Genomic DNA, 230,686 nt, shown 5'->3' on the forward strand with positions numbered 1-230,686 from the left:
GATACCGAGAGTAAGACGGTTGCTGGTTTTCTAGAAGTGCGCTTAGCGGGGGACTGGAAAACCTATTGGAGAAGCCCTGGTGAAGGCGGGATCGCGCCAAGTATGACTTGGGATGGATCTAAAAACCTTAGTGACATTGTATGGCATTGGCCTCATCCAAAGAGATTTGAGCTTTTAGGTATTGAGACACTGGGCTATAAAGGCAACGTTATCTTTCCTATGACCCTACATGTAGATGATTTAGATTCCCCGGTGGTATTAGATGCAAATCTGACACTATCATCATGCACGACAGTCTGTGTTTTGACCGACTACCCTTTTGAAATATCATTTATTCCCTCAGAGCTGAAGCTTTCTGAATCTGCTATGCATATTTACGCTCAAGGGATGAGCTTAGTGCCTAAACCATCCCCTCTTATTAAAAATGTGAACGCTATCTGGGATGAACAAAATAGTAAGTTACAAGTCACTGTCGAGAATAGCATGGGTTGGACGGAGCCCGACATGTTAATAGATGGTACCACAGAAGAAGTCCGAGACTCGGCATTCACACAACCCGTTTTCGAGGTTGAAGGGAACAAACTGGTTGCGACATTTGACGTCACCAACTGGATGGGGACACCTCAGCTTGATGAGCAAACGATAACCGTCACTTTAGATGACAATAGCTTCATTGCTGAGCACGCCACTACAGTCAAATCTCAAATGATTATTGAAGATCGGGGCAATTTTAATATCGCTCAGATGATTCTATTCGCTTTGTTTGGTGGTTTCATTCTTAATATCATGCCGTGTGTCCTACCCGTTTTAGGAATGAAATTGAGTAGTATTGTCTTGACTCAAGGTTTAGAGAAAAGACAGATACGCTTTCAGTTTTTGTCTTCTTCCTTAGGTATCCTAGTTTCATTTTGGTTGATTGCACTATTTCTAACCGTCCTAAAGCTATCAGGTGGCGCTATTGGATGGGGGATCCAATTCCAGAACGCTTGGTTTATTGGATTAATGGTATCCATCACAGGCGTGTTTGGGGCAAATATGCTGGGGTTATTTGAAATACGCTTGTCCTCTAACGCAAACACGTGGCTAGCAACAAAAGGGGATAACTCATATAAAGGACACTTTACTCAAGGTATGTTTGCGACTTTGCTTGCCACGCCGTGTTCCGCTCCGTTTTTAGGCACAGCTGTGGCGTTTGCTCTCGCGACAAGTATTCCGGTTATGTTTTTGATATTCACGGCATTGGCTTTGGGTATGGCATCACCATGGATAGTTGTGGCTCTATTCCCATCGGTTGCACTAAGACTGCCAAAGCCGGGCCAATGGATGAATAAAATCAAGTTGTTATTTGGCTTTATGATGCTGATAACCAGTGTTTGGTTGTTAAGTCTGTTATCTAACCACGTGCCAATGTTATGGGTATATGTAATTTCAATAGTAGCTTTGGCTCTATTAGTCATGCGTACATTGCGTGTGTATGGAAAAAAGGTTGCCACATGGACAGGAGGTGCTCTGATTATATTAGTTTCAGCAAGTCTGGTTGTAGGCAGCATAACTTCTAATAAATCGGCCACATTACTCCCTCCTGAGCCAAACTGGGAGCCACTTTCAACAACAGCAATTGAAAATCATATTGCTGACGGAAAAGTTGTTTTTGTCAATGTTACTGCCGATTGGTGTATTACTTGTAAAGCGAATAAGATTGGTGTGTTACTACAAGACCCAGTCTATGGAGTGCTGCATCATTCAGAGGTTGTTGCAATGGAGGGCGACTGGACAGTACCTAGCCAAAGTGTAACGAGCTACCTGCAAGAAAATGGACGATTTGGTGTCCCATTCAATATCGTTTATGGTCCTAAAGCCCCTAATGGAATACCTCTTCCCATTATTCTTACAGATGAATCTGTGATAAGTGCGATTGAGACAGCGAACGGAAATAATAAAGAGTGAAATATAAAAAATTAAGGCGTTGGCTTAAAGAGATTGGTCTTTTCGTTTTTATTGCTGTTATCTTTTCGACCGGGTTGGATTTGTGGAGGCAACAGAGTATTTCTGTTGCTAATGCTCCCAACATTGTTGGCCAGTCGATTGATGGTAAAAGTGTCGATATATTTGAAATGAGTAAAGAAAAGCCTGTTATCGTTTACTTTTGGGCGACTTGGTGTCCAGTCTGTAAGTTTGTCAGCCCGACCATCAACTTGATAGATAAAATTGATTCTTATGAAGTTATTGGTGTGTCAATTAGTTCTGGACCTGATGACCGAATAGCGAAGTTTTTAGAAGCTCACCATTATGACTTTTCGAATTTGAATGATTCACGAGGATTGAATGCGAGAGCTTGGGGGATTTTAGTTACTCCGACGATCGCAGTTGTTAAAGGTGGTCAAATTCAATTCGTTACCACTGGTTTCACGACTCCTATTGGTCTCTTGGCTAGGATTTGGTTTGTATAATAATTGAGAAAATGAGATGAAGATTGTTTATAAAATATTGATTGCAAGTGTATTCGTTTCACCGCTTGCGTTAGCAACGACACATGATGATAAAATTAAAGACATTACTAAGATACTTCAAGAAAACCCTTTGATTATAGATAATCTCCATGAAAGCTTACACTTGTATGTGAATCAACAAAAAGCTTTCGAGGCTACAATCGCTGAAAATTACGACTATATGTACAATAACTCTAATCACACAAGCTTTGGTTCTAGTAATGCGAAAACTACGATCATTAATTTTACAGATTACAGTTGTCCTTGGTGCAAGAAATTAGATAGTGTGTTAGATCAACTTGTAGATAAATATCCCAATGATATTAAAGTTGTGAATATTTACGTGCCTATTAAAGAGATGTCAAGCCATTCCAACTCAGCGAGTTTTGCCTTAAATGTGTGGGAGAACCATCCAGAAAAGTTTGCTGAAACTCATGCGTTGCTTATTAAAAAACCAGGAATACATGATCATCGTTCTATTGAACGAATTGCTAAAAGACTAGGTCTTGAGAACCATATCAAATCAGATGCTTTGACCGATGAGATGCTTGCAAAAAACTACCAGATATTTAACCAGTTAGGTATGCGAGGAACGCCCGGAATGTTGTTAAATGGTCAAATAATTCCCGGATATATACCACTTGATAAGCTGGAAGCATTGGTGAAAGACTCCGCTGAGTAATTCGGATAGAAAGCTAAACCACCTCAAATTGAGTTATGCTTAAAACTGGCGTAGATAAGGGGTGGTAGCTGACTATGTATGAGGTAGATGTATGGTTGTAAACTAGAAGTTACTCCAAACATCAGAATGCGCCATCAAAGACCTTAATTTACAATTTTCTAAAGCTTTCTCAGCGGTAATCATCGCTAGCAAAGTTCTAGCCCAACATAAATTAGATTAAACATTCCTCGTCCATTGTTCTTAAGGTTTGTCCATACAAAAACTCATACTAACTGCCTTATCGAAATCCAGTTAATCGTATTAGTGCTTGAGTGCGCATAAATTTATGTTTACGACAGTTGCGTGGAACATCGTCAATGTTCGTATCCAGCTTATATGCTGTTTTTTAAAAGCTTTAAACTTTAAAACATAGTAAAAAGCGGCCACTTAATGAATGGAAGGAAACAAGCTATGAATGAGCATATTCAACGAGCTATCGAGTTAAGGGATAACGGTGATTTTGAAGGAAGCCGATAATTATTGGCCAATCTTCTTAGCAACGAAGATATCGTACCTCCATATGCATGGTCTTATGATAATCAAGGGCTTGAGTCAGAAGCAGTTCAGCATTATAACGCCGCACTAACTGGTGACCTCGTTGAGAAAGAGCATTTTGAGGCTCTATTTGGCCTGGCTAGCACGCAGAGAAGCCTCGGGAAATATCATGAAGCAGCCGTTCGGTTTGAAAAAGCATGCACTCATTTCCCCAATGCAAAGGAGGCGATGCCATTTTATGCAATGTGTTATATAACCTTGGAGAGCATAAAAACGCGGTTGAGATGTTGTTAAGCCTTTTGATTGACACTACAAGCTCAGAGACATTTTAACGTACAAACGAGCTATCAAGCTTTACGCGCAAGACTTAGATCGAACTTAGTAATTTTAAGGAATTGAAGCTGTGACCATTGATACGACACTCGCCATTGAACATGACATAAACGTCTATCTTGTTAATTCATTTACCAAAGGCGGATTAGGCGGAAATCCTGCTGGAGTTGTTTTAGGCCCACCTTCCCTTAGTACAGAACAAAAAACATACATCGCGCGACAGGTTGGCTTCTCTGAAACGGCCTTTGTGTACACCAATAAAGAAACAGATTTCAAGGTGGAATTTTTTACTGCTGAAGGGGAAGTGGACTTTTGTGGTCATGCCACTTTGGCTGCATTTTTCGTATTGGCTTCGCAGGGGTTCATTGAGCAAGGTTGTTACACACAACAAACAAAAGCAGGTATTCTCCATGTAGCCATCGATGATAGCTCTATTGTAATGGATCAAACCAAACCTCTGTTTCGTCGCGCTCCTCACGTTAAAGACATCGCTTATGCTATTGGCATATCTAGTGACGTGATTACGAGTACGGGATTGCCTATTGAAATCATCTCGACAGGTTTACCCGATATCATTGTCCCTGTGCAGACTGGACATTTAGATATCCTAAAGCCTAACTTTGCTGCGATATCGAAGCTAAGCCAAGAGTTCAATACTATCGGTTTCCACGTATTTGAACTTAGCAACGATAAGGCAACGATTGCCTATTGCCGAAATTTCGCACCTTTATATGGTATCAATGAAGAATCAGCGACAGGTAGTGCGAGTGGGGCTTTAGGTTGTTATCTTATTAAGCATGGCATCACTGATAGCTTAACGTTCGCTTTAGAGCAAGGACGCTCAATGGGGGCCTTATCTTTGATTCAAGTTACCATTGATTCTAAACAAGATATCATTCGCCGGGTTAGAGTCGGAGGTCAAGCGTCCTTGGAAGGAATGAAGGAAGTGCCGATAAGTTTATCTCACATTGAAGACCTACGACTTTGCAAGGTTTGGAATCGTTATTTTTCGGTATGTCCTATGCCATCAAAAGCGTAAGAGTTACGTCACTCTTAATGGTTTTTGATGGCGCAGTTCATTCCCTAAATCAGGACGGTGAACATCCTTGATATGAGGATTCATTAGTTTAAGTATCAAATTTTAATCTGAAACTGACAAGTTAGAGTGGAGGCTCTAACTCGGAAATGTCCAAAACTTTGTTAAACGTATGCTCATTGACACGATTATCTACGGGCATTGGCTATGATGTAGTAACTTTACAACGTAGGATTTAGATACCTACTCAAATATGCAGATTTTTGATGCAATTTTATGCGAACTTATTCTGCAAATATCTTTGTAACTATTTGAAAGCTCGTTCTGGCTATGCAGACTTATGCTGCAAGCATCACTTTTTGTCGCTGACAAACTTTATCCGTACACTCCCGATTTCTTCGTTTCAAAAGCTAATGCAATGATGTTTTATCATATTGCAATCTGAAACATACATTTTGTCCAAAGACATGCTGATTCATTTATAATCAATTATTATTGAAAGTTGATTTATTAATAACTATTGGTTTATGACTATGCTCAATCCTATTTGGTTAAACACTTTTAAAACATTAGTCGATATTGGGCACTTTACTAAAACGGCTGAGTTACTCCATATGACGCAACCTGGGGTAAGCCAGCACATAAATAAACTAGAAGCTGCTTGCGGTTATCCTTTGATAAAGAGATTTAACAAGAAATTTGAGTTAACAATCTATGGGCGGAAAGTTTACGATTATGCTGTCAAACACTTTGAAGAAGAGTTTGAGTTATTACAGAATTTGGCACACGACGAACCTTTCCGTGGTCGCTGTACTATAGGCTGTTCGGGGACTTTCGCGTGGCTGATTTATTCACAATTACTTTCTTTGCAAGTGAGTTATCCAGGCTTATCCATTGAGTTAGAAGCAACGCCAAACCATCGTATATTTGAGCAGATATTGCAGGGGAAACTGGATATAGGTCTAGTGACAAAAGAACCTAACCCTAAATATTTCGCGAGCCGTATTGTTGGTGCGGAGTGTCTTGCGCTTGTATTGCCACTGTCCGCAGACGAAAGCTTGCCTATAAATGACTTGTTAATAGAATTGGGAGTCGTTCGTCATCCAGATTTCGCTCACTACTTCCAAACATATGTCAATCAAGCGAATAATGATTTGCTTCGTCTAGTCGATTTGGATGATGTTTCGACGCAAAGCTATATTAACCAAGTGCACCAAATATTAGTTCCTATAGCTAAAGGGATTGGTTTTACAGTGGTTCCTCGATGGTGCGTTAACTTGTTCGCGGATAAAGAGCAGTTAAAAATATTCAACATTACTGCAGATATACAAGAACCTGTTTACTTGGTTAGCAAACTTAATTCACCTCTTGCTAGGCGTTATGAGCAAGTCATTGATGTTATTGATCACTCTTTTAAGGTTGTTTGACTTGATTGAACCTCACATAAGCAGATGATATTGGCATTAAAGCTTCATAGCTGACCTTTCAATAGAAACCAAAAAGGGCTGGTTGTGCTACCTGCCCTTGAAATTTTATTAATGCATCACAGATCGACTATTCGTAATCAGAGGCATAAGTTTCTTCGTATGAGTGCGAGTAAAGCTCAAATAGGTTACCAAATGGGTCTTCTAGATAAACCATTTTAGCGAGCTTGTTATCATCTTTTGGGTGGTAACGCATGATATCCATACGCGCTTTACCGCCATATTGTTCAATGCGCTTAATCGCGCCTTCAAAGTCGTCGGTTTGTAGACAGAAGTGGAAGATACCAAGGCGAGAGAAGTCTACTTCGTGACGCTCTTCGCGCTCTTTCATTTCAAACAATTCAACACCAATACCATCAGTTGTTACTAGATGTGCAATATTGAAACCTTTGAAACCCTCACCAAAAACAGCAATACACATGCGGCCAATCGCTGACTCTCGCTCTTCAATAACTTGTGTATTATTCATAACGATTTTTAAACCTAAAGCCTGAGTGTAGAACTCAACAGCTTTATCCATATCGCCAACCATAATACCGACGTGATTCATTTTCATAATTCGCTCCTAATACCTTTGATTTTTTGGCTTCGTTTCGATAGATGGGAGTATATGGAGATTGATGGATTAAATAAAATTATCAGTAATTATAAAAATGATAAATTTTAATTATAAGCGAAACGCAAGATGTCACCGTGTTAGAACCAATACAAATGGCGATAGTAGAAAATGATAATTTTCCGTATCTAAGCTAATCCGTGACAGGCTCATTTAGAAAAATCGTTCAGTTCAGATTTGGCCACACATTTGTTAGTGAGCTAAGTGGTATCGGATATTCAACGGCTCCTCATTCATTGAGTTGAAGAAAAAATCTCTTATTAAGGGATTCTTAAGTTACGTCCGTTATTTTTGTTTACAGAGTAAGCAAAAAGGAAATGCCGATGAAAACTATACGCTCAGCATCTGATCTGCAATTGGCCGTAATTGATCCTTCTCATCCTCGCTGGTTGGAAGCCATACACCTTGTGCGCGAGCGTTATCAGCAAGCGTTTGATGCACGCCTTATTACTTTTATGCCTGCTTATTTAGCTTTGCTTGATCATGACGAAATGAAATCCGTATGTGGTTTTCGCGTAGCGCAGCAAGAGCCTCTATTTCTCGAACAATACCTTGACCAACCTGCCGATGAAATTTTATCGCAGCGTTTTGATTGCCGAGTATCCCGAAGTGCTTTGATTGAATTTGGCCAACTGGCCTCTTTCGGTCGTGGTTTATCGGCACTGCACTTTACTTTGATCGCTCAACAGCTGGTTGATTTAGGGTATGAATGGTGCGTTTTTACAGCAACGGATCCACTGCATGCTTTGATGCGTCGATTTGGTTTACAACCGACATTGATCGCGAAAGCGTCAGCATCTTGCATTCCTAACGCCAACCAAATTTGGGGCAGTTATTACCAACACAGCCCTCGAATTTTAGCGGGAAATTTGGCGCAGGGGCTGGCGTTGCTCAACCGATTTCATTTAAACCAGAAACAAGCGTGAGGCCTTTGCTATGAACCGAATTTTATCGGCGCTTCATCAACATGCGCAGCAAAAGCCAGATAGCATTGCCTTCATTGGGCACAATGCCAAACAAGAAAAGATAGCGCTGAGCTATCAACAGCTCTTAGAAAAGGTGGAAGCCACAGCACGCACATTACGCCAGTGGCAGGTTCAGCGTATTGCATTAAAAGCTGGAAATAGTTTGGATTGGGTGATCATCGATCTTGCGGCCATGCACGCAAAAATAGTGCTCGTTCCTGTACCTACTTTCTTTAGCAAGGCACAGGTTGAACACTTACTGTATGAATCAGGGGTTGATGTTTGCTTAGGTGATTGGCCAACGCTAGGTGAACCTTTCTCAACGCTCAGCCATCTACCTGCTTTTGTCTATTTGGCGAATCCATCAGCACAGGTGTTGCCTTTGACGCAAAAAATCACCTTTACGTCTGGGTCCACCGGAACGCCGAAAGGGGTGTGTTTGAGTGACGAAAACATGCAAGCGGTCACGCTGGCGATCGCAGAGAAAATGTCCGCGCAAGTTGAGCGTCACCTCGTGATGCTGCCTCTCTCAACCTTGTTAGAAAACATCACGGGTGTGTATGTTCCTTTGGTTCTGGGTGTGACATCAACAGTTGTCTGTGGCAGCGAAGTGGGTTTGACCGGTTCTAGCCAGTTCTGTGGCGCAACGTTCGCACTCGCACTGCAACAGTTTCAGCCGTCAAGCTTGGTGTTAACGCCAGCGTTATTGTTGGCATTAATTGAAGTCGTCAAGCAGAGCCCAGCTCTTGCGCAGCCTTTACGCTGGGTTGCCGTGGGCGGGGCGCGAGTGGCTCCCCAATTAATTGACGCAGCTCGCCAGCTCGGCATTCCCGCTTTTGAAGGGTATGGTTTGTCTGAAAGTGCTTCGGTCGTGAGTATGAATACACCCCAACAAAATAAGCCGGGGTCGTGCGGACAGGTGCTGTCTCATCTTCAGGTTTCGCTGGCACAAGATGGCGAATTGTTAGTTAAAGGCAACACGGCTTTGGGGTATTTAGGTGAGCCGTTTAGCCACGAGTGGTTGTCAACTGGCGATATGGCCACAATCGATGATGAGGTTTTTTTAACCATCATCGGGCGTAAAAAGAACCTCATCATCACCAGTTTTGGGCGTAACGTGGCCCCTGAATGGATTGAATCTCAAGCATTGGCTTTGATTGCACACCATCGATTTGTGGTGGTGGGCGACGGGCAGGCAGGCCTCACGGCCGTCAGTGACAGTCCTTTACCTGATCTCGTTACGCGCGTGCAACAGCTCAATAGCGTGTTGCCCGATTACGCACACATCACGCAGCTTTGGTTGGTGAGCGATACTCATTGCTGGCAAAAGTGGCTGACCGCTAATGGTCGCCCAAAACGCTTAGCTATTGAAAACGCACTGCAAGAGGCTCGCTTGGCGCGCCACACCACTAATCCACAGACGGTTTTTATCTCTATTCCTTCCTTCTATTCAATGGCTGAGGAGCTTTAAAATGAGCAAATTTTTCCATATTTTAAAAACACAAACTGAGCCAGCACAGCAGCAGATGTTGCAAGCTCCGGTATTTGATGCCTGCGCAAGAGGTGAGATCAGCCTAGAGATGTATATTCGTTTTCTCACTCAAGCTTATCACCATGTTAAACATACGGTGCCACTGCTGATGGCATGTGGCAGCCGCTTAGGCGATGAATATGAGTGGGTACGAACGGCGATTGCCGAGTACATCGATGAAGAAAAAGGCCACCAAGAGTGGATCTTGAACGATATTAAAGCGTGCGGTGGTGATGTGGACGCAGTGCGTCATAATGAGGGTGCAGGGCGCGTCAGCGCTTCCATCGAACTCATGGTGGCGTATCTCTATCACCAGATTGATCGCGCTAACCCGTTGAGCTTATTTGGCATGGTGTGGGTACTTGAAGGAACCAGTGTGGGTGTCGGTGGGAATATCGCACGGTTAGTCAAACAGCGTTTGGAGCTTCCTGATGCGGCGATGACCTATCTCACTTCGCACAGTGAACTTGACCAAGGGCACATCCGCTTTTTTGAATCGTTAATGAACAACATTCAGTGTGTATCCGATCAAGCGGCCATCATCCGCTCTGCAAACATGGTGTTTGATCTGTATGGGCAGATGCTGCGAGAACTACCGCTTCCTTGCGAGTCAATGGTGCATGCAGGTTCGCAAGATTTAGCTTCGCAAGGTGTAAGGTCGCAATATGGATCTTAATCATCAACATGTTTTACTCACCGGCGCTTCCGGTGGTATCGGGCAACGCATCGCATTGCTGCTTGCTAAGCAAGGAGCCAGTCTAGTTCTGGTGGCTCGTGATGGTCAAAAACTCGAGCAACTTCGGCAAACGCTACCCATGCCTGAGAAGCATCTGATTTTGAGTGCAGATTTAAGCACAGAGTCAGGAATAGAGCAGATCAACACCTTCATTCAGCGCTTTTTTATGGGCCAGAAACGAATCAGTGTGGTGATCAATAATGCGGGCATTAACCAGTTTCGCTTATTAGCTAGACGAACCGCAGTTTCAGTACAACAGGAGCTGCATTTGAATTTACTTACTCCGATGCAACTGACTCAATCGGCGATACATTGGTTGAATAAACCGGGGATTATTTTAAATATTGGCTCAAGTTTAGGGGCTATTGGTTACCCGGGTTATGCCACGTACTGCGCTACCAAAGCAGGGTTGCACCGTTTTAGTGAAGCGATGCAGCGTGAGCTTGAGGGGACGGGTATCAAAGTACTTTACCTAGCGCCGCGAGCGACCAATACCGAGCTGAATAATGACACGGTGAACCAGTTTAACCAAGCCGTAGGCAATCACTGTGATGAGCCAGAGGTTGTTGCCCAACATGTGCTTAGTATGCTCGAAAGCGAATCAACAACTCGCTGGATTGGCTGGCCTGAAAAAGTGTTGGTACGATTAAATCAACTATGGCCAGCAGTGATTTCGTCGGCAATTAAAAAGCAGCAAGCGACCATTCTTGCCTTTTTGAACCGTTAAAGCGTGATAACTCAAGGAGAACAACATATGAAAACTGTGTTTAAATGGGCCAGTGCATTGGTCATCTTTGCGGTAAGCACGACACCCGCTTTTGCGATCACCCCTTTAGCTCAGGTTCAATCTGATTGGGCCAAATGCCAATACAAAATGAAGTCGAGCGATGATCAAGAACGTTGTTTTGAACGTGTCATTATGCGTAACACCTTAGAGATGCAATCAAGCAACAGCCCAGAACTCAAAGTGTGGCTTGCCATCAATAAATCCTCATTAGCGGGCGTAAAAGGTGGGTTGGGTGCGCTATCTTTAGTGAAAGAGGCGAAATTATTGTACGAAGAGGTTATCGATCAAGCGCCTAATACTTTAGATGGCTCGGCTTTTACAAGTTTAGGCACCTTATATTACAAAGTGCCCGGCTGGCCAGTGGCTTTTGGCGACGACGTTAAAGCGGAAGAGTTGCTGCAAAGAGCGCTGCTGATTAACCCGACAGGAATTGATGCCAACTATTTTTACGGTGATTTTCTTGCCGAGCAGGGCAGAACCGATGAAGCAAGAAAGTACCTGTTGCAAGCACAACAAGCACCAGCAAGGCCACAAAGAGCGATTGCCGATGCTGGGCGTCAGCAAGAAATTGCTCTTTTGTTGGAGAATTTAAAATAACGTATGCGTTTATTATTAGTCGAAGATGACAAACAACTGGGCGAGTCAATGCAGGTGGCGTTGACTCGCCAAGGTTATACGGTGGATTGGCTAGAAAAAGGTGGCGGCGTGGCGTGTGCGCTCAAAACTGAACAGTTTTCGGCGGTGATCTTGGATTTAACCTTACCGGATATGGATGGTCTTGAGGTGTTGCGTGGCATTAGAAACGCTGGTTATTCGCTGCCTGTGATGATCCTAACGGCGCGTGATGATATTAGCGATCGCGTCAAAGGGTTAGATGGTGGAGCCGATGAATACATTGGCAAACCCTTTGCGCTAGAAGAGCTATTGGCACGTTTACGGCTTATCATTCGTCGCAGCTCGGGCAGCGCCGAGGCTCTGATTTCGATTGGTGATCTGAGCCTCTCTCTTTCCAAGCAGGAGATTGAATATCGTCAGCAACCCCTCAAACTGACGCGTAATGAATATAAAATTCTCGCCAGTTTGATCACTCAAGCAGGGCGAGTGATGAGCAAAGAGCTATTGCAACAAGCGCTTCATGGTTGGGACGAAGGCAGCAGTGACAACGCTATCGAAGTTCACATTCATAACTTGCGTAAAAAAATGCCAGAAAATGTCATCAAAAATATCCGTGGTGTGGGGTATATGATTGAAAAATAAAAAAATATTTTCGATTAAACGTCGTTTAACACAGTCGGCTGTATGGTTAAGCGGTGGCTTACTGCTCATTTCTCTTTATTTCAGTTTTTCTACTGCTCAACATGAAGTTGAGGAGGTCTACGATGCGCGCTTAGGTCAATCGGCAAAATTACTGTTGATGGCGACTTCTGTCTCTATAAAAGAAGGAGACAATGCCGATCTTCATCAACAGTTTGATCAGTGGATGCAAAGCATTGAACGTCTTTCGCAAGCCAACAAGGAGATGGCAACGCAGTATGGTCACCCTTATGAGCGGTACATTCTGTTTCAGTTTTATCGAGATGGTCAGTTGATGTATAGCTCTGATAGTCAGCAACCCGCTTTTAGCAGCAATGCCAGCAATAATGGATTTGGCAACGTCACCATTGATGGCCAAACATGGCGTTATTTTCAATTGGCGCAACCTCATTCTGATCACGGTTCGGAATACATTCTGGTTGCGGAAAAACAGAGTATTCGTGATGAAATGGTCAATGAAATTGCACTGTCGACCGCGTTGCCGCAATTGATCTTGATCCCATGCGTTATCTTGGTGCTGGTGATGCTTATTGGACGAAGTTTCAAACCACTGCAAGAACTAAAATCAGCAATCGCCATTCGCAGTGTCCATAAGTTGGATCGCATTTACGTTACAGAACAAACCACCGAACTCTCACCATTAGTAGAGACACTCAACCAACTGTTGGCTCAATTAGAATTGGCTTGGCAGCGAGAAAAACGCTTCACGCGCATGGCTGCTCATGAACTTAAAACACCACTAACGGTATTGAGATTAAATGCCGAAAACGCCATGCTCAGCCAGAATGAGCAGCAACTGAAATATGATCTGGACATGATTCTTAAGGGTATTGAGCGTACTGACCGCCTTATTCATCAGTTGTTGATGTTAGCCAAAGTCGAAAGCACTATGGAATTGTCATCACAAACGGTCGATCTCTCAGTCTCTATTAAGCAAGTTATCGCAGACCTTGCGCCGTTAGCGTTAAAGCACGACCAACAATTGAGCTTTGAAGGGCAGAGTTTGTCGGTTCAAGGCGACGAGCTATTACTCGGCGTGTTGTTTAAAAACTTAATCGATAATGCGATGCGCTATTCTGGCGTACACAGCCACATTGATATTACGTTGCATGGCGATGATCAGTTTATTCAAGTGAATGTGACTGATAGCGGCCCCAACATCACGAACGAAGCCCGAGAAAAAATATTTGATAACTTTTATCGAGCTAACAGTGAAAAAGGCGATGGGGCGGGGCTTGGAATGTCGATTTGCCGTGATATCGCCGCGCTGCATAATGCCACCGTCGAGTTGCTGCCGAGACACAACGACAGCAACATCTTCAGGGTTTGTTTTCATCTAAGTTAACGGGTCTCTTCTGTTTTTATCCATACTCTTTAGCGGCATGGCGCAAAAATATCTTGCGCTTTCTCGTATGCATTGGTTGATACATCCATAATGCCAAGTAAAGAGTGAAAGAGATTACTTTGAGCATAGGGCTGAGTGGCTGTTTGACGTAAACAGGTTTGATTCACGCCTTTCGTTCGGGCAAATTCGTCAGATAACCAGACTAAAAGCGGTACTTGAGTTTGATAATCGGGTGCTAGGCTGTACGGCATACCATGTAAGAACAGTCCATTTTCTCCCAGTGATTCTCCATGGTCGGAGACATAAATCAATGCGGTGTTGTATTGCGCTTGCAGTGACTTTAGCTTTTCAATCAGCTGCGCCAAAACAAAATCTGTGTAACGAATAGTGTTGTCGTAAGTATTCACTATCTGCTCAACGCTGCAATTTTCAATATCCGCTCTTGGGCAATCAGGTTGATATTTCGCCATGTCTTTAGGATAGCGCTTAAAGTAGGTTGGCCCGTGACTTCCAATAATGTGCATGAAAATCATTCGGTTACCAGTTTGGTTGGCAATTTCTTCATCTAAGTTGTCTAGCATTGTGACGTCATAACAAGTGCTGCCGTCACATCGGCCTTCTCGCGCAGTTTTATCCAGCTCTTTCTGCGGAATATTTTTCGCGACGCCTTTATCGCCTCCATCATTCTCTTTCCATAAGAGGTCGACGCCTGCGCGCTGCAAGATATCGAGGACGTTGTCTTGGTTATCCGCTTTGGTACGATCAAAATTATGACGATCCATATTGGAAAATAAACAAGGTACAGAGACCGCTGTCGCAGTACCACAAGAGGCGACATCACTGAAAAATATAGGCTGATAAGGCGCGGTATAAGCATTGGTATCACGTGTGTAGCCGTAGTATTGGTAATTTTGTGCGCGAGCCGTTTCTCCTAGCACAAATAAGACTAAGGTTGGTTTTTCTGCATCACGGCTATGGGTAGTTTTCGGTTGCTGCTGCGCATCAGCGCCGATAATTTGATACACCACGGGCTCGGTAAAATAACGATCTTTCACAAGACCGTAAGCGCTATAGACAAAGTGAGTGGGTATGATCATTTTCTTGAGGTAACTATTGTTGCGCCCAACCGACGAATAGTTCTGATAATACAGCGCCGCAATAATGATGATGCCGAGTAAAGAGAGCAATATTGATAGCGCTTTATAGCCTAAAAAGCGGGAAATGGATTTTTCTACTTTAAGTGGCGAAAGCAGTAATAGAGCGGCAGGGAGGATGCCCAACGCTGAGATCCAGACAATGGAATAGAGACTGACATAAGAGCCTGCCTCACTGCTATTGGTTTCAACGACATTGATCAACATGTCTCGGTCGACAATCGTGCCGTAATTGTAACTCGCATAACTCACCACAGCAGAAAGGATGAGTAAGACCGCAAAAAAAGGTTTTAGAAAATAAGGCCACGCAAACAGTTGGAAAATAACGTTCAGCGCCAAAAAGAAAAAAATCGGTATTGAGAAGGCAAACCCCCAATTGAACTGCTCAGCAGCCGAAAAAATCTGTGCCAACTTGGCATAAATAGGAATGTTGAGTACCAAGCTGAAATAGAGAGCAAGCAACAAGGTAATACTTGCGTATGAGAAGCGAGGATTTTTCATTGTGGGTTCCATAACATACCGTGTGATGAGAAGACGTTATGGAACTTATAAAGATCTTTTCTTAATAAAGGCTTAAGAAATTCAATCGTTAGAATGAGATGAGTTTTTGGTAGTTACTTATCTTAGTACCTTGCGCACCTTGTCGAATGCTAAAAGTGATGGCGTAAATACTATTGCCGTTCGTCTTTAGGAGAGTCCATGACCACCATGGTGGTGATCGATTTCACCGTTAAGCACTCACCAAGCACATCGGCGTGAAAACGTTTATAGGCGCTGAGATCTTTGCTTTCGACACGCAGCAAATATTCGTTCATCCCGGTAATGTTGTGGCATTCGACCACCTCCTTGGCGTAGCGCACATGTTCTTCGAAACTAAGCTGCGCTTTTTTCGTGTGGCTGTTTAAGCCAATTGCCACATAAGCGACAAACCCGACATCAAGTTGGGTTTTATTTAAGACCGCTCGATAGCCTTTAATGATCTGCTTACGCTCGAGATCCTGCACGCGGCGCAACGTGGCGGAGGGCGATAAGCCGATGCGTTCGGCTAGCTCGACATTCGAGACTCGGCCATCAAGTTGTAGCTCTTGCAATATTCTCTCGTCAAATCTGTCCATGGCTTATTTTTATTGCTCAATATTGGTGGTATTGACCAATATAAGCACAATGTTGCCAGCCGATACCATTATTATTTGTTCATCATTATTAAATAGAGAAAGAAGATGGATTACACACAATGGTGGCCACTGGTGGCTTTTGCTTTTGTTTCGACCTTTTCACCGGGTCCAAACAACATCATGCTGATGACATCCGGTGCGAATGTGGGCTTTATGCGCACTATTCCGCACATGCTTGGTGTAACGTTTGGTTTTAGCATTATGGTGCTATTGGTTGGCGTTGGGTTAACGGGTTTATTCCATCGTTATCCTATGTTGCAACAAGGTTTGCAAATTGCCTGCACCATTTATTTGGTCTATTTGGCGATAAAAATTGCGCTGAGTAACCCTTCGCAGGGAGAGAAGCAGTATCAACCGATGTCATTTGTTTCGGCTGTACTGTTTCAATGGGTCAATCCCAAAGGTTGGTCGATGGCGCTGACTGCGGTGAGTGTATTTAACCAAAGTGCGAGCTGGGCGCAGTTAATGCTGATTTCATTGGTGTTTGCTTTGGTGAACATTCCGTCGGTCAGTGTTTGGACTGCGGCGGGTAAACAGTTGAGCCACTGGATGAATCACCCAAGTTATGTCCGCTGGTTTAACGGCGCGATGGGTGCGTTGCTGTTACTGTCCGTTGTTCCTATGTTGTAGAGATTCGGTGAGACGTTGCTGTGTGGGAGCATTATCAACGCAGCAAAATAAAGTGGGTACTGAGCGACCCACTTTGTTTCTCTAGTTGCTTGGCGTTAACCGTTCGCTATATTGCCCATAAAATTAACGCCAATATTTGCGGTGAGAGTATGCGCAGGCACATCACTAACGGATAGACAGTGGCGTATGCCAACGCAGAGGCGCCACTGCTTTCGTGCAGCGCATTCGCAAAAGCAAGAGCGGGTGGATCGGTCATCGAACCTGCTAGCATGCCACAGATGGTGAGATAGTTAATATGGCCTAAAACACGAGCCAGTATTCCGACGGTGATCAATGGAATACCCGTGATCAACATGCCGTAGCCCATCCAACTGACGCCATCGCCTTGCACTAATGTTTCAACAAAATTGCCCCCAGATTTTAACCCAACAACCGCTAAAAACAGCACAATACCAATTTCTCGCAGAGCAAGGTTCGCGCTGGGCGGCATAAACCAATACATTTTGCCAATGCTGCCGATACGCGCCAAAACCAGTGCGACAATCAGCGGTCCTCCAGCTAAGCCTAGCTTAATGGCGGCGGGGAATCCCGGTAGATAAAACGGAATAGATCCGAGTAATACCCCAAGTCCAATCCCAACGAAGACTGGTAGCATCTGTACATGCTGTAATTTTTGGTGCGCGTTGCCGACCATGCCACTGACCGCTTCAATCGCTTCTTGACGCCCGACTAAATTGAGAATGTCGCCAAACTGCAAGGTAGATTGGCTGGTTGGGATAAGCTCAACCCCGGCACGGTTTAAACGCGAAACGACGACGTCGTATTTCTCTTTTAAATCCAGATCGCGCAGCTTTTTACCAAGCACAATCTCGTTGGTGACGACTAAGCGCTGTACTCGCAGCTCAGTGCCGCGTGTCGAAAGTGATGCATCGACCTCTTCGCCAATCACCAAGCGTGCTTTTTCTAACGCTTTTTTATCGCCGACCAGATGAAGTAAATCATTCACTTCAACTCGTGAATCGGGTTTGGGTACGGAAAGGTGTTCACCACGTTTGAGGCGCGAGCACACAATATCGCCATCACTGAGCGCGGGAATGTCTTTTAAGAGCAGGCCATTTAAGTTGGGGTTTTTAATCGCAACGTTAATGGTGTGCAAGCTCTCTTTTTTGTGGCCGTTGTGGATCTCAAAGTCTTCGGCTTCGGCGTCAACCCTGACACGAAAGGCAATTCTGAGCAGCCACATGGTAAGCAAAATACCGCATATGCCAAAGGGGTAAGCAATCGCATAACCCATACCCGTCAGGTCAAGCATGTTCTCTTGGCCACCTAACTCAGTCAGGATTTGTTGCCCTGCGCCTAATGATGGCGTATTGGTGACTGCACCGGAGAATACACCAAGAATAACGGGTAAAGGCACATCAAACAGATAGTAAAGCGCGACCGTCACCACACAGCCTAGCAACACAATCAGTGCGGCAAAGGCATTGAGTTTTAGTCCTGAGCTTCGAAGTGAAGAGAAAAAACCGGGTCCGACTTGTATACCAATGGTGTACACAAATAGGATAAGGCCGAACTCTTGAATAAAATGCAACGTATTGTAGTCAAGAACCACCCCCCACATGCCTGTAAAGTGACCGACGAGAATGCCGCCAAACAGCACCCCGCCGATCCCTAAACCAACACCGTAGACGCGCCAATTCCCTATCCACAAACCCAGCACAGCTACCAGCGAGAGAATGCTGATAGAAAGTGCAATGTCACTCATGATGAGTCTCCTGAACAATTTAAAAACGGCTGGTGGGCAAGCTTAATGAACGGCAGGGGTAGGCGTAAGAACTCGGTTAGTGGTTATGTCTACAGCTGGAGGGTTCAAATACGGCATTGAGAAGTCACCTAGTGAAATGAACTCTCGATGTCGTTTTGTGGTTGCCCTGAACTTATGACCAGTAATACTGCAACGAGCTATAAATGTTAACTATAGGTATGCAAATTTGTGCACCGGAACGAATATTAAATTTCTCAGATAAGTAATTGTTAGATAAGAGTTAAATTTATCCATTTCCTGTGCGTTGCTCACCACTATTTTTATCGAGAAAATAGCCCATACCGCGTTTAGTTTTAATCAGTGCTGATGAGAAAGGGTCATCAATTTTTTTGCGTAGACGACGCATATACACATCGACTATGTTGGTTAGGGGATCTTGATGGAGGCCCCAAACATTAGCAAGAATCCGTTCTCGGCTAAAAATATGACCAGGTTTATGCATCAATAGCTCTAATATGGAGAGTTCTTTGGCGGTTAACTCAATGGCTTGCCCTGCCCGTGTTACGGTCATGGTTGATAAGCAGAGCGTTAAGTCTGCAATGTGTAGAGTGGGCATTGGCGCAGAGTCAGAATGTCGACGTTGCAGCGCATCTAGGCGAGCCAGTAACTCTTCAAAATGAAAAGGTTTTGCCAGATAATCATCCGCACCAATGCGTAGGCCCCGAACCCGTTCTTCAACTTCGCCCAGTGCAGAAAGCATCAAAATGCGCACATCAATACCGGCTTCACGTATTTGCTGACAAAGAGTTAATCCATCGGTGTGCGGAAGCATTCGATCTAAAATTAAAATATCGGGCTCGCCGCTTATGAGTGTTTCAAGTGCGTATTGCCCATCATTCAGTCGCTGAATGTGGTGACCTTCTGCTTTGAGCCCTCGTTCAATAAAGTTGGCAATTCTGGCATCATCTTCAATTAAAAGAATTCTCATGATTCTTCCTCTTCCAGTTCAAAGGTCAGTGTAACGGTTGTGCCTTGAGCCAATTGGCTTTGGAATGCGATGGTTCCGCGTTGCTGTTGCACAATGTTATAAGCCAGTGTTAAACCAATCCCCAAACCATCAGGGCGATAGCGTTTGCCGTTTTCGGACCGAAAATAGCGTTGGAAAATCTGTGCGAGGTCCTCTTGGTCAATACCAATACCGTGATCTTGCAATTGAAGATGAAATTGCTGGGGCTCAACTAGCAGAGTGAGCGTAATAGGCTGGTGATGTGGATCATAGCGCAATGCATTATCGACGATAATTCGCACGGTCATCAGTAGCTTATCTAAATCAGTATGAAAGATCCGCTCTTGCCAGTTTGCCTGTTGTGGGTGAAGACATTCAAGTTGCACTTGATGCGCGTGAGTTAAAAGGGTGGCTTGTCTCGTCACCGACTGCCATAGACTCTCTAAGGTGATAGGGCTAAGAGTCGGTTGGAACAGCTTTTCATCTTGACGGATAAGCAGCAATAAATCGTCGATCCGGTAGGAAAGGTGGGTTGCCGATTCATTGATACGCTGTAGCGTTTGTCGATACTCTTCATCACTATTTTGACGACTGCGAAGGGTAATTTGCGCTTCTCCTAAAATGGCCGTTGCGGGAGTACGCAATTCATGGCTGACGTTCGCAAAAAACTCTTTCTGCTGGCGTTTAGCCTGCTCCAATGTTTCGAGTGCATTGGCGAGTTCTTGGGTGCGTGCGGTGACTTCTCGCTCAATGAGTTGACGCGAAGCGATCTCTTTTTGCTGCGCATTTTCAAGGCTTTGTGCCATGTGATTAAAATGCTGCGCTAGGGTTCTGAGCTCACTTGGCCCGCTGACCGATACTCGATGGTTAAGATGGCCTTGTTCTAAAGCTGAAGTGCTTTTTAGCAGTTCCGCTAACGGTTTGGATAAGGTGCGCAGTAACCAGCCTCCGAGTAGCAAGCCAAAGACTACCCCTAGTAATGATAAGGTTACAATGACATTTTCTACATCAGATAATGATTTCATCGCTGCCGCTTCATAGCGTGCAGTACGTTGTTTCTGTAGAGAAATAGCTTGATTCAGCAGCTGGCGTAGGTCGGTGTTATCCACCTTATCAAAGGTGTCACTGAGTAAAAGCCAGCGATCATTATTGTCTGTGATTTTTGCTATTTCCCAGGAGCGAAGCGCTGTTTTTAATCGTCCAAAGTTAGTTTCAAAGAGAGAAATGACTTTGATTTGCTGAGTGATCTCGGCAAAGTCTTGGTTGGTGATACCGTGTTGTTGTGCTTGCTCGGTTAGCAAATAGAGCTCGCTGAGCAAATCTTCAATCTTTGAAAAGCGCATGTCTCGTTTGAGCGTGCTGCCATCTTTGGTCAATAAGTATTCGGCAAGCCAAATTTTTAACTGTTGTTTTTCCGTGCTCAACTGCATAAAGCTTTGCAAGATTTGATTGGAGATCTGTCCGCGCTGAATGTGCTCATTAGCGACGTTATTTGACCATAAAGCGGTGCCAGCTTGGGCTAAGATTAGGGTGAGTAACAGAGCCAGTACGAGAGATAATTGATAACGAAACATAATGATCGCCGCATAAATTCAATAGGTGAGCAGAGTAAGCGATCCGTTGGTATTGGGTAAAGAATATTCATCTGAAGTTAATCTAAGCGCATGGTTTAGGTTCATCGAGAGGCCGTAAATTACTCCCATCAACCACATTACTCCCATCAACTAGATAATTAGATAAGGCCTTCATTATGCAACGTACATATAAAAGAATTTCTATTTCAGCATTATTACTTTGCGGGTTGTTACCGCTATCCGCTCAAGCTTCTAACGTATTAGTTAATAACAACATTAACCACCAAGAGGTGCTTGATGCCCAGCAAGCTTGGGGAGAAGCGTTAATCAAGATTAGCCAGACTTATGAACAAAAAGGTCATGCTGAAGCGAAGAAATTGGCACAGCAAGTGTTGGACCAAGCGTATGGCTATCAACAAGGTGCGGTGCTTTTCAAACCTACGCTTGCCAGTGGGGAGCAAACCTTTCGCACAGAAGTAGACGGAGCGCTATCTTATTTTGTCGGCAGTGATAAGCAATACCCACAAGATTCTGGCTTTGCACTAAAAGGTTGGAAGGAGTACAGCTTTGATAATGCAGCAGTCTATATCAACGGCGATGTAGCCCTAACCATGGGGCATGTTAAGCTCATCGACAATAAAGGAAAGCAAACCGTGGTGGATAAAAGCTGGGCATTTAAGAAAGATGAACAGGGCCAACTGCGAATTGTTCTGCACCATTCATCACTGCCATTTCAGCCTTAACTGAGGGGAAAACTTTTAGATGTGGGTGATGGTAATACACCCACATCGCAGGTTTTGCAGTAGTGCCAGTTAAACGCCAGCACGCTTGAGCAGGCCAGCCATCAGTGGCGAGCTTGAACGAACCTGTTTTGATTTGTTCTGTAATGTTTTAGCCAACGTCGGGTTATTGATGTTTTTGGCAATGTAGGCCATTGAATGATAGAAATCTCCTGCAGATTTCATTTTATTGGCGTCATTTAATGGCGCTAACAGTTGCACCATGGTTGTGCCACTCATTGCTTGTTGGGTGGCGTACTCTTGTACTGCATCGAGTAGAAGATCGAGATCGACCATCGCTTCGGCACTTTCCACACCATGTTTTTTCATCTCTTTGCGGTTACGTTTACGCATTTGCTTAATGACAAAGGCCGGTTTGTTGAGCTTTTTAAAAGCAAAGTAACCAAGAACGACTGCAAGCACGACACCGCCCGCCACATAACCCCAAATAGAACCGGAAGATTCAACAACAGGCTTTAGGGTTTCAACGGTATATTCAACGGTAGTGGGTGTATCAGACATTATTATTTCCTTAGAATGCAGCTTCAAAATCAGAAGCTATTAATTAATCTGGCAGGGGGAAAAGCGCCTTGCGATGAATCAAAGATCCATGAAAAGGACAGCTTCTGCCTCACATTACTCTCTTTTTGGGGTGAGGAGGCAAGAAAGCAAGTCCATTTTAGGGATTATTAATGAGTTTGTTGATAATTGTGCGAGTTGGTCACACAAATTACGCCATTGCCTCTGTGTGTATGAGCTTAGCGAGGTGATATAAAGATTGAAATGCACAGTCGTCATGAGGTTTAATGTTACGGTAACATTCAGTTGGAAAACAGAATAAAAATGAGCAGTATGCAACGTAAAACTAGGCCTACCCTGCAAGATATCGCAGACCGCGTGGGGGTGACGAAAATGACCGTTTCCCGTTTTCTACGCGACCCCAATTCGGTCGCATTGGCAACCCAAGAAAAAATTGCCGCAGTGATTGAAGAATTAGGTTATATACAAAATCGCGCCCCGGCGATGTTGTCGAAATCGTCAAGTAAGGCGATTGGTATTCTTCTGCCTTCGTTGTCAAATCAAGTGTTTGCCAATTTAGTTCAAGGGATTGAGTCGGTAACCAAAGCAAGAGGTTACGATACACTTATTGCCCACTTTGGTTATAACGTGCAAGAAGAGGAGGAGAAAATTGCCTCGTTGCTGTCGTATCAAGTCGATGGTCTTATTTTGACCGAAACGCACCACTCCGAACGTACCATTCAAATGCTAAAAGCGGCGGGTGTGCCAGTGGTTGAAACGATGGAGCTGCCAGACAAGCCGATCAATATGGCGGTGGGGTTGGATCACGAGCAGGCCTCGTATCATGTGGTGACGCAGATGATTGATAGTGGCAAACAGCATATTGCCTATCTCGGTGCGCGTCTTGATACTCGAACGCAGTTGCGGATGAATGGCTATGATCGTGCAATGCAAGATGCAGGCTTAACCGCAGTTCATATCCTAACTCAAGAGCATTCAAGTTTTACTCTCGGCGGTGATTTACTCGAACAAGCCCTAGAAGAGAGGCCAGAGATCAACGGCATCTTCTGCACTAATGATGACATTGCAATTGGTGCCATGATGAAGTGTGCACATCGAGGGCTGAAGATTCCTCAAGATATTGCAATCGTGGGGTATAACGCGCTCGATATAGGTCAAGCGATTTCGCCAAAGCTAACCAGTGTAGAAACGCCTCGGTTTGAGATTGGCAAGAAAAGTGCTGAGCTATTATTGTCCGCACTGGCTGGTGAAGTGATTGAGCAGAAAGTGTTCGACTTAGGCTTTAGTGTCACCGATGGCGAGAGCCTGTAGTCAGCTTGTTATTCAGCCATTGAAGTGGTTGGGTTTGTCACTTCAATGGCTACATCAAGCTCATGTTGTATCAATTAGGGTAGAGGAACGAAGCCCCTTGATTGGCGGCAGAGACATTATCTCGGCACACTTTAAACAGATCGCGCCCCCAAGTTTGCTGTGTGAGCTCAGTATCACAGGTGGCGATATCGCGGCCTTCGGTTGGCGTTAAGTTCTCTAATCGGCCTGTCACCGCATCGACGCGGATCCTATCTCCCTCTTCAATAAGCGCAATTGCGCCGCCTCTTAATGCTTCCGGTGAGACGTGAATAGCCGCAGGAATTTTACCAGAAGCGCCGGACAAACGACCATCGGTCACTAACGCAACCTGATAGCCCGCTTTTTGTAAGTTGCCCAAAATCGGCATCAACTTATGCAGCTCAGGCATGCCATTGGCTGCTGGCCCATTGAAGCGGACTACAACTACGCAATCTTGATTGAGCTCGCCGCGTTGATACGCCTGCTCAACCTGATGCTGGCAAGCAAACACTTTGGCGGGCGCTTCAACAATGCGATGTTGCTCAGCCACGGCAGAGACTTTGATCACCGCTTGCCCAAGGTTACCCGATAACACTTTAATGCCACCAGAGCGCTGAAATACCTTATCAGGCAGGGCGATTACCGAGGGGTTTTTAGTTTGAGTACACGCTTGCCACTCTAACGTATGGCCCACTAATTGCGGTGATTTTAGCTGATCTGCAAATTCACCAAACACGGGTTTTACGTCGCTGTGAAGTAACTGCGCTTGATTCAGACGCGTCATCAACATGGGCACGCCGCCTGCGAGCTCAAATTCATTGATATCAGCCGAACCATTGGGGTAAACATTCACCACAAGAGGAACGACGTCAGACAGATCACTGATATCTTGCCAAGTCAGCACAATACCCGCCGCGCGAGCAACAGCCAGTAAATGAATGGTATGGTTTGAACTGCCACCAGAGGCGAGCAAAGCCACTAGGCCATTGACTACGCTTTTTTCGGTCACCACCTCATAAAGTGGACGGAAATGCGCCGTACCATCGCTCATGGCGGCAAGGCGGATTGCGGCATGTTGCGTCAATGCAAGGCGCAATGGGGAAAAGGGAGCGACAAACGCTGACCCTGCCAGCATTAAACCCATCGCCTCAAACACTAATTGGTTGGTATTGGCAGTGCCGTAGAAAGTGCAAGTGCCTGGGGAGTGGTATGAAGCGCACTCCATATTCAGCAGCGCGCTATCATCAACCAAACCCGCTGCGTGTTTTTGGCGAACATCGACTTTCTCATCATTAGTAATGCCAGTGGACATTGGCCCTGCGGGAATAAAAGCCGTTGGTAGGTGCGCAAACGCCAGCGCGCCCATCAGTTGCCCGGGCGCAATTTTATCGCAAATACCGAGCAGTAATGTGCCATCAAACATATTGTGGCTGAGTGAAAATGCCGTGGCTTGTGCAATCAAATCGCGTGAGAACAACGACATATCCATGCCCGCTTGGCCTTGCGTTACGCCATCACACATCGCCGGAACGCCGCCAGCAACTTGAGCCGTGTGGCCAAATGGGGCGAGCACTTTTTTGATCTGCTCAGGGTAATCTTTATACACTTGGTGCGCGCTAAGCATGTCGTTGTATGCTGTGATAATGGCTAAGTTAGAACGCGTTAAATCGAGAATGTGCGCTTTTTCTTGAGAGCAAGAGGCGGCGACGGCGTGAGCCAAATTACCACAAGAGAGTGATGCTTTACCCTTGCCACTGTGCTGCTGTGCCTTGGCGCGGTTGAGAAACTCATCACGCAAAGTACGGCTACGCTGAATAATTCGTTCGGTGACGGCTGTGATGGTTGGGTTTAAGGCTGTACTCATGCTGACACCTTTTGACCATCTAAAGTGAGCTCGCGCAATGCCACTAGGGCGCGCTCTACAACCTCATCAATATCCGTATCGATATCAACGATAGCGACTTTCACTTCGTTGTCGGGGCGCTCTAACGTATTGAACTGGCTTTCCACCATGTTCGCTTTCATAAAGTGGCCTTTACGCGCTTGCATGCGCTTCATGATTAAATCAAAACTGCCATCGAGAAAGAGAAAGGTCACATTTTGGTTACCGTCACGGATTTGATCGCGGTAGGTTTTTTTCAACGCAGAGCAAACAATCACGCCGTGCTCATTTTTACTCTCTAGGCTAAAAGCCGCGTCACGGATGCGCTCTAACCAAGGTTTGCGATCGTCATCATTTAGCGGCTCTCCGCCTGCCATTTTGAGAATATTGGCTTTTGGATGAAGGTCGTCACCGTCGATGAATTTCGCCCCTAATTTCTGGGCCAATTTCGCGCCTACAGTGCTTTTTCCGCAGGCGCATACGCCCATTACAATAATGCTACTACCAGTCATACGGACTCCTTGAGTGGTATTCTGAGCTGGATCTCATTTTTTAAATTCACTTGGAAATATGACTTTATCTTATCCATGTTATCGGTAACATGTTACCCGTAACTTAGAGATTTGTGAACTGAAACACAAACAAAACAATACGTGATATAAGGTGAAGAACATGGAATTGATGACTCAAAGCAGTAACCCTGCTTACCTATTAGCAATCGCGGGATGTGCGATTGCAGCACTACTGATTTTAATCATGAAGTTGAAGATACACGCCTTCGCTTCATTAACCTTAGTCAGCCTTGGCACTGCAATTGCCACCGGCGTTGCGGCGGAAAAAGTGGTCCCAACCATGATGTCTGGTTTTGGTGGAACCCTAGCCTCCGTTGCTTTGCTGGTCGGCTTAGGTGCGATGATCGGCAAAATTTTAGAAGTGACGGGCGGTGCTAAAGTGCTGGCCGATACCTTGATAGGCCGCTTTGGTGAAGAAAAAGCGCCGTTTGCACTGGGTATTGCTTCATTATTGTTTGGTTTTCCCATCTTCTTTGATGCGGGATTGATCGTGATGATGCCGATCATCTTTAGCGTAGCGAAGCGCTTTGGTGGTTCGCCACTGAAATACGCACTACCTTCAGCTGGTGCTTTTGCCGTGATGCATGCCTTTGTGCCGCCTCATCCTGGGCCAGTTGCGGCTTCAGATCTTTTAGGCGCGGATCTTGGTTTGTTGCTGATTGTTGGTATCTTGGTCGCGATTCCTACTTGGTATTTTGGCGCTTACCTCTTTGGCCTGTATGCGGGTAAGAAATTTGATATTCCACTCTCTAAAGCGTTTTTTAATACCGAGCAAATTATTGATGAAAATAAATTGCCAAAATTTGCCACGGTGTTAGCGATTTTAGTGATGCCTGTGCTGCTCATTTTTATGGATACAGGTCTTAATACCCTTGCGGTAGCAGGCGTGATTGACGGCAAAGCGCCATTGGTTGAATTCTTACGCATGTTGGGTAAAACCCCGGTGGCACTGTTGTTGACTCTGCTAACTTGTTTACTGGTGTTTGCCAAAGATTTTGGAATGAACAAGCTGGAAAAACTGTGCAGTGACTCGTTAGCGCCTATATGTGCGGTAATTCTTGTGACAGGTGCGGGCGGCATGTTTGGTGGTGTGTTGCGCGCCAGTGGCATTGGCCAAGCATTGGCCGACGTGTTATCCGATACAGGCATGCCTATCATAGTCGCGGCGTTTGTTATCGCAACTTGCTTACGTGTAGCGCAAGGCTCTGCCACCGTTGCATTAACCACCACCGCCGCTTTGATTGCGCCAATTGTGGCACAAACCACGGGTTTGAGTGAGTTGGATTTATGTTTTATCGTGATTGCGATTGCTGGTGGTGCAACGGTACTATCTCACTTTAATGACTCAGGCTTCTGGCTGGTTTCTCGCTTGATGGAAATGGATGAGAAAACCACACTCAAAACTTGGACTGTGATGGAAACACTGCTTGGTAGCATCGCGTTTGTGATTGTCGCTGTCCTAAGCTTCTTATTATAAAAAGCGTTTTACTATAAGGTTATGAAATGAAAACTCTTGAACAACGATTGAAAGAAATCAAAATCGTCCCTGTGATTGCGATTAATGATGCTAGCCAAGCGGTCCCTTTGGCCAAAGTATTGGTTGAAAATGGGTTGCCATGCGCGGAAGTGACCTTTAGAACAGAAGCGGCTGCAGAATCGATTCGTTTGATGCGTGCCGCCTACCCAGAGATGCTGATTGGCGCAGGGACAGTACTGACCACGGCGCAAGTAGATCAAGCCATTGAGGCGGGCGTGGATTTTGTAGTCAGCCCCGGTTTTAACCCAACCACGGTGAGATATTGCCAACAGCGTCATGTGACAATTGTTCCGGGCGTCAACAACCCAAGTTTGGTTGAGCAAGCGATGGAAATGGGTTTGCGCACATTGAAATTCTTCCCAGCAGAGCCTTCAGGTGGCGTGGCAATGCTCAAAGCATTGACGGCGGTTTATCCGGTCAATTTCATGCCAACAGGTGGCGTTAGCCCAAGTAACGTTCAAGATTATTTGTCGATTAAATCCGTAGTGGCGTGTGGCGGTACATGGATGGTACCGACAGATCTGATGGATAAAGGTGATTGGCAGGGCATTGCTGAATTGGTGAAAGCGCTATAACCCTTTCTATTTTCTTTAAGAACAACGGCTTGCTTCGGTAGGCCGTCTTTTTATTTCGTGCGCACCTCCGACCATTAACGATAAAAGTAATCGAGAGTAACGCGCGATCAAAAATCTCGTTACAATCGTTCTCCTACTCATTTCACGATAAGCTAAGCTATGTACGCAAACCGACGCGCAGAATTAATTTTAGTTATCACGACCTTATTGGCTGCTGCGGGCTGGGTGTTTTCCAAACAAGCTATTCAAGGCCTACCGCCTTTTGGCTTTATTGGTGTGCGCTTTCTTTTAGCGTCGCTGTGCCTACTGCCATTTTGTCTTAAAGCGCTGCGCCAAGCTTCACTGCACGATTGTTTAAAATCGATGAGTGTGGGCGTGTTGCTAGGTGGCTCGATTTTTTGCTGGATCCACGCGATTTCCATTAGCGATACGCTAGGCGAGGGCGCATTCATCATGAGCCTCTCTATGCTGTTTGTTCCGTTATTAGCATGGCCGCTGTTTGGCGCTAAACCGGCGCGCGCATTTTGGTTGTCGCTACCCATTGCACTGATTGGGCTTTTTTTACTGTCGTGGAACGGGGAGTGGGTCGTCGCGACTAGCCAGCTGTGGTTTATGGCTGCGGCCTTTAGCCTGGCATTGCATTTTAACTTTAACAGTCGTTTTTCGGCTAATCTGCCGCCGATGTTGCTCACTACATTACAACTGTTTGTTGGCGGCTGCCTTGGGGTATTACTCTCTTTACTGTTTGAGTCATGGCCAGATCAAATAAGTTTGATGACATGGAAGTGGCTTGCTCTGAGCGTGTTACTCGCCACCAGTTTGCGGTATTTGATGCAAACCATAGGTCAAAAGCACGCCAACCCCACTAATGCGGCGATATTAATGCTACTTGAGCCAATCTGGACACTGGTTCTGAGCGTGCTGATTTATGATGAATCGATGCCAGCGAATAAGATTTTCGGCTGCGGCTTGCTGCTCTGTTCGCTTCTTTTCTATCGAATGGGCCATTTTCGTCATCGCTGAAATCATCGCAAATCTTTCAAAACGGTTTTGCTGCATAGTTTCTAGAGCTAAGGTGGGTTGGGCTGTAGTCATTGAATGCCTCTTTATCACAATGTGGTGCTATTGTGCATCGTCTAAAGGTTGACAAATATGCTTTTTGGCAGCTTATCAGCAGGGTTGTTGATAAAGGTTTGCGCTTTGTTTTCAATGAAGTGAACGTATTTTAGATTATCGCTTAAAGCAGATGAGTATTTTTGCTTTATCTACAGAGAAAGAGAAAATCTTTTATGACGTAAAAAAGCCCGATAAGAAGCAGTGTACTTATCGGGCTGAGGTACCAATTAGTGTACCGAAGAGGTGTCAACCGCGTATTTGGGTTTGGGAGCCAGCCAAATAAAGCAAGCCGCGAGTATAAAAATGGTCGCAATCGTCATAAAGAGCTGGTTAGTTGCCACCATTACACTTTGCTTTTGTACGATCCAATCAATCGCATTACGCACTTGATCTAAGCTCATTCCACTAGATTGCATGGTTTGGGTCGCCACACCATGTTGGTCGGTGAGCCCTGACAATTCAGAGTGAACATAGCGGGTATCTCGCTCCCACGCGGTATTGATCATCGAAGTGGCAAATGCACCGGACAATGTCCGAATGAAGTTCATTAAGCCTGCCGCCGATTCCATCTCACTCTCTTTGACACTCCCTAAGGCAATGGCCGTGAGCGGTACAAAGAACAACGGCATACCAATCCCTTGGAAGAAAATGGGCCAACTGACTTGGCTAAACGTCATATCTAAGTTGGCGTAACTTCGGATGAAAGTCCATAAACCCAACCACAACACACCACAAAAGACAAACGGACGAGGATCATATTTGCTCGATAAGTTGGCGATCAATGGCGCAAGAAAGACCGCTAATATCCCCATCACGGCTGTTGCGTAGCCCGATATTGTGGCTGTGTAACCCATATAAATTTGTAACCACAAAGGCGTGATAACAGAGATGGAAAAGAACGCGCCAAAGGCTAATGAAAGTGTGACCATACTGGTGCTGTAGCCTCGATGGCGGAACACCTTCAGCGCGACAATTGGGTTACGTTCGGTCAACTCCCAAATGAGGAAAGAGACGAAGCCAATTGCGGCCACAACCGCTAAAGCCGCGATGCGTGTTGATTCAAACCAATCATGGTCCTTACCTTCATCGAGCATAATTTGCAGCGCACCGACCCAAATAACCAAGAGGATTATGCCAATAACATCAACGGGTGTTTTACTGGTTTTAGTTTCAAATTTACGCAAAATGCGCCAGCAAACGATCCCAGCAATAATGGCAAATGGCACTTTGCAAAAAAAGATGTAAGGCCAACTAAGTTGGTCACACAACACTCCTCCCAATATTGGGCCCATGATCGGAGCCACTAAGGTTGTCATACTCCAAATACCAATGGCAACATGACCTTTGTTTTTCGGGAAGATACGCATCATCAGTGTTTGCGACAGAGGCATCAATGGCCCGCCAGCTAAACCGAGAAAGACCCGAAACATCACTAAGGTCGACATGTTGGTGGCAAATCCGCACAGCAGTGAAAAAATGCCAAACAAGATAAAGCAGGTAACAAACACTCTGATTGCGCCAAAACGAGAGGCTAACCAACCCGTTAAAGGCACTGAAATCGCTTCTGCTACCGCATAAGAGGTAATGACATACGTTCCTTGGCTGGTGGAAGTGCCAAGGCTACCCGCAATACTTGAAACCGAAACGTTCGCAATAGTGGTGTCTAAGATGGCTAAAAAATTAGCCATCGCAAGGCACAAGGTTCCAAAAAAGAGGGCACTACCAGTCAGTGGCTTGATGCCTTCGGATGCTTGAGTCATCTTGACACCTTAACCTTGATCGCCGCGAATATCGTAGCGAGCACGAGTGAGGTAACTCACGTCTTCTTGTGACAAAGTATCGATAGTCACTGTCATTGAGAGGCCAACTTGCAGTGGGTGGTCATGCAGATCGCGAGGATCTAACTCGATACGAACGGGGAGGCGTTGCACGACTTTTATCCAGTTGCCAGTGGCATTTTGAGCTGGAATCATCGAAAACGCAGAACCCGTACCGCCAGAAATACCCGTCACTAAGCCATGATAGCGCACAGCATCACCATGCAGATCTGATGTTACAGTGACGGTTTGGCCAATCTGCAAATCACGCAGCTCACCTTCTTTGAAATTGGCATCAATATGGATCTGGTCGATAGGAACAATGGTGAGCAGTGGAGCGCCTACGGGCACTTTTCTACCCACTTGTACTTGACGCTTTGCCACAACACCAGCAATGGGGGCATAGATGACGGTACGGGCTAAATCGACTTGTGCTTGCTGATAACGCGCGTTAGCGAGTAGAACTTCGGGGTTGGTTTCCACTGATGTGCCTTGGATCAACGCCGCGTTGGCTTTTTGGTTACCAATGGTCGAAAGTCGAGTCGCTACCGATTGATTCGCCGCGGCCTTCGCTGCATTTAAATTGGCTTGGGCTTGAGTAAAAGACGTTTGGGCGTTCGAGAGTTCTTCACCAGACACTGAGCCTGATTTTACTAAGTCTTGACGGCGAGATAAGTCCAATTTAGCACGTTCAAAATTAGCTTGTGCTACGGCTAATTGGGCTTTAGTCCGGTTTTCATCGGCCATGCGCGCTCGCACTAGGGCATTCAAACCTTCATCGTTGGCAATGTAACTTTCGACTCGGCGTTTTGCCAAAGCCAGATCTGCCTCTGCTTGTATCAGTGCTAAACGTGCGTCGGTGTCGTCAAGCGTTACTAGCACATCCCCTGCATTTACCCATTGGGTGTCCACTACGTCAACTCGGGTCACAATGCCACTGACGGCTGGTGTCACTTCTGCAATTTCTACTGAGGCATAAGCATTGTCGGTAGTGACATAGCGTGAGGCAATGAAATACCAATAAGCAGTGCAACCAAGGGCTGCGATAAGGATAACAATGGCTAAGGCGGCAAAACCTGTAATTCGATTACGGCGCGCTTGATGCGAGTTATCAGATGGTGCGTGTGTCGTGTTCATGAATAGGCCTATGGAAATTAAAGTAGGGTAGAGTGATAACCGCCACCCAGAGCGTGGATAAGTGCGACATCTAGACTAAAAGAGCGTGATTCCAAATTTACTAATGCTTGTTGGCTGTTGATCAATGCATTTTCAGCTGTCAGGACATCAAGATAAGTCGATAAACCCCCGCTGTAGCGATGGCGAGAGGTTTGGTAAGCCACACTGGCTGCGTCAACTGCTTCTTGCATTTTAGCGATACGTGCACTGAGTTTTTGGTTGCTGGTGATGGCGTTAGCGACTTCTTGCAATGCTTGAATCAGTGTGGCGTTGTACAAAGCGACGGCTTCTTCATAGTGTGATTCTGCAACGGTCAATTGGCCTTCAAGGCGCCCTCCCGAAAACAGAGGAAGATAAATCGCGGCACCAACATTTCCAGCATCATTGCCACTGTTGAATAAGCTGTTTAACCCAAATGATTGGTAGCCGATAAACGCGGACAATTTGATATCGGGATAAAACTGCGCTTTGGCATAGTAGATGCGATTCGCCGCCGCCTGAGCATGCCAGCGTGCGATAGAAATATCGGCGCGGTGGCCAAGTAACCCTAGCGCTAAATCATCGGGAATGCCGACTGCGGTTGAGAACACCAAAGTCGGTCTTGATAGCGAAAGCCCACGGTCTGGTCCGCTACCAAGTAACGCCGCAAGCGCATTTTTTTGTAGCGCAATTGCTTCTTGAATACTCAGTAGATCGGCTTCGACTAAAGCGGCGGTTGAACGTGCTTGGCTGACGGCCACTTGTGTTTCAAGACCATTGTCATAACGTTTTGTCAGTAGATCTAACGTGTGATGTTTGATGTCTAGTGCTGCAGCTGCGGTGTCTTGATTGGCGTATAAACGCGCAAGCTCAATGTAGTGATTAACCACGGAAGTGGAGAGAATCAGCGCTGCGGCTCTTTGCTGTGCTTGAGCGGCCGCATAATCGAACTGAGCGGATTCAATGAGCGCCTTATTTTTGCCCCAAAAATCAAAATCGTAAGAAAAATCTAAGCCGACAGAACCATAATCATTCCAATTTTCGGGGGGCATATACGCTTGGTAGGCGTAGCTGACTTTGCTTTCAGACGCAGAAGCGGCCATACCCACATTGGGTTTATTCAACGCGCCCGCTTGCTGCGCCATACCTTGCGCATATTTCAAGCGTGCTTGCGCTACTTGCATATCAGGTGAACTGCGCAAGGCTTCATTTACTAATGCATTGAGTTGTGCGTCGTCATAGCGTTGCCACCAGTGATCGTTTGGCCAATCAATCGCCTTTAGCTCATTTAGCGCCTGTGCATATTGAAAGTGTGTTGCTAAATCTTGAGAAGGATCAGCAAGATAAGAGGGAGCAGAACAGGCTGAGAGTAAAACGATATTAAGTATCGAGAACACTCGCAGATGAATAGGCCGCCCTCCGATGGTTAAGTGGGCACGGCGATGAGTTTTCAATGTATTTTCCTTATAACTGAACTGTACGGTACAGTTATATACTTGACAAGGTTTCGCTGTCAAGGGAAAATCAAAAGCTACAAATTAGAAAGTAGTGGTAGTTATGCGAGTTAAAAGTGAAGAACGTCGACAGGCTATTATCGATGTGGCAAGAGAAGAATTTATAAAGCAAGGATTTACCCGAACCTCTATGTCTGGTATAGCGAAGACCGTCGGTGGTTCAAAAGCGACGCTGTATAACTATTTCAGCTCTAAAGAGGAAATTTTCCTTGCCGTGATGGAATCCACCGCTGCCGAGCTGCGAGCGACCGCGTTCCAAACCCTATCGACAAATAAACCACTCAAAGAGACATTAACCACATTTGGTTACCACTATCTCAAGTCAATTTTGTCAGCTGATCTCACCGCAATTCGCAAAATGGCCCTTTCAGAAGCAGAACATTCGGATGTTGGTCGTTATTTTTATCACAATGGCCCACGCAAAGGGTGGTTAGAAGTGAGCCACTTTCTGCGCTCTTACATTGAACAAGGGAAATTGCGTGAATGTGATGAGTGGATAGCGGCAAGACAGCTGAAAGTGTTGCTTGAAGCTGAGTTGTTAGAGCCGTATGAACTTGGCGTTATTGCAGCACCAAGCAAAAATGAAATTGAAGCGGTTGTTACACGGGCGGTTGACACTTTCGCGCTTATTTACGCTAATTGCTGATTAAGATCATCGAGTTCATCTAGCTTTTCGGGAGAGGTTAGGAGCAGGGGTTGCCGTGTCCATAAAACTCATTGAAGTTATTGAAAAAAACTAACCCTCCCCCTTGAAGGAGAGGGAGCTGGCATTGTGCGCATTGATAGCGTGGAGAATATGATTATTGGGGCTGATAAATTATTTTGGGGAATTTTTGATTCAGACAAAATCAAGAAAATCGTTTTCTAAACTCTCGCGGCGTTAATCCCACAATATTAATGAAGGCCTTTCGACACGCGCTGATATCCTCGTAACCAACCTGATTTCCTATCCACTCAAATGAATGTTGTGTGCTTTCCAAGTAGTCACACGCACTCTGTATTCTAAGACGCTGCAAATACTGATTAGGGTTATGACCTGTAGCCTTTAAAAATCTTCGTTGCATCGTACGTTCGGTAAGGTTTGCTTTCTTTGCTAACTGCTTTATAGACAACGATTCAGCATAACTCTGATGCATTATTTGTTGGACCGAAACAATCGCCATATCACCATGATAGAACGAAGGATTGAATTGTTGGTAGTAACTCTGTTCTCTCTGTGCAGTGTCGATAACCAGCGTTTTACCAAGTTGACGCACAACTCTTGGAGATGCATATTTGGCGATCAACTCAAACCCTAGATCTAGCCACGACATCATCCCGCCAGCCGTTACTATATCACCTTGATTAATCAATATCTTATTGCTATTAAGCGTAATACTAGGAAACATTTTGGCAAATGTTTCTGCTAACGCCCAATGGGTAGTTACCTCTCTTGTATCAATTAAATCTGTTGCAGCGAGAATGAATACTCCTGCACAAGCAGATGATAGAACAGCACCTTTTGAATAATGCTCTTTAAGCCAATTGGCAAATGCCCCCTCAGGGGCTAAGTAGTAATCACCTCTTGAAGCTGGCGGCAACACAATAACATTTAAGCTCTCTGTTATCAGATCAGTATGCGGAATCAATACTGGTTCAAATAAAACCTCAATGTCTTGTTGATTGCAAATTTTGTTTGCAAGCAAAAACATCTCTTCAAGACCGTAAACAGCTGACTTCAATACTGAAGGATACTCGCAAATTCCAATGGTTATTTTTATCATGCCTATCTCTGAGTTTGTCGTTTTTAACCTCTTTTATGTCATTTTAACCTCTAAAAATAATGCAGCAAGTTACTCATAATTTTTCTGAGCCAAAACTTAAAAAACAGGATTTGAAAATGGGTAAAAAAGCATTGCTTGTAATTGATATACAAAACGACTATTTCCCTGACGGAAAATTTCCTTTGTGGAATACAGATAAGACCCTGAGCAACATTAAACAGCTCATTGCTAAAGCCAACGCACAGCATGTTCCTGTATTCCTTATTCAACATATATCTTCTGCACCTCAAGGAATGGCACCTTTCTTTGAAGAAGGAAGTGACGGTATGAGAATTCACTCTGAAATAATGTCAATATGCCCTGATGCTGAAATTATCTATAAACAGCACGCTGATGGTTTTCATCAAACTAATCTAGAAAAATCACTAGAAAAGCTCGATGTTGATGAGTTGCTGATCTGTGGAATGATGACTCAGAATTGCGTTACGCATACGGCAATATCAAAGAAAGCGGAAAAATATAAAGTCTCCATTATTGGAGATTGTTGTACGGCTACAGATAGAATGATTCATAACATAGCGTTAAATGCGGTATCAATTCGAGTACCTTTATTGGCTTTTTCTGAAGTGTTATAGAAATAGTCATAAGAAAATGTATCGAGAATTCACTGGTATAATCTACCCGTAAGCTTCCTCCCTAAAAACTTTGAAACACAAGCCAATTCAGTCAACGGTTATCTTGGCTGCATTAGCCATATATGTATGGGTAAGCGGCACGGATAAAGAATATTGACGAAGGGAAACGTTGAGCGCAGACTCCGCTCGTTTGTGAGTCCAGTTCGTGTTTGATTATTTTGGAGTTTGTCTTAATGTTCACCCTTCCTCCCGTCGTGATGACTATTGGGCTTTTGTTGATCAGCAACGTATTTATGACCTTTGCTTGGTACGCTCACTTAAAAGATCTCAGCCACAAACCGTGGATTATTGCAGCGTTGGTCAGTTGGGGAATTGCCCTGTTTGAATATCTCTTCCAAGTACCCGCTAACCGGATTGGCTATACGGTATTAAACCTTGGCCAATTGAAAATATTGCAAGAAGTGATCACCTTATCGGTATTTGTGCCTTTTGCATTGATCTACATGAAAGAGCCTTTCAGGCTTGATTTTGTGTGGGCAGGGCTCTGTTTGCTTGGCGCGGTGTTTTTTATTTTCAGACCGCAAATCCTCGAAGTACTTGCGAAAAGTATTGGCTGATTGCTGGTGAGTATTTAGCAGGCGACCAATACTTAAGAGGCAAATGCCGGATAAATAAACTCGTAAAAAAAGCCGTTGTGTGGGCAACGGCTTTTTATGGGATTATTCGCTGAATTTCTTAAAAATAATCGAGGTGTTGATGCCACCAAAAGCAAAGTTATTGCTCATTAGATATTGCACATCCAGCTCACGTCCTGTGCCTGTAATGTAATCAAGATCGCCACATTGCGGGTCGATGTTATCTAGGTTAAGGGTTGGATTAAACCAACCGCTGCGCATCATTTCTAAACCTAACCAAGCTTCAACCGCGCCACATGCGCCCAATGTGTGACCAAAATAACTTTTCAACGAGCTGATCGGCACTTTACCCAACGCGTTTGCGGTGGCGTGACTTTCGGCTATATCACCCCGGTCGGTCGCCGTGCCGTGAGCCGAAACATAGTCAATTTTATCTGCACTTAAATTGGCATCACGCAGCGCCATCTCCATACAGATTTGCATGGTGTCCATTTGTGGTTGAGTGACATGGGCTGCATCGCAGTTGCTGGCAAAACCGATGATTTCTGCGTGAATGACGGCACCGCGTGCGATGGCGTGTTCATACTCTTCAAGCACTAAAGTTCCTGCACCTTCACCAATCACTAAACCATCACGCTGAGTATCATACGGGCGGGGGGTGGTTTTTGGCTGGTCGTTTTTGAGGCTAGTGGCAAATAAGGTATCAAATACGGCCGATTCGGTAGGGCAGAGCTCTTCACCACCGCCCGCCACCATTACGGTTTGGTAGCCGTGTTTGATCGCTTCGTACGCGTAACCGATGGCTTGACTACCAGACGTGCAGGCGCTACTGGTTGGAATGACGCGGCCTTTGAGCCCGAAAAATAGACCTACGTTCACCGCGGCAGTGTGAGGCATCATTTGCACATAAGTGGTGGCGGTAATGGCTCGAGTGGTTTTTTCGTTGAGCATGACACCAAACGCACCGATGGCATCGGTACTGCCTGTTGATGAACCATAAGCGATGCCGGTTTGGCCGTTCGTCAGCACTTCATGACCAATTAAGCCCGCCTGTAGCAGCGCATTTTCGGTGGCAACGGTCGCCAGTTGTGACACACGGCCCATACCTCGGACTTGCTTACGTTTGTAGTGGCTAGGCAGTGTAAAGCCCATTATTGGCGCGGCGAGTTTAGTGTTTAAACCCTCATACTGCTCATAGGAGGGCATATATTGAGTGGCATTTTCACAAGCTCTGAGTTTTGGCTCAATACTGGACCAGTCATTACCAAAAGCAGTCACGCCGGACATGCCTGTAACGACAACGCGGCGGGTCATACTAAGCCTCCATTAACCGAGATAACTTGGCGAGTGACATAAGCAGCAATATCAGACATTAAATAGCTCACAAGGCCTGCAACTTCTTCAGGTTCACCCATGCGGCGTAAAGGAACTTGTGGCAGTGCGTGCTCTTTGACGTGCTCATCCACCATGCCTGTATCGATTAAACCTGGAGCAACACAGTTGACGGTGATTTTGCGCTTAGCCAGTTCAAGCGCGAGCGATTTGGTCGCGCCAATCACGCCAGCTTTAGCGGCGCTGTAATTGGTTTGGCCCCGGTTGCCTGTGATGCCCGACACCGATGCTAAAGTCACAATGCGCCCACCTTGGCGTTTTTGCACCATTGGCATCACACAAGGGTGGAGGACGTTATAAAAGCTGTCTAAATTGGTGTGAATTACACCATCCCATTCTTGTTCTGTCATGGCAGGAAACGCTGTGTCACGAGTAATGCCCGCGTTATTGACCACGCCGTAATAAGCGCCATGTAGAGCAATATCGGCTTCTAATACTTCGCGACACTGAGCTCGGTTGCTGATGTCAAATTGAATCAGTCGGCCTGAACCACCGTTTTGCTCGATGGTCGCTAGTGTTTGCAGGGCACCTTGCTGGTCGCCCATATAATGGACGGCAATGGCAAAACCATCTTTGGCGAGCGCAATCGCAATCGCTTTGCCTATGCCTTTACTCGCACCAGTCACTAATACGTGTCGGGTCATGCTTGACTCCTCATTTTCATTTCTTCTAATTTTTGTTCTGATGGCACATACACATTTAATTGGCATTCGGCCAAAAGCTGGTGTTGGTGCTCGATTCTTGTCTTAAACACAGCCATGCCATTGTCTTGCATTAGCTGTTCAGCGTAGATATCGAGCGTTTGCCCTTTCAGGAATGCATCGCACAGCGCTCGATAACGGCGACTGCCGAGCAGAAAGCCAATCGGCGGTTGAATGCCTTGGACAAGTGAGTGATACCCAGACCACGCGGCAATGGCTTGTGCCATAAACTCGATACCGACATAGGCCGGTATGCTTTGTGTCGCCGGGTCAAAAAACAGGTGGTGCGATTCAATATCCACTTGGCAGTGGATAGATTCGCTCTGTACCTCAAGCGCGCGGTCAATCAAAATCATCGGCGCTTGATGAGGCAGCAGTTGATCAATTGCAGGAAGCTTTGTCATTAACGTAACCAAAAATGAGGCTAATATTGTTGCCACCAAAAGCAAAGGAGTTGCTTAAAATGGCCTTGTTTTCTAAATATTGAGTGGTTTCCACTAGCGTAATATCGATGTCTGGCGCTTTGTTAGCACAGCGCTGAATGGGCAAAGGCAATTGGTATTGCAGTATGTGCCAAGCAATGGCGGCTTCGGTTGCACTGGCCGCGCCGAGCGTGTGTCCAGTGAGTGGTTTGGTTGAACTCACCGCAACGTGCTGGCCAAAAACGCGGAAAATCGCTTTACTTTCCATGCTGTCATTGAGCGGTGTTGCGGTGCCGTGAGCGTTGATATAGCCGATATCATTGGCGGTTAATTTGGCATCTTGCAGCGCGTTACGCATCGCCTGTTCTGCACCGTTTCCATCTGGGTGGGGCGCAGAAATATGGTGTGCATCGGAACTGTCGCCTGCGCCCAATAGCGCAATGGCGTGAGCGTGTTGCTGAGACGGCGTTTTACCCAGCAGCATAAAAGCGGCAGATTCACCAATGTTGATGCCATCTCGCTGTGCATCAAACGGTTTACACAAACGTTGAGACAATGCCTCTAAACCGTTAAAACCATTGAGTGTTAAGCGGCACAAAGTGTCGGCACCACCGACAATCACCGCATCAACCAACCCAGCATTAAGCATTCTTTTGGCGGTGATAAAGACGCGGCCACTGGACGAACAGGCGGTCGAAATGGCGTAGCAGGGGCCGCTTATTGCAAAATAGCGAGCGATAAAATCACTGCAATTGCCTAATTCCTGTTTGTAGTAGTGGTAGTCGCTTGGGAATTCGCCCTGCTCTAACTTGTGGGCGAGTGCGATTTCGCCATCAGCAATGCCGGACGTGCTCGTGCCAACCACCACTGCAATGCGATCTGCGCCATAAGTGGCAATCGCGTGGCGGACGCTCGGTTCGATTTGTTTCAGTGCCGATAAAGCCAGTTGGTTGTTACGCGTATTGAACGCACTTAAATGCGCTGGGATTTCTGGTAGTGGCTCACTCACTCGGCCTACAATGGTTGCGGTGCCACTATTGAGCGACGTGTTGTCAGCCACCATGTTGTCACAATAGCCCTGCGCTAAACTTTGGTGAATGTGCGACGAGTCACTCCCCATCGCGCAGTGAAAACCGCAATCTTGGACATAAATAGGTGAGCGAGAATCAATAGGAGAAGTCGTGGATGAGTTCATGATAGCTATCTACGGTTGTGTGGGCGGCAAAGGGTGCTGGGCACTGAGTGTTTTAATCGTAATGGTGTAATTCAATAATTGATTGTGGAAGCGAATATCGCCCTTCATCGCGAAGGGATGTTGATAATCAATAACAATCACTGTTTCACCCAGTTCATTGATGAGTGTTCGTCTATTCTCATCATCAATGATTTGCCACTTTACCTTATTTAACGAGGCTTCCCAAGCATTTCGCGGCCAGAGCGTGATCATCAGGTTAAAGAGTATCTGTTCGGGCTTCGGCAAGGTGTTTTCCAAGCCATTGAGTACACTGGTCTCAATAGTATCTTGCTGATAATTGAGCGATAAAATCCTCGTTCCCCAAGATGAAAACCCTGCCAGCACAATCTTGTCATCGGTCACCTGCAACTGGACCGGAAGCTGTTGGTTATGCTGGCCGTTATCATCTTGCCAATGGGCGCTGATCAACTGACTTGCCGTGACTTGGTACCCAAGTTGCGCAGGTTTGGGCAGAGTAACGAATGTGTTGGGGCTAATTTCTACCTGCGTGGAGGCTTGGTTTGGCACTAAAGAGCAGCCAGACAACATCAGTAACAGCAAGGGCAGCGCACGGCGTATTCTCATCATCATAGTTTTTCCTCATGCGCTTTCATGGCGGCAGGTTGTGATTTGATCGCCATTGGTGAAAGCAACCAAGCCACGAAAATGCCGCTCAGTACCGTCAAACCAAAACTGTGGATGGCGTGAGTTTGGCTAAGAGCAAGCAGACCAAACGAGAGCAAAGTCGTTAGTGCCGAAAGGGTTATGGCAAGCAAGGTGCTGTGACTGCGGGCTTGTTCGGCAAAAAAGAGCGTGTAATCAATACCGATACCTATCACTAATACCAGCGCTAATAGATTGAATAAATTGAGCGTAGAGCCTGTTGCGACGGTGACGGCTAACCCAGCGATGCAAGCAATAAGCGAAGGTAACATAATGCGAATGCTGTGCTTCACGCCGTAGCGCCAAATAGTGAGAGCGCTGATCAAGGTCAGAGCCAGCGCAATTAACTCCATCACTTTAAGGCGATACTGCCCAAACAGGGTTGAGATCTCTTCGGTTTTATTCAAATAGGCGTAGTCGCTATTTTGCGCCGCAAACTGCTTAATTACTGCTGCTTGGTGAACCTCTTTCAACAGCACTACCGCCGCCACTTTTTGCTCAACTTCACCTAAATAAAGAAAGCGCAGCGGCTGGGAAACATCATGGGCTAAATAATGCGCCAGTGTCATGGGCAAAAATGACGCTTCCAGTTTAGGAGTCGAAGATAGTTTCAGCGTGTGAGCCAGTACTGCGCCTTGGTTTGCGTACAGTGCTTCAACCAGTGCGTAGTTTTCTTGCTGACGCTTAAGCGAGCTGATGTTTTGACTTAAACTTTGGTAGCCAGAAAGTACGCCTTGTTGTTGCCATTGTGAAAATTGCGTATCTAATTTTTCTAACTGCTGCATTAATGCTTCATTATCGTTGGCACTGACGACCAACATTTGCTGTGATGATTGAATACCAGTCAAGGTGCTGATTTGCAGCTCTTGCTGTTTCAAGTCGCTAGGCATGGCTTGTAATTGTCGAATGTCGTCGTTGTAGTGCACTTGCGTCAGGGCAAGACTGCTGATGAACAATAACGCCGTGGGTAGGCCCCATTTAACCCATGGCTTTTGCCAAAGCGCAAACCATAAGGACCAATAAGTGAGGCCGGGAAGCGTTCTCGATGAACTTGGTTTTTTGGCCAAAATCGGATACCAAGCCACGACCGTCGCGTAAGCGGCAACGAGCCCCAAGGCGGAAAATAGCGCTAACTGTTGTAAGCCGGGGAAAGGGGCGACCAGTAGACCGAGATAGCCAATTAAACTGGTGATTAACCCTAAGGTAATGGCCGTCAGAATATGCTTTAGTCCTTGCACGCTATCCCAGTGTTCATTTGCGGCAAGGCGATCGGTCAGGTAGTGAAAGGCGTAGTCGATTGAAACGCCAATCAGGCTGGCCCCAAACACTAAGCTAAACAGATGGATCTGACCAAAAAACGCGGTGGTGATCACCATGGCAACCACTAACCCAACGGATACCGAGAGCAGTGCCAACAGTAAAGGCATGGCACTGCGAAAAACCAGCATCACCAACAGCACAATTCCGAGTAATGAGAAAAGGCCAATAGTGCTGATTTCTGACTTGGCACTTTGAGTACCAAAATCGGCGTAAAATAAAACACCAGTGTGATAAATGTCCGCACCGAATTGTTGCTTGATGCGTTGTTGCCATTGAGCAATATCGGGCACCACTTGTTGCGCTTTGAAACTGTATGGTGAGTCGTTGAGCTGCGCGGTGATCAACACGTATTTTTGGCCTTGATACTCGCGGGTTAAGTATCCATCTTGCAAACGAAAATGAGACGATAGCTGGCTAAGTTGTGCTAAGTAGTCGCGAAATAGCAGAAAAGGGTCGTGACTGAGCTCTTGCCCTGTTACCCCAGAAAAAGGGTTATATAGGGCTTGCACCACCGCTTGCACTTGTTGTTCGGGATGTTGACTGAGCTGATTGCGTTGCTCGCTGGTGAGCAGTTGTGCTCGATGTTGAAAGTAGTAACTGGCCCAAGCGCTCTGTTGAGTGGCATCGATTTTCCCAACCACATCCTTGAAATAGCCACTCTGCTTGAGCTCGCTTTCTAGCGCTGTAACGGATTTGAGTCGGTCAGTCTCATTGGGCGCAGTGACAATAAAGACCACCTTATCGCTCATACTGGCAGTGACTTTTTCAAACGCTTGCTCGGCGAGCACACTTTGCTGGTTGACCGGCAGTAGCTTAAGGATATCCGTCTCGATCGGTGAGGCTGCTGAAAAGAACCACTGCTTGAGTAGTAAGCCAAGACAAAGGGTCACAAAAGCCAACCAGAACAATGCCAGCCGGTTCGATTTAGAAGTTAAACTGTGCTTGCTCAGCATGGGTTAAACGCTCTGGCTGGTGGTTTTGGTTAGTAAACTGAATCTCGGTCTTGTCGCCTCGCACTTCTTGCAGGATCAAACCATCAATGTCATCTCGCCCCGTTAATGTTATCGAGGTAAACACCGAGCTCAGTGGCGCATTTCTCGGCGTTAAATTTAACTGCCACTGACCATCTTCGCTGTGCAGCGTCATCGTAAATTGTTCATTCAATTGCTGTGTGTCACCATGAAATACCGACAAAAAGAGATGGCTGAAATAAAACGCCATTGGGTTCTCTTTTTCGGTAATCACCTGCGGTGGTTGGTTAGCAAAAGTTTGGCGAAGCTTGTCTTGAGTTAGCACCAAATTAACTGGAAATGGTGAGTTTTGTTGCCAAAGTAAGCCATTTTGTTTATCAAGCAAGAATTTCCCGGCTGACGACAGTGGCTGTTCGAACATCTCAATATGGCGGAGTTGAGTAAACTCTCCGCGTACGATCTGGTGTTTCGCCAACTGCGCTTGCAGTGAAGCAAGGTCGGTCACCTGTGCCCAGAGTAGGGGCGAGAATAGAGCTAAAGTTAGCCAGAGAAAACGGCGCATCATAATTCCCCGTAGGTATGCCAGTGCTGCACTTTGTCGGTAAATAGCGTTGGGGAAGCGAAACACATCTCTTGGGTGTCGATGCGAACCGCTACTTGAGTGGTGTGCGCTTTACACATTCGTTGCCCGGTCTGGCTATCAAAAATCATGTAGTCAACACGCAAGCGATTTTCCCATTCTGTCAAGGTCGCTTTGACTCGAATCGTATGGTTGAACGGGATCGCTTTCACGTACTTCACGTGGGTATCAATCACCGGCCATAGGTAGCCCGACTGAGTCATCGCGTGATAGCTGTAATCAATTTTTTCCATCAGCACGCGGCGTGCTTCTTCAAAAAAACGAAAATAATTGCCGTGGTAGATAACGCCCATTGGGTCGGCATCTTGAAACGAGGTGACTAAAGTCACCTCACTTTCCAATGGATGAAGTACATCGCTCATCGCGCTTCCTAGTAAAGTGTCCAGTGGCGTTGTTGAATGCGGCTAATAAAGTGGCGCAAATCATGTTCTAGCGGACGATCTTCCACCACAAAATCAAAATCTTGTAACACGGCTAAGCGCATCTGCTTGATATTGTGACTCATGTGTTGCTCATCCAGCTCATGATGACGTTTGCGCAATTCTATTGCTTGGGTCGCTGCTAGCAGCGAGGCGGCCGCCACTTGTTCTGTCAGTTCAAGCACACGTAGACAATCACGCGCGGCGATGGTTCCCATGCTGACTTTGTCTTGATTGTGACACTCAGTCGAACGTGAAAAAACGCTGGCAGGCATGGTATGTTTCAAGGCTTCGGCCGTCCACGCTGAAATGCCAATCTGCACGGCTTTAAAGCCGTGGTTGATCGGCTTTCTTTCGCCTTCTGCGCCAGTTAAGTTAAACGGTAAACCGTTGTTGAATTTGTAATCCATCAATTGCGCCATTTGGCGATCGAGCAAATCGGCTAGGTTAGCAACCTGTGTTTTTAAGGTATCCATTGCCATGGCAATGTGGCCGCCGTAAAAATGGCCGCCGTGCAGTACGCGTTCATTATCGCCATCGATGATGGGGTTGTCGTTGGCACTGTTGAGCTCATTTTCAATCAGTTGACGTAGCCACGGCAGTGCATCTTGTACGGTGCCAATCACATGGGGTGCGCAGCGCAATGAATAGCGATCTTGCAGGCGATCACTGTTGCGAGGTGGGCGCTCTGCTTGTAAGTCATCGCGTAGCCATGCTGCGATTTGTTGCTGACCAGGATGCGGCTTGACGGCAAATAGTGCGGCATCAAAATGGAAGTCGTTACCCTGAATACCGACAGACACCATGGCGGTAATTTTGGTGCAGAGTTGAGTTAAATACTCGGCGCGTTTATAGGCTAAACAGGCCAAAGCAGTCATGACTGATGTGCCGTTCATCAGCGCTAATCCCTCTTTTGGTTTTAGCTTGATCGGGCGAATACCCAGTTCGTTAAACACATCTTGAGTTGGGCGCATCTCACCTTTATAAAGCACGTCGCGCTCACCAATCAGTGTGGCCGCGAGGTAGGAGAGTGGCGTTAAATCGCCGCTTGCCCCGACCGAACCTTCTTGTGGAATACGAGGGGCGATATCGTAGTTGATCAAGGTGACTATTTGGTTAAGCAGTTCATGGCTCACACCAGAGACACCTTGCGCTAGTGAACACAAGCGTGTTGCTAATACTGCGCGAGATTGCTGATGGCTTAATACCTCGCCTAAGCCACAGCCGTGAAAGCGAGTCAAATGCAGTGGTAATTGGTCTACTAGATTCGGTGGAATGGCAACGGTGCATGAATCACCATAGCCGGTGGTTACACCGTAAATCACGCCTTCTTCTTTTAAAAGTCGTTCTAGAAAAGCGACGCCGCGATCAATTTTAGAGGTGAATTCCGCTGAAGAATTGAGGTTGGCCTGCGCGCCTTGCGAAATCGCGACAACATCTTCAATGGTGAGGCGATCGACGCCAAAAGTTATGCGGTTATCTGTCTGAATCATCATGCTGCTGTTTACTTAGAGTCCAAAAGTTGAAAAAGTTATACCACTGCAGTGGAGCTTGCAGTGTGTAATGTTCCAGCCGATCAGCGTAGCGTTGTACTACCTGCGCTAGCGCCGCTTGTCGCTCTTTTCTCGGTAAATCTATGTTGTCGCTAAAGTGCTCGAAATAGACGTTAAAATGTGGAGTTTTAGAACGTTCATCTCTTAAGCCAAACAAAAGGTAGACGGGAGCTTTCAACACCGAGGCCAACATAAAAGGGCCTTGTGGAAACGGTGCGGGTTGGCCTAAAAAATCGGCCCATACGGCTCGGGTCTCTTTGCTGGTGGACGTTCTATCTCCGACGATCACCACCCATTCTCCTTGCTCTATTTTCTGTTGAAGCAAAATAGCGGTATCGGGGCCCAAACGGCTCACTTGAATGAGGTTCAGTTCTGAGTTGGGATTGATCGCTTTCATTACCGCATTGAAGCGTTCGGCGTGCTCGGTGAAGACTAACGCATTGATCTTAATATGAGAATGCCGACGTCCCAGAGCGCGGCACAGTTCAATATTTCCAAGATGAGATCCTAAAAGAAGCACACCTTGTTTTCGTTCTGCTAAAGTTTGGAACGATTCTTGACCATGGATGGTCAAATTTTTTACCGAAAAATCGCCTTTCCATGCCGCCAATTTATCCAGCATAGTGTGGCCAAAAGAGAGCAGATGGTTATAGCTAGAGAGATGATTTGGCAGCGTGATTTGGCGACGGTTTGCGTAGCTTTGTAAGTGCTGTAAATACTGTTCAGAGGCTTGGCGAGCTTGTTTTCCGGTAAGGTAGTAATAGCTCATTACAAGTTTCAGCATCAGGTTAAAAATCGGTCGCCCGAGTAGGCTATATACCGCCAGTAACGCTTTAATACCCAGAACCGTTCCTCGTTCTTGACGCTTTGACCAGTGCTGGTTTGGCTCTGCGCCACTTTTGTTGTGCCTGCTTTGGTTGCGTTTCAGCAGTTGAGGAATACGCGGTAACATGCCAAAAAATAATTTGCTGTGCATCCAACTGATTTTGACGTTATCCCATAGTGCATCGAAATGAGAGACGCCTCCTTCAGGATAAATGACGCGAGTTTCCACAAAATCGATATCGACCCCGTGCCAATACATGCGAACTAAGATTTCGATGTCGAAATCCATGCGCGTGCCGATCTTATGGTTATTGAGCACCTCAACGGTGAGGTCTACAGGATACGCGCGAAAACCACACATACTGTCTTTGATCGTAAAGGATAGCGTTTCAATCCAAACCCAAATATGCGTTGCGTAACGGCCATATAAACGCGCTTTGGGTACGCTGTCATCGTAAATCGGCTGACCAGAAATTAGGTGGTTTGGATGTTGCTTTGACGCGGCCAGTAATTTAGGCAGCGCTTGTAAATCATGTTGGCCATCGGCATCAATTTGGATGACGTGGCTAAACCCCAACTGCTGCGCTTGGCGAATGCCAGCCATTACCGCGCCACCTTTTCCTTGGTTTTGTTCTAGGGTAATTAGGTGAACATGTGTTTGCTGGGCGACGTTGCTCAACGCCTGTTTTGTTTGCTGATTGCTGCCATCATCAACCAGTAAAATGGGAAGTTCAAATGCGCTGAGTGATGAGACAACTTCTGCTACTGTGCTGCCGTGGTTGTAGCACGGAATTAAAAAACAAGCTTGATAATCAGCCACAGATTTCACCCAACTTCATTTTTCCTGATGAGTGAATGATGTTTAAACCCTCGCGCTGTGAACTATAACTAAACGCGAGTTTCTGTTTTTCCTCATCCCAACTTAATGCCAGTTGAACGGTCATGTCTGGCAAGATAGGTTCTTGGAATTTGATCACTTCCATACCTTGAAAGCTTGTGGGTACAGATAAGTATTCTCGTGCATAGCGCAGTGCCCAATCGATTTGGGTAACGCCTGGCAGCAATGGAAAATGTGCAAAGTGTCCTGAAAAATCAATAATGTCGGCGTCAACGCGCAGCGTCAAATTCACCGTGTGAGGCTGAGTTTCAGCACATAATAATGTGGGTGTTCTTTTGGCCATAATCTATTGGGCTTCGTTATTTTTATGGTTGGAATAGTGTTTCTAGTTCAGCAACAAGGCGCTTACCTTGGCTGTTGAGAGGGATCTCTTTTACCACTCTAAAGCGTCGAGGTACAGCAATAGGTTCTAACCATTGGCGCAGTTCAGAACGCAGCAACAGCCAGAACTTCCCCTTTCCAAGTTGAGCTAATTTTTCAGTGCCGCAGGCTGACAGTACAATCGCTGAGATTAAGATCAAACGTTCACCGTCTTGTTGTGGTAACACGGCTGTTTCACTGATCCACGGCAGTTGTTCAATACGCTGTTCCACTTCAACCAGTGAGATCCGTTTTTCTTCGATTTTGATGATGCGATCGGTGCGACCTTTCAAGGTAAAGTGCTGTTGGTCGGAAAACTCACATTCATCGGCTGTTTGATACCAATGATTCGGATCAATGTGTGCAGAGCGCAAGGCTAAGCAGTTCTCGCTGTTAAGTCTTGCTTCAACGGAGGGGAAAAGCTGCCATTGCTGCGTTGCACTGTGCTGTTGCCGAAAAGCGATGCCGCCAGTTTCCGTACTGCCATACACTTCGATAGGTCGTTGCCCAAACAGGGTTTTTGCGTGACAAGAAGCAGAGTAGGGAAGCGGGCCACCGGAAGAAAATAGTGTGCGCAGTGGGCTTGGCTGATGCTCTTGTGATAAGCGTTTCAATAGCGCAGGGCTACTGATCAGCACAGTGTCCGGATGCGCATGTGCGGTCACTTGTTCTGGAAATTCCAAGTTATGGCGGGCAAATGCTCGCCCTGCACACAGTGGCCATAACACACGAAATAGCAGCCCATAAATATGTTGATGAGAAACCGTACTTTCCACTTTTGCACCAATGAGCTGTTCGCCCCAAAGCTGCTCTAAAATGGCGATTTCAGCTTCAAGCTGCCGCAGTGTTTTGATGATAGCCTTAGGCTGACCGCTGGAGCCTGACGTAAACAGCGTCACGGTTTGTGTCTCTAATGAAAGTGGTGCAAAACAAACGGCTTCATCGCGCATGTCGTTGGGTAGCGCTAAATAGTTAAGAGAGAGAGTTGGCGTAGAATTGGGTATTGTTATTGCCTCATCACACAGCAACAACTCAAAGTGTTGGCTCAGTTCTGCCAGTGCCGCAGGTTGATAATTACCGGGCAGAATTAATGATTTTTGCGTGTAACAGACGGCGAAAAAACCGACTGAGAACCGATAGCTATCGCCAGCACACAGTGCAATATGATGTTCATTTCGCGACGCTAATTGCCGGCTTAGTTGGTTGACATCGGCGACAAAGTTTGCCCAGTTAATGGTGTTATTGAGGTCAAAAGCAACACAATGCGAATCGTTTCTTGGTGAGGAGAGTAACGTTGCAAGCGAGCAAAAATCGGGGTTGCCGAAAGTCATAGCGTACCTAGCCTTTGCGAATCCTTTGTCTTACTAGCCATTCCGTTACAAAGAGGCTGCCAGCAAGGAGATAACTGATCAATCCGTTATACAACGTCCAGATCTCGATAGATTGGAAGCAGGTATAAAGTGCGATGGCTCCATTCATGATGAAGTAGAGGCACCACACTTTAGTGACCGTGCGTGTGTACTCAATGCCACTTTGAGGAAGTTCAGGCTCTTGCAGCCTCGCCAGCCGTTCAATCACTGTTTGCGGTTGCGTTAGGCTCAAGGCAAAAAGAGCCAAAAGACATACATTAACCACAACAGGGTAAAACAGTAGCCAACCATGCTGCTGAAAGAGCATCCCCAAAGTCACCAAAGTGATACCAACGAACCCACTAATCCAAGCCAGTTGCTTCAGTTCTTGAAGTTTGGCTTGCCAACCAGAAAGAATTCTTAAAGCAAAAATAGCGGCTAAGAAACTCCCTATAGCTTGCAAACCAAACTGATTAATCCCGAAGTAGACCGCGAGTGGGTAGGTAAGCAGGACGATTGCAGACAAAATCGTCAGCAATCGCCGCATTAGCTTTCCTTAACAAGTTCAATAACCGATTCCACCACATCATTGACGGTGCGAACGGTTTTAAACTCTTCAGGCTTGATTTTTTTGCCAGTCACTTTTTGTAAGTGAACGACAAGATCTACAGCATCAATACTGTCGAGATCGAGATCTTGATAAAGGTGAGCGTCTGGTTGAATATCGGCTTCATCAATTTCAAATAGTTCAACGAGAGCTTCTTTAACTTGATCAAATACTTGTTGTTGGTTTACTTCTGTCATAACGCTATCTATTTATTAGTGGCTAGTTTGAGATGAAATATAATTTGCTAAGTTTGCCACTGATGCAAAGTGTTGGCGAGTATTGGAGTCATCAGCGTCAATGACGATATTATACTTCTTTTTAATGGCCAAACCGAGCTCTAAAGCATCGATAGAATCTAAACCTAACCCATCACCAAAAAGTGGTGCGTCAGTTTCGATATCGTTAACTGAGATATCTTCAAGATTTAGTGCGTCGATAATGAGCTGTTTTATTTCTGTGTGTAGTAATTCCACTTCAACCTACTTATATAATGTTCTAGCCGTTTTGAACAAAACCTTGATATACACTTCCCCACTTAAAGTTGCAGCGGTGTTGGCTACGTTCGCTCACCCCAATCATATCGTTATCTATACGGATGGGGACTTACTCACTTTCCGCTTCGCTGCAACTTGACGTTATGGGTCGATAACTTCAATAGTTTTGTCATTTCTGGTTATTGTTTTGGGGGAAAATCACCTCTGCAAGGTGGCGATTTAAACGTCGTGCTGCAGTGGTGGGGTTATCAGCACCTTCAATAAAAGGTGTGACGGCAACTTTACCCTTTATCTCCACATGGAAAAAGGGTTTGGTTTTAGGAACTTGGTACCACTTTTGCTCTTTTGTGAGAAAACTCGGAGAAACGGTAATATGTACGATGCGTAAGTCTCTTTGAGTTCGGATTGCGATTTGCGCCGCACCGCGCTGCAATTTGGGTTTAACGCCGGGTGTGGTTCGCGTGCCTTCAGGGAAAATCAATAATACGTTTCCGCGACTCATGCGTTCCTCGCACACATTTAACAAATCATCAGGTGTTTCATTTGGGATATAACCTGCGGCTTGAACAATCCGTTTCATAAAAGGATTGGCCCAGATAGCTGATTTAACCAAGCAATCGCACTGATGAAGTTGTGATGCAATGAGAACATAATCAATTAAGCTTGGATGATTGGCGATAATAAGGCAGCTTTTATCCTGTTTTAATAGTTCTGCGTTGGTTATTTTATAGTCGATGGCACCTGTTAATTTCATCAACTTACAAAATATATTGAATGAGTTTTGGATTGATTTTTGAACTTTATATTCTCGACGATCTGTTTGCGATGAAAATAATGCAATCAGTGGGATAATAATAAAACTCAGCGTTAATCCGCCTAAACCAAATATAAAAAAACAAAAACCTGTAGCAGCAATACGCCAGTAGCGGTTGAACTCTAACATTTTCGTTGCCATTTCCAAGCGCTTTGCGAGCCCTCAATGATCCATTCAGATTTTTCTGACAAATAGTGGTGAAGAAACGACAATGCTTGCGGCTGTTGTGGCTTGGTATCAGACATCTGCATAGAGAGCGTAAAATCTGAACCGTGAGACAGGGTTAACCCTAAGGCATAGCCTTGAAATTGCCACTCTTCGTATTGTTGGTAGTCGCTAGGTAATGGCTCATCAAAATCAACCAACAGCACTTTGTGACTAGGGTGCCCATTTAAATAGAGCCAAGCTTCTAATATGGCACTTTGAAATGTGTTTTGTGCTGCTGCAATCGAGGTTAACGGGATCGGTTGTTTTGAAGCGATGGTTGCTAGGCCTGCCGCTGTATTATGAACAGATTGTGAAAATGCCATTGGTGAGGCTTCTTCGCCAGTTAATATTGACTTCACGATTTCAACGCTACGATGAAGTTCGCCATGACGACATGAAAATACCATGTAATCAATATGTTGTGATTCTATGGCAGTCAGTGCAGTCTGCACGGCTAATTTGCTCAAACGACTCATTCTGCGGCGCATCATTGGAGGAATATGGTCTGTGTTGAGCGTATTATCGTCAGGCCATATCTCTTCTCTCGCCCAATTTTGCCAATCAGAAGGGTGAGATAAGCCTGCAGAATTTGCAACCCAAGTATCAATATTTAACGTGATTATTTGCTGTTGATTTGACATAAGATATTGCATTGTTTTTGATAGGGTTAAATACTATGGCACAAGATTATTCTTCGCAACTATAAACGTTTGTATCCTTGACTTAAATATTGATTTTTAAGAATTGAGTCGAACTTAGATTAAGTGTTTGGATATTGTTCACAAATTAAAGTTAGGTTTTAATGTGTTAAATCAAAAAATAGATCCTTATAACGCTTTAGAGGCAAAAACCGAAGCTCAAAAATTATCTTTTGCCCCCATCGTTTTTCATACGGCGCGTACATTACGTGACTTAGGCATATTGGCTGCATTAGATAATGCTGGCGAAAAAGGTTTAAATGCGGAACAAATTGCTCAAGAAACGAGCGTGTCAGAGTATGGCGTTAAAGTATTGCTCGATATGGCCATCAGTGCCCATATTGTTTTATGGGATAAACCGAATTATTCATTGGCTAATCTAGGCATTTTTTTGCTGCATGATGGGATGACGCAAGCCAATATGGATTTCACGGCAGACGTTTGTTATGCCGCCATGATGCACTTAACCGAATCGATCACCGAAGGCAAGCCTGCTGGTCTGAAAGAACTCGGCGATTGGGATACCATCTACCAAGGTTTATCGCGTTTGCCCCAGCAAGCTAAAGACAGTTGGTTCAAATTCGATCACTTCTATTCCGATCGTTCTTTTCCTATTTTGCTGAAAGAAGTGTTTCGTAAAAAACCGAAACATTTGGTCGATATTGGTGGCAATACGGGTAAATGGGCACTGCAATGTTGTCACTATGATTCAGACGTTGAAGTGACGATTGTGGATCTGCCACAACAGTTGGAAATGGCGATGGCTAACGCGCAGCAACAAGGTTTTACGCAGCGTATTCATCCTTTTCCAGCCAACATGCTCGATAAAGAACAACCGTTACCAAAAAATGCGGACGTGTGGTGGATGAGCCAGTTTTTAGACTGTTTTTCGCCAATGGAAATTTTGAGTATTTTAAAACGCGTTCGCGCCAATCTTTCTGCATATTCGACGGTTTATATTTTGGAACTGTTCTGGGATTCACAGAAGTACGATGCGGCTTCTTATAGCCTCAATGCCACCTCTTTGTATTTTACCTGCCTTGCAAATGGTAATAGTCGCTTCTATCGCAGCGAAGATTTCTTAGAAATCGTTCAAGCAGCAGGATTACAGGTGATCAAACGGACCGACAATATTGGCCTTGGCCACACCTTGTTAGAGCTAAAAGCCCAAGCTTAATTAAAATCGATGCGAGTCAATTCATGAATAAAGAGATAACTCAAGTTGTTATCATTGGTGCGGGCCCTTCGGGTTCGACTGCCGCGGCATTACTCCATGCGCAAAACATACGTGTGTTGGTTATCGAAAAAGCACTTTTCCCACGCTTTTCTATTGGCGAAAGCTTATTACCTGCTTGTATGGAAGTGATAGAAGCGGCGGGAATGTTGCCTGATGTTATGCGTGCGGGTTTTCAATATAAAAATGGTGCAGCCTTTCGAAAAAATGGTGTATACGCTCAGTTTGATTTTACCGACAAATATTCGAATGGGCCGGGAACCACTTTTCAGGTACAGCGTAGTCAATTTGATAAAGTATTAGCGGATTCTGCTGTTAAGCAAGGGGTTGAAATTCGTTATCAACATCAACTGACGAATATCGAATTTGAAGAGAATAAATCACAATTATTGGTGACGGATCAACACGGTATAACGTATCAAATTGAAGCCGACTTCGTGCTGGATGCCAGTGGCTTTGGCCGAGTATTGCCTAAGTTACTCGATTTGGAAGAGCCATCGTGTTTACCTCCGAGAAAAGCCATCTTTACCCATATCATTGATCATATCTCCCCTGAACAACCAGACTACGACCGAAACAAGATACTGATCTCCGTCCATCCGCGTAATCCTGACGTATGGTACTGGCTCATTCCTTTTTCTAACGGCACATGTTCATTAGGTGTTGTCGGTGAACCGTCGTTTTTTGACGGCTATCCAAGTGATAAAATTGCGGCGATCCAGCAATTGGTGAATGAAATGCCTGAGCTGGCAGAACTGCTTTCGAAGTCCGAATATCCTAATCCTGCTGGTGAGCTAGGCGGCTATTCTGCAAATGTTAAGCACTTGGCCACGGTAAATTATGCGTTATTAGGCAATGCTGGTGAATTTTTAGACCCGGTGTTTTCATCAGGTGTAACGATAGCCATGAAATCGGCTCAGTTAGCAGTGTCTTGCGTTGTACGCCAACTAAAAAACGAAAGTGTAGATTGGCAGCAAGAGTATTCTCAGCCATTAATGGTCGGAGTGGATACGTTCCGCACTTATGTGGAAGGTTGGTACAACGGCATGTTACAAGAGGTGATTTTTTACCAAACGCCCAATCCAAGAATAAAGCAGATGATTTGCTCTATTCTTGCAGGATATGCTTGGGATCGTAGTAATCCTTATGTCGCTGAGCATCAACGACGCTTATCAAGTTTAGCTGAAATTATTCGTACTTCATCTCATTAATAATATCCGCACCGAAATTATGTTTTGGTGCGGATATGCATCTCACATTCTAATTTTATGGGTTTATTCTCTTGTAAGATTATTCCTACACCGCATTAACGTGTTGATAAATATGTATTTTAATCAATTTTGTTCTGATGCCCTATTCTTGGCAATGACGAGCAGGATCGTTAAACTAGTTGGATATTGGAATCAATATCACGAGAATGAATTTGTTACGTATCTACTTGCTGTTAATTTTAGCAATTAACTTACTTTTTAATACTGTTTATGCCGCCGATTATTTATCAGATTCGGAACGTACCTATTTAAAAACAAAAAAAGTCATTGTAATGGGTGTATTGTCTGAACCTTGGCTACCTTATTGGGGCGGCATTGAGAATACAATCGGTATTCAACATGATTATGCGGTAGGAATAGGAAAAGAGCTTGATGTAAAAATTGAATATCGTAGCTATCAATCGATAACTGATCTTGTTGCTGCTGTGCATGGTGGTGATGTGGATTTTGCTATTGGTTTTAGCAAAACAAAAGAGAGAGAAGAAAACATTTTATTCAGTTTGCCACTCTATAATAACCTACGAGTGATTTGGCTAAGGGACAAAAAATTAAATCAGCAAGATATGAGTCATTTGAAATGGGTTTGCGTACAAGGTTCATCTTATTGTGAAACATTAGAGCAGAGCCATTACCCACACATATTACTAGCACAAAGTTTCTTTGAATCAGCAGAAATGATGAAGCAAGGTTTAGCCGATGCAACGATAACCAACTATATATCACTCAATCATTATATCAGTCCTAATTCTGGATATGACGGTGAGATTATTGCAGATGGCCGATTAGGTGTCGAAATAAATAGAATTATTTTGCCGATAAAACATAATGAATTAAAAAACATTTTCGATAAACTCATTCTTGCTGAAGCAACAGGAAATACAGCTAATAAGATAGACTCGACTAATATTTATTTTTTGAATAATAAAGACAGCCTAAAATTATTAAGTCAAGAAAATAGCAATCAAATTGTCAGATACACCATAGAAGAAGATATATATCCACTCTCTTATTGTGATGAGGGTGATAATCAGGTGAAGGGATATGTCCATGATTTACTCAAGCTCATTGAGTCAAAAAGCTTTCTTAAATTTCAGTATGTGCCGGCCAATGGTAGAGATATTAGACAAATGCTTATCGATAATGAAGTCGATTTATTGCCTTCATTAAATGTCGATGACATCGATAATCGTGATTTTATAGCGACCCCACCTTACACTAATTTGCAATTTGGTTATGTGGTCACTAAAAAGCCTTTTCAACAGAAAAAATTAGCGATATTAGATCGTACTGGTTACTTATATAGCCACTTAAAAATCTATGAAGATAATAAAAAAGTTAAAGTTTATAGAGATCTTAAAAAGGTTATTCTAGATTTAAAATCAGGTAAGATAACTCATGCCTTAATGAATCAAGATATTATAAATCAGCAAATGGCATACCTTGGTGATAAGTTTTTGATACTTCCAGCAATAGATAATGAAGGTTACTCTATTAATATCGGTATGGTCTTTCGAAAGGATGAGTCGATATTGTTTGAAATGCTCAGCCGATCTTTAACTATGGTAACTGAGTCTGAGATTAATGCACTAAAATCACTCCATAAGAAAGTGAATGTGAATTATGGTTATGATAAGCAGCAAGTTATAATCTATTCTTTGATTGCAATGTGTATTTTTCTGTTTTTATTATTATTTGGAATAATTATATTTTATAAGTTAAAAAGTTCCTTAAAATACAGTCAAATCAGTTCAAAACTTTCAGAAGTTCAAGTGCAATGGCTGACAGATTTGCTCGATAAAATACCCAGCATGATCTTCATTTCAGATGTGAATGGGAAAGTAGTGTTATCTAACCGTTCATATAAGCAATGTAGCAAGGCTTCTCTAATTAGTGATGATGTGAATTGCCTCATATGTACTGGCATCGGATCTGTCGATCTGTCGAATAAACACTATCAGCTTGATGAGAAATATTATGTCATTAATCATGAATCGATTGCGCATCCCAAGAGTGGGGATACTCATTACTTGACCGTTTGCAGTGATATCACAGAACTCAAGCTCTCAGAATTGGCATTACGTGATTCTAATAATAAGGCACTAGAAGCTGTAGATGCGAGGAATCATTTTTTAGCTGTAATGAGTCATGAGCTTAGAACGCCAATTGCGGCCATGCTAGGGTTGATGGAGATTTTATCAACTCGAATTAAAAACGATGAGAGCCGTTTGTTATTGACGAATGCAATTCGTTCTGCCGAGAGAATTAAGCACCATGTCCATGAGATTTTAGATTTTTCAAAAATGGAAGCTCAGCAATTACAATTAGATATACGCCAGCATAATATTTTAGAAGAGTTATGTCCCACTATTAGAAGCTTTGAAGCGAGTGCTAAGTTGAAAGGCGTTGAGTTCGTTGTTGATTGGGTGCCGACAGCTATTATTTACGCAAAGTTTGATGCATTACGCTTAAATCAGGTTCTTACCAATGTATTAGCCAATGCTGTTAAATTCACTACGGCAGGTACGGTTTCCATCCACGTTGAATTGACGGAAGAACAGATAGTCTTTGCCGTAAAAGATACGGGGTGCGGAATGAATGAAGCGCACTTGGATTCGTTATTTAAGCCATTTATGCAAGCGGATAAAACCATTACTCGCCAATATGGCGGTACTGGGCTTGGTATGTCAATAGTATCGAATTTAGTCAATCTAATGGATGGTCATATTACAGTTTCCAGTACGCTGAATGAGGGGACTCAAGTAACAATAGTGCTTCCCATTTGTGGTGAGCCGCTATCTGAACCGTTGAGTCAACGTAACTACCGTTGCACTAACGAACGCATTATCGAGTGGTTGAAGTGTTGGCAAGTTTCGGTGAGTCAAGGTGGTGTATCCTTGGTCGATTTTGACGCGATAATGACCAAAAAACATCTCTATCCTGACCTGCTTATTGATAAGATAAAAGATAGTGAACAAGTGCTGGTTCAACCGAAAAAAATGAAACTTTGTGGGCATGTTTTGGTGGTTGATGATGACGCTATTAACCGTTTGTTATTAAAAAAACAGCTGCATGAACTTGGTGTGCAAGCAACCATTGTTGGTGATGGAGAAGAGGCATGCCACCTTTTACAAAGCGAAGACAGCCAGTTCGATTTACTACTAACGGACTGCCATATGCCTAAAATGGATGGTTTCGCTTTAGCAAGATTTGTTAAAAATCATATTCCGCAAGAGAGATATAAGGTGATTATCGGTTGTACGGCAGAAGACTCACGGTTGATCGCAGAGAAGGCTTACCAGTCTGGTATGGAACACGTGTTGTATAAACCCTATTCGTTGGCGTCGCTGTATACTATGTTGAGTGGTTATCTTTCTATGTATCCTTTAGTAAATGCTGACTCAAAAAGCTGGCTTGAGAGCTTTTTACCGGGTGAAAAAAGTGAAATTGCTTCTGTTGTGGCAGAATCTTTAGCGGCCGAGGTCGATAGACTCGAAAAGCATGATTCTGATTACAAAATGATAGCCCATCGTGTTAAAGGCTCTGCCGGAGCGCTTCAACTGGATTATCTCGCGAGTCTTGCGGTTAGCTTGGAGCGCGAATTAGAACCACAAGCTGTTGTATCTGCAAAACAACGACTGATAATGGAAATGAAAATCGTGATTACACAAGCACAAGAATGGTTAGATAAACAGCAACGAGTAGATGACGAATGAACATTTTGATTGTCGAAGATGATCGAATTCAAGCCACGAGTTTGAAACTGAAACTCAGACAACTTGGATTGAATAATGTCGATATTGCAGCAAATGGACACCAAGCGTTGGCTTTATGCTTGCGCAAAGAGATATCGCTGGTTTTTTGTGATATTCATATGCCGGAAATGGACGGAGTTACGCTTTTGTCGATGCTTGGGGATAAACATCCTTCACTCGGAATTATTATATTGAGTGCTGTTGACGATGCCGTGTTAGACCTTACTTATAACATGTGCTGTTTAGCGAGCTTTAATTTTGTCGATGTTTTGCGAAAACCCTATTCTATTGAGCAACTTGAAACCGTGATTCATGCGTTTCATGTGAAGTGTGAACAACAGGCCGCAAGCATTACGCCTATCTCATTAGGGTACAAAGAGATAGAAACAGCATTCAGTGAAGATTGGTTATTCAATTACTATCAACCTCAGTTTGATTTTAAAACGGGTGCCATGGTTGGAGTCGAGGCACTTGTCCGACTAGATCACCCAGTTCATGGTGTATTAAGCCCTGCGCATTTTCTGCCTCTTATTGAAGAGCTGAATTTGATGGATAAGCTGTTTTTAATTGTTTTGGATAAAGCATTATCGGCTTTAGGCAGTTTGTCAGCCGATCTCCAGTTATCAATCAATATCTCCCAGAGTAATTTACAACAGCTGATCTGTGACCCTATTCTTACTCTCTGTCACAAATACGCGTTTCCCACTGATAAACTTACGCTCGAGCTGACGGAAGATCATGTCTATAACGGTACGACAGCATCACTGGCTAATCTTGCGCGTTTAAGAATGCATGGTGTTGGTTTATCCATTGATGATTTTGGCACAGGCTACGCCTCTCTAAGTCAGCTTTCGAAATTACCCTTTACAGAACTTAAAGTAGATCAAAGCTTTGTCCGTGATCTCTCCACCAATTATAAAAACCAGCAACTCACCAACATGTGCTTATTGCTAGCGCAATCCTTAGGCTTGCATTGTGTTGTCGAAGGTGTGGAGGACGAAGATACTTGGCAATATTTACGTCATTTAGGCGTGGATACTTGCCAAGGTTATTATTCGGCGATGCCGATGCCGATTGGCGATCTCGCTGAACTGTATAGCAAAAATATCAGCAAGCAGTTAAGCCATCAAAGTATTGAAGATGGTGTGTATTGCTTATTAGTTGGAGAAAATTCGACTAGCGCTAATGCCCTAAGAAAAATGTTGATGAGAGAAAAACGCGTTACGCAGGTGGTCGTTGCCAGTGATCTCGCTTGCGCTGTAAAGAGATTGCGTGATTTACCTTTTAATTTAGTGGTTGTGGATAGCTACTGCAGTAAAGACGCTAGTTTGCAGTTGCATCAGCATATTGAATCGATGAATTTTAAGGGAAGACTTATTTTTCTCAATGAATATCATGAAGCAATATCTGCAGAACTTGCACATGCGCGCCACATTGTGAAATCAGCTGCATTGACTGACACCATTCAGAGCATAATGGGGGAGGTTGGGCGAACAGTTAATTTTCAACCTAGTTTTCGACTCAATGAAAGACTATCCAGCAGAGAGTTGAGTGTGGCAAATTTGTTGATTCAAGGTTTGACCAATAAGCAGATAGCTAATCAACTGGATATTAATCAGAAAACAGTCAGTACTTACAAAGCGAGAATTCAAAGTAAATTGGGCATTCGTTCGGCCATGGAGCTGATTCGTTACATTGAGCTCGATCATCTTAGTGCCAGTTTGAGCATCGCTTAAACTGAATGTCGATTTGCGTAAGCATTAGATTACACTTTTCGGTGAAAGTGTTTATTTATTATTACCAATCAACACGTTGTTAATTTATTGTTAATCGATTTTAGTGACACTCTTCACGGATTTTATTTTCAGATGGCAGGATTATCCCTTTAAGTTAGATCTAACGTAACTAAGATGTTAAAAAAAGGCTGATTTTCCAGTGAAATGTGCTGAAAATGTACTCAACACTAGATGATTTAGCACTATGGTCTGACCAGATGGCGCTTGGTAACTTTAATTCACTGAGTTTGAGTTAATTGTTGGGCTATTTATCTATTCCATTAGGTAAACCATGGAATTATGCATTTTTTTGCTACGATTTTATGGCAAATTACTTCAATGGTTGCTAATGTGTGCCGCTATCCTTAGGAGTTTTTAGATTTTTCTGCTTAGTTTTTGCGCTAAATAAATCTAAAGTTCTAGCGATGCTAGAGAGCTCTCAAGGAAGTCATGGATGCAAAAATAAAAACTTGGAGTTTATGCATGTATAAAAATAAAATCACCCAAGCCCTTCTTCTAGGGGCGGGTATGGCAGTGGCTGCCACTTCTACTTTTTCTCTCGCGGCTGATGTTCCAGCCGGAACCAAATTGGCCAAAGTTCAGGAAATCGTTCGCGGTAACGGTACTGAAGTCGCCACACTCGATCCTCACAAATCCCAAGGTGTTCCTGAGTCGCACGTAATTCGTGACTTATTGGAAGGGCTTGTAAACCAAGACGCGGATGGTAAAACCATTCCTGGTGTCGCAGAAAGTTGGGAAACCGCAGACAACAAAACCTTTATTTTCCATTTGCGCAAAAATGCAAAATGGTCAAATGGTGATCCTGTCACGGCTGGTGATTTTGTTTTCAGCTTCCAGCGCGCTGTCGACCCTGTAACGGCTTCTCCTTACTCTTGGTATATGGAATATACCAAGATGAAAAATGCAAAAGAGATTATTGCAGGAACGAAAGACAAAAGTGAACTTGGCGTTAAAGCTAAAGATGACCATACACTCGTTGTTGAACTTGAAGATGCTGTGCCTTATTTCGTCATGATGATGGGCCACACAACCGTGAAACCAGTCCATAAAGCGACGGTTGAAAAGTTTGGTGACCAATGGACCAAGCCTGAGCATTTTGTGGGTAACGGTGCCTATGTTGTTGACCAATGGGTTGTCAATGAGCGTTTAGTATTAAAACGTAACGAGCAATATTGGGACAATGACAAAACAGTCATTAACAAAGTCACTTTCTTGCCCATAGAAAACCAAGTATCAGAAATGAACCGTTTCCTAGCAGGCGAAATCGATATCTCTTATGAATTACCCACCGAGCACTTCAAGCGTCTGAAGAAAGAACACCCGGAATCAGTATCGATTCAGGGTAACTTGTGTACTTATTACTATCTGTTCAATACCAAAAAGGCACCCTTTGACGACGTTCGCGTGCGTAAAGCGATTTCTTACGCTATCGACCGTAACATTGTGAGTGATGCGATTTTGGGGCAAGGCCAAAAACCAGCTTATTTCTTAACACCTGAAATTACTGCAGGCTTTAATCCTCAAATGCCAGCATATGGCAAGATGACGCAAAAAGAGCGCGATGCAGAAGCGGCAAAATTGTTGGCTGAAGCGGGCTTTAATAAAGACAACCCTCTGAAATTCAGCCTCCTCTACAATACATCGGAAAACCACAAGAAAATCGCTGTAGCACTGGGTTCTATGTGGAAAAAAACGCTCGGTATTAATGTCGTATTAGAGAACCAAGAGTGGAAAACCTATCTAGATTCTAAAGATCAAGGTAACTTTGAAGTGGCACGTGCTGGTTGGTGTGGTGACTATAATGAAGCGTCTTCATTCTTGACCTTGATGGTGAGCAATAACACCACGGGTGGTTTGCACTACCAAAGCGCTGAATACGATGCAATTATTGATAAAGCGCTAAAATCAACCTCTGAAGAGGAGCGCACTAAGCTATATCTGGATGCTGAAAAACTATTAACCAAAGATATGCCGATTGCCCCTATCTATCAGTATGTTAAATCTCGTTTATTATCTCCTAATGTAGGCGGCTTCCCGATGAATAACGCGGAAGAGAAGATCTACTCAAAAGATCTTTATATCACAGCAAAGTAAGTCCACTTACGCTGATAAAAATATAACGACTTAGACACTGCATGTAGCTATCTTCAGATAGTAATTTATATGCAGCGTCTTTCTAATTTTCATTGTCACAGACTGAAAGAGTGAGTTTATGCTTAAATTCATCGCAAAAAGGATATTGGAAGCGATACCAACCATGTTGGTGTTGATCACAGTATCTTTCTTTCTCATGCGTTTCGCTCCGGGTAACCCATTCTCAAGCGAGCGTCCTTTACCACCGGAAGTGATGGCCAACATTGAGGCTAAATATGGCTTAGACAAACCCGTCTCTGAGCAATACTTCACCTACTTGACCAATATTTTGCAAGGTGATTTTGGCCCATCATTCAAATACCAAGATTATACGGTGAATGAATTGATCGCCGTTGCTTTGCCTGTCTCGGCAAAAGTCGGCTTTATCGCGTTTATTTTTACTGTTATCGCGGGTGTTTCCATCGGTACGATTGCCGCACTAAAACACAACACTTGGATTGACTACACCATCATGTCGACGGCAATGATTGGCGTGGTGATGCCGTCGTTTGTTCTCGCCCCAGCTTTAATTTATCTCTTCTCCTTGCATTGGAAAATATTCCCGGCTGGTGGTTGGTTAGATGGAAGTTTCCAATATTTAGTACTGCCAGTGCTGGGTATGTCGATGCTCTATATTGCCACCTTTGCCCGCATCACCCGTGGCTCAATGATAGAAACACTCAACAGTAACTTTATTCGCACGGCACGCGCGAAAGGATTGAGTTATCCCTATATCGTTGTTAACCATGCGTTGAAGCCAGCTTTACTGCCTGTTGTGTCGTACATGGGGCCTGCGTTTGTCGGTATTATTACGGGGTCTGTGGTGATTGAAACGATTTTCGGTCTACCGGGTATCGGTAAGCTGTTTGTTAACGCTGCATTTAACCGCGATTACTCATTGGTGATGGGTGTAACCATTTTAATTGGTTTCCTATTTATTCTTTTCAACGCCATTGTTGATATTTTGCTTGCGGTCATTGACCCGAAAATTCGCTACTAACAGGGACGTATGGTTATGTTAACGAAAAGAGAAAACCTAGCCGCGGTTGAGAAGTTTTCTGAAAACTTAGAAATAGCTGGCCGCAGCTTATGGCAAGATGCGCGAATTCGCTTTATGCGTAACAGAGCGGCAATGGTCAGTTTGTGTATTTTGACGATGATGACCCTTGCGGTGATCGTACTACCGATGATGGCCCCGTATACCTATGACAATACGGACTGGTATTCAATGCACGTTGGGCCCAATGCGGATCATTGGTTCGGCACCGATAGCCTTGGGCGTGATTTGTATGTGCGTACCTTAGTTGGTGGGCGAATTTCGCTGATGGTTGGCGTAATGGGCGCGTTGGTTGCTGTTCTGATCGGCACACTTTATGGTGCGGCGTCGGGCTTCATTGGCGGTAAAGTAGACCGCATTATGATGCGTATTTTGGAGATTCTATACGCTGTTCCTTTCATGTTCCTTGTTATTGTGTTGGTCACGTTTTTTGGCCGCAATATCGTACTTATCTTCGTCGCTATCGGTGCAATTGCATGGCTTGATATGGCGCGAATTGTGCGTGGCCAAACCTTGAGCCTACGCAGCAAAGAGTTTATTGAAGCGGCGCATGTGTGTGGCGTCAGCAACTGGAAAATTATTACACGTCATATTGTGCCAAACGTGTTGGGTATTGTAGCGGTCTATTCGACGCTGTTGATCCCAAGTATGATTTTGACAGAGTCATTTTTATCTTTCCTTGGTCTTGGTGTTCAAGAGCCGATGACAAGCTGGGGAGCACTTCTACAAGAAGGTTCACAAACAATGGAAGTCGCTATTTGGCAACTTGCTTTCCCAGCCGCGTTCATGGTGGTCACCCTGTTTTGCTTTAACTATGTCGGTGATGGTCTGCGCGATGCGCTTGATCCTAAAGACCGATAATTAAAAGATTAAGGAAGCAATAATGAGCTTATTAGATGTCAAAGATCTGCGGGTCGAATTTACCACTCAAGATGGTATTGTTACCGCTGTCAACGATTTAACTTTTTCACTGGAGCAAGGCGAAACCCTCGGTATCGTAGGGGAGTCTGGCTCTGGTAAATCGCAAACCGTGTTCGCTATTATGGGCCTACTTGCCAAAAATGGTATTATCACGGGTAGCGCAAAATTTGAAGGGAAAGAGATCCTCAATTTGCCAGAAAAAGCCTTGAACAAAGTGCGCGCTGAACAAATTGCGATGATCTTCCAAGATCCAATGACGTCACTGAATCCTTATATGAAGGTCAGCGAGCAGTTGATGGAAGTGCTGATGCTGCACAAAGGAATGAGCAAGTCGGCTGCGTTTGAAGAGTCGGTACGTATGCTAGAGGCGGTTAAAATCCCCGAAGCGCGTAAGCGAATTACCATGTATCCGCATGAGTTTTCTGGCGGTATGCGTCAACGCGTTATGATTGCAATGGCGTTGTTATGTCGGCCTAAGTTACTGATTGCCGATGAACCCACCACCGCATTGGACGTAACGGTGCAAGCCCAAATTATGGATTTGTTGAATGAACTCAAAAGCGAATTCAATACCGCTATTATCATGATCACCCATGATCTGGGTGTGGTTGCGGGTTCATGTGACAAAGTATTGGTAATGTATGCAGGGCGTACGATGGAATATGGCTCTGTGGATGAGATTTTCTACAACCCGAGTCACCCTTACGCTGAAGGTTTATTAAAAGCCATTCCTCGTTTGGATACGGAAGGTGAAATATTACCAACAATCCCTGGAAACCCACCTAACTTGCTACGATTGCCACCGGGTTGCCCTTATCAAGAGCGCTGCCACCGAGTGACAGAACGCTGTAAACGTGAAGCACCTATTTTATTGCCATTTGCCGATGGTCGCCAACGTGCCTGTTTTTCTGATTGGGAGGCTTGGGTTAAATGAGCGAACAAAAACCATTATTACTGGATGTAAAGAACCTCAAAGTTCACTTCAATATTGCCTCTAAATCCGCGTGGCCGTGGTCTAAACCATCCAACCTAAAAGCCGTAGATGGCGTTAATGTGCGCCTATATGAGGGTGAAACTCTCGGCGTAGTAGGCGAATCAGGTTGCGGAAAGTCTACTTTTGCGCGAGCGATCATTGGTTTAGTCGAAGCCACCGAGGGTGAAGTGGTGTGGCTAGGAAATGATTTGACGAAAATGCATGAGGTTGAGCGTCGCAAAACCCGTAAGCAAATTCAGATGATTTTCCAAGACCCACTGGCGTCATTGAACCCAAGAATGTCGGTTGGCGATATTATTGCAGAGCCACTTCAAACCTTTTATCCAGAACTTTCGAAGCAAGAAGTAAAGGATCGTGTAAAAGAGATGATGACAAAAGTCGGTTTATTGCCGAACGTCATTAACCGCTATCCCCATGAATTCTCTGGTGGTCAGTGTCAACGTATTGGTATTGCCCGTGCGCTCATTTTAAAACCGAAAATGATCATCTGTGATGAGCCAGTTTCTGCTTTGGATGTTTCAATCCAAGCGCAAGTGGTTAACCTGCTCAAAGAGCTGCAAAATGAGCTTGGTTTAAGTTTGGTTTTTATTGCCCATGATTTATCGGTAGTGAAACACATCTCTGATCGTGTACTCGTGATGTATTTAGGCAATGCGGTCGAGCTTGGCACCTCGGAGGCGTTGTTTGCGAATCCATCACACCCTTACACCAAAGCTTTGATGTCGGCTGTGCCAATTCCAGATCCAAAACTGGAGCGTGCTAAGAAAATTCAGATGCTAGAAGGGGATTTACCCTCGCCAATCAACCCGCCTTCTGGATGTGTTTTCCGTACCCGCTGTCCTCAAGCGACGGAAATTTGCGCACAGCAAAAACCGCAGATTAAAGGTAGTGATGAACATGCTGTGTCTTGTTTGCATGTCGAGCTCTAAATTTAGCCTGTGACAGGCTTAAGCGCGACGCATTTCTGGGTCGCGCTTTTTTTATCTGTGCACTTAGCGGGGTAAATAGCACTGTTCAAAATTTCTGAATAACAAGGACAACTTCCTCCGGTTTTACCATTTTCTATCCTACTTATAATAAAAAAGTCATCGGAATGAGGAGTGGAGATCATGGGAAAATTAGTTGAAGGCGTCTGGCACGATGTTTGGTATGACACCAAAAGCAGCGCTGGGCATTTTGTACGCGAAGACGCAGGATTCAGACACTGGGTCGACAGCCAGCCAGACGCACGATTTCAACCAGAATCGGGCCGTTATCATTTGTATGTCTCTTTGGCATGCCCTTGGGCTCACCGTACATTGATTTTTCGCCAACTCAAATCACTCACCGAACACATTGATGTTACGGTCGTTTGTCCTGACATGCTAAGTGAAGGCTGGTCTTTTGGCATTCCTGAACCTCTGTTCGGCTATACCAAGCTCCATCAAATCTACACCAAAGCAAAGGTAGATTATTCAGGGCGAGTAACTGTACCTGTGCTGTGGGATAAGAAGACCAATACCATTGTTAGCAATGAATCTTCTGAGATTATTCGCATGTTTAACAGTGCTTTTAATGAGTTAACGGGTAACCAGCACGACTACTATCCGCAAGTACTCAGCAAAGCTATCGATGAATGGAATGCGTATATCTACCCCAATATTAATAATGGCGTCTATCGATGTGGGTTTGCGACCACGCAAGAGGCTTATGACGATGCTTATGATGCACTTTTCACTGCGTTAGATAAGGTCAACAACCATCTAGCAACGCATCGTTACTTGATCGGTAACCAGATCACCGAGGCGGATTGGCGTTTATTCACTACACTTATCCGTTTTGACGCTGTTTACGTCGGGCATTTTAAATGCAATAAACAGCGGATCGCCGATTATGAGAACTTAAGCGGTTACTTAAAAGAGCTGTACCAAATTGACGGAATCAAAGAAACGACCGATTTTTACCACATCAAACGCCACTATTATTTCAGCCATATCGGCATTAACCCAACGCAAGTGGTACCTAAGGGGCCGGATCTTGATCTTGATACGCCCCATGAGCGCGGCTTTATTGGGTTATAACGAGGGTGGAAGTGTGCTATAAAAAAGGCTCTTATGTGATACATAAGAGCCTTTTAATCAGCAAGTTAAGCTAAGAATTTTATTTTGTTTCTTGGCTTGCTTGAATCGCCGTCAACGCGATTGTGTAAACAATATCGTCAACCAACGCACCGCGAGACAAATCGTTTACTGGTTTACGCATGCCTTGCAGCATTGGACCGATAGAAACAAGGTCTGCTGAGCGTTGTACCGCTTTGTAAGTTGTATTACCTGTGTTTAGGTCAGGGAAGACAAATACCGTTGCTTTACCAGCGACTGGAGAGTTTGGTGCTTTAGAAGCCGCCACGTTTTCCATAATTGCAGCATCGTATTGCAGAGGACCGTCGATAATAAGATCTGGACGTTTCTCTTGAGCAATGCGCGTCGCTTCACGCACTTTATCTACATCAGCACCTTTACCTGATTCACCCGTCGAGTAGGAAATCATCGCCACGCGCGGGTCAATGCCGAATGCTGCCGCAGAATCGGCCGATTGAATCGCAATTTCAGCAAGCTGTTCAGCATTTGGATCTGGGTTGATGGCGCAGTCGCCGTATACCAACACTTGATCAGGCAATAGCATGAAGAAGATAGAGGATACAATCGAGGCATTTGGCGCGGTCTTAATGATTTGGAATGGAGGAACAATGGTGTTGGCTGTGGTATGAACCGCACCAGAAACCAAACCGTCAACTTCATCCGCTTCAAGCATCATTGTGCCAAGGAATACTGAATCTTGCAGTTTTTCACGAGCCACAACTTCCGTCATGCCTTTTGAACCACGCAGCTCAACCAAGCGAGCAACGTAGTTTTCGCGCACTGAGTCAGCATCGATAATTTCAACGCCAGCACCTAACTCAACACCTTGCTGCGCAGCAACACGGCGGATTTCATCAGGGTTACCAAGTAGAACACAAGTCGCAATACCGCGCTCAGCACAAATAGATGCCGCTTTTACCGTGCGTGGTTCATCCCCTTCAGGAAGCACAATACGTTTACCTGCACGACGAGCATACTCAGTTAACTGGTAACGGAATGCTGGCGGGCTAAGGCGACGAATACCTTGCGTGCCCTCAGTGAGCGAATTAATCCAAGGGCCATCGATGTGGCTAGCAACATGATCGCTGATGAACTCGATACGTTCTTTATCGTCAGCTGGAACTTCTAGGCTAAAGCTTTGTAGGTTGAGTGACGTTTGCCAAGTGTTACCTTGCGCTTTAAAAATAGGCAAGCCGCTTTCAAAGGCTGGTTTACATAGGTTCACAATCTCTTGTGGCATGTCGTAACCGCCAGTCAGCAGCACCGCACCAATTTCAACGCCATTCATTGCGGCCAGAGAGGCGGCAACAATCACATCAGGACGATCGGCCGATGTCACTAAGAGTGACCCTGGCTTAAAGTGCTCAATCATGTGTGGCAAAGAACGCGCACAGAAAGTGATGCTCTTAATACGACGAGACTTAATTTCACCTTCATTAATGATTTCAGCTTTCAGGTGTTTGGCCATATCAATAGCACGAGTCGCGATAAGATCGATACTCCAAGGCACGCAACCTAACACACGAATTGGGCTAGTGTTGAAGATCTGCATCACTTCTAAATTGGCTTGTTTCGCGCTATCTGCATCATCAAAAATTTCTGATAAGTCAGGGCGAGTACGGCCTGCTTCATCAACAGGGGCATTAAGCTTGTTGATAATAACACCTGAAATGTTTTTATTTTTTGTTCCACCAAAGTTTGAGCACGCAACTTCAATACGCTCTTTCAACTGAGTTGGGTTGTCCGTTCCCGGAGTCGCGACAAACACAATTTCTGCGCCCAGTGTTTTGGCAATTTCTGCGTTCACTTGGTTCGCGAATGGGTGTTTGCGTGTTGGCACAAGGCCTTCAATCAGCGTTACTTCAGAATCTTTATTGATGTGGTTGTAACGCTCAACGACGGTTTCAAGCAACACATCCATCTTTTCGCTACCGATCAACGTTTCTGCCGCTGACATCATCATCGGTTCTGCAATGCTGATGTCGCTGTTGCGACCGATAATCGTTGAAGTGAGATCAGGTTGATCGCCACCCGAGCGAGGTTGTGCAATAGGCTTATAAAAAGAAACGCTAACACCTTTACGCTCCATGGCGCGAAGGACACCCATGCTCACGCTGGTAAGACCAACACCAGCGCTGATAGGGATAAGCATAATAGTACGGGACATGAGTAGAGTACCTCAAACTATTGAAATCAATCTAACCGAAACTAGATTGAAAAAGGAACAAAGCCCAACATGACCTTCTTCGGAAATAAGCCTGATGACCTAAATCGCTAGAAACTAAGGGTTGAGCCCCGGTAAAAAACTGGCTAACTCAGAGAGTTAGCCAGAAAGTCAATTAAAGACCTGCCAGACGAGCAGTATCTTCAGCAATCACTAGCTCTTCATTGGTCGAGATAACCATAGCTGGAATACGGCTGTTTGCCGTTGTGATCACACCTTCGCCGCCAAAACGTGCTTTTAGGTTTGCTGCGCTGTCGACTTCGATACCGAAGATAGCCAAACGGTTTAGTACCATTTCACGGATAGGGCCTGAGTTCTCACCGATACCACCAGTGAAGACGATAGCGTCTAGGCGACCGTCAAGGCTTGCTGTGTAGCCAGCCACGTATTTTGCTAGGCGGTGGCAGAACACGTCCATTGCACGAGTCGCTTCTTCTTTCTCACCGTAGTTATCTTCAACAAAACGGCAATCCGAAGTCACTTGAGTTAAGCCTTGTAGGCCAGACTCTTTGGTTAGCATAGTGTTGATTTGATCAACAGAGTAACCCAGTGCATCGTGCAGGTGGAAAATGATTGCAGGGTCGATGTCACCACAACGTGTGCCCATCACCAAACCTTCAAGCGGCGTTAGACCCATTGAAGTATCAACTGATTGACCGTTTTTGATCGCACAAACAGAAGCACCATTGCCTAGGTGACAGTTGATGATGTTAACTTCTTCAACTGGCTTGTTGAGTAGGCCTGCAACTTCACGAGTGATGAATAAGTGTGAAGTACCATGCATGCCATAACGACGGATACCATGCTCTTTGTATAGATTGTACGGAAGAGCATATAGGAAAGACTCTTCAGGCATAGTTTGATGGAACGCAGTATCAAACACAGCTACGTTTTGAAGCTCAGGGAAGTTTTTCTTAGCGGCTTCGATACCGATGATGTGTGCTGGGTTATGAAGCGGTGCAAAGGTTGCAGCGTCTTGGATACCTTTCAGTACATCATCAGAGATAAGTGCAGATTGAGTGAACTGCTCACCACCGTGTACGATACGGTGACCGATAGCGCCAAGGTTAGCTTTAAGCTCTGGCTTAGAAGCAAGAATAGTTTCAACCATAAACGCGAGTGCTTCTTCGTGCGCTGCACCTTCGCCTAGTTGCGCTTCGTGTTTACCGTCAAGTTTCCACTTGATACGTGCTTCAGGAAGGTGAAGACATTCAGCAAGACCTGATAGGTGCTCAGCACCTGTTTCTGCATCGACAACAGCAAATTTAAGAGAAGAACTACCGCAGTTTAAAACTAAAACTAGCTTAGACATGTGTGACTACCTGTAATAATCGGTTAGGATAAAAATCATTCACAAGAATAGTAGAACCGTTGTGGAGCGCTACTAATCTTGGTCAATAAAACTTGAATTTCCGTATAATGAGACGGGGCTTTTAACGTAAAGTCGTCGATGCATTCCTTGCAGATTTCATCTCGGAGTTGCCTAAATTGTAAATAACGGCAACAATGAGATTGAGGGCTCGCAAAGAATAGCGATAATGGGCCAATATAACAAAAAAAAATTGAAATAATATTAACTTCTATCAATTTTTTACTAGATTAGTTGAATCATTAAACTATTTTTTAGTTGAATGGGCAGCATCGAGAGTGAGGGCGCGCTATGAATAACAAAGTTGGAATCGTTCACAGCCTGAAAGATGGTCAGAAATATATGGATGTTTGGCCTGTGCGCAAAGAGCTAGGCCTCATTTTTCCTGAGCAACGGATCATTAAAGCCACGCGTTTTGGCGTTAAGGCTATGCCAGCTATCGCCGCAATCAGTGTACTGACACAGATGGTTTTTGAAAATACACAGGCGATGCCCCAAGCAGTGGTAGTGGCACTTTTTGCCATAAGCTTACCGCTACAAGGTATGTGGTGGCTGGGAAACCGCGCCAATACCCAGCTTCCACCTTCGCTTGCTGGGTGGTACCGAGAGCTGTACCAGAAGATTGTCGATACTGGTTTTGCTTTAGAGCCAATCAAAGCGAAGCCGAGATACAAAGAGCTGGCTGCTATCCTCAACCGAGCATTCCGTCAGTTAGATGACGCCGCGTTAGAACGCTGGTTCTAGCCACCCAGGTAGCATGTGAATAAAAGGCAAAGAGGACTTCCGCAGTGAACTCCTCTTTGTTATTCAACTTTCGCCTTATTCTTATCTCTCTTTTTGTTACTTTACTGTTAAACCTCACTTCCCTTTAGCCTGAGTTACTGGTAATAATGTTGTCAGCGACGCTCAGTGCGCGTACATAAAAATATTAAAAACACAACATCCAACATGTATACCCAAACAATATGAAGTTGTAAGCAATCTGCAATGGGATGAATCCTAATGTGGCACAGGTTAACTGTGTTTAACGGGATGAGCGCATTTGCTAGCACTGCTACCGCTTTAAGTAGGAAGGGTATAATGCTTAAATCAAGGAGTTAAGATGAAAGCAGGCAAAGCCATTGTTACCGCCGTTTTTGCAGGAGCAGTATTACTCTCTTCCACAAGCATCATGGCCAAAACAGCGAAAGTCGCCGTATCGCAAATTGTTGAGCACCCAGCTTTAGACGCAACCAGACAAGGTTTACTTGATGGTTTAAAAGCAAAAGGTTATGAACAAGGCAAAAATCTAGATTTTGATTTTAAAACCGCGCAAGGCAACCCAGCTATTGCTGTTCAAATTGCGCGCCAATTTGTCGGGGAAAATCCTGATGTGTTAGTCGGCATCGCAACCCCCACGGCGCAAGCGCTCGTCTCTGCAACCAAAACTATTCCTGTCGTGTTCACGGCGGTGACCGATCCTGTCGGTGCTAAATTGGTGAAAAAACTTGAGCAACCGGGTAAAAACGTGACCGGGCTTTCTGATCTATCGCCAGTTGAACAGCACGTTGAGCTGATCAAAGAGATCATGCCAAACGTGAAATCTATCGGTGTAGTGTATAACCCCGGAGAGGCCAATGCAGTGAGCTTGATGGAACTGCTTAAATCGAGCACTCAAAAACATGGCATTAAACTTATTGAAGCGACAGCCTTAAAAAGCGCAGACGTACAAACTGCGACACAGGCGATTGCCTCAAAATCAGACATTATCTATGCCTTGATTGATAATACCGTCGCCAGTGCGATTGAAGGGATGATTGTTTCGGCAAACCAAGCTAAGACCCCAGTATTTGGCGCAGCAACCTCTTATGTTGAACGCGGAGCGATTGCTAGCCTTGGCTTTGATTATTACCAAATTGGCGTACAAACCGCGGACTATGTTGTCGCTATCTTGGAAGGACAAGCACCGGGTAAACTGGATGTTAAAGTGGCCAAAGGGTCTGATTTAATGATCAACAAAACCGCAGCGGAAAAACTGGGCATAACTATTCCTCAGTTAGTACTTGATCGTGCTACGAGCGTAAAATAAAGACCATTCAGAGCTAGAGCGAAGGCTTTAGCTCTGTTTAAGCAGAGAAAGGAGTTGTTATGTCTGCTTTTGCTTTTTTTGGCGCTCTAGAGATAGGGCTGCTGTACGGATTAGTGGCATTGGGTGTTTACCTCACTTTCCGTGTCCTTGATTTCCCCGATTTAAGCGTTGACGGCAGCTTCCCGATGGGCGCTGCGGTGGCCGCAACGGCGATTGTGGCAGGTATTAACCCTTGGGTCGCTACAGGAATGGCAATACTTGCGGGTGCCTTTACCGGTTGGGTGACTGCATTTCTTGCGGTTCGCTGCGGTATTTTGCATCTATTGGCGTCGATTCTCACCATGATTGCCGCCTTCTCCATCAATATTCGTATTATGGGACGCCCCAATATTGCTCTGCTTGGGGAGGAGACCATTCTTACGCCCTTTGAAGCCATGGGTGACTCGGTTTACATTCGCCCGCTGGTCGTGGGTGTATTGGTCTTGATTTCGGCCTGGTTTGTGGTGCGATTATTAAACAGTGACTTTGGACTTGGACTGCGTGCTACGGGCGTTAATGCCCGCATGGTGAGAGCACAAGGCGGAAGCACCTCGTTTTATACCTATTTTGCTCTTGCGTTATCGAATGGTTTTGTCGGTTTTGCTGGGGCACTGTTTGCGCAAACCAACAGTTTTGCTGATGTAACTTCGGGCGTAGGGACGATTGTCGTTGGCCTTGCTGCTGTGATCTTGGGGCAGACGTTGATCCCTGGGCGCCGGATCTGGGTTGCAGTGCTGGCGGTCATCGTCGGTTCAGTGCTGTACCGTTTAGCGGTCGCCTTTGCTTTGAGCTCGGGCATGTTCGGTTTGCAGGCGTCTGATCTCAACTTAGTTACTGCTGTGCTGGTGGCCATTGCACTGATTGCGCCAAAAATGAAAAGGAACTTCAAAGTAAAAAAGGGTAATTCTCCTGCTCAGAAGTCGGTTGTTGCTAAGCAGGATAAAGCGTCAGGAGAAACATTATGATTCGTTTAGAAGATATTCAAGTCACGTTTAACCCTGGCACAATTTTAGAAAATAGAGCGTTAAGAGGTGTTCACCTCGAAGTACCTGAACATCAATTTTTAACTGTGATTGGCTCAAATGGTGCAGGGAAATCGACCTTATTAGGCGCTGTAACGGGCGAAACGCCCATGATGGCAGGCAAAGTACTCATCGATGAAGTCGATGTCACGCGCCAGAGCGTGGATCAGCGTGCACGTTTATGCGCTCGCGTGTTCCAAGACCCACTTGCCGGTACATGTGGCGATTTAACCATTGAAGAGAATATGGCTTTAGCCTACATGCGCGGCAAGCGCCGAGGGTGGGGGCTGTCACTTTCTTCATCACGTCGCAAGTTGTTTCAAGAGCGAATCGCTATCCTTGGTTTGGGATTAGAAGATCGTTTAGGCGATAACATCGGCCTACTGTCTGGTGGGCAGCGTCAAGCGGTTAGCTTAGTGATGGCAACTTTATCTGACAGTAAATTGTTACTGCTTGATGAGCACACTGCGGCTCTGGATCCTAGAATGGCGGCCTTTATCATTGATTTGACCAAAACAATCGTCAAAGAATTTAACTTGACGGTGATGATGGTAACGCACTCGATGAAAGATGCCTTAGCGTGTGGTGATCGCACTGTAATGCTTCACCAAGGTGAAATTGTTCTTGATGTGTCTGGTGAGCAGCGTGCCAATATGAAAGTGCCTGATCTACTGGAAATGTTTTCGAAAGTTCGAGGCGAAGAGCTGGCAGATGATAGCCTTCTACTCAGTTAATGGTTTTACTTCGTTATCACAGAGGGTTAGTTAACACAGTGGTTGGCTAAGCAGCAACAGGCTTTCTCGGCGTGAGGTTGAGAAAGCCTGAAGAAAACGCATCACAACGTGTTTTGTAACCGATCACGGTAACGCTGAATGTGCTCCACGATAGGTTCCGATTTGGTGAAGGTCCTGATTTCGCGAAATAGCTCGTTAGCTTGAGGATATTCTTGACGCAAGTAGGTAAACCATTGCTTGACTCGGTTGGGATAGTAAAAGCCTTTATCGCCTCTAATTTCAAATTGCGAATAGCGCAGGAGCAGATCAACCACTTCATGCCAAGGCATCACTTTATGGTTATGTTTGACCACATTGCCTAAATTGGGAACGTTGAATGCGCCTCGACAAACCATCAATGACTCTACGCCCGTTGCTTTAATACAGGCTTGACCATCGTCATAGTTCCAAATTTCGCCATTAGCGATCAGAGGCAGAGACGTCTTCTGGCGTATCTGATTAATGTAATCCCACTTAATTTCACTGGCGCGATAACCGCCCGCTTTTGTTCGGGCATGAACTGTGAGCTCGTTTGCTCCAGCTTGTTCAATCGCATCGACAATTTCAAAGCAGTCGTTAGGGTCTTCCCAACCTAAGCGGATTTTAGCCGAAACAGGGATCGCTTTCGGTACCGCATCTCGGCATGATTTCACCACTTGATAAATCAATTCCGGATGTTGTAACAGCGCCGCACCGCCTTTGTGTTTGTTGACCGTTTTCGCTGGGCAACCAAAATTCAAGTCAATGCCGTGCGCGCCTAATTCAGCAACTCGTGCGGCATTTTCTGCCATCCAATGTGGCTCTTGGCCGAGCAGTTGAACGTGCACGGGAACACCTGCTTGTGTTTTTGAGCCTGTTTTCAGTTCAGGACAAAGGCGATAAAAAACGTGGTCAGGCAATAATTGGTCAACGACACGCACAAATTCAGTCACACACAGATCGTAATCATTCATCTGGGTGAGCAGTTCACGCATCAAGTGGTCTAGCACACCCTCCATTGGGCCCAAAATTACACGCATCATCATTTCGCCTTAAAAATTCGAGGCGAGATTGTAGTGGTTACCGAATCAAAAGTCACTAAATGCAAGAGTTGGTATATAATCCTTGGTCAACCATTTTAACTGTACAGATTTTCATGACCTACTCATTGCTCTCTCTTCCTCAATCAGCTCCTCAATCCGCTCATTTTTTTGAAGGGGCTATTTTGGCATCCAATTTCGCCACTAAGCCGTTAGAACCCACAACTTGGTTAGAACCTTTAGTGGGGGAGCAAGTCAAAGCACTTGAACCAGCGGTGATGGCGCAAATTAATCTGCAATATAACTTGCTCAAACGTAGCGAATATTCGGCGTTAGCCTTGCTAGATAATGCGACTCAGTGGGCTGATTTTGCTGAAGGGTTTATGAGCGTCTGGCCAGTCGTTGAACCGCAATGGTTAGAGACTCAAATTGGTGATGGCAGCCTGCGCATGCTGCAAGCTTTGTTGACCACCTTCATGTTAGCCATCGATGAAACACAAACACAGCAGCAGATGAGCGAAGCGGGTTTTGCAACACCACCCAGTTTGAGTGATTTTGCTGAGCAGTTGGATGTCATGATCACTGAAGTGGCGTTAATGGCTGATGAATTAATGCTCGGCATGAAAACGCAGCGGGTTAACCCATTTAAAGGGATTGGACGCAATGATCCTTGTCCGTGCGCCAGTGGCAAAAAATTCAAACAGTGCTGTGGCCAGTAAAGTACGCCGCCTGAGGTTTAATCTCAACAAAACGCTGACAAACCCAAGCAAATAAGCCCTTATAAACGAGTTATTCTGATAAATAAGTTGTTCTGATAAGCGAACTCTTCTTAAGAGAAGAGGGCCTTATCAATAAACGTTATAGAAAACGTTATAGACAAAAAATTGTTATCCATGGAGTGTGGTAATCATGAAAAGAGTGTTAGCCCTGTTGCTGTGTAGTTTTTCTGTCGCTGTTTTGGCTGCGCCAAAAGAGGAGTTGAGCCAACGCCTCGCGCTGAACGCTGGTTTTAGCGCTACCTTTGCCCAGCAAGTGATCAGCCCTGAAGGTGATATTGTAATGGAAGGTCAGGGGAAAGTTGATATTGTTCGGCCAAGCCTTTTCCGTTGGCAAACGACCGCTCCTGATGAAAACTTACTGGTGTCTGATGGTAAAACCTTGTGGTATTACAGCCCATTTATCGAACAAGTGAGTATTTATAATCAAGAACAAGCGACGGAACAAACTCCTTTTGTGTTGCTGACTCGTAATCGCGCCAGTGATTGGGATCACTACAAGGTTGCACAAAACGGTGATGATTTCACCCTAACGCCAACCGCGGTAGATTCAAACCAAGGGCAGTTTCAGATAGCGATTGATGAGAAAGGGATCGTGAAAGGTTTTAACGTGATTGAACAAGATGGACAGAAGAGTCTGTTTACGTTTAGCGATGTACAACTAACACCGGCCGCTAAAGCGCGTTTCACGTTCCAGATCCCGCAAGGTGTCGAGGTTGATGATCAACGTAATTGAGATAGGGACTAAGGCGTGAGCAATTATAGTGTGGGTAACTACAGCTTAGATTTTTCGGGTGATGAAGATTTCCGTCCGTTGGCCGCTAGAATGCGCCCTCAGACGGTTGAGCAGTATATTGGCCAGCAGCACATTTTAGGCGTGGGTAAACCCTTGCGGCGTGCATTAGAGGCTGGTCATATTCATTCGATGATCTTGTGGGGGCCGCCCGGTACGGGCAAAACGACCTTGGCTGAAGTGGCGGCGAATTACGCCAATGCAGAGGTTGAACGTGTTTCTGCGGTGACTTCTGGCGTTAAAGAGATCCGTGCTGCCATTGAAAAAGCACGCGAAAATAAAATGGCGGGTCGACGTACTATTTTGTTTGTAGACGAAGTGCATCGTTTTAATAAATCTCAACAAGATGCCTTTTTGCCACACATTGAAGATGGCACTGTGACTTTCATTGGTGCCACGACAGAGAATCCCTCTTTTGAACTCAACAACGCTTTGCTATCTCGTGCTCGGGTGTACAAATTAACCTCGCTGGCTAGCGATGAAATTTTGCTGGCGCTCAATCAAGCAATCAACGATGCCGATCGCGGTTTAGGTAAAGTCGCAGCGCAGTTTATGGATAACGTGCTCGAACGTTTGGCTGAATTGGTCAATGGTGATGCGCGCATGTCACTCAATTATCTTGAGCTGCTGTACGACATGGCCGAAGAGAATGCGCAAGGTGAAAAACTCATTACGCTCAAACTGTTGGCCGAAGTGGCAGGCGAAAAAGTGTCGCGCTTTGATAATAAAGGCGATATTTGGTACGACCTTATCTCTGCGGTGCATAAATCGATTCGAGGTTCCAACCCCGATGCGGCGCTGTATTGGTCGGCCAGAATGATCGCAGCAGGCTGCGATCCACTTTATATCGCTCGCCGTTTATTGGCGATAGCTTCGGAAGATGTCGGCAACGCCGACCCAAGAGGCATGCAGGTGGCGCTCGCTGCTTGGGACTGTTTTACCCGCGTTGGTCCTGCGGAAGGTGAGCGTGCTATTGCACAAGCGATTGTCTATTTAGCGTGCGCGCCCAAAAGTAATGCCGTGTATAGCGCGTGGAAGCAAGCCTTAGCTGATGCGCATAATTTGCCAGAGTATGAGGTGCCGCCTCATTTGCGTAATGCACCAACCAGTTTGATGAAAGATCTTGGTTATGGAGCACAATATCGCTATGCCCACGATGAACCGGGAGCTTACGCGGCTGGCGAAAGTTATTTGCCGCCTGAAATGAGCGATACACGCTACTACCAGCCAACAAATCGAGGGTTAGAAACCAAAATTGGTGAAAAGTTAGATTACTTGGCTAGTTTAGATGCAAAAAGCCCACAAAAGCGCTATGAAAAATAGTCTCTTTTCGTTATCTTTGTCGGGTTCAATTTTCTCTACGCGTCGCTCTTATTAGAAAGGGATGCAGGCGCGTTTTTCATAACTAAAAGCATAGGATTAGCAATGCTGGATTCTAAATTACTTCGCACTGAGCTGGATGAAACAGCTGCAAAATTAGCGCGTCGCGGTTTCAAACTCGACGTTGAGACAATTCGTCAACTTGAAGAACAACGTAAGTCCATTCAAGTAGAAGTTGAAAATTTACAATCCTCGCGCAACTCCATCTCCAAAGAAATTGGCCAAAAAATGGCCGCCGGCGACAAAGCGGGTGCAGAAGCAGTCAAGCTACAAATCGGCTCTCTAGGCAGTGACTTAGACGCGAAAAAAGCGCAGTTGAATGACATCCAAGCACAATTGGATGCGATCACTATGTCTGTACCCAACGTACCAGATGAATCGGTTCCTGACGGTAAAGATGAAAATGACAACGTAGAAGTTTCTCGTTGGGGCGAACCCAAAACTTACGATTTTGAGCTCAGAGATCACGTTGATCTTGGCGAAATGGCCGGTGGTTTGGATTTTGCTAGTGCGACTAAAATTACTGGCGCTCGCTTTATCGTGATGAAAGGCCAATTTGCTCGCCTACACCGCGCCATTGCACAATTTATGTTGGACTTGCACACACAAGAACATGGTTATACAGAAATGTATGTCCCTTATCTTGTCAACGCTGACAGCCTGTTTGGTACTGGTCAGCTACCTAAATTTGGTCAAGACCTATTCCATACTGAGCCACTAACTGAAAAAGTGAATGATGAAGAGCCACGTAAACTGTCTCTTATCCCAACGGCTGAAGTACCGGTAACGAACTTGGTGCGTGACACCATTTCTGACGAAGCCGATCTGCCACTCAAAATGACGGCTCATACACCTTGTTTCCGTTCTGAGGCGGGATCGTATGGTCGCGATACACGTGGTCTTATCCGTATGCACCAATTTGATAAAGTCGAATTGGTTCAGATTACGCGCCCAGAAGATTCAATGGCGGCGCTGGAAGAGTTAACCGGTCATGCGGAAAAAGTGCTGAAATTGCTTGAATTGCCGTACCGTAAAGTCGTGTTGTGTGCAGGTGATATGGGCTTTGGCTCTCGCAAAACTTACGATCTAGAAGTGTGGGTTCCTGCGCAAGGCACATACCGTGAGATCTCCTCTTGCTCAAACATGTGGGATTTCCAAGCGCGTCGTATGCAAGCCCGTTTCCGTCGCAAAGGCGGTAATAAACCTGAGCTTGTGCATACGCTGAACGGTTCAGGCCTTGCTGTGGGCCGTACTATGGTAGCCATTTTGGAAAACAACCAACAAGCTGATGGCCGTATTGCCGTTCCTAGCGTACTGCAACCATACATGGGTGGCGCAACGCACATCGGTTAATCATGATGCGTTAAACACAGTAAAAAAACCGACTTGCGAGTCGGTTTTTTTATGCATCAATATTCTATGTCGGTTCTATTTAAGCCCCATCGATTTGAAAGCATTGCGAATTTTGCAATGCCACCGCTACAGCGTTGATCAGTTTTTCAATGTCATCTATTTGGCTAATAAACGGTGGCATCACATAGATTAAACAGCCAAAAGGACGGATCCAGACCCCTTGTTCAACAAATAGCGCTTGAATGATTTCCATATTGGCAGGGCGATGCGTTTCAATCACGCCGATAGCGCCCAGCCAGCGCGTCTCTTTTACCATCTCAAAACGGTTAAGCATGGGCAGTAAATGAGCAAATTGTGCTTCAATACGCTGGGTTTGCTGTTGCCAATCGCCCTGTTCGATGAGCTCTAAGCTAGCGCAGGCGACGGCGCACGCCAATGGGTTAGCCATAAAGGTTGGCCCATGCATAAAGCAGCCCGCTTCGCCAGAACAAACCGTATCGGCGACTTGCTTGGTCGCCAGTGTGGCCGAAAGCGTCATATAGCCACCCGTTAAGGCCTTGCCGACACATAAAATATCAGGCGCGATATTAGCGTGCTCACAGGCGAAGAGCTTTCCAGTACGGCCAAATCCAGTTGCAATCTCATCGGCAATCAGTAGCAAACCATATTGATCGCAAAGTGCGCGCACGCCTTTTAAAAACTGAGGATGATAGATACGCATACCGCCAGCACCTTGCACAATTGGTTCTAAAATCACCGCCGCAAGCTCTTGATGAGCGTGCATTATTTTCTCTCGAAAATCATCGAGATCGCGTTCATCCCACTCATCCCAAAAACCGCAAGTTGGCGAATCGGCAAAAATATGCTGCGGCAAAAAACCTTTGTAGAGCGAATGCATCGAGTTATCTGGGTCAGTGACTGACATTGCGGCAAACGTATCGCCGTGATAGCCATGACGTAAGGTGAGAAATTTCGCTCGTGGTTGACCTTTTGCATGCCAGTATTGCAGCGCCATTTTTAAACTGACCTCCACGGCGACGGAGCCAGAATCGGCTAAAAATACGTGCTCAAGATTGCTTGGCGCTAATACCAGTAATTTTTTACAAAGCGTAATGGCGGGTTGATGTGTGATACCGCCAAACATCACGTGTGACATTTTATCAATTTGCTGATGCGCAGCGTAATTAAGGTGTGGATGGTTATAACCATGAATAGTTGCCCACCAAGAGGACATTCCATCAATCAAGCGTCGCCCATCTTCCAAATAAATATGGACACCTTGAGCGTGAGTGACGGGATAGCAAGTCAATGGCGTCAGCGTTGAAGTGTAGGGATGCCAGATATGTTGGCGGTCGAAGAGTAAATCCATGATCAGTCCATATTGCTAGGTTTGTTTGAAAATTAACCATTAGTAAACTTGTGTTTTCTTTGGTTGTTGACAGTTTATCGCTTGTCAGTAGACTAGCCAAGCAACAAAATAATAAAACTGAATAAGGAAGAGATGTGGAAGTTCGTCATAACTGGACCGTTGCTGAGGTGAGCGCACTGGTCGAAAAGCCGTTTATGGATCTACTGTTTGAAGCGCAGCAAGTACATCGTCAATACCATCCCAAAAATTATGTTCAGGTCAGCACGTTACTTTCTATTAAGACGGGGGCGTGTCCTGAAGATTGTAAATATTGCCCGCAGAGTGCGCATTACCGGACTGATGTTGATAAAGAACGGTTGATGGAAGTCGAGCGGGTGTTAGACGCGGCGCAAAAAGCGAAGCGCTCTGGCTCGACCCGCTTTTGTATGGGAGCGGCGTGGAAAAACCCGAAAGCGCGTGATATGCCTCTCTTGAAAGAGATGATCAGTGGCGTGAAAGAGATGGGCTTGGAAACGTGTATGACGTTGGGCATGCTAACGCCTGATCAAGCAAGTGAGTTGGCCAGTGCAGGGCTTGATTATTACAACCACAACCTAGATACCTCACCTGAATACTATGGCAACATTATCACCACCCGAACCTATCAAGATCGCCTTGATACCTTATCGCACGTGCGCGATGCAGGAATGAAGATCTGCTCTGGGGGAATTATCGGTATGGGAGAGAGCGCTAATGACCGCGCTGGCCTGTTGGTGGAATTAGCGAACTTACCAACCCATCCTGAAAGTGTACCGATTAATATGCTGGTCAAAGTGAAAGGCACACCGTTAGAGCAAGCCGAAGATGTCGAAGCGTTTGATTTTATTCGTCTGATTGCCGTTGCTCGGATCATGATGCCACAATCGGCGGTGCGTTTATCGGCTGGACGTGAAAATATGAATGAGCAGATGCAAGCGCTGTGCTTTATGGCAGGTGCAAACTCCATTTTCTACGGTTGCAAGTTGCTAACGACTCCTAATCCTGATGAAGATAGCGATATGCAGTTATTTAAAAAACTGGGTATCAATAGCCAACAAGTGAGCCAAAAACCGGATGAAGTTGCAGAAAGTGAGCTGCTTGAACGTGTCGTAAAACGGGTGGCAGCTCGTCCTACTAAAGATGATCTTTTCTACGATGCCAGCGTTTAATTCACGTATTTCAGCGGCGCTCAGTGCTCGTCACGATCTTGGGCTTTCTCGTTCTCTTATCGAGCTTGAGGGAGGCAACCAGGTTCGATTGTGCAAAGATGGCCGCCAGTATCTTAACTTTTCCAGTAACGATTACCTTGGCCTTGCACATGACTCAGAATTGATTGCCGCTTGGCAGCAAGGGCTGAGTATGTATGGTTGCGGTAGTGGCGCATCTCCTTTGGTCACAGGCTTTAGCTCAGCCCATCGCAACCTTGAATCTAACTTGTGTGAGTGGCTAGGTTATGAGCGAGCCATTTTGTTTGGCTCGGGTTTTAGTGCTAATCAGGCACTGCTGTTTAGCCTGCTCAATAAAGACGATTTGCTACTGCAAGATAAACTTAACCACGCCTCTTTGATGGAAGCAGGAATGCTTTGCGCAGCCAGTATGAAGCGTTTTCGGCACAACGATGTCACTCATCTTAAGCAACAGTTTAACCGCGATAGTCATACGTTAGTGGTGACTGAAGGGGTCTTTAGCATGGATGGTGATTGTGCACCGCTGTGCGAAATCACGGATGCACTGCAAGGTGAAGCGTGGTTGGCAGTCGATGATGCACACGGCATCGGTGTGTTGGGCGAGGGTGGGGCAGGCAGTTGCAGCGCGGCAGGAATAAAACCACAGCTCTTAGTGGTGACCTTTGGCAAAGCCTTGGGGTTATCGGGTGCAGCTATCTTATGCAATCAAGAGGTGGGTGACTTTCTTACGCAGTTTGCTCGTCACCACGTCTATTCTACAGCCATGCCGCCAGCGCAAGCTTATGCAGTAACTCATGCTATTTCAATGGTCACTCAGCAGCCGTGGCGCAGAGAAAAACTGACTGAGCTGCAAGCTTATTACGCTGAATCCATGCAAGGTTTCGATGGCTATGTTGAAACGCTAACGCCAATCAAACCCTACCTTGTTGGTGAGGCGCAAACAGCATTGAATATCGCCGAACAATTGCGACATCACGGGTGTTGGTTGACCGCGATTCGCCCACCAACGGTGGCTCAAGGCCGTGCTCGATTGCGTATCACTCTAACCGCCAACCACACTATTGCTGACATAGAGCAACTAACCACACAACTGCAACGTGCGCTAGAGGAGAGCTGAATATGTCACAAACTCATGCCATAGAGATAAATACGCTGCATGACAAAGCCGCCATTGCCCACTCTTTTAGCCGCGCGGCAAAGCATTATGATGTACATGCCGCTTTTCAACGTGGCGTAGGACACCGTTTATTGGACAAAATGCCGCGCAATCTAGTAGGGAAAAGAGTGCTCGATCTTGGTTGTGGTACGGGCTATTTTTCAGAGCAACTGCGGCGTAGAGGGGCGTATGTGGTATGTGTTGACCTCTCAAGTGAGATGCTAGTACAAGCTAAAATACGTTGTGGTGATGTTGGCGTCACCTATTATCAAGCCGATGCTGAGGTGCTTCCTTTCGCCAACGCCTCTTTTGATTACGTTTTTTCTAGCTTAGCGCTGCAGTGGTGTGATGACCTTGTTCTACCACTGCGACAAATTCACCGCGTATTGAAACCACAAGGGACGGCTTATTTTTCGACATTATTGGACGGTTCGCTGTTTGAACTGAAACAAGCGTGGACAAAAATTGATACACATCAACACGTCAATGATTTCATCACACTCAATCAGGTAAAAATTGCGTTAGCGCAATCTCACGGTTACCACCATCAACTAGACTTGCCTTCGATCACAGTTTGGTATGACAAAGCTTTTTCCTTGATGAGAGATCTTAAAGGAATTGGTGCAAATCACGTAAGTGGACGCTCACAAGGGTTAACAAGCCGCAAGGCTCTACTGCAAATTGAGCAGGCATACCAAGCATTTCAAAACCATCAAGGTCTTCTACCTGCAACTTATCAGGTTTGTTTAGGGGTTATACATCGATGATTGATGCATTTTTTATTGCGGGTACGGACACCGACGTTGGAAAAACGGTCGCTTCAAAAGCGATTCTACAAGCATTAGCCGCCAAGGATTTGGTGACTATTGGCTACAAACCCGTTGCCGCTGGTAGCGAAAAAACGGAATTTGGCTTACGCAACTCAGATGCATTACATCTGATGAAAGCGGCAACCAAAGAGATGCCCTATGGTGATGTGAATCCATATTCTTTAGCGCTCCCTACATCACCACATATCGCCGCAAAACATGAACACGTCGAGATTGATTATGGCGTACTCAGTAGCAAATTAGCTAAGCATAAAGCGAATGCTGACATTGTGTTGATCGAAGGTGCTGGTGGTTGGCGCGTTCCGATCTCTGATACTGACTGCTTGTCTACTTGGGTTAAACAAGAACAACTACCAGTGGTATTAGTGGTAGGAATTAAACTAGGCTGCTTAAGCCATGCAATTTTAACAGCGGAAAGTATTATTGCCGACGGGTTGAAGATTGTTGGCTGGGTAGCCAACCGAGTGAACCCAGGAACTGAGCATTACGCTGAAATTATTGCAATGTTGGAATCGCGCATTCCAGCGCCTAAGCTTGGTGAAATACCCTATGTGCCAACGGTAAAACGGCAACAAATTGGTAAGTATATTAATGTTGCTCCGCTGCTTGCGTCAGAGTAAGTGATGTGAATCAGCCAAAAGGCATCTCTTAGCGAGATGCCTTTTTTGATCAAGCAGGTTATTACCGCAGCTTATTGACGGGGGTTTTCGCGAACTGAGCTAAAACAACAAAAGCGAGCACCAGCAAGTTAGCAGCATAGATGACCACTAGCCACTGTGGCATGGAAAGCGTTAAAAATTGCCATACCACTTTCGAACAGTCACCGTAAGCTTCGAACATCCAAGGTGCCCATTGATTGAGTGGTGCCCAGCTTGGGAAAGTGACAAATAAATCACAAGTGGCAAAAGGAGAAGGGTTGAATTGGTAATCTACGTGTTGCATAGATAAGGTCAAACCTTTATAAGCACTGGCTCCCCAAGTAACGAGTCCAATCCAACGAACAATCGGATTATTGGGTGCGATTAAGCCAAGCAGAGCTGCTCCGCCAATTCCTAGCATCGCCACACGTTCATAAATGCACATCACACACGGTGCGAGCATCATGATGTGCTGAAAAAAAAGCGCACAAGCCTCAAAAAAAACCACAAAAAGAAGTAATAAAAACCAAGATTTTCTCGATTGAGAGAACAGTTTCAGAGTAGAAAAAAAAGTCACATTCAATACCTGTAAAGAATAAAAAGCCCTGATAGTTCAGAGCTTTTTAACTTAGATAAGTTTCATTATCAACCGAATATTTTAATGCCCGACAGAGATGGCTTGAACTGCTTTGGCTGAATGGTGCGTAATCCACCCTAAGTCATAAAAATGCGCAGTCATGGGTTCAACTAAGAAGACAATGCCAAACAGGCCAACTAATGCCAATACAATCGTGTAAGGCAGAGCCATGATGACCATTTTGCCATAAGAAAGGCGGATCAATGGTGCAAGTGCTGATGTTAATAAGAATAAGAAAGCGGCTTGACCGTTTGGTGTTGCTACTGACGGTAAGTTCGTACCTGTGTTAATCGCGACAGCCAATAAATCGAATTGGTCACGCGTGATAACACCTTCTAGTAGCGCTGTTTTGACTTCATTAATATAGACAGTGCCAACGAAAACGTTATCCGAAACCATCGACAAAAGCCCGTTAGCCACATAGAAGAGAGCAAGCTGAGCCCCTTTATCTTCAACATTCAACACAGCATCGATAACTGGCTTAAAGAGTTGTTGATCGATAATTACGGCTACGATGGAGAAGAATACCGCCAGCAGCGCCGTAAAGGGTAGGGCTTCTTCAAATGCTTTGCCTAGCGAATGTTCTTCTATCACACCAGTAAATGCTGTCGCCAAAATAATAACTGAAAGACCAATCAATCCCACTGCCGCTAAGTGCAGTGCCAATCCAACAATCAGCCAGACAGCAATAGCGCCTTGGATCCAAAGTTTTGCGACGTCTTGATTGGTTCGATTTTTGCGCTCAGCCGTGTCAAAATCGACCAGAATTTGACGAACGTTAGCGGGTAATTCTGCGCCGTAACCAAATAGCTTCAGCTTTTCAACCAATACACAGGTCAAAATACCACAGAGAAAAACAGGTACGGTTACCGGAGACATACGGATGATAAACTCGCCAAAAAACCAACCTGCTTGATCGGCGATGATCAAGTTTTGTGGTTCACCAACCATGGTCATCACCCCGCCTAAAGCGGTACCTACGCCAGCATGCATCAGTAGTGAGCGCAAAAACGCACGATAGTTTTCTAGGTCATCACGTGTTAGTTCTGAGATATGCTCATCTTGAGTATGGTCATGAGCGGAGCTTGTCCCTTGTCCCGATGCCACTTTGTGATAAATCGAGTAAAACCCAACGGCGACACTGATGACCACTGCAATAACTGTTAAAGCATCCAAAAATGCAGACAGGAAAGCAGCTGTAATGCAAAAGGCGACCGAAAGCATCGCTTTTGAACGAATACCAAGTAGTATTTTGGTGAAGATGAACAGCAATAGCTGTTTCATGAAATAGATACCAGCCACCATAAACACCAGTAGCAGCAGAACTTCGATGTTATTCACAAGTTCATGTTTTACTTGCTCTGCACTGGTCATCCCAATGGCGATAGCTTCGATAGCCAGTAAGCCACCAGGTTGCAGGGGATAGCATTTAAGCGCCATCGCTAGGGTGAAAATGAATTCAACCACAAGTAGCCAACCAGCAATAAATGGGTCGACCAAAAAGAAAACAATCGGGTTGATAATGAGAAAAGCAATAATGGCAACTTTGTACCAGTCAGGGGCTTTACCAAGAAAGTTCTTGAGAAAAGCGCTTCCGAGGGACATCGGCATGGGTAGTTCTCTTACTGTTGAGATGATAGACGCTGTCAGCTTATCTTTAATTCATTATGTGAAGTGGCCAAATAGAACGTGTTAAACACGAAAACAGTATCTATCGGCAATGTTCTAGCGAAACAACAAACCGTTTAGGGATTATGGTTTTACCAAGACACTCCTTGAGTGAGACAAGCAATCCTTACTTCGACCGTCACTCTACTCCGCAAGCTTTTTTAGTCAATAATAATCAGGTTATTGATAAAACACTTACCGATATTTTGGTCAAAAACGCGATCAAAGTTGGGTAAGCATAGCATAAGAGTTGTGAAAAATTCACGCCGAGCCGTATTTTGAAGTGGAGTTAAGGTAATAGGCATCTAAATGACTAAAAAGAGCGAATTTTGCAAGCTTAAATTGATTATTTTAAGTTTATTAATGTGAGTTATATCTCTTTATTTTTTCTACTCTTATGTGTTCTTCCTTTTGAAGAACTGCTAAAAATTACCATTTCATTGACTCGGTATTGTTCATAAACAAGATGATTGAATTAGAGTTTAAGCTCTATTTTGTTTGTGATAACTTCGCGGATGGTTTGTTTCCGATAACGTTCAACTAGTGGTATGATGAGTCCCATTCGACCCAAATAAATAGAAAACTGGATAAGTACTTAATGGTCATTAAGGCAAAAAGCCCAGCAGGTTTTGCTGAAAAATACATAATTGAGAGCATTTGGAATGGTCGCTTTGCACCGGGTTCTATCTTACCTGCAGAGCGCGAACTTTCAGAATTAATTGGTGTAACACGTACAACGCTTCGAGAAGTATTACAACGCTTAGCCCGTGATGGTTGGTTGACTATACAGCATGGTAAGCCAACGAAAGTAAACCAATTTATGGAAACTTCCGGTTTACACATATTAGATACATTAATGACGCTCGATGCTGAAAATGCCACCAGTATTGTGGAAGATTTACTTGCGGCTCGGACAAATATTAGCCCCATATTTATGCGTTATGCATTTAAAGTGAACAAAGACCCTGCCGAGCGCACTATTACTAATGTTATCGAAAGCTGTGAAGCACTATTAAGTGCCAAATCTTGGGATTCTTTTATGGAGTTATCTCCTTATGCACAGAAAATCCAACAGCATATTAAAGATGATGGTGAAAAAGACGAATATAAACGTCAGCAAATATTGATTGCGAAAACCTTTAACTTTTACGATTACATGTTATTTCAGCGTTTAGCGTTTCACTCAGGAAATCAAATTTATGGTTTGATTTTTAATGGGCTAAAGAAATTATATGACCGAGTTGGCAGCTATTATTTCTCTAATCCAGAAGCACGCGAGTTAGCCTTGCAGTTTTACCGTGAATTATTAGCAGTATGTGAAAGTGGCAATCGTGAGCAGTTGCCGATTGTGATCCGTCATTACGGTATTGACAGCGCTCACATATGGAATCAAATGAAAACAACGTTACCGACAAATTTTACAGAAGATGATCATTAGAAAATTCGTTTTACTGTAAAAAAAGCCCGTATGAAACGGGCTTTTTTGTAGGTTAGATATCTTCGTTACCACCTGCTTCTTTAAACCAAGCGGCTAAATGTAATTTTAAATCTTTCAGTTCATCTGGGCCGATTAAGGCCAACCCTAAATCTTCTGCACGAGTAATGTCATTATGGCGGAGTGGGCGAAAGCTCACGAGCATAGCGCGAGCTTGTAGGCCACCAAGCAAATCACGTAATGATTCTAGCTTATAAAGCGTATCATCGCCGTCATCACGCATACCTTTCGTTTTACATTCAATAATATGCAGTTTGTTATTCACCACTGTAGCGACATCGAGTTCATTTCTGACTTCTCGCTCACCTAATTGACGGTAGACTTGAACATTCAAAGAGCGATCTTGAATGGTAGGCATATCATCTTGGATCTGCCTTATTGTACTGTGCACTAATGTTTCTAACCATTCTCCATTGGAAAATCGGCGCGCATCTTCGTTGGCGAAGGTTAAAATGCCATTTTGATAGGTGGCGATTTGTGCTTCGACAAGATCGGTCAACAGAATATGAAGTTCACGATACCCTTGTTGTTTTTCTGAAAGTGCAACATCTAGCCGCTGCTCTTTGCGGCACGTCGTCGCTAAATAGTTTAATGTGGCTAAACCAGGACCAAGTTCTAATGCATTACTTGCCCAGCGCTCGCCGAGTTCGTAAAGTTTTTGGTCAAGTTGTGGCGGAATATGATGCTCACTAAATTCACCCCGTGCACCAAAAATGGTTAAGTAGTCTGAAATGGTAATGTGGTCTTGCACTTGGGTATTATTTTGACCATCGGGATAAAGCCAACACAGCTGATCACTGTTCGGTTCGACGACAAAAATAGGCCATTGATAGCTACGGAACACCTCATAAACGGATAATAAACGATGTCTCAAACCACAACTTGCGTTCAGCTTGACTTCGTCGTATCTGGTTTTCAAATCTTCCGCTAAAAACTGGATAGCTTGTTTGATTGCTGAGGTATTGGAACCCGATGGGATTTCAAAAAACTCAGAAGTGATATCGCGCTGACTCAATACCGAGTGTAAACGTAAATACATTGATTTTTGGTCTTGATCACCGATGAAGACAATGTGCGAACTTACCGTTCGATTATCAAGCAGGGGAGTAACCAAGCGAATAGGGTCTTGGTCGATAATGCCAACATGAACAGCCATAGATCATCCTCATGTTTGGCTTGCAAAGAGTAGGAGGTAGATAATAATGCGCAAGCCGATAGTTATCATATAACGATGTGGCATCAAAAAAACAAGGGCGACTTTAGATTAAAAGCCGCCCTTGAGACATAATTTACATGTAACTTACAAATGGGGTTGAGTTTGTTAACGGTCACTCATAATGTAAAACGATGGACTAATTCATTCTGCTGATTAGCAAGCTGAGTTAGGTTGGCGCTTGCCTGTGCAATTTGAGACATGGCTTGATAGCTACCATCTGCGATTAAATTAATATCCTCGATACTGCGTGCAATGTCACCAGTTGTTTCACTTTGCTCGGCGGCCGCCTGTGTAATATGAGTACTCATCTGACTGATTTCTAGAATTAACGCTTGGATCTCTTCCATTGCGCTATTCGCCGTTGATGCTTGCTCGACAGAAAGTTCCATATCAGTCATGCAGCTTTCAATAACAGTACTGGCAGAAGATGAGCTGGATTGCAAGTTGCTGATCATACTTTCAATTTCAGACGTCGAATCCGTTGTGCGTTTTGCCAAAACACGAACTTCGTCAGCTACGACTGCAAACCCGCGCCCTTGCTCTCCAGCACGAGCAGCTTCAATCGCGGCATTGAGCGCCAATAAGTTGGTTTGTTCTGCAATGTTACGAATCACATCCAAGATAGAACCAATTTGGCTGCTCATTTTTTGCAGTTCACCGACAGCATCAACCGATTGATTTAAGCGAGTCTCCAATTGATTAATAGTAGTGATATTGTCACTCATAATTTTACGGCCCGATTCAGAAGCCGATTCAACTTTCTGCACCATCTCTAGCGAACTTTGAGCACTTTGCGCTACTTCTTGTACTGAATGAGCCATTTCTGTCATTGCGGTTGCCACGCTCGCGGTTTGCTCACGTTGGGTGCTGAGTTGTGACTGTGCTTTTGAAGAGGTGGTTTGGTTATGGTTAGCTGTGTTGGTTAAATTTTCAGAAGCATCATTCAACTGCACCAAAATATGGTGCAAATTATCTGCTAGCGAATTGATGTGGCCACTTAAGCGACTAAACTCGTTGTTGTAACGAATTTCAATGCGTTGTGTCATATCTCCTTTTGTCAGCCCTTCTAGCGTTTTGAGTATACGATTTAACGGCTCACGAACACTTTGCGCAATGTGGTAACCAATACCCGTAGCCACTAGCACAACCGCAATACCAATCACGATCGCTTTAATAACTCCTTGCTTATAGACTTCCCCGGCTTCTCGCAGAGAGGCATTTAAACCGTCGGTCGCAGTATCGTTAAAAGAGTCTAAAATCGTCATTGCTTTATCGACCTCGATAGCCAAATTCGCAATGTTTTCATAAAGGGCTGTTTTCGCTAGTAAGTAACTATTGTGTTGATCAAGCACACCACCCTTTTGTCCAATATCTTGAGAGAACTTTTGGACGAGATCGTCAAATGTTTTTTTCAGTTCAGGTAATTGGGTCGATAAGCCTCGGTAAGCGTAGTTGAGGTGCGTGACCGCTTTTTTATTCATGGTGACGGCCTTGTCAACAAAGGCGACATCCGAACTGGCCAAAGCGTCTGAAGTGATTAATTCCGCATCTTTCAATTTAATGAAATAACTTTTCGCCATGACTTTAACTGAAATACTATTTTGCCCATCGACAAAATCTTTCATTCCGGTGCTTAAATCGGCATGAAGTCTTTGAAATTCACGAGTTGATTTTTGCACTTGAGCTTGCGCCTCAAACATCGCCTGATAATTATTCATGGCTTGTTCTGCTTCTGAAAAGTAGCGGAGTTCCATCTGTTTAAGTTGGCTTATCCGCTCTTCAAGAGAGGGGTTCATTGCACTTGCTTGTTGGAGCTGGTTTAGCACGTCAGCAAAATCTTGTTTTGCTTTAGCAAATTCTGAACGCATCACATTCATGCGATCTTGGTTTTGTGTCGTCAAAAAGTCCTTAAAAGATTTATCGGCAGAAAGCAGTTGAACACTTGTTTTGTTTGACAAAGAAACGAGCGGTAAGGCGGTGGTTGATACACTTTCGAAATTAGAATGAATTTGATTCATTCCTCCCATCATAATGGCGGTCGTTACTGCAAACATGATGATGATCAGTGTGAAACCAGCGTACATTCGCCTAATCACTGAACCCTTCATAATCCTCTCCCTAGAAAAATAGTGTTTTGTTTTAAAAAATAACAAAATAATGAGTATTGTATTGAATGTGAGACGTACATTTTATGACGGGCCTGGCAAAACGCATTTTTTATATTAGTGTTCTGTCATTTATGCTACGCGTACGGTGTTTTTTATTGAGCTTTTGACAGGGTTCACGCATACTCAAATCCAACTACACACCTATTATATTCAGTAGCATTAAGGTCAAATTAGTGTCGGTTCTATCGGTTGTCGATATGTTGTCGTGGGCCACTTAGGTATTAGCCTTGAACCACTTATCTCGATCTAATGTACTTTGATGTGACTGCGTAGGCCTATTTACTAGTGGAGTATTTCATGGCTGAAGAAACCATTTTTAGCAAAATTATCCGTAAAGAAATTCCTGCAGATATCCTCTATCAAGATGATTTAGTTACCGCCTTTCGGGACATTAACCCTAGAGCGCCTAGCCATATTCTTATCATTCCCAATGCGTTTATTCCGACGACCAACGATGTTGAACCTGAGCATGAAGCGGCTATGGGACGTATGTTTACAGTGGCAAAAAAAATCGCTCAACAAGAAGGTATTGCACAAGATGGCTATCGCTTGATAGTGAATTGTAACGCTCATGGTGGCCAAGAGGTTTACCACATTCATATGCACTTGGTTGGTGGTCGCCCGTTGGGTCCGCTTTTGATGAGCTAATGCATGGGTCGCCCAGTCACTATTGGGCGCTCGATTGATACGGTTAGAGTTAAATATGGAGTATTGAGTGAAGCGTTACGTGCGACATATTACGGTTTTTTTATCGCCTTTTTTTCTCAATGCCTGTGCTAATTTTTCTGCGGGGAACTTGTTTAGTCATTACAGTGCTCAAAATGGCGCTGTCTATCAGTCAGTTAAATCTGGGCAGTATCAAGATGCGGAGAATGAACTTGCGGAATTTGTCGCGGGTGACATTCTGGACAATCTGGAAAAAGGGCGAGTCCATTTTCTTAACCAGAATTATGTAGACAGTAAGCGTAGTTTCGAATTGAGTGATTCTGCGGTTAAAATTCAACAAGATAAGGCATTGATTTCACTAAGTGATACGGCGACAAGTGTCGGTGCGTTGGCTGTGAATGATAACTTGATGGAATACGTTCCTGCGGATTATGAACTCGGTTTTTTACATCTTTATCTCGGTTTGAATTATTTACAACAGAATGATTTGGATGGAGCTCTGGTTGAAGTTCGGCGAGCGAATCAGGTACAAGAGCAAGCAAGGCAGGCTAGAGAAGCGGAACTTGAAAAGGCGCAAAAAGAGCTAAAATCACAAGGTGTGACACCAAACTTAGGCAGCGTACTAGCAAACTACCCTGATGCAGGAAAAGCTTTGCAGGCGGTGCAGAATGGTTACCTTTTTTACCTTTCTGCTTTGCTTTATGAAGCCTCTGGTGATGTTAACAGTGCCTATGTCGACTATCGACGCGCTTTGGCAGTCACTCCCGATAATATTGAGGTTATAGAGGGTACATTACGCGTTGCGAAACGATTAGGGATGAGAGAAGACCTAATCCAATTAGAGAAACGCTACGGGAAATCTCATTCACTGACTGCTTCTCAAGGTCGTGTGCTTATAATAGAAGAGCAGAGTGTGGTGAAAGCCTTAGATAGCTGGCGTCAATCTTTACCCTTGTATGACAGCAGAGGAAATGGCGCATTGTATTCTCTCGCCTTACCTTATTATCCGAATACACCCGTTGAATCATTTTCATCACTGACGATGAATGACAAAGTACTGACTTCTCATTTTCTGACGGATGTGAATTTAATGGCAAGTCGAAACTTGTCTGAGAAAATGCCCTCTATAGTAATAAGGCAAGTGTTGAGAGTGCTGGCGAAAGATCAATTGCGCAAAGAAGCGGCCAAAGATGACAATGTTGGTAATTTAGTCTTCAACGTTTGGAATCTGCTGACAGAGCAGCCCGATACGCGCAGTTGGCTAACGCTGCCAGGGTTGGTGCAAACGGCCAGTCTGCAAGTCAATGCAGGCGAGCAACGAATAAAGGTGGGAGAGCAAGAATATCAGTTTTCTGTACCGGAAAAAGGCACCACTTTGGTGTGGGTTTCTCGTCAGGGACGTCATTCAACCATCTGGCATAAACAACTAGGAAGATTGTAATGAAAAAGTGGATATTGGGACTGTTAGTCACATTCTCATTGATTGGATGTGCTGAAAATATCGCAGGATTAAGAGTTGATGGCGCTTCGCAAAAAGTGCTATTTGGCGACAATGTATTAGGTAATCGCTTGGTTGTTGAAGACATTGCAACTAACCAAGTGGATGGTCATACGAGGGGACTTGTGCGTTTAGTGAGTCATTACCAAGGTGACCAAATTATCGAGTACCGTTTTTCTTGGTATGACGATGATGGGCTTGAAGTCAATAACAGACAAAGTCCTTGGAAACAAAAGATCATCAGTGGGATGGAGACGGTGTCATTGTCGGAGATTTCTGTCAATCCAAATGGAAAACAGTTTCGCGTACAGATCCGTGGGTCAAATAATTAAATTGGGAAAGTAAGGAACCAATATGAACAAAAGTATTATCGCATTGCTAGGACTCGCTGTCATTTTGGGCGGCTGTTCAAATAAAGTCAGCTACGGAGATGCACAATCCGTTGAAACGACGACAGTTGATTTTGGTTCAACAGATTTACAAAAAATCGCGGGGGAAATGGTTGATAGCATGATGATGTCAGGTTCGGTAGCAGCGATTACCCGTGATTCTCGTCCTATCGTGTTTGTTGAGCGAATCAAAAATAAAACCAGTGAGCACATTGATACTGAATCTATCACTGACACCATCAGTACTAAGATGTTGAATTCAGGTAAGTTCCGCTTCGTCGACATGGATCGTGTTGAAGCCGTGCGCGAACAGCTCAATTTCCAAAATAATGATGAGTTGGTCAATCAAAGTACCGCCATTCAGTTTGGCAAAATGGTTGGCGCACAATATATGCTGTATGGCAACTTGTCGAGTATTGTGAAAAACGCAAGCAGTGATAAAGATGTATATTACAAAATGACGATGCGTTTAATGGATCTTCAAAGCGGCCTTATTGAATGGGCAGATGAAACCGAAATTCGTAAACAGCAGTCAAAAAGTTTACTCGGTTTTTAATCACAAAATTGAGTAATTGAGAGAAGAGGTCCTTATGGCGAGAATGTCTTGGCGTGAAGCTTGTCAGCTTGATCGTACCTTAACGTCGCTAGAAGAATTCTTCTCTACTCCCCCTGACTACGCACAAACGCTGACAGGGGGGTTAACAAACCGATGTTGGAAAATTGTCACGGAGGAACGCAGCTTTGTTTGGCGGCCTAATACGCAGATCACTCAAGCCTTTTCCATTTCGCGTTTTCAAGAATATCAAATTCTCTCTGCTATCGAATCTTCTCACTTAGGCCCCAAGCCACTTTCCATTAATGATCAAGGATTATTAGTTGAATGGATTGATGGCCAATCCCTTACTGGTGGTTTACCTTTCGATTCTCTATTAAAAACACAGATAAAGATCCATAACCTCAGTACAGCACGCATCCCAGTTGCCCCTTTCAGTTTTATCGCTCGGGTTGATCATTATTGGCTACAGCTCAAAGCTGAGTATAAAAGTGAGGACTTGTCGGCTTTATATCAACGTTGGCGCACCGCACCTAACCTTGCTGATGTTGGTCAGACTTTGTGCCACTTTGATTTAGCTGGCTACAATATGGTTAAAACCGATGAAGGTAACCGCGTGATTGATTGGGAATACGCCTCAATTGCCGACCCCCGACTCGACCTGGCTTTAAGCATTGATGTTGCAGAAGAAAAACCATTAGAGGCGGTCTACCGTTATTGTCAATTGCGTGAGATTGTGGGGGTCGATGATTGGGTCGAAGGAGTGGTGGCTTGGCATCCAAGAGCAACAATGATGGCCATGTTATGGTATTTGTTAGCACATCAATTATGGGGTGATGACTATTATCGCCAACAAGCCGAACATCTAAAACGCACATTATGTAGCTAGGATCACTGTTTCGTCGTTTTGTTGCAGTAAATTAAGGTTAAAGTCTTTGAAACCACAATCTTCGTGGTAGATTAAAAACCTCAAGGAGTGGGGAGTTATTATGATTATTTATCTGCACGGTTTTGATTCAACAAGCCCAGGAAACCATGAAAAAGTACTGCAATTGCAATTTATTGACAGCGATGTCCGTTTTATTAACTACAGTACACAGCATCCCAAACACGATATGCAGCATCTTCTAAAAGAAGTGCATAAAGTGATTGAGTTGTCTGATGACCCACATCCGATTATTTGTGGCGTAGGCCTCGGCGGCTTCTGGTCTGAGCGGATTGGATTCTTATGCGGAATTAAGCAAGTGGTGTTTAATCCTAACTTGCATCCGGAAACAAACATGACTGGACGCATCGATCGCCCTGAAGAGTATGAAGATATTGCGACTAAGTGTGTTGAGCAATACAGGGTAAAAAATAAAGGACGCTGTTTAGTGATTTTATCTAAAGAAGATGAGATTCATGACAACAGCAAAACAGCAGCAGAGCTCGAAAACTACTACGATATCATTTGGGATGAAACCCAGAACCATAAGTTCAAGAAAATCTCACAGCATTTGCAAGCGATGAAGGCATTTAAAGAATCAAATTAAGCATCCGTGCATCATAGTTTCGACTGAACGACTCACAATTGTGAGTCGTTTTTTTATGGCCCAACCCCCCTATGTCTCGTAGTGAAATAGAGGAATTCTTTGGTTGCACCATGAGTTTTGCTCTATATAATGATTAAATTATAAATATTTTGATAAATATCAAAAAAAATTGAGAGCAAGTCTTAAATTTGCCTAATTTGTGTGTAGTTACATGCACTTATCCTAATGAAACGTGCTGCGAAGATAGCTTCATTTGCTGAACAAGATTTATCTGAAGCAAGCGCATTACTGAGAATTCCTTCAGTGTGAGATTTCACGCTGAATCATGTTTATTTCTTTTTGAGGATTATTGTTGTGACACGAATTATCGTAGTCGGTGGTGGCGCGGGTGGTTTAGAGCTCGCGACTAAACTTGGTCGCACTCTTGGCCGTAAAAATCGCGCAGAAATCACATTAGTAGATCGTAAAGCAAGCCACTTATGGAAACCGTTATTGCATGAAGTGGCAACGGGTTCATTAGATGAAGGAGTGGATGCGCTAAGCTATCGCGCTCACGCAAAAAATCATCGTTTTGATTTCCAAATGGGTAGTCTTGCTGATATCGATCGTGAACGCAAAGTGATTGTTCTTAGTGAATTGCAAGATGAGCATGGTGAATTGTTAATGCCAAGTCGTGAGCTTGAATATGACATTTTGGTGCTGGCAATCGGTTCAACGTCTAACGACTTCAATACTCCAGGAGTTCGTGAGCATTGTATCTTCCTTGATAGCCCTGAACAGGCAAATCGTTTTCGTACTGAAATGAACAATGAGTTTCTAAAACTTCATGCGAAAAATGGTAACGGTACAGTTGATATTGCGATTGTTGGCGCAGGTGCAACGGGTGTTGAATTATCTGCAGAGCTACATAATGCAGTAAAAGAGCTGCGGACTTATGGTTTTGGCGATCTTGATTCAAGCAAACTGAATGTCAACCTTGTGGAAGCGGGTGAGCGTATTCTACCCGCTCTTCCACCTCGCATTTCTAGTGCTGCGCACAGCGAATTAACGAAATTAGGTGTCAACGTTCGTACTGCGACTATGGTCACGCGAGCAGATAAGGATGGCCTAACAACTAAAGATGGCGAAAAGATTCCCGCTCAGATCATGGTGTGGGCTGCTGGTATCAAAGCACCGGACTTTATGAAAGAGATTTCCGGTTTGGAAACAAACCGCATTAATCAGTTAGTGGTAAAAAACACCTTACAAACCACAAGAGATGACGATATTTTTGTGATCGGTGATTTAGCACAATGTACACAAGCCGATGGTTCATTTGTGCCACCTCGTGCACAAGCAGCGCACCAAATGGCAAGCCAAGCGTTCAAGAATATTGTTGCTAAGCTTAACGGGCGTGAGCTCAAACCGTATGTTTATAAAGATCACGGTTCGTTGGTTTCATTAAGTCGTTTTTCTACCGTTGGTAGCTTAATGGGTAATTTAACCAAAGGCTCGATGATGGTTGAAGGTCGTATTGCGCGAGTAGTGTACATTTCTTTGTATCGCATGCACCAAATGGCGCTACACGGTATGTTCAAAACAGGGTTGATGATGTTAGTTGGCCGTATTAATCGTGTGTTGCGTCCAAACTTAAAGCTTCACTAATATTCCCAGCGTACTAGCCATAAAAAACCTCGCCTTTGTTAAAAGGCGAGGTTTTTTGTTGTCACCCACCACCACCGCCTTGGGCGATAGTGGTGGTTATATCAAATTCAAGTTATTTAATGGTACTTGAGCGATAAGTGTTATGTGTTAGCCAACTAGGCTGAGCATTGGTTGGTACTGAGCCATCTTGGTTAATGTTTGAGAAATGGAATGAATGTTGGTTCCAAATTCTCGTTGCATTTTTCCATGGTTTATCAGCATCGGCTGATTCATAAACATAGACGCCGTGGTTGATTGCGCTTTCTTTTGCATAATCATTTGCGACCACAATAAGCGATGCATTGTTGTTGCCTTCGAGATCCGCCACAACAGGATATTCCCACAAGGTGTTCGACGAGTTAGCAATCGTTGCTAATACTGCTCCCGTGCGCCCATCAAGAATACGGACTCTCAGAAGATCTTGTACGATAACTTCATCAATGCCATCACCAGTGAAATCGTAAGCCGAGACACCAATTTTACCGCTGTTATAGTCATCATTTGCTACAGACCAAACTTTGCTACCTTGTGCATTATACATATCAACAGCATGATAACCCGCATAGACAATACCAGTGTTCAGGTAACTATCATTAATGCTTTCCCCAACAACAAACTGAACTGCATTAACGTGTTTTTTGAAGGTAAAGATAGGTTTTGGTTTGCTCCAAACATTTAAGCCTACCAATTGGGTATTGCTTGGGACTGTGTATCGTTCAGTGGTTGCTTTGCTCTTCATGACGGGAACAGCATAAGGAATCGTTTTAGTTTTCCAAACAGGAGCTAGGTAAGAAACTGTTTTGGTATGCCAGCCAAAGAACCAGTAAGAAACTTGTTTTGTTCTCCACTCCAATCCAAGATATGGAACTTCTTTGGTTCGCCACTCTAATGCTGGGTATTTAAAGGCTGAGTCTTTTGAACCTAACGTTATTTTCGAACCATCATTGAGAGTGAATTCCATCTCGAGTACGCCATATGTCCACCACGTTTTATATTTGCCGTAGGTTACATCGATAGAGCGGACTTTGCTTGCATCAATAGTATGCAGTGAACCGCCTTGACCACCCACCATATTACTTGCTGTTGATCCAATAGCGTCAATCAGATCTCCTGAGCGGATTTTAAGTTGGTTGTCATCTGCTATTTTAACTGGATGGCTGTGATGTAAATGGGTATATCCATAAACAGGGGACTTAGCTATTTCATTGGTAGAGCTTGTTGCTGTATTACCAAGGAAGTTAGAGATAGCTTGTACACCACCACCTGGGTTTTCAAGGTTATTAACCTCCCACTTTACTGAGCCGTCATGCTCTAAAACTGCAAATACACTGTTTTGTGCTGTTGCTTTAGTGGCTGGTACTGATACAACAATTTCTGGTTTATTGTCGCTATCTAGGTTGGCAACGGAAGAAAACCAAACCGTATCATTCGCTTGATATTGCCAAGTAAATGAGCCGTCACTTTTGTAAAGAGCGCCGTTTGAAAATATTTCTTGAACACCATCGCCATCCGCATCAAAGCTGATCGATGATGGAGCCCACTCCAAACTAAATAGCAAACCAGTATCGTAGTTATAAACACCATCGGCAGAGATGATCTCAATTGACCCATCATTGTTTAAATCAGAGATCGAGATTGTACCGACTGACCGTCCACCTGTGACATGCTTTAAAATTTGCTTTTTAATATTCCCTTCATTATCTAGGATAGTAATGTAAGGGCTTGATGCACTGGTAATAACAATATCAACAACACCATTACCATCAAGGTCTGCAACAGCAGGAGAGTAGCGAGCATCGGCTATGATGCCACCGTTATCGTATGACCAAAGCTCAGAACCATCAATACCACTTAATGCCCTAACTAGTCCACCTTGTGTATATTTGTTATTTTCAAACGTCACAACAATGATATCAGCAATATCATTCTCGTCGATTTTGCCATCGCCATTATCATCATTTAGCTGGGCAATAACAGGAGCCGCCATGACTTGATTTGATTCTGGTTTAAACGAGCTACTTTCCCAAGACCACTTTAATTGGGTGTTTATCTCACTAGGGTTTGATGCGGTTGCAATAGTGCTGACTGCAATACTGCTTATTGACAGTAGCCCGACCGCACATAACGAAAATTTAGAAGTCATTAGGTAACATCTCTCTCAGTATGTTTGTGTAAATTCCGATTTAAATTGATGTTGTTAACCTGTGCTGCACTTTAACGATAGGTCTTACGGTAAATAAGTTGAACATGGCACAACACGAGATGGAGGGATTATCAAGACTTAATAAGAGAGATTCAATCTAACATGGCTCTCATAAATGAGAGGTCTTAAAAATGAAACACTCACTAATAAAATACATTGCCAGTTTAACTTTTAGAAGATCACGTACCCAAACCATTGGAGCGGCCTGTAGGTGGGTTGTGTTATTGGTTTTGATAAGAATAGTTAACAACAGAATAGCTCTAACCGGTAAGGATATGAAATCAGTGAGCTAAACTGTATGAGAGATGAATAAAAGAAAAAACGCCCAGACAGGGCGCTTTGTTAGGCTTTATTCTGCAACGCGGCGAACTTGAATGATCATTCCCATTAATGGATGGTCTAGATAGTGGGTTTCGTTGCTGCGCATACGGCGTTTTTGGTCCATCCGATAGCTCTTTAAAAACTCTTCCTTTTCCACTGTTGGGGAGATAGCTTCTAGGTTCCCCAGTTGAACCTCGGCATTTTGCTCTTCAGGTGTAATGTCTAACTCCAATGGTTTACTTTGGAGCATGATTTCTCGCACACTCGGGGCTTTAAGGTCGAGCGTGGTTTCAGCATAAAGATAGTGCTGCACATAGATTTGTAATTTACCGTCGAGTTCGTAAAGGGGACTCGCGATGCTTTGTTCTAGCACACCGTTTACTGGCGATTCTTCTAGTACGGCCACTTTTTCACTGCCGTCAGTATTGAATTTAGCGGAGTAATCTTTACCCGCTTGAATATGGAAAATCGGTGCGGAAGCTCTGCCTTGATCGCCTTGACGCCAAGCCGTATGCAATAGCACTTCAAAGCCGGCGTGGTTTTTCAGTTTTTGTGCTTGGTCGTTAAGTTGGTAGTCGGAAAAAGGCAGCATTTTCACGCCTTTTTCTTGGCGATAGTTTAAGTCACTAAAACTGCCCGCGCGTTGAATATTGATTTCAGGCAATGAGTTAGGCCACGACTCACTGACCTTCTCTGCATCAATTGCACGCTTAAAAATGATCACTTCTATGTCAAATTGCCGTTGTGCCAGACTTGGCATCGAAATAAGCAAAAGTAGGAGTGGGATCAGTTTTTTCATTATGGCTCCATCATTTTTTGTGCGTAATTTATGCTCTAGGCATCAGGTTTTGTTGGAATTCGCTGAGCATACTCGACACAAATTGAATTCGTTCACGTCTATCAGCTAATGGTACAGCAAACTTAAACTTAGTTGGCCCTTCCATTGCAAATTTTTTCGGTTGTGATTGCAGAAGTCTAACCAAAAAGACGGGATTAATGTCAGCATCTGGATAGAACTCAATGTAGCCGCCTTTTTCATGCGCTTCGATTTTCTTCACTTTTATACGTGCAGCATCAATTTTGACTTCAGCAACGCCGAGTAAGTTATTTGCAGCATCAGGTAACTTACCAAAGCGATCAATCAACTCGACTTTGAGCTCGGCGAGCTCATCTCGGCTAGCGACACTCGCTATCTGTTTATACATGGAGAGGCGAGTATTTACATCAGGAATGTAATCATCGGGTAATAGCGCTGGCAAACGCATTTCCACTTCGGTTTGTTCACGAAGCAAATCGTCAAGAGAAGGTTCTCTGCCATTTTTTAATGCTTCAACCGCTTGCTCTAGCATCTCCATATAGAGAGTAAAACCAATTGATTGGATCTGACCGCTCTGTTCATCGCCCAATAATTCACCCGCTCCACGGATTTCTAAATCGTGCGTTGCTAGAGTAAAACCGGCTCCAAGATCTTCAAGAGATGCAATCGCTTCTAAACGTTTCACGGCATCTTTAGTGATGGCTTTAGGATGTGGAGTGAGTAAGTAAGCATAAGCTTGATGGTGAGAACGTCCTACTCGGCCACGAAGTTGGTGTAGCTGTGCTAGGCCAAGGTTGTCTGCGCGGTCCATAATGATGGTGTTCGCCGTCGGGACATCAATCCCTGTCTCGATGATGGTTGTGCAGACCAATACGTTGAAGCGTTGGTGATAAAAGTCGTTCATCACTTTTTCCAGCTCACGTTCACGCATTTGTCCATGGGCGACGGTAATTCGAGCTTCAGGGACCAGCTTTTCTAAATCGGCGGCCACTTTGTCTATAGTTTCTACTTGGTTATGTAGAAAATAAACCTGTCCACCGCGCATGATTTCACGTAATACGGCCTCTCGAATCGTATTGTCATCATGTTGGCGTACAAAGGTTTTGATGGCTAATCGTCGTGCGGGTGGTGTGGCGATAATCGATAGATCGCGCATTCCGCTCATCGCCATGTTTAACGTGCGCGGAATCGGCGTTGCCGTTAGCGTGAGAATATCCACATCAGCACGCATCGCTTTTACTTTTTCTTTTTGGCGTACGCCAAAACGGTGTTCTTCATCAACGATCAAAAGACCAAGATCGCTAAATTTTAGCTCGCTGGAAAGCAGTTTATGCGTGCCAACCAAAATGTCGACTTTGCCGTCGGCGACATCTTGTAGTATCTGCTTTTGCTCTTTCGCTGATTTGAAGCGTGATAAAACTTCGACACGGATCGGCAGGTTAGCAAATCGGTCTCGAAAGTTTTCAAAATGCTGCTGCGCGAGTAAGGTTGTCGGCACTAATACGGCCACTTGTTTATTGTTGTCGGTGCAAACAAAGGCGGCGCGCATGGCGACTTCTGTTTTGCCAAATCCAACGTCACCACACACTAATCGGTCCATCGCTTTTTTCTGACACATGTCCGATAGCACGGCGTTGATAGCTGTATTTTGATCATCGGTTTCTTCAAATGGGAAACCTGCTTTAAAAGTCGCATATTGGCCACGATCCAGAGCGAACTTATAGCCTGGTTTGAGCTCTCGTTTGGCGTAGACATCCAGCAGTTCCGCAGCAACATCACGGACTTTTTCGGCCGCTTTTCGTCGTGCCTTGGTCCATGCTTCACCCCCGAGTTTATGCAATGGTGCGCTTTCTTCTGCGCCGCCAGAGTAACGACTAATGAGATTCAATGAAGCGACAGGGACATAAAGTTTGGCTTCGTTTTGATACTCAAGGGTGACGTATTCGGTCATCATGCCACCCGCTTCAAGCGTCTGTAACCCGAGATAACGGCCGATACCATGATCAATATGAACAACGGGTTGCCCTGGTTTGAGTTCGGCTAAATTACGAATGACAGCGTCACTATTGGTGACTTTACGATCTTTCTTACGGCGAAGAATGACACGGTCACCGAGTAAATCACTTTCGCAGATGAACGCTAAGTTAGCATTGTTATCGATAAAGCCGTGCTCAGATGCCCCTAATACGAGACATTGTTTTTCTTTTGCTTGGCACGCTTGCTGGAAGGTTTCTTTTTCGATAGGGCGCAGTTTTACGCGTTGCAATAGCTCTAGTAATGCTTCGCGACGGCCTTCTGATTCGACGGAAAAAATGATTTTCCCAGTGAAACTTTCACTAAATTGCCGAATGGCGACTAAAGGCTCTTTATTTTGATGCATGACCGCCAAGTCGGGTAATGCACTGACCGCTAAATTGATTCGTCCTTGCTTTTCGGTAATCGGCTCGATGCTGAGTTGTATTTGAGCCACGTTTTTGAAAAGACTAAAAAGCTCATCTTTTTTAAGCCACAATTCGTGAGGTGGCAGTAATGGGCGAAGAGGGTCAACTTTACGCTGCTGGTAACGATATTCGACGTCGGTTAAAAACTGGTCAATCGCTGTTTCGATGTTTCCTACGACAATCAGTTGGCTTTCTGGCGCGATATAATCGAACAAGGTTTCGGTGTGTTCAAAAAATAGCGGTTGCCAGTATTCAATACCTGCGGGCCAAATCCCCTTTGAGACTTGCATATAGACTGATTCTGGTTCGCGACGCGCTTCAAATCGTTGACGCCAGCGGGTGCGAAAATCTTCAATGGCACTTTCTGTGGTGGGAAATTCATGAGCAGGCAGTAAGCGTATCTCGCTGATCTCTTCAATTGAGCGTTGATTCTCAGGATCGAAGGTGCGTATGGTGTCGATTTCATCATCAAAAAAATCAATGCGATAAGGATCGCTGCTGCCCATTGGAAATAAATCAAGAATCGAACCTCGGCTGGCATATTCGCCTGGGCCAAACACTTGATCAACATGACGATAGCCCGATTTTTCCAGTTGAAGACGTAATTTATCTAAGGAAAATTGATCACCGATTTTGACCATTAAAGTATGCTGTAGCAGAAATTCTCGCGGCGTTTGACGCTGTAATATGGTGCTCACAGGCACAATGGTAATGCCTGTTTTCAAGCTCGGTAATTGATACAGGCGTGCGATGCGATCAGAAATGATCTCTTGATGAGGCGAAAAATTATCATAAGGCAAAGTTTCCCAATCAGGGAACAGCGCTACTTCGGTGCCACTAAACTGCTCAATTTCGTGCTGCAGCTTTAAGGCGGTTTGAGGATCAGGTACAGCCAGTAAAGTGTGGCTATTATGCTGGTTGGCCAGCTCTGCAATTGCCAACGCAAGGCTTGCACCACGTAGGTTACCAATGTGTTTTTTGTCGCCCGCGCCAGCAGGTTTAATCAGAGTCAGTAAAGAGTGTGTAGTCATGAGAACGCTTATGGTTTATTTCGGTCTAAAGAGCGTTGACGCAGCAATTTTTGCTGCTGGTACAGTGCGGCTTTAATCAAGAGATCTTGGTCAGTATCTCGCAGTAAATCGTATTTCATCGTGATGAGATAGTGTTGCTCGTCCGCTTGGCAATCAATCACCGAACTATAGCAATAAATAGCGGCTGCAGGGTGGTCCAAAAACAGTTTACAGCGGGCTTGGGTACCAATCTCTAGTGCGTTTGGATAACGAAGAGAGAAGCGACTGGCACCAAATGTGCTGGTGATGAAGCGTGAATGTGGCTCATCTTGCTGTGATAACATAAAGGTCAGCAACAAATTCAGTTTCGAATTTTGAGTATCAAGTAACTGAACGACGTGCTTGAAATCACTATTTTTCAGTTCTAGTCGTGCACTTTCGGTGAGTGCATCCAACTGGCTAAACTCACTGGCCACAATAAATGGGGCAGGAATCTCCGCTTCAAATATTGATTGGGAAGGTAGCATAAATGTGCTGTCTAAAAGTTCAATATTGGTTGTCAGTCCATAGTGAACCGTAAAAAATTCTTGCTCGGTCATAAAGGCATCCTTCTCATCGCTTTGTTGATTATCGTCATACCGGCGAACTAATCAAGGTATGTCCTTGTTATCGATTCTATTTAACCGATTTTTGGCAAATTAAAGCTACAACCTTCCACCGTTTCTCGTTACAGTACTGAGCATCACTTTTAGGCGGTTTTTCTTATGTTTCATCCTATTTCGGCGTTCATTGGCTTGCGTTATTTACGTGGGCGATCCGGTGATAGATTCAGTCGATTTGTCTCTTATATGTCTACGGCGGGGATAACCATTGGCGTGATGTCACTGGTGACGGTGCTTTCGGTCATGAATGGTTTTGAATCCCAGCTCAAAAATAGAATTTTAGGTGTGTTGCCTCAGGCTGTAGTTTCGCAAAATGGCGATCGCACTTTGCTCACGCAAGATGTGCCTCAATTCATTAGCCAGCTCTCTAGCGCCAGAGCGGCTGAACCGATTGTGCGCAGTGAAGCGGTTGTTCAAAGCTCATCGCAACTGGCCGCAGGCTTGTTGGTGGGAATTGAACCTAATCAAAATGATCCGATTGCGGCGCACTTGATTGCAGGTCAAGTGAGTGCGCTCAAGCCGGGCGAATATCAACTCTTCCTTGGCCATTCACTGGCGCGTGCGCTCAACGTGACAATTGGCGATAAAGTGCGTTTGATGGTCACTTCAGCTAGCCAATTTACCCCCTTAGGTCGTATTCCTGCGCAGCGTAATTTTACAGTCGCAGGCATCTTCAATACGGGGTCTGATGTGGATGGACAGCTGATGCTGACGCACATCAAAGATGCAGCGCGATTGCTCCGTTTACCATCAAATACTGTGTCGGGATGGCGGCTCTTTTTTGATGATCCTTTTGTGGTCGCAGACCTAGCTAGCGCACCTTTGCCTAAGGGATGGCAATGGAGTGACTGGCGAGATCAGCGTGGCGAGTTGTTCCAAGCCGTTCGCATGGAAAAAAATATGATGGGTTTGATGCTTGGGTTGATTGTTGGCGTGGCGGCTTTCAATATCATTTCCGCGTTAATCATGGTGGTGATGGAAAAACAAGCTGAGGTCGCGATTTTGAAAACGCAAGGCATGACAGATCAACAAGTACTGGCCATTTTTATGGTTCAAGGCGCGAGTAGTGGAGTGATTGGTTCGCTTGTCGGTGGTGTGTTAGGCGTATTGCTGGCGGATAACCTCAATGGATTATTAGAAAGCATGGGTGTAGCGCTGTTCTCTGTGGGGGGAACGCTGCCTGTAGTGATTAACCCCATGCAAATTATGTTGGTGGTGATAGCAGCCATCACGCTCAGCTTATTCGCGACACTGTTTCCTTCCTACCGCGCGTCATCCGTAAAACCTGCCGAGGCTTTAAGATATGAATAACCTTTTACAATGCCATAACGTATGCAAAACCTACCAAGAAGGGGAGCTACGGACTCAAGTGCTAAAAGGCGTCAGTTTTGGCATTCAAGCGGGGGAGTTAGTCTCAATTATTGGGACTTCTGGATCTGGGAAAAGTACGTTATTACACATTCTGGGTGCACTAGATGAGGCAACCGAAGGTTCAGTGTCGTTTTTAGGTCAGGATTTATCGAGCTTAAGCTCCAATAAACAAGCGAACATTCGCAATCAACATTTGGGTTTTGTGTACCAGTTCCACCATTTATTAGCCGATTTCACCGCTCTTGAGAATGTGGCCATGCCGTTGCTTATTGGTGGCCAAAAAGTATCGCGTGCTAAACAGGCCGCGCAAGCATTGTTAGAAAAAGTGGGGTTGGGACATCGTTTATCTCATCGACCCTCTGAGCTCTCTGGTGGAGAGCGGCAGCGGGTAGCGATTGCGCGAGCGCTTGTCAATCAACCCGATTTGGTGTTAGCCGATGAGCCTACGGGCAACCTTGATCACAAAACGGCGCTGGCGATTTATGATTTGATGCGTCAAATGAATCAAGAGTTTGGCACGGCATTTTTAGTGGTAACGCATGATAGCGAACTTGCTGCAAAAATGGACAGACAGATGCACATGCAAGATGGTTTGCTGACTAATGTGGAGGCACCGTAGATGTTCACCTCGCTCTCTTTAGTGATTGGTCGGCGTTTTAGCCTGGCAAAGCAGCGTAATAAAATGGTGTCGTTTATCTCGCTCTCTTCCATTATCGGTATCGCCGTGGGCGTTGCGGTGATCATCGTGGGCCTGTCGGCGATGAATGGTTTTGAGAGAGAGCTGCAGAATCGCGTGTTATCTGTCATTGCACACGGAGAGTTTGAAGGGGTTCAACAACCCATCGCAAACTGGTCGTCATTAGTCAAGCAAGCCGTGCAGCATCCAAAAGTGGAAGCGGCCGCTCCTTATGTAAAATTGACGGCATTAGCGGAGAAAGGCGCGCAACTGAAAGCGATTGAGGTGCGTGGAATTGATCCGCAAATGGAGCGCGCCGTGTCGCGTTTATCTCAATTTGTCTCTTCCGATGCATGGCAAGGTTTTGTCGCAGGTCAGCAACAGGTCATTTTAGGCAAAGGAGTGGCGGATAAATTGGGCGCGGCAGTCGGTGACTATGTCACTTTGATGATCCCCTCTGCGAATGAGAGCGCTAAAGTTCAAGCGCCAAAGCGCGTGCGCGTCAAGGTCTCAGGGCTTTTGGAACTCAATGGCCAAATTGACCACAGCCTTGCATTAGTGCCATTGGCAGATGCACAAGCTTACGCCAAATTAGGAGAGCGAGTGACGGGCGTTGCTATCAAGGTCTCAGAGGTATTAAATGCAACTCAAATTGTAAGAGAGGTCGGCAATACGCTTGATCAATACGTCTATCTACGCAGTTGGCAGCAAAAATTTGGCTTTTTGTACCGTGATATTCAACTGGTCAGAACCATTATGTATTTGGTGATGGTGCTGGTGATTGGTGTGGCGAGCTTCAACATCGTTTCAACACTTATGATGGCGGTAAAAGATCGTGCGTCTGAAATCGCCATTTTGCGCACTATGGGCGCGACCGATGGATTAGTGAAACGAATTTTTGTCTGGCAGGGTGTTTTCTCTGGTGTATTAGGCAGTGTGATAGGTGGCGTGTTAGGTGTGTTGATTGCGTGGAATTTAACAGCGTTAATCAAAGGATTAGAACGATTAGTCGGCCATCAGTTTTTGTCTGGTGATATCTATTTTGTCGACTTTTTGCCATCACAAGTGAACCTATCGGATGTGGTGCTTGTCTCTTCGACGGCGATTGTGTTGAGCTTATTAGCTACTTGGTATCCGGCCTCTAGGGCCAGTCAACTGAATCCGGCGTCTGTGCTTAGCGCTAAATAATCTCAACTCGGATTCTTTTCGTTCATCAGCATTGAGCTATTTTTAGCAAACAAAAAGGACCATTTGGTCCTTTTTCAACATCATGCGACATCGTTTTACATGCTCAGTTGTATAGCCAGTCTCAATCTCTTGAAGCTTTTATCTCGCTTGGCGCTTTTGCCAGCTTCTTACGACAGAATAGCGCCATAAACCGTGAATGCCGAAGTAGCCGATTATGGCGGAGATCACTCCGCACATCATGCAACCCAAAAGGAATGGCGGACCAATGGTACTCATTTGTTGCATGATAAAATGCCAAGAGAGTTCAAAGTGAAATGGTTGTGGTGGTGTTTGCATTACCCATGCGCCAAGCTTGTAGGCGAAGTAGAACAGCACTGGCATGGTGATGGGGTTGCTAATCCAGACCAAGGCTACAGAAAGCGGTAAATTGACGCCGCACATAATGGCAAGGCCAGCGGACATGATCATTTGACTCGGAAGTGGAACAAAAGCCATGAACAAACCTACGGCGAAGGCGCCCGCTGCTGAGCGGCGGTTCAAACACCATAAATTGGGGTTGTACAGCACATTGCCAAAAATTTTTAATGCCTTCTGACGCTTAATCACTTCATGGTTAGGCATAAAACGTTTGATGAACTTTCTTGGCATCGTGACATGACTCTCTTATCTAATTACTGGACCCTAGCTTCGTTTTCGCTAACCGCCATTTCTGCTTCTTATTGGCCTTGGATGCCAGATTGGAAATGGAGTATGCCTCTATTCGCCATTCTTATACTCTCTGTCGGTTATAGAAAACTGCGCTTTCTCTCAGGAGTAACAATGGCTTTAATGGTCATTGTGATCAGCGGGAACTTATTACGTGAGCAGTCCAACACTATTTTTCAGACAGGTTCGGATATTACCATAAACGGGCAGGTTAACAGCTTTTTTAGACAAATTACTCATGGTTATGAAGGAACAATTTCGATTCGATCAATCAATGGTCAAACCTTAGGCATTTTTTTGCGGCCCAAGGTGCGATTAATTGCTCCTTTACCGTTGAAGTATGGTGACGTGGCTGAATTCTCCATCACAGTAAAACCTATCTTTGGTCGGTTAAATGAGACCGGGTTTGATGCAGAGGCGTACTCTTTGAGCCAAGGTATTGTGGCTCGTGCAACGGTTAATAATGGACAGTCTTATCGCATTGAATCATTACCAGAATGGCGAGCACAATGCTACCAGAAGATCAAAACCTGGCTCGCTGATGATCCCAATCTTGGTATTTTAATGGCGCTTACGTTTGGTGAGCGCAGTGATATTTCAACGGCACAGTGGAAAGCATTACGAGACAGTGGGCTGATTCATTTGGTTGCCATTTCTGGTCTGCACATTGGCATCGCGTTTGGTTTTGGTTATAGCCTTGGGCTCGTATTGATGCGTTTGCATCATCGCATGGGGTGGTCGCCATTCGTCGTAGGAAGCTTGTGCGCACTAGGCTATGCTTGGTTGGCTGGCTTTACCTTGCCCACTCAACGCGCGCTCATCATGTGTTTGCTCAATGTGGCGATGATTGTCCTCAATGTCCGTATCAATACTTTGCAGCGACTGCTTATGACGTTATCGGCGGTGCTGCTTATCGATCCTTTTGCTGCGTTATCCAGTAGCTTTTGGATGTCCTTTATTGCTGTCTCGGTTGTGTTCTACCAACTTTCTCTACCTCAAACTCAGCGATTTTTTTTATGGCGTTTATTGACGATGCAGATTGGGTTAGTGCTGTGTATGCTTCCGGTAACCGCTTATTTTTTCGGTGGGGTCAGTACCAGTGCGGCGCTCTATAACTTAGTGTTTATTCCTTGGTTCAGTTTTGTGGTGGTTCCGGCGATCTTTGTTGCTTTAGTGTGTACGGTTTTGACTTTTGATGGCGCACCTATGGTGTGGCATTGGGTGGCCAAATTACTCATTCCAGTTGATTGGTCAATACATTATTCAAGCCTCAGTTGGTTTCCTATTTCTGGGGCTGTTTTGGCTCTGTTGAGCAGTGCTCTGTTGCTGTTTGTGTTTTCACCGTTGATCTCGCGTTTTGCACTGGCGGTTTACAGCATCATTGTGATGGTTTCTTGGCTCACCATTCCGATAAAAACAGGTTGGCGGATTGATGTGTTAGATGTTGGGCATGGGTTGGCAGTGTTGATCGAAAAAGAAGGACGCTACGTGCTTTATGATACTGGTGCAAGTTGGCAAGGTGGTGATCACATCCAAGCAACAGTTGCCCCCGTGTTAAACAAACGGGGAGCTACGCAATTAGACGGGTTGATTTTGAGTCACTTGGATAACGACCATGCAGGTGGAAGAGCGGAAGTTGAGCGTGTTTGGCAGCCCAAATGGAAACGTGCTAGTCAAACGATAGCGGGTTACCAACCTTGTATTGCTGGCGAACAATGGCAGTGGCAACAACTCTCTTTTGATGTTATCTGGCCACCAAAAACTGTAGCGCGGGCTTACAATCCTCACTCTTGTGTGATTCGAATCTTTGACCCAAATACCGGTTTTTCAGTGCTTTTACCCGGGGATGTGGATGCTATGAGTGAGTGGTTACTTGCGCGAACAGAGCAATCCTTACAAAGTCATATCCTGCTTGTACCACACCACGGTAGTAGGACATCTTCTACTGTTGCTTTGATTCGTAAGGTGAATCCTGAGGTCGCTATTGCCTCGCTCGCCAAAGGCGGACGCTGGCAATTACCTTCCGCACAGGTTGTTCAACGCTACCAACAACATGGAGCAAACTGGTTGGATACGGGTGAAGCAGGGCAAATTAGCGTTATTTTTGGCATGCAGAATTATCAAGTTAGCAGCTTGCGTATCTCTCGCTCTCAGGCTTGGTATAGGCAGATGCTCCGTAACGAGGTAGAATGAGCGCAATATTTTCTTAAAAACAAAGCATTTCTATGTCACTCAATACTGACGAAACCACTTGGCAAACCTTCAAACGCCTGTGGACCTATATCCGCCTATATAAATCTGGCCTAGCAGTTGCGGTTGTCGCATTGATTATCAATGCGGTCTCTGACACCTATATGGTGTCGTTACTTAAGCCTCTTCTAGATGAAGGATTTGGTAATGCGGAATCCGATTTTTTGCGAGTGCTGCCTTTTATTATTTTGGGGATGATGGCGCTACGTGGTTTAAGTGGCTTTGTCTCCTCGTACTGCTTGAGCTGGGTTTCTGGCAATGTTGTGATGTTGATGCGTCGAAAAATCTTCAATCAATTCATGCACATGCCTGTCAGTTTTTTTGATAGAGAATCAACGGGTGGTCTGTTATCACGTATCACCTATGATTCAGAGCAAGTGGCTGGGGCGACCAGTCGTGCATTGGTCAGCATTGTTCGCGAAGGTGCGAGTATCATCGGCCTATTGACCTTGATGTTTTGGAATAGCTGGCAGTTATCTTTGGTATTAATCGTGGTTGCGCCAGTGGTTGCGATGGGGATTGGTATTGTCTCTAAACGTTTTCGCAAGATCTCAAAAGGGATGCAGACCACCATGGGTGATGTGACCTCTTCAGCAGAGCAGATGCTAAAAGGGCACAAAGTCGTACTGAGCTATGGTGGACAAGACGTAGAGCGTAAACGTTTTGACCATGTCAGCAATCAAATGCGTCAACAAACAATGAAGCTGGTTGCGGCGCAGTCCACTGCTGACCCTATTATTCAAATGATTGCTTCTTTAGCACTTGTCACTGTGCTGTTTTTAGCCAGCGTTGATTCTATTCGTGCCGAATTAACACCAGGTACTTTTACGGTGGTGTTCTCGGCAATGTTTGGCTTGATGCGACCACTGAAAGCGTTAACGAGTGTTACCTCCGATTTCCAACGTGGTATGGCGGCCAGCCAAACATTATTTGAGCTGATTGATTTAGAAACCGAGCGCGACACTGGCCAGTTTGAAGCCGAAAAAGTACGTGGTGACGTTAGAGTTCAGGATGTGACCTTTACTTATCAAGGTAAAGAAAAACCAGCGCTGTCTCATGTGAGCTTTGAGATTCCTCAAGGTAAAACGGTCGCGCTTGTTGGGCGTTCCGGCTCAGGGAAAAGTACTATCGCGAGCCTCTTGACTCGTTTTTATGATATCGATTCAGGTGCTATCTATCTAGATGATCATGATATTCGCGATTATAAACTGAAGAACTTGCGCACCCACTTTGCGCTGGTTTCGCAAAATGTTCACCTCTTCAACGATACCATTGCCAATAATATTGCTTACGCGGCAGAAAATGAGTATACGCGTGAGCAAATTGAGCACGCGGCTAGGCTTGCTCATGCCATGGAGTTTATCAATAACATGCCTGATGGCTTGGATACCATGATTGGTGAGAATGGAGCCAGTTTATCGGGTGGTCAACGTCAACGAGTAGCGATTGCTCGAGCGTTATTACGTGATGCACCCGTACTTATCCTAGATGAGGCGACTTCTGCGTTGGATACAGAATCTGAGAGAGCGATTCAATCAGCACTTGAAGAGCTACAAAAGAATAAAACGGTATTGGTCATTGCGCACCGCTTGTCGACGATTGAAGAAGCCGATGAAATTCTAGTGGTCGATGAGGGTGAAATTATCGAACGTGGTCATCATGCTCAGTTAATTGCACAGGATGGGGCGTATGCCCAACTACATCGAATTCAATTTGGTGACTAATCAGTGATTGAAAAAATCTGGTTCGGACATCACCCAGCGTGTTTTTTGTTGTGGCCACTGTTGTGGCCACTGAGTGTCTTGTTTCGGTTGGTCAGTCAAGCACGTAAGCGAGCATTCCAAGCGAACAAAAAAGAGCGCTATAAGGCTCCCGTTCCTGTGGTGGTGGTGGGTAATATTACTGCGGGTGGTAATGGTAAAACACCGTTGGTTGTATGGTTAGTGGAAGCTTTACAAGAACAAGGCTTCAAACCAGGAGTTGTTTCGCGTGGGTATGGTGGTAAGGCTCCGGTTTATCCATTAGTGCTGCAAAGTGATACGCCAACCGCTCACTGCGGTGACGAACCTAAATTGATTCACCAGCGCACGGGTGCTCCGGTTGCTGTTGCACCAAAGCGCTCACAAGCAGTGCAAGCCCTGCTTCCGTTGGGTGTTGATGTGATCATCACTGACGATGGCCTTCAGCACTATGCATTGGAGCGTGATCTCGAATTTGCAGTCGTGGACGGCGTTCGTCGCTTCGGTAATGAGCAGTTCATGCCTTTAGGTCCGTTAAGAGAGCCACTCTCTCGGTTAGCGGAAGTTGATTTTATTGTGACTAATGGCGGTCAAGCTCAATACGGCGAATTGGCTATGCACCTTTCACCTAGCTTAGCCGTTAACTTAGTGACAGGTCAGCAAGCGCCAGTGAGCCAGTTACCTGCATTAGTGGCTTTTGCTGGCATTGGTTATCCCACGCGCTTTTTTAATACATTAGAAGCTTTAGGTGCAAAGACGGTATTGACCCAAGGTTTTGCTGATCACCGAGAGTATCAATATTCAGAATTAGAGGCGCTTGCGCAACATGGAGCAAACGTCATCATGACAGAAAAAGACGCAGTGAAATGTGCGGCCTTTGCACAAGAAAACTGGTGGTATCTTCCCGTTTCTGCGCAATTTAGTTCGCCAGATGAAAGGCGTATTTTGGACAAAATAAAAGAGGTAATGGAATCATATGGATCACCGTCTGCTTGAAATTGTAGCTTGCCCTGTATGTAAAAGTAAGTTGACTTATGATAAAGAAAATCAAGAGCTTATTTGTAAGTTAGATCGTTTGGCCTACCCAATAAAAGAAGGGATTCCTGTGTTGCTTGAGCCAGAAGCGCGCAGCATGACGATGGATGAGGGACGATAATGGCTTTCACCGTTATTATCCCTGCTCGTTATCAGTCAACTCGCTTACCTGGCAAACCTTTGGCCGATATCGGCGGTAAACCCATGATTCAGTGGGTTTATGAGCAAGCGTTACAATCGGGAGCTGAGCAGGTCGTTATTGCTACTGATGATGCTCGTGTTGAAGCGGCTGTCCATGCGTTTGGTGGCAATGTTTGTATGACATCATCACATCACGAGTCCGGTACTGAGCGTTTAGCCGAAGTGGTGAAATTAATGGGCATTGCCGATCACCACATTATTGTTAACGTACAAGGTGATGAGCCACTCATTCCCCCGAGCATCATCAAGCAGGTCGCTAACAATTTAGCCAACAGTAGCGCGCCGATGGCGACTTTAGCGGTTGAAATTACTGATCAAGCTGAAGTGTTTAACCCTAACGCGGTTAAAGTGGTAACAGATCAAGAGGGTTACGCGCTGTATTTCAGCCGTGCGACAATTCCTTGGGATAGAGACAATTTTGCAACTGGTGGTCAAACGGTGATTCAGCCATTGCTACGTCATATTGGTATTTACGCTTATCGGGCTGGTTTCATCAATACTTATATCAACTGGCAACCCAGTGTACTTGAGAAAATTGAGTGTTTAGAGCAGCTTCGAGTACTGTGGTATGGTGAAAAAATTCACGTTGCCGTTGCTAAAGAAGCACCGCCTGCAGGGGTAGATACACCAGAAGATTTAGAGTTAGTGAGAGCGATAGTAAGCCAACGTTAGCTAAAAAAGGAGCAATTATGCTCCTTTTTATCACCGAGTTAATCACGGTTTTATGCGTGCCATGACCTGATCTTTTACGATGAAGTGATGATAAAGAGCCGCTGCGATATGACCACCGATAACAGTCAATACAATCACCTGCATTACTTCACCGTGTAAAGTTTTCCCTATGTTATAAAGCCAATCACTCTTACCTATCAATGAGGGAATAGCATCGCCTGCCAGAGTTAATGTCCGACCTTTTCCTGCAAAACGAAGATAACCACTGATTGGAACAAGCAATGTAAGGAGGTAAAGGGCAGCATGCGCTCCATATAGCAGCTTCTGCATAAGGTCACTTTCATACACTGGCGCTGGTGCTGTTGTGCTTAGTTTTACGGCTAAACGAATCATCGATAATCCAAAAACAGCGACTCCAAACCATGCATGTAAGTTCAGCCATAACACTCGCATTTCGCTACCTTTATCGGAGAATGAACGAAATGAATCGCTTAAAAACAGCAATACGAACAGTAATGCTATAACCCAGTGTATAGCGATGATGATTTTGTTGTGCTTCATTAGTTAAATACCCTTATAAATATTGGTGATTTTATTTAAGCAAATATTTAATGAATGAAATGTGAACAAAGCTGTAAGGATGTATTACAAATATTTTTTTAATAAAAAATGCGCAACGAATGAGGTCGCGCATTATGAAGTCGATATTTAAGGTAACGACTTGTTCTTATGTGTCACGTTCGCCGTGTGGTGGGCAAGTCGCTAAAATTTCACGTCGGCCACTCTCTTTGACTTCCTCTAAAATGACATCAAACCCCCATAAACGGTAAAGGTGTTTTAGTACCTCATGACAGCTTTGATCTAAAGGAATTCTATCGTGTGGAACGTGTTGAAGCGTCAGTGAACGATCACCACGAACATCCACGTTATAAACTTGAATATTCGGTTCTAAATTACTGAGATTGTACTGTGCCGCAAGCTTTTCACGGATGGCGTGATAGCCAATATCATCGTGAATGGCACTAACTTCAATAAAATTCTTGCGATCGTCATCCACAATGGCAAACAGCTTGAAATCGCGCATTACTTTAGGTGAAAGATACTGGCTAATGAAGCTCTCGTCCTTAAAGTTGTGCATAGCAAAATGAAGCGCATCTAACCATTCTGTGCCAGCAAGCTCAGGAAACCATTCCCTGTCTTCATCGGTTGGCTCTTCACAAATACGTTTAATATCTCGGAACATAGCAAAGCCAAGTGCATATGGATTGATGCCACTAAAATAGGGGCTGTTGTAAGAAGGTTGTGCGACGACACTGGTGTGGCTGTGTAGAAACTCAAGAATGAATTTCTCAGAAACAAAACCTTCATCATAAAGGTGATTCAAGATAGTGTAGTGCCAGAATGTGGCCCAGCCTTCATTCATCACTTGCGTCTGTTTTTGTGGGTAAAAATATTGGCTTATTTTCCTCACAATACGAACGATCTCCCGTTGCCATGGCTCAAGCAGTGGCGCATGTTTCTCAATGAAATAAAGAATGTTTTCTTGTGGCTCACTTGGAAAACGAACTTTAAGATCTTCTTCTTTGGTTTTTGCTTTAGGCACGGTGCGCCACAGTTCATTAACTTGCGATTGTAGATAAGCTTCGCGCTCTTCTTGACGTGCTTTTTCTTCTGCTATCGATATTTTTTCAGGTCGTTTATAGCGGTCAACACCATAATTCATTAACGCGTGGCATGAGTCGAGCAGCGATTCGACTTCGGGTACGCCATATTTTTCTTCGCATTCTGAAATGTAGTTTTTGGCAAACAAGAGATAGTCAATGATAGAGCTCGCATCCGTCCAAGTTTGGAAAAGGTAGTTGCCTTTGAAAAACGAGTTGTGTCCATAGCAAGCGTGCGCCATCACTAAGGCTTGCATAGTAACGGTGTTTTCTTCCATCAAATAGGCAATGCATGGGTCTGAGTTAATAACGATCTCATACGCGAGCCCCATTTGGCCATGTTTGTAACCTTGCTCCGTTTGAATAAATTTTTTGCCAAATGACCAGTGGCTGTAATTAATCGGCATGCCAATGCTGGAGTAGGCATCCATCATCTGCTCGGAGGTAATAACTTCAATTTGATTGGGGTAAGTATCGAGACGATAAAACTCAGCTACCCGACGTATTTCAGTATGGTATTTCTCCAAAAGCTCAAACGTCCAGTCAGGTCCGTCTGGTAACAATTTGCTCTTGCGTTTTGAAGTACCTTTCGCTTTTGTTGTCATTAGTATGCCTCCCTAAGCTGTTTCCTTTTGGAATAGCTCCCTAAATACAGGGAATATGTCATCCACAGTGCGAATGTTTTTAATCGCAAAATTGCCAAATGAGGGTTGTAATTTTTCGTACTCGTGCCACAAGGTTTGGTGTGAGCGACGAGTGATTTCAATATAAGCGTAATACTGGCAATATGGCAGAAGCTTATTGGTGAGGAGTTCTTTACAACGAGGCGAATCATCAGCCCAGTTATCACCATCGGATGCTTGAGCTGCGTAGATATTCCATTCGCCGAGTGGGTAGCGTTGTTCAATGATTTCATGCATTAATTTCAGGGCGCTAGAAACAATCGTGCCACCTGTCTCTTGAGAGTAGAAGAACTCGTGCTCATCCACTTCTTTGGCTTGCGTATGGTGACGAATAAACACCACTTCGACATTTTCATAAGTGCGAGTTAAAAATAGATACAGCAACACGTAAAAACGTTTGGCCATATCTTTAGTCGCTTGATCCATTGAACCCGACACATCCATTAAGCAGAACATAACAGCTTGGCTCGATGGAATGGGGCGTTTTTCAAAGTTTTTGAAACGTAGGTCAAACGTATCAATAAACGGCACACTTTCAATTTTTTTACGCAACGCTTCGATTTCTTGCTTAAGTCGCTTCTCTTCTAATACTTGAGCGGGCTCTCTATTTTGAATGCGCAGTAACTCTTCTTCTAATTCCCCCATTAAACGACGTTTTCCCGCTGTCATTGCGGTGCGGCGAGCCAGTGATTGTTGCAAAGAGCGAACTACAGCAATGTTCGACGGTACACCTGCCGTTTTGAAACCCGCGCGATGAGTTTTCCATTCTGTAATCTTATTGATTTGATTTTTTTCTAGATTAGGCAATTCCAGATCTTCAAACAGTAGATCAAGATATTCATCTTTAGAGATTTGGAAAATAAATTCATCTTGACCTTCGCCATCAGCACTCGCATCACCTTGTCCTGAACCATTGCCTTGTCCGCCACCTTTAGGTCTCTCAATTTTATCACCAGTAATAAACTGGTCATTACCCGGGTGAACCCGTTCTTTAAGGCCGCCTTTTCCTTGATGAAACACGGGTTCTTTGATGTCGTGATTTGGGATCGACACATCTTCGCCAGACTCGGTGTTGGTGATGGAGCGACGATTCACTGCGTCTGCAACAGATTCTTTGATCTGCTCTTTATGACGGCGTAAAAAGCGTTGTCTATTGACCGCGCTTTTGTTTTTACCGTTCAATCTTCTATCGATAAATTGCGCCATGAGTATCCCCTTGAAAACGTCACCTTTACGTTAGCCATTGTTCGTATGGCTAACGCATGTACAGGTTTTGGTTTGCTTGAAGTTAAGAAGATTTACGGACGCGTAAATACCACTCAGACAACAGCCTTACTTGTTTTTCTGTATAACCTTTCTCCATCATACGAGCGACAAAATCGTCGTGTTTTTTCTGATCATCAGATGAGGTTTTGGCATTAAAAGAGATAACAGGAAGTAGCTCTTCGGTATTTGAGAACATTTTTTTCTCAATGACGGTACGCAGTTTTTCGTAACTGGTCCAAACCGGATTTTGTCCATTGTTGTGCGCTTTCGCACGCAGTACAAAATTGACGATTTCATTTCGGAAATCTTTCGGGTTACTAATGCCTGCTGTTTTCTCGATTTTTTCTAACTCGTTATTGAGCGATGAACGATCGAAAAGTTGGCCAGTTTCAGGATCACGATACTCTTGGTCTTGGATCCAGAAATCAGCATAAGTAACGTAGCGGTCAAAAATATTTTGACCGTATTCAGAATAAGATTCCAAATAAGCTGTTTGAATCTCTTTACCAATGAACTCGACATAACGAGGCACTAAGTAGCCTTTTAAAAACTCCATATATCGTTCAGCGATTTCTTGAGGGAACTGCTCGCGTTCAACTTGCTGTTCGATGACATAGAAGAGATGAACGGGGTTAGCCGCAACTTCCGTTTGGTCAAAGTTGAATACGCGCGACAGTATTTTAAAGGCAAAGCGAGTCGATAAACCGGACATCCCTTCGTCAACACCTGCGTAGTCACGATACTCTTGATAGCTTTTTGCTTTTGGATCGGTATCTTTTAGCGTTTCACCATCGTAGACGCGCATTTTGGAGAAGAGTGACGAGTTTTCCGGCACTTTTAGGCGCGAGAGGATACTAAATTGACCAAGTAATTCTAGTGTGCTTGGTGAGCATGGCGCTTTGGATAGTTCACTGTGTTCAAGCAGTTTTTGGTAAATTTTCACTTCTTCCGAGACGCGTAAACAGTAAGGAACTTTAACGATATAAACCCGGTCCAAAAACGCTTCGTTGTTTTTGTTGTTACGGAATGTCTGCCACTCTGATTCGTTTGAGTGCGCTAAAATCATGCCATCAAAGGGTAGGGCGGATAACCCTTCTGTTCCGTTGAAGTTTCCTTCTTGCGTGGCGGTTAAGAGTGGGTGAAGCACCTTAATTGGCGCTTTGAACATCTCAACAAACTCCATTAACCCTTGGTTGGCTTTACAGAGTGCACCGGAATAGCTATATGCATCGGGGTCATCTTGCGAGAAATGCTCGAGTTTCCGAATATCCACTTTCCCAACCAGTGACGAAATGTCTTGGTTGTTTTCATCTCCGGGCTCGGTTTTTGCGACGGCAATTTGATCGAGAATTGAAGGTCGTACTTTGACGACTTTGAATTTGGAAATATCGCCACCAAACTCGTGTAAGCGTTTGGCCGCCCAAGGTGATGTAATTGAGCGTAAATAGCGTTTTTCTATCCCATATTCCTGCTTGAGGATTTCGCCATCTTCAACCACATCAAACAGGCAAAATGGGTGGTCATTGACTGGGCTACGAACGCCATTTGCAGACAAAACATAAATAGGCATTTGTTGCATTAAAGCTTTGAGTTTCTCCGCCAGTGAAGATTTACCGCCACCAACTGGACCGAGTAGATAGAGAATTTGTTTTCTTTCTTCTAAACCTTGGGCAGCGTGTTTGAGGTAGGAAACAATCTGTTCTATGGCTTCTTCCATGCCATAGAAATCCTCAAAAGTTTTATAACGAGAAATCACCCGGTTAGAGAAAATGCGACTCAATCGGGGGTGTTTTGCTGTGTCTATCAGCTCAGGCTCACCAATCGCCATTAACAGCCGCTCTGCTGCATTGGCATAAGCACTTTTATCTTCTTTACACAGAGCTAAAAACTCTTGCAGTGATAGCTCTTCATCCTTGGCGGCTTCATAGCGTGCCTGAAAGTGGTCAAAAATACTCATAGTGAATTCCCCTCTGAAAACTGTCTAACTGACAACACCGCTTAAAAACACAAATTAATAACAATTTAAGACTAGTCCGAGTTTGACAATTTTGCTTAACAATTATGTGTTTATTTAAATTTCGTGACAGTAATAACGTCGATCAGGTTGAACTATTTAGTGTATGAATATCAAGAGTTCGAGGGATAAGTTGGTGTTGGAGTTAACAACTGCGAGGGGGAATGTAAAAAAGACGCAGTGTCTGCGTCTTTTCATCTTTCGTCAGCCTACTTTGCTAGGTATTAAAATTTAGGCATTAAAAATTTGTGTAAATTCTGCGGTTGACAAATGGTATTGGCGAGGACAATTACGCCAAGCCGTTAACATGCGACGATATTTATCTGACATTGGCATTTGGCTGTTGAAGTGGTGATCGGCTTTATCAAATTGTGGGTAAAGCCCTTCAGACTCAACCAAGAAACGCACGTAATGAACGCGTTGTGACTCTTTAGCGATATCAAACCCTAAAAAGTGCAGGCGGCGCTGATCCACATTTTTGCTTTCTGCATCGGAGAGCATTTTGTGTGATTCTTGCATGGCGTGATACATCTCCATGATGTCGATCACTTCGCGGCACTCCGCTTCGGTCAAGCAACCAAATTCTTTGTTGAGCTCTCGCATTTGCAGTTCATAACCACGTTCTACAATGGTTTGTAACCGCTTGTATTTTTTGGCGTTGTTGGGATCCATCTGTGACATCAAAAAATACTGATTAGATAGAATCAGTCGTTGAGCGTTGGTCATTTCCATGGAGGTAGCCTCACTAAATTTTATGTTCTATTTGATGGTATAAGGTTAACAGCAATTATCGACAATGAAACATGATCTCAACACGGATTTAATATGGAAAGCATAAAATGTGTGCAATTCTTGTTACTTTTTGTGTAAGTGGTTATAGATATAATCTTTATCGGAAAAGACACGCAACCATTCAGGCTTAAATACGGACAGTATCGCTAACGCCATACCATTGAGCAGCCCTTCTGGGAAAGCGAGTAAAGGAACAAAAATTAGGTAATTATCGCGGATGACTTGCCAGTCATGTTGCCCAAGAAGTAATTGATAAGCGGTGTTAATGGCCAAATGCAGGCTACCCGTCAGGCCGCCATTTAAAAAACCAGCCACAAAAATAAACACAAAAATATTGCGCGGTAGATAATGATAACTCAAAGCAAACAAAGCATAACTAACTAGGATTGGCAGTAGCGATGATAGTAGTAAGTATTCGGGGATGTTAAAGAAGGCCAGTTTACCGACCACCGCCAGTGCGAATGTAACAGGAATAGTTATAACAAATGCGCAGCGCCAGCCAAACATCATCGTGAGGGTTGTTAAACCGAGAAAATGGATAGGCAATCCTTCTGTTACTCCGGCTTGAGCTAACCACAAAAGAAAAAGTGCAAAAGAGGCAAAATAGGTGAGATGCTGAAAGGATTTCTCGGCCTTAAACTTTGTCCAAAATGAGTATTTAAAATCGCGAAGGGTCGTTAACCCAACAAGTAGCAGGAGCAATAGCACCGCAAGTTGTTCCAGCTGCATGGCTAGCCTCTCTATAAAAATACCAGCATTATGCTGGCATTTTTATGGTTATTAAATCAAGCAATCAATATTTTATGTTTGAGTGATACTGAGCTAAGATCCCAACGATTTTGTCCATGGTCTCTTTTGACGGCGGATTCACACCTTCTAATGGGTATTCTAGCCCCATTGCTTCCCATTTATGAGCGCCCAATTTGTGATAAGGCAGCAGCTCTACTTTCTCGATGTTATCCATATCTTTAATAAAATCACCAAGCATATGAGCCGCTTCTTCGTCATCAGTGTAGCCAGGAACAATCACATAACGGATCCACGTTTTTTTACCTATGGTGTGTAAGTAGCGCGCGAAATCTAAGGTTCGCTTATTCGACACACCAATAAAATCATGGTGGATCTCATCTTTCATGTGTTTGATGTCTAACATCACTAAATCAGTGGCATCGAGTACTTCATCAATCACGTCTGTGTGTTTGCGAATATAACCGTTGGTATCTAAGCAGGTGTGAATGCCCTCAGCTTGCGCTGCGCGGAATAAATCACGAACAAATTCAGGTTGAAGCATAGCTTCACCGCCTGAGCAGGTAATTCCGCCGCCAGAGGCTTTCATAAAATGGCGATAAGATTTTGCTTCGGTAATGATTTCTTCAACAGTCACTTCCTTGCCTTCATGGGTGTCCCATGTGTCACGATTATGACAATACATACAACGCATTAGGCAGCCTTGCATAAAAACAATGAAGCGAATTCCAGGGCCATCTACCGTGCCACAAGACTCAAAAGAATGAATACGACCAGTTGTTGACATCAGTTCATCTCGAATAGGTTATTTGCCTGTTATTTTATTACAAATAGTAGGGATTAAGTAGGGTTAATGTGCAATTGCCGCCGCATATCCTAAACCATATGTTGTGGCTTAAAATGAATGTCATGAAATTCTGCACATTGACTACACTGTATAGAAATAAGAACTCGTTGAATGCGATAGGGTTTAAATAAGGAATAGTTCATGGATGTACAGTTTTCTCAAAAGCAAAAAATCAGTCTATTTTTAGTTATCCTTTGTGTTGGTTTTTTAGGTTTAGGGATTTATACCGCAAAGAGCTTGATGGGAATGGATGAACAGTATCGCTCCAGTGGCGAAGTGGCATCCGGTTCTGTGGCGATATTTACTACTCAAGCAAATTTGTTGTCGCTTGCATCAGAGCTAAACAACATGCAAGGCAATCAGGTCAACTCGATTTTGAATAAATTGGATCAGTTGATGGAAGAGGTGAATGCTAATGTTGCTTTCCTGCAAAAGACCAATTTTGCTCAAGAAGGGGAAGTGTTGCTCAAGGCGGCCAAACAATTTGACCAATTTTTGCGTCCTTGGTTGCAAGTGAAATCAGAAGTGGGTTTCAACGTTAACGAAGGTAAACTGGGCGAGCTGAAAACGTTGGCCACCACGATAGAGAAAAAGATAGATGAGACGGGGATGGTTACAATCAACTCGGATTTTCAAGCCATGGTTAAGGCGCAGCAAAATTATTTATTAGAACCCACGGAGCAAAACTTAAAACTGTTTAATCGTGCTATGGCCAGTTTCGTCAATATGTCTGATTCTTATTCGATGTTGGATCTGTATGAAAAAGAGATACAACAATTTAAACAGGCTTTTTTACGTGTGAGTGAACTGTCTCAGCAATTGCAAGTGATGGAGAAACAAAGAGGCGATACAGAGGCGCAAGTTAAGTCGGTGATTCAAGATATTTCAACCAAGCTTTCCGCGTTGAGTGAGCAATATCAGTTGGCCGCAAAAACGACCGCATCGCAAACACAGTGGTCTGTATTGGCGGCCTGTGCGTTACTTGCCATATTGACCATTGCTATTTTCCTTACCTTTAGTTTTTCTCTTTCTCGTTCTTTGTCGCAAACAATTCACGTGTTGAACAATATCTCGCGTGGCGATTTGTCACGCCGTATGCCGATGACGAATAACGAAAAGGACGAATTCAATCAACTGGCATTGGCCATTAACCAAAGCTGTGAAAATTTAGGGAAATTGGTGAGTGGTGTGCAGAAAAGCAGTGAAGCCTTGTCTGGTGATGCCGCGTCACTGAATGTTGGATTAGACACTTTGGTGACAAATCAATCTGACGTTTTGGGACAAACGCAATTATTGGCATCGGCCACAGAAGAGGTCAGCGTGACGACCCAAGAAGTCTCCAATTCATTGGAGTTCGTTGCGGAACTCAGCAAATCTTCTATGCAAAGCGCAGAAGAGGGAGGAAAAGTGATTTCCGTTGCTATTACGTCACTGGTTGAGGTTGGTAAAATCCTAAGCTCGGCCGCAGGCCACATTCATCAACTTGAACAAGCTTCTGCAAAAGTAGACTCGGTGATGGACATCATTAATGGTATTGCCGAGCAGACTAACTTATTGGCACTCAATGCCGCAATTGAAGCGGCGAGAGCGGGAGAGCAAGGTCGTGGCTTTGCTGTTGTCGCTGATGAAGTTCGAAGTTTAGCAGTAAGAACGGTCAATGCCGTGGCCGAAATTTCCGGCACTATTGATACTATGCAAAAGGAAAGTGCGGAAGTAATCACTTATATTGCGCAATCTGAGCAGTCTATGCAGAGTGGGCAAGAGAAAGGTAATGAGGCAATACAGGCCATCGCGCAAATTATCAAAAAAGCAGATGAAGCGGCGAATAAAACAGAAGCCATTTTTGCATCGATCCGAGATTTGGCGACGACTAGCCATTCAATGGCAGATAATATGATACAAATATCTCGAGCCATGAAAGCCTTGGAAGAGAACAATGAACAGTTAAGAGCAACCAGCCAGATTGTGGATAAACGCTCTAGCAGCCTAAGTGTAGACTGCCAAAGTTTCACCATATAATTTCAGTTTGCTAAACGTTAGAAAAAAGCAAAAAGAGAAATATTACCGACACCGTGAATGGAGCTTTTGTCTTCCTTATACTCAGGTGTGTTTGCGGTGAACGTTAAACTCGCACCGACTTGTTGAATATACCAAGCCGCACCAACTACGGCGGTCGCCTGAAGATTTTCCAAGTTAACTTGGTAATATTCAGATGGGTGATCTAATCCGTTTAAAGGCCTATCTCCTTCGATGGTAATGTCATTGAAGCGATAGCGTCCTTCTACACCTCCGAATAGAAACCATCCAGTATCCGAGGCACCAATCATCCCTGCCGAGAAAGGGTTTTCTGCACTGATTTGAGCACTGCCAAAGTTACCCGCAAGATCGGTCCCCCAACGCATCATAAAACCTGTGGAGAGATCACTGCGAAAGTTACCTACATTGACCTCTGAAACGTTGGAAAGCTCAACGTCAGTTCCTGCATAGCTGCGGTATCGTGTCAGATTAAAGTGAGATAGATAACCTACGCTGCCGACGATTTTTTCCTCTACTTGGTAGGCCCAACCATTGGGTTCGTCAGATTTAGTTATGCTGTGCACTAACTTTTGCGCTTTCTCAGAAAGCGCAGCATCTCCGGTGGTTCCAATGGTTAAATTTGCCCGCGTGGCTTGTTGGGGATGCAAACTAATATAGTTAAGCTCGGTGTGTAAATACCCAGCGTAAGGTCGTTCATTCGGCTCTGGTTTGGTAAGAGAAATCTCCGAAGGAGTCCACATTTTGTGGCCAATGCTGATTTCCCATTTGTCCAATGGGGCCGCTCCCCAAACCGAAAGGCTAAGTGGTTTAGCCCACCAATATGGAGCAATCGCCCCTGAGGTGTAGCTTAAAAATAAACCATTGGTGTAGTCGCGATCTACGCCAAATACGCCATCGTTATCGAGGTTAAAAGCAACCGTTGCGTGTTGAGAGGCCAGCGCAGAAGCACTGAGTAACGTCAATGGAAGAATGTGAAATAGCTTCATACGAACACTGCAGAGTATAGACAAACCCTAATCATATAGGAAAGATGCGCTATTCAGTTGATAAATAGGCAATTGAATCAAAATAAATGTGGTAAGCGTAACATTTGTGGTCGATGCATTACGCATTTTTGATTTCTGAGTATAAAAAAGCCCCACTCATCGAGCAGGGCTTAACTATTTTGCTAGTAATTTAACTGAAATTATAGAGATTCAGTGAAAGTACGTGCAATAACGTCAGCTTGTTGTTCAGCAGTCAGTGAGTTAAAACGCACAGCATAGCCAGATACACGAATGGTCAGCTGAGGGTATTTCTCAGGGTGTTTAACCGCATCTTCTAAAGTTTCGCGATTAAGCACGTTCACGTTTAGGTGTTGGCCACCCTCAATGCCTGCTTCATGGTGGAAGTAACCATCCATCAGGCCAGCAAGGTTGGCACGTTGACTTGCTTCTTCTTTGCCTAACGCATTTGGAACGATAGAGAAAGTATAAGAAATACCATCTTGCGCATCAGCAAACGGTAGTTTCGCTACTGAAGTCAATGATGCTACTGCACCTTTTTCGTCACGGCCATGCATTGGGTTTGCACCCGGTGCGAAAGGCATACCAGCACGACGACCATCAGGTGTGTTACCTGTTTTCTTACCATATACCACGTTTGAAGTGATAGTCAGGATAGACTGAGTTGGAATTGCATCACGGTACATCTTAAGTTTACGGATTTTGCCCATAAACGTAGAAACAAGTTGGCATGCGATGTCATCAACGCGGGCGTCATTGTTACCAAATTTAGGATAATCACCTTCGATTTCGAAATCGATCGCTAGGCCATCTTCGTCACGAATTGGCTTAACTTTTGCGTATTTGATTGCAGATAGAGAGTCAGCAGCAACAGACAGGCCAGCAATACCACATGCCATCGTACGTTTAACGTCACGATCATGCAGTGCCATTAGCGCGGCTTCATAGCTGTATTTGTCGTGCATGTAGTGAATGCTGTTTAGTGCAGTCACATATTGCTTCGCCAACCAATCCATGAAGTGGTCCATTTTTGCCCATAGTTCGTCATAGTCAAGATACTCACCTGCGATCTTGTCCATTTTAGGACCAACTTGGATTTTCAACTTCTCATCAATACCACCATTGATGGTGTAAAGCATGGTTTTAGCAAGGTTTGCACGCGCTCCGAAGAACTGCATTTGTTTACCTACAACCATTGGCGATACACAACATGCGATAGCATAGTCGTCAGAGTTCATGTCTGGACGCATTAAATCGTCGTTTTCGTACTGGATAGATGAAGTATCGATAGATACTTTTGCACAGAAACGTTTAAAGCCGTCAGGTAGCTGCTCAGACCAAAGTACAGTGATGTTTGGCTCTGGAGAAGGACCCATAGTGTATAGGCTGTTTAGGAAACGGAAGTTAGAACGCGTAACGAGTGTACGGCCGTCAAGACCCATACCACCCATTGATTCTGTTGCCCAAATTGGGTCGCCAGAGAATAGTTCATCGTATTCAGGAGTACGTAAGAAACGAACCATACGCAGCTTCATTACGAAGTGGTCGATCATTTCTTGAGCTTGTACTTCAGTGATTTTACCCGCTTCTAGATCACGTTGGATGAAGATATCTAGGAAAGTCGAAGTACGACCTAGCGACATTGCCGCACCGTTTTGTGATTTAACAGCAGCTAGATAGCCGAAGTAAGTCCACTGGATAGCTTCTTGTGCAGTTTCTGCTGGGCGAGAGATGTCAAAACCGTATTTTTCAGCCATTTTTTTCATTTGGCCAAGTGCGCGGTGTTGTTCTGCAATTTCTTCACGAAGTTGCATCGTTGCCGTTAAATCTTCGCCGTTCTCAAAACGCTCTTGTAGAGAAGTGAATTGAGCAAGCTTATCCTTCATTAGGAAATCAATACCGTAAAGTGCTACGCGACGGTAGTCACCAATGATACGGCCACGACCATAAGCATCAGGAAGGCCCGTCAGAACACCAGACTTACGACACGCTAGGATATCAGGAGTGTAGATATCGAAAACGCCAGCGTTGTGAGTTTTACGGTATTCTGAGTAGATTTTTGAAATCATAGGGTCAAGAGTTCTACCGTATGCTTTGCAAGAACCTTCAACCATACGCACACCACCGTTAGGGATGATAGCGCGCTTAAGTGGTTTCTCAGTTTGTAGACCAACGATAGTTTCAAGATCTTTTTCGATGTAGCCTGCATCGTGAGCAGTGATGGTAGAAATAACGTCAGTATCGAAATCGACAGGGGCCTTAGTCGCGTTTTCCTGTTTGATACCTTCCATTACTTTAGCCCAAAGCTTGTTTGTCGCTTCAGTACCTTCAGAAACTAGGAAAGATTCGTCACCTTCATACGGCGTATAGTTCTTTTGAATAAAATCACGAACGTTAACTTCGTTTTGCCACTCACCTGCAACAAAACTTTCCCAAGCTTTAGCAAATTGCTCTGCCATGACATACCTACCTTTTTAGTAGAAAAAACACGTACCGTCTTCACCGTTGAGCCAGTTATCCTCGAAAGGAGCAGTACACTCTATTAATACAATATCTATATTCACACTATTCAATTATCTGAATATAGATATTGTGCTTTTAAGCCTTGAATGCAAGATTAGACTAAAATTTTTTTGCAAACCTTAAACTAAATCAATAAAAGTTAAATTTTTCAAATAAAGTTTGGGTAGTGCGAGCACTACCCAAATTCGTATTAGTCCAAGCTCATTATAGCCAAGCTTTTAAACCGTATTGGTTTTCAAGCATACCAACCGCAAGCATAGCAATTAAACAGATGATCAGCACACCACCTGGAATGATGATTTTATCGATAAAAGACAGCTTTGATGCACGTTCTTTGTCGCCAATTAGGCCATTGTTATCGAGTAGCATGGTCAATGCCCACGCTAGAACAGGGTTCACCACAGCGCTACCAAAGATACAGATGCCCGCTGCTTGTGAATCTTTTGTGTTTCTTACCATTTGCATACCCGCTTCTAGTAAAGGAAGAAATACCCCTACTAATAGAGCAATACGCATCACTGGAGGCCAAACCGCTACGTCCATAGGGAAGCCAAGGATAGCAATAGTCATGACCAATAAACCTAAGATGATGGCACCACCAGGAATTGGGCGTTTAGCAATCGCCGCTGGGATCATATACGTTCCCCATGACGATGTGATATTACCACCACCAAGTGCTGTACCTACCATTTGACGAATTGAACACATGGTCATTGTGTCATCAACATCCATCAGTACTTTTTCAGTTCTCTTTGGATAGTTCAATTCTTGGAAAATTCGGTGACCAAGGAAATCTGGTGACCACATCGCAACGGCCAAAATAGCAAAGGGCAATGAGGCAATAAAGTGTTCTACTGTTGGCAAACCAAGCATCCAACCTTCAGTGGTTGAGCCCCACCAGTAAACAGGATTAAGGTTAGGTAAGCCCATTTGAGTTTCAAATTGAAGATCAAAGCCAGTACCGAATAAAAGCGCAATCGCAAGCCCTGTCATTGCACAGACAGGAATTGCTAACCAACGCATGTTGATTTTTGCAAGAAATGCATACAGCACAATATTGACACCTAAAACCACTAGGCCAACGTAACCTAAGCTGCCTGCGGCGACATCGGCCGATTGCAAACTGGTAGCCCAAGTTTGGATAGAACCAATTTGGCTCATTGTTCCGGTAAAGCCGAGGAAGATAAGCAACCCGCCTGCGGTTCCCTCGGAGGTTAGATTGACCAGTTTCGAGCCTCCTTTAAAGTAACTTAAGAGAAGACCAAAAACGCCAAGCAAAATTGCCAATGCCAAAGGGTGTGCACCGGCTAATGCGATTGAGCCGATAAGAGGGATCATTGGGCCATGGTTGCCAGCTAAGTTGGCTTTTGGGTTTAAGAAACCAGAGGCAATAACACAGAAGAAGAGGGCAGGAAATAACATCTCTACACGTGCAACTTCAATCGCGAAGTCTTTACCTAGATGAATGTGATCCCATGCTTGGGTTAGGCCATCAGCCCAAGACATCATTACCGCTGAGTACATGGCGATGATGCCGATTGTGCCCGCGATGGCTGGTACAAAATCTTCAAGTTCAAAACGGAAGTCACGACCAGGTAAGTTCAAACCAAAGCGACGGGGCTTCATGATTTGCAGTTCGTGGTCTAGGTAATCTGAACGGCTTGCAAACTCAGATGCTGGACGATGCAGCTCTTTATAGCTTTTCGTCTCGATTTCTGAGCGCTCATTGTTGACTACGTCTGGCATAGATTCCTCATATTTTTTAAAAGTTAGTAATTCGTACTGAATCCTAGTAATCCGCGAAGAAGCGGTAATGTTTTTAATTGAATATGTAGCACATCTCATATGTGCTTGCATAACAACAACTAAAAAAGAGAGTGTGGTTATTTATACAACCTTATCTTTGCTCGCGAGTTTAGCTTGCTTATCCTTTAGGGTGATTGATCTTGATCACTTTAAGAATAAATGTGAAAGAAAACTACAGCAGCCTAATGAAAACGGGGGGTTGAGGCGTTACTTGCTTGAAATAAGTTTTCACATTGTGATGTTTGTAAAAGAGTTTCAATGATATTAATGACCTTAAATATCCTATGAATCTAGGTGTACTTTATACATGAATAGGTTGTCTATTTTTAAGTAAATGTTAATGAAATGAGTTAACTGTTAATTGCTTGATGTGCCATTTATATGCGCCATATGGAGAAGTATTGGCTGAAATGTGAATTTTTAATCAGATAAAATAACTAAATATCCTTATTTTCTAGGTTAATAATTTGTTGCATGTTTTAGGTGTGAATGCTAGTTTGTATCAAAAATGGGAGTTGTAATACTCTGCAGTAGCAAATACAGGGAGTTAAGCGCATGACTGATGTACCGGCGCTGAATATTAAAGAGCTGCACAAAACCTTTGGTCAAAACCAAGTACTAAAAGGAATCTCACTAGAAGCTCGTAAGGGTGATGTGATCTCCATTATTGGTTCTTCTGGCTCGGGAAAAAGTACCTTTCTTAGATGCATCAATTTACTTGAAACACCAACTTCTGGTGATATTTGGGTCAATGGTGAACTCATTCAAATGAAAAAAAATCGGCAAGGTGAAGCTTCACCTGTGAGTGAAAAGCAGGTGCAACGAATTCGCTCACGCCTTGCTATGGTATTTCAGGGATTTAACCTTTGGTCGCACATGACGGTGTTAGAAAACGTTATTGAAGCACCAATTCATGTGTTAGGAGTACCGAAAGCACGAGCCATCGAGAGTGCTGAGGTGCTGCTAAAAAAAGTCGGTTTGTATGAACGCAAAGATTATTACCCTGGTCACCTCTCTGGTGGGCAACAACAACGTGCGGCGATTGCTAGAGCGTTAGCCGTAGAGCCAGAAGTCATGCTGTTTGATGAGCCCACTTCTGCACTTGATCCTGAATTGGTCGGTGAAGTGTTGGGTGTTATGAGAGACTTGGCAGAAGAAGGCCGTACTATGCTGGTAGTGACTCATGAAATGGCCTTTGCTCGCGATGTTTCAAACCATGTGATGTTCTTGCACCAAGGTTTAGTGGAAGAGCAAGGAGATCCAGCCATCCTGTTCACCCAGCCTAAATCTGAACGGTTAAAACAATTTATATCCTCTATTTATTAATGTGTTCATTATGTTGTGGTATTCGCCACGGCATAAATATTAAGCAAAACCAACATAAACATAGCATGATAAATAAGTAAGACCTCAATCACAGGAGTATGGAAATGAAAAAGTGGTTATTAGTTGCAGCCGTTGCTGCTAGTGCAATGACTGGTATGGCCCAAGCGAAAGAATGGAAGACGGTTCGTTTTGGTATAGAAGGGGCTTATCCTCCTTTTAGCTGGACAGAGGCTGATGGATCTCTCAAAGGCTTTGATGTTGATATGGCCAATGCGTTGTGCAAGGAGATGAAAGTGGAATGTAAAATCGTTCCACAAGACTGGGATGGCATTATCCCATCACTGCTCGCACGTAAATATGACGCGATTATTGCAGCCATGTCGATTACCGACGAGCGCAAGAAAAAAGTCGATTTCACTGGTAAGTACGCATTAATTCCCAATAAATTTATCGCCAAGAAGGGAGCCGCGTTGGATTTTTCTAAAGAAGGTCTAAAAGGGGTGAAAATTGGTGTACAACGTGCAACAACGCACGATAAGTATCTTACTGATAATTATGGCGATGCAGTTGAAATTGTCCGTTATGGTTCATTTGATGAAGCCTATCTTGACCTAGCCAATGGTCGTATTGCGGCAGTATTGGGTGATGCCTCTGCCTTGGAAGAGGGTGTGCTTAACAAAGCGGGCGGCGAAGCGTATGAGTTCGTCGGCCCATCATTAACCGATCCGAAATGGTTTGGCGATGGTTTTGGTATTGCGGTTCGTAAACAAGACAAAGATCTCACTCAAAAACTTGATATGGCGATTAAATCTCTTCGTCAACAAGGGATTTACCAAGAAATTGCGACCAAATACTTTAATTACGATGTATACGGTGAATAAACTGTAACATCATATCTTACCCATATAATTAGAAGGTGAGAGTGGGCCGAGCATATGAATATGTTTATCGATCACTCTGTAATTAGGACTGGTTAGCTCAGTTGACTCCACCTTCTCAATTATGATGGGAATCCATTGATTCTTAACGGCTGGATCCTAGTTCCAGAAGTACCCAGCCGTTAAATTCTCCAGGGACTAGGGATGAATTATGTTGGACCTACACGGATATGAAGCCTCAATTTTGAAGGGAGCGGTGCTGACCATTGAAGTTGCCGTGCTCTCTTTATTACTTGCCATGTTACTTGGCATGCTAGGTGCGCTAGCCAAGCTTGCACCTTACCGTTGGGCAAGAGCCATTGCCACTCTTTACACGACCATCATTCGCGGTATTCCAGACCTTGTGTTAATGATGCTTATTTTCTTTGGCGGTCAAATATTGTTGAATAATAGCCTTTATTCAATCAACGAATGGCTAAACAATTGGTTTATGGCAAGTGACCCGAGCCATGAATGGACCGCTTATCTCCCCGATTATATTGATGTTAGCCCTTTCATTGCTGGGATACTAACCATAGGTTTCATTTTCGGTGCCTATATGGCTGAAACCTTTCGTGGCGCCATTATGGCAGTTGATAAAGGAGAGATGGAAGCGGCGAAAGCGTATGGTATGAGTTCTACCTTAGCATTTAGACGCATTTTGCTTCCTCAAATGGTTCGTCATGCATTGCCAGGGTTTGGTAACAACTGGTTGGTATTGCTCAAAACGACGGCACTTGTTTCCATTATTGGATTAGAAGATATGGTCAGAGTCAGCTCACTCGCGGCGGGTTCGACAAAAATGCCATTCACCTTTTATATGGCTGTCTCAGTGATCTTCCTTTTCTTTACCAGTGTATCAACCGGTCTTCTCAAATTGGTTGAGCGCAAGTTCAGCATTCACACGAGGTAAATATGGATTTTTCCCTTATTACTCAAAGCCTACCAATTTATTTTAGTGGGCTGTGGACAACGGTTTGGCTGGTGGGGTTGTCGTTAATTATCGGTTTGAGCCTTGCCATCCCCTTAGCGATTGCTAGAAATAGCCACAACTATTTGATTCGTACTCCAGCATGGGCTTATACCTACTTTTTTCGTGGTACACCGTTATTGGTCCAGCTTTATCTCATCTACTATGGAATGGATCAATTTTTCCCGGTGAAAGATACCTTGTGGGAAAACGCTTGGTTTTGCGCGTTGGTTGCTTTTGTTCTCAATACGTCCGCCTACACGGCTGAAATTATTCGCGGTGCGATCAATGGGTTGCCTAAAGGCGAAGTTGAAGCGGCGAAGGCATACGGAATGAGTACTTGGAAAACGTATCGACGAATTATTCTACCGAGTGCGTTAAGGCGCGCACTGCCCGCTTATAGTAATGAAGTTATCTTCATGCTCCACGGTTCTGCGGTTGCTGGTATTGTTACCATTATGGATTTAACGGGGGCTGCGCGTTTAGTGAACTCTCGTTATTATGCTCCATTCGAGTCATTTTTAACCGCAGGTTTGTTCTATATGGGCTTGACCTTCATTATTTTGTTCTGCTTCAAACAGGCTGAAAAACGCTTCTTAGCTTATTTGCGCCCATTAAGCTGAAGGGCTGCGAGTAGCATGTTGTACCGAGTTTGTTTCTATAATCAAGGCATAGATTAAAATAAGAAGCGCGCTGAATGCGCGCTTCTTATTGGCACGTGACTTTCTGTTCCTACAAAGAAAAACTGGACCAAATTGGCGCGTGATCAGAAGGTTTTTCTATTCCTCGAAGTTCATAGTCGATGCCGGCCTCTTGGCATTTTTTTGCTAGGTTCGGGGTCGCTAAAATGACGTCGATTCGTAGCCCACGGTTATCATCAAAGCCGCGTGAGCGATAATCAAACCACGAAAATTGATCATTTACATCCGGATTTAACTGACGGAATGTGTCAACAAAACCCCAGTCCATTAAAGTTTGTAACCATTCGCGCTCTTCAGGTTGGAAAGAGCATTTTCCCGTTTGCAACCAGCGTTTTCTATTGGCTTCACCAATCCCAATATCCAAGTCGATAGGGCTGATGTTAATGTCTCCCATCACAATTATTTGTTCGTCAGGGGAATGATGTGTCGTTAAGTAACCCATTAGATCTTTATAAAACTGACGCTTATAGGGGTATTTTGTTTCATGGGAAATATTCTCCCCTTGAGGAAAATAGCCGTTGAGTATGGTTGTTTTTTGGCCGTTGTCATCTTCAAAAGTGGCCATAATCATGCGTTTTTGATGATCTTCATTATCGCTAGGAAAGCCTTTCTGTACTGAAATGGGTTCCTTCTTACACAACATGGCGACGCCATAATGCGCTTTTTGACCATGGAAATAGACGTGGTAGCCCATGGCTTTAACATCCTCAAGAGGAAAAGCGTCATCGTGTACTTTGATTTCTTGAAGTCCAATGACATCAGGTTGATGCTTATCAATAATCGCTTGCAGTTGATGAAGGCGAGCTCTCAACCCGTTGATGTTAAAACTGATGACTTTCATAAGGGATCCTTAAGATGAGTTGTGCGCAAGATGTTACCACTTCAAGGCGCAAGGACAAGACGAAAAGCGAATCAATTGTAATACGTAAATTTTTTGAATAGTCAGAAAGGATATTTTTATTAACATTTATGTAAACTTACGATTGATCTCTCAAGTCAATATGCTCTAATTAAAGTCGTCACCATTTCGTCTGAAAACCCTATTAGCGCAGCATAAGGATGTAGTATGCGAACACTTTCGGTTCAATGGAAAATAACCCTTTTAGCCGGCCTTTGCCTGCTAATTACGTCATTGTCTCTCATTGGTTTTTCTGTTTATAACGCAGTGAATAACCAACAAGCAATAAAACAACAAAGTTCAGATTCTGTGATCAATAAATCGCAGCAGTTATTAGAAACTCGGGCGCTGCTCAATGCCACCGAAGTATCTGAATATCTCAGTGAAGCCATGTATCGAGCTCAAATGCTTGCTGATACGGCCTTGTTTTTCAAATCAAATACCGAAGAAAATTTTGGTGAAAGCGAAGCGTTAAGGACATCTTTAGATGAAATGGTTCGCAAGACGGTAGTCAATTATCCCAATGTTCAGGGGGCTTATCTCGTCTTTAAGCCAAATTTGCTCGATAGCGAGGATGACAACTACCAGAATGCTGACTATGTAGGCTCAAATGAAATAGGTCGATTCGCTGCATACTGGATAACGTCCTCCAATGGTGAAAATGTGGTGGCAAATGTATTAAGCGAAGTGGCATTGAAGGATGAAGGAAACAGTGAGCGTTTCTCCTGCCCGTTAACGACCGCTAGTGCATGTATCTCATCGCCTAAAATTGTGATTCAAGACAATGAAACGTTTCTTACTTCTTCTCTCTCTGTGCCCATTTTGATTGATGGCGTTGCGATTGGCTTTTTTGGCATCGATTTAAAACTTAGCCCACTGGTAGCGATTGCACTGAGTTCAGATCAAAGTCTATTTGGCGGTAATGGTAAGGTCTTTATTGTCAGCTTAAATAACACGCTTATTGCGACTGATGAGCGTGAATTAACCTTAGGTGCGCCACTGGCTGATTCAGTTTTGACTACAAAGGAGATCGCCAATCTTCTAGCCGAGGGTAAAGTCCATTCTCAATGGAATTCAGATCGGCAGTGGTTGTCTGTCTTTGCTCCCATTCAGGTGGCGAACCAGACTTGGGGCGTGGTTTTTGAAATGCCGACATCGAGTGTGCTAGCTGATGCCAATCAACTGGATCAGATCATTACTCAACAGGTAGAGAATGGCGTTAGAGCGGAGTTATTAGTCGGCGCATTGCTAGTCTTTTTAGGGCTCGCAATCATTGCGTTAGCTGCAACCCAAATTGTGAAACCTATCCGAGCGGTCGTGGAGCGGTTACAAGATATTGCTTCTGGCGAAGGGGATTTAACTCAGCGGCTTGTCATCAGTAGCCATGATGAAATCGGTGATTTGGCACGTGGCTTTAACCAGTTTTTAGACAAATTACAGGCTATTATTCAGCAGATCGTAGAAAGTGCGAACCAAGTAGCTCAAACGACTGAACAGGCACAGCAGTCTGCCGTACAAACGCGTAGCCGTAGTGAGTCTCAATTTAAAGAGATGGATATGGTGGCGACTGCTTCTGAAGAAATGACACAAACAGCAAGTCTCGTTGTGCAAAATGCCGAGGCTGCGGTGCAAGCCGCTTCGCAAGCTAATCACTCCGCACTGACTGGGCAGGATGTCATCCGTGCCTCTGAAGCTGAGATGCATAAGCTGGTGGTGCGAATGAGTGATGCGGTGCCGGTTGTTGAAGAGTTGGCTCAAAACAATATCAATATTACCGAAATTTTAACGGTCATTGAGGGAATTTCACAGCAAACCAATTTGCTCGCATTAAATGCGGCTATAGAAGCGGCTCGGGCCGGAGATCAAGGGCGAGGGTTTGCTGTTGTCGCCGATGAGGTACGTAATTTGGCCCAGCGGACTCAGAATTCTGTGGGTGAAATACGCAAAGTGATAGAAAAAGTCCAACAAGGTACTGAGGGCGTAGTTGAGGTGATCCAGCAAGGAAACGCGTTAGCAAATGGAACTGCGATGCAAGTCCAAAAGGCCGTTGCTGAATTAGAAATAGTGTTTGAATCCATCTCAGCAATTAACGATATGAATAGTCAGATTGTGAAAGCGGCCCAAGAACAGCAAGCCGTCTCTGGTGAAGTCAACCTCAGCCTATCCAATATTCGTGATCTTAGCGCGCAGATATTGACACTGGTCGGTGAATCAGAATCGGTTGGTGCTCAGATAAGCCAACTCTCGGCTAAGCAACAACAGTTGGTTGGACAATTTAAAGTCTAACGGCTGGAAAGAGTAAGAAGTAGATGTTTGCTTCTTACTCTCTCGCAGTATCATCCAGTTTACGCAATAAATCCTGCTGTACGATTTTCAGCGCTTCAAGTGCGGTGTGTGGTTCAATCTGATTGGTTTCTAATAAATAGATGAGATCGACAGCGAGCTTTATCTCTTCAGACGCGCCGTCTAGCGGTACAGTAGGATCATTCATTTTATTGGTTTTTCTCCCTGAACGTAATTTGTTTTTCGATCTTAGCCTTAGCTTCTTGGCAACGCTTGAGCCGTTGCTCTACCGTTAATAACGCTTTTTGTGCTTGCTGCTGACTAACAGCAGAAGTTTGCTTAAGTCCGAGTTCTTTTTCTCTCACCATATCCATCAGCCTCCGCTCCCATTCTTGGTGCTGGGCCAGCTCTTGATATAACGCATTGATCGGTTTGCGATAATAGCTGCGATGCTTGGGCTCACTTTTTCTGATCGATACTGTCGATATTTCGCGTTGGATTGCCGCAATTTGTGCAAGCAGTCGATCGGTTAGATATTGAGCTCGTTGACTGGTTAGCCGTTTGCTCTCTTGTTCGCGCACGATGGAATCAAAGGTCGCTTTTGCTTCCATAACACAAGGGATTAATAAGTGCGCTTTACAGTGGAACAGGCGCTCATCAAACAGAGCCTGATGGTGTTCACCACGAGTTCGGTCAACACTGGCGGCTTGTTGCTTCAACTCTTCAATTAAGGACTTCAATTGAGAAAAATGGTTCATAAGCCTGCAAACCACGCATCATAAGTCAGCTTAATTGCAAGCACACTGACCACACTCACAAACACCGGACGAATAAATTTAGCGCCGAAACGAATCGCTGAATGTGCGCCAACAAAAGCTCCAGCCATCAAACAAACTCCCATAGTCAGTCCCAGCACCCAGTCAATATGCCCCAAAATGGCAAAGGTAACCAATGACGTTACATTACTGGTAAAATTCATCGCTTTAGCAAGGCCAGAGGCCAATAAAATGTTGAGTCGGTATAACGCCATCGAACTGACTGTCCAAAATGCGCCAGTCCCTGGCCCTGCCAGCCCGTCATAAAATCCAAGTATCAAGCCTTGCGCATACTGCTTTTTGTGAAGTACAGGGCAGGGAGGCGGGCTGACATTCTGGTGTGCATGTGGTGTTTTATGCCATATCGTATAGATAGCGGCCGCTAGAATAATGAGCGGCAGCACTTTTTGTAGCCAATCGGTGCTGATCGCATCGACAGCAAAAGTACCTATGGTTGCGCCAATTAAGGTGGCAATGAAAGCTCTGACCCAGCAACTTGGTTGAAACAACTTCTTCTGATAGTAGGTTAATGCGGCAGTTGATGAGGCAAATGTTGCTGCCAGCTTATTCGTTCCTAGTGCGATGTGCGGCGGAAGACCGATTGATAATAACGCGGGTACAGTAAGCATGCCACCGCCGCCAGCGACGGCATCGATAAAGCCAGCAATAAAAGCAACAAGCGCCAACACAATCAAAGTGGTTGGCTCAACAAATTCCATGAATAAAATCGGCCCTGAGTAATGAGATGAAAGGGCGTAGTGTTAAGCCCTAGCTAATATTCTATTGTTCTTTTAAATGGAGGAAGCGAGTCCAATAATGATTTTCCGTAGCGTTTTGAAACGATTCGGCGATCGAGAATCACGACTCTACCAGAATCACGCTCTTTGCGCAGCAATCTCCCGACGGCTTGGATCAGCTTTTTGCTGGCTTCAGGAACGGTTATCTGAATAAAAGAGTTTCCACCTCGTTTCTCTATGTATTCGGCGTGAGCTTGCTCAACTGGAGAGGTTGGTACGGCAAACGGAATTTTTGTGATCACCAGATTCTCCAAAAGCTCTCCTGGCAAGTCTAGCCCTTCCGAAAAGCTACTGGTGCCAAACATTACGCTCGTTTTACCACACTGCACTAGCATTTTATGTTTATTTAGAATTTCTGTGCGTGATATTTCACCTTGGACTTGCAGCGCCCAGCCTCGTTTAACAAAATCTGTTGATATTTTTTCAGCCACTTCGCGCATTTGCCAGTAAGAAGCAAATAGCACTAAATTAGCTTTGTTTGGCTGAATAAACTCAGCGAGCCGCTCTACCAGATAATCAGTATACTCTTTCGCTTGCGGTTCAAAACGCATTGCTGGAATGAGTAACTCGGCCTGATTTTGATAATCAAACGGTGAAGCGAGTGCTAGGAAACGTGTTCCATCTTCTGCCTTTTCACTGATCCCTGCTTGCGAGCAAAAGTAGCTGAACGAGTTAAGAGCTCGCATCGTCGCGGAGACTAAGATTGCGCCGATGCAGCGGCTCCAGATCTGTTGATCAAGTTGCCAACCAATTTCTAGCGGTGAAACGTTAACAATGAAATCACCTTCACGTTCAGGGTGAATTTCAAGCCAACGTGCCAAAGGGGCTCCTTTTTCTCGCTTGGGCTCCGCCATCAGCAACCATACTTGGGCAAGGTTCTCTAAACGCTGAATATAAAAGCCTAATTCAGTCAGTGCTGGTTCTGCCAACCGAGCGGCGAGTTCGCCTTCTTTAACTCGTTCAGCAATCAAGTCCGCAATTTTAGCGACGGATTGATTGGCTTTTTGAGAGAGCCGCTTCAGGGTTTTAGACTCTTCTTCAAGCCATTGTGGCAGTTCTCCATGCTCAAAACGGTATCGCTTTTCTTCAAATTGTTCGGGTACAAACTGCTTTGTCAGTTGGCTCAAGCTTGGGATAAGTTGTTGCAGTGTCTCTTGCAGTTCGTTACGAAAACGTGCCACTCGTTTTTCTTCGGCTAAGCTTGAAAACTTGGTTACGGATTGATTGAGTTTTTCTAACCAACTAGCTGCGCCTTTCAAGCTTGCTGACGCTGAAGCGTGATCACGTGCTACATGAGGTAAGTGGTGTGCTTCATCAAAAATGTAAATGGTGTTTTCGGGCTCAGGCAGAATGACACCACCGCCAAGGTCAGCATCCGCCATGACCAAGCTGTGGTTGGCAATAATGACATCTGCTTTATCCAGTTCCGAACGCGCCTTTTGAAAAGGACAATCTCTGTGGCCAGCAAAGCTACCATTACAACTATGCTTATCACTAACAATCAGTTGCCATAACTCATCTTTAATCGCTTTTGGCCACGAGTCGCGATCACCGTTCCATTTTCCTTGAGCCAGTTTTTCATACATGGTGGTGAATAATTCAACGTCTTTTTTTTGTGGCTTTGATTCGAACAGGGCAATTTGTGAGCCATCTACTCCACACGCAGCCGCGAGTTTTTCGGTGCAACAGTATCGTTGACGTCCTTTGGCAAGGATAAAAGAGAATTGACGATCAGTGATGCGTCTAAATAAAGGCAAATCTTTGCTGATCAGCTGTTCTTGAAGTGCCACCGTGGCTGTTGAAACAACAACCTTTCTGTTATTCAACACTGCAACAGGAACCGCCGCCATTAAATAGGAGAGTGATTTCCCTATTCCTGTACCCGCTTCTGCAATCAAGATTCGGTTGGACTTGTGATATGAACCGCACAATGTTTTTGCAATCTCAGCAACAAGATAATTTTGTCCTCGACGAGGAATGAAGTTTTCGAGCTGAAATTGCAGGTTTTGATAACTATCCCGAATGGATTTTTGGATTTTTGTTGTAAGCATACACAGACCTAAATAGCAGAGTGCCGAGTCTAGCACAGTTCACTAAAGGATACGCAGTTCACGAAATCGTATGCTTTTAGATCAAATCTAGATCTTGTTCACAAAAAAAAACTGAACCTTCAGGAACTTATGTTTAATTCTCATTGTGAAAAATATAAAACTATCCATTCGGTTAAATGATGACCTCAATATCTATTTAATACTGCCAAACTAGGTTTTACTGGTTTTTGATTCTGATGTTTCATGATTGTTAGTTTTTAGATTGTGTGATGTTTTTGCTTGGAAGTCGCCCGTAATTTTATGAAAATATCATGTAACTATATGTTTTTAATTATTTTTACCTTTATTTTTGTTTATTTTTTAGGATATTTGACATGCAGGATAATCTTTTGCAATCTAATCCTTGAGATTTAATGGCGGCAACGAACCGAGTTTAAATTTGGAAGTTGCCAGCAAAAACAAAGGGAACCGGATAAGGAATTCCCATACATAAGAAAAGGCAGTGGATTAATTATGAAAAAGACTCTATTAGCACTAGCAGTGCTTGCAGCAGCAAGCTCAGTTAACGCAGCAGAAATTTACGCTAATGACAGCACTTCAGTTGGCCTTAAAGGCGAAATTGATGCTTACCTAATTCAGAAAGAAAAAACAGCTTCTGATGTTAAAACAAAAGAATCTGCTGATTTCTCTACTTGGGCAAAAATTCAATTAGATGCTTCTCATAAGCTATCTAATGGTCTAACCACTTTTGGTTCTTTTGAGTTTGAAGGTGACGGTTCTGCTGGGGTAGTAGTAGACGACCTATATGTCGGCGTGAAAGGCGATATCTGGGGTGTGGCTGTTGGTGAAACGGGTGACTTCGCAGAATCTTTTGATGCAATTCAAAAAACCGATATTGCTAACGAAGGTAACTACATCGGTCTAGATCGTCCTTACGAAAGCAAAACTGATGGTCTTGCACTGAAAGTGACTCCAGTTGGTGGCCTAACCTTAGTTGCGGATGTATATACTAATAACACTGACAAACTAGATAACTCTTACGGTCTATCGGCTAACTACGCGATGGAGATGTTCTCTGTTGGTGCTTCATTCAACAGCAGCGAAGTTTCTAAAGGTTATGACGCAAGCTCGTTCGGTGTATCTGCTTCTGTTGATGTTGCTGGTTTCTTCTTCGCGGCAACTTATCTAAGCACTGAAGGTTTAAGTACGCTTGGTGCGGTAGACACACAAAGTGTAGCCCTAGCTGATAAAGATAAAAAAGTACTTGCTGCTTTAGAAGGCGATGTATGGAACTTGGCTGCATCTTACAAGCTCGATGATCTTCGCCTATATACAACTTACGCATACGGTGATTTCGATAAGCTGGTAAGCTTCAGTGATGTAAACAACAAAACTAAGCTGGATGCTCAAGTTACAGATTTGGTTGTTGGCGTAGACTATGCCGTATCTAGTAACGTGCTAGTTTTTGTTGAATATGAAACAGCGAAAGCTAAGAAAGATTTTGCTGGTAACAAATACCAAGATATTACTCTAGGTGTTTACTACACGTTCTAATCCGAGTAATTTGATGAACTAAAAGCCGACGCTTAGCGTTGGCTTTTTTCATATAGGAGCTGTAAAAGAAAATGGTAAAGAACGTTATTGTAAGTTTATTGATGTTAGTGAGTTTTTCTTCATTATCTCAATCGCTTGATTTGCAAAGAGGCATTACTTTGGAAGTGCTGAATGAAGCGCTATTCACGGATGAAGAAAAACCAATATTTATTGATGGTGAAAACCAATTGGTTCTCACCTTTGCTGGTCGCTTAAAGAAAGTGGCTAAGCCAGAGTATTTCTCGTCTCTCCCTTATGTCATTCGAACAGAGATTAAAGCTGGAGATAAGCTATCTGTGGAGCTTGTTTCGGGTCGATACGAAGTTATTCAGGAGAAGCAGTTTAAGAGTGAGCCGATTTTTGTTTTGAAGAAAAACGGAGTCGAAGTCACAGATAGTAAACAATATCGCCTTGAGCCAGAAAATGGTTCGCTGATGCCTTATTCAGATATTCGTTCTTTGACGATTAAGCAAAACCGCAAAGAGGGTGTCATTTTTGAATCTGGAAAGTTTCATCATTTGACCGACGAATTAAAATCGTTGGGCACTTCAGCTCAATCGACAAAATATACTGAATCGGAAGCGGCCTTACAGCTAAAAATTTGGTTTAGTAAAGCTTCAAAAGAAGAAAGACGAGAGTTTTTGGATTGGGTTGTGCAAGGTCTTTATACTGAATAGGTTACTCCGTACTACACCATAATTCCAGGATCCAAAGTCACATAGCTGTGTGTGACTTTGAATCTCTTACCCACAACACTTCTTAAATTTCTTGCCGCTACCGCAATGACATGGGTCATTTCGTCCTAGCTTCGTTGGTGTGTTCTCCTGTGGAAATTCACCGTCAACGTAGAACCAGATACCATTTTCTCGTATAAATCGTGAACGTTCTTGCAGACAAAATTGCTGTTGATTCTGTGTGTAATAGGCTTTGAAATGAACGAAGCCTTCATTTTCGTTGTTGCGGATACTTGCGGAGATGACGTCTAGCCCACACCATTGACTGCTGATTGATTCTTCAATCGCGTCACGTTGCTGTGGTGCATTGCAACTCGGATGATAGGTATTGATGACGAAATCAACCAAACCCAGAACATGGGCACTATAGCGGGCTCTCATCAGTTGCTCTGGATAGATGGCTAAAGCTGAATCACTGTGGATTGGTTCACAACAGTGTTGGTAATCTAAATGACTACCACAATAGCATTGGTTCATAAATCCTCTCAAATTGCCCATTCATATAAGACGGGGAAGTTTAAGGAGATCTAAACTCGATGTCTACTCAGGAGTGGACACCCAGTAAATCGGCTGTCCATTTCACAGCTTCGTTGTAACACTCTTTCACCACGGGCTCTTCGATATTTAACGCATTAGCAATTTTCTCAACCTTTTGCCAGTCAGCCTGTTCATAAGCTCGAGTTAACTCGAGTACCAGACCTAATTCTCCTTTCCCTTCTATTAATGCAAGTTTAACGTATTCGTCGATAGGCATCTCTTCCATGATACTTTCTAAAGGTTGATCAAGTAGGCTATCGAGTAGCGAAAACATTCCTGTCAGGAAGGCCGAACCGGGTTCGACGTTCATTTTTGCTTTCACACCGATCAGCTCGCAATATCTTGCCCTTTGAATGGATAAACCATACAAATAGTCCGGTTTAGATTCTTGCGTCGAAGCAATAGCAACCAAGGAGATAAACTTTCTCAATCGTTGTTCACCGAGGTAAATCAGCGCTTGTTTAAATGAATGGATTTTTGAACTGACTGTTGCGGATGAGTTAACAAAGGTTAACAGTTTATAAGACAGGGTCAGGTCGGTGGCGACAAGCTCCTCAATGGCTTTGTAATCGAGGTTAGCTTTGGCTATTTCTTTGAACAGTTGCACCACAGTAAGAAATGCAGGCTCTAACGCTTTGCGCTGTAACATCTCTGGTTTGCTAAAAAAGTAGCCTTGAAAATAGGTAAAGCCCGCCTTTTTAGCTTGCTTAAACTCTTCATAGGTTTCTACTTTCTCAGCAAGGAACTCAATTTTCGTTGCGCCAAGTTTTTGAATAAAGCGAGTGGCTTTTTCAAGAGAAATAATGCGGATATCAAATTTGATAATTGATACATAAGGGAAGAAAGCGAGCCATTCGGAACTAGGCACAAAGTCGTCAAGCGCAATTCGGTAACCAAGCTTTGCCATCTTTTTAATTGCTTCTAATAACTCTAAAGTTGGTTCGCAATCTTCCAATACCTCAACGACCAAGTTTTGCGCAGGAAAAAGCGTAGGCACGAGGTTAATCAGGCTTTGATAAGGAAAATTGACAAACCCTAAATGCTTACCCAGCGTATTGTAATGAGTGGATAAAAAATGATCAGAGAGTAACCGGCTCGTTGCTAAGTCGGGGTCTATATCTGGAAAGGTGTTCTTAGGGCCGTCTCGAAATAGCAGCTCGTAGCCGATAGTTTTTCGGTCACGATCGAGTATGGGTTGTCTGGCGATATAGGAGTATTTCAAGGCAAGACTCTTATCTAATTATTGATATTATTGATTATACTTATTATAGCTTAACTTTTGATTCGACCGCTTAAACCAATAGTACCAGAGTGCGACTTGGCGTCAGTTTTTAGAACTAAAAGGTCGAGTTTGCAGTTCGTAACCATCATTAGCATAGACTAAGACTGAGCCTTGGGTGTACCAGTCACCCAAAACAATTCGCGTTGCGGTGCCATGAAGTTGATTTCTGTGATGAATCTCTGGTCGATGAGTATGGCCATGAATCATTAAATCGACCCCATACTGGGTCAGAACTCTATCAACTTCACTTTGTGTAACATCCATAATATCCATAGATTTCATTTGTTTATCATTATGGATGCCCGACTGTACTTTACCCACAATACGAACCTTTACAAAAAATGGCAGCCGATTAAATACCCATTGTAGCCAAGGCTGGTGAACCTTCTTTCGATAGGCTTGATACTTTATATCGTCAATACAGAGTGTGTCGCCATGCAACACCACGGCTTTTTTTCCGTAAAGGTCAATTACTTGTTCTTCTTGGAGAAGAGTGATTCCGGTTTCTTTCGCAAATCGTTTGCCAAGCAAGAAGTCGCGGTTTCCTTGAGTAAAATAGCAAGCAACCCCTTCGCGAGTCAGTTGTTTAAATTCCGATTTTATTTGGTTGGCGAAAGGTGAATTATCATCGTCACCTATCCAAAATTCGAAAAGATCGCCAAGCACGTACAGTGCATCGGCATGAATGGCTTCTTCGCGCATGAAACGGATAAAACACTCGGTGATATCTGGTCGAGAAGGGCTTAGGTGTAAATCAGAAATAAATAGTGTATGCATAATAAAAATAAGGAGCGCATAGCGCTCCTTTTACCGTTACTCTTCGATGGTTGTGCCAGAAATGAACACTTCTTCTAGTGGAACATCTTGATGCATGCCCATAGAGCCTGTGCTCACGGCTTTTATTTTGTTCACAATATCCATACCTTCGATCACTTCAGCGAACACGCAGTAGCCCCAGCCATCTCGGCTTTCTGAACGAAAATCTAGGAATGTGTTGTTGTTCACGTTGATGAAAAACTGAGAACTTGCAGAGTGTGGATCCATAGTGCGCGCCATGGCAAGAGTACCGATCTTATTGCTTAGGCCGTTGTTGGCTTCGTTTTTAATCGTTGCGCGAGTTGTTTTTTCTTTTAGGCCAGAGGTCATGCCGCCGCCTTGAATCATGAATCCATCGATAACGCGGTGGAACAGAGTGTTATCGTAAAAACCGTCACGGCAGTACTGTAGAAAGTTTGCGCTTGTTTCTGGTGCTTTTTCTTCATTAAGTTGAATTTTAATATCACCAAAATTCGTGTGAAGGATGATCATGATAGTTACCTTTATCTATTTTTCGTTGAGGCCCGGATTTTAACTGAACTTTGGACACATTCAAATCAACAAATGTCTTTAGGGGCCGTATTATTGCGAGAGAATAAGGATGACCAAGCTAGGCTAGAGTTGTTATACTGTGAAGCCATTTTAGTTCAAACAGTTATTAGATAGAGATCATGCTGAAAATATATAACTCAATCACTAGACAAAAAGAAGAATTCAAACCAATTCATGCCAACAAAGTGGGTATGTATGTCTGTGGAGTCACCATTTATGATCTCTGTCATATTGGCCATGGTCGCACCTTCGTTTCTTTTGATGTGATTTCTCGCTACTTGCGCTACTTAGGCTATGACCTTACATTTGTGCGTAACATCACTGATATTGATGACAAAATCATTAAACGTGCTGCCGAAAATGGTGAATCTTGCGATTCGCTAACCGAGCGCTTAATCGCAGACATGCATGCAGATTTCGATGCATTGAATATGAAACGTCCAGATGTCGAGCCTCGTGCAACCGCTTATATCCAAGAAATCATAGGCTTGGTGCAACGACTGATTGAACGCGGTTTTGCTTACGTTGCTTCTAATGGCGATGTGATGTTTGAAGTCAACAAATTTGACGAATACGGCAAGTTATCCAAACAAGATCTCGATCAGCTTCAAGCGGGCGCTCGTGTTGATGTTGATCTTGCTAAGCGTAGCCCACTTGATTTTGTGTTGTGGAAAATGTCGAAGCCGGGAGAGCCCACTTGGGAATCCCCATGGGGAGAAGGACGCCCAGGCTGGCACATCGAATGTTCGGCGATGAATTCAGCGATTTTGGGTAACCACTTTGATATTCATGGTGGAGGCTCTGATTTGCAGTTTCCTCACCATGAAAATGAAATTGCTCAGTCATGCTGCGCACATGACACTCCCTATGTGAACACATGGATGCACAGTGGCATGGTGATGGTGGATAGAGAAAAAATGTCTAAATCATTAGGGAATTTTTTCACAATCCGCGATGTACTTGCTCACTATGATGCGGAAACGGTGCGCTATTTCTTGATGTCGGGCCATTATCGTAGCCAATTAAATTACAGCGAAGATAACCTAAAACAAGCGCGAGCCTCGCTAGAGCGTCTATACACAGCGTTGAGAGGGTTGGATTTAACCGTAGCAGTTGCGGGCGGTGAAGAGTATGTCAGTCGCTTTACGATAGCGATGAATGATGACTTTAATACGCCAGAGGCTTATTCCGTCTTGTTTGATATGGCACGTGATATCAACAAGTTGAAGACAGAAAATCTTCAGCAAGCCAGCGCTCTTGGCGCACTTATGCGTGAGCTTGCCGATGTGATTGGCATTTTGCATCAAGATCCAGAAGCGTTTCTTAAAGGGGACACTAATGGCGACGAACAAGTGGCTGAGATTGAAGCTTTGATCAAACTGCGTAATGACTCACGTGCAGCAAAAGATTGGGCTAATGCTGACGTGGCACGCGATAAGTTGAACGAACTCGGCATCATTTTAGAAGATGGCCCAAGTGGGACTACTTGGCGTCGTAAATAATCAGGCAGTTAACTTGTCGATGATGGGCTTGAACTTTATTGGTTAAGCCCATTTTGTTTTTCGTCCACGATTAAGGTTTTCATGTCAATTATTTTAGGTATAGATCCCGGCTCGCGAATCACAGGTTATGGTGTGATCAGGCAGCATGGACGATATTTGTACTATCTTGGTAGTGGATGTATTCGTACATCCGAAAAAGAGTTACCTGGTCGGCTCAAGCAAATTTACGCTGGCGTGACGGAAATCATCACACAGTTTCAGCCTGATGTTTTTGCCATCGAGCAAGTATTTATGGCAAAGAATGCGGATTCAGCACTCAAACTCGGGCAAGCAAGGGGCAGTGCTATTGTGGCGGCGGTGAATGCGGATCTTCCAGTCTATGAATATGCCGCTCGACTGGTTAAACAATCTGTAGTTGGTACGGGTAGTGCTGATAAAGCGCAGGTGCAACATATGGTCCAGCAAATGCTCAAATTATCGGCTAAGCCACAAGCGGATGCCGCAGATGCCCTGGGTGTGGCAATTTGTCATGCGAATACCAATAAAACCTTGATTGCGTTAGCTGGGCGGGCAAGCAGTGCTAAAAAAGGCCGATATCGCTGAAAAACCGATCTCGAGCGAGGTGGTATTTTTCTACTGGCTATACATCCAGTTATTTATTATCATCCGAGTCAAATAACCTCATTTCTCTAAGGAATTTCCTGTGATTGGACGTCTTCGCGGCATTCTGATTGAAAAGCAACCTCCAGAGCTATTGATTGAAGTCGCTGGCATTGGTTATGAAGTCCAAATGCCAATGAGTTGCTTCTATGAACTCCCTAAATTGGGCGAAGAAGCGGTCATTTATACCCATTTTGTGGTCCGAGAAGATGCGCAGCTTTTATATGGTTTCAACACGGTAAAAGAGCGAGCTTTATTTCGTGAAGTGATTAAAGCGAATGGCGTCGGGCCAAAATTAGGCTTGGGTATTTTGTCCGGAATGACGGCCGGTCAATTTGTTTCATGCGTTGAGCGTGAAGATATCTCCACATTAGTTAAGCTTCCTGGCGTGGGTAAAAAAACCGCTGAACGTTTGGTTGTTGAGATGAAAGATAGGCTGAAAGGTTGGGGAGCCGGTGACCTCTTCACTCCCGCTACTGACGCTGCGCCAGTCGATAACAATTCCTTGGAAGCGCTCACGAGCAATGCGGAAGAAGAAGCGATCAGTGCGTTACTTTCTTTGGGTTATAAGCCTCAACAAGCTTCTAAAGTAGTGGCACAAGTAATGAAGGCTGACATGACCAGTGAAGCGCTGATTAAAGAAGCCTTGAGAGCAATGGTATGATTGAAGCTGATCGCTTAATTGCCCCTGATAGCCCTATTTTTAAAGATGAAGATATTATTGATCGCGCGATTCGTCCCAAAAAATTAGCGGATTATCGTGGCCAAGATCATGTACGCAATCAAATGGAAATCTTCATTAAAGCGGCACAAATGCGCAGCGAACCACTCGACCATCTCCTGATTTTTGGCCCTCCAGGGCTTGGAAAAACAACATTAGCCAATATCGTTGCCAATGAGATGGAAGTGAATATCCGCACAACTTCTGGTCCGGTATTGGAAAAAGCAGGCGATTTGGCGGCATTACTGACTAACCTTGAAGAGAACGACGTTCTTTTTATTGATGAAATTCATCGATTAAGCCCGGTGGTTGAAGAAATTCTTTATCCCGCAATGGAAGATTACCAGCTCGATATAATGATTGGCGAAGGTCCAGCCGCTCGGTCCATTAAAATCGATTTACCCCCTTTTACGCTGATTGGGGCAACAACTCGCGCTGGCTCGTTAACCTCACCCTTGCGTGATCGCTTTGGTATTGTACAGCGCCTTGAGTATTACAAAATTGATGACCTACAGTACATAGTGCAAAGAAGCGCGGACTGTTTAGGATTGTCGATGGAAGCGGATGGTGCACTTGAAGTGGCTAGGAGAGCAAGGGGAACGCCTCGGATTGCCAACCGTTTATTGCGCCGAGTTCGAGATTACGCTGAAGTGAAAGGCAACGGGCACATATGTATAGAGACTGCAGATAAAGCGCTAAACATGTTGGATGTTGATAGCCAAGGTTTCGACTATATGGATAGAAAGCTATTACTAGCGATTATGGACAAATTTGGCGGTGGCCCTGTTGGTCTCGATAACCTAGCCGCTGCAATCGGCGAAGAAAAAGATACCATTGAAGATGTGTTAGAACCCTTTCTTATCCAACAAGGTTATTTACAACGGACACCAAGAGGACGAATGGCGACCGATCGCGCCTATCTTCACTTCGGAATTGAAAAATAAGTTTACACCTCATCGTCATTTTTAGGTGGTAAGCACAAAGTGTGAACTACATCTTATTTATGATAATTTTCTTATCACTAAAGAGTTAATGATGTGAAGTGTATTGTTAACTCTCTGTGTGATTCGTTGTATTAATTTCTATCCCTTTCACTAAATACTCACAACAATTTCATTCTTCCTTTGATGTGGATCATTTTGTTCTTTTTTTGTTCAGGTTTGCCGCGTGAAAATTGATGTAAATCAAGGCGTTTTTCTCCCATAAATCTTTTGAAACAACCTGCATTTAGAAGTAGTATTAGTCTCAGCTATATTAGCTGATGCTTAACAATTAACTAACCATAACGGTACATGCTTGCAACAAAATTCTGATATTTTTCAACATTTGATGAGGTTATATCACTGATGAATTTTGAGGAATTTTAACCCGTTCAGCATGTCAAAAGTGTCATTCAGCCGGCACAAAGGAGTTACCATGATTGACGTCGTTGATCTATCGCGGTTGCAGTTTGCACTGACAGCGATGTATCACTTCCTGTTCGTTCCATTGACTCTAGGTATGGCTTTTCTTTTAGCCATCATGGAATCTTTGTATGTAATGACTGATAAGCAAATCTATAAGGACATGACAAAGTTCTGGGGTAAGCTTTTTGGTATTAACTTTGCCCTTGGGGTGGCCACTGGCCTCACTATGGAGTTCCAGTTCGGTACAAACTGGTCATACTATTCCCACTATGTAGGTGACATTTTTGGCGCCCCTCTTGCGATTGAAGCACTTGTAGCCTTCTTTTTAGAATCAACCTTTGTCGGTTTGTTCTTCTTTGGTTGGGATAGACTATCAAAACGCCAGCACTTGGGCGTGACTTGGTTGGTTGCGCTGGGGTCCAATTTCTCGGCACTTTGGATCTTGATTGCGAATGGTTGGATGCAAAACCCAGTCGGCGCAGAATTCAATTTTGAAACTATGCGTATGGAAATGGTCAGCTTTGCTGAAGTCGTTTTCAACCCTGTCGCTCAAGTGAAATTTGTGCATACCGTCGCTTCTGGTTACACCACTGGCGCGATGTTCATTCTTGGTATTAGCTCATATTACTTGCTGAAAGGTCGAGACGTTGCGTTTGCACGCCGCTCATTCGCTATCGCTGCATCATTCGGCATGGCCGCTATTTTGTCCGTGATTGTGCTTGGTGATGAATCAGGATATGAAGTAGGTGAAGTTCAAAAAGTGAAGCTGGCTGCGATTGAAGCTGAGTGGCACACGGAACCTGCACCGGCTGCATTTACACTGTTTGGTTTGCCTAACCAAGACGCCATGCACACCGATTATGCAGTAAAAATTCCATACGTGATGGGTATTATCGCTACACGTTCTCTCGATACTGAAGTCACAGGGTTGCGTGATTTACGTGATGATCACGTCGATCGCATCCGTAACGGTATGTATGCCTATGGTTTACTAGAAAAACTTCGTGCGGGTGAAAAATCTCAAGCGAATATGGATGCATTTGACGAAGTGAAAGGTGACTTAGGTTATGGTTTACTTCTTAAGCGCTATACCGAAAAAGTGACGGACGCAACGGAAGAGCAAATTCAAGCCGCCGCCGATGATTCAATTCCAACCGTATGGCCACTATTTTGGTCATTCCGTCTGATGGTCGGTGTTGGTTTTGTGATGCTATTTGTCTTTGGTGCAGCATTTATTCAAACTTGTCGTCAGAAAATTGAGCAAAAACAATGGGTACTTAAAGCCGCCTTGTTCAGTATTCCTCTACCGTGGATTGCAATTGAAGCAGGTTGGTTTGTTGCTGAATATGGCCGTCAACCATGGGCTGTTGGTGAAATATTGCCGACCAATGTTGCCGCTTCTGCGCTAACTCTGGGCGAATTATGGACCTCATTGTTTGCGATTCTTGCACTGTACACTGTGTTCTTGATTGCTGAAGTTTACCTGATGGTTAAATTTGCTCGTAAAGGGCCTAGCAGCCTGAAAACTGGTCGTTATCACTTTGAGCAAAACGCAAACTCTGTTGAAGACAAAGTTAGCCGTCAAGTCGAAGCATAAGGCAGGGAGATAGAATAATGTTTGATTACGAAATCTTGCGACTAATTTGGTGGGTGCTGATCGGCGTACTGCTGGTTGGTTTTGCAATCACAGATGGTTTTGACATGGGCGTTGGTGCTCTTGTTCCCGTCATTGGTAAGAATGACAGTGAACGTCGTGTCATGATCAACTCTATTGCCCCACACTGGGATGGTAACCAAGTTTGGCTTATCACGGCAGGCGGTGCACTGTTTGCGGCTTGGCCGTTAGTCTATGCGACATCATTTTCTGGATTTTATTTGGCTATGATTGTTACATTGGCTGCATTATGGCTTCGTCCGATTGGTTTGGATTACCGTTCAAAAATTGAAGATCCAAAGTGGCGTAATACTTGGGATATCTGTATTTCAATTAGTGGTTTTGTACCACCAGTCATCTTTGGTGTTGCTTTTGGCAACTTACTACAAGGCGTGCCATTCCAACTCAGTGATTTCATGATGCCAACGTATCACGGTTCATTTTTTGGTCTGTTGAACCCATTTGCTCTGCTTTGTGGCTTAGTCAGCTTGTTTATGATTATTTTACAAGGTGCCGCTTGGCTACAGATGAAAACCACCGATGAGCTGCATGCACGCGCTCGTGGCGTCGCTCAACTAATGGGCTTGTTGGTTGCTGTTACTTTCGTCGCTGCAGGGTTTTGGATCCAAAACATCGATGGTTACGTGATTACCAGCGTCATTGATACACATGCCGCATCAAACCCACTCAATAAAGAAGTGATACGTGAGGCGGGGGCGTGGATGGCTAATTTCAACGCTTACCCATTACTATGGATAGCGCCAGCTTTGGGTGTTGCCATGCCACTACTTGCTGTGTTGGCGTCGCGTTTTGAAAAAGGTGGTCTCGCATTCTTGGCTTCTAGCTTAGCCAATGCGGGTGTGATTTTCACCGCTGGTTTTGCGATGTTCCCATTTATCATGCCTTCAAGCTTAGTACCAAGTAACAGCTTGACCATGTGGGACTCAACATCGAGTGAATTGACGTTGAACTTAATGACAGTGGTCGCTTTTGTAATGGTACCTATCATTCTTGGTTACACCACTTGGACTTACTACAAGATGTTTGGTCGTCTTGATAGCAAGTTTATTGAAGAAAACAAAAACTCACTTTACTAAGGAGCATAGATATGTGGTATTTCGCATGGATTCTAGGTGTGCTTTTAGCTTGTGCATTTGGCATCATCAACGCTCTTTGGTTAGAGCATTCTGAAATGATGGACAAAGACAGTGAGTAAACTTGCAATGCAAGTCACTGAGTACCATAAACTGGTTGATAAGACTCTGCTCAGAGTCTTATCGCTCTTGCTTGGTTTTTATCATATCGCCATGATTATGTGGGATCCCGAGTTGTATTCTCAGAGCATTGGTGGTTTTAACGCGGTTATTTCACCACTCATGATATGGGCGCTGTGTGCAAGTATGGTTTTTGGTGTTGGCTTTAGACCACGCAAATGGTTTTGGCAATTATTGTTTAGCCCCTACATTTCATTATCGATCTTAATTTACCTAACGATTATTCGACTAGTTTGATATTTACTGTGTATGAATAACCTGTCGAAGGTTGATTAACGACCCACATTAGTGCTGCCTCTTTGAGACAGCACTAATTTTTTGTTTCAAGTTTTGTAAAAGTCCACTCAATGCTTGTACTAACGTCAATGAGTTGCGTTATAGTATCCGCCTAAATCTGCATATGTGTTGGAACCTTTGTGCAAAATACAGCCTCAGCCTTTCATTGGCCTGTAACGATTTACTATGAAGATACGGATGCTGGTGGTGTTGTCTATCACTCAAACTATCTTAAATTCTTTGAACGAGCCCGAACTGAAATGTTACGCGCAGTTGGAGTGTCTCAGCAGACGCTTTTGCAGCAGAACATTGGTTTTGTGGTCAGGCACGTTGACATCGATTTTCTACAAGCTGCACGTTTAGACGATATGCTGACGATAAATACTGTGATTTCGGCATTGAAAAAAGCCTCACTGATCTTCTGTCAGGAGCTCGTCAATCCTGAAGGTAAAGTATTGTGTAAAGCAATAGTTAAGGTAGCATGCATCGACAATCAGAACATGAGGCCAAAAGCGATGCCTCAATCAATAATTTTGGAGTTAACCCATAGTGACTGCTGATATCTCAATTCTCGATCTGTTTTTGCAAGCCAGCTTATTGGTCAAGATGGTGATGCTAATCCTTTTGGGGATGTCTATCGTTTCGTGGGCGATGATCATCAAACGTAGTAAAGTCCTTTCCCAAGCAGAAAAGAACGCTGATGCTTTCGAAGACAAATTTTGGTCTGGTACTGACTTATCCGTTATTTATCAAGATGTCAAAAAGCGTAAAGATGAACTTTTGGGTACAGAAGAGATTTTTTACTCTGGCTTTACCGAATTTGCACGTTTACGCAAGACTAACGCCACTTCACCCGATTTCATCATGGAAGGGACGGGACGTGCGATGCGAGTTGCTGTCGCAAGGGAAGTGGACGAGTTAGAGACCAGTCTGCCATTTCTAGCGACCGTGGGTTCTATCAGCCCATACATTGGATTATTTGGTACGGTATGGGGAATCATGCACTCATTTATTGCGTTAGGTGCGGTGAAGCAAGCGACGTTAGCAATGGTGGCTCCTGGTATTGCAGAGGCGCTGATTGCGACCGCTATGGGTTTATTTGCGGCTATTCCTGCGGTGATGGCTTACAACAGGTTGAGCAATAAAGTCAGCAAATTAGAGCATAATTACGCCACCTTTTCTGAAGAATTTCATAGCATTCTTCACCGCCAAGCGATGGCTGGTAGGGAATAGACGATGGTGGGTTACCAGCGTAAAAAGCGCAAGTTGACAGCTGAGATTAACGTTGTCCCTTATATCGACGTTATGCTCGTGTTGCTGATTATTTTTATGGTGACATCGCCGTTTGTCACTCAAGGCGTTGATGTCGAGCTTCCTAAAACCACCACTTCAAAGTCAGCGGCTGATCTGAAAGGCGACAGTGATAGTAGTTTTATCATCGTGGAAATAGATAAAGAAGGTCGTCTCGGGTTGAGCGTAAATAATGAGGAAGTCGAGCGGGGTCTTTCGCTGCAAGATGTCATCATTAGAGTCAAAGCTGAATTGTCGTTGAAACCGGATTCACCGGTTGCGGTTGGCGGTGATGCTGCAACGCCTTATGCAGAAGTGATACTGGTTCTGGATGAATTGAATCGTGCGGGCATTTCAAAAGTAGGTCTGCTAACCGAAATTAAAGGATAGTTTGTACTGTTCATGAAAGATCATAAATCCAAAAAAAGCGATTACAAAAAGCCCATCATTATCTCGGCTGTTTTGCATATAGTGTTGATCATTGCTTTGTTATGGGGTTCGGATTTTAGCCTAACTAAGCCCGAGCCTGTAGGGCAGATGGTTCAAGCTGTGGTGATTGATCCACAACTGGTACAAAAACAAGCCCAACAAATTCGTAACCAGCGTGAAGCTGCTGCCAAAAAAGAGCAGGATCGGCTGGATAAGTTACGCCGCGAAAGTGAGCAGTTGGAAAAAAACCGCAAGGCGGAAGAAGAGAATATTCGCCAACTAAAAGAACAACAAGCTCAGGAAGCGAAAGCGGCCAGAGAAGCTGAAAAGCAACGTGCCGAAAAAGAACAAGAGCGTAAAGTGGCAGAAGAACGAGCTCGTAAAGAAAAAGAGCGGGCGGTAAAAGCGGAAACGGAACGTAAGATAAAAGAAGAAGCGGTAAAAAAAGCAGAGCAGGAGCGAATCGCTAAAGAGGCTGAAATTGCAAAAGCGGAAAAAGAACGCATTGCCCGTGAAAAAGAGGCAGAACAAGCTAAAGAGAAAGCTCGTAAAGAGCGAGAAGCAGCAGAGCGAGCCGAGAAAGAGCGAATAGCCAAAGAACAAGAGGCGAAGAAAGCGGCCGAAAATGCAAAAAAAGAGAAAGCACGTCTAGAGAGATTGGAGCGTGAACGCAAAGAACAAGAAGCGGCGCTGAATAACATTTTTTCTGGGTTAGAAACAGAAGCAGAGCAAAATAGTTCAGCTCGTTCTCAATTTGTAATGAGTGAAGCTCAGCGATATGGAGAAATTTATGTGCAGCTCATTCAACAAAATTTGCTGATTGAAGACAGTTTTAAAAGTAAACAGTGCAAAGTGAACCTACGGCTCATTCCAACGGGAACTGGAGCAATAGTCGGTAATCTAAGCATTATTGATGGTGACTCAAGGTTATGCGCGGCGACAAAACGTGCTGTGGCGCAGGTGGGGACGTTTCCGCTGCCCAAAGATGATCTTGATGTAGTCAATCAATTGAAAGACATTAATTTAACTGTAGAACCAAATTAAAAGGAAAAGCTTGTGTTAAAGCGATTGATGTTAGGATGCCTACTTGTCATCGCAAGTAGTGTACAGCTCGCCAACGCCGCATTGGAGCTTGTGATCACCGACGGCATTAATTCAGCAAGGCCGATTGCTATCGTACCGTTTAAGTGGGAAGGCAAAACAAAATTACCGCAGGATGTCTCTGCGGTGATCGCGTCAGATTTGCAACGTAGTGGTAAATTCAGCCCGATTGCGACCAGCAAAATGCCACAAACGCCTTACAATGAAACCGATGTGAAGTTTGATGCTTGGACCAGTATTGGTGTTGATGCTTTGCTCACAGGTAGCATTACGCAAAATGCAGAAGGTAACTATGTCATCAACTACCAACTGGTAGATGTAGTGCGTGGTCAACTGACACAAGGCCAAAGCAAAGCATTAAGTAACGATGGACAGTTGGTGCTTTCTAAAGATCATGTTTTATTCAATAAAGTTGCCACCGTACCAGCAAACCGAATGCGTGAGTATGCGCATCGAATTTCAGATTTGGTCTATCAAGAACTCACGGGTGATAAGGGTGCGTTTCTCACTCGTATTGCCTACGTGGTGGTCAACGACGATGAACAATATCCTTACCAGCTAAGGGTTGCTGACTATGACGGTTACAATGAACGTTTAGTACTTCGTTCAAAACAGCCTTTGATGTCACCGACTTGGTCACCTGATGGTAAGCAACTGGCGTATGTGAGCTTCCAAAACGGCCAAGCGGAAATATTCATCATGAATATTTATACTGGTGAAAGAGAGAAAGTGACCTCGTACCCACGCCATAATGGGGCACCGAGGTTCTCGCCAGATGGGAAAACCCTTGCTTTGGTGTTGTCTAAAACGGGCAGCTTACAGGTTTATACTCTGGACTTGGTAACCAAGAAGCTGAAACAAATAACGAGTGGCAGATCAAATAATACAGAACCGTTCTGGCATCCTGATGGTAAATCGCTAATATTTACTTCGGATCGGGGTGGTAAACCACAGATATATCAAGTAAATTTATCAGACGGTTCTACCAATCGTCTGACATGGCAAGGCAGCCAGAATTTAGGTGGACAAATAACGCCTGATGGTCGATTCCTTGTCATGGTAAACCGAAGTAATTCGGGTTTTAATCTGGCGAAACAAGATTTGGAAACTGGTTCAGTGCAAATTCTAACAAAGACTTTGCTCGATGAGTCTCCAAGTATTGCACCCAATGGTGGTATGGTCATATACAGTTCTATTTATAACAAAGCGAATGTACTTTCGATGGTGTCTATAGATGGGCGTTTCAAAGCTAGATTACCGGCAACAAATGGTCGCGTTAGGGCTCCTGCGTGGTCTCCGTTTTTATAGCAAGTAAGTATCAAAAAGTAAGGAAAAAAAATGCAACTTAATAAAGTTCTTAAAGGGCTACTGATTGCGCTACCAGTACTTGCAGTAACTGCATGTAGTTCAAGCGATGAAGCGACAAACGCTTCTGGTACTCAAACTAACCAGTCTACTTCAGGTTCAGCAAATAGCGTTGATACAACTGTAGTTTCTCCAATTGATGCGAATGGCCAACTCTCTGAACAAGAGCTAAAGGAACAAGCTCTTCGTGAAACTCAAACCATTTATTTCGCATTTGATAACGCGACAATTGCTGGTGATTACGAAGATATGCTTGCTGCACACGCAGCTTACCTAAGCAAAAATTCAGCAATGAAAGTTACCATCGAAGGCCATGCTGACGAACGTGGTACGCCTGAATATAACATCGCGCTAGGTGAGCGTCGTGCACAAGCTGTAGCGAAATATCTACAAGCGCTAGGTGTACAAGCTGACCAAATCTCGATCGTTAGCTATGGCGAAGAGAAGCCACTTCTTCTTGGTCAATCTGAAGAAGTGTATGCGAAGAACCGCCGCGCGGTTCTCGTATACTAATCGAGGAATCGCCTCATGTTCAGTAACTTAAAGCGAATTGTAACGCTTACGTTACTGGCAAGTGCAGCGGGTCAAGTACTCGCTGCACCAGCTCCAGTATCCGATCTTAGCAATAGCTCTTCAGCAAGCACATCTCGTGCTCAACAATCATCATCTGAATCTAATGTACAACGTCTTGAACGTCTGCTTGAAAACCGTAATAGCGTTCAACTCAAAATGCAGCAGCAGCTCGATGATATGGCACTTGAAATCAGCGAACTACGTGGCCAGTTAGAGCGTAATAGCTACGATATGCAGCAAATGTTGCAGCGTCAGCGTGAACTCTTTATCGAGTTAGATCGCGTACGTGGCGAAATGAAGAATACAACCACAAGTTCGTCACAGCCGACAACGGACACTGATATTGCAGGAACGTTTAGCAGCAATGTTGATGAACAAACTGCCTATCAGAATGCGGTTGATTTGATCCTGAAGAAAAGGGATTACAGTGGTGCTATTGCAGCGTTTCAACAGTTTCAAAAAGATTATCCAGATTCTAATTTTGCGTCTAATGCCCATTATTGGTTAGGGCAGCTCTATTTTGCGAAAAAGCAGGATAAAGAAGCGACGCAAAGTTTTGCCGCCGTGCTCACTTACAGTGACTCCAATAAACGTGCTGATGCGCTGGTTAAGTTAGGTGACATTGCCAAGCGCAATAATAATACTGCGCAAGCAAATAAGTATTATCAGCAAGTTGTGGATGAATACCCTACAAGTGCGTCTGCCAAGGTTGCTAAAGAGAATTTGAATTGATAACAATTTGAGTTAATAAAAAGAGGCCTTGTGGCCTCTTTCTTCGACGGCACTATTTTATGAATCGCTTTTGATCCTTCGTTAGGTGCGGTGTACAATGCTCGGATTCTTGGAAGTTGCGTAGAGCAAGAGCAATGAGCCACATATTAGATACGATTGAAACTATTTATCCATTTCCGCCAAAGCCCATTCCACTAACGGTTGAGCAAAAACAAGCCTATACAGCAAGTATCAAACAACTCTTAAAAGAAAAAGATGCTGTATTAATTGCGCATTACTATACCGATCCTGAAATTCAAGCTCTCGCTGAAGAAACCGGCGGTTTTGTTGGTGATTCATTAGAGATGGCCAAGTTTGGTAATCGCCATCCTGCCAGTACATTGATCATCGCTGGTGTGCGATTTATGGGCGAATCAGCAAAAATCTTAACCCCTGAAAAACGCATTTTAATGCCAACCTTAAAAGCAGAATGCTCTTTGGATCTGGGGTGTCCTGCCGATAAATTCACAGAATTTTGTGATGCACACCCAGATCATACCGTTGTTGTGTATGCAAACACATCGGCGGCGGTCAAAGCTCGTGCCGATTGGGTGGTTACATCGAGCATTGCACTTGATATTGTTGAGCACTTAGATGCGGAAGATAAACCTATAATTTGGGGGCCAGATCGCCATTTAGGCTCATACATCGAGAAAAAAACGGGCGCAAAGATGTTGCTTTGGCAAGGTGAATGCGTAGTTCACGACGAGTTCTCTGCCGATGCATTGCGTAAGATGAAAGCACTGTATCCTGATGCAGCCATCCTTGTGCATCCAGAATCACCAGCCAGTGTGGTAGAACTTGCGGATGCTGTAGGCTCTACAAGCCAGTTGATTAAGGCAGCAAAATCCTTACCTCAACAGAAAATGATTGTGGCGACCGATAAAGGCATCTTTTTTAAGATGCAGCAGTTAGTCCCTGAGAAAGAATTGATTGAAGCACCGACGGCAGGGGCAGGGGCAACATGCCGAAGCTGCGCGCATTGTCCTTGGATGGCGATGAATGGTCTTCGAGCGATTGAGTCAGCTCTTATGGAAGGCGGTAAAGATCACGAAATTTTCGTCGATGAAGCCGTGAGAGTGAAATCACTCATCCCATTAAACCGTATGTTGGATTTTGCTGAACAGTTAAATTTGCAAGTCAAAGGGAATGCCTAATTCCTTTCGGCGGTAGTGGATGAAAAAAGGCTCTTATTCAGAGCCTTTTTTATCGCAAGCAAATTGATTTGAAATTAACGTTATTCGAAAATAAAACTATTCAAAAACAAAGTTATTGCTCTAGTGCCAACTGAGCGCCGCGTTGCGTTAAGCCACACAACATCACAGGTATGGCCTGATAGATTTCTTCAAACTGGTCGAGTCCTTGCATACCTTGTTGGGAAAGTGTTGCCAAGGACGTCTCAGGATCATAAAGCATACTCAGCGAAAGGAGCACGCCCCCAAGTAGCGCATTATCTTGGCTATCTTCAGGCATTAACGTTTCCCAATCATCACGCGTAAGTTGCCAACCTTGAAGAAAACCTTCACAAAAATCACGGACATGTTCAGTCACTATTTCTTGTTCATCGAGTGAGCAACCAGTAGGCCAGCTCCATTGATTTTCGAGCAAAGCAGGGCGATAGTCATTCCACATTTCAACGATCAGTTGGAAATAGGTTTCTAGCTGTTTGCCTTCGCTAAATGGCGCGATCTCTTCTCCCCCCCATAGAAAAGGGAGCCATTCCTCTGGCGGGAGCAAGTTAGGCGCTGACGCCATGGATGCGACAAAACCTTGAGTTTTGGCCTCATTAAGCAATTTATCTTCTAGTTCGGGTTGGGTAAGGAGTTCTTGTAAATTCACAGCAGATCCCATCAGTTGCCGAGTGTATTTGCAGCCATTTTAACTTTAAAGCGATACAATGTGCGAATTTTGCTGATAATTTGTTGGCTTTAGTGAGGTTTTACAACAATCAACATATTGCTCGCTGAGATTGTTCACTATAATTTGCACAAAAGAAAAAATTGAAAGGATTTATGAGAGCACCTATTTCATTGAAGAAGAAGAGCATTATCGCCCTTTCTTTTTATCTCTGCTTTTTTATTGCGATCACAGGTACCGTTACTTATTGGGTTGTCGAAGCGCCACTACGAGCTGAATTAAAACAGAATTTAGATCTTCGTGCAGAAGTGTTATCAGCCCAAATTCGCGAACCTCTCAACCGTTCTATTGGTGTGCTCCAAAGCATTGTGAGCCTTGGGCAAGCTGCAACCAACCAAGCTGAGCAAGACAGAATGCTCTCTTCGCTGTTCACTATACTTGATGATGTTGTCGTCAGTGGTGGGCTATGGCCGAAACCCTACAGCATTAATGCATCGCAGCGATACAGTAGCCTGTTTTATAATCGAGCCGCTGACGGTCAAGTCGACAAATTGCATTCTTGGAACAATCAAGAAGCGCATGGTTACGATAACGAAGAGTGGTACAACGCAGTAAAAGAGAAGCCTGTCGGTAGTGTGGTATGGTCAGAAGTCTATGTTGATGCCTATACGCACGTTCAGATGATCACGGCTTCATCGCCCTATTACGTTAACGGTGAATTTGCTGGAGTAGCAACAGTCGATCTGTCATTGGCGGGGTTAGCCACATTTATTGCCAGTCAAGCGGAGCTTTATAACCTTGGCGTATCCTTAAGTGATTCGGGGGGCTCCCTGATCACTGAACATAATTTTATAATACGTGAAGAAGCTAACGTAAGTCATTTCGGTTTTGGTGATTTTGAATGGCGAGTTGATGTTATTAATGCCCATCGGTTAGTGAATGACGAAGTGTTTGATCTGGTGATGAATGTCGAACGGAGTATCATTCCGATCCTTTTAGTTTGCGTTATGATCGGTTATTACTTGATCAATCAATATGTGATCAAACCGATTACCATCATCGCCAAAAAAGTGAGTGATTCTAAACAGGGCGGTATTATTGATATGCCGTATCGAAGCCAAGATGAGATCCGCCAGCTTATCGATTCATTTAACCAAAAAACCGTTTATCTTGAAGCGGAAAAAGTGAAAGCTCAAGCTTCCACTCAAGCCAAAAGTGCCTTCTTAGCAACCCTGTCACACGAAATCAGAACTCCAATGAATGGTGTTTTAGGAACCGCGCAAATCTTATTGAAAACAGAGCTTTCCCCAGAACAGAGGCAACACCTTAATAGTCTGTATGAGTCTGGCGAGCACATGATGGTGCTGCTTAACGAAATTCTCGATTTCTCCAAGATTGAACAAGGGCGATTAGAACTTGATAACACCCGTTTCCCCTTGGATTCACTGATTGGTAGTATTAACAGTGTTTACCATACCTTATGCAATGAAAAAGGACTGCAGTTTAGGATTTACAGCGATATTGTTCACGATCGCTGGTATTACTCAGATAAAGCACGATTGAGACAGATTCTGTTTAATTTACTTAATAATGCGGTCAAGTTTACCTCTCACGGCTTTGTCGAAGTGACTCTAAAAGAGCAGCAGATGGAAGATAAACGGTATCTTTCTATTCGGATACGGGATTCGGGGATAGGTATAGCAAAAGAGGCTCAGGAAAAAATATTCCGCCCATTTGAACAAGCTGAATCATCGACGACAAGGCGTTTTGGTGGAACGGGGTTGGGCTTAGCGATTGTAAAACAAATTGTAGAGCTAATGGATGGGACAGTCACGGTAACCAGTGAGTTAGGAATTGGTACCAGTTTTCACGTTATGCTAGCGATAGAAACAACGACGCCCGGGACCATTGAAGTCAAGCCACGTCGCAAGCTTAATTACCAAGGACTGAAAGCTCTCATTGTGGAAGATAACCGGACCAACTCTATCATTATCGAAACCTTTATGAAGAATAAAGGGTTTACATGCGATTGTGTTGAGAATGGTGAATTGGCAATTCAAGCGGTTGTTGGCGGGAATTATGACCTGATATTGATGGATAACCATATGCCCGTAATGGATGGCGTCGAAGCGGTGTCTGCGATTCGGATCTTAGTTGGGGAGCAACGTAATGTGCTCATTTTTGGTTGTACTGCTGATGTTTTCAAAGAAACTCGTGAACGAATGTTGTCGGCCGGCGCTGATTATATTGTCACCAAACCCATTGATGACAATGAATTAGATGATGCTCTTTTCCAATTTGTCGAAAAACTGTACCAATATCATCCAGAGTCCTCTATGCCGCTAAAGATAGGCTCAGCAGAGGAATCATTGGTGACGTTTTATATGGCCGTGGAAGATCAAAACATAGAACTTGCATTAGCCATGATTCAACGTTTGATACAACAGTTGCCGGAGATTGAAAATACTCATATTCATCAAGTGTTAATCGATACCCAAACAAGCTTAGAAAAACACCAGTTACCTACACAGCAGCAAGTCGATTTGCTAACGGTATTGCTTTCCGATTTTTGTAATTAAATAACCATTTTGAGATTTAGTAAGAATGCGTTGTAACAGGAATTTAAAGAATAGCGTTAGATTCTAGTTTCCGATTCAAAATTGGTTATAAATTTACCTAAGTTAATTAAAATTGGTCACTAAATCTACAAAATATGTGTTTTAATTCCCTCATTATCTAGCTTGTTGTTATTTTCTAGGTATCTGTATTGCTGATTGGCATATTTAATAGTTATATCTATTGTGTAGAGGGAAGTAATGAAAGCTCGTGGCCCATTTTGTATTCGTCATGCTGCGGCGGACACATTTGCAATGGTTGTTTTTTGTTTTATATCAGGCATGATCATTGAAATTTTCATCTCTGGAATGACCTTCGAACAGTCGCTAGCATCACGTACACTGTCTATCCCAGTTAATATCGCAATAGCATGGCCTTATGGCGTATTTCGTGACTTTATTCTGCGCCAGGGACGTCAATGGTCTGAGACTGGCTTAATGAAGAATGTCTCGGATTTGGTTGCTTACGTTCTATTTCAATCTCCGGTCTATGCCGCCATTCTATGGGCTGTAGGCGCATCTACAGAGCAGATCATAACCGCAGTATCAAGCAATGCCATTGTGTCGTGTGGAATGGGCGTTCTCTATGGCTATTTTTTAGATATGTGCCGCCGTTGGTTCCGTGTCCCTGGTTATCATCGTAGCGCCTAACCGTGACACTCACTGAAGAAAGGCTTGTATTGAATTTCATCAAATAAGTCAATAAGTAGTCAAACGAACCAAAGTGGTGGGCTTTTTTATTATTTTGGCTTGACCTAATCCTATAGAATCATTAAATTAGCGCCTCGTTAGCCAAATGCGCTAACCACAATATAATTTGGTGAGTTGTCCGAGTGGCTTAAGGAGCACGCCTGGAAAGTGTGTATACGGCAACGTATCGAGAGTTCGAATCTCTTGCTCACCGCCATATTCTAAACCGTAGACGATCGTCTACGGTTTTTTTGTGCGTAAAATACCATGTTAACTCAAGCTTAACTCACTGTTTAATCTAAACAATCTCAATGCATCCCCTGCTAAAAGTTATTAAATAGCCATTCACTCAAAAATAATTCCAATTCAGAGCTAAACTGTCATATATAAAACTAATTTCACTTATTGGCTATGGTTACGAAAAAGCACAAAGCTCAGACCTTTCATAAAGTTGCAGTGGCTATTGTTGTATTGGTAGTCACTATTGCTATTTTTAATAGGCAACTTGGTCATTTTTATGATGCTAGCCGTGTTGAAGAGCGTAAAGCAGTAAGAATAGCGGTTTCGCAAACGCCACTCTCTTCCTCCTTTATTATTGCCGACAGTTTGGGTTTTTTTGAACAACAAGGGGTGAATGTCGAACTCGTGCCCTGTTCTGGAGGTGTGGCCTGTTCTCAAGCTTTGTTTAGTGGGAATGTAGACTATGCGACTGCCTCTGAGTCGGTGGTTATGTTTAAGCTTTTCCAGCGTAATGATTTTGCACTATTAACCAGTTTTGTTGAGTCAGATAACGATTTAAAGCTGCTCACGTTAGAGCGATTAGGCATTGTTAACCTGAGTGACTTGGAAGGTAAAAAAGTAGGCATCGTTAAGGCGAGTGCCAGTGAGTTTTACTTTGATTCATTGTTGATTGCCAGTGACCTGAAAGAGATGGCTGTTGAAAAAGTCTATTTACCACCAGAAGCGCTAAATGACTCATTATTCTCCTCACAAGTTGATGCTATTTCTGTTTGGGAACCTTACGGTTATAAAACTGAAACCTCTGCACCATCCGATGTATTGAACCTTGGGCTATCTGGTATTTATCATTTGTCGTTTAATTTACTTTCGATGAAAGCAACCGTCGAAGAGGCGCATGACGAGATAGTGGCAATATTACGCGCATTAAAAGAGGCTAATGAATGGATTAACCTCAATCCTGAACAATCGAGAGAGGTGATTGCACAGGCCTTAAATATTCCGTTACCCCAACTCGAGTGGTCTTGGAATGATTATGTATTTCGTTTGTCGTTAGGTAATGCACTTTTATCTAACTTACAGCTTCAAGCAAGATGGGCGATTGAGGCTGGTATGGTTACGGGCGACAAGCCGGATTTTCGGACAGTGCTTGCTTCCAAGCCGATCGAGGAAGTGCTACGTACTAAGGTATCGATAAAATGATCAGTTCGATTGTACGTAAATTGACATTATTGTTCGCATCCACGGCATTTCTAATCCTTTTGATCACTTTTTCTCTGTGGGGCTTACTTAAAGAACAAGAGCAAACAAAAAAAGATCTAGAAGATATTATGCAGATCCAATTGAGTGTGGATTTGTTGCGTAGCCAACTTTGGATTTTCCTGCAGTATTCTGATGTATCAAGTTTGGACCAGGTTGATATTGCTCAGCAAAGCCTCTCCAAGAGACTGCTTAATCATAAGATGATGGGCAAACATATCGAAAACTTACAACGCATGAATACTAGCCTTGCCGTCTTACTGCAACAAGAAAAAAAGCTTACTCATCAAGATGCTGAAGCAAAAAGCAACTCTCTAATCAGCGCAAAAGGGCTGCTACATTCACGTTACAATATGCTCGTGCAAAATATGACTGAAGAGTTGTTTTACTTACAAAAATCAGTCTTAGCAAAAAGCATTGAGAGCCAACAAATGACCTTGATGTTGAGTGCACTGAAAATATTATTTTTTTCAATCTTAGTGAGTGGCATTGCGTGGTTGATTTTGAAACGTTTCAAAAGAGGGTTTGCGTCAATTAAACAAGGTATCCTAGCTTTGACGTATGGTGACCTTGAAAGCAAGATTGAACCAGTTAATCTGGATATTGAATTTGTAGCTTTGGCTGACTTTTTTAACCATATGAAGGTCTCACTAAAAACGACAACCGTGACAAAAGATGAATTGCAATTAGAGGTTGAGCGACAAACCTCAGAGTTAAAAATTCAAAAAGATCAGCTTCAGTTTCTATCTGAACATGATTCGTTGACGGGGTTACTTAATCGGCGAGCGTTTGAAAAGTTGTTGGATAACGCCATTATTAAAGCCAACAGGACTAAGGTGAAGTTAGCGCTGCTTTTCATTGATTTGGACAATTTCAAAACCATCAACGACACTCAAGGCCACTGCGCGGGAGATGAAATTTTAAAGCAAATCGCGATTCGCTTAGAGGCCAGTATCCGCCAATCTGATTTTGCGGCAAGGCTTGGAGGCGATGAATTTGTAGTGTGCCTCGATCTGATTGATGAGTACGACTTTGTCGCAGAGAAAGTCAAACAAATCATCAAATGCTTAGGGCTGCCCATTGAGTTTGAAGGGCAAAGCCTAACCGTTGGTGTTAGTGTCGGTATCAGCTACTTCCCCTTACAAACCAATAGTATGCACCATTTAATGGCCTTAGCTGATGAGGCGATGTATCAAGCGAAAGAGGTGGTTGGTAACACTTATTGTCAAAACATTGATCCCTTAAGGGGAGTTTTTACAGTGGAAGACGTGGTGAGTTAACGCCATTTTTCTGCATGGGAAGCGGCTGGGTCGAGGCTTATGCATGAGTAGATAGTCGCAATCCCTGAATAATACCGTTTATCAATTGAACCTGACTCAGTTTCCTTTTACCCTGTTCTCTCCCCCCCCTTATTTATCGCTAGGAGCATCGTCATGCAGCTTCGTGATCCTCAACTTTTTAAACAACAATGTTATCTCAATGGTCAATGGGTTTGCGCATCCAACTCGCTCACCTCAACCGTTTACAACCCTTATGATGGCACTCTGATTGGAACGATTCCGCAGCTAGATAGTGCGCAAGTTCAACAAGCGATTGAGGGTGCAGAGCTTGCGCAGAAACTGTGGAAAAAACAGCCAGCGGCGGACAAAGCGAGAGTGCTTAGATCTTGGTATGAATTGATTGTTGAACACAGCGATGATCTGGCACTGATTTTAACCAACGAGCAAGGCAAACCTTTAGCGGAAGCGAAAGGCGAGATCAGCTATGCTGCCAGCTTTGTCGAATGGTATGCCGAAGAGGCAAAACGAGCTTATGGTGAGCTTGTCCCGAGTCATAAAGCGGATGCAAGAATACTGGTATCGAAAGAACCTATTGGTGTGGTTGCTGCGATCACGCCTTGGAATTTCCCTGCGGCTATGGTGACTCGTAAATGTGCTCCAGCGATTGCGGCTGGGTGCGCAATGGTACTCAAACCAGCACCAGATACGCCTTTTACGGCTCTTGCTTTGGCGGAATTGGCGCATCGTGCTGGGCTTCCCGCTGGCTTATTGCAAGTGCTGACCGGAGAGGCAATCGCAATCGGGCAGCAATTAACCAGCAGCAAAGTGGTACGCAAACTCTCATTTACTGGCTCAACAGGAGTGGGGAAAATATTAATGGCACAGTGCGCGCACAACATTAAAAAGTTGTCGCTCGAGCTGGGTGGTAATGCCCCTTTTATTGTGTTTGATGATGCCGACATTAATGCCGCCGTAGAGGGTGTGATGGTGGCGAAGTTTCGTAACGCTGGTCAAACTTGTGTCTGTGCCAATCGAATCTATGTGCAAGAGGGCGTGTACGATAAATTTGTTAAAAAATTGGTTGATAAAGTCAGCAAGCTGATTGTGGGAAATGGGTTGGAATCGGGCGTAACAATGGGGCCTTTAATCAATGATGCGGCGGTGGCTAAAGTCAAATTACATATTGCGGATGCCACCGCGCAAGGCGCTTTAGTGCAATATGGCACTCTGCCTCAAGCCGGTAGCCGTTTGTTTGAGCCTCACGTATTAACTGAGATGACAGAAGAGATGTTGGTGGCTCAAGAAGAAACCTTTGGCCCACTTGCACCTTTGTTCCGTTTCTCTCACGAAGAGGAAGTGATTGAACGTGCAAACCACACGGATTCTGGATTAGCTGCATACTGCTATACGCAGTCATTGGCTCGGGCTTGGCGATTGAGTGAGACACTGGAAGTCGGCATTGTTGGTATTAACGAAGGTTTGATATCAACTACAGTCGCACCGTTTGGTGGCATCAAAGAGTCAGGTCTTGGCCGCGAGGGAGCAAAGCAGGGGTTAGACGAATATTTGGAAGTGAAATACACCCTAATGGGAGGCTTAAACTAATCCTCCTCTCACTATTTTTGTTGAGTCAGTAACACCCATCTTAAGGGGCCATTGGTTTCAAAATCATTGGCCTCTTGGCAGATCATATACAGCTCACCGACTTGAATCACTGCACCGATAGAATAAGCTTGGTCCTTATAATAGCAAACACGTTGCAAAGCTTTACCTTCTGTAGCCACCACAACCGGTAGCGAAGCGGTATTGATTACTTTCGTGTAGCCAAAGCTAGGAGCAATCAATAATAACCAAACACAGCACTTCAGCATGGTGTATCTCCTATTTATAGTGAGGTAGTTAATCAAATTGCCGCTGATAGCGGGGCAGCATACTTTCATTGCCCAGTAACCCACCTTGATGAATATAAATCACCGTTTTTTCTGGATGAGCTTCCATCCAAGGTAACAAACATTGCCACATCATAGGGTCATACAACAGATCAAATTCCACATGAGTCTGCTCAAGTAGATTTTGCCACATCCGATAATCGGCTTCGTACAATCGTCCAAAGTGATGCTTTTTCTCTGTAGATATAATCGTAGGGTACTGGCGCTCTTCAAGCTCGTCAAATTGTTGGATGAGGTAGTCATTTCCCCCTACACAAGCACAGGTCAGAACCTCAATGTCGTGCGGTTTTAGATATTTTTGCAGGTAGATCGCAGTGGTTCCTGTCCCGGAGGGCAACGCAACGACGAATTGCGTTTTTGTCTCCATTCTCATCCAGTTGAGAATTTCTAGAGCCAACTGCTTAATGCCCGTTTCGGCCATCTTTGAGCGACCGCCTTCCGGTACGACTAAGCATGAAGCATCAGGCTGGCGGATCGTATCAATATACTGCTCGGGGGCCATTATATTGATGGGGCTAACTTCGATGATGTGCGCTCCTAAATCCAGTGCACCACGATAGTTGCCAATCGGCCTTTGTTGTAACCACGTTGGAATGTGGTCTACATAAAACTCAAATTTCCACCCTTTAATGCGCGCAAGAGCTGCCAGAGAATAGAGAGCATTCGATTGCGCCGAACCATAGCTGATTAAAGTGTTGATGCCGGGGAGATCGCTATCCAATAACGCCATGAACTTACGCGCTTTATTTCCGGAAAAATGGCTGTGAAGTTGATCATCACGTTTTAAATAGAAGCGGTTATTGGCAAAAGTATGTTGCGTTATGGGGGTGTCAGACAGTTTCATGATGATTTTCGAGCAGAAAAGGGCCGTAGTATATACTGACCTGAGTAAAAATTGCAGTGTTGGCCGATTTTATCGCTCGTCAGTTACTGCTTTGCCTCTCATGTGGCAAAAAAAAAGCCCAGAGCAAAAGGCGCTGGGCGGATACAAATAAACATAGGAGTTAATAAGAAAAAGCAGCATATCGGTAGTTACAGTAAGAAGAAAAATTTGACGGCCTGTAAAATTCTTAATGCTCTGCTAACTACACTTATTGAGACTGAGCATTTCACAATCAGTTCCATCTCAAAGCCATTTTTTTCAATTTATTTTTAAAATATTTATCTTTCATTAGCTTACTTCTATTTTACTCTTCAGCTCCGATCATTTCGTAAAAATGTGATGTTAATTGCTTGTTAATCAATTGTGTCGATAGTATATTTCAAACACCTGTTTGATACGAGTGATTGAAATGGCACCAAGAAGTAGTACCAAAGAAAAAATCCTAGATGTTGCAGAGGGATTGTTTGCTGAACATGGCTTCAACGATACATCGTTACGAGCTATCACCAGCAAAGCTGGAGTAAATCTAGCCTCGGTTAACTACCATTTTGGTGATAAGAAAACGTTAGTGCGTGCAGTGTTGAATCGTTATTTAGAAGCATTTATGCCTGCCGTTCAACAAGCGCTGCAGGAGTTAAACTCCCAAGATGAATATCAAATGTCGGAAGTGTTTGAGTCATTGCGTACACCATTACGTGCGTTGAATGATGTTAGGCCCAACGGTACCAGCCGTTTTATGTTGTTGATTGGTCGCGGCTATACCGATGTGCAAGGTCATTTGCGTTGGTTTATCACCACACGCTACAGCGATGTATTGTCACTGTTTACTCAGTCAGTGATGAAGGCGAACCCAAAACTGACGCCTGAAACTCTATTCTGGCGTTTGCACTTCACGCTAGGCACGTGTGTTTTTACCATGGCGTCGAGCCAAGCATTGGCTGAGATTGCCGAAAGTGATTTTGGCAACCAAGTGGATGCCAAAGCCGTCGTTGACTTACTTATTCCTTATTTAGCCGCCGGCGTTGCGGCTGATTAACCCAATTAAATCTATTATAAGAAGTAACAATCCAAGCGAACAAAAGGATCTGATCATGAGCTCTCTACGAAGAAAATGGATAAGCGACCCCGCCTTTAAACTGTTTAAGCAAGTTTTGCCTCCGTTATCGGAGACAGAAAAAGAGGCGATGGAAGCGGGCAGCGTTTGGTGGGATGGTGAACTGTTTTCAGGTCGTCCAGACTTTACCAAGCTGCATCATTACCCAAAACCAACCTTGTCAGATGAAGAGCAATCTTTCATTGATAATGAGTTGGAAACGCTGCTGTCTATGTTAGATGACCATAAAATCGTGAAAGAAGATCGCGACTTGCCAGCGGAAGTGTGGACGTTTCTGCGTAAAGAGCGTTTCTTCTCTTTGATTATTTCAAAGGCCTACGGTGGTCGTGAATTTTCCGCACTCGCCAATTCCACCATAGTGTCACGGATTGCGACGCGCAGTATCAGTACCGCTGTTACAGTGATGGTGCCAAACTCGCTTGGCCCGGGAGAGCTTCTCTCTCACTACGGTACACAACAACAGAAAGACTACTGGCTTCCTCGCTTAGCTGACGGTACGGATATCCCTTGTTTTGCGCTGACAGGGCCAGAAGCAGGCTCCGATGCTGGCGGCATTCCTGATCAAGGCGTGGTGTGTTACGGCAAGCACGAGGGCAAAGAAGTCCTTGGGATTAAACTCAGTTGGAATAAGCGTTATATCACGCTGGCTCCGGTTGCAACTGTGCTAGGCCTAGCTTTCAAACTCAGTGATCCTGAAAAACTTCTAGGCGATAAGCTCGATATCGGTATTACCTGCGCGCTGATCCCTGCTAATCACAAAGGCGTGGAAATTGGCGAGCGACACGATCCACTCGGCCTTGCGTTTATGAACGGCCCAACGCGTGGTCAAGATGTTTTCATCCCGATGGATTGGCTCATCGGTGGTGCTGACTATGCGGGTAAAGGCTGGCGCATGCTGGTGGAATGTTTGTCGGCAGGGCGTGGTATTTCATTACCCGCACTTGGTACGGCGATTGGTCACTTAACTTCGCGCACGACAGGTGCATACGCTTATGTGCGCAAGCAATTTGGCATGTCGATTGGTAAATTTGAAGGGGTAGCTGAAGCGCTAGGTCGTATCGGTGGCTTAACTTATTTGCTTGAAGCGACACGAACCTTAACCACAACCTCACTCGATTTGAAAGAAAAGCCGGGTATAGTAACCGCCATTGCCAAATACCATATGACAGAAATTGCGCGCACAATTTTAAATGATTCGATGGATATTCACTCAGGTCGAGCGATTCAAGATGGGCCAATGAACTACCTCGGAACACATTATCTCGGTATACCGGTCGCAATTACGGTTGAAGGGGCCAATATCCTAACTCGCAATTTGATGATCTTTGGCCAAGGTGCCACTCGTTGTCACCCTTATGTTTTGAAAGAGATGGAAGCGGCGGCTAATCCTGATACAGAGCAAGGCGCAAAAGATTTCGATAAGCTGTTGTTTAAGCACATTAGCCACGCGACCAAAAATACCTTTGGGGCGCTCGGTGCTGCATTAACGGGTTCGCGCTTTGTCAAAGCGCAGATGAGCGGCCCAACAAAAGCGTATTACCAACAGTTGACGCGCATTAGCCGAGCACTTGCCGTGAGTGCCGATTTCGCTATGTTGACGCTAGGTGGCGATCTTAAACGTAAAGAGATGATCTCAGCGCGTTTAGGTGATGGTTTGAGTTATCTGTACATGGCTTCAGCGACCTTGAAAAAGTATGAAGATGAAGGCCGCCAACAAACGGATTTAGATTACGTGCACTACGCGGTGCAGTATTGTTTGTACCACGCGGCTAAATCTTTGCAAGAGGCGTACAGCAACTTCCCCAACAAAGTGGTTGGGCGCTTACTTAAAGTGTTGGTCTTCCCTTTGGGCAACCATTATGACAAACCTAGCGATGAGCTGTCGGTCAAACTGGCGGAAAGCTTAATGACTCCTGGAGCACATCGAGATCGTCTCACTCATCTTTGTTACATTGGGCCAGAGGAAGACGATAGCGTTGGCTTGATGGAAAAAGCGTTTTTGGCGATGTATGGTATCAGTGCACTTGAGCGCAAGCTGTTCCGCGCAGCCAAAGAGGGTAAAATTGCGCGTAAAGGTGCCCTGACTGAGCGATTGGCTCAAGCCTTAAGCGAAAATGTGTTGACTCAAACTGAAGTAGACCAAATTTTGGCCGCAGACAAACTGCGTTATAAAGCGATTCAAGTTGATCACTTTAGCCATGACTTGAGCGAGGTGATGACCAATAAGCCGGGAAAGCCAAAGCTTAATCATGTTGCTTAGTCGCGAATATCGTTACTAAAAGTGTGACCATATATCAGGGCATCCTAGTCGGGTGCCCTGATTTTTTGAGCCACGAGAGATCCAACCACTTGCAATTTCTGCCTGTTTTTAAAGAAATAGGGTGAGATCTTCGAGCGAAACTTTTATCCTAGCGGAGATTTTTGAAGGAAGTTGAATATGATCATCAAACCTAAAATTCGTGGATTTATCTGTACGACAACGCACCCTGTGGGTTGTGAAGCTAATGTAAAAGAACAAATTGCTTACACCAAAGCACAAGGCCCTATCAAAAATGCACCGAAACGTGTACTTGTTGTAGGCTCATCCAGTGGCTACGGCCTTTCGTCTCGTATTACCGCCGCTTTTGGTGGAGGTGCTGCGACCATCGGTGTTTTCTTTGAAAAACCGGGCACGGACAAAAAACCAGGCACCGCCGGTTTTTATAACGCAGCCGCGTTTGACAAGCTTGCTCACGAGGCGGGTTTGTATGCTAAAAGCCTAAATGGTGATGCATTTTCTCACCAAGCAAAACAGAAAGCGATCGAGCTAATCAAACAAGACTTAGGTCAAATTGATATGGTGGTTTACTCGCTTGCTTCACCAGTGCGTAAGTTACCTGAAACTGGCGAACTGATTCGCTCATCATTAAAACCGATTGGCCAAACATACACCGCGACAGCGGTTGATACCAATAAAGACATCATCATTGAAGCCAGTGTTGAACCTGCAACTGAGCAGGAAATTGCAGACACGGTAACGGTTATGGGCGGTCAAGATTGGGAGCTATGGATCCATGCACTTGCTGAAGCTGGCGTATTGGCCCAAGGGTGTAAAACCGTGGCTTATAGCTATATCGGTACTGAGCTAACTTGGCCAATCTATTGGGATGGTGCGCTAGGTAAAGCGAAGATGGATTTAGACCGCGCCGCATCGGCACTGAATGAACAGCTTTCTGTATTAGGCGGTACGGCTAATGTGGCCGTTCTTAAATCGGTTGTTACTCAAGCCAGTTCAGCTATTCCTGTTATGCCTCTTTACATCGCAATGGTGTTTAAGAAAATGCGTGAGCAAGGTGTACATGAAGGATGTATTGAACAGATCTATCGCATGTTTAGCCAACGTCTTTATAAAGAAGACGGTAGTGCGCCGGAAGTAGATGAGCAAAATCGTCTGCGTCTGGATGACTGGGAACTGCGTGAAGATATTCAAAAGCATTGCCGTGAGCTTTGGCCACAGATCACTACTGAAAACCTAAAAGAGCTGACGGATTACGTTGAATACAAAGAAGAATTCTTGAAGTTATTCGGTTTTGGTGTTGATGGCGTTGATTACGAAGCCGATGTCGATACTGAAGTGGCATTCGATGTAATTGATATCTAATCTATTGATGTCACAGTGACACAATAAGATGTTCTAATCTCAAAGGTCTAGCCACAGTGCTAGGCCTTTGCTGTTATGGAGGGTAATACAGCATTATTCACCCTCAACAGCATTTTCTCGATCAATGAAACGGTTGCTGTTTCCCTGCAACAAAAAATACATCACAGTGGTGCTCGGCCGCTAATTGCTTGAGTAGGTGTTGGTTGATAGGCTCAATAGTATTTGACGCGATTATCGCACTGGCATTTCCGGAGCGGATAGCTTTCATCACAATCTCTAATTCCGATAACGTTTGAGAGGGTTTCATGTGGATCACTCTGTCGCAATGTATATTGAAAGAAGCAAACTGTTCATACTGTGGTCGAGGACATTCAGAGGTGAATAAGATCCACTGCTGTTGGTGCTGAGATAGCTTAGCAAGCTTTGACATCATGGCTTGTTCAATCGTATTGACTGAGCGATGGGCATTAGCCAAAGGGTACTGAGCTGATAGTTGAGAAGCGAAATTTACTTGAAGCATAACACTGTCCTTTCATACATGCTGTATGTGTATACAGTATTTGAGTTGTAGATACTGATCAAGTTTTTTTTGCTGAATTTATCAGCATAACTAAGCTTGAATTCGTTAGGTTTTGTTTTAATTTATTGATTAATAATGATTTTTGGCAACAAATCAAATTGTTCAAAGATAAAGCGCCATTGTCTGTTTTGTGATCAATGTAAGTATCCTAGTAACAGTGTCTCGCCACTAATTAGATAAGTTATCATAGTCGCTGAAATGGGTGTGCTTCAAAAATAGGCAGTAAAAAAGCGCCGTGTTGGCGCTTTTTCATGTATAGCTATTGATGCCTAATGTGACAGTGACTGTCGATCTCGAAATGCTTGCTCTGCAATATTAAACTGCCTGACATCCATGCGCGCAAACTCATTGCAACTTTCACATGAGTGATGCGATTTCCCATCAATATATTCGTGTTTTATTAATAGCTTTGGTTGTTTACACCAATCGCAAATACCTTCAATCGTAAACATGTTTTCTCCCCACCTAGAAGATTTAGGTGTAATTTTCGCGGCGTATTATCCCATATAAAAGAGAATTAAGTTAACTATTTGTTACTTTAAGTGAGATGGAGATCGATTGCGTTGTCTATCTTTAGCGAGTGTTTTAATCGCGAGCGGTAATATTTCGCATTAAAAATAACATTTACTTAACGTGAGGCAGGATGATTTTTAACGCACCATTGAGTCGTTTCATTTCTTCTTGTGAGCCTTGAAGATCTGGGTGGTATATTTTGCACAGTTGCTTGTAGCGAAGCTTGATGCTTTTTTCATCGGGAAGTTCACTGGGTTTAAAGCCAAATAATGCACAGGCTAATAGTAATTTTTGATCCTGAGATTGAGCCACATGATTGTTTTGTAGCCTTTTGATCTCTTTGAATAAGCTTTCAAGCTGCCTTTTTTGCTGTTTGATCATAAAAGCCTGCGATTCGATTTCTTGCTGGTGTTGACTATTTTTATCGTGTTGCTGGGTCTTACGTTTTCGGCTCCAGAAGCGGAAAAGATAGATAAGCATCAAAAGGAGTACCATCAGCAACAACAGAGATAAGTAATCCGTCATGATAGAGCTTGTCGAGTTGCGATCAACGGGTGCAGTGCTGACCACCATGTCAGCTTCATCGCTGCTGTCAAAAGCGCTGTCTAATTGGCTGATGGATGAGACTTGTTTTGCACGTTGTTGATTGAATTTTTCTTGCAATACACGGGCATAACCCTCTTCGGCTTGGCTACTCTTACTTGCCGCAATGCGATACCACATTTCTGACAATTCTAACGCTGAGGGTGGCGAAGGGAGTGTTTCGTACGTTCTAGCGAGTTGTAATTGAGCATTCACATCGCCGCTAGTGGCTAAGTCTGTCAGCCAAAATAGAGCTTGAGGGATGTCTTTTGGGGTTCCTTGTCCCTTTAAATAGAGATTGGCTAGCCTAGATTTGGCTAAGGGGTGTCCATTCTGCGCCGCTTGCTGAAACCAATAAAACGCATTGTTTAGGTTAACAGCAACTTTGTCCCCTTGCTGATAAGCCAGCGCCAATTGATATTGTGCATTTGAGTTTTGTTGCTGAGCTTGGGCAGTTAGCTCAGCAACAGGAGAAGCCAGTACTAATGAGGAGAAAAACAGGCACAAACTAAGGACAACTCTCAAATTTTCACCATGTTTTGTGGGGCTAATTTCTGTTCAAATAGTAGCGCATTTCTATCGAATGCACAGAGCAGAATAGCGCATTAATGGTTATCTAAGACGTTTTGGAGCAGGTGCTCCATCAATCGGTCGGTTTACAGATACTTTACGGCCTTTTTTTAACCCAGTTTCGTAATCCGCGGTAATATTTTTCATAGCATCACGTAGCTGCTGCTTGAAGGTTTCACGGTCAATATTTTGAAACTCTTTATCAATGTAATTATTGATTTTGTTATTGGATTCATCATCGGCGGTGATCACTGGAAGTTTTTCTAATGCCCCTTCAATCCAACCCGAAACGAACGAATTGACGCGCCGTGTGACTTCCATGCTGGAAGTGCCACTACCCGCGAAACTATTTCGAAATTGGCCTGTGTGCTCGTTCATTTCTCGGTAAATGATATCAAAAGCGAATGCGGCAAAAATAGCGCGATCGGCCTCACCAATAAACTCAACACGTTTGAGTCCTTTATGATTGAGTAGCACCGCTTCTACACCAAACTTAGTATTGATACCACGGATCACTCGTAGCAGTGATGAGGTGATGGATGCGGGTAGTAAATGGGTTGATTGGGTTTTGCCCATCTTGATAAATTCGATGTCATCTTTATCAAGCCCATACTTCAGCATCAGGCTATGCGCCATCTTGATGGCATTGGCCGCTTCATTCACATTCGCGGAATTACCAAGTTCAAGACATTTAGCGATCTTCTTTAGAGCTTTCTGTTTATCCATTAATTCGCAAATACAATTCTACAACTTCAGAAAAGTCCGACATTTTAGCGGTTTTATGCTGGAAGTGAAAGCGAAGTGGAGAATCGCTGCCCAAAATCAGGCAGCGAGTCGAGAGGAGGTTGGTGGTTTAAATACCAAGTTCATCCAATAGGTCTGTTGTCAAATCATCATCACTGTTGTTTTGCTTGTCGTTTTTTGCTTTGGCAGACAGTTTTTGCTGAGTCGCTTCTAAAATTGAATCAGGGCTTTCATCTTCTTGAACTTCAAACTCTTCAAGTTGGATGAATTCGGTTTTATCCATTGCCAGTTCAAGATAGAAAATATTATTACTTTCTGTCGAGAAGGTAACTCGGCGTGCTTGTGGACGATCTAAATTAGTATCTACCGACAAAATTACCTGTTTGTTGAGTGACAGCATCTTCGGTTGGTTTTGGGTAATGTTGGTTTGCAGTTCTTTGCGGATTTTATTTGTGAAGTCGCCTACGAGTTGATTCATCAATTCGCCCAGTACATCGCCCACCTCGTCAGAAGTGTGCAGCACGGCCAGCTCTTCTTCTGGCATTCCCATGTTGCGCATATAACTGGTGTAAATTTCCAGCGCAGCCTTGGCCGTAAAGTTGATAACAACGAGCCCAGAGAAGCCACCATCAAACAAAACGAAACAGCCGAAATCTGGCTTTAGTGACGTTTTGTTGATTTTTTGTACCATCGCTGAGTAAGCAATGTTGGTCGCCGTTGCAGAACTGAGCACTCCTGACACTGATTGACAAAGCTTAAGCAAAATATCTTCAGTGGTAACAATCTTGTTTTTTTTCATTCTGATATCCGTAATGTGCATTGCAGTTTAAAAGCGGTATTTAACTCTCTATATCAATATATAAAGCATAAAGCGTTAATTAACTATATATAGCTAAAATGTTGTGTACAGGAAAAATGTCGTACTGATGACTTTTTAGAGAGATTCATTCTTGCATTGAGATTCTGATTTGATCACCTTTTTAAATGTTGTAAAGTGACGAAATTCAAAGATTAATATCAAAATAACCATTAACCCACAGCTGATTGGATCAGCGCAGTAGGGGCAGGAAGCAAATGTTACCAAGACTTCATCACCAAACGGACGTCGATCCCGTCGTTTTGAGCTTTTTACAACAACTCGAAAACGAGGGGTTTAGCGGCGATATCGAATCACAATACTCTAGCCGACTTGCTGTTGCGACTGATAACAGTGTCTATCAGCAATTGCCTCAAGCCGTTGTGCATCCCAAATCAACTCATGACGTAGCACTTATTGGTAAGATTAGCTCAAAACCAGAGTTTGAGAGAGTCACTTTTTCACCGCGCGGTGGTGGCACTGGTACCAATGGCCAGTCGTTAACCAAAGGTATTGTGGTTGATTTATCTCGTCACATGAACCAAGTGCTTGAAATTAATGCTGATGAAGGTTGGGTAAGAGTACAAGCTGGTGTGGTGAAAGACCAATTAAATGATGCGGTCAGACCATTAGGTTATTTTTTCTCACCGGATCTTTCGACCAGTAACCGAGCCACACTTGGTGGCATGATCAATACCGATGCGTCAGGGCAGGGCTCTTTAAAATATGGCAAAACGTCGGATCATGTCTTGTCTCTGCAAGCCGTTTTTGCCGATGGCTCGGTACTTGAATCGGATCTCTCATTAGGCTTGCCTGAAAGTGGTACTTTTGCTGCAAACGCTTTGCAAGTGACCGAAGCGGTATGCCGTGGCAAGCGCGAACAAATTGTGGCGAAATTTCCACCTCTTAACCGCTTTCTGACGGGCTACGATCTTAAAAATGCGCTTGATGAAGAACGTGATCACTTTAATCTCACTCGGGTACTTTGTGGCGCAGAAGGCTCTTTGGTCTTCATCACAGAAGCAACCTTGAATCTGACGCCTATCCCCCAAGCTCGCACCTTAGTTAATGTGAAGTACAACAGCTTTGATTCGGCATTGCGTAATGCCCCTTTAATGGTAGCGGCCAATGCGTTATCGGTTGAAACCGTCGATTCCAAAGTATTAAATTTAGCTAAGCAAGATATTGTTTGGCATAGCGTCAGCGAGTTATTAGCGGATGTTCCGGGCAAAGAGATGCAAGGCATCAACATGGTCGAATACGCAGGCCAAAGCGAGCAAGAGGTCGCCGCGCAGGTCGCTTCATTGACGCAGCGTCTTGATCAGATGCTTGAGCAAGAACAAGCGGGCATCATTGGCTATCAAGTGTGTAGTGATTTGGCGAGCATTAACCTGATTTACAACATGCGCAAAAAAGCGGTGGGGTTATTAGGGGCGGCCAAAGGCAAGGCTAAACCCGTTGCTTTTGCTGAAGATACTTGTGTTCCTCCTCAACACTTGGCTGATTTTATTAGCGAATTCCGTACCTTGCTGGATAGTAAAAATCTCAGTTATGGCATGTTTGGCCACGTGGATGCCGGCGTGCTGCATGTGCGTCCTGCTTTGGATTTGTGTGACCCACAGCAAGAGCTTCTGATGCATGAAGTGTCTGATGAGGTAGTCAAGCTGGTGGCAAAATATGGCGGTTTAATGTGGGGCGAACATGGCAAAGGTTATCGCTCCGAATATGGCCCCGCGTTTTTTGGTGAGGAGCTATTTACTGAATTACGACGCGTTAAAGCCGCCTTTGACCCGCACAATAAAATGAACCCCGGCAAAATATGTACGCCACTTGAGACCAATTTTGAATTGGTCAAAGTCACGGACACCAAACGCGGCTATTTTGATCGTCAAATCGATGTGAAGGTCCGTGACAGTTTCAAACAGGCGATGGAGTGTAATGGTAACGGTTTATGCTTTAACTATGACACCAGTTCGCCGATGTGCCCGTCGATGAAAGTCACGGCGGATCGTCGTCACTCACCGAAAGGTCGTGCCGGTTTGGTGCGTGAATGGTTACGCCAACTTACCGAGCAGGGTGTGGATATTCTCGACCTAGAGAAGCAAGTGTTGGAGTCAAACCCAACCATCAAAACTATGATTGATCGCGTGCGTAACTCTTTCAATAAATCGCGCGAGTACGATTTTTCACATGAAGTGTATGAAGCGATGAACGGCTGCTTGGCGTGTAAAGCGTGTGCCAGCCAATGTCCAATCAAAGTGGATGTGCCGAGTTTTCGCTCTCGTTTTTTAAATATCTACTACTCACGTTATCAGCGTCCGGCTAAGGATTATCTCGTCGCGAATATTGAAACGCTTTTGCCGGTCATGGCAAAGGCTCCGCAAGTGGTGAACGGGGTATTGGCTCAGAAATGGGTACTAAGCCTCACCGCTTCAACCGTTGGTTACGTTGATGCGCCCTTGCTTTCGGTACCGACGTTGGCAAAGCGTGTCGCAGGCCAAGTGGTGAAATTCGATATGCAGCGCCTCGCTGGGCTGTCACAGCAAGATCGCGCTGAACATGTGATTATCGTTCAAGACCCATTCACCAGTTATTACGATGCTGAGGTGGTTGAAGATTTCGTGCAATTGCTGATCAAATTAGGCAAAAATCCGATACTGTTGCCATTCAAACCCAATGGTAAAGCGCAGCATATCAAAGGATTTTTAAAGCAATTCACAGCTACCGCGAAAAACACCGCTGCGTTTTTGTCACAAGTGGCTGATCTCAATATTCCAATGGTCGGTGTCGATCCAGCGTTAGTGCTTTGCTACCGTGATGAGTACAACGAAATTCTTGGCGATAAGCGTGGTGAGTTTGATGTGTTGACCGTTCATGAGTGGCTGTTGCCACGTTTGTCGGAGTTTAACCATCACCAAAACCACAGTGACGCGCCTTGGTATCTGTTTGCTCATTGTACGGAAAAGACCAAACTACCGAATGCAGAAAAAGAGTGGGGCGCGATATTTAGCCATTTTGGTTCTCAGTTAAAAACGGTGCCAGTTGGTTGTTGTGGCATGGCTGGAACCTTTGGCCACGAACAGGATAAGCTGGAGATGTCGAAAGATATTTATGGTTTAAGCTGGAAGCCAAGTTTAGAAAAACTGCCCAAAGAGCGTTGCTTGATCACAGGGTATTCCTGCCGCAGTCAAGTGAAACGATTTGAACAGGTAAAACCCAAGCATCCGTTACAAGCTTTACTGGCATTGTTGTAAACCCTAAGCCCAGACCTTACTGGGCTTTTTACTATACTGTCGATATTGGTTTGGAGCGAAGTACAGTCAGGTGGAGCAGCATGGGAAAATTTGAATTGAAAATACCCCCAGTGGCGATATTTATTGTGGCGCTACTGTTAATGCATCGCATCTCATACAGCTTTGAGTTTGCAAGCCTCGCTTTACCTCTGCCTCGAGTGGTCTTTGCGATTTGCTTTGTTTTATCTGGCATCGTTGGTTTACTGGGGATTTACGAATTTCGTCGCAAGAAAACTACGGTCAATCCAACCAAACCAGAAACGACATCGTGTATTGTGGATAGCGGTATCTACCGTTATTCGCGGAATCCGATGTATCTGGGGCTATTTTTTCTGTTGTTTGGTGTGGCCTATTGGCAACACAATGGGTTGAGCCTCGTGGTCGCATTTTTATTTGTGTGGTTTATGAATCGTTTTCAGATTTATCCAGAAGAGCGAGTGCTGGAAGCGCGTTTTGGCGAAGAGTATGTCGATTACAAGCAGCGTGTCAGGCGCTGGATATAGTTGAATGTCGTAAGGCATCTGAAATCAAAAGCCCCGCGAGAATAGCGGGGCAGCAATCTATACGACGAACATGGTTCTAGACAACAAACATGGTTCTAGATAATGGGCAAAAGAGCTCAAGCCATAGTGAAAAGAATACGGTTAGGCTGCTTTTGAAAATTGAGCTAAAAACATCTCTTTACGTTCATTGAAGCGATTAACTAAATCATCGACTGCTTCTTGGTCATAAGGTTTCAGGCCACTAGCTACCATGCGCTTTACCCCTTTCCCTACGATTTGACCGTTTTCTTTAAAGGCAAAGTTAAGCGTGACAATGCCACGTTTACCGTCGACATCAAACGTCGCACCAGAAAACTCAACTTCAGGTGAAGTGAGGTCTAAACGTTCAAATTCCACTTCCATGCTTTCATAGATGACTAATGGGCGCTGGCAGTTAATCATCATTTGCGCTTCTTCCATCAATGGCACCATGATGTGCGGGAAGTTCATACCAGAAAACTGCACATAGTTCGTCACAACGTGTTCGATAAATGCGGTGTTGTGGCTTACTTGGCCTTCACGGCTCATGTGTAGATACTCTTTGCCGGCAGTATCGACAAGAGCGCTCTCTTTCATACACTTATTTTCAATGTGCAGTGCAATGCCATCGCTGACCATGCCTGAAAAATCAAAACGCATCTTTTGGCTAATGCCTTCTTTTTGCAGCAATACTGCAAAGAGCAAATCGCCCGGAACACAGAAACGCTTGCTGTCTTCGTCGTGGATTGGGTTGAAATCTCCCGCCACTTTTTTAGCAAAGTGACTCGCTTGTTGGCGAGTGAACTGGAATTTTTGATCTTGATGAGAGAAATAAGATGTAAGAGACATAATGCACGCTGTATGGCCAAAACTGACGCGATTATAAGTCAACTCCACTCGATGAATGGTCCAATCAGTAAAAAGAGCCTCACAGAGAGCGAGGCTCAATAGCGTAACATTATAGGCTAGGGAGAAGATTTTCCGGCATGAGCGAGTTATGTACCGCCAGTTCTAGCAAGGTATTGGCTTGTTCAATGTCTGGCGAGAAGTAGCGATCCTTATCGTAAAACGAAACTTTTTTACGCAGGATTTGTTTCGCTTGTTCGACCAATGCGGAGGATTTATTGGGCGCTCTGAAATCGAGCCCCTGCGCGGCAGAAAGATACTCGACCGCTAAAATACCACGCGTGTTTTCGCTCATATCACGCAGACGACGACCAGCAAACGTTGCCATCGACACGTGATCTTCTTGGTTGGCTGAAGTGGGTAAGCTGTCAACCGAAGCCGGATGGGCGAGCGTTTTATTTTCACTGGCTAGCGCTGCCGCCGTCACTTGCGCAATCATAAAGCCAGAGTTAACGCCACCGTTGTCCACTAAAAATGGTGGAAGCTTGCTGAGCGCGCTGTCAATCAAGAGTGCCATGCGTCGTTCTGACAAACTGCCGATTTCGGCAATCGCTAGCGCCAAATTATCCGCAGCCATCGCGACGGGCTCTGCATGGAAATTACCGCCAGAGATGATGTCGCCATCGTCTGCAAACACCAGAGGGTTGTCGGAAACGGCATTGGCTTCCACTTCTAGCGTTTCAGCCGAATTGCGAATTTGCTGTAAGCACGCGCCCATCACTTGTGGTTGGCAACGCAGTGAATACGGATCTTGTACTTTTTCACATGCGGTGTGGGATTCACCAATCTCGCTGCGGTTGTCAAGTACATGGCGATAAGCGCTGGCGGCATCCATTTGCGCGCGATGGCCGCGAACGCGATGAATGCGCGGATCAAACGGGCGGCGACTGCCCAGCGCCGCTTCGACCGACATTGAACCACATACAATGGCGGAGGCAAATAAGTCTTCTGCGGCAAATAACCCCTCTAGGGCAAATGCGGTAGAGGCTTGTGTGCCATTGAGTAGCGCGAGCCCCTCTTTTGGCGCTAAAGTAATAGGAGTTAGCCCTGCGATTTTCAACGCGTCCAGTCCAGAGATAATTTCGCCGTTGTGGCGAGCTTGCCCTTCGCCGAGCAGTACCGTACTCATGTGTGCTAAAGGCGCTAAATCACCCGATGCGCCAACCGATCCCTTTTGCGGAACACAGGGGTAGACTTGGTGATTAACTAACGCCATCAAGGCGTTGATCACCTCAAGTCGAATACCAGAATACCCACGGGAAAGGCTATTAATTTTGAGTACCATCATCAAGCGAACGGTTTCATCCGCCATGAATTTACCAATGCCCGCAGCGTGTGAAAGCACGATGCTGCGCTGCAAGGTTTCTAAATCTTCAGGGGCAATTTTAGTATTGGCAAGTAGGCCAAACCCCGTATTGATACCATAAACAGTACGATTTTCGGCAATCACTTGTTCAACGACTTGTGTGCTTGCTTCAATACCCGCTATCGCGCTGGAGTCGAGTGATACGGTGACCGGCTTTCGGCTTACTTGACGCAGTGCTTTTAAGCTCAATTGGCCCGGTTTAATAACAAGATTTAACATGTTTTTTTGTCCTTACTTCAGTTGCGCGAGTTCATGGTTGAGCATTGGCAGGTCGAGCTTTTGTTCTTTAGCACAGCGTTTCGCAATGTCATAACCTGCATCAGCATGGCGCATGACACCTGTGGCTGGGTCGTTATGTAAAACACGCGCAATGCGTTGCGCTGCGTCATCTGAACCATCGCAGCAGATCACCATGCCAGAGTGCTGAGAAAAGCCCATACCTACGCCACCGCCGTGGTGGAGTGACACCCAAGTTGCGCCACCGGCTGTATTGAGCAGTGCGTTGAGCAGCGGCCAATCGGAAACAGCGTCTGAGCCATCTAGCATACCTTCAGTTTCACGGTTTGGGCTTGCTACCGAGCCGGAATCTAAATGGTCGCGACCAATCACGACTGGCGCTTTTAACTCGCCACTTTTCACCATCGCGTTAAAGGCTTGGCCTAAACGTTCGCGATCTTTCAAACCCACCCAACAGATGCGAGCTGGTAGGCCTTGGAATTGAATGCGTTCGCGCGCCATGTCTAGCCAGTTATGTAGATGGGGGTTATCAGGGATTAACTCTTTCACTTTTTGATCGGTTTTATAAATGTCTTCGGGATCGCCAGACAGGGCGACCCAGCGAAAAGGTCCAATCCCCTCACAAAACAGTGGGCGAATGTAGGCTGGTACGAATCCTGGGAAGTCAAAAGCGTTTGCCACTCCTTCTTCGAGAGCCATTTGGCGGATATTGTTGCCGTAGTCGAGTGTGGCAGCGCCGCGTTTTTGCAGCGTTAACATCGCTTGAACTTGGACGGCCATCGATGCTTTGGCCGCCTTGACCACCTGGCTTTCATCTTGAGTGCGCATTTGAGCGGCGTGTTCCATGCTCCAATTTAAGGGTAAATAACCATTGAGTGGGTCATGGGCCGAGGTTTGGTCTGTCACCACATCGGGGGTGATATTACGCTCAACTAGCTGTGGAAAAATATCGGCGGCATTACCTAGCAAACCGACAGAAATCGGTGTCTCCGAGCTATCGATCATCGCCAAGGCTTCATCTAAGCTGGTGGCTTTTTTATCGACATAACCAGTGCGTAAGCGGTAGTCGATGCGCGATTCATCACACTCGACCGCAATCATGGAAAACCCAGCCATGGTTGCCGCTAATGGCTGAGCGCCGCCCATGCCACCTAAGCCGCCAGTCAACACCCAGCGGCCTTTTGCGCTACCAGCAAAATGCTGTTTAGCGATGGCGACGAAGGTTTCGTAAGTACCTTGTACAATGCCTTGTGAGCCGATGTAGATCCATGAGCCAGCCGTCATTTGACCGTACATCATCAAACCTTGCTTATCGAGCTCATTAAAGTGCTCCCAGTTGGCCCAATGTGGTACAAGGTTTGAGTTGGCAATTAGCACACGTGGTGCATTTTTGTGCGTCGGGAAAACACCGACAGGTTTGCCTGATTGAACCAAGAGCGTTTGATCCTCTTCAAGGCGTTCAAGCACTTCAACAATTTTATCAAAGCACGGCCAATTTCGGGCCGCGCGGCCAATGCCACCATACACCACAAGTGCATGTGGGTGCTCTGCAACGTCTGGGTCAAGATTGTTCATGAGCATGCGCAGTGGCGCTTCGGTTAACCACGATTTGGCTCGAAGTGTTGTACCGTGAGGGGCGCGAATGGTGCGCGTGGTATCAAGACGTTGCTCTTGAGTATGGGGTTGCGTCATGTTGAGACTCCTTGTGTTTCACAATGTGGCGCTATTGTTGTTATGGTGCCAGTATCGGGTTTAGTGAGGTGTAGCGATTAATCGTCGGTCATGGCATTGGCGATATCCCAACACAGCCTTGCCGCGAGACGAGCAGTTTGATTGTCTTGGTCAAATTGCGGGTTGTATTCGGCAATGTCGGCAATTAACAGCTTATTTTTGTGGTAGAAAATTTTGTCAAAATAAGGGGCAAGCGCTTCATAACTTACGCCACGTGCCGCTGGGGCGCTGACTCCCGGCGCCGTTGCAGCTGGAAAGACATCTAAGTCAATCGTCAAATAGAGATAGTCACACTGGTCAATGAAGTGTTGCAGTTCACGCAGATGATCAATCGGGCTCAGTGCTGAAAACTGATTATCTTGCATATACCAAACGCCCAGTTCATCGGCTCGTTGAAACAGTGCAGTCGTATTACTTGCTCGGCTCACACCTAAGCAAGCGTAATGAAATGGCCATTGATTTTGCTCGCACCATTGATGAATTTGATTAAAGGGAGTGCCGGAGCTAGGTCGCACCGAAGCGATCTCTGACTCAAAAGCACGCAAATCGAAATGTGCGTCAAAATTGATGATCCCAATTCGTGGTTGGCTGATGGCATGTTGACTCAGATATTGCGCTGCGCCTTGAAACGTGGCCCAAGCGACTTCATGACCGCCACCCAGTACGATAACGGGCGTTTGTTTAAGCGTATGGGCAATCACATCAGCGCACCGTTGCTGAGCCAGCTCAAGTTCATCATCAATACAGCGAATATTGCCCAGATCAAAAAAGCGAGAGTGCTTATGCCAAGCCATGTTGGCCAGCGCTTGACGAATGGCATCGGGAGCCTGTTTTGCGCCAATGCGCCCTTTATTGCGGGCCACCCCTGCATCGCATTCAAAACCGATAATGGCAATGGCTTTCTCATCTTGGTTTTGTTGAATGGGTAGCGTATTGACGGTGCAACGTTGAGTTTGATGGTGAACGCGTGTACCTAACTCGCCATCTTCGGCATCGTGACGGCCTTGCCACTCGAAGCTGTGCTGAGTGTTGCTAAAGGTAGGGTTATTCATAGGTCAATGCTCCGTCAACTACGCGTGCATGCAAACGCGGTACGCCCACTTGATAACTTAAATCGGCTGGGTGGCTAATATTCCAAATGGCGAGATCGGCATCGTAGCCAGTGGCAATTTTGCCGCGAGAATCAGCAAAACCTAACGCTTGCGCAGCATGTTGAGTCACACCTCGTAAGGCTTCTTGGGGGGTTAAGCCAAACAGTGTGCACGCCATATTCATCATAAGAGTGAGGTCAGCAAACGGCGATGTACCGGGGTTGAAATCACTTGCGATGGCCATTGGAATATGATGCTGACGCAGTAAATCAATCGGTGGGCGTTGGGTTTCACGTAAGAAATAAAAAGCACCGGGTAGCAAGGTTGCCACGGTATTGGAACGGGCGAGTGCAAACACACCTTGCTCATCTAAATATTCGATATGATCGGCAGACAAACCTTGGTAATGGGCGGTTAAAGCGCTTCCCCCTAGGTTTGATAACTGCTCGGTATGACCTTTCACTTGCAGCCCATGCGCAATTGCGGCTTGGAACACTTTTTCTGTTTGTGCCAGCGTAAAACCAATCGATTCACAAAACACATCGACGCTCGAAGCGAGTTTTTGTTCGGCCACCAGAGGGATGATTTCCTGACAAATATGCTCAACATAATCGTCTGAGCGGTGTTGGTATTCTGGTGGAATGGCGTGAGCGGCGAGCAGTGTTGTGACGACTTTAATGCGGCGATGATCCTCAAGGTGCTTAGCCGCTTTGAGCATTTTTATCTCATCATGGAGCGTTAAACCGTAGCCCGATTTGATCTCAACGGATGTGACACCGGAACGCAGCAACCCCTCTAACCTTGGTAGTGCCAACTCAACCAATTGGTCAATGGATGCGGTGCGGGTGGCGTGGACGGTTGATAAAATACCGCCGCCTTGCTTGGCGATCGCTGGGTAGGGAACACCTTGCAAGCGCATTTCAAACTCATTGGCGCGGTTACCGGCATAGATAAGGTGAGTATGGCAATCTATCAACCCCGGAGTGATAAGCTTGCCTTGGCAATCTATGACTTTGTGTTCTGGCGCGGCGGCGATGGGAATGTGGCTATCAAAGTAGGCGTCAATTTTGCCCGCTTTTATCACCACAGTTTTAGGAGAGCTAGGCTGATAGCCAAGCTCTCCTTGTTCCATGCTGACGATACGCGCGTTGGTCAGTATTAGATCCATCTTTATTGTCACCGTTATCGCTTAGTGCGCTGCTGATTTAAATGTATATACAAATAAATAAGGCAAAAGCGCAGGCGGTGCAAGATGAATGTTGCAAAAGTGTGATCGAATGTTGAAATGTGTAGCGTTAATCGAGCATCACTTTAGAGGTTAATTTGTATTTCGAGCCCGGGTGATAAAGCAGTGCAGAGCTGACTAACTTATCGCCACTCCAGGTACGGCGATTAAGTAGTAAACAGGGTTCATTGACGGCCAACTGCAACAATTGTTTGATGTGATGCTCGGCAATAATGGCTTCAACAGTGTGCTCAATTGCACTTAATGGGCAGTTTTGTGAAAGATATTGATTGGGCGTCATGAACGAGAAGTTTTGTTCAAGATAGTGGGACGCGTAGCGGCTATTGACCCAACGTACTTCCAGTTGTATCGGAGTATCATTGGCAAAGTGAATGATTTCACTATAAAAAACAGAAGATCCTAGCATGACGCCGAGTTTGATAGCGACACTTTCATCTGCTGTTAACGCAAGTTGCTTTAAGACTTTACTGCGATATTGCTTCCCTCGGCTAGCGACCTCGTCAGCAATATTACGAATATCAAGTAGCGGTGATTCCGCTTTGTCTTCTACAGCGCAAACAAAAGTACCTAGCCTTGGTCGGCGTTGCAGTTTTCCATCAGCTACCAGATCCCGTATCGCTTTATTCACCGTCATCCGACTCACATTAAATTGCTCAGTCAGTTCTAGCTCGGTGCTTATGCGTTGGCCGACAGGCCAGTGTCCGGATTCAATGTTATCTAAAATAAATTGTTTTATTTGTCTATAAAGTGGTGAGCTTGACATGGGCATGATGAGTTTTATTTGAATATACAAATAATTAACGAAGTCGCTGGGAAATGCAATATTTAGATAAGGCTTTGCGATCATCATCGGCTAAAACTGTGAATTGGTGAAGCAGCTATCGACGACAAAGGGTCAGTGTCACGGTAAGATGGCGTCGTAACTTGTGGTTTAAATAATAAAGAGAAAATGCGATGACAGCTCCAACAGAAATGACTTTTTTCGCTCGTTTTGAAGCGGATATTTTGGCGAAAAAGAAAGTGATCACCATTCGTGATGAGAGCGAAAAGCACTACCAAGTTGGCTCTATTGTCGAGGTGAGTACGTTGGAAGAGGGACGAAAGTTCTGCCGCTTGTTAATCAATAAGGTTGAACCGATCCTATTTAGCGAATTAAGCCACTACCATGCAGAGCAAGAAAATATGTCACTCACGACACTGAAAGAGGTGATTCAAGACATTTATCCCAATATTGAACAGTTGTATGTAATTCACTATCAACTGGTTGAAGAGAAAGCTCTAGAAAAAGATCACGCTTAAAAATAATAACGCCAATCAATCACGATTGGCGTTATTGCTGTTTGCCTCAAGACAGTGTCACGACGATTTCATTATAAAACGCAGCAACAGTAATGAGGTTAGTCACGCTTCCACAGAATGTGGCAGAACTTTTGGTCTGGGTCGCGGCTAACGAGCATTCTTGCAAACACATCGTCTAGTACGTCGTCCTCTTCGTTGACAAGACCGATCAATACTTCCGCGTAAGCTTCCTTATCGACGTCAAAACCCACGTGTTGAACCCAATCATCACCAACGTCAAGCAGTTCAGCCGCGCCACGGTCTTCAAATTGTGCCGTAAACAGGATGACATCAACAGGTTCTAGATTATCGGGTGCCATTTCAAGAAAGATGTCGTAAGCCGCATCAATGGCATCGTCGTAAGAAATCAAATCAGACATTATTATGCTCGGCTCATGTATTTGCGTTCAGCGGTGTTGATAATAATACGGTCGCCAGTTGCGACATATTCAGGAACTTGCACGACAAGGCCAGTGCTTAAACGTGCTGGTTTTGAACGCGCAGAAGCTGAAGCACCTTTGATGGAAGGATCAGTCTCTTCAATCACAAGCTCAACAGATGAAGGGACATCTAGTGCTACCGCAACACCGTCAACGACAACCACATACATACCTTGGATTTCTTCAGTGATGAACAGTAGCTCATCTTCGATATCGGCCTGTTTAAACGTAAATTGAGTGTAATCTTCGTTATCCATAAAGATGTACTCATCGCCATCAACATAAGAAAACGAAACCGCACGGCGGTTCATGTCAACGGTGTCGACAAAGTCATCGGCTTTTAAACGCTCATCAACGCGAGCGCCAGTGTTCAAATCAGTACAACGTAGTTTGTAGATTTTAGAACCACCGCGGCCACCAGGAGTGGTCACTTCGATATCTTTGATCAATAGCGTCTTGCCACCAGAAATAATAGCAAACCCTTTTTTTAATTCATTCGCCTTTGGCATGGAATTTTTCCTTCATACTTAGTTTCGGCGCATTATACCTTGCCGTTTTCGAAAAGGAATATCTTGATTGATTGCTTTGCATAGTAGAACATGACAGCGTGTACTTTTTCTTAAATTAACTAACGCTTTTTGCTATGTATTTATCGGTTATTGACCCAAAACAACCCTTTCAGGCTGAATATCAAGCGGCTATCGATGATCTCATCAAGTTTCTGCGTGCCGGGTTAGGTGACAATCTACATAGTCTTTACCTTTATGGCAGTGTGGCGCGCAGAACTGCGCGTTATGGGCGCTCCAATTTGGATGTAGTGTTGGTCACGCACCGTGATTTCTCCGAGCAACGAGCAACTCTGCTGAATACGATAAAATGGCGATTTCAGAAAAGTTCCCCACATATCACCGAAGTCTCGATCAAAACTGCACTCGTGAGCGAGGTAGCCACTTTAGAGAGCATTTTTACGTGGGGATTTATGTTGCGCCATTGTTGCGTTTGTATCTTGGGTGATGATCTGGCGGAATGCTTTGGCGATTTCGAACCCAGTTGGGAAATAGCTAAACACTGGAATATGGACATCGCAGATTGGGTCTTTTTTTATCGTGATAAAATTGCAAAAACCAGTTCTGAAAGCGAACAGAGCAAGGCGCAAGTAGCCATTGCCAAGAAATTACTGCGCGCCAGTTATTCTTTGATTATGTATCGTGATAAAAATTGGTTTGATGATCCTATCGAATGCGGGCAGCAGTTTTTACGTTATCACCCGGAGAAAAAAATCGACATTGAGAGATTGGGTATTTTGCTCTCTGGACGAGTGATCGCCAAACGTTCAGTGATTGGGATTCTAGACAGTTATGGTCAATGGCTGGCAAAGCAGTACCAAAAAACAGAGTTTCGGATTGGTTAACCGCTGGCTAGATCGTCGTACTTCTTAAAATAGCCCAAGTTGTGGTTGGCTGAGCTGTTCGAAATTCAAGCCAACAAAAGGCAAAATGGCTTCTGCGACTGGCTGCAATTGTTTATCGATATAGTGCTGATAATCGATAGGACTTTTTAAATACTCTTTAGGCTCAGGACCACTCAGTGTGATGAGATATTCGATACGACCTCGATTTTGATATTGTAATGGTCGGCCTAACTGCTGGTTTATCGTATCAGCAAGTCGCGCAGCTCTTACTTGTGGCGGTACGTTTTTTTGGTATTCATGCAGTTTGCGACGCAACCGTTTTTGGTACACGAGCTCATGGTCGAGTTGACCGGTTTGAGTTTGCTCAACGATTTCACGAATAAACGCCGCAGGGTCTTCACCATTAAAAATCATCGAATAAAGTTGGTGCTGAAAGCGTTGTGCGAGCGGAGTCCAGTCTGTTCTTGCACTCTCAAGCCCTTTAAAAATTAGCCGCTCGTTTTCTCCTTCACCGATCAATCCCGCATAGCGTTTTTTTGATCCTGTTTCTGAACCTCGGATGGTTGGCATCAGAAACTTTCGGTAGTGGGTTTCGTATTCCAATTCCAGCATCGATTCCAATCGGTACTCTTCACGCAAGTGGGTCGTCCACCATTGATTGATGTGTTCAACCAGTTGTTTTCCTACGCGATCCGCTTGCTGCTGTGAATATTGACCACCTAAAGAGACAAAGGTTGAGTCGGTATCACCATAAATCACTTGATAGCCTTGCGCCTCAATTAACTTTTTAGTTTGCTTCATGATCTCGTGTCCGCGCATGGTAATACTGGACGCCAAACGAGTATCAAAAAAACGACAACCTGACGATCCAAGCACCCCGTAGAAAGAGTTCATGATGATTTTTATCGCTTGTGAAAAGGCTTTGTTATTGTTCTTTTTCGCCACATCACGCGCAGCCCATAATTTCTCGATCATTTCTGGAAGAAAATGTTTGGTACGGTGAAATTGACCACCACGAAATCCCGTTACCGCTTGATTATCCTCTTTGCCAATCGGAATTTTTAGCCCTTCAATCAAGCCAAGTGGGTCAATTAAAAATGAACGAATGATCGAGGGATATAAGCTTTTAAAATCAAGAAGTAACACAGAGTCGTAGAGGTTAGGGATGGAGTCCATCACATAGCCTCCGGGGCTTGCGACCCAATTTTCGGAGTGTAAGTTAGGTGCGATGTAACCCGCGCGATGCAATTGAGGTAAATAGAGATTGGTAAAGGCGGCGACAGAACCGCCGACGCGATCTAGCTCCACACCCGTGAGACGGGAACGTTCAATGGCGAAATCCAGCAAATGGGTATGTTCAAAGATTTTATTCACTAACACACAATCTTGCAGGTTATATTTCGCCAGTGAAGGTTTGTCTTTTTTAAACATACGGTTGATTTCATCCATTCGATCATGAGCGTTGTGAATCGCTTTTCCTTCGCCTAAGAGCTCCTTTGATACTGATTCCAATGACCAAGAACGAAATTGGTAAGTGGCTGTTTTTAATGTATCAATTCCATCCAACACGACTCGCCCGGGAATGGTGATAAACCCTTGCTGACTCTGGTTTGAACTACGAAAAAAACTGTGCTGTTTACCGCGACCAATCGCAAGTTTTAACTTATGCCAATCGGCTCTTTTGTGGAGTAAGCGAAAATCAAAATCAATCACGCTCCAGCCAATTACTACATCAGGGTCGAACTCAGTGAACCAATCGATGAGAGCATTGAGCAATGCGTATTCGTCTTTCACCCACTGAATTGGGGTATCGCAAGGTTCGGGCTCACCAATCATGATTACGCGGCTGTCCATTGGGCTATCAAAACCAATCGAGTAGAGAATGCCTTTTTCAGAACACTCTAAATCCAGCGAAACCACTTTCAGATGAGGAAGATAGTTGCCCGGTCGACATTTCGCCTGTTCTATTTTTGAGTGGGAAAACGCCTGGGTAAGCCGTCCAGTGATTTCAATGCTGCCTTTAAGAAAACGCTCCATAAGAAAGCGGTCGGCAAGCTTAATATCATCTTCTAACGTCAGAATATGATGTTGCTTTAGTAGTGCCGAAAACTCAGCATGCGTTTGAATCGTTTGACAATAACAACCCGCTAGGAGGGTATGTTCAAAATCTTCCAAATCCAATGTTTTTAATTCGATAGAGAGCTGCCGCTCTAACGCTAATTTTTGCGCTTGTGGTACATCTTTCTGTGGTATGAAGAAAACGGGTTTTTCACCACGGATAATCAGTTGGGTTGGACCTTGAGGCGTACTCAACCACAACTCAATATGAGTCGAGCCATGAAGGTCTCTTGCATGGCGAGTAAGTAAAAAACCGTGTTGAATAACCAAGCGTAATAAATCCAAATAGTCGTAACCTTGGGGGAGGGCATCATATCAGAGCTACGAGGTAAATAACGAATTTCAGTGAGGTGAGTAAGCGGGCGATGGAGATCAAATAACCGTTAATTGGTATGGTGTATGCATTTTAATTTTATGATTTGTTTTGGTTTTGTATTTTTATGAGGCTGGTTGCATTTTTATGTTTAGGTTCAAATTTGTCAAAAAATCATGTAAAAGTCGTGCGGCATCTCTGCTAATATAATTAAGCTTTTGATTTGTTGATGGATTCTCATTGGATGATTAGCCGAACAAATAAGTACTTGCCAAATTTGGGGTTTGAGCACATATTCAGTGTGAGTAAAAACCAATGTTAAGTTAATTACCCGATTGTGAGTTAATTTCCAATTGTGAGCTAATTAATGTGGGCCGCGATGCTGCTATCCACGATTCAGTGGGTGCAGAGCCAATAGATGAGTGTGGAGATACAAGTTTGATAAGTGTTTTCCTTGTAGATGATCACGAGCTGGTTCGCACAGGGATACGACGTATTATTGAAGACGTCCGTGGAATGAACGTAGTAGGGGAAGCTGACAGTGGTGAAGAAGCAGTAAAATGGTGTCGCAGTAATCATGTCGACGTTGTTTTAATGGATATGAACATGCCTGGTATCGGCGGTTTGGAAGCGACAAAAAAAATTCTGCGCTTTAATCCAGATGTGAAAATCATCGTGTTAACGGTTCATACGGAAAATCCATTTCCGACCAAAGTGATGCAAGCTGGAGCCGCGGGTTATTTAACCAAAGGTGCAGGCCCAGATGAAATGGTCAACGCGATTCGCATTGTGAATAGCGGGCAGCGTTATATCTCGCCTGAAATCGCACAGCAAATGGCATTAAGCCAATTCTCGCCAGCTTCTGACAATCCATTTGCTGATCTCTCGGAAAGAGAGCTGCAGATTATGATGATGATTACCAAAGGGCAAAAAGTGACGGATATTTCCGAGCAACTTAGTCTTAGCCCCAAAACAGTAAATAGCTATCGCTATCGACTGTTTAGTAAGTTAGCGATCAGCGGTGATGTTGAACTGACCCATTTAGCTATTCGACACGGAATGTTAGACACCGAGACGCTTTAGTGACTTCTTTGTTCGACTCGGTCGCTTTTCTTAAAACCGTTACCCATCAGCCCGGCGTTTATCGAATGTATAACGCCGAGGCTGATATCATCTATGTTGGCAAAGCCAAAGACCTCAAAAAACGCCTTTCTAGTTACTTTCGAAAAACAATCGACAGTGAGAAAACGCGCGCGTTAGTCAGCCATATCGATAAAATTGATGTCACCGTTACTCACACTGAAACGGAAGCGTTGATCCTTGAACACAATTACATCAAGCAATATTTGCCTAAATACAATGTGCTGCTGCGAGACGATAAATCTTACCCGTATATTTTTATTAGTGGGCATAAGCATCCTCGTTTGTCGTTGCATCGTGGCGTGAAAAAGCGCAAAGGTGAGTATTTTGGTCCATACCCTGATTCTGGTGCGGTTCGAGAGTCGTTACACCTCATCCAAAAAATATTTCCGGTAAGACAATGTGAAGATACCGTCTATAGCAACCGGACTCGTCCTTGTCTGATGTATCAAATTGGCCGCTGCGCTGCACCTTGTGTGAGTCATATCATTGCGGATGAAGAGTATGCTGAATTGGTTAATTATGTTCGATTGTTTTTGCAAGGCAAAGATAACCAAGTACTTGAAACATTAGTGCAAAAAATGGAACAAGCCAGCCAAGCACTGCAGTTTGAAAATGCCGCTAAATTTAGAGACCAGATCCAAGCCATTCGAAGAGTCCAAGAACAACAGTTTGTTTCTGAAGAGACGATGGATGACATGGATATATTGGGATTTGCCCAAGAAAATGGCATCGCTTGCATCCATATTTTGATGATCCGCCAAGGTAAAATATTGGGTAGTCGTAGCCATTTTCCTAAAATTCCGGCTAACACGACTCAAGAAGAGGTGTTTGATGGCTTTTTAGGACAGTATTATTTAAGTCACAATGAAGCGCGTACGATCCCAAGTCGAGTGATCTTAAATGCGGGTCTGCTAGAGGATGAAAAGCCGCTGCAAGAAGCCTTACAGACCCTGGTCGGGCGTAAAGTTTCTTTCCACATCAGCCCAACAGGTGTGCGTGCTCAATATTTAAAATTGGCTAATACCAATGCATTGAGCGCAATAACGGCTAAAATTAACCATAGAATGACGATCAACCAGCGCTTTAAAGCACTTCAAGCTGTTTTAGGGTTGGATAGCATAGAGCGTATGGAGTGTTTTGATATTTCGCACACCATGGGAGAGAGCACGATCGCCTCATGCGTGGTATTTAACCAAGAAGGGCCTGTTAAACCAGAATACCGCCGTTATAACATCACGGGAATTACTGGTGGGGATGATTACGCTGCAATGGGACAAGTGTTAGATAAGCGGTATTCCAAGCAGCTTGACGTGGAAAAAATCCCCGATGTCATTTTCATTGATGGTGGTAAAGGGCAATTGAATCGAGCTTTGCAGATCATCTCTAGCCATTGGCAAGATTGGCCGAAAAGACCGGTGATGATTGGTATCGCCAAAGGTGTTACCCGCAAACCGGGGCTAGAAACGTTGATTACAACCGATGGTGATGAATTTAACCTGCCAAGTGATGCGCCAGCTTTGCATTTGATTCAGCATATTCGCGATGAAAGTCATAATCACGCCATTGCTGGGCATAGAGCCAAACGAGGTAAAACACGGCGTACTAGTACATTGGAAGGCATAGAAGGGGTTGGGCCTAAACGCCGGCAAGCACTGCTGAAATATATGGGAGGGCTGCAAGAGCTAAAAAGAGCCACTGTTGAAGAAATCGCCAAAGTACCCGGTATTAGCCATTCTTTAGCTGAAAACATTTATCAAGCATTGAAACAATAAGAAAAATAACGCAACATAACCGCGCAATCGATAAGAGCCTATAAATATGCGTTTGAATATTCCTAATATTTTGTCTTTATTACGACTTTTCCTTATCCCAGTATTTGTCGTTGTTTTCTATCTGCCTTACGGCTGGGGCCCTTTTGCTGCGGCAATGGTGTTTTGGGTAGCGGGTTTTACCGATTGGTTAGATGGCATGCTTGCGCGAAAACTTGGGCAAACCTCTCGCTTTGGTGCTTTTATTGACCCAGTAGCGGATAAAGTGCTCGTTGCGACGGCTCTTATCTTGATCACCGACCATTACCACAGTCTCTGGATAACGATTCCAGCCGTGACAATGATTGCACGTGAAATCATCATTTCTGCGTTGCGAGAATGGATGGCGGAAATTGGTAAAAGAGCCAGTGTGGCCGTTTCATGGGTTGGGAAGGTTAAGACGCTCACCCAAATGTTTGCATTGTGGGTACTGATTTGGCGTCATGATGATTGGATGGTGTGGGTCGGCTATGCAGCGTTATACATCGCAACCATTTTGACCTATTGGTCAATGGTTCAATACTTGGCGGCAGCTAAAGACGACCTCCTCAATGCAGAACATCATTAAGAAACGGGCTTAGGCCCGTTTTTTGTTCCTCCAATTTCTACAATCCCTTTCACAACATGCATTATTGCTTCAGTTAAAGCACAGTTATCTCGTGTAAAAGGTGGTGAATTTTGCTATCAAATTAACCAAATCTGTCCTTTTTGAATGCAAAATAGCCAAACGGTTTAAAAACTAAAAAAATAATATTGACTCATCGAATCGAATGCGTAGAATGCATCCCGTACTTGAGAGGAACGGAAGAAACAACCCAACCCCTTGATGTTACAGGGGCGCGTTGGCAGAGGGGCTATGCAGCGGATTGCAAATCCGTGGACCTCGGTTCGACTCCGGGACGCGCCTCCATTGCGACACTAGCTCAGTTGGTAGAGCGCAACCTTGCCAAGGTTGAGGTCACGAGTTCGAACCTCGTGTGTCGCTCCAAATTTTGAGGTGTTGAACTTAACGTTCAGTATCTAAAGATGGTGTTACTAAATTTTGTAAACAGCATCGCAACGCAGAATTGCGTGCCCTGGTGGTGAAATTGGTAGACACAAGGGATTTAAAATCCCTCGACTTTCGAGTCGTGCCGGTTCAAGTCCGGCCCGGGGCACCATCTTTTTACTGCTTATGCAGTATGCGACACTAGCTCAGTTGGTAGAGCGCAACCTTGCCAAGGTTGAGGTCACGAGTTCGAACCTCGTGTGTCGCTCCAAATTAAAGCCCTAGCAGAAATGTTGGGGCTTTTTCATCTCTGTCTCACAGCCAGTTTACAACCAACGATATCGTTTTAGAGCAACCTTGCCAAGGTTGAGGTCACGCTTTTAGTTCAAAAGAAAGCGAACCTCGTGTGTCGCTCCAAATTAAAGCCCTAGCGGAAATGCTGGGGCTTTTTCATCTCTGTCTCACAGCCAGTTTACAACCAACGATATCGTTTTAGAGCAACCTTGCCAAGGTGAGGTCACGCTTTTAGTTCAAAAGAAAGCGAACCTCGTGTGTCGCTCCAAATTAAAGCCCTAGCGCCCCCCTACGTTCACTATATTCGTTGACGGTTTCGGACGTGAAATTGAAATATTTTAAGCAAAGCCATCACCATCAAACAGCAGTGCTTCAATTTATGGTCAAATCTCGCATCGTTTTTACTCTCCATCCTCAATTCTAGAATGTTAATAATTTGATAAAGCAACCTTTATCTTGAGTTGTTATTATTTTGTGAAGTGAAATTTCGGCCTACTTCACATAATTTTCGTGCCAACATTTAATTTATGGTGTGAATTATTTGCAAAAGCGTGATTTATATAAACTTATCAATAACCCATTCATGGGAACGATTCCTAATGTGACATTGATCTATTTTTACATTGATTCGGTGAATGTAAACTCCATCCCCGTCAGCAACGTTAAGGGAATACATAAGCAGTGGTTGCTGAGCAATAAAGAGATTGAGCTGTTCATGATTACCAAAGTAGCGTGCTACTTCCCCCGGTGAATGTGAGCCTAACTCATTAATTTTATTGTCTATATCTCAGGATGAGATTCAAGGTGTCAAGCACCAACATAATGATAATGATGACCATAAGGTCGATGGAGTATAAAAAATGAATTTTGCTACCTCTGGTAAACTTTCTCTTGCCGCAATTCTAATTTCAGCCGCACTACAAGCAAACGCAGGTATCAGTGTTGAAGGTGAACAAGGTGTTTTCTCAATCGGCGGTGATGTTGAGTTCGATATCAACCTTCGTGATAAAAATGCCACTGACAAGCAAGAGCTAAATCAAGACGGTCGTCTTTTGGTTCAAATCGCTGGTGAGCGCAGTGTGAGTGGTGACCGTTATATCAAAGCACAAGCACAGCCTTTACTTAAAACAACGGGTGATGTTGAGCTTGATGATGCGTGGATTGCATTTGGTCAGGCAAATAACTGGGAATTGAGAGTAGGTCGTTATGAAGCATTTGATCTATTCCCTGTTGGTCAAGATACTATGCTTGAATACGCAACAGCAGAACCGTATCGAGCGAATGCGGCTCGTGGTCGTGGCGATAACGGCCAAGTCGGTTTTAGTAAGACAGCGGATAATCTTTACTTTGAACTCTCTACCAAATTTGAGAAGAATGCGACTACAGCGGATAAAAATGCTGTGTTCGTACGCCCAGTTGTTGCGTACCAAATCGTTGACTCAGTTCGTGTTGCTGCTGGTTTAGAAGCCAATCTGACTGCAGATGATAAAGATGCTGCGAATGATTTCCTTGGTTATGGCGCGACAGTTAACTATTCTGCTAACGATCTTTCTATCAACGTGAACTATGCGTTCCGTGATTTCGACAAAACTAAACAAGAAGATACGACCATCGGTGCTAACTTACTGTTTAAAGGCTTTGGTCTAGGTCATGTCTATGGTGATGTTGATAAAGGTACTAGCGAGAAGGTAAATACCACTTATGCTTCTTACCAATTTGCTAATGTGATGGATGTGGAAGATTTCTCTGTTTATCTAGGTACTTACTACTCGAAAGTAGACGATACAGAAAATAAAGATCTAGGTATGCGTATCCGTCTAAAATACTTCTTCTAAGTTTTAAAACTTAAGCATTAAATCTCAACTGCTTTTGATGCCTACCGTTCGGTAGGCATTTTTTGTATAAGCAGATGCGATGATTTACAGCTGTTTAAGCATCCAAACATCGCAGCCGTTGTGCTCAGTGCCGTCCATTGGTCGATCCAAATGTATAAATCCGAGTTTTTCATATAACTGAATGGCGGATGTCATACTAGATAACGTATCCAAATAGCAAGATTGATAACCTGCATTTTGAGCAAACGATAGGCATGCTTCACTGAGCATTTTTCCCAGCCCGCAACCGCGACTTTCTGGTAATAAGAAGAGTTTTTTTAGCTCACAGATCCGTTGGCTATGATGAAAGGCTGCAATACCTGCTCCACCGACAATGATGCCGTCACGTTTGGCTACCAGATAAAGGCTGCTGCTCTCTTGCGTATAATGTTGACTCATGTTTTCCACTTCAGCATCAGATGGGCCAAAACCCTCACCTATGGCCCCAAATTCAGCGCCTACAGATTGGATAATTTTACAAATGTCCGAATCATCTTGTGGTTTGATTGGTGTTATCGTGATGTTCATCGTTTCTTCTTAAAAATAGTCATGTTTTTATTATTGTTTGGGGAGAGGGAGGTAATATCAAGAGAGCGGCAAAAATAATGCCGTTTTTTTGTTCAAGAGCAAGCGTCAGTATCATTTCAATTTGGCTTTAGAGGTGGCTTTCGATACTATGTGCAGCTATCTGAAAAATACAAAAACATCCTATATGGACACTACCTACAGGTAGATGAGGAAACGATGCAACATCTAGAAGAGATTATTGCTAATGCGACCGCAGCGATTAATGCTGCCGATTCGCTAGTCGCACTTGATGAAGTGCGTGTTCAGTACTTGGGTAAAAAAGGTGAGTTAACCACTCAGCTACAGAGCCTAGGTAAATTGCCACCCGAAGAACGTCGCGCTGCAGGTCAAGAGATCAACGTTGCGAAAGAAACAGTGCAACACGCCATTGCTACGCGTAAAGATGCTTTGCAGCGAGCAGAGTTAGAAGCCAAACTAGCGGCTGAAACGATTGACGTTACTTTGCCTGGACGCCGCATTGAAAATGGTGGCTTACACCCAGTGACTCGCACAGTTGAACGCATTGAGCAGTTCTTTGGTGAGCTTGGTTTTCATGTTGAATCTGGCCCTGAAATTGAAGACGCCTTCCACAACTTTGATGCGTTGAATATCGCTGCCGATCACCCAGCACGTACTGATCACGATACCTTCTTCTTTAATCCAGATTTAATGTTGCGTACACACACGTCAGGTGTGCAAATTCGCACTATGGAAAATGGTCAACCGCCGTTTCGTTTTATTGCGCCGGGCCGCGTATATCGTAATGACTACGACCAAACACACACACCAATGTTCCACCAAGTTGAAGGTATGTTGGTTGATGAGCACGTCAATTTTGCTCAGCTTAAAGGTATTTTGAACGATTTCTTATGTAACTTCTTTGAAGAAGAAGTTGAAGTGCGTTTCCGTCCTTCTTATTTCCCATTTACAGAACCTTCTGCGGAAGTGGATGTGAAGGGTAAAAATGGTAAATGGCTTGAAGTTCTAGGCTGTGGCATGGTTCACCCGAACGTTTTGCGCAGTGTTGGTATTGACCCTGAAAAATATTCTGGCTTTGCATTTGGTATGGGTGTTGAGCGTTTAACGATGCTTCGTTATGGCGTCAACGACCTACGCGCGTTCTTTGAGAACGATCTGCGCTTCCTCAAACAATTCAAGTAATTCAAGGGTAAACACAATGAAATTCAGCGAATCATGGCTTCGTGAGTGGGTTAACCCTGCGGTTACGACTGACGAACTTACACATCAAATTACAATGGCAGGCTTGGAAGTCGATGACGTTCTTGCTGTCGCCGGTGAATTTACTGGCGTCAAAGTGGGTCACGTTGTGGAATGTGGTCAACATCCGGATGCCGACAAACTGCGTGTAACGAAAGTTGACGTGGGTGAGGAAGAACTGCTTGATATCGTTTGTGGTGCAGCAAACTGCCGCCAAGGCTTAAAAGTGGCGGTAGCGACTGTTGGCGCGGTACTGCCCGGCGATTTCAAGATTAAAAAAGCAAAATTACGTGGTCAACCTTCTCACGGCATGCTTTGTTCATTCAGTGAGTTAGGGATTGATGTTGAATCCGCTGGCATTATGGAGCTTGCAGAAGATGCCATCGTTGGTACTGATTTCCGCGAATTCCTAAGCTTAGATGATGTGACTATTGATGTTGATTTGACCGCGAACCGCGCAGATTGCTTTAGTATTCGTGGCCTTGCTCGTGAAGTAGGTGTATTGAACCGCATTGATGTCACTGAGCCATCGGTCATCGCTGTTCCTGCTTCAATTGAAGATAAAGTCTCTATTGAAGTGAAAGCACCGGCCGCTTGTCCGCGTTATCTTGGCCGCGTGGTTAAAAACATTAATGTTCAAGCCCAAACACCGCTTTGGATGCAAGAGAAGTTACGCCGTTGTGGTCTACGTTCAATTGATCCAGTGGTTGATATCACTAACTATATCTTGCTTGAACAAGGCCAACCGATGCATGCCTTTGATCTTGCCAAGATCGAAGGCGGTATTGTTGTTCGTATGGCCGAGCAGGATGAAAAACTTACGCTACTTGATGGTACTGAAGCTAAGTTGAATGTTGATACGCTGGTTGTTGCCGATCACAATAAAGCATTAGCCATTGCGGCCATTTTTGGTGGTGAAGGTTCAGGCGTTAGCTCAGAAACCCAAGATGTACTGCTTGAGTGTGCTTTCTTTGCACCAGACCATATCCGCGGTCGTGCTCGTAGCTATGGCCTACATACTGATTCATCCATGCGTTTTGAGCGCGGTGTTGACTACGCGTTACAAGTCAGTGCGATGGAACGAGCGACTCAGCTGCTGGTTGATATTTGTGGCGGTGAAGTTGCACCTGTGGTTAGTGTTGAGTCTGAAACGGAGTTACCTAAACCAAATCAAGTCACACTTCGTCGCACTAAACTGGACAGTTTGCTTGGTCATCACATTGCGGATGCTGATGTGGTTGAAATCCTAAAACGTTTAGGTATGAGTGTTGAGAGCCGTGCAGACAGTTGGGTTGCTACCGCGCCAACGTGGCGTTTTGATATCGCGATTGAGCAAGACTTGATTGAGGAAATTGGCCGTATTTACGGTTACAACAATATCCCTAATCAAGCTCCCGTTGCAGCATTGAGCATGAATGACCACCAAGAAGCAAACTTGCCACTTAAGCGTGTTCGTCATTTGTTAGTTGACCGTGGTTACCATGAAGCGATCACCTACAGCTTCGTTGAGCCAGAGCAGCAGAAACTGATTGTTCCAGATGTTGAACCACTCATTCTGCCTAATCCTATTTCTGCTGATATGTCGGCGATGCGTTTGGGCTTGATCCAAGGTCTATTAAATACCGTGGTTCATAACCAGAAACGCCAGCAGCCACGCGTTCGTTTGTTTGAATATGGTTTGCGTTTTATTCCTGATGTCTCGGCAGAGAACGGTATGCGCCAAGAGCCTATGCTCGCGGGTGTAATATCTGGTACTCGTGGTGAAGAGCACTGGAACATGGACACCGCAACGGTTGATTTCTTCGATCTAAAAGGTGACTTGGAAGCCATTCTTGATTTAACCGCCAACGGCAAAGCTTACAGTTTTACTTCTGTTGCACACCCAGCGCTGCACCCTGGGCAATCGGCCGCCATCGTTGTCGATGGTGAGATTATTGGGGTGATAGGCACTGTTCATCCAGAGCTTGAGCGTAAGTTTGGCTTGAATGGCCGCACCATCGTATTTGAACTTGAATGGTCAGCGGTGAACACCCGTGTAATTCCAGAAGCTGCATCACTGTCTAAGTTCCCAGCGAACCGCCGTGATATAGCACTGGTTGTTGATGGCGCCATTGCTTCAGGTGATATTGTCGATGCATGTCGTAACGCTGGTGGTGAGCTTCTAAAAGAGGCGAAGCTGTTTGACGTTTATGTAGGCAAAGGGGTTGAAGAGGGCAAGAAGAGTTTAGCGATTGCGTTGATGCTTCAATCGACTGAACGTACTTTAGAAGAAGCCGATATTGCAAGCGCTGTTGAATCGATTGTGACTTCAGTAGCGGCACAGTTTGGTGCAGCCCTGCGCGACTAATTCAGAAAGTAGCCTAAGTATATTTGAGCAGGTTCAAGTTGGGCCTGCTTTTTTATATGCAATTTAGTGACAGGTTAGTGTTAAACAAGTCTATGATTTAACAGGTTATAAATTTTTTTATCAGAAATCGATATCCATTCAAAATAGTATGAAATTCTGAAAATGTTGGCTGTTATGATATAACTAACTAAATTGTCAGTGTTTTTTCTCAATCTTCGACGTCTAATTGTATAAATGCAGCCAGTATATGCGCTTATTTTGATGAAACTATTAATATTGTTGCGAATAAAAAAGTTGGCGAAAATCAGAAGCTTGGCATACACTTTTCAGGTAAAGCCGATATCTTATTGATTGGCTAAGCGAAAATGCTTTGGCGCTGCTTAGAAGCAGCAAGGTTTAACATAGCTTTGAGGGAAGTTTTATGGCGCTCACAAAGGCCGAATTGGCTGAAAACCTGTTTGAAAAGCTTGGATACAGTAAACGGGATGCCAAGGAAACGGTTGAAGTGTTTTTCGAAGAGATTCGCAAGGCGCTTGAAAGTGGCGAACAGGTAAAACTATCTGGTTTTGGTAATTTTGATCTACGAGACAAAAACGAGCGTCCGGGTCGAAACCCAAAAACAGGTGAGGATATTCCTATCTCCGCTCGACGTGTCGTAACGTTCCGCCCAGGGCAGAAATTAAAAGCCCGAGTCGAGAACATTAATGTCGAAAAATAGACCGAGCAATAGACCACGCTATGCGTGGTCTTTTTTTTTCTGTTTATGGTGAGTTAAAGGTTCTGAACGTATTAGGCTGCTTGAATATGAGTGGTGATATACGGCTGCCAGGCGTTTTGGTAGAGTTCGATAGATTGGCGACGAAACTGGTTAATTTGCGCCTTTTCAATATCATGTAACGCTCGCTTCTCTAATGCGGCGACACGTTCAAACTTCTGGATCTGTTCATAGAAACGATGCTCGGGGCCATTTTTCACATCGGCAATGGCTTTAAGATGTAATTGTACTTCTGCAATAACATTGGTTTTAGGAAGTTGAACCAGTAAGTTTAAATCACGATAGCCTGATGCGGCAGGCGATTTAAAGCGGTTCTTTACTTTTACGATGCTGGCTTCTCGGCTTAATACTTCATAAGCCTCGACTAAGCTTGGCACATCATTTGCCACAAGAGTGGTTCTGGCTAAATCTGTGATCCTATCAGCTCGTCCACCTAATTCATGTTCTATTTTACTTAATGCTCGGTCACGTGATTTCACGCCAGAAAAGTGAGCCTCTGTTGATGTCAGTAAAGCAGTACTTCTGCACAATGTTTCAAGTTCACGTTGAGCTTGGTGAGCTTTACTGTAGAGAATTTCAAAGTCGTTGTAGGGTTGCAAAGGCTGGTTGTTGGTGGACTGGATGCCATATAAACCGCTTAAACTATGCTTGAACAGTTTAGATGAGAGTTGGTTTTTCGATTCACCAACTTTGGCATCACTTTCTGAATTGAACGGAACGGCTGCAAAGGCAGGGGCTCTGCTTAGTACTAAAAGCATCAGTGCCGTAGTACGTAAAAATAGGCTCATTCATTCTCCTTAACTTAGTCTAGGTAAAAGGTGAAACCAAAATAGACCTAAACACGTGATAACCAGAGTCGCTGCTATGAGATCTTGGGATGAAGAAAGTGAACTCAATAGCTCGTGGAACAATTAATCCATAATTTTGCGCTTTATCACAGGTCTTATCTTCAGATGCCTCGCCAGGCTATCTGTTCAATTTGATGTGTTACCAAGTGTATCTAATAAGGATGAACCAAATATGAACATCTTTATCTGTCTTTGTGCTGTTTGTTTAACCCGTTGGGGATTCACTTATTAGTCAGTAGCATGTACTTTGTCTGGCTGTAGATTTTAATCGTAGAGCACGAAGATAATGAAAGACCCCGAGTTTTGGCACAAGAAATGGGCCTCCAACCAAATAGGATTTCACTTAGAAGATGTGAACCCATTGTTGATCGAATATTGGCCTCAACTCTCACCTCAACGAAATGAAAGTGTATTTGTACCATTGTGCGGAAAAAGTGAAGATTTGATATGGCTCGCTTCCCAGCATGAACAGGTTCAGGGTGTAGAGCTGAGTGAAATTGCCGTTCGTTCCTTTTTTGCCGAGCATTTTTATACGCCAACGGTCACTCGCTTAAATGGAGCGCATGAACTGTATCAGTTTGATGAACTGATGATTTATACCGGAGATGTTTTTAGTGCGCCGCTAAAAGCGGTTGAGCTTATCTACGACAGAGCGGCGTTAGTTGCGCTGCCCCCTGAAATGCGAAAGGAGTACGTTACTCGCTTGCTTTCATTGTTGAAAGAGGGCGGAAGGGTGCTGCTTGTGACGCTGGATTACGTTCAAAGTGAAATGATGGGCCCTCCATTCTGTGTCGCCAAAAATGAAGTTGAGTCGTTATTCACTGACTGCAAAGTGACGTGTCTGTTTCGTGACGATGCTGATGAAAATAACCCTAAAATCAGTCAACGAGGATTAAGCCGTTTTGCTGAAGTCGTGTGGTTAATTGAGAAGTAACAGACTATGCTTAAATCGTTTATTTATACATCTTATACAACAATAAATAGGTAGGTTTTAGGCGTTTGATGAGAGCAAGCCATTACGTCTATATCAGCCGCTCTAATACTAAGGAAAAACTATGGGTTTGTTTAGTCGGAAGCCAAACAGCAATCAACAGTCTAAAAAGAGCAGTGATGAACTGGTGGTTGATTCAATAAAACGCACGATGGCTTATATTGAGTTTGATCCACAAGGACATATTCTGACTGCCAGCTCCTCATTCTTACAAGTGTTGGGCTATTCATTATCGGAAGTGGTGGGCCAGCATCATCGAATGTTCTGTGAAAGTGAATTTGTTAATGCGCCTCAATATAGTCAACTTTGGCAAAATTTAGCGCAAGGTAAAACTCATGCGGGTACGTTTTGCCGTTTAACTAAAAGCCATAATAAAGTGTGGATTGAAGCTACGTACATCCCAGTAAAAGATGAGCAAGGAAAAGTGGTTAAGGTGGTGAAGATTGCCAGTGATGTCACTGCTGCAAAAGAGAAATTGGATAGACAAGTGGCCGTATTTGAAGCTGTTGATAAGTCAATGGCTGTGATTTCTTTCACTCCCGATGGGACGGTTGTAGACGCGAATCCAAACTTTCTGTCCTGTGTTGGGTACAAATTGCAAGAAATCGTTGGTAAACACCACCGATTATTTTGTGATGATCTATTTTACAAGAAGAACCCGAATTTTTGGGCGTCGCTTGCCAGCGGCCATTTTAAAACGGGATTATTTAAACGTTTTACAAAACATGGCGATGAAATTTGGTTGGAAGCAAACTATAACCCCGTATTTAGTGAAGATCATAAAGTCATTGGTGTGACTAAGTTTGCAACTGATGTCACGCAACGAGTACTGCAAGCTCGGGCGATTAAAGATGCAGCAGAAGTGGCGCATCACACCTCACAAGAAACGGTACATATTGCTCAACTTGGGACGGGAACGCTAGCTGAAGCCGCTTCCATTGCTAAAGAGATTGATAACGCGATCACTAAGGCGAATACGTCAATGACGCAACTGGCCAACCAGTCGCAGCAAATCACCAAAATTGTAACCACCATTACAGGCATAGCAGAACAGACTAATTTGCTGGCGCTCAATGCCGCTATCGAGGCTGCGCGTGCTGGAGAGTATGGCCGGGGTTTTGCGGTGGTTGCTGATGAGGTGCGCTCATTAGCCTCCAATACCACCAAAGCGACCGATGAAATTGGTAATATTGTTAAGCTCAATAGCGAACTGACCAACAGCTCGACATCGATGATGGGGGCAATTCAAGGCCAAGTCACGGCATGTAACAGCAAACTGGAAGAGACGCAAAAGCTGATTGATGAAATGAGAAAAGCCGCGGACAGTGTGGTTGGTACAGTCAGTGAACTGATTAAAGAGTAAGGCTCTGCAGCGAGTATTGTTGGTGAGGTAAATGAAAGCGAGCCTAGTGGCTCGCTTTGCGTTTTTACAGAATCACTTGCACGCTTTTGGCACATTGAATTGCGTTGTGCAAAGCCTGTTTGAGTTCTTTATCTTTCGCCAGAGCAACCCCAAGTCGACGGCGTCCATCAATGTCTGGTTTACCAAACAGACGAAGTTGAGTATGCGGGATAGACAGTGCTTCATTTATTCCATCAAATTTAAGGTTAGTGGAGGTGCCTTGACCTAAAATAACCGCAGATGCCGATGGTCCATATTGGGTAATACTATTGATTGGCATACCCGTGAACGCACGCACGTGTAACGCAAATTCAGACAGCTCTTGCGAAATGAGGGTGACCATTCCCGTATCATGTGGGCGAGGGGACACTTCATTGAAGATAACATTATCGCCTTTGACAAACAGTTCAACACCAAATAAGCCGTAACCACCGAGTGCATTAACCACTTGTTCTGCTACATATTCAGCGGCTTTAATTGCGTTAGCCGACATCACTTGTGGTTGCCATGATTCGCGATAATCCCCTTCCTCTTGTCGATGGCCAATGGGAGCGCAGAAATGGACACCATCAACCGCTCGAATCGTCAAGAGAGTAATTTCGTAGTCGAAATCGATAAAGCCTTCGACGATCACTCTCCCAGCTCCACTGCGGCCACCTTCTTGAGCGTATGCCCAAGCGCGGCTAATATCCTCTTGCGTCTTAATCACACTTTGGCCTTTACCTGATGAACTCATCACAGGCTTAACTACGCAAGGCATACCGACATGCTCAATCGCCAGTACAAAATCATTATAGTCATCAGCAAACTGATAAGGAGAGGTAGGTAAGGCAAGAGTTTCTGCGGCTAAACGGCGAATGCCTTCACGGTTCATCGTCAATTGAGTGGCCGTTGCGGTGGGGACCACGTTTAAGCCTTGCGCTTCCAGTTCAACCAGCTTGTGAGTGGCAATTGCTTCAATTTCTGGCACCACGTAGTCTGGTTTTTCGAGTTCGATAATGGCTTGTAGCGCATCGCCATCGAGCATATCCAATACGTGGCTACGATGCGCCACCTGCATTGCTGGAGCGTTGGCGTAGCGATCACAGGCAATCACTTCTAAACCAAGGCGTTGGCATTCAATTGCCACCTCTTTGCCCAATTCTCCGGAACCAAGCAGTAAAACGCGGGTGGCATTTTCACGTGTAGCAGTACCAAACATAGTGAATCCTTACATTCAAGCAATAGGTAATAGCGAAAACAGCCAAAATCATACTAAAATTAAGAATAAAAGCAAACGTTTGCCTTTGTGATGAGAGATGAGTAATTTCCTGTTCGTGCTGTCGATAGAGTGGTTTGTGTAATACGCAGTAAACGAACTCATATCTGTACAAAATTAAGGCTGAAATAGCAATTAATGTGCAGTAAACAGCATTCGAGAAACTGCGTTAAGAATATGAAGTAATTTCAGTCTAAGGTTTATGTGGGATTGACTAAGAAAAAGACACCTATGGCTATGAAAACTTTCTTACGTTTGCGTTTTATAACTCTACACACGAAAACTGCTCTGTTGTTTTCTGTTGGGTTGGTTGGGATCATTCTTAGCAGCTTATTTATTACTCGCCACTTTTTTTTATATAGTTTGAATGAACTTGAATCAATTGAGATTCATCGAGATAGCAATCAAGCTCAGTCGGTCATTCAAGATCTTTTAGTACAGCAAGAAAAGCGTTCTTATGATTGGGCTTATTGGGATGAAACTTATCTGCTGCTGTTGAATGGCGACACTCAATTTGCTGAGCGCAACTTGTATCCTGATTCCCTCGATACTTTAGGTTTAGACGTTTTGGCTTTCATCACCGAATCCTCGCAATTGGTTGAATACTTATGTCGGGATATTGAACCTGGCACAAACTGTTCGTTAGTGGAACAGTTGATACGCTCACAAGGTGTGAGCGACCATTTAATTCAGATGCATCACACACTTGATGAGGATAAAACTAGCCGATCTGGCCTCATCCGTGTGGAAAATAGTGTGTGGGTGGTGAGCCTAACTCCGGTGCGTAACAGTGAAGGTACGGCTGATGTTGTGGGGTGGATGCTATGGGGACAGCACTTAACCCGCCGTTTCCCTTCTCAGTATCAGAACCTACTAACCGCTAAAAATGATATTGTAGTTACCGATGCTCCTGTGATTTTACCTGTTAGTCATAATCAAGAAGGTATTGAAAGAGATCAAAATAATATCACGCATTACACCTTACTTAGTGATATGACAGGGCAACCTATTGGCTATCTAAAAACCTGTGCTCAGCGGCTTTACTATCAAAAAGGGAACGAAACTTTTTATTATTTGATTTTGACGATCATCATTGCGGCCGGCTTTGTCGCCGTGGCTACTTTTGCTCTGTTTCGCAGCAAGGTAGCCAAACGGTTTGAGAATTTTGAGCGTGGGATCAATCAGCTGATTGAAGAGAGTGCATTCTCTTCACAATCGAGTGATAAACAAGATGAGTTTGAACGAATTACCGAACTTGTCCGTTCGCTTGCTGCCTCATCCTCCTTGGCGGAAGATAGGCTTAAAGAGACGTTACAGAAATTTGATGCACTCTATCAAAGCCAAAATCTCGGAATGTTGCTGGTGGTTGATCGCTTCATTGTCGATGTGAACCAAGCCTTGTTGGATATGCTTTCTTATTCTAGAGATGAGTTGGTTGGAAAGGTTTTAGATGAGTTTTGTATTATACAAAATGATGTGGTGTGCAGCAGTGAATTACTCTACCAAAATATAGAACAAGGGATGCGTGAATTTGAGGGACATGTTGTTACAAAGGGTCAGCAGCGTTTAGAGTGTCTTATCGAAGCTACATTGATAGAACAACGTGGGCATCGCTCTATCATGCTATCGATTACTGATATCAGCGAGCAAAAGCAGCAAGAGCAGCTTATTTACGACCTTACCCATTGTGACCCAGTGTCAGGTTTACTTAATCGTCCAACGATGATGAGCCAAGTCCAGCCTTTGATTGACAATCCGACCGAATGTGGTGGGTTTTCCATGCTCTACCTACGGGTTAAAAGACTAAAAGAAATTTCAGAAGTGTATGGACACAGTGCTTACGATATGGCCGTTAAACATTTTTCGGCTACGCTTAGAAACCGTTTCAACATGTCCATAATGGGACGAATTAGTGAATATGAATTTATGGTGTGTGAGTTGGGTAACGGGGCAACCTCTTTTTTGATTCATAGAGGCACTAAGCTTATCGATAGTTACAAGAGGAAGACTGACATTGGCGGCTTGGAACTCGATTTGAGTGTGGAAGGTGCTGTGATTGATTCACAATTGGCTATCGATTCTTTTGAAACTTTGGTTCAAAGTGGTTTTTATGCCATTCAACAAACAGAGAAAGCTGGAGCCAGCCTGGTTGTTTCAGTGACACAAGAATTGTTTGTTCATGCCCAGAAGTCGTTAGCGATCAATCGAGATCTCATCTCAGTTGTGAAAGATGGCCATATTATTGCTTACTATCAGCCGATTGTTCGTGCAGACAGTGCCGAAATCATTGGCTTTGAAGCTCTGGCTCGCTGGAAGCACCCTCAACTTGGTATGGTTTCGCCAACCGTATTTATCCCTTTGGCTGAGCAACGTAAAGTGATCATTGAATTGGGAGAGCAGATACTAGGCCAAGCCTGCCAATTTCTTAGCGAACTGCAAACGCAGTCGCAATTTTCGTTGGGTAAACGGCTAAGTATTCACGTCAATCTTTCTAGCCCGCATTTCTACAGTAAAAAATTGGTCGGGTACTTATCAGTATTGATTGAAAAATATCAAATTGAACCGTGACAATTAGTGCTCGAATTGACGGAAAGTATGTTGTTGGGGGCTGAAGAAGAGACGATCAAACGCATGGATGCGATAAAAAAACTTGGTATACAGTTGGCGCTTGATGATTTTGGTACGGGGTATTCCTCGTTTAGTACATTGTGTGATTTTCCATTAGATATAGTGAAGTTAGACCAGTCTTATATTTCCACATTGGAATCCAATGACAAAGCCAAAACCTTGGTGCGCAGTATTATCAATATGTCGCAAGAGCTAGGCTTAACTACCGTGGCTGAAGGGGTTGAAACTGCTTCGCAGCTGCGCAAACTCAAAGTCTGGAATATTGATGAGATCCAAGGCTTCTATTTTTACAAGCCGATGAGTAAACAAGAGGTGTTCGATAATTTGTTGGGCGGAAAGGATATGCGGTAAAACCTGCACCATCAAAAGGCAAAAATCCCCATGCGCTGGGGATTTTTCACTAGAGCGCCTAAACCACAAGATAGGAAAGAGGAATGTCTGGGTTAATTACTTCCAAGGTGGCTTGAGTATCGGCTAAATGGCTAATACTGCCATCAGACATCTCAACTAATGCGGCTGCGACAATATTATCAAAGCGTTGGCCATCCATCATTAACTGAACAAGAGCAACTTGCAATGGTGGTAAGCTTGGGTTGAATGCGGCATTTTCAGCATACGCACCGACGTAGGTTTTACCATTCTCAACTTGCAGGGCAACACCACTGAGATTGTTGGTATAGGGTGCGTAACTGCGGTTTAGGCCATTAAGAGCTAAGCCAATGAGTGGGTCATCTTCGCTAGTTGTTTTGCCGTGGTTAGCGTCTGCCATTAGACCAGAATCAACACCTAAATCGGCAGGACCAAATGATTCAGGTAGGTACTCTTGCAGTGACTTCTCATCACGCTGTGGTAGCTGAATGGCAAGCGAGTCTGCGGTCGTAAGCTCATTCATAAACTGACGGCAGTGCCCACAAGGGCTGAAGTTGATGGTAATGTCAGCAACGCCTTGTTCACCTTTCATCCACGCATGGCTGATGGCACATTGCTCGGCGTGTACGGTTTGGCCCAATTGCGCACCGGAAAACTCCATATTCGCGCCAAAGTACAAACGGCCCGATAAACCTCTGACGATGGCTCCCACGTAAAAGTTTGAAAGTGGTACATAAGCATAGGCGGCCGCAAAAGGCAGCAGTGCAACGCGCAATTCCGCATCGTCTAAGCCAGAAAGAGAAAGCAGTTGGTTGAACTGTTCTGGTGATAGGGTTGCGTCAAAATCATCGCACAGCAGAATGGGCGACAAAAATTCTGCAACGGGTTTTGGCGTATCAGCTAGCGCCTGTTCAATACGGCTTTTCATAATGAGTCCTTATCTATGTATTGAGGAATATTCTAGGCGAAGAATGAAATTTTACCGAGATTTAAGTCACGTAATTTAATGTAACGTAATTTTGGTTTTCACATTTAGAGTGAGGTCACACATGAAATCGATTACAGTCAGCCTTAGAGTGAGACACGTCTACAATCAAAATCCATGAGTAGACGTATCTTTGATTTCTGTTGGCACTCTATAGCGTGGACAACCACATTGAAAAAGCAAAAAAACTTGGAGCAAGTATCGATGTGATTACGCCGCACACGACTAATGCAAGTGAACTAAATGCTGCGTCACGTGGATCTTTTTCAGCGCAGGTTGCTGTGCCCAGCGCATGAGATACGGTGCCCATGGTTAAGCCTTTGGCAATTGGATGCGTAATGTTGAGAAGGTTGTAGATAGGGTAGGCGAGAATTGCGCCAAACAGCCCTACAATGACCACTAAAACGGCGGCAATGGCTGGCTCTCCACCGAGGTTACTGGAAACTTCCATCGCAATCGGTGTGGTAACTGATTTACCCAGTAGGCTGGCGATTAAATGTATATCCGTTTGAAGATAAACAGCAATTAAGCTGGCTGTGAGCATTGACATAGCACTGCCCACCCCGCAGGCGAGGGCAATGATGCGCCAATTTGAGCGGATCTGAGGCAGTTGTTCATAGAGAGGATAAGCCAGCGCCACCACAGCCGGTTGCAACAGAAAGCTCAGCCATTGGTTATCAGCATAGTAACTGGCATAAGGGATGTTAAAAAATAGCAAGATAGGAATGATGATCACAAGGCTGAGCAGTAACGGATTCATTATGGCCGTTTTGCATTTTTTACTGATCCAACGTGTCAGGAAAAAGACCGCAATCGTGAGCAATAACCACATCACTTATTCCCCTTTTTCAAAAAACGATCCAGCCCTAAACCCAGACAAACTAATACGATCAGCGTACCGCCCACCGCGCTGGCAAGAATCGGGATGGCGTTACTCATCAATAAATCAAAATGCTCGATTAATCCGACACTGATAGGGACAAATAAAATGACCATATAACGGATAAAAAGACTGGCACTGGGTTTTACCCATTCGACAGGCACGAGCCCACTTGCCAATAAACTAAACAGAATTAGCATTCCGATAATACTGCCCGGAATGGTGATGCCAAGCCAATGTTGAAGATTGATACCTGCCATCAGGCAAAGGAAAATCAGCCCCATAGAGACCAAATATTTTGCAATGGTATTCACAATAAAAGTCGGTGCCTTGTTGTGCCTAAACTATTTTCGGAAATGGAATCGCAGCGTGTTGGTTTGAAACCTGACAGCGCGAAAACCTCGTACATTAACTCGCGATGTCTTCGACATAACGGTAAACGGATTTTAAAATAGCCATTTTCTTTTCGTCACTGCTGTGGGTGTGAACTAAGTTCTCTAAATTGAGCATGTACTCTTCAAGGTGGCTTTCGAAATAATCACGACAGTGAGTTGCCCAACGTCTTTGCTCTTCGTCACTTAATGTCAATGGGTAATGGCGAGCGCGGTAGCGAAACAGCAAGGGTTCGATGCGCTTATCGCTAAAACTAATGTCTAATGCGGCGAGGTTGACTGGGTCAGCTTGGCGAATGATCTCCATCGCCGCTTTGTCGGCTGGAGAGAAGAAACCGTCGTAGAGTTGAGTATCGACATCGTCACTGTGCTTATATTCGCGCTCAATTGTGTAGAGGCCAATCAGCTTTTCTCTGATCTCTGGGTACTGCTTGATGAGCGCTAAGTGTTCAAGACACAGGTTTCTATCGACCCCGATATGGTCTGCATTTTCGGCCGTTAATGTTTTGGCCGGCGCAAGGATAGGGCATTTATTGAGATGCACTAATTTGATGGGCACTGGCAATTCATCTTCTGCCAACTCTTCGCGTTTGGTATATAGACGTTGATGCAGTTCTTCGCTGCTTAAATCGATCAGGGGTTGAGGGTTTTTGGCAAGGTCCACCACAATAACCGCATTTTGATTGGTGGGATGCCAAGCAATCGGCACGATCCAACTGGTGTATTGGCATTCTCGGCCTAACATACCCGATACGTGCATTAAAGGTGTCATGTTGACGATATCAATCAGATCATTGAGTTTGCGTTTATGGCGCATATTAAAAAAGTAATCAAACAACTTGGGTTGGGCGGCTTTTACTTTTTTGGCTAGCTCAATGGTGGCGATAACATCGGCCATAGCATCGTGGGCATTCGCATGTTCGATGCCATTGGCAACTGAGAGATGCTCCAGCTTAAAACTGGTAAAGCCTTCGTCATTTTCGGGCCAGTTGATGCCTTCTGGGCGTAGCGCATGGCAGGCGCGCATCACATCAAGTAAATCCCAGCGTGAATTGCCGTTTTGCCAGCTCCAAGCATACGGATCAATGAAATTACGATAGCAAGTGTAACGCGTTACTTCATCATCAAAACGAATACTGTTGTAACCAAGACTGGTGGTGTTGGGTGTGGCGAGTTGTTGATGAATTTTGGCGATAAATTCAGGCTCTGGCAAGCCTTGGGCCACCGCTTTTTGTGGAGTGATACCCGTAATAAGCGCCGCTTCTGGAGAAGGCAGATAGTCCGCTGGTGGTTGGCAATAGATGACCAGTGGTTCGCCAATAATATTAAAATCCATATCGGTGCGAACGCCCGCAAATTGGCTCGGACGATCTTTCGCAGGGTTGACTCCCCACGTCTCATAGTCGAGGAAAAAGAAAGTAGGCGGGTGCTCTTGTCGCATTCGATAGTATCCAGTCGCTGAAATTTAAGGTTTATTAGACCATTGCCTGTGTGACATAGCAATGTGCGAAGCATGCTCTGATGAGGATTTGAAATGAAAAAGCCGGCGCATTGGCACCGGCTTGGAGAAAAACGAGAACGTTCGATACTTTCTAGGCTTGCTGTTCTTGAACTTGTACCTGTTTACCGTTCAGTAAGCGGCTGGTAATGGTACCTGCCGTCATTGAGCCTGAAACGTTCAACGCGGTGCGGGCCATATCAATCAACGGTTCAATGGAGATAAGCAGTGCTGCAATCGTCACTGGTAGGCCCATCGCTGGTAGTACGATTAAGGCTGCAAAAGTGGCACCGCCACCGACGCCGGCAATACCAAATGAGCTGATTGCGATAATAGCCACTAGCGACAAAATAAAGTGCACGTCCATTGGATTAATACCGACGGTAGGAGCAACCATCACAGCGAGCATGGCTGGGTAAATACCAGCGCAGCCGTTTTGACCAATAGTGGCACCGAATGAAGCCGATAGGTTGGCAATTGCTGGTGGTACGTTCAGCTTAGTGATTTGCGCTTCTACATTCAGAGGAATGGTTGCCGCTGAGCTACGTGAGGTAAACGCGAAGGTCAACACTGGCCAAATTTTCTGAAAATACTCTTTAGGGCTAACGCCTACAAAAGAAACCAAGATACCGTGCACCACAAACATCAATGCAATGGCGACATAAGAGGCGACAATAAAACCGAGCAAACTCAGAATATCGCCCGCACTTGATGTAGCGACAACTTTCGCCATCAACGCCGCAATACCGTAAGGGGTTAGTGCCATCACCATTTTCACGAGGCGCATCACAATCGACTGTATCGCTTCGACAAAGGTGCGGATTGGCGTTTCTAGCTCGGCTTTCTCTGACATTACTTTACGCGCCGCAATACCCGTTAGTACGCCAAAAATAACCACAGCGATGATCGAGGTTGAGCGAGCACCGGTTAAGTCGGCAAAAGGATTGGTCGGAATAAAGCTTAATAGCATTTGAGGAATAGTTAAATCACTCACAGTAGCGGCGCGGCTTTCTAGTACAGCAATACGCGCCGTTTCACGGCTGCCTTCAACGAGGCCGTCTGCTGTTAAACCCAAAGCTTGGGTGACAAAAATACCGATCAATGCCGAGACAGCAGTCGTCAGCAGTAAGATAGAAATGGTCAGGCCAGAGATTTTACCCAGCGAGCCACCTTTATCGAGCTTCACAACCGCAGCGATCATCGACACCAGCACCAAAGGCATAATCACCATTTTTAGCAAACCAACATAGCCGTTACCGACGACGTTGACCCAGCCTAATGTTTCCTTGATAGCCACATGTCCTTCACCAAGAACTACTTGTAGAGCAAGGCCAAATGCGCTGCCTAGGATTAACCCAAGTAGCACTAAGCGTGAAAGAGTGTGAGACTTTTTCTGCTGTCCGAAGAGAAAAAACAGAATGCCAATAAATACTGCGAGTGCGGCAATGGCTGCAACTGACATGATGCGACACCTTAAAAGTTGTGTACCCATGATTACGTTGATCGCCGATGAGCGATGTAGTCGATAATGCTAGGTAAAAGGGGAATAAAAGCGATGAAACGCAACCATATCTTTTAACGTAGGTTAATCCAAAGACAAAATCAGCATGATTTAGAACAAATGGTTATCAATCTTTCTATTGTGCTGGTAAATGAACCGATCGGTGAGTTATTTAAGCAAGTCATTGATACTTCTTGAGCAAGGCAAGCATATCGCGAGAGTGCAAAATATCTATGGCGTGTGGTTGTATCGAGCCGAGCTCTACTGAACTCACAAAATCTCGCGAGTTCAGCTGATGATCTGAATAATTTAGTGAGTAAGTTTAAGACCCAGTAATTTCTGGGGAGATTTTTTATACCTAACCCATTTGAAGGAGAGAAAGTTAACCACTGACTTGTTGTTCCCATAAACGTGCGTAAAGTCCTGCACGTGCGAGCAACGCTTCGTGAGTACCTTGCTCGGCCACTTGCCCATCTTCGATGACGATGATGTTATCGGCATGACGAATCGTCGATAACCGATGTGCAATACTGATCACCGTTCGATCATGGCAAATGGTTTCCATGTTGCTCATGATGGCCGCCTCTGACTGATAATCGAGCGCTGAAGTCGCTTCATCAAGCAGTAAGATTTTTGGGTTAACTAACAATGCGCGAGCCAGTGCAATGCGTTGACGTTGCCCGCCAGATAAGTTGGCACCTCTTTCTCCTACTTGTTGTTCAAACCCTTGTGGCAGCGCTTCAATAAAGCTTAACGCACCAGCAAGCTTTGCAACGTTTATCAGCTCTGCATCGCTTGCATCGGGTTTACAAAGACGAATATTGTCGGCAACGCTGCCTGCAAATAGCATGCTTTCTTGCAGCACCACACTCATGCTGCGCCTTAACGAGACCGGATCTGCAATGGCGAGATCCATACCATCGACTAAGACTTGCCCATGCAAAGGTACATAAAGACGCTGTAGCAGTTTTGTTAATGTACTTTTTCCAGATCCGGAAGGCCCAGTAATACCAATAAATTGCCCCGGAGCGATGGTCAACGAGAGATTCGCTAAGACTTCCGGTGCATCGATATGATAACGGAAGCGAACATTTTTAAACTCAATGCCTCCTTGAACAGAAGGGATGGAAGCAAGGCCATCTTTACTATTTTCAGCCGGTTCGTTAAGAATGTCGCCTACGCGACGCAAGGCTACTAAGGTGTGCTGGAAATCTTGCCACACTTGCGCAAGTCGCAAAACGGGTTGAGTAACATGCCCTGCTAGCATATTGAAGGCGACCAATTCACCGGGGGTGAGCTGCCCATTGAGCACTAAATTGACTCCCCACCAAAGTAAAATGGCAGCGGCTATTTTCTGCACTAAGGCAATCAATTGCCCAGCAATTAAACTGGCTTTTTGGGCTGAAAACGCGCATTCAATTTGTCGACTGAGTATTTGCTGCCACCGTTCTAAAAATCGAGCTTCCGTTGCGGTTGTCTTGATTGTTTCTATACCCGTTATAGATTCAGTCAGGAAGGTGGTTGTCTCTGCTTCTGCGTCATACTCTGTCGTTACCTTGTGACGAACCCAAGGTCCAATACCTAACCACAGCAGAAAATAAATCACTAATGAACCGATAATCAGCCCGGTGAGCGCTGGCGCATAATGAAACATCACACCAATAAAGAGGGTGATAAAAATGAGATCCAAGAGCAGCATTAAGGTTGAGCCCGTCAAAAACTGACGTATTTGCCCCATTTCCCGTACGCGGGCGATGATTTGCCCCGTTTGACGCTGCTTGAAATAACTTAATGGAAGATTAATCAAATGCCGATACAATCGCCCCGATAGCTCTGCATTGACTTGACTAGAAAGATGACCAAAAACCGTATTGCGCAAATAACTGTAAAGAGGTTCAGCAATGGCTAGCGCAAGCATAGCTAGCGCTAAAACGTGCAAACTCGACAAACTTCGCCCCACAAGAACCTTATCAATAACGGTTTCAAAAAGTTTGGGACCAAACAGGGCAAACAGTTGCAGCACAATCGAATACAGAAACACATCACGTAGCTGTTTTGACTGACGAAGTATCGAAGGCATAAACCAGCGGAGGCCAAAAGCGACATCGCTTGGCTCTATACTCTGCTCAATCAGTAATAAGACCTCATAACAGGAACTTGAAGATCCTTGCGCCAACGGATACTCGAAATAGCGCTGTTTAATGGGATCGTACAAGGTCCAACCATACTCGTTTAGCGCATGAATGACATGCCATTGCTGACGGATTTTGAACAATGCAGGTAGCGGGATTGGCTCGCTTCCTCTGACGGTGATCATTCGGCTTTTCAGACCAATAGATTGAGCGGCTCGCTGAATGTCGAGAGCACTGAGCTCATTTTCGGCAACGCCTAGTGTATGAATCAGTTGTGATGGCGTGACTTTCTTATCAAATGAAAGGCTGGCAAACGAGAGGGCCGCTAATGCGCCATGGCTTTCTTGATCATGAACCGTTGAGACTGTGTTGGTTAAGGTATCCACTCTATTTTTCTCGCAATGCTTCAGCTTGATATTCTCGGATTGGGCTGAGTAGATAATCGATGATCCGACGTTGGTCGGTTTTAATCTCAGCCACGACAGACATACCGGGCAATAAGGCAACAGAGGCACCATCGACCTCAATTGTGTGGTTTAACAATTGCACTTGAGCGGGAAAAACCAACCCAAGTTGCTCATCCATTGTCGAGTCTCTAGAGACGTGGACCAATGTTGCCGACAAGGTGCCGTAACGCGTATAGGGAAAGGCATCAATTTTCAACGTCACGGGTTGGCCAGCATAAATAAAGCCAATGTCTTTATTGAGAATTTTAACTTCGGCGACTTGTACCGAATCGTCAGGCACAATAATCATCAAATTTTGTGCTGGTTGTAAGACCGCTCCAAGGGTGTGAACACTCAATTGCTGTACAGTGCCAGTGACAGGAGAGCGAACCACTTGTAATCCTTCATGTTCGCGTACTTTGTCCAGTTCATGTTGCAGCGCTGAGAGTTGTAGGTGTGCTTGCTGACTTTTGTCTTGCCACTCTCTGGCTTTTTGCGCCCGCAGCGCTTTTAAACGCTCTTCTAGGTTGAGATATTGCTTTTGCAGCACGTGCTGTTGTGATGTTTGCTGGGCTAACGCTCGTTCGGATTCTAATAACTCTTTTTCCTGCTCCAGATACTGCACTTGACCGATCAAACGCTGTTGTTTGAGCTTTTTTTGAGCATCAAGGCGCTGAGTAATATTACTCACTAACTGTTTTAAGCCTCTGATATCGACCTCAAGTGAGGACTGGGAAGCAAGATTGACCTGCATTTCCGCACGCAAGTTTTCCAACACCGATGTGAATTCGTTCTTTTCAGTATCAAAGCTGTCAATGACCTCTTGCTGCGCCGAAGGTGCCAATGCCAAATACAGGGGATGTTGAGCTAGATCAGCCTTACCACGCAACGCTTGATACTTGAGAAATTCATGGGTTTGATAGCGTATTTGATGACGCAAACGTTCAATATCTTGGCTAACGCCTAACGTGTCCAGAGTCAGTAAGGGCATCCCTTTTTCGACACGTTCGCCGTCTGCTATATGGATTTGTGCTACTCGGCTTTGTTCGTAAGACTGAATCACTTGCGAGCGCCCAGGGACTAACAGCCGCCCGTTTGCGGTCGCTTGGATATCCAATTTCCCCCAATAGGTCCAAAGTAAGGTGAGCAGTAACCCTAAACTTAGCGTGATGGCGGTGATGCGAGCAAACGGAGAGGGCGGGCTCTGCTGTAGAGCAAGATGGCCGGGTAAAAACTCAAAGTAGCCGTTCGTTTTCGAGCGCTTAGAGCGAAGCTTCTTTAACTGAGAGATCATACTCGCTCATCCTCTTGTTTTAATGCTTGTTGCAGTTGCCACAGCTGGAAATATTTGCCTTGCTCTGCGAGAAGTTGTAGATGCGTGCCTTGCTCTGCAATCTCGCCTTTTTCCAGTACGATAATCCGGTCACACTCTCTTACCGTAGAGAGGCGGTGTGCGATGGTAATAACGGTACGCCCGGCGGCAATTTGCTCCATATTGGTTTGAATGATGGCTTGTGATTCATCATCTAAAGCGCTGGTGGCTTCATCAAGAATTAAAATCTTAGGGTCTGCAAGCAGTGTGCGGGCAATGGCTAAACGTTGTCGTTGTCCGCCTGAAAGTGACTGCCCCCCTTCGGCTAAAATCGTGTCGTAACCCATTGGCAGCTTTAAAATAAACTCATGAGCGCCCGCTAATTTTGCTGCTTGCACAATCTCATCCAAGTTGGCTTGTGGCTTTGAATGGGCAATGTTGTCACTAACACTTTTACTAAAGAGAAAGTTCTCTTGTGATACCACCCCCAACTGGCGACGCAATTCATGAACACCGATCTGTTTGAGTGAGGTGTTATCGAACATGATTTGGCCTGATTCAGGGCTGTACAGCTTGAGTAAAAGCCGAGCCAAGGTGCTTTTTCCCGACCCCGAGCCACCGACCACCCCAATTTTTTCACCCGCTTGGATATTGAGTGAAAGCTGATTGATGGTCAGCGGCAAATCGGGTTGATAACGGAAACTCACTTTACTGAGAGTGATCGCACCTTGCAGTTGTAGAGGATGGCTGGCTTGCTGTTGCTCGGTGGGCAAATTGAGTAGGTCGGAAAGTTTATCGACTGCAATTTGCGCTTGTATAAATTGTCCCCACAGCTCGACGAGCCGGGCAAGAGTTTGTGCAACATGGCCGGCTAGCATGTTAAAAGCGATCAGTTGACCTATGGTCATTTGTAACGCGAGCACTTCGGATGCACCAATCCATAGTAGAAAGACGCTCGCTATTTTTTGGATGAACTGCACTGCGTGGCTAGAGCGGTTATTCCACTGCTGAACCACATAGTTGCTCGATATCATCTGTTCGGTTTGAGTATCCCAACGTCGAATAAAGCGAGGTTCAGTCGCTAAGCTTTTAATGGTATCACTCCCCGCGACGGTTTCAGTTAGAAACGAAGTGTTGTGCGCCATATGGGTAAATTGTTGTTCAATCGCTTGTTGCAGCCTTGGGGTTAGCCACCAAGCCAAAAAGAGATAACACGGCAGTGTGGCCAATACCAATAAGGTTAGCCCGCCAGAAAGTAAGCTCATCACATAGAAAAAGATCACGAGAAAAACGAGATCAATCGTAAGGGTAAACATCGAACCTGTGATGAACTCACGAATGGTATCGAGCTCTCTTACTCGAGTCACAATCGCCCCAACTTGCCTTGATTTGAAAAACAGCAGCGGCAAACCAAACAGATGGTGAACCAATTTAATGCCAAGCTTAATATCAATGCGGTTAGCGGTATGAGCATATTGATATTCGCGTAAACCGCGTAGCAATACCTCAGCTATTCCAGAAATAACTAAGACGAACACTAAAACATCGAGTGTCGAGTGGGCTTGATGCACTAATACTTTGTCCATCACGACTTGGAAAAATAGCGGTGTAATAAGTGCAATAACTTGCAGTACGAAAGAGAATAAAACAATCTCAGCGATTAAATGTTTATGTTGCGATAATTCAGGTAAGAACCAACGAATATCAAAAGAGGATTGCTTTTTTTTGATATCTAGCGTTTTTCCATTCCAATTCTGTTTTAAATAGCTTGTATCTACTACTTTTGGGGTATCTGAATCACATGGATGAATTAAACATTTATTCTGTTCAACTTTAGCTAAAATAAATGGGTGATTATTTTTGTTAAATAAAATAATCGGTTTCTTTATTTTAGTAATTCCAGTAAAAGACTTCGCTTTATTAGCAGTGACTAAATAATTTCTTCCTTTTAAATCTTTTATTATTGAATCAATTGCATTGGATGGCGTTTCATTAGAGATATCTAATTTTATCTCACGAATTCCGATCAGCGGTAAGTAGACTGATAAGCAATGTAACATGGCTTTTTTTTCATTTAAATCAGTCATATATTTGATTATTCAAGGGCCAGAAAAAGAAAGGGGGCGGATCATATCATTAATATCAATAGATGCTCAAATATTATCTGGTCTGATTAGTTAATTGCGGTTTTTAAAGGTTTTAATTATCAGTTGCTTGTATTCGGTAATATTTTGGTTTTGTTAATTTATTCATGACTTAGCGTTATTGTATGGTTGCATGCCATTGAAATGCTGTATAACATTAAAAATCATTTTTGGGTTATCGCTACTTTTTTATAAGTGGCTTTAATCTTTTTTTATTTTCTTTTTAAATTATGAGGTGAGTTATTTATGTCTGAGAAATTCGTTCAAACTGTATCGAGTGTTAATTATAATAAAGGTGTTTTTTCTCTCTATTTTGTTGGACAGAATCAATCCAACATGGCAAACGGTATTATGGCGGAAAGTGATACGGACTTAGAGCTAAAAGAAGTGATTCATATGCCTGCTTCTGGTTTTATGTATATGGTTTCGATGGTTAAGAATATGCTTGAAGATCCTCGTATGAACGAAGAGTTAGAAAAATTAATTGCCGCAGGTTTTCTACCATCATCGAGTGAAGCACCTCAAGAGAACGAGAGTGGTATTGAGCCTGCTAAAAAACGCGTGACACGCACGAAAAAATAAAAGGTGGCTTAGCGTATGTTGATTCAACATCACGCGGCGAAACTGGATCGTGCAATGATGCAGAAAATGATGGGTGGGATTCTTCTGCTCAGCCAATATTCTCCTCTGCATCAGCGGTATCTTATCAGTGAATGGCAGCAACGGATTATGCCATCATTTGAGTCAAATCAGTTTTGCTATTACGAAGATGAACAAGGACGTCCAATTGCATTTTGTAATTGGGCGTTTTTGTCTGAGCAAGTGAGAGAGTTGCTATTGTCCGGTGAACGAGAAATCGAAGCCGCTGACTGGCGCTCTGGTGATCATATCTACATTCCTGAAATGCTTGCTCCTTTTGGTCACGGACGTCAAATCGTCAATGACTTACGACAGCGTGTTTTTTTGCCGTGGAAAGGGCAAAAAGTGTGTACTGTCCGCGGCAAAATCGACACGCAAAACGACCGCTGTATCCGTAAGGTACAGTGGTTTTCTATTTAAATAATAATAAGAGCCACAGTCTATGGGAAAACCATTTTGGAGAAGTGTCGAATACTTCTTCACCGGAAATTATTCCGCCGACGATGGAAATAACGACATTGTTGCCATCGGTTTTGGCGGCGAAATTCATGCTTATGGCGGAGATGATCATATTCATCTGGGGTCGATCGGAGCCACGGTATATACCGGTTCAGGTAACGATACGGTATCGGCGGGGGCCGGCTATCTAAAAGTTGAGGATACGACGGGGAACCTGAGCGTTCGAGGCGCTGCGGGTTATGCTGATATCAAGAAAAACGGAGACGGTAATCTCTCATTTTCAGGTGCTGCTGGTGGTGTAGACATTGGTCATGACGGCCAGCATGGCAACATCAGCTACGCAGGTGCTGCGGCTTACAACCACATTAAGCGCCAAGGGTTATCAGGCCATGTTTCTTTCCAAGGTGCTGGTGGCTACAACGCTATCTGGCATGAAACCAATCATGGAAACTTGAGTTTCGAAGGTGCAGGTGCGGGCAATAAAATCGATCGTACTTGGTTTAACCAGTATCAAGGATCTCAAGGTGATGTGCGTTTTGTCGGCGCGGGGGTTGCTAACAGTATTAGCTCACGTGTTGAAAGCGGTAACCTGCACTTTAGTGGAGCTGGTGCGGATAACCATTTGGTTCGCAAAGGCAAGGTTGGGGATATTACCCTAGCGGGTGCCGGGGCATCCAACCGAATTGAGCGTACGCACAATGCGAACGATGTGTATACCGAAACACGCGGTAATATTCGCTTCGAAGGTGTGGGTGGTTACAACAGCCTTTACTCTGATGTGGCACATGGTGATATTCACTTCTCGGGCGGCGGTGCTTATAACACCATTACTCGTAAAGGTAGTGGCGGCGACTTTGATGCTCAAGGTATGGAATATGCCAAAGCGGATGAGATCGTTCTCACTGCCGCACAGATGCACGGTTTATCGATTGATAACGGCAACAAGTTTCATTCGGTTAACGCTGTAAAATCAGAGCGAGAGCCAAATACTTATTTGTTCGCTATTGCAGATGGTACTTACACCAAAATCAACAAAATCCGTCTCTATAACGATGCTGAATCCGGCAAACTCAAGTACTACTCAGAGGCATGGTTCAAGCAGGGTAATCACTTAACCGATCTTGCTCATTCCGATGTTTCTTCTTCAGGTGGCTTTGAGTCCAATCCAGTCAACGGTGGTTACACCCTTTCTAATATTGCCATTGAACATCAGCAATCAGTGACTGTTCATGCGGTTGAGAAAAGCCTGACTGAATATGAGTGGGTGACTTACGCCAATGGCGCGGTGATTGATGCAAAAGATGTGTCATTGTCGGATGCCAAAATGGGTGGTCACGCGATTTATGCTGATGGCACTAAGGTTGATGTCAAAGCGGTGAAATCAAACCGCAAACCCAACACTTATGTTTACGCTAAAGTGCTTGGGCCTTACACAAAAATTGTAGTGGTTGAGCTGGCTAACGATGCCGAAACCGGCGCGCTGAAATATCAAGCTCGCTCTTGGTATAAAGAAGGTGATCACACTGCCAATATAGCCAACCAAGATATTTCGTCTGCAACTGGGTATAACCCAATGGGCAAAGGGGGCTACTCGCTCAGCGACTTGCATTACAGCGTTAACGCGGTAAGAAGTACCAGCGAAACCGTGGCCGATATCGACGAATACACGGATCAGACCTTATTCAAACCCGTAAGTGATAGCGGCGAAAGCTCTGGCGATGTTCATTTCAATGGTGTCGGTGGCGGTAACGTTATTAAATCCAACGTAACACGCGGTCATGTTTACTTTAACGGTGGCGGTCTTGCCAACCTGATCCTGCATAGCTCTCAGTTTGGTAACACTGAATTTAACGGTGCAGGCGCGGCTAACGTGATTGTCAAAAGTGGCGAAGAAGGGGATCTCACCTTCCGCGGCGCAGGTTTGGCAAACGTATTAGTGCACCAAAGTCAGCAAGGCAAGATGGATGTTTACGCGGGTGGTGCGTTGAACGTGCTGGTTCGTGTCGGTAACGGTGACTATCTGGCTCACTTATTGGCTTACGGCAACATCTCGGTACAGAAAGGCCAAGGCAATAGTCGAGTTACTCTACTGGGCGGCTATAACACGCACACGCAAATCGGTAGTGGTGATGCACTATGGCTAGCGGCTGGCGGTTTCAATGTCATGACGCAAGTCGGTCAAGGCGATGTGGCTTCGGTACTGGCTGGTGGCGCAAACGTACTGACCAAAATGGGTGATGGTGAACTCACGGCGGGCATGCTGGGTGGTGCGAACGTGATTACCCATATCAGCAGTGATGATCAATTATCGAATACCACGGCGGTGGCACTCGGCGGCGCAAATATTCTCACCAAAAAAGGCAAAGGCAACACCCTTGCTGTGATGGGCGGAGGCGCTAACGTACTCACCCATGTCGGTGATGGCACCACAACTGGTGTCATGGTAGGCGGCGCGAACATCCTAACGAAAGTCGGGAATGGCGACACGACAGGCATTATGCTTGGTGTTGGCAACGTGCTAACGCATGTTGGTGATGGCCAAACCCTTGGTGTAATGGGCGCCGCAGGCAACATCTTCACTAAAGTGGGCGATGGAACATCCATTGCAGTCATGATTGGTGCAGGCAATATCTTTACCCATGTGGGCGAAGGGAATGCTTGGGCACTGATGGGCGGCCTTGGTAACGTCTTTACCAAAGTGGGCAACGGTGATGCTCTCGCGTTAATGGTGGCCGAAGCTAACGTCTTCACCCATATCGGTGATGGCATGTCGGTGGCGCTTATGTTGGCCAAAGGCAACATAGCAACTAAAGTCGGTAATGGAACCACACTTGCGGCTATGGTGGGTAACGCCAACATCTTCACTCACGTAGGCAGTGGCAGCACGTTTGCTGCAATGATCGGTCAAGCCAACATTATGACCAAAGTGGGCGATGATCTCACCGCTGCGCTGATGGTCGGTAAAGCTAACATCTACACCCATGTCGGTGATGGAACCAGCTTAGGAATATTTGCGGGCGAAGTGAACGTGATGACCAAAGTCGGTAACGGCACAACGCTGGCGGCGATGTTCGGT

General features: G+C 44.5%; 197 protein-coding genes, 5 tRNA genes and 2 pseudogenes (2 of these 204 running past the window's edge). 114 read left to right on the forward strand and 90 right to left on the reverse strand.

Features of this window, described 5'->3' with window-relative positions; genetic code table 11:
- The 6 genes and pseudogenes from NB504_RS14870 to NB504_RS14895 form a co-directional block, all read left to right on the forward strand.
- Positions 1–1,947 carry the 3' portion of a protein-disulfide reductase DsbD gene (locus NB504_RS14870; RefSeq protein ID WP_258429201.1) on the forward strand. The gene continues 168 nt to the left of window position 1, outside the view, so 1,947 of the gene's 2,115 nt are visible here — the last part of the coding sequence; the start codon falls outside the window, past its left edge; it ends in the stop codon at positions 1,945–1,947.
- Entirely contained in the window at positions 1,944–2,450 is a 507-nt protein-coding gene (locus NB504_RS14875; protein ID WP_258429202.1) for a protein disulfide oxidoreductase, read from the forward strand. The genes NB504_RS14870 and NB504_RS14875 overlap by 4 nt, the downstream gene beginning before the upstream one ends.
- A gap of 16 nt (positions 2,451–2,466) precedes the next feature.
- Complete coding sequence (locus NB504_RS14880) at positions 2,467–3,171, forward strand: DsbA family protein (protein ID WP_258429203.1); 705 nt, start codon at positions 2,467–2,469, stop codon at positions 3,169–3,171.
- A 450-nt stretch (positions 3,172–3,621) separates the two neighbouring features.
- Positions 3,622–4,087, forward strand: a pseudogene (locus tag NB504_RS14885) (tetratricopeptide repeat protein).
- A 21-nt stretch (positions 4,088–4,108) separates the two neighbouring features.
- Positions 4,109–5,077, forward strand: coding sequence for a PhzF family phenazine biosynthesis protein (locus tag NB504_RS14890; protein WP_222715990.1), 969 nt, complete (start codon positions 4,109–4,111; stop codon positions 5,075–5,077).
- A 524-nt stretch (positions 5,078–5,601) separates the two neighbouring features.
- A complete protein-coding gene (locus NB504_RS14895; RefSeq protein ID WP_194662260.1) occupies positions 5,602–6,501 on the forward strand; it encodes a LysR family transcriptional regulator in 900 nt (299 codons plus the stop codon).
- Positions 6,502–6,628: 127 nt separating this feature from the next.
- Here the strand turns inward: NB504_RS14895 and NB504_RS14900 are convergent, their stop codons facing one another.
- Positions 6,629–7,114 carry a VOC family protein gene (locus NB504_RS14900; protein ID WP_170895372.1) on the reverse strand — a complete coding sequence of 162 codons (486 nt, stop codon included), beginning with the start codon at positions 7,112–7,114 and terminating at the stop codon, positions 6,629–6,631.
- A 377-nt stretch (positions 7,115–7,491) separates the two neighbouring features.
- Between NB504_RS14900 and NB504_RS14905 the strand changes: the two genes are divergently transcribed.
- From NB504_RS14905 to NB504_RS14935, 7 genes are all read left to right on the forward strand, one after another.
- Complete coding sequence (locus NB504_RS14905; protein ID WP_013856449.1) at positions 7,492–8,100, forward strand: thermostable hemolysin; 609 nt, start codon at positions 7,492–7,494, stop codon at positions 8,098–8,100.
- A 10-nt stretch (positions 8,101–8,110) separates the two neighbouring features.
- Positions 8,111–9,610, forward strand: a complete 1,500-nt coding sequence (locus NB504_RS14910; RefSeq protein ID WP_258429207.1) for an AMP-binding protein — start codon at positions 8,111–8,113, stop codon at positions 9,608–9,610.
- Position 9,611: 1 nt separating this feature from the next.
- Positions 9,612–10,346, forward strand: coding sequence for a TenA family transcriptional regulator (locus NB504_RS14915; protein ID WP_094145478.1), 735 nt, complete (start codon positions 9,612–9,614; stop codon positions 10,344–10,346).
- Positions 10,336–11,133, forward strand: coding sequence for an SDR family oxidoreductase (locus NB504_RS14920; RefSeq protein WP_258429209.1), 798 nt, complete (start codon positions 10,336–10,338; stop codon positions 11,131–11,133). Before NB504_RS14915 ends, NB504_RS14920 begins: the two co-directional genes overlap by 11 nt.
- Positions 11,134–11,160: 27 nt before the next feature.
- The gene (locus NB504_RS14925; RefSeq protein WP_176212345.1) at positions 11,161–11,790 is read left to right on the forward strand and encodes a tetratricopeptide repeat protein; all 630 of its coding nucleotides are present in this window, start codon (positions 11,161–11,163) and stop codon (positions 11,788–11,790) included.
- 3 nt (positions 11,791–11,793) lie between these two features.
- Positions 11,794–12,450, forward strand: a complete 657-nt coding sequence (locus tag NB504_RS14930; protein ID WP_013856454.1) for a response regulator — start codon at positions 11,794–11,796, stop codon at positions 12,448–12,450.
- A 61-nt stretch (positions 12,451–12,511) separates the two neighbouring features.
- Positions 12,512–13,852 (forward strand): sensor histidine kinase, encoded by a 1,341-nt coding sequence (locus NB504_RS14935; protein ID WP_258429401.1) that lies wholly within the window; start codon positions 12,512–12,514, stop codon positions 13,850–13,852.
- Between the two features lie 29 nt (positions 13,853–13,881).
- Here the strand turns inward: NB504_RS14935 and NB504_RS14940 are convergent, their stop codons facing one another.
- Positions 13,882–15,519, reverse strand: coding sequence for a phosphoethanolamine transferase (locus NB504_RS14940; protein WP_258429214.1), 1,638 nt, complete (start codon positions 15,517–15,519; stop codon positions 13,882–13,884).
- A gap of 158 nt (positions 15,520–15,677) precedes the next feature.
- A complete protein-coding gene (locus tag NB504_RS14945) occupies positions 15,678–16,121 on the reverse strand; it encodes an Lrp/AsnC family transcriptional regulator (protein WP_019280913.1) in 444 nt (147 codons plus the stop codon).
- 105 nt (positions 16,122–16,226) lie between these two features.
- On the opposite strand from NB504_RS14945, the gene NB504_RS14950 reads away from it, so the two are divergent.
- Complete coding sequence (locus tag NB504_RS14950) at positions 16,227–16,811, forward strand: LysE family translocator (RefSeq protein ID WP_013856459.1); 585 nt, start codon at positions 16,227–16,229, stop codon at positions 16,809–16,811.
- Between the two features lie 106 nt (positions 16,812–16,917).
- Here the strand turns inward: NB504_RS14950 and NB504_RS14955 are convergent, their stop codons facing one another.
- The 3 genes from NB504_RS14955 to NB504_RS14965 form a co-directional block, all read right to left on the reverse strand.
- The gene (locus NB504_RS14955; protein ID WP_258429215.1) at positions 16,918–18,576 is read right to left on the reverse strand and encodes a putative transporter; all 1,659 of its coding nucleotides are present in this window, start codon (positions 18,574–18,576) and stop codon (positions 16,918–16,920) included.
- Positions 18,577–18,862: 286 nt separating this feature from the next.
- Positions 18,863–19,564 carry a response regulator transcription factor gene (locus tag NB504_RS14960; RefSeq protein WP_194568098.1) on the reverse strand — a complete coding sequence of 234 codons (702 nt, stop codon included), beginning with the start codon at positions 19,562–19,564 and terminating at the stop codon, positions 18,863–18,865.
- On the reverse strand, positions 19,561–21,156 hold the full coding sequence (locus tag NB504_RS14965) for an ATP-binding protein (protein ID WP_258429216.1): 1,596 nt from the start codon (positions 21,154–21,156) through the stop codon (positions 19,561–19,563). Before NB504_RS14965 ends, NB504_RS14960 begins: the two co-directional genes overlap by 4 nt.
- 176 nt (positions 21,157–21,332) lie before the next feature.
- On the opposite strand from NB504_RS14965, the gene NB504_RS14970 reads away from it, so the two are divergent.
- Positions 21,333–21,899 (forward strand): phosphoribosyl-AMP cyclohydrolase, encoded by a 567-nt coding sequence (locus NB504_RS14970; RefSeq protein WP_088732698.1) that lies wholly within the window; start codon positions 21,333–21,335, stop codon positions 21,897–21,899.
- 69 nt (positions 21,900–21,968) lie between these two features.
- Here the strand turns inward: NB504_RS14970 and NB504_RS14975 are convergent, their stop codons facing one another.
- Positions 21,969–22,457, reverse strand: coding sequence for a hypothetical protein (locus tag NB504_RS14975; protein ID WP_258429217.1), 489 nt, complete (start codon positions 22,455–22,457; stop codon positions 21,969–21,971).
- 321 nt (positions 22,458–22,778) lie between these two features.
- On the opposite strand from NB504_RS14975, the gene NB504_RS14980 reads away from it, so the two are divergent.
- The gene (locus NB504_RS14980; protein WP_026027817.1) at positions 22,779–23,786 is read left to right on the forward strand and encodes a substrate-binding domain-containing protein; all 1,008 of its coding nucleotides are present in this window, start codon (positions 22,779–22,781) and stop codon (positions 23,784–23,786) included.
- Positions 23,787–23,856: 70 nt separating this feature from the next.
- On the opposite strand, the gene edd is transcribed toward NB504_RS14980, so the two are convergent.
- Together edd and NB504_RS14990 are read right to left on the reverse strand one after the other, a co-directional pair.
- The gene (gene edd / locus NB504_RS14985; protein ID WP_258429218.1) at positions 23,857–25,668 is read right to left on the reverse strand and encodes a phosphogluconate dehydratase; all 1,812 of its coding nucleotides are present in this window, start codon (positions 25,666–25,668) and stop codon (positions 23,857–23,859) included.
- Positions 25,665–26,198 carry a gluconokinase gene (locus tag NB504_RS14990; protein WP_013856467.1) on the reverse strand — a complete coding sequence of 178 codons (534 nt, stop codon included), beginning with the start codon at positions 26,196–26,198 and terminating at the stop codon, positions 25,665–25,667. The genes edd and NB504_RS14990 overlap by 4 nt, the downstream gene beginning before the upstream one ends.
- 160 nt (positions 26,199–26,358) lie before the next feature.
- On the opposite strand from NB504_RS14990, the gene NB504_RS14995 reads away from it, so the two are divergent.
- From NB504_RS14995 to NB504_RS15005, 3 genes are all read left to right on the forward strand, one after another.
- Positions 26,359–27,735 (forward strand): GntP family permease, encoded by a 1,377-nt coding sequence (locus tag NB504_RS14995; RefSeq protein WP_026027816.1) that lies wholly within the window; start codon positions 26,359–26,361, stop codon positions 27,733–27,735.
- Positions 27,736–27,761: 26 nt separating this feature from the next.
- The gene (locus NB504_RS15000) at positions 27,762–28,370 is read left to right on the forward strand and encodes a bifunctional 4-hydroxy-2-oxoglutarate aldolase/2-dehydro-3-deoxy-phosphogluconate aldolase (RefSeq protein WP_019282198.1); all 609 of its coding nucleotides are present in this window, start codon (positions 27,762–27,764) and stop codon (positions 28,368–28,370) included.
- Positions 28,371–28,529: 159 nt separating this feature from the next.
- On the forward strand, positions 28,530–29,393 hold the full coding sequence (locus NB504_RS15005; RefSeq protein ID WP_017047050.1) for a DMT family transporter: 864 nt from the start codon (positions 28,530–28,532) through the stop codon (positions 29,391–29,393).
- Between the two features lie 320 nt (positions 29,394–29,713).
- On the opposite strand, the gene NB504_RS15010 is transcribed toward NB504_RS15005, so the two are convergent.
- Genes NB504_RS15010 through NB504_RS15020 form a run of 3 tightly spaced genes read right to left on the reverse strand, consistent with a single transcriptional unit; the run spans position 29,714 to position 33,882 of the window.
- Positions 29,714–31,246, reverse strand: coding sequence for a DHA2 family efflux MFS transporter permease subunit (locus NB504_RS15010; protein ID WP_258429220.1), 1,533 nt, complete (start codon positions 31,244–31,246; stop codon positions 29,714–29,716).
- Between the two features lie 9 nt (positions 31,247–31,255).
- Positions 31,256–32,440 (reverse strand): HlyD family efflux transporter periplasmic adaptor subunit, encoded by a 1,185-nt coding sequence (locus NB504_RS15015; protein ID WP_309303449.1) that lies wholly within the window; start codon positions 32,438–32,440, stop codon positions 31,256–31,258.
- Between the two features lie 17 nt (positions 32,441–32,457).
- On the reverse strand, positions 32,458–33,882 hold the full coding sequence (locus NB504_RS15020; protein WP_258429402.1) for an efflux transporter outer membrane subunit: 1,425 nt from the start codon (positions 33,880–33,882) through the stop codon (positions 32,458–32,460).
- A 133-nt stretch (positions 33,883–34,015) separates the two neighbouring features.
- Here NB504_RS15020 and NB504_RS15025 point away from each other — a divergent pair, with 133 nt between their 5' ends.
- The gene (locus NB504_RS15025; protein ID WP_047687917.1) at positions 34,016–34,618 is read left to right on the forward strand and encodes a TetR/AcrR family transcriptional regulator; all 603 of its coding nucleotides are present in this window, start codon (positions 34,016–34,018) and stop codon (positions 34,616–34,618) included.
- A 202-nt stretch (positions 34,619–34,820) separates the two neighbouring features.
- Here the strand turns inward: NB504_RS15025 and NB504_RS15030 are convergent, their stop codons facing one another.
- Entirely contained in the window at positions 34,821–35,735 is a 915-nt protein-coding gene (locus NB504_RS15030) for a GlxA family transcriptional regulator (protein ID WP_258429221.1), read from the reverse strand.
- Positions 35,736–35,851: 116 nt separating this feature from the next.
- Between NB504_RS15030 and NB504_RS15035 the strand changes: the two genes are divergently transcribed.
- Complete coding sequence (locus NB504_RS15035) at positions 35,852–36,370, forward strand: cysteine hydrolase family protein (protein ID WP_094125460.1); 519 nt, start codon at positions 35,852–35,854, stop codon at positions 36,368–36,370.
- Between the two features lie 233 nt (positions 36,371–36,603).
- Positions 36,604–36,987, forward strand: a complete 384-nt coding sequence (locus NB504_RS15040) for a DMT family protein (protein ID WP_017045134.1) — start codon at positions 36,604–36,606, stop codon at positions 36,985–36,987.
- Between the two features lie 102 nt (positions 36,988–37,089).
- Here NB504_RS15040 and NB504_RS15045 read toward each other — a convergent pair whose 3' ends face one another.
- The 17 genes from NB504_RS15045 to NB504_RS15125 form a co-directional block, all read right to left on the reverse strand.
- Positions 37,090–38,319 (reverse strand): beta-ketoacyl-ACP synthase, encoded by a 1,230-nt coding sequence (locus NB504_RS15045; protein WP_047687921.1) that lies wholly within the window; start codon positions 38,317–38,319, stop codon positions 37,090–37,092.
- Positions 38,316–39,041 (reverse strand): 3-ketoacyl-ACP reductase FabG2, encoded by a 726-nt coding sequence (locus NB504_RS15050; RefSeq protein WP_017045136.1) that lies wholly within the window; start codon positions 39,039–39,041, stop codon positions 38,316–38,318. The genes NB504_RS15045 and NB504_RS15050 overlap by 4 nt, the downstream gene beginning before the upstream one ends.
- Positions 39,038–39,502 carry a hotdog family protein gene (locus NB504_RS15055; RefSeq protein ID WP_013856475.1) on the reverse strand — a complete coding sequence of 155 codons (465 nt, stop codon included), beginning with the start codon at positions 39,500–39,502 and terminating at the stop codon, positions 39,038–39,040. Before NB504_RS15055 ends, NB504_RS15050 begins: the two co-directional genes overlap by 4 nt.
- A complete protein-coding gene (locus NB504_RS15060; protein ID WP_064625613.1) occupies positions 39,480–40,715 on the reverse strand; it encodes a beta-ketoacyl-[acyl-carrier-protein] synthase family protein in 1,236 nt (411 codons plus the stop codon). The genes NB504_RS15055 and NB504_RS15060 overlap by 23 nt, the downstream gene beginning before the upstream one ends.
- 9 nt (positions 40,716–40,724) lie before the next feature.
- Positions 40,725–41,345 (reverse strand): DUF3261 domain-containing protein, encoded by a 621-nt coding sequence (locus NB504_RS15065; protein WP_017044415.1) that lies wholly within the window; start codon positions 41,343–41,345, stop codon positions 40,725–40,727.
- Complete coding sequence (locus NB504_RS15070; RefSeq protein WP_258429222.1) at positions 41,342–43,690, reverse strand: MMPL family transporter; 2,349 nt, start codon at positions 43,688–43,690, stop codon at positions 41,342–41,344. Before NB504_RS15070 ends, NB504_RS15065 begins: the two co-directional genes overlap by 4 nt.
- Positions 43,662–44,273 carry an outer membrane lipoprotein carrier protein LolA gene (locus NB504_RS15075; protein WP_017048106.1) on the reverse strand — a complete coding sequence of 204 codons (612 nt, stop codon included), beginning with the start codon at positions 44,271–44,273 and terminating at the stop codon, positions 43,662–43,664. Before NB504_RS15075 ends, NB504_RS15070 begins: the two co-directional genes overlap by 29 nt.
- Positions 44,270–44,710, reverse strand: coding sequence for a thioesterase family protein (locus NB504_RS15080; RefSeq protein WP_258429223.1), 441 nt, complete (start codon positions 44,708–44,710; stop codon positions 44,270–44,272). The genes NB504_RS15075 and NB504_RS15080 overlap by 4 nt, the downstream gene beginning before the upstream one ends.
- Before the next feature lie 8 nt (positions 44,711–44,718).
- Positions 44,719–46,263, reverse strand: a complete 1,545-nt coding sequence (hutH, locus tag NB504_RS15085; protein ID WP_258429224.1) for a histidine ammonia-lyase — start codon at positions 46,261–46,263, stop codon at positions 44,719–44,721.
- Positions 46,244–47,974 carry a glycosyltransferase gene (locus NB504_RS15090; RefSeq protein WP_081989654.1) on the reverse strand — a complete coding sequence of 577 codons (1,731 nt, stop codon included), beginning with the start codon at positions 47,972–47,974 and terminating at the stop codon, positions 46,244–46,246. The genes hutH (NB504_RS15085) and NB504_RS15090 overlap by 20 nt, the downstream gene beginning before the upstream one ends.
- The gene (locus NB504_RS15095) at positions 47,958–48,326 is read right to left on the reverse strand and encodes a 3-hydroxyacyl-ACP dehydratase (RefSeq protein WP_017045145.1); all 369 of its coding nucleotides are present in this window, start codon (positions 48,324–48,326) and stop codon (positions 47,958–47,960) included. The genes NB504_RS15090 and NB504_RS15095 overlap by 17 nt, the downstream gene beginning before the upstream one ends.
- A 22-nt stretch (positions 48,327–48,348) precedes the next feature.
- Positions 48,349–49,734: an AMP-binding protein gene (locus tag NB504_RS15100; RefSeq protein ID WP_258429225.1), complete on the reverse strand. Its 1,386-nt coding sequence runs from the start codon at positions 49,732–49,734 to the stop codon at positions 48,349–48,351.
- Between the two features lie 7 nt (positions 49,735–49,741).
- Entirely contained in the window at positions 49,742–50,299 is a 558-nt protein-coding gene (locus tag NB504_RS15105; protein ID WP_199867263.1) for a septation protein IspZ, read from the reverse strand.
- Positions 50,299–50,556 carry an acyl carrier protein gene (locus NB504_RS15110; protein ID WP_013856486.1) on the reverse strand — a complete coding sequence of 86 codons (258 nt, stop codon included), beginning with the start codon at positions 50,554–50,556 and terminating at the stop codon, positions 50,299–50,301. Before NB504_RS15110 ends, NB504_RS15105 begins: the two co-directional genes overlap by 1 nt.
- Positions 50,557–50,571: 15 nt before the next feature.
- The gene (locus NB504_RS15115) at positions 50,572–50,832 is read right to left on the reverse strand and encodes a phosphopantetheine-binding protein (protein ID WP_013856487.1); all 261 of its coding nucleotides are present in this window, start codon (positions 50,830–50,832) and stop codon (positions 50,572–50,574) included.
- Between the two features lie 190 nt (positions 50,833–51,022).
- Complete coding sequence (locus NB504_RS15120; protein WP_026028155.1) at positions 51,023–51,796, reverse strand: 1-acyl-sn-glycerol-3-phosphate acyltransferase; 774 nt, start codon at positions 51,794–51,796, stop codon at positions 51,023–51,025.
- On the reverse strand, positions 51,790–52,527 hold the full coding sequence (locus NB504_RS15125; RefSeq protein WP_088732674.1) for a beta-ketoacyl synthase chain length factor: 738 nt from the start codon (positions 52,525–52,527) through the stop codon (positions 51,790–51,792). Before NB504_RS15125 ends, NB504_RS15120 begins: the two co-directional genes overlap by 7 nt.
- A 115-nt stretch (positions 52,528–52,642) precedes the next feature.
- On the opposite strand from NB504_RS15125, the gene NB504_RS15130 reads away from it, so the two are divergent.
- The 10 genes from NB504_RS15130 to NB504_RS15175 all read left to right on the forward strand — a co-directional run bounded on the left by NB504_RS15130 (position 52,643) and on the right by NB504_RS15175 (position 67,790).
- A complete protein-coding gene (locus NB504_RS15130; protein WP_013856490.1) occupies positions 52,643–53,749 on the forward strand; it encodes a class I SAM-dependent methyltransferase in 1,107 nt (368 codons plus the stop codon).
- Positions 53,750–53,772: 23 nt separating this feature from the next.
- Positions 53,773–55,017 carry an NAD(P)/FAD-dependent oxidoreductase gene (locus NB504_RS15135; protein ID WP_088732673.1) on the forward strand — a complete coding sequence of 415 codons (1,245 nt, stop codon included), beginning with the start codon at positions 53,773–53,775 and terminating at the stop codon, positions 55,015–55,017.
- 179 nt (positions 55,018–55,196) lie between these two features.
- Complete coding sequence (locus NB504_RS15140) at positions 55,197–58,790, forward strand: ATP-binding protein (protein WP_258429226.1); 3,594 nt, start codon at positions 55,197–55,199, stop codon at positions 58,788–58,790.
- On the forward strand, positions 58,787–60,565 hold the full coding sequence (locus tag NB504_RS15145; RefSeq protein WP_017048098.1) for an EAL domain-containing protein: 1,779 nt from the start codon (positions 58,787–58,789) through the stop codon (positions 60,563–60,565). Before NB504_RS15140 ends, NB504_RS15145 begins: the two co-directional genes overlap by 4 nt.
- Before the next feature lie 522 nt (positions 60,566–61,087).
- Positions 61,088–62,719: an ABC transporter substrate-binding protein gene (locus NB504_RS15150; protein ID WP_026028915.1), complete on the forward strand. Its 1,632-nt coding sequence runs from the start codon at positions 61,088–61,090 to the stop codon at positions 62,717–62,719.
- Between the two features lie 118 nt (positions 62,720–62,837).
- The gene (gene oppB / locus NB504_RS15155; protein WP_013856495.1) at positions 62,838–63,758 is read left to right on the forward strand and encodes an oligopeptide ABC transporter permease OppB; all 921 of its coding nucleotides are present in this window, start codon (positions 62,838–62,840) and stop codon (positions 63,756–63,758) included.
- Positions 63,759–63,773: 15 nt separating this feature from the next.
- Entirely contained in the window at positions 63,774–64,676 is a 903-nt protein-coding gene (gene oppC / locus NB504_RS15160; protein ID WP_026028150.1) for an oligopeptide ABC transporter permease OppC, read from the forward strand.
- Positions 64,677–64,698: 22 nt separating this feature from the next.
- On the forward strand, positions 64,699–65,670 hold the full coding sequence (locus NB504_RS15165) for an ABC transporter ATP-binding protein (RefSeq protein WP_010319733.1): 972 nt from the start codon (positions 64,699–64,701) through the stop codon (positions 65,668–65,670).
- Positions 65,667–66,659: a murein tripeptide/oligopeptide ABC transporter ATP binding protein OppF gene (oppF, locus tag NB504_RS15170; protein WP_010319732.1), complete on the forward strand. Its 993-nt coding sequence runs from the start codon at positions 65,667–65,669 to the stop codon at positions 66,657–66,659. Before NB504_RS15165 ends, oppF begins: the two co-directional genes overlap by 4 nt.
- A 180-nt stretch (positions 66,660–66,839) precedes the next feature.
- Positions 66,840–67,790 (forward strand): glutathione S-transferase family protein, encoded by a 951-nt coding sequence (locus tag NB504_RS15175; protein ID WP_258429227.1) that lies wholly within the window; start codon positions 66,840–66,842, stop codon positions 67,788–67,790.
- Between the two features lie 79 nt (positions 67,791–67,869).
- On the opposite strand, the gene pta is transcribed toward NB504_RS15175, so the two are convergent.
- On the reverse strand, positions 67,870–70,014 hold the full coding sequence (gene pta / locus NB504_RS15180; RefSeq protein ID WP_013856498.1) for a phosphate acetyltransferase: 2,145 nt from the start codon (positions 70,012–70,014) through the stop codon (positions 67,870–67,872).
- A gap of 172 nt (positions 70,015–70,186) precedes the next feature.
- Positions 70,187–71,383 carry an acetate kinase gene (locus NB504_RS15185; RefSeq protein ID WP_013856499.1) on the reverse strand — a complete coding sequence of 399 codons (1,197 nt, stop codon included), beginning with the start codon at positions 71,381–71,383 and terminating at the stop codon, positions 70,187–70,189.
- A 348-nt stretch (positions 71,384–71,731) separates the two neighbouring features.
- Here NB504_RS15185 and yfbV point away from each other — a divergent pair, with 348 nt between their 5' ends.
- The 4 genes from yfbV to NB504_RS15205 all read left to right on the forward strand — a co-directional run bounded on the left by yfbV (position 71,732) and on the right by NB504_RS15205 (position 75,303).
- Positions 71,732–72,184 carry a terminus macrodomain insulation protein YfbV gene (gene yfbV, locus NB504_RS15190; protein ID WP_013856500.1) on the forward strand — a complete coding sequence of 151 codons (453 nt, stop codon included), beginning with the start codon at positions 71,732–71,734 and terminating at the stop codon, positions 72,182–72,184.
- A 358-nt stretch (positions 72,185–72,542) separates the two neighbouring features.
- Complete coding sequence (locus NB504_RS15195; RefSeq protein ID WP_258429228.1) at positions 72,543–73,508, forward strand: ABC transporter substrate-binding protein; 966 nt, start codon at positions 72,543–72,545, stop codon at positions 73,506–73,508.
- A gap of 59 nt (positions 73,509–73,567) precedes the next feature.
- Positions 73,568–74,512, forward strand: coding sequence for an ABC transporter permease (locus NB504_RS15200; RefSeq protein ID WP_208872236.1), 945 nt, complete (start codon positions 73,568–73,570; stop codon positions 74,510–74,512).
- A complete protein-coding gene (locus NB504_RS15205) occupies positions 74,509–75,303 on the forward strand; it encodes an ABC transporter ATP-binding protein (protein ID WP_010319725.1) in 795 nt (264 codons plus the stop codon). Before NB504_RS15200 ends, NB504_RS15205 begins: the two co-directional genes overlap by 4 nt.
- 101 nt (positions 75,304–75,404) lie before the next feature.
- Here NB504_RS15205 and dusC read toward each other — a convergent pair whose 3' ends face one another.
- The gene (dusC, locus tag NB504_RS15210; RefSeq protein ID WP_088718024.1) at positions 75,405–76,361 is read right to left on the reverse strand and encodes a tRNA dihydrouridine(16) synthase DusC; all 957 of its coding nucleotides are present in this window, start codon (positions 76,359–76,361) and stop codon (positions 75,405–75,407) included.
- Between the two features lie 62 nt (positions 76,362–76,423).
- Between dusC and NB504_RS15215 the strand changes: the two genes are divergently transcribed.
- The 4 genes from NB504_RS15215 to serS all read left to right on the forward strand — a co-directional run bounded on the left by NB504_RS15215 (position 76,424) and on the right by serS (position 80,663).
- Complete coding sequence (locus NB504_RS15215) at positions 76,424–77,080, forward strand: YecA family protein (protein ID WP_094128851.1); 657 nt, start codon at positions 76,424–76,426, stop codon at positions 77,078–77,080.
- 190 nt (positions 77,081–77,270) lie between these two features.
- Positions 77,271–77,873 (forward strand): outer membrane lipoprotein chaperone LolA, encoded by a 603-nt coding sequence (gene lolA / locus NB504_RS15220; RefSeq protein ID WP_026027187.1) that lies wholly within the window; start codon positions 77,271–77,273, stop codon positions 77,871–77,873.
- Positions 77,874–77,903: 30 nt separating this feature from the next.
- On the forward strand, positions 77,904–79,253 hold the full coding sequence (locus NB504_RS15225; RefSeq protein ID WP_026028684.1) for a replication-associated recombination protein A: 1,350 nt from the start codon (positions 77,904–77,906) through the stop codon (positions 79,251–79,253).
- Between the two features lie 102 nt (positions 79,254–79,355).
- The gene (gene serS / locus NB504_RS15230) at positions 79,356–80,663 is read left to right on the forward strand and encodes a serine--tRNA ligase (protein WP_013856507.1); all 1,308 of its coding nucleotides are present in this window, start codon (positions 79,356–79,358) and stop codon (positions 80,661–80,663) included.
- A gap of 79 nt (positions 80,664–80,742) precedes the next feature.
- Here the strand turns inward: serS and bioA are convergent, their stop codons facing one another.
- Positions 80,743–82,032, reverse strand: coding sequence for an adenosylmethionine--8-amino-7-oxononanoate transaminase (gene bioA, locus NB504_RS15235; protein ID WP_258429230.1), 1,290 nt, complete (start codon positions 82,030–82,032; stop codon positions 80,743–80,745).
- A gap of 134 nt (positions 82,033–82,166) precedes the next feature.
- Between bioA and bioB the strand changes: the two genes are divergently transcribed.
- Genes bioB through bioD form a run of 4 tightly spaced genes read left to right on the forward strand, consistent with a single transcriptional unit; the run spans position 82,167 to position 85,843 of the window.
- Positions 82,167–83,219: a biotin synthase BioB gene (gene bioB / locus NB504_RS15240; protein ID WP_258429231.1), complete on the forward strand. Its 1,053-nt coding sequence runs from the start codon at positions 82,167–82,169 to the stop codon at positions 83,217–83,219.
- Positions 83,191–84,354 (forward strand): 8-amino-7-oxononanoate synthase, encoded by a 1,164-nt coding sequence (gene bioF, locus NB504_RS15245; RefSeq protein ID WP_258429232.1) that lies wholly within the window; start codon positions 83,191–83,193, stop codon positions 84,352–84,354. The genes bioB and bioF overlap by 29 nt, the downstream gene beginning before the upstream one ends.
- Positions 84,355–84,356: 2 nt before the next feature.
- Positions 84,357–85,160 carry a malonyl-ACP O-methyltransferase BioC gene (gene bioC, locus NB504_RS15250; protein WP_258429233.1) on the forward strand — a complete coding sequence of 268 codons (804 nt, stop codon included), beginning with the start codon at positions 84,357–84,359 and terminating at the stop codon, positions 85,158–85,160.
- Positions 85,157–85,843 carry a dethiobiotin synthase gene (bioD, locus tag NB504_RS15255; RefSeq protein WP_199871520.1) on the forward strand — a complete coding sequence of 229 codons (687 nt, stop codon included), beginning with the start codon at positions 85,157–85,159 and terminating at the stop codon, positions 85,841–85,843. Before bioC ends, bioD begins: the two co-directional genes overlap by 4 nt.
- 61 nt (positions 85,844–85,904) lie before the next feature.
- Here the strand turns inward: bioD and dsbB are convergent, their stop codons facing one another.
- Complete coding sequence (gene dsbB, locus NB504_RS15260) at positions 85,905–86,444, reverse strand: disulfide bond formation protein DsbB (RefSeq protein ID WP_088732659.1); 540 nt, start codon at positions 86,442–86,444, stop codon at positions 85,905–85,907.
- Positions 86,445–86,519: 75 nt separating this feature from the next.
- A complete protein-coding gene (gene nhaB / locus NB504_RS15265; RefSeq protein ID WP_208892593.1) occupies positions 86,520–88,109 on the reverse strand; it encodes a Na(+)/H(+) antiporter NhaB in 1,590 nt (529 codons plus the stop codon).
- Between the two features lie 655 nt (positions 88,110–88,764).
- On the opposite strand from nhaB, the gene fadR reads away from it, so the two are divergent.
- Positions 88,765–89,604, forward strand: a complete 840-nt coding sequence (gene fadR / locus NB504_RS15270) for a fatty acid metabolism transcriptional regulator FadR (protein WP_258429234.1) — start codon at positions 88,765–88,767, stop codon at positions 89,602–89,604.
- A gap of 52 nt (positions 89,605–89,656) precedes the next feature.
- Here the strand turns inward: fadR and NB504_RS15275 are convergent, their stop codons facing one another.
- Entirely contained in the window at positions 89,657–90,817 is a 1,161-nt protein-coding gene (locus NB504_RS15275; protein WP_013856516.1) for a DUF1887 family protein, read from the reverse strand.
- 176 nt (positions 90,818–90,993) lie between these two features.
- Entirely contained in the window at positions 90,994–92,985 is a 1,992-nt protein-coding gene (locus NB504_RS15280) for a methyl-accepting chemotaxis protein (RefSeq protein ID WP_026027184.1), read from the reverse strand.
- Between the two features lie 357 nt (positions 92,986–93,342).
- Here NB504_RS15280 and hinT point away from each other — a divergent pair, with 357 nt between their 5' ends.
- The 7 genes from hinT (at position 93,343) to NB504_RS15315 (ending at position 99,327) form a co-directional block, all read left to right on the forward strand.
- Positions 93,343–93,693, forward strand: a complete 351-nt coding sequence (hinT, locus tag NB504_RS15285) for a purine nucleoside phosphoramidase (protein WP_026027183.1) — start codon at positions 93,343–93,345, stop codon at positions 93,691–93,693.
- 67 nt (positions 93,694–93,760) lie between these two features.
- Entirely contained in the window at positions 93,761–95,152 is a 1,392-nt protein-coding gene (locus tag NB504_RS15290; RefSeq protein ID WP_017042311.1) for a COG3014 family protein, read from the forward strand.
- Complete coding sequence (locus NB504_RS15295) at positions 95,152–95,541, forward strand: YcfL family protein (RefSeq protein WP_258429236.1); 390 nt, start codon at positions 95,152–95,154, stop codon at positions 95,539–95,541. Before NB504_RS15290 ends, NB504_RS15295 begins: the two co-directional genes overlap by 1 nt.
- 22 nt (positions 95,542–95,563) lie before the next feature.
- On the forward strand, positions 95,564–96,154 hold the full coding sequence (gene lpoB / locus NB504_RS15300) for a penicillin-binding protein activator LpoB (RefSeq protein ID WP_013856521.1): 591 nt from the start codon (positions 95,564–95,566) through the stop codon (positions 96,152–96,154).
- A 34-nt stretch (positions 96,155–96,188) separates the two neighbouring features.
- A complete protein-coding gene (locus NB504_RS15305; RefSeq protein ID WP_258429238.1) occupies positions 96,189–97,040 on the forward strand; it encodes a phosphotransferase in 852 nt (283 codons plus the stop codon).
- Positions 97,041–97,140: 100 nt separating this feature from the next.
- On the forward strand, positions 97,141–97,683 hold the full coding sequence (gene ycfP, locus NB504_RS15310) for an alpha/beta hydrolase YcfP (protein WP_013856523.1): 543 nt from the start codon (positions 97,141–97,143) through the stop codon (positions 97,681–97,683).
- A 354-nt stretch (positions 97,684–98,037) separates the two neighbouring features.
- The gene (locus NB504_RS15315; RefSeq protein WP_029189790.1) at positions 98,038–99,327 is read left to right on the forward strand and encodes an NAD(P)/FAD-dependent oxidoreductase; all 1,290 of its coding nucleotides are present in this window, start codon (positions 98,038–98,040) and stop codon (positions 99,325–99,327) included.
- 112 nt (positions 99,328–99,439) lie between these two features.
- On the opposite strand, the gene NB504_RS15320 is transcribed toward NB504_RS15315, so the two are convergent.
- The 4 genes from NB504_RS15320 to NB504_RS15335 all read right to left on the reverse strand — a co-directional run bounded on the left by NB504_RS15320 (position 99,440) and on the right by NB504_RS15335 (position 106,757).
- Positions 99,440–101,509 (reverse strand): beta-prism lectin domain-containing protein, encoded by a 2,070-nt coding sequence (locus tag NB504_RS15320; RefSeq protein WP_013856525.1) that lies wholly within the window; start codon positions 101,507–101,509, stop codon positions 99,440–99,442.
- Between the two features lie 409 nt (positions 101,510–101,918).
- On the reverse strand, positions 101,919–102,689 hold the full coding sequence (locus tag NB504_RS15325; protein ID WP_088732653.1) for a peptidoglycan binding protein CsiV: 771 nt from the start codon (positions 102,687–102,689) through the stop codon (positions 101,919–101,921).
- A 28-nt stretch (positions 102,690–102,717) separates the two neighbouring features.
- Positions 102,718–106,179 (reverse strand): transcription-repair coupling factor, encoded by a 3,462-nt coding sequence (gene mfd, locus NB504_RS15330; protein WP_096036235.1) that lies wholly within the window; start codon positions 106,177–106,179, stop codon positions 102,718–102,720.
- Positions 106,180–106,187: 8 nt separating this feature from the next.
- Positions 106,188–106,757 (reverse strand): hypothetical protein, encoded by a 570-nt coding sequence (locus NB504_RS15335; protein ID WP_017048079.1) that lies wholly within the window; start codon positions 106,755–106,757, stop codon positions 106,188–106,190.
- A gap of 165 nt (positions 106,758–106,922) precedes the next feature.
- Here NB504_RS15335 and lolC point away from each other — a divergent pair, with 165 nt between their 5' ends.
- The 3 genes from lolC to lolE are packed head-to-tail and all read left to right on the forward strand — an operon-like array spanning position 106,923 to position 110,055.
- On the forward strand, positions 106,923–108,131 hold the full coding sequence (gene lolC / locus NB504_RS15340; protein ID WP_258429242.1) for a lipoprotein-releasing ABC transporter permease subunit LolC: 1,209 nt from the start codon (positions 106,923–106,925) through the stop codon (positions 108,129–108,131).
- The gene (lolD, locus tag NB504_RS15345; protein ID WP_258429243.1) at positions 108,124–108,810 is read left to right on the forward strand and encodes a lipoprotein-releasing ABC transporter ATP-binding protein LolD; all 687 of its coding nucleotides are present in this window, start codon (positions 108,124–108,126) and stop codon (positions 108,808–108,810) included. The genes lolC and lolD overlap by 8 nt, the downstream gene beginning before the upstream one ends.
- A complete protein-coding gene (gene lolE, locus NB504_RS15350) occupies positions 108,811–110,055 on the forward strand; it encodes a lipoprotein-releasing ABC transporter permease subunit LolE (RefSeq protein WP_094164822.1) in 1,245 nt (414 codons plus the stop codon).
- 138 nt (positions 110,056–110,193) lie between these two features.
- Here lolE and NB504_RS15355 read toward each other — a convergent pair whose 3' ends face one another.
- Positions 110,194–110,703 (reverse strand): DUF2062 domain-containing protein, encoded by a 510-nt coding sequence (locus NB504_RS15355; protein WP_010319231.1) that lies wholly within the window; start codon positions 110,701–110,703, stop codon positions 110,194–110,196.
- A gap of 6 nt (positions 110,704–110,709) precedes the next feature.
- On the opposite strand from NB504_RS15355, the gene NB504_RS15360 reads away from it, so the two are divergent.
- Genes NB504_RS15360 through kdsB form a run of 5 tightly spaced genes read left to right on the forward strand, consistent with a single transcriptional unit; the run spans position 110,710 to position 116,657 of the window.
- Positions 110,710–112,953, forward strand: coding sequence for a DNA internalization-related competence protein ComEC/Rec2 (locus NB504_RS15360; protein ID WP_094164823.1), 2,244 nt, complete (start codon positions 110,710–110,712; stop codon positions 112,951–112,953).
- Positions 112,954–112,985: 32 nt separating this feature from the next.
- Complete coding sequence (gene msbA, locus NB504_RS15365; protein ID WP_258429245.1) at positions 112,986–114,734, forward strand: lipid A ABC transporter ATP-binding protein/permease MsbA; 1,749 nt, start codon at positions 112,986–112,988, stop codon at positions 114,732–114,734.
- Between the two features lie 3 nt (positions 114,735–114,737).
- On the forward strand, positions 114,738–115,745 hold the full coding sequence (gene lpxK / locus NB504_RS15370) for a tetraacyldisaccharide 4'-kinase (protein ID WP_013856534.1): 1,008 nt from the start codon (positions 114,738–114,740) through the stop codon (positions 115,743–115,745).
- A complete protein-coding gene (locus tag NB504_RS15375; protein ID WP_013856535.1) occupies positions 115,726–115,905 on the forward strand; it encodes a Trm112 family protein in 180 nt (59 codons plus the stop codon). The genes lpxK and NB504_RS15375 overlap by 20 nt, the downstream gene beginning before the upstream one ends.
- The gene (gene kdsB, locus NB504_RS15380; RefSeq protein WP_258429246.1) at positions 115,905–116,657 is read left to right on the forward strand and encodes a 3-deoxy-manno-octulosonate cytidylyltransferase; all 753 of its coding nucleotides are present in this window, start codon (positions 115,905–115,907) and stop codon (positions 116,655–116,657) included. The genes NB504_RS15375 and kdsB overlap by 1 nt, the downstream gene beginning before the upstream one ends.
- A gap of 42 nt (positions 116,658–116,699) precedes the next feature.
- Here the strand turns inward: kdsB and NB504_RS15385 are convergent, their stop codons facing one another.
- The 7 genes from NB504_RS15385 to pflA form a co-directional block, all read right to left on the reverse strand.
- Positions 116,700–117,218 carry a cytochrome b gene (locus tag NB504_RS15385; protein ID WP_017045183.1) on the reverse strand — a complete coding sequence of 173 codons (519 nt, stop codon included), beginning with the start codon at positions 117,216–117,218 and terminating at the stop codon, positions 116,700–116,702.
- Between the two features lie 166 nt (positions 117,219–117,384).
- Complete coding sequence (locus NB504_RS15390) at positions 117,385–118,923, reverse strand: SpoVR family protein (protein ID WP_013856538.1); 1,539 nt, start codon at positions 118,921–118,923, stop codon at positions 117,385–117,387.
- 12 nt (positions 118,924–118,935) lie between these two features.
- A complete protein-coding gene (locus NB504_RS15395) occupies positions 118,936–120,207 on the reverse strand; it encodes a YeaH/YhbH family protein (RefSeq protein ID WP_258429247.1) in 1,272 nt (423 codons plus the stop codon).
- 82 nt (positions 120,208–120,289) lie between these two features.
- Positions 120,290–122,224 carry a PrkA family serine protein kinase gene (locus NB504_RS15400; RefSeq protein ID WP_013856540.1) on the reverse strand — a complete coding sequence of 645 codons (1,935 nt, stop codon included), beginning with the start codon at positions 122,222–122,224 and terminating at the stop codon, positions 120,290–120,292.
- Between the two features lie 288 nt (positions 122,225–122,512).
- Complete coding sequence (locus tag NB504_RS15405; protein WP_013856541.1) at positions 122,513–123,013, reverse strand: YfbU family protein; 501 nt, start codon at positions 123,011–123,013, stop codon at positions 122,513–122,515.
- Positions 123,014–123,136: 123 nt separating this feature from the next.
- The gene (locus NB504_RS15410; protein ID WP_017048072.1) at positions 123,137–123,802 is read right to left on the reverse strand and encodes an energy-coupling factor ABC transporter permease; all 666 of its coding nucleotides are present in this window, start codon (positions 123,800–123,802) and stop codon (positions 123,137–123,139) included.
- A gap of 64 nt (positions 123,803–123,866) precedes the next feature.
- Complete coding sequence (pflA, locus tag NB504_RS15415) at positions 123,867–124,607, reverse strand: pyruvate formate lyase 1-activating protein (protein WP_013856543.1); 741 nt, start codon at positions 124,605–124,607, stop codon at positions 123,867–123,869.
- Positions 124,608–124,808: 201 nt separating this feature from the next.
- Between pflA and NB504_RS15420 the strand changes: the two genes are divergently transcribed.
- Positions 124,809–126,686, forward strand: coding sequence for a methyl-accepting chemotaxis protein (locus NB504_RS15420; protein WP_013856544.1), 1,878 nt, complete (start codon positions 124,809–124,811; stop codon positions 126,684–126,686).
- A 17-nt stretch (positions 126,687–126,703) separates the two neighbouring features.
- Here NB504_RS15420 and NB504_RS15425 read toward each other — a convergent pair whose 3' ends face one another.
- From NB504_RS15425 to NB504_RS15435, 3 genes are all read right to left on the reverse strand, one after another.
- Positions 126,704–127,690 (reverse strand): lipid A deacylase LpxR family protein, encoded by a 987-nt coding sequence (locus tag NB504_RS15425; RefSeq protein ID WP_029388195.1) that lies wholly within the window; start codon positions 127,688–127,690, stop codon positions 126,704–126,706.
- 200 nt (positions 127,691–127,890) lie between these two features.
- The gene (pflB, locus tag NB504_RS15430; RefSeq protein ID WP_013856546.1) at positions 127,891–130,167 is read right to left on the reverse strand and encodes a formate C-acetyltransferase; all 2,277 of its coding nucleotides are present in this window, start codon (positions 130,165–130,167) and stop codon (positions 127,891–127,893) included.
- A gap of 268 nt (positions 130,168–130,435) precedes the next feature.
- On the reverse strand, positions 130,436–131,977 hold the full coding sequence (locus tag NB504_RS15435; protein ID WP_017042289.1) for a DUF3360 family protein: 1,542 nt from the start codon (positions 131,975–131,977) through the stop codon (positions 130,436–130,438).
- A 615-nt stretch (positions 131,978–132,592) separates the two neighbouring features.
- On the opposite strand from NB504_RS15435, the gene NB504_RS15440 reads away from it, so the two are divergent.
- From NB504_RS15440 to NB504_RS15455, 4 genes are all read left to right on the forward strand, one after another.
- Positions 132,593–133,363 carry an ABC transporter ATP-binding protein gene (locus tag NB504_RS15440; RefSeq protein ID WP_094164827.1) on the forward strand — a complete coding sequence of 257 codons (771 nt, stop codon included), beginning with the start codon at positions 132,593–132,595 and terminating at the stop codon, positions 133,361–133,363.
- Between the two features lie 104 nt (positions 133,364–133,467).
- Complete coding sequence (locus NB504_RS15445) at positions 133,468–134,244, forward strand: ABC transporter substrate-binding protein (RefSeq protein ID WP_026028918.1); 777 nt, start codon at positions 133,468–133,470, stop codon at positions 134,242–134,244.
- A 208-nt stretch (positions 134,245–134,452) separates the two neighbouring features.
- On the forward strand, positions 134,453–135,193 hold the full coding sequence (locus NB504_RS15450) for an ABC transporter permease (RefSeq protein WP_013856550.1): 741 nt from the start codon (positions 134,453–134,455) through the stop codon (positions 135,191–135,193).
- 2 nt (positions 135,194–135,195) lie between these two features.
- The gene (locus NB504_RS15455) at positions 135,196–135,873 is read left to right on the forward strand and encodes an ABC transporter permease (protein ID WP_094127150.1); all 678 of its coding nucleotides are present in this window, start codon (positions 135,196–135,198) and stop codon (positions 135,871–135,873) included.
- Between the two features lie 109 nt (positions 135,874–135,982).
- Here NB504_RS15455 and xthA read toward each other — a convergent pair whose 3' ends face one another.
- Complete coding sequence (gene xthA, locus NB504_RS15460; RefSeq protein WP_094164439.1) at positions 135,983–136,792, reverse strand: exodeoxyribonuclease III; 810 nt, start codon at positions 136,790–136,792, stop codon at positions 135,983–135,985.
- 225 nt (positions 136,793–137,017) lie between these two features.
- Here xthA and NB504_RS15465 point away from each other — a divergent pair, with 225 nt between their 5' ends.
- Positions 137,018–139,135, forward strand: a complete 2,118-nt coding sequence (locus tag NB504_RS15465; protein WP_258429249.1) for a methyl-accepting chemotaxis protein — start codon at positions 137,018–137,020, stop codon at positions 139,133–139,135.
- Between the two features lie 34 nt (positions 139,136–139,169).
- On the opposite strand, the gene rsmS is transcribed toward NB504_RS15465, so the two are convergent.
- From rsmS to dinG, 4 genes are read right to left on the reverse strand one after another with little or no spacing between them, the layout of a single operon-like run.
- Positions 139,170–139,340: a pleiotropic regulatory protein RsmS gene (gene rsmS, locus NB504_RS15470; RefSeq protein ID WP_013856554.1), complete on the reverse strand. Its 171-nt coding sequence runs from the start codon at positions 139,338–139,340 to the stop codon at positions 139,170–139,172.
- A 1-nt stretch (position 139,341) separates the two neighbouring features.
- Positions 139,342–139,890 carry a primosomal replication protein PriC gene (priC, locus tag NB504_RS15475; protein WP_170898567.1) on the reverse strand — a complete coding sequence of 183 codons (549 nt, stop codon included), beginning with the start codon at positions 139,888–139,890 and terminating at the stop codon, positions 139,342–139,344.
- The gene (locus tag NB504_RS15480; protein WP_010319210.1) at positions 139,887–140,666 is read right to left on the reverse strand and encodes a TSUP family transporter; all 780 of its coding nucleotides are present in this window, start codon (positions 140,664–140,666) and stop codon (positions 139,887–139,889) included. Before NB504_RS15480 ends, priC begins: the two co-directional genes overlap by 4 nt.
- Positions 140,667–140,719: 53 nt before the next feature.
- Positions 140,720–142,795: an ATP-dependent DNA helicase DinG gene (gene dinG / locus NB504_RS15485; RefSeq protein WP_038172098.1), complete on the reverse strand. Its 2,076-nt coding sequence runs from the start codon at positions 142,793–142,795 to the stop codon at positions 140,720–140,722.
- Positions 142,796–143,308: 513 nt separating this feature from the next.
- On the opposite strand from dinG, the gene NB504_RS15490 reads away from it, so the two are divergent.
- Both NB504_RS15490 and NB504_RS15495 read left to right on the forward strand, forming a co-directional pair.
- Positions 143,309–144,349 carry a porin gene (locus NB504_RS15490; protein WP_258429250.1) on the forward strand — a complete coding sequence of 347 codons (1,041 nt, stop codon included), beginning with the start codon at positions 143,309–143,311 and terminating at the stop codon, positions 144,347–144,349.
- Positions 144,350–144,420: 71 nt separating this feature from the next.
- Entirely contained in the window at positions 144,421–145,065 is a 645-nt protein-coding gene (locus NB504_RS15495; protein WP_017045198.1) for a DUF2057 family protein, read from the forward strand.
- 66 nt (positions 145,066–145,131) lie between these two features.
- On the opposite strand, the gene NB504_RS15500 is transcribed toward NB504_RS15495, so the two are convergent.
- From NB504_RS15500 to NB504_RS15515, 4 genes are all read right to left on the reverse strand, one after another.
- Positions 145,132–145,599 carry a YchJ family metal-binding protein gene (locus NB504_RS15500; RefSeq protein ID WP_141195644.1) on the reverse strand — a complete coding sequence of 156 codons (468 nt, stop codon included), beginning with the start codon at positions 145,597–145,599 and terminating at the stop codon, positions 145,132–145,134.
- A gap of 67 nt (positions 145,600–145,666) precedes the next feature.
- Positions 145,667–146,881, reverse strand: coding sequence for an EAL and HDOD domain-containing protein (locus tag NB504_RS15505; RefSeq protein WP_258429253.1), 1,215 nt, complete (start codon positions 146,879–146,881; stop codon positions 145,667–145,669).
- Positions 146,882–146,983: 102 nt separating this feature from the next.
- Positions 146,984–147,718, reverse strand: a complete 735-nt coding sequence (lpxH, locus tag NB504_RS15510; RefSeq protein WP_019280922.1) for a UDP-2,3-diacylglucosamine diphosphatase — start codon at positions 147,716–147,718, stop codon at positions 146,984–146,986.
- Positions 147,719–147,754: 36 nt separating this feature from the next.
- Entirely contained in the window at positions 147,755–148,249 is a 495-nt protein-coding gene (locus tag NB504_RS15515) for a peptidylprolyl isomerase (protein ID WP_010319203.1), read from the reverse strand.
- A 179-nt stretch (positions 148,250–148,428) separates the two neighbouring features.
- On the opposite strand from NB504_RS15515, the gene cysS reads away from it, so the two are divergent.
- From cysS to nadA, 16 genes are all read left to right on the forward strand, one after another.
- Positions 148,429–149,811 (forward strand): cysteine--tRNA ligase, encoded by a 1,383-nt coding sequence (gene cysS, locus NB504_RS15520; protein WP_258429254.1) that lies wholly within the window; start codon positions 148,429–148,431, stop codon positions 149,809–149,811.
- A gap of 81 nt (positions 149,812–149,892) precedes the next feature.
- On the forward strand, positions 149,893–150,414 hold the full coding sequence (gene ruvC / locus NB504_RS15525; RefSeq protein ID WP_013856565.1) for a crossover junction endodeoxyribonuclease RuvC: 522 nt from the start codon (positions 149,893–149,895) through the stop codon (positions 150,412–150,414).
- 100 nt (positions 150,415–150,514) lie between these two features.
- A complete protein-coding gene (gene ruvA / locus NB504_RS15530; RefSeq protein ID WP_013856566.1) occupies positions 150,515–151,135 on the forward strand; it encodes a Holliday junction branch migration protein RuvA in 621 nt (206 codons plus the stop codon).
- A complete protein-coding gene (gene ruvB / locus NB504_RS15535) occupies positions 151,132–152,136 on the forward strand; it encodes a Holliday junction branch migration DNA helicase RuvB (protein ID WP_017042275.1) in 1,005 nt (334 codons plus the stop codon). The genes ruvA and ruvB overlap by 4 nt, the downstream gene beginning before the upstream one ends.
- Positions 152,137–152,608: 472 nt before the next feature.
- Positions 152,609–154,195, forward strand: a complete 1,587-nt coding sequence (cydA, locus tag NB504_RS15540; RefSeq protein ID WP_047688312.1) for a cytochrome ubiquinol oxidase subunit I — start codon at positions 152,609–152,611, stop codon at positions 154,193–154,195.
- Positions 154,196–154,212: 17 nt separating this feature from the next.
- The gene (gene cydB / locus NB504_RS15545) at positions 154,213–155,349 is read left to right on the forward strand and encodes a cytochrome d ubiquinol oxidase subunit II (protein WP_013856570.1); all 1,137 of its coding nucleotides are present in this window, start codon (positions 154,213–154,215) and stop codon (positions 155,347–155,349) included.
- A gap of 11 nt (positions 155,350–155,360) precedes the next feature.
- Entirely contained in the window at positions 155,361–155,468 is a 108-nt protein-coding gene (cydX, locus tag NB504_RS15550) for a cytochrome bd-I oxidase subunit CydX (protein ID WP_000270284.1), read from the forward strand.
- Positions 155,461–155,763, forward strand: coding sequence for a cyd operon protein YbgE (gene ybgE, locus NB504_RS15555; protein ID WP_013856571.1), 303 nt, complete (start codon positions 155,461–155,463; stop codon positions 155,761–155,763). The genes cydX and ybgE overlap by 8 nt, the downstream gene beginning before the upstream one ends.
- Before the next feature lie 179 nt (positions 155,764–155,942).
- Complete coding sequence (ybgC, locus tag NB504_RS15560) at positions 155,943–156,362, forward strand: tol-pal system-associated acyl-CoA thioesterase (RefSeq protein WP_017042272.1); 420 nt, start codon at positions 155,943–155,945, stop codon at positions 156,360–156,362.
- The gene (gene tolQ / locus NB504_RS15565) at positions 156,352–157,035 is read left to right on the forward strand and encodes a protein TolQ (RefSeq protein WP_013856573.1); all 684 of its coding nucleotides are present in this window, start codon (positions 156,352–156,354) and stop codon (positions 157,033–157,035) included. Before ybgC ends, tolQ begins: the two co-directional genes overlap by 11 nt.
- A gap of 3 nt (positions 157,036–157,038) precedes the next feature.
- Positions 157,039–157,482, forward strand: a complete 444-nt coding sequence (gene tolR, locus NB504_RS15570; protein WP_094127162.1) for a protein TolR — start codon at positions 157,039–157,041, stop codon at positions 157,480–157,482.
- A 12-nt stretch (positions 157,483–157,494) separates the two neighbouring features.
- The gene (gene tolA / locus NB504_RS15575; RefSeq protein ID WP_258429256.1) at positions 157,495–158,565 is read left to right on the forward strand and encodes a cell envelope integrity protein TolA; all 1,071 of its coding nucleotides are present in this window, start codon (positions 157,495–157,497) and stop codon (positions 158,563–158,565) included.
- A 27-nt stretch (positions 158,566–158,592) separates the two neighbouring features.
- Complete coding sequence (gene tolB / locus NB504_RS15580) at positions 158,593–159,930, forward strand: Tol-Pal system beta propeller repeat protein TolB (protein WP_405054820.1); 1,338 nt, start codon at positions 158,593–158,595, stop codon at positions 159,928–159,930.
- Positions 159,931–159,960: 30 nt separating this feature from the next.
- A complete protein-coding gene (gene pal, locus NB504_RS15585) occupies positions 159,961–160,500 on the forward strand; it encodes a peptidoglycan-associated lipoprotein Pal (RefSeq protein WP_013856577.1) in 540 nt (179 codons plus the stop codon).
- A gap of 15 nt (positions 160,501–160,515) precedes the next feature.
- Positions 160,516–161,292: a tol-pal system protein YbgF gene (gene ybgF, locus NB504_RS15590; RefSeq protein ID WP_017048054.1), complete on the forward strand. Its 777-nt coding sequence runs from the start codon at positions 160,516–160,518 to the stop codon at positions 161,290–161,292.
- Between the two features lie 134 nt (positions 161,293–161,426).
- On the forward strand, positions 161,427–162,488 hold the full coding sequence (nadA, locus tag NB504_RS15595; RefSeq protein ID WP_026028138.1) for a quinolinate synthase NadA: 1,062 nt from the start codon (positions 161,427–161,429) through the stop codon (positions 162,486–162,488).
- 112 nt (positions 162,489–162,600) lie between these two features.
- On the opposite strand, the gene NB504_RS15600 is transcribed toward nadA, so the two are convergent.
- Positions 162,601–163,182, reverse strand: coding sequence for a UPF0149 family protein (locus NB504_RS15600; RefSeq protein WP_017045210.1), 582 nt, complete (start codon positions 163,180–163,182; stop codon positions 162,601–162,603).
- A gap of 149 nt (positions 163,183–163,331) precedes the next feature.
- Between NB504_RS15600 and NB504_RS15605 the strand changes: the two genes are divergently transcribed.
- From NB504_RS15605 to NB504_RS15630, 6 genes are all read left to right on the forward strand, one after another.
- Positions 163,332–165,767: a hybrid sensor histidine kinase/response regulator gene (locus NB504_RS15605; RefSeq protein ID WP_013856581.1), complete on the forward strand. Its 2,436-nt coding sequence runs from the start codon at positions 163,332–163,334 to the stop codon at positions 165,765–165,767.
- A 237-nt stretch (positions 165,768–166,004) separates the two neighbouring features.
- Positions 166,005–166,454: an L-alanine exporter AlaE gene (locus tag NB504_RS15610; protein ID WP_017042265.1), complete on the forward strand. Its 450-nt coding sequence runs from the start codon at positions 166,005–166,007 to the stop codon at positions 166,452–166,454.
- 168 nt (positions 166,455–166,622) lie between these two features.
- Positions 166,623–166,710: transfer RNA gene (locus tag NB504_RS15615), tRNA-Ser, on the forward strand.
- 188 nt (positions 166,711–166,898) lie between these two features.
- Positions 166,899–167,933 carry an ABC transporter substrate-binding protein gene (locus NB504_RS15620; RefSeq protein ID WP_019280927.1) on the forward strand — a complete coding sequence of 345 codons (1,035 nt, stop codon included), beginning with the start codon at positions 166,899–166,901 and terminating at the stop codon, positions 167,931–167,933.
- A complete protein-coding gene (locus tag NB504_RS15625; protein WP_088732602.1) occupies positions 167,930–169,270 on the forward strand; it encodes a GGDEF domain-containing protein in 1,341 nt (446 codons plus the stop codon). The genes NB504_RS15620 and NB504_RS15625 overlap by 4 nt, the downstream gene beginning before the upstream one ends.
- Before the next feature lie 153 nt (positions 169,271–169,423).
- Complete coding sequence (locus NB504_RS15630; protein ID WP_258429262.1) at positions 169,424–170,875, forward strand: NAD-dependent succinate-semialdehyde dehydrogenase; 1,452 nt, start codon at positions 169,424–169,426, stop codon at positions 170,873–170,875.
- Positions 170,876–170,886: 11 nt separating this feature from the next.
- Here the strand turns inward: NB504_RS15630 and NB504_RS15635 are convergent, their stop codons facing one another.
- Positions 170,887–171,141, reverse strand: coding sequence for a YnjH family protein (locus tag NB504_RS15635; RefSeq protein ID WP_258429263.1), 255 nt, complete (start codon positions 171,139–171,141; stop codon positions 170,887–170,889).
- Positions 171,142–171,169: 28 nt separating this feature from the next.
- Entirely contained in the window at positions 171,170–172,063 is an 894-nt protein-coding gene (locus NB504_RS15640) for a pyridoxal-phosphate dependent enzyme (protein WP_088732599.1), read from the reverse strand.
- A gap of 448 nt (positions 172,064–172,511) precedes the next feature.
- Here NB504_RS15640 and NB504_RS15645 point away from each other — a divergent pair, with 448 nt between their 5' ends.
- From NB504_RS15645 to fabV, 3 genes are all read left to right on the forward strand, one after another.
- A complete protein-coding gene (locus NB504_RS15645; protein ID WP_010319039.1) occupies positions 172,512–173,138 on the forward strand; it encodes a TetR/AcrR family transcriptional regulator in 627 nt (208 codons plus the stop codon).
- Between the two features lie 55 nt (positions 173,139–173,193).
- On the forward strand, positions 173,194–175,476 hold the full coding sequence (locus NB504_RS15650; RefSeq protein WP_026028135.1) for an acyl-CoA dehydrogenase: 2,283 nt from the start codon (positions 173,194–173,196) through the stop codon (positions 175,474–175,476).
- Between the two features lie 177 nt (positions 175,477–175,653).
- On the forward strand, positions 175,654–176,856 hold the full coding sequence (fabV, locus tag NB504_RS15655) for an enoyl-ACP reductase FabV (RefSeq protein WP_026028134.1): 1,203 nt from the start codon (positions 175,654–175,656) through the stop codon (positions 176,854–176,856).
- Between the two features lie 121 nt (positions 176,857–176,977).
- Here fabV and NB504_RS15660 read toward each other — a convergent pair whose 3' ends face one another.
- From NB504_RS15660 to NB504_RS15680, 5 genes are all read right to left on the reverse strand, one after another.
- Positions 176,978–177,376, reverse strand: a complete 399-nt coding sequence (locus tag NB504_RS15660) for a hypothetical protein (RefSeq protein WP_064625499.1) — start codon at positions 177,374–177,376, stop codon at positions 176,978–176,980.
- 329 nt (positions 177,377–177,705) lie between these two features.
- Complete coding sequence (locus tag NB504_RS15665; protein WP_010319035.1) at positions 177,706–177,888, reverse strand: hypothetical protein; 183 nt, start codon at positions 177,886–177,888, stop codon at positions 177,706–177,708.
- Between the two features lie 172 nt (positions 177,889–178,060).
- A complete protein-coding gene (locus NB504_RS15670) occupies positions 178,061–179,038 on the reverse strand; it encodes a J domain-containing protein (protein ID WP_094125746.1) in 978 nt (325 codons plus the stop codon).
- 105 nt (positions 179,039–179,143) lie between these two features.
- Positions 179,144–179,827, reverse strand: coding sequence for a DUF2786 domain-containing protein (locus tag NB504_RS15675; protein WP_017042255.1), 684 nt, complete (start codon positions 179,825–179,827; stop codon positions 179,144–179,146).
- Between the two features lie 127 nt (positions 179,828–179,954).
- On the reverse strand, positions 179,955–180,644 hold the full coding sequence (locus tag NB504_RS15680; RefSeq protein WP_026028133.1) for a DUF3334 family protein: 690 nt from the start codon (positions 180,642–180,644) through the stop codon (positions 179,955–179,957).
- 275 nt (positions 180,645–180,919) lie between these two features.
- Between NB504_RS15680 and NB504_RS15685 the strand changes: the two genes are divergently transcribed.
- Together NB504_RS15685 and NB504_RS15690 are read left to right on the forward strand one after the other, a co-directional pair.
- Complete coding sequence (locus tag NB504_RS15685) at positions 180,920–183,955, forward strand: FAD-binding and (Fe-S)-binding domain-containing protein (RefSeq protein ID WP_258429267.1); 3,036 nt, start codon at positions 180,920–180,922, stop codon at positions 183,953–183,955.
- Positions 183,956–184,005: 50 nt separating this feature from the next.
- Positions 184,006–184,497, forward strand: coding sequence for an isoprenylcysteine carboxylmethyltransferase family protein (locus NB504_RS15690; protein WP_258429268.1), 492 nt, complete (start codon positions 184,006–184,008; stop codon positions 184,495–184,497).
- Positions 184,498–184,638: 141 nt separating this feature from the next.
- Here NB504_RS15690 and NB504_RS15695 read toward each other — a convergent pair whose 3' ends face one another.
- The 6 genes from NB504_RS15695 to hutC form a co-directional block, all read right to left on the reverse strand.
- Positions 184,639–185,364, reverse strand: coding sequence for a DUF3581 domain-containing protein (locus tag NB504_RS15695; RefSeq protein ID WP_026027168.1), 726 nt, complete (start codon positions 185,362–185,364; stop codon positions 184,639–184,641).
- Positions 185,365–185,473: 109 nt separating this feature from the next.
- Positions 185,474–187,006: a histidine ammonia-lyase gene (hutH, locus tag NB504_RS15700; RefSeq protein ID WP_258429269.1), complete on the reverse strand. Its 1,533-nt coding sequence runs from the start codon at positions 187,004–187,006 to the stop codon at positions 185,474–185,476.
- 12 nt (positions 187,007–187,018) lie between these two features.
- Positions 187,019–188,716, reverse strand: a complete 1,698-nt coding sequence (gene hutU, locus NB504_RS15705; RefSeq protein ID WP_013856604.1) for a urocanate hydratase — start codon at positions 188,714–188,716, stop codon at positions 187,019–187,021.
- 77 nt (positions 188,717–188,793) lie between these two features.
- Positions 188,794–189,807: a formimidoylglutamase gene (gene hutG, locus NB504_RS15710; protein WP_258429270.1), complete on the reverse strand. Its 1,014-nt coding sequence runs from the start codon at positions 189,805–189,807 to the stop codon at positions 188,794–188,796.
- Entirely contained in the window at positions 189,800–191,014 is a 1,215-nt protein-coding gene (gene hutI / locus NB504_RS15715) for an imidazolonepropionase (RefSeq protein WP_258429271.1), read from the reverse strand. The genes hutG and hutI overlap by 8 nt, the downstream gene beginning before the upstream one ends.
- Positions 191,015–191,141: 127 nt before the next feature.
- Positions 191,142–191,855, reverse strand: coding sequence for a histidine utilization repressor (gene hutC, locus NB504_RS15720; RefSeq protein WP_258429403.1), 714 nt, complete (start codon positions 191,853–191,855; stop codon positions 191,142–191,144).
- A 191-nt stretch (positions 191,856–192,046) separates the two neighbouring features.
- On the opposite strand from hutC, the gene yqfB reads away from it, so the two are divergent.
- On the forward strand, positions 192,047–192,391 hold the full coding sequence (gene yqfB, locus NB504_RS15725) for a N(4)-acetylcytidine aminohydrolase (RefSeq protein ID WP_010319023.1): 345 nt from the start codon (positions 192,047–192,049) through the stop codon (positions 192,389–192,391).
- Positions 192,392–192,489: 98 nt separating this feature from the next.
- Here the strand turns inward: yqfB and NB504_RS15730 are convergent, their stop codons facing one another.
- Positions 192,490–192,810, reverse strand: coding sequence for an HI1450 family dsDNA-mimic protein (locus tag NB504_RS15730; RefSeq protein ID WP_010319022.1), 321 nt, complete (start codon positions 192,808–192,810; stop codon positions 192,490–192,492).
- A gap of 2 nt (positions 192,811–192,812) precedes the next feature.
- Complete coding sequence (gene yeiP, locus NB504_RS15735) at positions 192,813–193,379, reverse strand: elongation factor P-like protein YeiP (protein WP_013856610.1); 567 nt, start codon at positions 193,377–193,379, stop codon at positions 192,813–192,815.
- 134 nt (positions 193,380–193,513) lie between these two features.
- Here yeiP and NB504_RS15740 point away from each other — a divergent pair, with 134 nt between their 5' ends.
- Positions 193,514–194,281 (forward strand): nucleotidyltransferase domain-containing protein, encoded by a 768-nt coding sequence (locus NB504_RS15740; RefSeq protein ID WP_258429272.1) that lies wholly within the window; start codon positions 193,514–193,516, stop codon positions 194,279–194,281.
- Positions 194,282–194,305: 24 nt separating this feature from the next.
- Here NB504_RS15740 and NB504_RS15745 read toward each other — a convergent pair whose 3' ends face one another.
- On the reverse strand, positions 194,306–196,669 hold the full coding sequence (locus tag NB504_RS15745; RefSeq protein WP_258429404.1) for a DNA polymerase II: 2,364 nt from the start codon (positions 196,667–196,669) through the stop codon (positions 194,306–194,308).
- 481 nt (positions 196,670–197,150) lie between these two features.
- Here NB504_RS15745 and uvrY point away from each other — a divergent pair, with 481 nt between their 5' ends.
- The 8 genes from uvrY to NB504_RS15785 all read left to right on the forward strand — a co-directional run bounded on the left by uvrY (position 197,151) and on the right by NB504_RS15785 (position 202,780).
- Entirely contained in the window at positions 197,151–197,795 is a 645-nt protein-coding gene (uvrY, locus tag NB504_RS15750) for a UvrY/SirA/GacA family response regulator transcription factor (RefSeq protein WP_026028128.1), read from the forward strand.
- On the forward strand, positions 197,795–199,627 hold the full coding sequence (uvrC, locus tag NB504_RS15755; RefSeq protein ID WP_258429273.1) for an excinuclease ABC subunit UvrC: 1,833 nt from the start codon (positions 197,795–197,797) through the stop codon (positions 199,625–199,627). The genes uvrY and uvrC overlap by 1 nt, the downstream gene beginning before the upstream one ends.
- Before the next feature lie 46 nt (positions 199,628–199,673).
- Complete coding sequence (gene pgsA / locus NB504_RS15760) at positions 199,674–200,231, forward strand: CDP-diacylglycerol--glycerol-3-phosphate 3-phosphatidyltransferase (protein ID WP_013856615.1); 558 nt, start codon at positions 199,674–199,676, stop codon at positions 200,229–200,231.
- Between the two features lie 268 nt (positions 200,232–200,499).
- Positions 200,500–200,573: transfer RNA gene (locus NB504_RS15765), tRNA-Cys, on the forward strand.
- Between the two features lie 2 nt (positions 200,574–200,575).
- Positions 200,576–200,651 (forward strand) — tRNA-Gly (locus NB504_RS15770).
- 85 nt (positions 200,652–200,736) lie between these two features.
- Positions 200,737–200,823: transfer RNA gene (locus tag NB504_RS15775), tRNA-Leu, on the forward strand.
- 23 nt (positions 200,824–200,846) lie between these two features.
- Positions 200,847–200,922: transfer RNA gene (locus NB504_RS15780), tRNA-Gly, on the forward strand.
- An 883-nt stretch (positions 200,923–201,805) separates the two neighbouring features.
- Positions 201,806–202,780: a carbohydrate porin gene (locus NB504_RS15785; protein WP_088728926.1), complete on the forward strand. Its 975-nt coding sequence runs from the start codon at positions 201,806–201,808 to the stop codon at positions 202,778–202,780.
- Positions 202,781–202,864: 84 nt separating this feature from the next.
- Here NB504_RS15785 and NB504_RS15790 read toward each other — a convergent pair whose 3' ends face one another.
- Complete coding sequence (locus tag NB504_RS15790; RefSeq protein WP_088728925.1) at positions 202,865–203,347, reverse strand: GNAT family N-acetyltransferase; 483 nt, start codon at positions 203,345–203,347, stop codon at positions 202,865–202,867.
- Positions 203,348–203,563: 216 nt separating this feature from the next.
- Here NB504_RS15790 and pheS point away from each other — a divergent pair, with 216 nt between their 5' ends.
- From pheS to ihfA, 3 genes are all read left to right on the forward strand, one after another.
- Positions 203,564–204,547, forward strand: coding sequence for a phenylalanine--tRNA ligase subunit alpha (gene pheS, locus NB504_RS15795; protein WP_017044058.1), 984 nt, complete (start codon positions 203,564–203,566; stop codon positions 204,545–204,547).
- 16 nt (positions 204,548–204,563) lie between these two features.
- Positions 204,564–206,951, forward strand: a complete 2,388-nt coding sequence (pheT, locus tag NB504_RS15800) for a phenylalanine--tRNA ligase subunit beta (protein ID WP_258429274.1) — start codon at positions 204,564–204,566, stop codon at positions 206,949–206,951.
- Between the two features lie 421 nt (positions 206,952–207,372).
- A complete protein-coding gene (gene ihfA / locus NB504_RS15805; RefSeq protein ID WP_010319630.1) occupies positions 207,373–207,669 on the forward strand; it encodes an integration host factor subunit alpha in 297 nt (98 codons plus the stop codon).
- Between the two features lie 71 nt (positions 207,670–207,740).
- Here the strand turns inward: ihfA and NB504_RS15810 are convergent, their stop codons facing one another.
- Positions 207,741–208,514: a phosphoribosylglycinamide formyltransferase gene (locus NB504_RS15810; RefSeq protein WP_017044849.1), complete on the reverse strand. Its 774-nt coding sequence runs from the start codon at positions 208,512–208,514 to the stop codon at positions 207,741–207,743.
- 346 nt (positions 208,515–208,860) lie between these two features.
- Between NB504_RS15810 and NB504_RS15815 the strand changes: the two genes are divergently transcribed.
- Positions 208,861–209,508: a thiopurine S-methyltransferase gene (locus NB504_RS15815; RefSeq protein ID WP_258429275.1), complete on the forward strand. Its 648-nt coding sequence runs from the start codon at positions 208,861–208,863 to the stop codon at positions 209,506–209,508.
- Positions 209,509–209,629: 121 nt separating this feature from the next.
- Positions 209,630–210,928, forward strand: a complete 1,299-nt coding sequence (locus NB504_RS18480; RefSeq protein ID WP_309303450.1) for a PAS domain-containing methyl-accepting chemotaxis protein — start codon at positions 209,630–209,632, stop codon at positions 210,926–210,928.
- A 64-nt stretch (positions 210,929–210,992) separates the two neighbouring features.
- On the opposite strand, the gene purT is transcribed toward NB504_RS18480, so the two are convergent.
- Entirely contained in the window at positions 210,993–212,168 is a 1,176-nt protein-coding gene (gene purT / locus NB504_RS15830; RefSeq protein ID WP_258429276.1) for a formate-dependent phosphoribosylglycinamide formyltransferase, read from the reverse strand.
- Between the two features lie 261 nt (positions 212,169–212,429).
- Between purT and NB504_RS15835 the strand changes: the two are divergent.
- Positions 212,430–215,204, forward strand: a pseudogene (locus NB504_RS15835) (EAL domain-containing protein).
- A gap of 58 nt (positions 215,205–215,262) precedes the next feature.
- On the opposite strand, the gene cdd reads toward NB504_RS15835, so the two are convergent.
- From cdd to NB504_RS15875, 8 genes are all read right to left on the reverse strand, one after another.
- Positions 215,263–216,150 carry a cytidine deaminase gene (gene cdd, locus NB504_RS15840; protein ID WP_017047013.1) on the reverse strand — a complete coding sequence of 296 codons (888 nt, stop codon included), beginning with the start codon at positions 216,148–216,150 and terminating at the stop codon, positions 215,263–215,265.
- A gap of 208 nt (positions 216,151–216,358) precedes the next feature.
- Positions 216,359–217,039: a CidB/LrgB family autolysis modulator gene (locus tag NB504_RS15845; RefSeq protein ID WP_010319624.1), complete on the reverse strand. Its 681-nt coding sequence runs from the start codon at positions 217,037–217,039 to the stop codon at positions 216,359–216,361.
- Positions 217,039–217,371: a CidA/LrgA family protein gene (locus tag NB504_RS15850; protein ID WP_033197434.1), complete on the reverse strand. Its 333-nt coding sequence runs from the start codon at positions 217,369–217,371 to the stop codon at positions 217,039–217,041. Before NB504_RS15850 ends, NB504_RS15845 begins: the two co-directional genes overlap by 1 nt.
- Before the next feature lie 124 nt (positions 217,372–217,495).
- The gene (gene sbcB / locus NB504_RS15855) at positions 217,496–218,920 is read right to left on the reverse strand and encodes an exodeoxyribonuclease I (RefSeq protein ID WP_017047014.1); all 1,425 of its coding nucleotides are present in this window, start codon (positions 218,918–218,920) and stop codon (positions 217,496–217,498) included.
- 151 nt (positions 218,921–219,071) lie between these two features.
- Positions 219,072–220,439 (reverse strand): L-cystine transporter, encoded by a 1,368-nt coding sequence (locus NB504_RS15860; protein ID WP_258429277.1) that lies wholly within the window; start codon positions 220,437–220,439, stop codon positions 219,072–219,074.
- Positions 220,440–220,860: 421 nt separating this feature from the next.
- Entirely contained in the window at positions 220,861–222,996 is a 2,136-nt protein-coding gene (locus NB504_RS15865; protein WP_258429278.1) for a type I secretion system permease/ATPase, read from the reverse strand.
- Between the two features lies 1 nt (position 222,997).
- Positions 222,998–224,350: an HlyD family type I secretion periplasmic adaptor subunit gene (locus tag NB504_RS15870; RefSeq protein ID WP_094147973.1), complete on the reverse strand. Its 1,353-nt coding sequence runs from the start codon at positions 224,348–224,350 to the stop codon at positions 222,998–223,000.
- Entirely contained in the window at positions 224,347–226,455 is a 2,109-nt protein-coding gene (locus tag NB504_RS15875) for a peptidase domain-containing ABC transporter (RefSeq protein WP_258429279.1), read from the reverse strand. The genes NB504_RS15870 and NB504_RS15875 overlap by 4 nt, the downstream gene beginning before the upstream one ends.
- A gap of 303 nt (positions 226,456–226,758) precedes the next feature.
- On the opposite strand from NB504_RS15875, the gene NB504_RS15880 reads away from it, so the two are divergent.
- The 3 genes in view from NB504_RS15880 to rtxA are tightly spaced (at most 22 nt apart) and all read left to right on the forward strand, a layout consistent with a single transcriptional unit that may run on beyond the window.
- Complete coding sequence (locus tag NB504_RS15880) at positions 226,759–227,094, forward strand: hypothetical protein (RefSeq protein WP_170888342.1); 336 nt, start codon at positions 226,759–226,761, stop codon at positions 227,092–227,094.
- 15 nt (positions 227,095–227,109) lie between these two features.
- A complete protein-coding gene (rtxC, locus tag NB504_RS15885; RefSeq protein WP_222715287.1) occupies positions 227,110–227,571 on the forward strand; it encodes an RTX toxin-activating lysine-acyltransferase RtxC in 462 nt (153 codons plus the stop codon).
- A gap of 22 nt (positions 227,572–227,593) precedes the next feature.
- Positions 227,594–230,686: the start of an MARTX multifunctional-autoprocessing repeats-in-toxin holotoxin RtxA gene (gene rtxA, locus NB504_RS15890; protein WP_258429280.1), read on the forward strand. It continues 10,104 nt past the right edge of the window; 3,093 of the gene's 13,197 nt are visible here — the first part of the coding sequence; it begins with the start codon at positions 227,594–227,596; its stop codon lies off the right edge, out of view.

This window comes from Vibrio sp. RM-69-4 (genome assembly GCF_024743775.1).
GTDB classification, from domain to species: Bacteria; Pseudomonadota; Gammaproteobacteria; order Enterobacterales; family Vibrionaceae; genus Vibrio; species Vibrio anguillarum.

Coding starts and splice junctions, on each gene's coding strand:
- NB504_RS15010 (WP_258429220.1), bottom strand. CDS start 31,246: ATGACTCAAGCATCCGAAGGCATCAAGCCACTGACTGGTAGTGCCCTC.
- oppF (WP_010319732.1), top strand. CDS start 65,667: ATGAGCGAACAAAAACCATTATTACTGGATGTAAAGAACCTCAAAGTT.
- cdd (WP_017047013.1), bottom strand. CDS start 216,150: ATGAAAAGCCGTATTGAACAGGCGCTAGCTGATACGCCAAAACCCGTT.
- NB504_RS15635 (WP_258429263.1), bottom strand. CDS start 171,141: ATGCTGAAGTGCTGTGTTTGGTTATTATTGATTGCTCCTAGCTTTGGC.
- NB504_RS15055 (WP_013856475.1), bottom strand. CDS start 39,502: ATGACAAAGCTTCCTGCAATTGATCAACTGCTGCCTCATCAAGCGCCG.
- cysS (WP_258429254.1), top strand. CDS start 148,429: ATGCTGAAAATATATAACTCAATCACTAGACAAAAAGAAGAATTCAAA.
- NB504_RS15025 (WP_047687917.1), top strand. CDS start 34,016: ATGCGAGTTAAAAGTGAAGAACGTCGACAGGCTATTATCGATGTGGCA.
- NB504_RS15280 (WP_026027184.1), bottom strand. CDS start 92,985: ATGAAGGGTTCAGTGATTAGGCGAATGTACGCTGGTTTCACACTGATC.
- NB504_RS15035 (WP_094125460.1), top strand. CDS start 35,852: ATGGGTAAAAAAGCATTGCTTGTAATTGATATACAAAACGACTATTTC.
- NB504_RS14895 (WP_194662260.1), top strand. CDS start 5,602: ATGACTATGCTCAATCCTATTTGGTTAAACACTTTTAAAACATTAGTC.
- hutH (WP_258429224.1), bottom strand. CDS start 46,263: ATGATGATTCAGACAGATAACCGCATAACTTTTGGCGTCGATCGCCTC.
- NB504_RS15320 (WP_013856525.1), bottom strand. CDS start 101,509: ATGACTTCTAAATTTTCGTTATGTGCGGTCGGGCTACTGTCAATAAGC.
- rtxC (WP_222715287.1), top strand. CDS start 227,110: ATGTTGATTCAACATCACGCGGCGAAACTGGATCGTGCAATGATGCAG.
- NB504_RS14960 (WP_194568098.1), bottom strand. CDS start 19,564: ATGAGAATTCTTTTAATTGAAGATGATGCCAGAATTGCCAACTTTATT.
- NB504_RS15005 (WP_017047050.1), top strand. CDS start 28,530: ATGTACGCAAACCGACGCGCAGAATTAATTTTAGTTATCACGACCTTA.
- NB504_RS15145 (WP_017048098.1), top strand. CDS start 58,787: ATGAACATTTTGATTGTCGAAGATGATCGAATTCAAGCCACGAGTTTG.
- NB504_RS15395 (WP_258429247.1), bottom strand. CDS start 120,207: ATGGCGCAATTTATCGATAGAAGATTGAACGGTAAAAACAAAAGCGCG.
- NB504_RS14925 (WP_176212345.1), top strand. CDS start 11,161: ATGAAAACTGTGTTTAAATGGGCCAGTGCATTGGTCATCTTTGCGGTA.
- hutI (WP_258429271.1), bottom strand. CDS start 191,014: ATGGATCTAATACTGACCAACGCGCGTATCGTCAGCATGGAACAAGGA.
- NB504_RS15360 (WP_094164823.1), top strand. CDS start 110,710: ATGACTCTCTTATCTAATTACTGGACCCTAGCTTCGTTTTCGCTAACC.
- NB504_RS15095 (WP_017045145.1), bottom strand. CDS start 48,326: ATGGCCAAAAGAACACCCACATTATTATGTGCTGAAACTCAGCCTCAC.
- NB504_RS15610 (WP_017042265.1), top strand. CDS start 166,005: ATGAAAGCTCGTGGCCCATTTTGTATTCGTCATGCTGCGGCGGACACA.
- hutH (WP_258429269.1), bottom strand. CDS start 187,006: ATGTTAAATCTTGTTATTAAACCGGGCCAATTGAGCTTAAAAGCACTG.
- NB504_RS15185 (WP_013856499.1), bottom strand. CDS start 71,383: ATGTCTAAGCTAGTTTTAGTTTTAAACTGCGGTAGTTCTTCTCTTAAA.
- NB504_RS15860 (WP_258429277.1), bottom strand. CDS start 220,439: ATGTCAGTTGCAGCCATTGCCGCACTCGCAGTATTTATTGGCATTCTG.
- NB504_RS15465 (WP_258429249.1), top strand. CDS start 137,018: ATGCGAACACTTTCGGTTCAATGGAAAATAACCCTTTTAGCCGGCCTT.
- NB504_RS15375 (WP_013856535.1), top strand. CDS start 115,726: ATGGATCACCGTCTGCTTGAAATTGTAGCTTGCCCTGTATGTAAAAGT.
- NB504_RS14945 (WP_019280913.1), bottom strand. CDS start 16,121: ATGGACAGATTTGACGAGAGAATATTGCAAGAGCTACAACTTGATGGC.
- NB504_RS14880 (WP_258429203.1), top strand. CDS start 2,467: ATGAAGATTGTTTATAAAATATTGATTGCAAGTGTATTCGTTTCACCG.
- NB504_RS15275 (WP_013856516.1), bottom strand. CDS start 90,817: ATGGCTGTTCATGTTGGCATTATCGACCAAGACCCTATTCGCTTGGTT.
- NB504_RS15640 (WP_088732599.1), bottom strand. CDS start 172,063: ATGAAACTGTCTGACACCCCCATAACGCAACATACTTTTGCCAATAAC.
- NB504_RS15500 (WP_141195644.1), bottom strand. CDS start 145,599: ATGAACCAATGCTATTGTGGTAGTCATTTAGATTACCAACACTGTTGT.
- NB504_RS15445 (WP_026028918.1), top strand. CDS start 133,468: ATGAAAAAGTGGTTATTAGTTGCAGCCGTTGCTGCTAGTGCAATGACT.
- purT (WP_258429276.1), bottom strand. CDS start 212,168: ATGTTTGGTACTGCTACACGTGAAAATGCCACCCGCGTTTTACTGCTT.
- NB504_RS14980 (WP_026027817.1), top strand. CDS start 22,779: ATGAGCAGTATGCAACGTAAAACTAGGCCTACCCTGCAAGATATCGCA.
- dusC (WP_088718024.1), bottom strand. CDS start 76,361: ATGCGTGTAATTTTGGGCCCAATGGAGGGTGTGCTAGACCACTTGATG.
- NB504_RS14965 (WP_258429216.1), bottom strand. CDS start 21,156: ATGTTTCGTTATCAATTATCTCTCGTACTGGCTCTGTTACTCACCCTA.
- oppB (WP_013856495.1), top strand. CDS start 62,838: ATGCTTAAATTCATCGCAAAAAGGATATTGGAAGCGATACCAACCATG.
- dinG (WP_038172098.1), bottom strand. CDS start 142,795: ATGCTTACAACAAAAATCCAAAAATCCATTCGGGATAGTTATCAAAAC.
- NB504_RS15600 (WP_017045210.1), bottom strand. CDS start 163,182: ATGGGATCTGCTGTGAATTTACAAGAACTCCTTACCCAACCCGAACTA.
- NB504_RS15665 (WP_010319035.1), bottom strand. CDS start 177,888: ATGTTTACGATTGAAGGTATTTGCGATTGGTGTAAACAACCAAAGCTA.
- cydA (WP_047688312.1), top strand. CDS start 152,609: ATGATTGACGTCGTTGATCTATCGCGGTTGCAGTTTGCACTGACAGCG.
- NB504_RS15215 (WP_094128851.1), top strand. CDS start 76,424: ATGCAAGAGTTGGTATATAATCCTTGGTCAACCATTTTAACTGTACAG.
- oppC (WP_026028150.1), top strand. CDS start 63,774: ATGTTAACGAAAAGAGAAAACCTAGCCGCGGTTGAGAAGTTTTCTGAA.
- NB504_RS15515 (WP_010319203.1), bottom strand. CDS start 148,249: ATGATCATCCTTCACACGAATTTTGGTGATATTAAAATTCAACTTAAT.
- NB504_RS15790 (WP_088728925.1), bottom strand. CDS start 203,347: ATGAACATCACGATAACACCAATCAAACCACAAGATGATTCGGACATT.
- mfd (WP_096036235.1), bottom strand. CDS start 106,179: ATGACTACACACTCTTTACTGACTCTGATTAAACCTGCTGGCGCGGGC.
- NB504_RS15295 (WP_258429236.1), top strand. CDS start 95,152: ATGAAAAAGTGGATATTGGGACTGTTAGTCACATTCTCATTGATTGGA.
- NB504_RS15875 (WP_258429279.1), bottom strand. CDS start 226,455: ATGACTGATTTAAATGAAAAAAAAGCCATGTTACATTGCTTATCAGTC.
- NB504_RS14920 (WP_258429209.1), top strand. CDS start 10,336: ATGGATCTTAATCATCAACATGTTTTACTCACCGGCGCTTCCGGTGGT.
- NB504_RS14940 (WP_258429214.1), bottom strand. CDS start 15,519: ATGGAACCCACAATGAAAAATCCTCGCTTCTCATACGCAAGTATTACC.
- ruvB (WP_017042275.1), top strand. CDS start 151,132: ATGATTGAAGCTGATCGCTTAATTGCCCCTGATAGCCCTATTTTTAAA.
- NB504_RS15390 (WP_013856538.1), bottom strand. CDS start 118,923: ATGACAACAAAAGCGAAAGGTACTTCAAAACGCAAGAGCAAATTGTTA.
- NB504_RS14950 (WP_013856459.1), top strand. CDS start 16,227: ATGGATTACACACAATGGTGGCCACTGGTGGCTTTTGCTTTTGTTTCG.
- NB504_RS15740 (WP_258429272.1), top strand. CDS start 193,514: ATGTATTTATCGGTTATTGACCCAAAACAACCCTTTCAGGCTGAATAT.
- fadR (WP_258429234.1), top strand. CDS start 88,765: ATGGTCATTAAGGCAAAAAGCCCAGCAGGTTTTGCTGAAAAATACATA.
- NB504_RS15080 (WP_258429223.1), bottom strand. CDS start 44,710: ATGAGCGATGTACTTCATCCATTGGAAAGTGAGGTGACTTTAGTCACC.
- ycfP (WP_013856523.1), top strand. CDS start 97,141: ATGATTATTTATCTGCACGGTTTTGATTCAACAAGCCCAGGAAACCAT.
- bioA (WP_258429230.1), bottom strand. CDS start 82,032: ATGGATTTACTCTTCGACCGCCAACATATCTGGCATCCCTACACTTCA.
- NB504_RS14915 (WP_094145478.1), top strand. CDS start 9,612: ATGAGCAAATTTTTCCATATTTTAAAAACACAAACTGAGCCAGCACAG.
- pta (WP_013856498.1), bottom strand. CDS start 70,014: ATGTCCCGTACTATTATGCTTATCCCTATCAGCGCTGGTGTTGGTCTT.
- NB504_RS15695 (WP_026027168.1), bottom strand. CDS start 185,364: ATGTCTCTTACATCTTATTTCTCTCATCAAGATCAAAAATTCCAGTTC.
- NB504_RS15110 (WP_013856486.1), bottom strand. CDS start 50,556: ATGACAGAAGTAAACCAACAACAAGTATTTGATCAAGTTAAAGAAGCT.
- NB504_RS15815 (WP_258429275.1), top strand. CDS start 208,861: ATGAAAGACCCCGAGTTTTGGCACAAGAAATGGGCCTCCAACCAAATA.
- edd (WP_258429218.1), bottom strand. CDS start 25,668: ATGAGTACAGCCTTAAACCCAACCATCACAGCCGTCACCGAACGAATT.
- NB504_RS15335 (WP_017048079.1), bottom strand. CDS start 106,757: ATGACCGAGCAAGAATTTTTTACGGTTCACTATGGACTGACAACCAAT.
- hinT (WP_026027183.1), top strand. CDS start 93,343: ATGGCTGAAGAAACCATTTTTAGCAAAATTATCCGTAAAGAAATTCCT.
- tolA (WP_258429256.1), top strand. CDS start 157,495: ATGAAAGATCATAAATCCAAAAAAAGCGATTACAAAAAGCCCATCATT.
- NB504_RS15450 (WP_013856550.1), top strand. CDS start 134,453: ATGTTGGACCTACACGGATATGAAGCCTCAATTTTGAAGGGAGCGGTG.
- lolA (WP_026027187.1), top strand. CDS start 77,271: ATGAAAAGAGTGTTAGCCCTGTTGCTGTGTAGTTTTTCTGTCGCTGTT.
- cydB (WP_013856570.1), top strand. CDS start 154,213: ATGTTTGATTACGAAATCTTGCGACTAATTTGGTGGGTGCTGATCGGC.
- cydX (WP_000270284.1), top strand. CDS start 155,361: ATGTGGTATTTCGCATGGATTCTAGGTGTGCTTTTAGCTTGTGCATTT.
- msbA (WP_258429245.1), top strand. CDS start 112,986: ATGTCACTCAATACTGACGAAACCACTTGGCAAACCTTCAAACGCCTG.
- NB504_RS15435 (WP_017042289.1), bottom strand. CDS start 131,977: ATGCCAGACGTAGTCAACAATGAGCGCTCAGAAATCGAGACGAAAAGC.
- NB504_RS15200 (WP_208872236.1), top strand. CDS start 73,568: ATGTCTGCTTTTGCTTTTTTTGGCGCTCTAGAGATAGGGCTGCTGTAC.
- lolD (WP_258429243.1), top strand. CDS start 108,124: ATGAATAACCTTTTACAATGCCATAACGTATGCAAAACCTACCAAGAA.
- NB504_RS15850 (WP_033197434.1), bottom strand. CDS start 217,371: ATGGGGCTGATTTTCCTTTGCCTGATGGCAGGTATCAATCTTCAACAT.
- bioC (WP_258429233.1), top strand. CDS start 84,357: ATGTCACAAACTCATGCCATAGAGATAAATACGCTGCATGACAAAGCC.
- NB504_RS15015 (WP_309303449.1), bottom strand. CDS start 32,440: ATGAACACGACACACGCACCATCTGATAACTCGCATCAAGCGCGCCGT.
- nadA (WP_026028138.1), top strand. CDS start 161,427: ATGAGCCACATATTAGATACGATTGAAACTATTTATCCATTTCCGCCA.
- NB504_RS15490 (WP_258429250.1), top strand. CDS start 143,309: ATGAAAAAGACTCTATTAGCACTAGCAGTGCTTGCAGCAGCAAGCTCA.
- lolC (WP_258429242.1), top strand. CDS start 106,923: ATGTTTCATCCTATTTCGGCGTTCATTGGCTTGCGTTATTTACGTGGG.
- pheT (WP_258429274.1), top strand. CDS start 204,564: ATGAAATTCAGCGAATCATGGCTTCGTGAGTGGGTTAACCCTGCGGTT.
- NB504_RS15050 (WP_017045136.1), bottom strand. CDS start 39,041: ATGACCCGACACGTATTAGTGACTGGTGCGAGTAAAGGCATAGGCAAA.
- NB504_RS15645 (WP_010319039.1), top strand. CDS start 172,512: ATGGCACCAAGAAGTAGTACCAAAGAAAAAATCCTAGATGTTGCAGAG.
- NB504_RS15410 (WP_017048072.1), bottom strand. CDS start 123,802: ATGCAGCTGGAACAACTTGCGGTGCTATTGCTCCTGCTACTTGTTGGG.
- NB504_RS15120 (WP_026028155.1), bottom strand. CDS start 51,796: ATGTTAGAGTTCAACCGCTACTGGCGTATTGCTGCTACAGGTTTTTGT.
- hutC (WP_258429403.1), bottom strand. CDS start 191,855: ATGTCAAGCTCACCACTTTATAGACAAATAAAACAATTTATTTTAGAT.
- NB504_RS15785 (WP_088728926.1), top strand. CDS start 201,806: ATGAATTTTGCTACCTCTGGTAAACTTTCTCTTGCCGCAATTCTAATT.
- NB504_RS15660 (WP_064625499.1), bottom strand. CDS start 177,376: ATGCTTCAAGTAAATTTCGCTTCTCAACTATCAGCTCAGTACCCTTTG.
- NB504_RS14990 (WP_013856467.1), bottom strand. CDS start 26,198: ATGACTGGTAGTAGCATTATTGTAATGGGCGTATGCGCCTGCGGAAAA.
- NB504_RS15040 (WP_017045134.1), top strand. CDS start 36,604: ATGTTCACCCTTCCTCCCGTCGTGATGACTATTGGGCTTTTGTTGATC.
- kdsB (WP_258429246.1), top strand. CDS start 115,905: ATGGCTTTCACCGTTATTATCCCTGCTCGTTATCAGTCAACTCGCTTA.
- NB504_RS15420 (WP_013856544.1), top strand. CDS start 124,809: ATGGATGTACAGTTTTCTCAAAAGCAAAAAATCAGTCTATTTTTAGTT.
- NB504_RS15650 (WP_026028135.1), top strand. CDS start 173,194: ATGAGCTCTCTACGAAGAAAATGGATAAGCGACCCCGCCTTTAAACTG.
- NB504_RS14975 (WP_258429217.1), bottom strand. CDS start 22,457: ATGTCTGATACACCCACTACCGTTGAATATACCGTTGAAACCCTAAAG.
- NB504_RS15000 (WP_019282198.1), top strand. CDS start 27,762: ATGAAAACTCTTGAACAACGATTGAAAGAAATCAAAATCGTCCCTGTG.
- NB504_RS15150 (WP_026028915.1), top strand. CDS start 61,088: ATGTATAAAAATAAAATCACCCAAGCCCTTCTTCTAGGGGCGGGTATG.
- sbcB (WP_017047014.1), bottom strand. CDS start 218,920: ATGCGACAAGAGCACCCGCCTACTTTCTTTTTCCTCGACTATGAGACG.
- NB504_RS15680 (WP_026028133.1), bottom strand. CDS start 180,644: ATGAAAAAAAACAAGATTGTTACCACTGAAGATATTTTGCTTAAGCTT.
- NB504_RS15065 (WP_017044415.1), bottom strand. CDS start 41,345: ATGATGATGAGAATACGCCGTGCGCTGCCCTTGCTGTTACTGATGTTG.
- NB504_RS15175 (WP_258429227.1), top strand. CDS start 66,840: ATGGGAAAATTAGTTGAAGGCGTCTGGCACGATGTTTGGTATGACACC.
- NB504_RS15810 (WP_017044849.1), bottom strand. CDS start 208,514: ATGAGCCTATTTTTACGTACTACGGCACTGATGCTTTTAGTACTAAGC.
- rsmS (WP_013856554.1), bottom strand. CDS start 139,340: ATGAATGATCCTACTGTACCGCTAGACGGCGCGTCTGAAGAGATAAAG.
- yeiP (WP_013856610.1), bottom strand. CDS start 193,379: ATGCCAAAGGCGAATGAATTAAAAAAAGGGTTTGCTATTATTTCTGGT.
- ybgF (WP_017048054.1), top strand. CDS start 160,516: ATGTTCAGTAACTTAAAGCGAATTGTAACGCTTACGTTACTGGCAAGT.
- NB504_RS15105 (WP_199867263.1), bottom strand. CDS start 50,299: ATGCGGCGATTGCTGACGATTTTGTCTGCAATCGTCCTGCTTACCTAC.
- NB504_RS14955 (WP_258429215.1), bottom strand. CDS start 18,576: ATGAGTGACATTGCACTTTCTATCAGCATTCTCTCGCTGGTAGCTGTG.
- NB504_RS14905 (WP_013856449.1), top strand. CDS start 7,492: ATGCCGATGAAAACTATACGCTCAGCATCTGATCTGCAATTGGCCGTA.
- hutG (WP_258429270.1), bottom strand. CDS start 189,807: ATGAATAACCCTACCTTTAGCAACACTCAGCACAGCTTCGAGTGGCAA.
- ihfA (WP_010319630.1), top strand. CDS start 207,373: ATGGCGCTCACAAAGGCCGAATTGGCTGAAAACCTGTTTGAAAAGCTT.
- NB504_RS15060 (WP_064625613.1), bottom strand. CDS start 40,715: ATGAACTCATCCACGACTTCTCCTATTGATTCTCGCTCACCTATTTAT.
- pheS (WP_017044058.1), top strand. CDS start 203,564: ATGCAACATCTAGAAGAGATTATTGCTAATGCGACCGCAGCGATTAAT.
- NB504_RS15880 (WP_170888342.1), top strand. CDS start 226,759: ATGTCTGAGAAATTCGTTCAAACTGTATCGAGTGTTAATTATAATAAA.
- NB504_RS15730 (WP_010319022.1), bottom strand. CDS start 192,810: ATGTCTGATTTGATTTCTTACGACGATGCCATTGATGCGGCTTACGAC.
- NB504_RS15195 (WP_258429228.1), top strand. CDS start 72,543: ATGAAAGCAGGCAAAGCCATTGTTACCGCCGTTTTTGCAGGAGCAGTA.
- NB504_RS15165 (WP_010319733.1), top strand. CDS start 64,699: ATGAGCTTATTAGATGTCAAAGATCTGCGGGTCGAATTTACCACTCAA.
- NB504_RS15870 (WP_094147973.1), bottom strand. CDS start 224,350: ATGATCTCTCAGTTAAAGAAGCTTCGCTCTAAGCGCTCGAAAACGAAC.
- yfbV (WP_013856500.1), top strand. CDS start 71,732: ATGAATAACAAAGTTGGAATCGTTCACAGCCTGAAAGATGGTCAGAAA.
- NB504_RS18480 (WP_309303450.1), top strand. CDS start 209,630: ATGGGTTTGTTTAGTCGGAAGCCAAACAGCAATCAACAGTCTAAAAAG.
- NB504_RS15480 (WP_010319210.1), bottom strand. CDS start 140,666: ATGGAATTTGTTGAGCCAACCACTTTGATTGTGTTGGCGCTTGTTGCT.
- tolR (WP_094127162.1), top strand. CDS start 157,039: ATGGTGGGTTACCAGCGTAAAAAGCGCAAGTTGACAGCTGAGATTAAC.
- lolE (WP_094164822.1), top strand. CDS start 108,811: ATGTTCACCTCGCTCTCTTTAGTGATTGGTCGGCGTTTTAGCCTGGCA.
- NB504_RS15305 (WP_258429238.1), top strand. CDS start 96,189: ATGGCGAGAATGTCTTGGCGTGAAGCTTGTCAGCTTGATCGTACCTTA.
- NB504_RS15100 (WP_258429225.1), bottom strand. CDS start 49,734: ATGACTTTCGGCAACCCCGATTTTTGCTCGCTTGCAACGTTACTCTCC.
- NB504_RS14900 (WP_170895372.1), bottom strand. CDS start 7,114: ATGAAAATGAATCACGTCGGTATTATGGTTGGCGATATGGATAAAGCT.
- bioD (WP_199871520.1), top strand. CDS start 85,157: ATGATTGATGCATTTTTTATTGCGGGTACGGACACCGACGTTGGAAAA.
- NB504_RS15355 (WP_010319231.1), bottom strand. CDS start 110,703: ATGCCAAGAAAGTTCATCAAACGTTTTATGCCTAACCATGAAGTGATT.
- bioF (WP_258429232.1), top strand. CDS start 83,191: ATGATCTTTTCTACGATGCCAGCGTTTAATTCACGTATTTCAGCGGCG.
- fabV (WP_026028134.1), top strand. CDS start 175,654: ATGATCATCAAACCTAAAATTCGTGGATTTATCTGTACGACAACGCAC.
- NB504_RS14970 (WP_088732698.1), top strand. CDS start 21,333: ATGCAACGTACATATAAAAGAATTTCTATTTCAGCATTATTACTTTGC.
- NB504_RS15455 (WP_094127150.1), top strand. CDS start 135,196: ATGGATTTTTCCCTTATTACTCAAAGCCTACCAATTTATTTTAGTGGG.
- NB504_RS15325 (WP_088732653.1), bottom strand. CDS start 102,689: ATGAAAAAACTGATCCCACTCCTACTTTTGCTTATTTCGATGCCAAGT.
- pgsA (WP_013856615.1), top strand. CDS start 199,674: ATGCGTTTGAATATTCCTAATATTTTGTCTTTATTACGACTTTTCCTT.
- NB504_RS15625 (WP_088732602.1), top strand. CDS start 167,930: ATGATCAGTTCGATTGTACGTAAATTGACATTATTGTTCGCATCCACG.
- NB504_RS15440 (WP_094164827.1), top strand. CDS start 132,593: ATGACTGATGTACCGGCGCTGAATATTAAAGAGCTGCACAAAACCTTT.
- NB504_RS15675 (WP_017042255.1), bottom strand. CDS start 179,827: ATGGATAAACAGAAAGCTCTAAAGAAGATCGCTAAATGTCTTGAACTT.
- NB504_RS15135 (WP_088732673.1), top strand. CDS start 53,773: ATGAATAAAGAGATAACTCAAGTTGTTATCATTGGTGCGGGCCCTTCG.
- yqfB (WP_010319023.1), top strand. CDS start 192,047: ATGACAGCTCCAACAGAAATGACTTTTTTCGCTCGTTTTGAAGCGGAT.
- hutU (WP_013856604.1), bottom strand. CDS start 188,716: ATGACGCAACCCCATACTCAAGAGCAACGTCTTGATACCACGCGCACC.
- xthA (WP_094164439.1), bottom strand. CDS start 136,792: ATGAAAGTCATCAGTTTTAACATCAACGGGTTGAGAGCTCGCCTTCAT.
- pal (WP_013856577.1), top strand. CDS start 159,961: ATGCAACTTAATAAAGTTCTTAAAGGGCTACTGATTGCGCTACCAGTA.
- pflA (WP_013856543.1), bottom strand. CDS start 124,607: ATGTCAACAACTGGTCGTATTCATTCTTTTGAGTCTTGTGGCACGGTA.
- ruvC (WP_013856565.1), top strand. CDS start 149,893: ATGTCAATTATTTTAGGTATAGATCCCGGCTCGCGAATCACAGGTTAT.
- NB504_RS15030 (WP_258429221.1), bottom strand. CDS start 35,735: ATGATAAAAATAACCATTGGAATTTGCGAGTATCCTTCAGTATTGAAG.
- NB504_RS15075 (WP_017048106.1), bottom strand. CDS start 44,273: ATGATGCGCCGTTTTCTCTGGCTAACTTTAGCTCTATTCTCGCCCCTA.
- lpxH (WP_019280922.1), bottom strand. CDS start 147,718: ATGCATACACTATTTATTTCTGATTTACACCTAAGCCCTTCTCGACCA.
- serS (WP_013856507.1), top strand. CDS start 79,356: ATGCTGGATTCTAAATTACTTCGCACTGAGCTGGATGAAACAGCTGCA.
- NB504_RS15045 (WP_047687921.1), bottom strand. CDS start 38,319: ATGACCCGCCGCGTTGTCGTTACAGGCATGTCCGGCGTGACTGCTTTT.
- NB504_RS15685 (WP_258429267.1), top strand. CDS start 180,920: ATGTTACCAAGACTTCATCACCAAACGGACGTCGATCCCGTCGTTTTG.
- NB504_RS14930 (WP_013856454.1), top strand. CDS start 11,794: ATGCGTTTATTATTAGTCGAAGATGACAAACAACTGGGCGAGTCAATG.
- tolB (WP_405054820.1), top strand. CDS start 158,593: ATGTTAGGATGCCTACTTGTCATCGCAAGTAGTGTACAGCTCGCCAAC.
- pflB (WP_013856546.1), bottom strand. CDS start 130,167: ATGGCAGAGCAATTTGCTAAAGCTTGGGAAAGTTTTGTTGCAGGTGAG.
- NB504_RS15070 (WP_258429222.1), bottom strand. CDS start 43,690: ATGCTGAGCAAGCACAGTTTAACTTCTAAATCGAACCGGCTGGCATTG.
- NB504_RS14995 (WP_026027816.1), top strand. CDS start 26,359: ATGGAATTGATGACTCAAAGCAGTAACCCTGCTTACCTATTAGCAATC.
- NB504_RS15125 (WP_088732674.1), bottom strand. CDS start 52,527: ATGCAATATCTTATGTCAAATCAACAGCAAATAATCACGTTAAATATT.
- NB504_RS15495 (WP_017045198.1), top strand. CDS start 144,421: ATGGTAAAGAACGTTATTGTAAGTTTATTGATGTTAGTGAGTTTTTCT.
- NB504_RS15400 (WP_013856540.1), bottom strand. CDS start 122,224: ATGAGTATTTTTGACCACTTTCAGGCACGCTATGAAGCCGCCAAGGAT.
- NB504_RS15205 (WP_010319725.1), top strand. CDS start 74,509: ATGATTCGTTTAGAAGATATTCAAGTCACGTTTAACCCTGGCACAATT.
- NB504_RS15845 (WP_010319624.1), bottom strand. CDS start 217,039: ATGTGGTTATTGCTCACGATTGCGGTCTTTTTCCTGACACGTTGGATC.
- NB504_RS15630 (WP_258429262.1), top strand. CDS start 169,424: ATGCAGCTTCGTGATCCTCAACTTTTTAAACAACAATGTTATCTCAAT.
- NB504_RS15385 (WP_017045183.1), bottom strand. CDS start 117,218: ATGAAGCACAACAAAATCATCATCGCTATACACTGGGTTATAGCATTA.
- NB504_RS15405 (WP_013856541.1), bottom strand. CDS start 123,013: ATGGAAATGACCAACGCTCAACGACTGATTCTATCTAATCAGTATTTT.
- priC (WP_170898567.1), bottom strand. CDS start 139,890: ATGAACCATTTTTCTCAATTGAAGTCCTTAATTGAAGAGTTGAAGCAA.
- lpoB (WP_013856521.1), top strand. CDS start 95,564: ATGAACAAAAGTATTATCGCATTGCTAGGACTCGCTGTCATTTTGGGC.
- NB504_RS15425 (WP_029388195.1), bottom strand. CDS start 127,690: ATGAAGCTATTTCACATTCTTCCATTGACGTTACTCAGTGCTTCTGCG.
- nhaB (WP_208892593.1), bottom strand. CDS start 88,109: ATGCCGATGTCCCTCGGAAGCGCTTTTCTCAAGAACTTTCTTGGTAAA.
- NB504_RS14910 (WP_258429207.1), top strand. CDS start 8,111: ATGAACCGAATTTTATCGGCGCTTCATCAACATGCGCAGCAAAAGCCA.